General features: G+C 53.2%; 174 protein-coding genes, 4 tRNA genes and 2 rRNA genes. 83 read left to right on the top strand and 97 right to left on the bottom strand.

All coding sequences use genetic code 11. From position 1 onward, the window contains the following. Positions 1 to 160: 160 nt before the first annotated feature. Positions 161 to 727: a D-glycero-beta-D-manno-heptose 1,7-bisphosphate 7-phosphatase gene (gene gmhB / locus EDF78_RS18160; RefSeq protein WP_133823608.1), complete on the bottom strand. Its 567-nt coding sequence runs from the start codon at positions 725 to 727 to the stop codon at positions 161 to 163. A gap of 177 nt (positions 728 to 904) precedes the next feature. On the opposite strand from gmhB, the gene metN reads away from it, so the two are divergent. From metN to proS, 6 genes are all read left to right on the top strand, one after another. After that, complete coding sequence (metN, locus tag EDF78_RS18155; RefSeq protein WP_095923191.1) at positions 905 to 1,936, top strand: methionine ABC transporter ATP-binding protein MetN; 1,032 nt, start codon at positions 905 to 907, stop codon at positions 1,934 to 1,936. Then, complete coding sequence (locus EDF78_RS18150) at positions 1,929 to 2,582, top strand: methionine ABC transporter permease MetI (RefSeq protein WP_015696115.1); 654 nt, start codon at positions 1,929 to 1,931, stop codon at positions 2,580 to 2,582. Before metN ends, EDF78_RS18150 begins: the two co-directional genes overlap by 8 nt. A 62-nt stretch (positions 2,583 to 2,644) precedes the next feature. After that, a complete protein-coding gene (locus EDF78_RS18145) occupies positions 2,645 to 3,460 on the top strand; it encodes a MetQ/NlpA family lipoprotein (RefSeq protein WP_095923192.1) in 816 nt (271 codons plus the stop codon). Between the two features lie 185 nt (positions 3,461 to 3,645). Continuing rightward, positions 3,646 to 4,053: an Rcs stress response system protein RcsF gene (rcsF, locus tag EDF78_RS18140; protein WP_015696113.1), complete on the top strand. Its 408-nt coding sequence runs from the start codon at positions 3,646 to 3,648 to the stop codon at positions 4,051 to 4,053. Further along, positions 4,050 to 4,757: a tRNA (N6-threonylcarbamoyladenosine(37)-N6)-methyltransferase TrmO gene (gene tsaA, locus EDF78_RS18135; protein WP_133823607.1), complete on the top strand. Its 708-nt coding sequence runs from the start codon at positions 4,050 to 4,052 to the stop codon at positions 4,755 to 4,757. Before rcsF ends, tsaA begins: the two co-directional genes overlap by 4 nt. Positions 4,758 to 4,875: 118 nt before the next feature. After that, positions 4,876 to 6,594 carry a proline--tRNA ligase gene (gene proS, locus EDF78_RS18130; protein WP_119822813.1) on the top strand — a complete coding sequence of 573 codons (1,719 nt, stop codon included), beginning with the start codon at positions 4,876 to 4,878 and terminating at the stop codon, positions 6,592 to 6,594. A 78-nt stretch (positions 6,595 to 6,672) separates the two neighbouring features. On the opposite strand, the gene nlpE is transcribed toward proS, so the two are convergent. The 3 genes from nlpE to EDF78_RS18115 form a co-directional block, all read right to left on the bottom strand. After that, positions 6,673 to 7,350, bottom strand: coding sequence for an envelope stress response activation lipoprotein NlpE (nlpE, locus tag EDF78_RS18125; protein WP_095923195.1), 678 nt, complete (start codon positions 7,348 to 7,350; stop codon positions 6,673 to 6,675). A gap of 66 nt (positions 7,351 to 7,416) precedes the next feature. Next, entirely contained in the window at positions 7,417 to 7,827 is a 411-nt protein-coding gene (arfB, locus tag EDF78_RS18120) for an alternative ribosome rescue aminoacyl-tRNA hydrolase ArfB (RefSeq protein WP_095923196.1), read from the bottom strand. 5 nt (positions 7,828 to 7,832) lie between these two features. Continuing rightward, the gene (locus EDF78_RS18115; RefSeq protein ID WP_095923197.1) at positions 7,833 to 8,393 is read right to left on the bottom strand and encodes a YaeQ family protein; all 561 of its coding nucleotides are present in this window, start codon (positions 8,391 to 8,393) and stop codon (positions 7,833 to 7,835) included. Positions 8,394 to 8,608: 215 nt separating this feature from the next. On the opposite strand from EDF78_RS18115, the gene EDF78_RS18110 reads away from it, so the two are divergent. After that, positions 8,609 to 8,809, top strand: a complete 201-nt coding sequence (locus tag EDF78_RS18110) for a YaeP family protein (protein WP_015696108.1) — start codon at positions 8,609 to 8,611, stop codon at positions 8,807 to 8,809. Then, on the top strand, positions 8,796 to 9,056 hold the full coding sequence (gene rof, locus EDF78_RS18105) for a Rho-binding antiterminator (protein ID WP_095923198.1): 261 nt from the start codon (positions 8,796 to 8,798) through the stop codon (positions 9,054 to 9,056). The genes EDF78_RS18110 and rof overlap by 14 nt, the downstream gene beginning before the upstream one ends. A gap of 66 nt (positions 9,057 to 9,122) precedes the next feature. Here rof and EDF78_RS18100 read toward each other — a convergent pair whose 3' ends face one another. The 21 genes from EDF78_RS18100 to rpsB form a co-directional block, all read right to left on the bottom strand. Next, a complete protein-coding gene (locus EDF78_RS18100) occupies positions 9,123 to 9,431 on the bottom strand; it encodes a cytochrome c (protein ID WP_233432873.1) in 309 nt (102 codons plus the stop codon). A gap of 68 nt (positions 9,432 to 9,499) precedes the next feature. Continuing rightward, complete coding sequence (gene tilS, locus EDF78_RS18095) at positions 9,500 to 10,846, bottom strand: tRNA lysidine(34) synthetase TilS (RefSeq protein WP_133823606.1); 1,347 nt, start codon at positions 10,844 to 10,846, stop codon at positions 9,500 to 9,502. 7 nt (positions 10,847 to 10,853) lie between these two features. Further along, entirely contained in the window at positions 10,854 to 11,243 is a 390-nt protein-coding gene (locus tag EDF78_RS18090; RefSeq protein WP_095923201.1) for a VOC family protein, read from the bottom strand. 86 nt (positions 11,244 to 11,329) lie between these two features. Continuing rightward, a complete protein-coding gene (locus EDF78_RS18085; RefSeq protein ID WP_131693847.1) occupies positions 11,330 to 13,477 on the bottom strand; it encodes a lysine decarboxylase LdcC in 2,148 nt (715 codons plus the stop codon). 190 nt (positions 13,478 to 13,667) lie between these two features. Next, positions 13,668 to 14,627, bottom strand: a complete 960-nt coding sequence (accA, locus tag EDF78_RS18080) for an acetyl-CoA carboxylase carboxyl transferase subunit alpha (protein ID WP_013574209.1) — start codon at positions 14,625 to 14,627, stop codon at positions 13,668 to 13,670. 12 nt (positions 14,628 to 14,639) lie between these two features. Then, a complete protein-coding gene (gene dnaE / locus EDF78_RS18075) occupies positions 14,640 to 18,122 on the bottom strand; it encodes a DNA polymerase III subunit alpha (protein ID WP_131693848.1) in 3,483 nt (1,160 codons plus the stop codon). A 71-nt stretch (positions 18,123 to 18,193) separates the two neighbouring features. Then, positions 18,194 to 18,790: a ribonuclease HII gene (gene rnhB, locus EDF78_RS18070; RefSeq protein ID WP_119822817.1), complete on the bottom strand. Its 597-nt coding sequence runs from the start codon at positions 18,788 to 18,790 to the stop codon at positions 18,194 to 18,196. Further along, positions 18,787 to 19,935 carry a lipid-A-disaccharide synthase gene (gene lpxB / locus EDF78_RS18065; RefSeq protein WP_131693849.1) on the bottom strand — a complete coding sequence of 383 codons (1,149 nt, stop codon included), beginning with the start codon at positions 19,933 to 19,935 and terminating at the stop codon, positions 18,787 to 18,789. Before lpxB ends, rnhB begins: the two co-directional genes overlap by 4 nt. Before the next feature lie 18 nt (positions 19,936 to 19,953). Next, on the bottom strand, positions 19,954 to 20,742 hold the full coding sequence (lpxA, locus tag EDF78_RS18060; RefSeq protein WP_095923206.1) for an acyl-ACP--UDP-N-acetylglucosamine O-acyltransferase: 789 nt from the start codon (positions 20,740 to 20,742) through the stop codon (positions 19,954 to 19,956). 3 nt (positions 20,743 to 20,745) lie between these two features. Next, complete coding sequence (gene fabZ / locus EDF78_RS18055; protein WP_095923207.1) at positions 20,746 to 21,201, bottom strand: 3-hydroxyacyl-ACP dehydratase FabZ; 456 nt, start codon at positions 21,199 to 21,201, stop codon at positions 20,746 to 20,748. 148 nt (positions 21,202 to 21,349) lie between these two features. Continuing rightward, a complete protein-coding gene (gene lpxD, locus EDF78_RS18050; protein ID WP_095923208.1) occupies positions 21,350 to 22,372 on the bottom strand; it encodes a UDP-3-O-(3-hydroxymyristoyl)glucosamine N-acyltransferase in 1,023 nt (340 codons plus the stop codon). 2 nt (positions 22,373 to 22,374) lie between these two features. Beyond that, positions 22,375 to 22,872, bottom strand: coding sequence for a molecular chaperone Skp (skp, locus tag EDF78_RS18045; RefSeq protein WP_095923209.1), 498 nt, complete (start codon positions 22,870 to 22,872; stop codon positions 22,375 to 22,377). A gap of 152 nt (positions 22,873 to 23,024) precedes the next feature. Further along, entirely contained in the window at positions 23,025 to 25,445 is a 2,421-nt protein-coding gene (bamA, locus tag EDF78_RS18040; protein WP_095923210.1) for an outer membrane protein assembly factor BamA, read from the bottom strand. A gap of 36 nt (positions 25,446 to 25,481) precedes the next feature. Beyond that, the gene (rseP, locus tag EDF78_RS18035; protein WP_133823605.1) at positions 25,482 to 26,837 is read right to left on the bottom strand and encodes a sigma E protease regulator RseP; all 1,356 of its coding nucleotides are present in this window, start codon (positions 26,835 to 26,837) and stop codon (positions 25,482 to 25,484) included. Between the two features lie 41 nt (positions 26,838 to 26,878). Next, positions 26,879 to 27,727, bottom strand: coding sequence for a phosphatidate cytidylyltransferase (gene cdsA / locus EDF78_RS18030; RefSeq protein WP_095923212.1), 849 nt, complete (start codon positions 27,725 to 27,727; stop codon positions 26,879 to 26,881). 9 nt (positions 27,728 to 27,736) lie between these two features. After that, complete coding sequence (gene ispU, locus EDF78_RS18025; protein ID WP_095923213.1) at positions 27,737 to 28,495, bottom strand: (2E,6E)-farnesyl-diphosphate-specific ditrans,polycis-undecaprenyl-diphosphate synthase; 759 nt, start codon at positions 28,493 to 28,495, stop codon at positions 27,737 to 27,739. 287 nt (positions 28,496 to 28,782) lie between these two features. Beyond that, positions 28,783 to 29,976, bottom strand: a complete 1,194-nt coding sequence (ispC, locus tag EDF78_RS18020) for a 1-deoxy-D-xylulose-5-phosphate reductoisomerase (RefSeq protein WP_119822820.1) — start codon at positions 29,974 to 29,976, stop codon at positions 28,783 to 28,785. Positions 29,977 to 30,132: 156 nt separating this feature from the next. Further along, entirely contained in the window at positions 30,133 to 30,690 is a 558-nt protein-coding gene (gene frr, locus EDF78_RS18015; RefSeq protein WP_013574196.1) for a ribosome recycling factor, read from the bottom strand. 108 nt (positions 30,691 to 30,798) lie between these two features. Then, positions 30,799 to 31,530 (bottom strand): UMP kinase, encoded by a 732-nt coding sequence (gene pyrH, locus EDF78_RS18010; RefSeq protein ID WP_095923215.1) that lies wholly within the window; start codon positions 31,528 to 31,530, stop codon positions 30,799 to 30,801. A 158-nt stretch (positions 31,531 to 31,688) separates the two neighbouring features. Continuing rightward, positions 31,689 to 32,540 carry a translation elongation factor Ts gene (gene tsf / locus EDF78_RS18005; RefSeq protein WP_095923216.1) on the bottom strand — a complete coding sequence of 284 codons (852 nt, stop codon included), beginning with the start codon at positions 32,538 to 32,540 and terminating at the stop codon, positions 31,689 to 31,691. A 147-nt stretch (positions 32,541 to 32,687) separates the two neighbouring features. Continuing rightward, entirely contained in the window at positions 32,688 to 33,413 is a 726-nt protein-coding gene (gene rpsB / locus EDF78_RS18000; protein WP_095923217.1) for a 30S ribosomal protein S2, read from the bottom strand. Between the two features lie 367 nt (positions 33,414 to 33,780). Here rpsB and map point away from each other — a divergent pair, with 367 nt between their 5' ends. The 4 genes from map (at position 33,781) to EDF78_RS17980 (ending at position 38,767) form a co-directional block, all read left to right on the top strand. Beyond that, positions 33,781 to 34,572: a type I methionyl aminopeptidase gene (gene map / locus EDF78_RS17995; protein ID WP_015696090.1), complete on the top strand. Its 792-nt coding sequence runs from the start codon at positions 33,781 to 33,783 to the stop codon at positions 34,570 to 34,572. A gap of 108 nt (positions 34,573 to 34,680) precedes the next feature. Continuing rightward, positions 34,681 to 37,371, top strand: coding sequence for a bifunctional uridylyltransferase/uridylyl-removing protein GlnD (glnD, locus tag EDF78_RS17990; protein WP_119822823.1), 2,691 nt, complete (start codon positions 34,681 to 34,683; stop codon positions 37,369 to 37,371). 46 nt (positions 37,372 to 37,417) lie between these two features. After that, positions 37,418 to 38,242, top strand: a complete 825-nt coding sequence (gene dapD, locus EDF78_RS17985; RefSeq protein ID WP_119822824.1) for a 2,3,4,5-tetrahydropyridine-2,6-dicarboxylate N-succinyltransferase — start codon at positions 37,418 to 37,420, stop codon at positions 38,240 to 38,242. Between the two features lie 135 nt (positions 38,243 to 38,377). Next, on the top strand, positions 38,378 to 38,767 hold the full coding sequence (locus EDF78_RS17980; protein ID WP_013574189.1) for a DUF3461 family protein: 390 nt from the start codon (positions 38,378 to 38,380) through the stop codon (positions 38,765 to 38,767). Between the two features lie 89 nt (positions 38,768 to 38,856). On the opposite strand, the gene EDF78_RS17975 is transcribed toward EDF78_RS17980, so the two are convergent. Genes EDF78_RS17975 through EDF78_RS17965 form a run of 3 tightly spaced genes read right to left on the bottom strand, consistent with a single transcriptional unit; the run spans position 38,857 to position 40,456 of the window. Beyond that, entirely contained in the window at positions 38,857 to 39,306 is a 450-nt protein-coding gene (locus tag EDF78_RS17975; protein WP_095923220.1) for a flavodoxin, read from the bottom strand. 54 nt (positions 39,307 to 39,360) lie between these two features. Next, positions 39,361 to 40,140 carry a tRNA pseudouridine(65) synthase TruC gene (gene truC / locus EDF78_RS17970; protein ID WP_095923221.1) on the bottom strand — a complete coding sequence of 260 codons (780 nt, stop codon included), beginning with the start codon at positions 40,138 to 40,140 and terminating at the stop codon, positions 39,361 to 39,363. A 1-nt stretch (position 40,141) separates the two neighbouring features. After that, positions 40,142 to 40,456, bottom strand: coding sequence for a YqcC family protein (locus EDF78_RS17965; protein ID WP_095923222.1), 315 nt, complete (start codon positions 40,454 to 40,456; stop codon positions 40,142 to 40,144). A gap of 189 nt (positions 40,457 to 40,645) precedes the next feature. Between EDF78_RS17965 and EDF78_RS17960 the strand changes: the two genes are divergently transcribed. After that, complete coding sequence (locus EDF78_RS17960) at positions 40,646 to 41,884, top strand: MFS transporter (protein ID WP_133823604.1); 1,239 nt, start codon at positions 40,646 to 40,648, stop codon at positions 41,882 to 41,884. Between the two features lie 635 nt (positions 41,885 to 42,519). Here EDF78_RS17960 and syd read toward each other — a convergent pair. Continuing rightward, positions 42,520 to 43,071 carry a SecY-interacting protein gene (gene syd, locus EDF78_RS17955; RefSeq protein WP_119822827.1) on the bottom strand — a complete coding sequence of 184 codons (552 nt, stop codon included), beginning with the start codon at positions 43,069 to 43,071 and terminating at the stop codon, positions 42,520 to 42,522. A gap of 76 nt (positions 43,072 to 43,147) precedes the next feature. On the opposite strand from syd, the gene queF reads away from it, so the two are divergent. From queF to xni, 3 genes are all read left to right on the top strand, one after another. Next, positions 43,148 to 43,993, top strand: a complete 846-nt coding sequence (gene queF, locus EDF78_RS17950) for an NADPH-dependent 7-cyano-7-deazaguanine reductase QueF (protein WP_119822828.1) — start codon at positions 43,148 to 43,150, stop codon at positions 43,991 to 43,993. A 169-nt stretch (positions 43,994 to 44,162) separates the two neighbouring features. Then, entirely contained in the window at positions 44,163 to 45,527 is a 1,365-nt protein-coding gene (gene ppnN / locus EDF78_RS17945; RefSeq protein ID WP_095923226.1) for a nucleotide 5'-monophosphate nucleosidase PpnN, read from the top strand. A gap of 78 nt (positions 45,528 to 45,605) precedes the next feature. After that, positions 45,606 to 46,358, top strand: coding sequence for a flap endonuclease Xni (xni, locus tag EDF78_RS17940; protein WP_119822829.1), 753 nt, complete (start codon positions 45,606 to 45,608; stop codon positions 46,356 to 46,358). Positions 46,359 to 46,477: 119 nt separating this feature from the next. Here the strand turns inward: xni and rlmM are convergent, their stop codons facing one another. The 4 genes from rlmM to EDF78_RS17920 form a co-directional block, all read right to left on the bottom strand. Next, a complete protein-coding gene (gene rlmM / locus EDF78_RS17935) occupies positions 46,478 to 47,584 on the bottom strand; it encodes a 23S rRNA (cytidine(2498)-2'-O)-methyltransferase RlmM (RefSeq protein ID WP_095923228.1) in 1,107 nt (368 codons plus the stop codon). Continuing rightward, a complete protein-coding gene (locus EDF78_RS17930) occupies positions 47,577 to 47,972 on the bottom strand; it encodes a DUF423 domain-containing protein (protein WP_095923229.1) in 396 nt (131 codons plus the stop codon). The genes rlmM and EDF78_RS17930 overlap by 8 nt, the downstream gene beginning before the upstream one ends. 93 nt (positions 47,973 to 48,065) lie before the next feature. Beyond that, a complete protein-coding gene (locus tag EDF78_RS17925) occupies positions 48,066 to 48,986 on the bottom strand; it encodes a transcriptional regulator GcvA (RefSeq protein ID WP_095923230.1) in 921 nt (306 codons plus the stop codon). 483 nt (positions 48,987 to 49,469) lie between these two features. Continuing rightward, the gene (locus EDF78_RS17920) at positions 49,470 to 49,691 is read right to left on the bottom strand and encodes a YgdI/YgdR family lipoprotein (RefSeq protein WP_095923231.1); all 222 of its coding nucleotides are present in this window, start codon (positions 49,689 to 49,691) and stop codon (positions 49,470 to 49,472) included. A 187-nt stretch (positions 49,692 to 49,878) separates the two neighbouring features. On the opposite strand from EDF78_RS17920, the gene csdA reads away from it, so the two are divergent. Further along, the gene (gene csdA, locus EDF78_RS17915) at positions 49,879 to 51,084 is read left to right on the top strand and encodes a cysteine desulfurase CsdA (RefSeq protein WP_133823603.1); all 1,206 of its coding nucleotides are present in this window, start codon (positions 49,879 to 49,881) and stop codon (positions 51,082 to 51,084) included. A gap of 26 nt (positions 51,085 to 51,110) precedes the next feature. Beyond that, the gene (gene csdE / locus EDF78_RS17910) at positions 51,111 to 51,545 is read left to right on the top strand and encodes a cysteine desulfurase sulfur acceptor subunit CsdE (protein WP_133823602.1); all 435 of its coding nucleotides are present in this window, start codon (positions 51,111 to 51,113) and stop codon (positions 51,543 to 51,545) included. Here the strand turns inward: csdE and tcdA are convergent. After that, entirely contained in the window at positions 51,533 to 52,348 is an 816-nt protein-coding gene (gene tcdA, locus EDF78_RS17905) for a tRNA cyclic N6-threonylcarbamoyladenosine(37) synthase TcdA (RefSeq protein WP_119822832.1), read from the bottom strand. The two genes, csdE and tcdA, sit on opposite strands and share 13 nt — an antisense overlap. Before the next feature lie 33 nt (positions 52,349 to 52,381). Next, positions 52,382 to 53,494: a murein transglycosylase A gene (mltA, locus tag EDF78_RS17900; protein WP_133823601.1), complete on the bottom strand. Its 1,113-nt coding sequence runs from the start codon at positions 53,492 to 53,494 to the stop codon at positions 52,382 to 52,384. 220 nt (positions 53,495 to 53,714) lie between these two features. Here mltA and EDF78_RS17895 point away from each other — a divergent pair. The 3 genes from EDF78_RS17895 to EDF78_RS17885 all read left to right on the top strand — a co-directional run bounded on the left by EDF78_RS17895 (position 53,715) and on the right by EDF78_RS17885 (position 54,079). Then, a tRNA-Met gene (locus EDF78_RS17895) sits at positions 53,715 to 53,791 on the top strand. Between the two features lie 62 nt (positions 53,792 to 53,853). Continuing rightward, positions 53,854 to 53,930, top strand: a tRNA-Met gene (locus tag EDF78_RS17890). 72 nt (positions 53,931 to 54,002) lie between these two features. Next, positions 54,003 to 54,079 (top strand) — tRNA-Met (locus EDF78_RS17885). Positions 54,080 to 54,185: 106 nt separating this feature from the next. On the opposite strand, the gene amiC is transcribed toward EDF78_RS17885, so the two are convergent. Continuing rightward, positions 54,186 to 55,436, bottom strand: a complete 1,251-nt coding sequence (amiC, locus tag EDF78_RS17880; protein ID WP_095923235.1) for an N-acetylmuramoyl-L-alanine amidase AmiC — start codon at positions 55,434 to 55,436, stop codon at positions 54,186 to 54,188. A gap of 229 nt (positions 55,437 to 55,665) precedes the next feature. On the opposite strand from amiC, the gene argA reads away from it, so the two are divergent. Further along, positions 55,666 to 56,991: an amino-acid N-acetyltransferase gene (argA, locus tag EDF78_RS17875; RefSeq protein ID WP_133823600.1), complete on the top strand. Its 1,326-nt coding sequence runs from the start codon at positions 55,666 to 55,668 to the stop codon at positions 56,989 to 56,991. Between the two features lie 75 nt (positions 56,992 to 57,066). Here argA and ptrA read toward each other — a convergent pair whose 3' ends face one another. The 9 genes from ptrA to rppH all read right to left on the bottom strand — a co-directional run bounded on the left by ptrA (position 57,067) and on the right by rppH (position 67,045). Continuing rightward, the gene (gene ptrA / locus EDF78_RS17870) at positions 57,067 to 59,952 is read right to left on the bottom strand and encodes a pitrilysin (protein ID WP_133823599.1); all 2,886 of its coding nucleotides are present in this window, start codon (positions 59,950 to 59,952) and stop codon (positions 57,067 to 57,069) included. A gap of 311 nt (positions 59,953 to 60,263) precedes the next feature. Continuing rightward, positions 60,264 to 60,599 (bottom strand): prepilin-type N-terminal cleavage/methylation domain-containing protein, encoded by a 336-nt coding sequence (locus EDF78_RS17865; RefSeq protein WP_095925206.1) that lies wholly within the window; start codon positions 60,597 to 60,599, stop codon positions 60,264 to 60,266. Then, complete coding sequence (locus EDF78_RS17860; RefSeq protein WP_232769369.1) at positions 60,592 to 61,092, bottom strand: YgdB family protein; 501 nt, start codon at positions 61,090 to 61,092, stop codon at positions 60,592 to 60,594. The genes EDF78_RS17865 and EDF78_RS17860 overlap by 8 nt, the downstream gene beginning before the upstream one ends. After that, positions 61,089 to 61,676, bottom strand: coding sequence for a prepilin peptidase-dependent protein (locus tag EDF78_RS17855; RefSeq protein ID WP_095923239.1), 588 nt, complete (start codon positions 61,674 to 61,676; stop codon positions 61,089 to 61,091). Before EDF78_RS17855 ends, EDF78_RS17860 begins: the two co-directional genes overlap by 4 nt. Beyond that, positions 61,667 to 62,161 carry a prepilin peptidase-dependent protein gene (locus EDF78_RS17850; protein ID WP_279586833.1) on the bottom strand — a complete coding sequence of 165 codons (495 nt, stop codon included), beginning with the start codon at positions 62,159 to 62,161 and terminating at the stop codon, positions 61,667 to 61,669. The genes EDF78_RS17855 and EDF78_RS17850 overlap by 10 nt, the downstream gene beginning before the upstream one ends. Before the next feature lie 245 nt (positions 62,162 to 62,406). Further along, positions 62,407 to 63,201, bottom strand: coding sequence for a thymidylate synthase (gene thyA, locus EDF78_RS17845; protein WP_131693859.1), 795 nt, complete (start codon positions 63,199 to 63,201; stop codon positions 62,407 to 62,409). A gap of 6 nt (positions 63,202 to 63,207) precedes the next feature. Next, the gene (gene lgt, locus EDF78_RS17840) at positions 63,208 to 64,077 is read right to left on the bottom strand and encodes a prolipoprotein diacylglyceryl transferase (RefSeq protein ID WP_095923242.1); all 870 of its coding nucleotides are present in this window, start codon (positions 64,075 to 64,077) and stop codon (positions 63,208 to 63,210) included. 182 nt (positions 64,078 to 64,259) lie between these two features. Next, positions 64,260 to 66,506 carry a phosphoenolpyruvate--protein phosphotransferase gene (gene ptsP / locus EDF78_RS17835; protein ID WP_095923243.1) on the bottom strand — a complete coding sequence of 749 codons (2,247 nt, stop codon included), beginning with the start codon at positions 66,504 to 66,506 and terminating at the stop codon, positions 64,260 to 64,262. Between the two features lie 11 nt (positions 66,507 to 66,517). Then, positions 66,518 to 67,045 (bottom strand): RNA pyrophosphohydrolase, encoded by a 528-nt coding sequence (rppH, locus tag EDF78_RS17830; protein WP_013574162.1) that lies wholly within the window; start codon positions 67,043 to 67,045, stop codon positions 66,518 to 66,520. Positions 67,046 to 67,740: 695 nt separating this feature from the next. Here rppH and mutH point away from each other — a divergent pair. The 3 genes from mutH to EDF78_RS17815 all read left to right on the top strand — a co-directional run bounded on the left by mutH (position 67,741) and on the right by EDF78_RS17815 (position 69,957). Further along, entirely contained in the window at positions 67,741 to 68,427 is a 687-nt protein-coding gene (mutH, locus tag EDF78_RS17825; protein ID WP_131693860.1) for a DNA mismatch repair endonuclease MutH, read from the top strand. An 88-nt stretch (positions 68,428 to 68,515) separates the two neighbouring features. Then, entirely contained in the window at positions 68,516 to 68,734 is a 219-nt protein-coding gene (locus EDF78_RS17820; protein ID WP_166654471.1) for a YgdI/YgdR family lipoprotein, read from the top strand. 182 nt (positions 68,735 to 68,916) lie between these two features. After that, positions 68,917 to 69,957 carry an NADP(H)-dependent aldo-keto reductase gene (locus tag EDF78_RS17815; protein ID WP_095923246.1) on the top strand — a complete coding sequence of 347 codons (1,041 nt, stop codon included), beginning with the start codon at positions 68,917 to 68,919 and terminating at the stop codon, positions 69,955 to 69,957. 62 nt (positions 69,958 to 70,019) lie between these two features. On the opposite strand, the gene lplT is transcribed toward EDF78_RS17815, so the two are convergent. From lplT to EDF78_RS17770, 9 genes are all read right to left on the bottom strand, one after another. Beyond that, positions 70,020 to 71,231 (bottom strand): lysophospholipid transporter LplT, encoded by a 1,212-nt coding sequence (gene lplT, locus EDF78_RS17810; RefSeq protein WP_095923247.1) that lies wholly within the window; start codon positions 71,229 to 71,231, stop codon positions 70,020 to 70,022. Then, positions 71,228 to 73,393, bottom strand: a complete 2,166-nt coding sequence (aas, locus tag EDF78_RS17805; protein WP_095923248.1) for a bifunctional acyl-ACP--phospholipid O-acyltransferase/long-chain-fatty-acid--ACP ligase — start codon at positions 73,391 to 73,393, stop codon at positions 71,228 to 71,230. Before aas ends, lplT begins: the two co-directional genes overlap by 4 nt. A 357-nt stretch (positions 73,394 to 73,750) precedes the next feature. After that, on the bottom strand, positions 73,751 to 76,009 hold the full coding sequence (locus tag EDF78_RS17800; protein ID WP_133823596.1) for a molybdopterin guanine dinucleotide-containing S/N-oxide reductase: 2,259 nt from the start codon (positions 76,007 to 76,009) through the stop codon (positions 73,751 to 73,753). A 138-nt stretch (positions 76,010 to 76,147) separates the two neighbouring features. Beyond that, positions 76,148 to 77,386, bottom strand: coding sequence for an MFS transporter (locus tag EDF78_RS17795; RefSeq protein ID WP_131693862.1), 1,239 nt, complete (start codon positions 77,384 to 77,386; stop codon positions 76,148 to 76,150). Between the two features lie 60 nt (positions 77,387 to 77,446). Continuing rightward, positions 77,447 to 78,703 (bottom strand): ATP-grasp domain-containing protein, encoded by a 1,257-nt coding sequence (locus EDF78_RS17790; protein WP_095923251.1) that lies wholly within the window; start codon positions 78,701 to 78,703, stop codon positions 77,447 to 77,449. A gap of 47 nt (positions 78,704 to 78,750) precedes the next feature. Beyond that, positions 78,751 to 79,482 carry an SDR family oxidoreductase gene (locus EDF78_RS17785; protein ID WP_015696055.1) on the bottom strand — a complete coding sequence of 244 codons (732 nt, stop codon included), beginning with the start codon at positions 79,480 to 79,482 and terminating at the stop codon, positions 78,751 to 78,753. After that, on the bottom strand, positions 79,479 to 80,210 hold the full coding sequence (gene hilB / locus EDF78_RS17780; RefSeq protein WP_095923253.1) for a 3(1)-hydroxy-L-isoleucine 4-dioxygenase HilB: 732 nt from the start codon (positions 80,208 to 80,210) through the stop codon (positions 79,479 to 79,481). The genes EDF78_RS17785 and hilB overlap by 4 nt, the downstream gene beginning before the upstream one ends. A 62-nt stretch (positions 80,211 to 80,272) precedes the next feature. Beyond that, positions 80,273 to 81,166, bottom strand: coding sequence for an L-isoleucine 3(1)-dioxygenase (gene hilA, locus EDF78_RS17775; protein ID WP_133823595.1), 894 nt, complete (start codon positions 81,164 to 81,166; stop codon positions 80,273 to 80,275). Between the two features lie 77 nt (positions 81,167 to 81,243). Continuing rightward, positions 81,244 to 82,215, bottom strand: a complete 972-nt coding sequence (locus EDF78_RS17770) for an amino acid ABC transporter substrate-binding protein (RefSeq protein WP_119822840.1) — start codon at positions 82,213 to 82,215, stop codon at positions 81,244 to 81,246. A 119-nt stretch (positions 82,216 to 82,334) separates the two neighbouring features. Here EDF78_RS17770 and EDF78_RS17765 point away from each other — a divergent pair, with 119 nt between their 5' ends. After that, positions 82,335 to 83,255, top strand: a complete 921-nt coding sequence (locus tag EDF78_RS17765) for a LysR family transcriptional regulator (RefSeq protein WP_119822841.1) — start codon at positions 82,335 to 82,337, stop codon at positions 83,253 to 83,255. 217 nt (positions 83,256 to 83,472) lie between these two features. Beyond that, positions 83,473 to 84,480: an HTH-type transcriptional regulator GalR gene (galR, locus tag EDF78_RS17760; RefSeq protein ID WP_095923257.1), complete on the top strand. Its 1,008-nt coding sequence runs from the start codon at positions 83,473 to 83,475 to the stop codon at positions 84,478 to 84,480. On the opposite strand, the gene EDF78_RS17755 is transcribed toward galR, so the two are convergent. From EDF78_RS17755 to EDF78_RS17735, 5 genes are read right to left on the bottom strand one after another with little or no spacing between them, the layout of a single operon-like run. Beyond that, a complete protein-coding gene (locus tag EDF78_RS17755; RefSeq protein WP_095923258.1) occupies positions 84,477 to 84,926 on the bottom strand; it encodes a GNAT family N-acetyltransferase in 450 nt (149 codons plus the stop codon). The genes galR and EDF78_RS17755 overlap by 4 nt on opposite strands. A 5-nt stretch (positions 84,927 to 84,931) precedes the next feature. After that, entirely contained in the window at positions 84,932 to 85,705 is a 774-nt protein-coding gene (locus tag EDF78_RS17750; protein ID WP_095923259.1) for an FCD domain-containing protein, read from the bottom strand. A 38-nt stretch (positions 85,706 to 85,743) separates the two neighbouring features. Beyond that, positions 85,744 to 86,061 (bottom strand): PTS sugar transporter subunit IIB, encoded by a 318-nt coding sequence (locus EDF78_RS17745; RefSeq protein WP_095923260.1) that lies wholly within the window; start codon positions 86,059 to 86,061, stop codon positions 85,744 to 85,746. A gap of 15 nt (positions 86,062 to 86,076) precedes the next feature. Then, positions 86,077 to 87,513, bottom strand: a complete 1,437-nt coding sequence (locus EDF78_RS17740) for a glycoside hydrolase family 1 protein (protein WP_133823594.1) — start codon at positions 87,511 to 87,513, stop codon at positions 86,077 to 86,079. Positions 87,514 to 87,537: 24 nt separating this feature from the next. Then, positions 87,538 to 88,881 (bottom strand): PTS transporter subunit EIIC, encoded by a 1,344-nt coding sequence (locus EDF78_RS17735; RefSeq protein ID WP_095923262.1) that lies wholly within the window; start codon positions 88,879 to 88,881, stop codon positions 87,538 to 87,540. 278 nt (positions 88,882 to 89,159) lie between these two features. Here EDF78_RS17735 and EDF78_RS17730 point away from each other — a divergent pair, with 278 nt between their 5' ends. Further along, on the top strand, positions 89,160 to 89,480 hold the full coding sequence (locus EDF78_RS17730; RefSeq protein WP_095923263.1) for a PTS lactose/cellobiose transporter subunit IIA: 321 nt from the start codon (positions 89,160 to 89,162) through the stop codon (positions 89,478 to 89,480). A gap of 371 nt (positions 89,481 to 89,851) precedes the next feature. On the opposite strand, the gene lysA is transcribed toward EDF78_RS17730, so the two are convergent. Next, positions 89,852 to 91,111 carry a diaminopimelate decarboxylase gene (lysA, locus tag EDF78_RS17725; RefSeq protein WP_133823593.1) on the bottom strand — a complete coding sequence of 420 codons (1,260 nt, stop codon included), beginning with the start codon at positions 91,109 to 91,111 and terminating at the stop codon, positions 89,852 to 89,854. A gap of 134 nt (positions 91,112 to 91,245) precedes the next feature. Here lysA and EDF78_RS17720 point away from each other — a divergent pair, with 134 nt between their 5' ends. From EDF78_RS17720 to EDF78_RS17700, 5 genes are all read left to right on the top strand, one after another. Continuing rightward, positions 91,246 to 92,169, top strand: a complete 924-nt coding sequence (locus EDF78_RS17720; RefSeq protein ID WP_119822845.1) for a LysR family transcriptional regulator — start codon at positions 91,246 to 91,248, stop codon at positions 92,167 to 92,169. A 66-nt stretch (positions 92,170 to 92,235) separates the two neighbouring features. Next, positions 92,236 to 93,093 carry a ChaN family lipoprotein gene (locus EDF78_RS17715; protein ID WP_133823592.1) on the top strand — a complete coding sequence of 286 codons (858 nt, stop codon included), beginning with the start codon at positions 92,236 to 92,238 and terminating at the stop codon, positions 93,091 to 93,093. Between the two features lie 125 nt (positions 93,094 to 93,218). Further along, positions 93,219 to 94,049: a TonB family protein gene (locus tag EDF78_RS17710; protein ID WP_131694553.1), complete on the top strand. Its 831-nt coding sequence runs from the start codon at positions 93,219 to 93,221 to the stop codon at positions 94,047 to 94,049. A gap of 10 nt (positions 94,050 to 94,059) precedes the next feature. After that, entirely contained in the window at positions 94,060 to 96,204 is a 2,145-nt protein-coding gene (locus EDF78_RS17705; RefSeq protein ID WP_133823591.1) for a S9 family peptidase, read from the top strand. Positions 96,205 to 96,261: 57 nt separating this feature from the next. Further along, the gene (locus EDF78_RS17700) at positions 96,262 to 98,529 is read left to right on the top strand and encodes a TonB-dependent receptor (RefSeq protein ID WP_133823590.1); all 2,268 of its coding nucleotides are present in this window, start codon (positions 96,262 to 96,264) and stop codon (positions 98,527 to 98,529) included. Between the two features lie 82 nt (positions 98,530 to 98,611). On the opposite strand, the gene EDF78_RS17695 is transcribed toward EDF78_RS17700, so the two are convergent. Both EDF78_RS17695 and EDF78_RS17690 read right to left on the bottom strand, forming a co-directional pair. Next, positions 98,612 to 99,775: an MFS transporter gene (locus EDF78_RS17695; protein WP_095923270.1), complete on the bottom strand. Its 1,164-nt coding sequence runs from the start codon at positions 99,773 to 99,775 to the stop codon at positions 98,612 to 98,614. Between the two features lie 218 nt (positions 99,776 to 99,993). Further along, positions 99,994 to 100,911, bottom strand: a complete 918-nt coding sequence (locus EDF78_RS17690; RefSeq protein ID WP_119822857.1) for a LysR family transcriptional regulator — start codon at positions 100,909 to 100,911, stop codon at positions 99,994 to 99,996. 115 nt (positions 100,912 to 101,026) lie between these two features. Between EDF78_RS17690 and EDF78_RS17685 the strand changes: the two genes are divergently transcribed. From EDF78_RS17685 to EDF78_RS17670, 4 genes are all read left to right on the top strand, one after another. After that, positions 101,027 to 101,896: an MBL fold metallo-hydrolase gene (locus EDF78_RS17685; protein ID WP_133823589.1), complete on the top strand. Its 870-nt coding sequence runs from the start codon at positions 101,027 to 101,029 to the stop codon at positions 101,894 to 101,896. Between the two features lie 273 nt (positions 101,897 to 102,169). Then, positions 102,170 to 102,502 carry a DUF805 domain-containing protein gene (locus EDF78_RS17680; protein ID WP_133823588.1) on the top strand — a complete coding sequence of 111 codons (333 nt, stop codon included), beginning with the start codon at positions 102,170 to 102,172 and terminating at the stop codon, positions 102,500 to 102,502. Between the two features lie 115 nt (positions 102,503 to 102,617). Continuing rightward, positions 102,618 to 102,896, top strand: coding sequence for a type II toxin-antitoxin system RelE/ParE family toxin (locus EDF78_RS17675; protein ID WP_133823587.1), 279 nt, complete (start codon positions 102,618 to 102,620; stop codon positions 102,894 to 102,896). Further along, complete coding sequence (locus EDF78_RS17670; protein ID WP_095923275.1) at positions 102,896 to 103,192, top strand: HigA family addiction module antitoxin; 297 nt, start codon at positions 102,896 to 102,898, stop codon at positions 103,190 to 103,192. The genes EDF78_RS17675 and EDF78_RS17670 overlap by 1 nt, the downstream gene beginning before the upstream one ends. 26 nt (positions 103,193 to 103,218) lie before the next feature. On the opposite strand, the gene EDF78_RS17665 is transcribed toward EDF78_RS17670, so the two are convergent. Continuing rightward, positions 103,219 to 103,935: a tetratricopeptide repeat protein gene (locus EDF78_RS17665; RefSeq protein ID WP_095923276.1), complete on the bottom strand. Its 717-nt coding sequence runs from the start codon at positions 103,933 to 103,935 to the stop codon at positions 103,219 to 103,221. A 129-nt stretch (positions 103,936 to 104,064) separates the two neighbouring features. Between EDF78_RS17665 and EDF78_RS17660 the strand changes: the two genes are divergently transcribed. Both EDF78_RS17660 and EDF78_RS17655 read left to right on the top strand, forming a co-directional pair. Beyond that, the gene (locus tag EDF78_RS17660) at positions 104,065 to 105,819 is read left to right on the top strand and encodes an ABC transporter ATP-binding protein/permease (RefSeq protein WP_119822863.1); all 1,755 of its coding nucleotides are present in this window, start codon (positions 104,065 to 104,067) and stop codon (positions 105,817 to 105,819) included. A gap of 177 nt (positions 105,820 to 105,996) precedes the next feature. Further along, positions 105,997 to 106,737 carry a GntR family transcriptional regulator gene (locus EDF78_RS17655; protein ID WP_119822865.1) on the top strand — a complete coding sequence of 247 codons (741 nt, stop codon included), beginning with the start codon at positions 105,997 to 105,999 and terminating at the stop codon, positions 106,735 to 106,737. 6 nt (positions 106,738 to 106,743) lie between these two features. Here EDF78_RS17655 and EDF78_RS17650 read toward each other — a convergent pair whose 3' ends face one another. Together EDF78_RS17650 and EDF78_RS17645 are read right to left on the bottom strand one after the other, a co-directional pair. Then, the gene (locus EDF78_RS17650; RefSeq protein WP_133823586.1) at positions 106,744 to 108,345 is read right to left on the bottom strand and encodes a PTS transporter subunit EIIC; all 1,602 of its coding nucleotides are present in this window, start codon (positions 108,343 to 108,345) and stop codon (positions 106,744 to 106,746) included. Between the two features lie 225 nt (positions 108,346 to 108,570). After that, positions 108,571 to 108,834: a YdgH/BhsA/McbA-like domain containing protein gene (locus EDF78_RS17645; RefSeq protein ID WP_095923280.1), complete on the bottom strand. Its 264-nt coding sequence runs from the start codon at positions 108,832 to 108,834 to the stop codon at positions 108,571 to 108,573. A gap of 618 nt (positions 108,835 to 109,452) precedes the next feature. Between EDF78_RS17645 and EDF78_RS17640 the strand changes: the two genes are divergently transcribed. The 3 genes from EDF78_RS17640 to EDF78_RS17630 are packed head-to-tail and all read left to right on the top strand — an operon-like array spanning position 109,453 to position 115,141. Next, positions 109,453 to 110,586, top strand: a complete 1,134-nt coding sequence (locus tag EDF78_RS17640) for an efflux RND transporter periplasmic adaptor subunit (RefSeq protein ID WP_133823585.1) — start codon at positions 109,453 to 109,455, stop codon at positions 110,584 to 110,586. Between the two features lie 9 nt (positions 110,587 to 110,595). Then, entirely contained in the window at positions 110,596 to 113,745 is a 3,150-nt protein-coding gene (locus tag EDF78_RS17635; RefSeq protein ID WP_119822871.1) for an efflux RND transporter permease subunit, read from the top strand. Then, positions 113,738 to 115,141 carry an efflux transporter outer membrane subunit gene (locus tag EDF78_RS17630; RefSeq protein ID WP_133823584.1) on the top strand — a complete coding sequence of 468 codons (1,404 nt, stop codon included), beginning with the start codon at positions 113,738 to 113,740 and terminating at the stop codon, positions 115,139 to 115,141. The genes EDF78_RS17635 and EDF78_RS17630 overlap by 8 nt, the downstream gene beginning before the upstream one ends. Positions 115,142 to 115,227: 86 nt before the next feature. Here EDF78_RS17630 and EDF78_RS17625 read toward each other — a convergent pair whose 3' ends face one another. Then, positions 115,228 to 115,485, bottom strand: a complete 258-nt coding sequence (locus EDF78_RS17625; protein WP_013574135.1) for a type II toxin-antitoxin system RelB/DinJ family antitoxin — start codon at positions 115,483 to 115,485, stop codon at positions 115,228 to 115,230. Positions 115,486 to 115,653: 168 nt separating this feature from the next. Next, positions 115,654 to 115,923, bottom strand: coding sequence for a helix-turn-helix transcriptional regulator (locus tag EDF78_RS17620; RefSeq protein WP_133823583.1), 270 nt, complete (start codon positions 115,921 to 115,923; stop codon positions 115,654 to 115,656). A 120-nt stretch (positions 115,924 to 116,043) separates the two neighbouring features. On the opposite strand from EDF78_RS17620, the gene EDF78_RS17615 reads away from it, so the two are divergent. Together EDF78_RS17615 and EDF78_RS17610 are read left to right on the top strand one after the other, a co-directional pair. Continuing rightward, the gene (locus EDF78_RS17615) at positions 116,044 to 116,277 is read left to right on the top strand and encodes a helix-turn-helix transcriptional regulator (RefSeq protein WP_133823582.1); all 234 of its coding nucleotides are present in this window, start codon (positions 116,044 to 116,046) and stop codon (positions 116,275 to 116,277) included. Positions 116,278 to 116,372: 95 nt separating this feature from the next. After that, entirely contained in the window at positions 116,373 to 119,108 is a 2,736-nt protein-coding gene (locus tag EDF78_RS17610) for an SIR2 family protein (protein ID WP_166654469.1), read from the top strand. A 111-nt stretch (positions 119,109 to 119,219) separates the two neighbouring features. Here EDF78_RS17610 and EDF78_RS17605 read toward each other — a convergent pair whose 3' ends face one another. After that, the gene (locus tag EDF78_RS17605) at positions 119,220 to 119,516 is read right to left on the bottom strand and encodes a hypothetical protein (protein ID WP_133823580.1); all 297 of its coding nucleotides are present in this window, start codon (positions 119,514 to 119,516) and stop codon (positions 119,220 to 119,222) included. 343 nt (positions 119,517 to 119,859) lie between these two features. Here EDF78_RS17605 and EDF78_RS17600 point away from each other — a divergent pair, with 343 nt between their 5' ends. Both EDF78_RS17600 and EDF78_RS17595 read left to right on the top strand, forming a co-directional pair. Continuing rightward, positions 119,860 to 120,384 (top strand): hypothetical protein, encoded by a 525-nt coding sequence (locus EDF78_RS17600; protein WP_133823579.1) that lies wholly within the window; start codon positions 119,860 to 119,862, stop codon positions 120,382 to 120,384. Then, positions 120,384 to 121,307: a nucleotidyl transferase AbiEii/AbiGii toxin family protein gene (locus EDF78_RS17595; protein WP_133823578.1), complete on the top strand. Its 924-nt coding sequence runs from the start codon at positions 120,384 to 120,386 to the stop codon at positions 121,305 to 121,307. The genes EDF78_RS17600 and EDF78_RS17595 overlap by 1 nt, the downstream gene beginning before the upstream one ends. Positions 121,308 to 121,396: 89 nt before the next feature. On the opposite strand, the gene EDF78_RS17590 is transcribed toward EDF78_RS17595, so the two are convergent. The 8 genes from EDF78_RS17590 to EDF78_RS17550 form a co-directional block, all read right to left on the bottom strand. Further along, positions 121,397 to 121,897, bottom strand: a complete 501-nt coding sequence (locus EDF78_RS17590; RefSeq protein WP_133823577.1) for a hypothetical protein — start codon at positions 121,895 to 121,897, stop codon at positions 121,397 to 121,399. 438 nt (positions 121,898 to 122,335) lie between these two features. Further along, positions 122,336 to 122,737: a hypothetical protein gene (locus EDF78_RS17580; protein ID WP_133823576.1), complete on the bottom strand. Its 402-nt coding sequence runs from the start codon at positions 122,735 to 122,737 to the stop codon at positions 122,336 to 122,338. After that, a complete protein-coding gene (locus EDF78_RS17575) occupies positions 122,715 to 123,041 on the bottom strand; it encodes a polymorphic toxin type 44 domain-containing protein (RefSeq protein WP_243839465.1) in 327 nt (108 codons plus the stop codon). Before EDF78_RS17575 ends, EDF78_RS17580 begins: the two co-directional genes overlap by 23 nt. 92 nt (positions 123,042 to 123,133) lie before the next feature. Further along, a complete protein-coding gene (locus EDF78_RS17570) occupies positions 123,134 to 123,619 on the bottom strand; it encodes an Hcp family type VI secretion system effector (protein WP_133823574.1) in 486 nt (161 codons plus the stop codon). A 743-nt stretch (positions 123,620 to 124,362) separates the two neighbouring features. Then, positions 124,363 to 125,811, bottom strand: a complete 1,449-nt coding sequence (locus EDF78_RS17565; protein ID WP_131694172.1) for an efflux transporter outer membrane subunit — start codon at positions 125,809 to 125,811, stop codon at positions 124,363 to 124,365. Then, entirely contained in the window at positions 125,804 to 128,929 is a 3,126-nt protein-coding gene (locus tag EDF78_RS17560; RefSeq protein WP_133823573.1) for an efflux RND transporter permease subunit, read from the bottom strand. Before EDF78_RS17560 ends, EDF78_RS17565 begins: the two co-directional genes overlap by 8 nt. Next, complete coding sequence (locus tag EDF78_RS17555) at positions 128,930 to 132,121, bottom strand: efflux RND transporter permease subunit (RefSeq protein ID WP_133823572.1); 3,192 nt, start codon at positions 132,119 to 132,121, stop codon at positions 128,930 to 128,932. After that, positions 132,118 to 133,455: an MdtA/MuxA family multidrug efflux RND transporter periplasmic adaptor subunit gene (locus tag EDF78_RS17550; RefSeq protein WP_133823571.1), complete on the bottom strand. Its 1,338-nt coding sequence runs from the start codon at positions 133,453 to 133,455 to the stop codon at positions 132,118 to 132,120. Before EDF78_RS17550 ends, EDF78_RS17555 begins: the two co-directional genes overlap by 4 nt. On the opposite strand from EDF78_RS17550, the gene EDF78_RS25615 reads away from it, so the two are divergent. The 4 genes from EDF78_RS25615 (at position 133,354) to EDF78_RS17535 (ending at position 136,655) form a co-directional block, all read left to right on the top strand. Next, positions 133,354 to 133,605: a hypothetical protein gene (locus EDF78_RS25615; protein ID WP_162928526.1), complete on the top strand. Its 252-nt coding sequence runs from the start codon at positions 133,354 to 133,356 to the stop codon at positions 133,603 to 133,605. The genes EDF78_RS17550 and EDF78_RS25615 overlap by 102 nt on opposite strands. A gap of 322 nt (positions 133,606 to 133,927) precedes the next feature. Continuing rightward, positions 133,928 to 134,758, top strand: coding sequence for a gamma-glutamyl-gamma-aminobutyrate hydrolase family protein (locus EDF78_RS17545; protein WP_119822881.1), 831 nt, complete (start codon positions 133,928 to 133,930; stop codon positions 134,756 to 134,758). After that, a complete protein-coding gene (locus tag EDF78_RS17540; RefSeq protein WP_133823570.1) occupies positions 134,755 to 135,297 on the top strand; it encodes a M15 family metallopeptidase in 543 nt (180 codons plus the stop codon). The genes EDF78_RS17545 and EDF78_RS17540 overlap by 4 nt, the downstream gene beginning before the upstream one ends. Positions 135,298 to 135,470: 173 nt before the next feature. Further along, positions 135,471 to 136,655, top strand: coding sequence for a sugar transporter (locus EDF78_RS17535; RefSeq protein WP_119822885.1), 1,185 nt, complete (start codon positions 135,471 to 135,473; stop codon positions 136,653 to 136,655). Between the two features lie 65 nt (positions 136,656 to 136,720). Here EDF78_RS17535 and EDF78_RS17530 read toward each other — a convergent pair whose 3' ends face one another. Next, positions 136,721 to 137,137, bottom strand: coding sequence for a DUF2000 domain-containing protein (locus EDF78_RS17530; RefSeq protein WP_133823569.1), 417 nt, complete (start codon positions 137,135 to 137,137; stop codon positions 136,721 to 136,723). A 133-nt stretch (positions 137,138 to 137,270) separates the two neighbouring features. Here EDF78_RS17530 and EDF78_RS17525 point away from each other — a divergent pair, with 133 nt between their 5' ends. Further along, complete coding sequence (locus tag EDF78_RS17525; protein WP_133823568.1) at positions 137,271 to 137,747, top strand: Lrp/AsnC family transcriptional regulator; 477 nt, start codon at positions 137,271 to 137,273, stop codon at positions 137,745 to 137,747. Between the two features lie 194 nt (positions 137,748 to 137,941). Continuing rightward, positions 137,942 to 139,303 (top strand): argininosuccinate synthase, encoded by a 1,362-nt coding sequence (argG, locus tag EDF78_RS17520; protein WP_095923351.1) that lies wholly within the window; start codon positions 137,942 to 137,944, stop codon positions 139,301 to 139,303. Positions 139,304 to 139,960: 657 nt separating this feature from the next. Here the strand turns inward: argG and EDF78_RS17515 are convergent. The 6 genes from EDF78_RS17515 to xerD all read right to left on the bottom strand — a co-directional run bounded on the left by EDF78_RS17515 (position 139,961) and on the right by xerD (position 146,397). Continuing rightward, positions 139,961 to 140,034 (bottom strand) — tRNA-Gly (locus EDF78_RS17515). Between the two features lie 150 nt (positions 140,035 to 140,184). Beyond that, positions 140,185 to 141,714, bottom strand: a complete 1,530-nt coding sequence (gene lysS, locus EDF78_RS17510) for a lysine--tRNA ligase (RefSeq protein ID WP_095923353.1) — start codon at positions 141,712 to 141,714, stop codon at positions 140,185 to 140,187. A 9-nt stretch (positions 141,715 to 141,723) separates the two neighbouring features. Continuing rightward, a protein-coding gene (prfB, locus tag EDF78_RS17505) for a peptide chain release factor 2 (RefSeq protein ID WP_015696003.1) occupies positions 141,724 to 142,822 on the bottom strand; the annotation gives its coding sequence in 2 pieces (ribosomal slippage) (positions 141,724 to 142,746 and positions 142,748 to 142,822; 1,098 coding nt in all). 130 nt (positions 142,823 to 142,952) lie between these two features. After that, complete coding sequence (gene recJ, locus EDF78_RS17500) at positions 142,953 to 144,686, bottom strand: single-stranded-DNA-specific exonuclease RecJ (protein WP_095923355.1); 1,734 nt, start codon at positions 144,684 to 144,686, stop codon at positions 142,953 to 142,955. A 6-nt stretch (positions 144,687 to 144,692) separates the two neighbouring features. Beyond that, entirely contained in the window at positions 144,693 to 145,412 is a 720-nt protein-coding gene (gene dsbC, locus EDF78_RS17495; protein ID WP_095923357.1) for a bifunctional protein-disulfide isomerase/oxidoreductase DsbC, read from the bottom strand. A gap of 25 nt (positions 145,413 to 145,437) precedes the next feature. After that, positions 145,438 to 146,397, bottom strand: a complete 960-nt coding sequence (gene xerD, locus EDF78_RS17490) for a site-specific tyrosine recombinase XerD (RefSeq protein ID WP_095923359.1) — start codon at positions 146,395 to 146,397, stop codon at positions 145,438 to 145,440. A gap of 99 nt (positions 146,398 to 146,496) precedes the next feature. Between xerD and fldB the strand changes: the two genes are divergently transcribed. Beyond that, positions 146,497 to 147,015, top strand: a complete 519-nt coding sequence (gene fldB, locus EDF78_RS17485; protein ID WP_095923361.1) for a flavodoxin FldB — start codon at positions 146,497 to 146,499, stop codon at positions 147,013 to 147,015. A gap of 36 nt (positions 147,016 to 147,051) precedes the next feature. On the opposite strand, the gene EDF78_RS17480 is transcribed toward fldB, so the two are convergent. Together EDF78_RS17480 and sdhE are read right to left on the bottom strand one after the other, a co-directional pair. Then, positions 147,052 to 147,504: a protein YgfX gene (locus EDF78_RS17480; protein WP_095923364.1), complete on the bottom strand. Its 453-nt coding sequence runs from the start codon at positions 147,502 to 147,504 to the stop codon at positions 147,052 to 147,054. Then, the gene (gene sdhE / locus EDF78_RS17475) at positions 147,485 to 147,751 is read right to left on the bottom strand and encodes an FAD assembly factor SdhE (RefSeq protein WP_095925209.1); all 267 of its coding nucleotides are present in this window, start codon (positions 147,749 to 147,751) and stop codon (positions 147,485 to 147,487) included. Before sdhE ends, EDF78_RS17480 begins: the two co-directional genes overlap by 20 nt. Positions 147,752 to 148,031: 280 nt before the next feature. Here sdhE and ygfZ point away from each other — a divergent pair, with 280 nt between their 5' ends. Continuing rightward, complete coding sequence (ygfZ, locus tag EDF78_RS17470) at positions 148,032 to 149,024, top strand: tRNA-modifying protein YgfZ (RefSeq protein WP_131694185.1); 993 nt, start codon at positions 148,032 to 148,034, stop codon at positions 149,022 to 149,024. A gap of 48 nt (positions 149,025 to 149,072) precedes the next feature. Here the strand turns inward: ygfZ and EDF78_RS17465 are convergent, their stop codons facing one another. After that, complete coding sequence (locus EDF78_RS17465; protein WP_095923368.1) at positions 149,073 to 149,603, bottom strand: class IV adenylate cyclase; 531 nt, start codon at positions 149,601 to 149,603, stop codon at positions 149,073 to 149,075. Between the two features lie 199 nt (positions 149,604 to 149,802). Between EDF78_RS17465 and EDF78_RS17460 the strand changes: the two genes are divergently transcribed. After that, positions 149,803 to 150,243 (top strand): DUF1198 domain-containing protein, encoded by a 441-nt coding sequence (locus EDF78_RS17460; protein ID WP_095923371.1) that lies wholly within the window; start codon positions 149,803 to 149,805, stop codon positions 150,241 to 150,243. Between the two features lie 56 nt (positions 150,244 to 150,299). On the opposite strand, the gene EDF78_RS17455 is transcribed toward EDF78_RS17460, so the two are convergent. Next, positions 150,300 to 150,635, bottom strand: a complete 336-nt coding sequence (locus EDF78_RS17455) for a DUF2002 family protein (protein WP_095923373.1) — start codon at positions 150,633 to 150,635, stop codon at positions 150,300 to 150,302. 126 nt (positions 150,636 to 150,761) lie between these two features. Then, on the bottom strand, positions 150,762 to 151,958 hold the full coding sequence (locus EDF78_RS17450) for an MFS transporter (RefSeq protein WP_095923375.1): 1,197 nt from the start codon (positions 151,956 to 151,958) through the stop codon (positions 150,762 to 150,764). 272 nt (positions 151,959 to 152,230) lie between these two features. On the opposite strand from EDF78_RS17450, the gene EDF78_RS17445 reads away from it, so the two are divergent. Continuing rightward, complete coding sequence (locus EDF78_RS17445) at positions 152,231 to 152,536, top strand: YqjD family protein (protein WP_095923377.1); 306 nt, start codon at positions 152,231 to 152,233, stop codon at positions 152,534 to 152,536. Between the two features lie 151 nt (positions 152,537 to 152,687). Here EDF78_RS17445 and mngB read toward each other — a convergent pair whose 3' ends face one another. Together mngB and mngA are read right to left on the bottom strand one after the other, a co-directional pair. Further along, entirely contained in the window at positions 152,688 to 155,315 is a 2,628-nt protein-coding gene (gene mngB / locus EDF78_RS17440; protein WP_133823567.1) for a mannosylglycerate hydrolase, read from the bottom strand. 57 nt (positions 155,316 to 155,372) lie between these two features. Next, entirely contained in the window at positions 155,373 to 157,298 is a 1,926-nt protein-coding gene (mngA, locus tag EDF78_RS17435) for a PTS 2-O-a-mannosyl-D-glycerate transporter subunit IIABC (RefSeq protein WP_131694187.1), read from the bottom strand. Positions 157,299 to 157,486: 188 nt separating this feature from the next. On the opposite strand from mngA, the gene EDF78_RS17430 reads away from it, so the two are divergent. Then, complete coding sequence (locus EDF78_RS17430; protein WP_133823566.1) at positions 157,487 to 158,206, top strand: GntR family transcriptional regulator; 720 nt, start codon at positions 157,487 to 157,489, stop codon at positions 158,204 to 158,206. On the opposite strand, the gene EDF78_RS17425 is transcribed toward EDF78_RS17430, so the two are convergent. Beyond that, the gene (locus EDF78_RS17425; protein WP_133823609.1) at positions 158,207 to 159,658 is read right to left on the bottom strand and encodes a PLP-dependent aminotransferase family protein; all 1,452 of its coding nucleotides are present in this window, start codon (positions 159,656 to 159,658) and stop codon (positions 158,207 to 158,209) included. 122 nt (positions 159,659 to 159,780) lie between these two features. Here EDF78_RS17425 and EDF78_RS17420 point away from each other — a divergent pair, with 122 nt between their 5' ends. The 6 genes from EDF78_RS17420 to EDF78_RS17395 all read left to right on the top strand — a co-directional run bounded on the left by EDF78_RS17420 (position 159,781) and on the right by EDF78_RS17395 (position 165,581). Then, entirely contained in the window at positions 159,781 to 160,212 is a 432-nt protein-coding gene (locus tag EDF78_RS17420; protein ID WP_131694189.1) for a carboxymuconolactone decarboxylase family protein, read from the top strand. A 300-nt stretch (positions 160,213 to 160,512) separates the two neighbouring features. Continuing rightward, on the top strand, positions 160,513 to 160,752 hold the full coding sequence (gene nrdH / locus EDF78_RS17415; protein WP_095923387.1) for a glutaredoxin-like protein NrdH: 240 nt from the start codon (positions 160,513 to 160,515) through the stop codon (positions 160,750 to 160,752). A 10-nt stretch (positions 160,753 to 160,762) separates the two neighbouring features. Further along, positions 160,763 to 161,167 (top strand): class Ib ribonucleoside-diphosphate reductase assembly flavoprotein NrdI, encoded by a 405-nt coding sequence (gene nrdI, locus EDF78_RS17410; RefSeq protein WP_131694190.1) that lies wholly within the window; start codon positions 160,763 to 160,765, stop codon positions 161,165 to 161,167. Then, a complete protein-coding gene (gene nrdE / locus EDF78_RS17405) occupies positions 161,149 to 163,311 on the top strand; it encodes a class 1b ribonucleoside-diphosphate reductase subunit alpha (protein ID WP_119822916.1) in 2,163 nt (720 codons plus the stop codon). Before nrdI ends, nrdE begins: the two co-directional genes overlap by 19 nt. A 21-nt stretch (positions 163,312 to 163,332) precedes the next feature. Beyond that, positions 163,333 to 164,316: a class 1b ribonucleoside-diphosphate reductase subunit beta gene (gene nrdF / locus EDF78_RS17400; protein ID WP_095923393.1), complete on the top strand. Its 984-nt coding sequence runs from the start codon at positions 163,333 to 163,335 to the stop codon at positions 164,314 to 164,316. 224 nt (positions 164,317 to 164,540) lie between these two features. Beyond that, the gene (locus EDF78_RS17395; RefSeq protein WP_095923395.1) at positions 164,541 to 165,581 is read left to right on the top strand and encodes an aldo/keto reductase; all 1,041 of its coding nucleotides are present in this window, start codon (positions 164,541 to 164,543) and stop codon (positions 165,579 to 165,581) included. A 48-nt stretch (positions 165,582 to 165,629) separates the two neighbouring features. Here EDF78_RS17395 and EDF78_RS17390 read toward each other — a convergent pair whose 3' ends face one another. Together EDF78_RS17390 and EDF78_RS17385 are read right to left on the bottom strand one after the other, a co-directional pair. Further along, positions 165,630 to 166,190, bottom strand: a complete 561-nt coding sequence (locus tag EDF78_RS17390; RefSeq protein WP_095923397.1) for an NlpC/P60 family protein — start codon at positions 166,188 to 166,190, stop codon at positions 165,630 to 165,632. Positions 166,191 to 166,384: 194 nt separating this feature from the next. Continuing rightward, positions 166,385 to 167,740 carry a 2-hydroxycarboxylate transporter family protein gene (locus tag EDF78_RS17385; protein ID WP_095923399.1) on the bottom strand — a complete coding sequence of 452 codons (1,356 nt, stop codon included), beginning with the start codon at positions 167,738 to 167,740 and terminating at the stop codon, positions 166,385 to 166,387. 319 nt (positions 167,741 to 168,059) lie between these two features. On the opposite strand from EDF78_RS17385, the gene EDF78_RS17380 reads away from it, so the two are divergent. The 15 genes from EDF78_RS17380 to emrB all read left to right on the top strand — a co-directional run bounded on the left by EDF78_RS17380 (position 168,060) and on the right by emrB (position 183,814). Continuing rightward, a complete protein-coding gene (locus EDF78_RS17380) occupies positions 168,060 to 169,712 on the top strand; it encodes a sensor histidine kinase (protein WP_095923402.1) in 1,653 nt (550 codons plus the stop codon). Beyond that, positions 169,705 to 170,418 carry a response regulator gene (locus EDF78_RS17375; RefSeq protein ID WP_095923404.1) on the top strand — a complete coding sequence of 238 codons (714 nt, stop codon included), beginning with the start codon at positions 169,705 to 169,707 and terminating at the stop codon, positions 170,416 to 170,418. Before EDF78_RS17380 ends, EDF78_RS17375 begins: the two co-directional genes overlap by 8 nt. 587 nt (positions 170,419 to 171,005) lie before the next feature. Continuing rightward, complete coding sequence (proV, locus tag EDF78_RS17370) at positions 171,006 to 172,202, top strand: glycine betaine/L-proline ABC transporter ATP-binding protein ProV (protein WP_095923406.1); 1,197 nt, start codon at positions 171,006 to 171,008, stop codon at positions 172,200 to 172,202. After that, a complete protein-coding gene (gene proW, locus EDF78_RS17365) occupies positions 172,199 to 173,392 on the top strand; it encodes a glycine betaine/L-proline ABC transporter permease ProW (protein ID WP_119822923.1) in 1,194 nt (397 codons plus the stop codon). The genes proV and proW overlap by 4 nt, the downstream gene beginning before the upstream one ends. A 104-nt stretch (positions 173,393 to 173,496) precedes the next feature. Further along, positions 173,497 to 174,498, top strand: a complete 1,002-nt coding sequence (proX, locus tag EDF78_RS17360; RefSeq protein ID WP_133823565.1) for a glycine betaine/L-proline ABC transporter substrate-binding protein ProX — start codon at positions 173,497 to 173,499, stop codon at positions 174,496 to 174,498. A 24-nt stretch (positions 174,499 to 174,522) separates the two neighbouring features. Further along, positions 174,523 to 175,518 carry a glycine betaine/L-proline ABC transporter substrate-binding protein ProX gene (gene proX, locus EDF78_RS17355; protein WP_133823564.1) on the top strand — a complete coding sequence of 332 codons (996 nt, stop codon included), beginning with the start codon at positions 174,523 to 174,525 and terminating at the stop codon, positions 175,516 to 175,518. Between the two features lie 116 nt (positions 175,519 to 175,634). Continuing rightward, a complete protein-coding gene (locus tag EDF78_RS17350; RefSeq protein WP_015695973.1) occupies positions 175,635 to 175,817 on the top strand; it encodes a type II toxin-antitoxin system HicA family toxin in 183 nt (60 codons plus the stop codon). 21 nt (positions 175,818 to 175,838) lie between these two features. Next, on the top strand, positions 175,839 to 176,270 hold the full coding sequence (locus EDF78_RS17345; RefSeq protein WP_095923412.1) for a type II toxin-antitoxin system HicB family antitoxin: 432 nt from the start codon (positions 175,839 to 175,841) through the stop codon (positions 176,268 to 176,270). 167 nt (positions 176,271 to 176,437) lie between these two features. After that, positions 176,438 to 177,622, top strand: coding sequence for an MFS transporter (locus tag EDF78_RS17340; protein ID WP_095923415.1), 1,185 nt, complete (start codon positions 176,438 to 176,440; stop codon positions 177,620 to 177,622). A 174-nt stretch (positions 177,623 to 177,796) separates the two neighbouring features. Further along, positions 177,797 to 178,558 carry an AzlC family ABC transporter permease gene (locus EDF78_RS17335; RefSeq protein WP_133823563.1) on the top strand — a complete coding sequence of 254 codons (762 nt, stop codon included), beginning with the start codon at positions 177,797 to 177,799 and terminating at the stop codon, positions 178,556 to 178,558. Beyond that, positions 178,548 to 178,886 (top strand): L-valine transporter subunit YgaH, encoded by a 339-nt coding sequence (ygaH, locus tag EDF78_RS17330; RefSeq protein ID WP_133823562.1) that lies wholly within the window; start codon positions 178,548 to 178,550, stop codon positions 178,884 to 178,886. The genes EDF78_RS17335 and ygaH overlap by 11 nt, the downstream gene beginning before the upstream one ends. Positions 178,887 to 179,060: 174 nt before the next feature. After that, positions 179,061 to 179,582, top strand: a complete 522-nt coding sequence (gene mprA / locus EDF78_RS17325; protein WP_095923421.1) for a transcriptional repressor MprA — start codon at positions 179,061 to 179,063, stop codon at positions 179,580 to 179,582. A gap of 23 nt (positions 179,583 to 179,605) precedes the next feature. Continuing rightward, positions 179,606 to 181,060 (top strand): efflux transporter outer membrane subunit, encoded by a 1,455-nt coding sequence (locus EDF78_RS17320; protein WP_095923423.1) that lies wholly within the window; start codon positions 179,606 to 179,608, stop codon positions 181,058 to 181,060. Positions 181,061 to 181,085: 25 nt separating this feature from the next. Next, complete coding sequence (emrA, locus tag EDF78_RS17315; protein ID WP_095923425.1) at positions 181,086 to 182,261, top strand: multidrug efflux MFS transporter periplasmic adaptor subunit EmrA; 1,176 nt, start codon at positions 181,086 to 181,088, stop codon at positions 182,259 to 182,261. 17 nt (positions 182,262 to 182,278) lie between these two features. After that, positions 182,279 to 183,814, top strand: a complete 1,536-nt coding sequence (gene emrB, locus EDF78_RS17310) for a multidrug efflux MFS transporter permease subunit EmrB (protein ID WP_133823561.1) — start codon at positions 182,279 to 182,281, stop codon at positions 183,812 to 183,814. A gap of 75 nt (positions 183,815 to 183,889) precedes the next feature. On the opposite strand, the gene EDF78_RS17305 is transcribed toward emrB, so the two are convergent. Continuing rightward, the gene (locus EDF78_RS17305; protein WP_095923430.1) at positions 183,890 to 184,993 is read right to left on the bottom strand and encodes a tRNA/rRNA methyltransferase; all 1,104 of its coding nucleotides are present in this window, start codon (positions 184,991 to 184,993) and stop codon (positions 183,890 to 183,892) included. Between the two features lie 244 nt (positions 184,994 to 185,237). Here EDF78_RS17305 and trxC point away from each other — a divergent pair, with 244 nt between their 5' ends. The 5 genes from trxC (at position 185,238) to EDF78_RS17280 (ending at position 191,085) form a co-directional block, all read left to right on the top strand. Continuing rightward, entirely contained in the window at positions 185,238 to 185,657 is a 420-nt protein-coding gene (gene trxC, locus EDF78_RS17300; RefSeq protein WP_015695963.1) for a thioredoxin TrxC, read from the top strand. 128 nt (positions 185,658 to 185,785) lie between these two features. Continuing rightward, a complete protein-coding gene (locus EDF78_RS17295; RefSeq protein ID WP_095923432.1) occupies positions 185,786 to 186,490 on the top strand; it encodes a tRNA-uridine aminocarboxypropyltransferase in 705 nt (234 codons plus the stop codon). Positions 186,491 to 186,521: 31 nt separating this feature from the next. Then, entirely contained in the window at positions 186,522 to 189,236 is a 2,715-nt protein-coding gene (locus EDF78_RS17290) for a bifunctional acetate--CoA ligase family protein/GNAT family N-acetyltransferase (protein WP_133823560.1), read from the top strand. 84 nt (positions 189,237 to 189,320) lie between these two features. Then, positions 189,321 to 190,676 (top strand): CDP-diacylglycerol--serine O-phosphatidyltransferase, encoded by a 1,356-nt coding sequence (gene pssA, locus EDF78_RS17285; RefSeq protein WP_166654468.1) that lies wholly within the window; start codon positions 189,321 to 189,323, stop codon positions 190,674 to 190,676. 61 nt (positions 190,677 to 190,737) lie between these two features. After that, entirely contained in the window at positions 190,738 to 191,085 is a 348-nt protein-coding gene (locus tag EDF78_RS17280) for a YfiM family lipoprotein (protein ID WP_095923439.1), read from the top strand. 31 nt (positions 191,086 to 191,116) lie between these two features. Here the strand turns inward: EDF78_RS17280 and EDF78_RS17275 are convergent, their stop codons facing one another. The 3 genes from EDF78_RS17275 to EDF78_RS17265 form a co-directional block, all read right to left on the bottom strand. Further along, positions 191,117 to 192,415, bottom strand: coding sequence for an MFS family transporter (locus tag EDF78_RS17275; protein WP_119822929.1), 1,299 nt, complete (start codon positions 192,413 to 192,415; stop codon positions 191,117 to 191,119). Between the two features lie 395 nt (positions 192,416 to 192,810). Continuing rightward, positions 192,811 to 192,926: ribosomal RNA gene (gene rrf / locus EDF78_RS17270) — 5S ribosomal RNA — on the bottom strand. 127 nt (positions 192,927 to 193,053) lie between these two features. Further along, positions 193,054 to 193,129: ribosomal RNA gene (locus tag EDF78_RS17265) — 23S ribosomal RNA — on the bottom strand; the annotation flags it as partial.

The following is a 193,129-nucleotide window of genomic DNA, read 5'->3' as shown; positions in this document are numbered from 1 at the left end:
CATCCGGTCATCACTGTTTTTAATCTTTCCGACCCGGTTACTTCGTGATGTTGTTCACGTTGTTCCCTGTCGATGGAGCGGCATTATAGGGAGTTGGATTTTAATGGCAAGCGAATAAATACAGTTTTATTTCGTTTGCCGTTTTTTTATCCAAAGGCTGCTATTTCTGCCCTTTTGCTATAAAGGAAGGCAATGCAGCAAGGCTTTCCAGTACCATGTCCGCTGCACTTTCACTTTCTGCGGTCACAGGCTTACCGGTACGAACTAAAATCTTATGTCCTACGCCTGCGGCGGCAGCGGCCTGCATATCTTCAAGCTTATCGCCCACCATATAAGAAGAGGCCATATCAATGTTCAGCTCTTCTTTGGCTGTCAAAAACATACCCGGTTGCGGCTTACGGCAATCACAGACCTGAGTAAACGCTTTCACGGCACCTTCCGGATGATGCGGGCAGAAGTAGATACCATCCAGATCCACACCGCGGTCGGCCAGTGACCAGTCCATCCACTCTGTGAGCGTCATAAACTGCTCTTCAGTAAATTTACCCCGCGCGATACCGGACTGATTGGTGACCAGCACCAGTAAAAAGCCCATTTCCTTTAATTTAAGGCAGGCATCAATGACACCGTCGATAAACTTGAAATCATCGATTTCATGTACATAACCGTGATCGACATTCAAAGTGCCATCACGGTCGAGAAAGATTGCTGAAACAGGTTGTGCCACGAATTTGCTCCTGATGGCTGATTAACGGCGCCAGTATCGCATGTTTTCAATGTCCGTGAGAATGCTAACCTGGTTGACTTAGACGTCTAGACGCCTTAGCATCCACGACATGCTACGGGGAGAGCCCCGCAGAGTTAATTTCACCACGTCACGGCAAAAAGACAGAATAAAAAAAATATGATTAAACTTTCAAACATCACCAAGGTTTTCCAGCAGGGTTCGCGCCAGATTGTCGCGCTCTCTGACGTGAGTCTTCACGTCCCTGCCGGGCAAATTTATGGCGTTATCGGCTCTTCCGGCGCGGGGAAAAGTACGTTAATCCGCTGCGTCAATTTGCTGGAACGTCCGACGGAAGGCCAGGTCTTGGTCGATGGTCAGGATCTGATGTCTTTCTCAGAGAAAGCGCTGACCCGTGCACGTCGCCAGATTGGCATGATTTTCCAGCATTTTAATCTGCTGTCGTCACGTACCGTGTATGGCAACGTAGCATTGCCACTGGAACTCGATAATCTCTCTTCCGCAGACATTAAGACGCGCGTCTCCGAACTTCTTAAGCTGGTCGGTCTGGAAGATAAGCATGACGCTTATCCGGCTAATCTTTCCGGCGGACAAAAACAACGTGTGGCGATTGCCCGTGCGCTGGCCAGTAATCCTAAAGTATTGCTGTGTGATGAAGCCACCAGTGCATTGGATCCGGCAACCACCCGCGCCATTCTGGAACTGCTGAAAGATATCAACCGTCGTCTGGGACTGACCATTCTGCTGATCACTCATGAGATGGATGTTGTAAAACGCATTTGCGACCAGGTTGCCGTGATCAGCGATGGCAAACTGATTGAGCAGGATAAAGTGAGCGAAATGTTCTCTCATCCTAAAACGCCGCTGGCTCAGCAGTTCATTCAGTCGACCTTACATCTGGATATCCCGGAAGATTACGCCGTGCGCATGATCCCCACCGCGGAAGAAGGTCGTGTGCCTTTACTGCGGCTGGAATTTACCGGTCAGTCAGTGGATGCTCCGCTGCTGTCAGAAGCTGTACGTCGCTTTGACATTAACAACAATATTATCAGTGCTCAGATGGATTATGCCGGCGGTGTGAAGTTCGGGATTATGCTGACGGAAATGCACGGTTCAGAAGAAAACACTCAGGCGGCGATTCAGTTCCTGCATGAGAATCAGGTGAAAGTAGAGGTGCTCGGTTATGTCTGAGGCAATGATGTGGTTAATGGGCCGGGGTATCTGGGAAACAGTCATCATGACGCTGACCTCTGGTTTCTTTGGTTTTGTGCTGGGTCTGCCTTTTGGCGTGCTGCTGTATGTCACCCGTCCGGGCCAGATTGCAGAGAATAAAAATGTCTACCGCGTGATGTCGGCGTTGGTGAACATTTTCCGTTCCATTCCTTTTATTATCCTGCTGGTGTGGATGATTCCGTTCACCCGCATGATTGTAGGTACCTCTATCGGTTTACAGGCGGCAATTGTCCCGCTGACCGTAGGTGCGGCACCCTTTATTGCCCGTATGGTTGAAAACGCCCTGTTGGAGATCCCAAGCGGTCTGGTGGAAGCTTCCCGCGCAATGGGCGCAACGCCGATGCAGATCATCCGTAAAATCCTGTTACCGGAAGCCCTGCCAGGTCTGGTCAATGCCGCCACCATCACACTGATCACTCTCGTAGGCTATTCTGCTATGGGTGGTGCTGTCGGTGCCGGTGGTCTGGGGCAAATCGGTTATCAATACGGTTATATCGGTTATGACGCCACGGTGATGAATACGGTATTAGTCCTGTTAGTGGTTTTGGTGTATTTAATTCAGTTTTGTGGCGACCGCATCGTAAAAGCAGTCACACATAAATAACGAAACAACAGCGGTAATAGCTACCCTGTGAATGATTTTTATCCGCTTATTGAGGAAAGGACATGTCTAACAAATTCAAATCCATTGCAGTTGTCGGCGCGCTTCTGGGATCGCTGGCTTTAGTTGGCTGCGGGCCAAAAGAACAAGATCCAAACCACATCAAAGTGGGTGTGATTGTCGGTTCTGAACAGCAGGTTGCTGAAGTTGCACAGAAAGTGGCGAAAGAAAAATACGGTCTTGATGTTGAGCTGGTGACATTCAACGATTACGTATTGCCTAACGAAGCGTTGAGCAAAGGCGATATTGATGTTAACGCTTTCCAGCACAAACCTTACCTTGATCAGCAGATTAAAGATCGTGGCTATAAGCTGGTGCCGGTCGGCAACACCTTCGTCTACCCTATCGCGGGTTACTCTAAGAAAATCAAATCAATTGATGAACTGAAAGATGGCGATCAGGTTGCATTGCCAAACGATCCGACTAACCTCGGCCGTTCTTTACTGTTGCTGCAAAAACAAGGTCTGATCAAACTGAAAGACGGTGTTGGCCTGCTGCCGACCGTTCTGGATGTGACTGAGAACCCTAAAAATCTGAAACTGGTCGAGCTGGAAGCTCCGCAACTGCCACGTTCACTGGATGATGCGAAAATCGCACTGGCAGTTATCAACACCACTTACGCCAGCCAGATCAACCTGACGCCGGAAAAAGACGGTATCTTCGTAGAAGATAAAGATTCTCCATACGTAAACCTGATCGTTGCACGCGAAGATAACAAAGACGCAGAAAACGTGAAGAAATTCGTTCAGGCGTATCAGTCTGACGAAGTGAACGCTGCTGCGAACAAAATCTTCAACGGCGGCGCGGTAAAAGGCTGGTAATGACGTGAAATGAGCCGCTGAGGATTTCTCCGGGCGATTCATTTCGCAAATATTACTTTCTCAAAGACCTTTTTCAGAAATAAATAACAAGGCGGGCAGTTGCCCGCCTTGTTATTTTCTCAATACCTTGGTTCAATAACGCCACATTCTTTCCTGTAAACATATTAAAAAGCAGAGGATATACCATGCGTGCTTTACCTCTCTGTTTGTCGGCACTTTTGCTGGCGGGTTGTTCCCTGACTCAACACACACAGCCAACACCTCCTGCGCCTGTTGTTAAAGAAGAACCAAAACCAGTCAAACCAAAGCCGGCTCCAGTGCGCCCTGCTCCTGTAAAACTGTATAAAGATGCAGAAGCTTTAGTCGGAACGCCGTTCCGTGATCTGGGTGAAGTCTCCGGAGAGTCCTGCCAGAGCGCTCAAAACGATACGCCGCCAAGTCTGGCAACGGCGCGTAAGAGAATGCTGACCCGCGCATCTTATATGAAAGCCAATGCCGTGTTGCTGCATCAGTGCCAGATCATCAGCGGTGTGCCAGGCTGCTTCCAGCAGGCAATTTGTCAGGGTTCTGCCCTGAACGTCACGTTTAAATGACCTCTTTTGCTTTTGAACAAATAGGGACAATTCACTCGCCCTATAAAGAGAAGTTTGCTGTCCCGCGTCAGCCTGGTTTGATTGAGGATGGCGGCGGTGAATTACATCTGCATGCGCCTTACAATCAGCCTGAAGCCGTTCGCGGGCTGGAAGAGTTCAGCCATTTATGGGTGATGTTCATTTTTCATCAGACGATGGAGGGAGGATGGCGCCCGACGGTTCGCCCGCCACGCCTTGGTGGCAATGCGCGCACCGGTGTTTTTGCCACACGGTCCACTTTTCGGCCTAACCCGCTCGGCATGTCTCTGGTTGAACTGAAAGGGATCCGCTGTCAGGGACAGAATGTCGTTCTGCAACTTGGCAGTCTGGATTTAGTGGATGGCACGCCGGTTGTCGATATCAAACCCTATCTGCCTTTTGCGGAAAGCCATCCTGATGCGCGCGCCGGGTTTGCCCAGCACGCGCCGGATGCCGATATGCCGGTCGAGTTTTTACCTCAGGCTGAACAACAGCTGGCGGAACAAGCGCGGCGCTACCCACATCTGCGCCGTTTCATCACGCAGGTTTTAGGTCAGGATCCGCGTCCTGCTTACCGCAAAGGGGAATCCGCAGAACGCGATTACGCTGTTCGCCTGCTGGAATTTAATGTCCGCTGGCGGGTTGTGGGTTCTCTGAATCAGGTATTGTCCCTCGACAAAAACTAAATTTCCTCTGCGTCTCTTTTGGCAACAGCAACTCGCTGGTAAACTAAGCCACTTTTCACGTTTTGGCTGCCTATGGCAGCCCGATTGCAATTTGCAGTGCTAACGGAACCAACACATCATGCGTACTACTCAATATCTGCTCTCTACACTGAAAGAGACGCCAGCCGACGCGGAAGTTATCAGCCACCAGCTGATGCTGCGCGCGGGGATGATCCGTAAACTGGCCTCGGGCCTGTATACCTGGCTGCCGACCGGCTTACGTGTTCTCAAAAAAGTTGAAAACATCGTACGCGAAGAAATGAACAACGCGAACGCTATTGAAGTGTCGATGCCGGTAGTTCAGCCCGCCGACTTATGGCAGGAGAGCGGACGTTGGGAACAATATGGTCCGGAATTATTACGTTTCGTTGATCGCGGCGAGCGTCCTTTCGTTCTGGGTCCAACCCACGAAGAAGTGATTACCGATCTGATCCGTAATGAAGTCAGCTCGTACAAACAGCTGCCACTGAACTTCTTCCAGATCCAGACCAAATTCCGTGACGAAGTTCGCCCGCGTTTTGGTGTGATGCGCTCCCGTGAATTCCTGATGAAAGATGCCTACTCGTTCCACACGACGCAGGAATCTTTGCAGGAAACCTATGACGCGATGTACGCGGCCTACAGCCAGATTTTCAACCGCATGGGTCTGGATTTCCGTGCCGTGCTGGCGGATACCGGTTCTATCGGCGGCAGCGCCTCCCATGAGTTCCAGGTACTGGCACAAAGCGGCGAAGATGATGTGGTGTTCTCTGACTCTTCTGAGTTTGCCGCCAACATTGAGTTTGCTGAAGCACTGGCACCAAGTACGCCACGTGCTGCTGCAACCGAAGAGATGCGTGTTGTTGAAACGCCGGACGCAAAAACCATTGCTGAACTGACTGAACAGTTCCAGGTTCCGGTTGAGAAAACCGTGAAAACCCTGATGGTTCACGCAACAGAGGAAAGCGGCCATAAGCTGGTCGCCCTGCTGGTTCGCGGTGATCATGAGCTGAACGAAATCAAAGCCGAAAAACTGCCGCAAGTGGCGTCACCACTGACCTTTGCAACAGAAGCAGAAATTCGTGAAATCGTTGCGGCTGGCCCGGGTTCACTCGGCCCGGTAAATCTGCCAATGCCAATTGTTGCCGACCGCACTGTTGCCGCCATGAGCGATTTCAGCGCAGGCGCAAACATCGACGGTAAACACTATTTCGGTATTAACTGGGATCGCGATACTGCGCTGCCAGAAGTCGCCGATATCCGTAACGTGGTCGCAGGCGATCCAAGCCCGGATGGTCAGGGTACGCTGGTGATCAAACGCGGGATTGAAGTCGGTCATATCTTCCAGCTGGGGACAAAATACTCAGAAGCGATGAACGCGACCGTTCAGGGCGAAGATGGCAAAAACCAGGTGATGACCATGGGTTGTTACGGTATCGGCGTGACCCGTGTGGTCGCTGCGGCGATTGAGCAGAACCATGACGATCGCGGCATTATCTGGCCGGATGCTATCGCACCATTCCAGGTCGCTATTCTGCCAATGAACATGCATAAATCTTTCCGCGTGAAAGATGCCGCAGAAGCGTTGTACAAAGAACTGCGCTCACACGGTATTGATGTGATCCTCGACGATCGCAAAGAACGTCCTGGCGTCATGTTCGCGGATATGGAACTGATCGGTGTGCCGCATCACGTGGTGATTGGTGATCGTAATCTGGATGCTGAAGAGCTGGAATACAAAAACCGTCGCACTGGCGAAAAACAGATGATCAAACAAAGTGATATCGTTGAGTATCTGCTGAGCCAGATCCCGCGTTAAGATCAGCTGACGATCATTTGCCTGTAAAAATGCCCGCATAATGCGGGCATTTTTCTTTGTGTAGTTCAGTGAGCGTCATTACGGACAGGATTTGGTGGCATCAAACCTGACATTTTTATCTGCCACTACAGCCTTCTGCATCTGCCCTTCTTCCATTGACGGTTCTGTCATGAAATGTCCGTCCATTGAAAGAAAGACCAGCTGATTCGGGGTTTTCCGCGCTGCAAGATACCCTTCTTCCAGCGATTTATTGGCTGACATCGGGAATACATTGCCGGTCGCGCAATCCTTAAAGGATGCCGCATCGGCGCTGTATTGCATCATTCCGGTCAATGCCATCGGCGTCTTCGGCAAATTCTGCTGCACCGGCTTCAACGTGTAATTGAATGTGGAGGTGATTGGCTCCCCGCTTTGATCCAGCATTTCCAGATTTTCATCTTTCGGATGGAAGTAGCGTTTCTCACCATCGTTTCCTGTCAGTACCAGTTTATCAGCCGTCCGTGCCCAACTTCCGTAACTGGCGAACGCCTGATCGCCGTCTTTACTTCCCTGATAAATTTCCTGCAGGATATAGGTTCCGTCCTGTTGAAGGAAAAGTGACGTCTTCAGGCCACTGCAATCGGCACAAGGCAATATGCCGCTGTAACTTTGCTGCATCGCCTGCAAGGGTTTTTCATGATTAAACGCGGCGGTATGACAGCCAAACAGTGACAGCGCCCCGAGCGCCAGCACTGCACTAATAATGATTTTTTTCACAGTTTCTCCCCTACTGCTTTTATCCCGGTGCTGCGATAAAAAATGTCCTGCAGCACGAATTTAGGGCTAACGTATCTTGCCCCGCAATGCTTTCGTCGCACCTTTGCGAACCTTACTTTCTACCCGACGAATTTTCGATCCCCGGGTCGGTTTTGTTGCCCGGCGCGGTTTTTCAATAACCATCGCCTGCGAAATCAATGAGCTCAAGCGGGCAAGGGCCGCTTCACGATTCATCTCCTGACTCCGGTATTCCTGAGCCTTGATAATCACCCAGCCGTCAGCGGTCACAGAATGATGATTAAACGCCAGTAACCGCTCTTTATAATATTCTGGCAAACTCGACGCTTTAATATCAAAGCGTAAATGGATAGCCGTTGAGGTTTTATTGACGTTCTGACCGCCGTTACCCTGCGCACGGATCGCCGTTAATTCGATCTCGCTGTCGGGTATTTCCAGTTTTTCAGAAAGGATTAGCACGCTGATTACCTGGTTTCTTTTACAACAGACTCTTTCCATTCAGAAAAATGAATTTCCAAATTACTCTGAGCATCAGAAAGCCAGATAGTTCCGTCCTGCAACGTCGCCTGTAGATTCATGGTCCGGCTGCCAAAAGCAGTCAGCTGATTCAACAACTCATCTTCTAAATAACGGATGCGCAGGTTCTCAAAACCTCTGACTTTCCCTTCGATTTGCGACCACCAGACTTTCGCCGCACGCTCACCATACGCGTAAAGGACGACTTCACGCGATTGGTTACAGGCCTTTTTCAGACGCTTCTCATCAGGTAAACCCAGTTCGACCCATAACTCGATGCCATTGTGGTCATTCTTACGCCAGATTTCAGGCTCGTCTTCGGCACTCAGTCCGCGGGTAAAAGTCAGTCGTTCGTCGGCATGGTAAATCCATGCCAGCAGACGCAGCATCATGCGTTGTTCTGTTTCTGAAGGATGCTGTGCCAAAGTCAGGCTGGCGTCATGAAAGAAATTACGATCCATATCAGCGATATTGACCGCTGCTTTATAAATGGTTGCTTTTAACGCCATGGTAAACCCCTTGATAATAGACGCACAGTGTACTTGAAAGCATCCTGCCGCGACCAGTTTTCCCCCGATGGTTATCCTCAATAATGGCTTTACGCAAACGATTTACCTTTACAGGGCTGCTAATAACTCACACTCTCCTGTGCTATAGTCGTTAAATACTGAGAGCTTATCTTTCTGCGCTTTCCTCAGAGGGATACGCTTTTTAGGGAGAACTTATGCAACAATACTGTGAGTTGGTACGCCGTAAATATTCCGAAATCGCCAGTGGCGATCTTGGATATGTGCCCGATGCGTTGGGCTGTGTATTGAAAGCATTGGACGAAGTCGCAGCAAATGCTGAACTTCCGTCTTCCGTTAGGGACCAGGCGGCCTACGCCGCCGCTAACTTATTGGTGAGCGATTATGTCGATGAATGATGAGTACCAACCCATCAATTGTGATGACTACGATAATCTCGAGCTCGCCTGCCAGCATCACCTGGTTTTGACGCTGAAGCTACGTAGTGGAGAAGTCGTTGAGGCTAAAGCGAACGATCTGTTAATGCGTAAGAAAGTGGAATATCTGGTGGTAGAGGCGAACGGCGAACAACGGGATCTGCGTCTGGATCACATTGAAAGCTTTAGCCATCCGGAAATTGGCACCGTTGTCGTCAGCGCAGAATAGCGACAACCGTCTCAGTTTACCTAACGGGCAATCTCAGGATTGCCCGTTTGCATTTCTGCGACAGCCCTATTTCAGCGGCGTCAGACTGGCGTAATAAGCCGATAAATCACTGATATCCTGATCGGACAATGACGAACTAAAAGCCTGCATCACACCAGCCTGCCCGCCACTTCGGTCACCTTTCTTGTAAGCATGGAGCGAAAGTGCCAGATAATCTGCATTTTGCCCGGCCAGATTAGGGTAAATCGAATTAACGGCTTTTCCCGCTGCACCGTGACATGCCGCGCAACTGGCGGACTTACCCTGCCCGTCAGCGATATTCCCGCCCGCCAGCGCCGGTGTACTTGCGAGCACAAGTCCCGCGATTCCTGCCATGAGTGTTGCCATTACCTGCATTACGCCTCCGCGGACGAATCCCCTTCGCCCAAATAAATCTTTCATTTTTATGGCGCAACCGACCAGATAACCTGCCATTGCGCTTCATAATTATCGGCCAGAGCCTGGCGGGTAATAAACCACCCCGGCGCGGCCATCAGTTGTTCATTGTAATAAATCAACGGGATACGAGCCCGCTGCCAGGGGGGTATCCCCAACTCTGACCACAATTTTTTAGCCTGACGCGCGCGATCCCTCCCGACTTTTTCGATCATTCCCTGCGCCTGAAACCGCACAGTGATCGTTTCATCAGCGCGTGGCTGTCGAATCGCACAGCCATTGACCTCTGCGGTGAGATCAGGATCGACAGCAAGAAAACCCAGCCCGTCCGGCAGCATCAGTTTTTCCGCCGGATCCCAGCGGAGAACCAGTTCCCTCAGGGACTGAAATTCTGGCAATAAATACAGACGCTGACGAAAACGCCGGACGACCCGTTTACCCAGCACTAACTGCGCCTGCGCATCTTCGCGGCTGAGTGCCACTTCATCCCATATTCTCTGCAATTGTTCACGCGAGGGCATTTTTGCGCCACAGGTTGCCAGCCAGCGGCGTATTAACGCCGGGCGTCTCACTGCCGAAACTTGACTCAGGCCATCGACGGACAAGCTGCCCTGCCGATCGGTGAGGGTTTCCAGAGATTCACTGAGTAACTCATCAAGCAATGCTTCCTGCTCTGCGCAAAGCAAGGCGCTGCGGGTGGTAGCCTGAGCAAAGTGCGGCCAGCGTTCATAGAGATCGGGCAGAATTTTCAGGCGCAAAAAATTACGATCGAAACGGTCATCGCGGTTACTGTCATCTTCAATCCAGTTCAGCTGATGCTGCGCCGCGTATGCCTCAAGCTGTTCTCGGCTGAGATCAAGCAACGGCCGCAATAAACGATAGCCGTGAGCGGAACTGTCGGCACTCATCGCCGAGAGACCGGCTGGCCCGCTGCCACGCTTAAGCGCCAGCATGAACGTTTCGCATTGGTCATTCAGATGCTGCGCAGTCAGTAATACTTCGCCGTCAGTCAGATTTTCAGAAAATGCCAGATAACGTGCCGTTCGCGCCGCCGCTTCAATCCCGCCTTCCTGCGCATTGACCTGCACTTTTACTACGGAGAAGGGGATATTGCGTTGCTGACAAAATGTCTGGCAGTGAACGACCCAGTCATCCGCAAAACGGCTTAATCCATGATGGATATGCAGCGCGCGCAATTCGATATCAGGCTGCGTACTGTCGCGCAATCCGGCCAACCCGGCCAGCAGAACCGAGGAATCCAGGCCGCCACTGAACGCCACGCAAAGCTTTCGCGCGTTGCCGATCTTCGTGCGCAGATGTGCAGCAAGGAATGTTGCGGCTGTTTTTGAGTTCATAGGATTATCAGGATTCGTACAGTTCCAGGGGTAATCCATCAGGATCGTTGAAGAATGTGAATTTTTTCCCGGTATAAGGATCTGTTCTTACCGGTTCACAGATAACTCCCGCGTCCGTCAGCGCGGACACCGACTGTCCGATATCTTCCACACTGAACGCCAGATGGCGCAATCCGCAGGCTTCAGGACGGCTTGGCCGGGCCGGGGGATGCGGAAAACTAAAGAGTTCAATGGTGTACTGACCGTTCAGCGCCAGATCGGCTTTCCAGGAATCACGTTCTTCGCGGTAGAACTCGCCCAGCAACGTGAACCCGAGAATGTCACAGTAAAAACGTTTGCTGGTCTGATAATCAGAACCGATGATGGCGATGTGATGGATCTGGCGGAGATTTAGCATTGTCATGTCCTGTTGATTTCTGATGTGCACGTTACTCAGGGCGCCTGAACTCGTCAATAAAAAGCCCTCATGAAGAGGGCGGTTTGTTAGCTGGCTTCCGGAAGTTTTAAGACTTTCACCAGATAGCGCCCGTCTTCTGTGAGACGGGTTCCATGAATATCCGTATCAAATCCCGGGTAACGTTCGCCGATCGAGCAAAGCATAATCAGAAAATCGAGTACCGCGCGGCTTTCCTCCGTGATCATCTCACCCGGCATCACCACCGGCACGCCAGGAGGATAAGGCAGGATCATGTTAGCTGATACTTTGCCCACCAGTTCATCAATGTCGCATTCATCAATATGACCACGGACCTGATGCTGGAACATTTCATATGGCGTCATTTTCATTTCCGGCAGCACATCGAACGCTTCCAGCATTAAACGCGGCAGGTCATGACGGACGATCAGTTTGTGGATCCCTTGTGCCAGATCCTGGATACGCATATTGCGATAAAAATCAGGATCTTCTGCGTACAGGTCCGGCAGCATATTTTTGATGCGCAGATTGAGATCGTAACTGCGTTTGAAATCGGTCAACCCGCGCATCAGGCTCATGGATTTGGTTTTATCAATGCCGATGCTGAACAGGAAAAGCAGATTATACGGCCCGGTTTTTTCCACCACCACGCCGCGTTCATCGAGGAATTTCGCCACTAACGCGGCCGGGATCCCCTCTTCTTCCAGTTTGCCTGTTTCATCCATGCCGGGTGTCAGGATCGTCACCTTGATCGGATCCAGATACATATGATCCGTATCTGCATTCGCGAAACCATGCCAGTTTTGATCCGGATTCAGCGGCCAGCATTCGGCTTCATCAATATGTTCGGGCTGCCAGATATCAAAGAACCAGCCCTCGGTTTCTTCACGCAGCCGCTGGATCTCTTTACGAAAATGCAGCGCACGTTCCACTGAGCGGTTGATCAGGCGACGCCCGGGATTGCCCCGCAACATTGCTGCGGCAGTTTCTGCGGAAGCCACAATGCCGTAGTTCGGCGATGTGGTGGTGTGCATCATATAAGCTTCATTAAAGGTGCTTTCATCGTAATCCCCTTTAATGTGGATCATCGAAGCCTGTGAGAAAGCCGCCAGTAACTTATGCGTGGATTGCGTTTCGTAGATGACTTTTCCCGGAATTCGTTCGCCACTCATCCCGCTTTTACCGTCATAAATCGGGTGGAAATTGGTGTATGGCACCCATGCGGAATCGAAATGAATCGACGGCACATCCAGCGTACTTTTGATGTAATCCGTGTTGTACAGCAAGCCATCGTACGTGGAATTGGTGATCACCGCATGGACGGGCCAGGTGGCATTCTCAGTCTGTGCGATTTTCGCCTCGATACTTTCTCTGGTGAATTCCCGCTTAGGAATTCCGCCGAGAATGCCATAGGCATTACGGTTCGGCCGCAAATAGACCGGCACGATATTGGTCATCATCATCAGGTGAGCCAGCGATTTATGGCAGTTGCGGTCAATCAATACCGTACTGCCCGCCGGTGCGGCATACATTCCGACAATTTTATTGGCTGTCGAGGTCCCGTTGGTGACGATATAACTTTGCTCGGAGCCAAATGTGCGGGCGATATACTCTTCCGCTTCGAGGTGCGGTCCGGTGTGATCCAGTAAGGAACCCAGTTCTGTCACCGAAATCGACACATCGGCTTTCAGCGTTTTCGCGCCAAAGAAATCATAGAACAGCGTCCCGACCGGGCTTTTCAGAAATGCCGTACCGGCCATATGCCCCGGCGTACAGAAGGTATATTTCCCTTCTTCCACGTAGGTAAACAACGCTTTGGTGAGCGGCGGCGTGATGGTGTCGATGTATTCATCGGTGTACTGGCGGATGCGTTTGGCAATATCCTCCGCCGCACTCAGGGCATATTCAAAGAAATACAGCACCATGCGCATTTCATTCACATCAACGTCCAGCGTCGAATGTGTATTGATGAAAGCATACAGCGGCAGATACTCATTCAGCTCGTTAATGGCTGTGCACAACTCCTCGCTGTGCTGATCCCAGTCGAAAATAGCGCCGCAAATGCGGGCGTTGTTTTCAATGAGTTTGAGCAGATCAGCCCGATCGCGCGGATAAATGATCTGAAACCCGAGAAGCGTCAGTGCGCTATCCAGTTCACGGATTGGCTCATCTTTGTAGTAGGCCCCTTCCGGGCGCATGATAGCGATAATATTCATCTGACAAATCCTTCTGTTGTTAATTCTCTCAGGTAATTATAGAAACACGGTTAGTCCCTGCAGGGTACCCTTTGCCATTGAGTTTAAGGTGAAAAGAGGGAAATTTAAGAATGCAGGAAAATTGGAGAGAGAAAACGGGCCATAAAAAAAGGCCACGCAGTGCGCGGCCTTTCGGAAATCACATTCAGGATCAGCAGTAGCCGTACGTCATCAGACGCTGATAACGACGGTTACGCAATTCTTCCGTGCTCAGCACATCCAGATCGCTGAGGTCAGCTTCCAGTTGTGCACGCAGGGAAGCGGCCATCGCCTCTACGTTACGGTGAGCGCCGCCCAGAGGTTCCGGGATCACGGAGTCGATCAGTTTCAGCTCTTTCAGACGCGGTGCAATGATGCCCATCGCTTCCGCAGCCAGAGGGGCTTTATCCGCACTCTTCCACAGAATTGACGCACAACCTTCCGGCGAGATCACCGAATAGGTGCTGTATTGCAGCATGTTAACTTTGTCACCCACGCCGATCGCCAGTGCGCCACCGGAACCACCTTCACCGATAACGGTGCAGATAACCGGAACGTTCAGACGGGACATTTCACGCAGGTTACGGGCGATCGCTTCAGACTGACCACGTTCTTCCGCGCCCACACCCGGATAAGCGCCCGGGGTGTCGATGAAGGTGATGATTGGCAGTTTAAAACGCTCAGCCATTTCCATCAGACGCAACGCTTTACGATACCCTTCTGGTGCAGGCATGCCGAAGTTACGACGAATTTTCTCTTTCGTTTCACGGCCTTTCTGATGACCAATGATCATCACAGCACGTTCACCCAAACGGGCAATACCGCCAACGATAGCTTTATCGTCTGCGAAGGCACGATCGCCCGCCAGTTCATCAAAATCAGTAAAAATATGTTTGATGTAATCGAGCGTATAAGGGCGACGAGGATGGCGTGCCAGTTGGGCAATCTGCCAGGCACCCAGATCAGAGAAAATCTTACGGGTCAGTTCAACGCTTTTCTCGCGCAAGCGTGCAACTTCTTCGTCCAGATTAATATCTAATTTTTCGTCTTGACGGCTGACTGCAGTCAGCGAGTCAATTTTCGCTTCCAGTTCCGCAATCGGCTGTTCAAAATCAAGAAAATTCAGACTCATAGCATTCCTATTTTAGTCAAATTCCAGTTCCACCTGCTCAGTACCGACCAGGCCTCGCAAATCCAGCAATAGTTTGTCCGTTGGCGTAACACGCCATGACGCCCCGAATCGTAGCCGGGCTCTTGCGTTTTCTCGTTGGTAATACAGATGCACTGGTATCGTCCCCGAACGATGTGGTTCCAACGATTGGCGGAGACGGTTCAAAAGCTGGTCATCAATTTGCCTGTCAGTCAGCGAGATAGCAAGACCGCGAGCATATTTTTCCCGTGCTTCACTGATGTCCATTACATCGCGGGCCATCATTTTAAGCCCGCCACTGAAGTCATCAAAGCTGACCTGTCCTGTGGCGATAAGGATACGGTCTTTTTCCAATAAATGCTGGAATTTTTCCAACGCTTCGGTGAACAACATCACTTCGAGACGACCGGAACGATCGTCAAGCGTACAGATCCCAATACGGTTACCCCGTTTGGTGACCATGACACGCGCGGCGAGAACCAGCCCCACCGCAACGGTCATTTTGCCCCGTTCCGTCGGATGCATATCTTTCAAACGCTGGCCGCCGCCATAACGTTCAATTTCTTTCAGATACTGGGTGATCGGATGGCCGGTGAGATACAACCCGAGCGTTTCACGTTCACCATCGAGAACCGTTTGTTCCGGCCATGGCATCACGTTCGAGTAGGACTTTTCAACCTGCTCAGGAGCCTCTGCCAGCACACCGAACATATCCACCTGACCAATGGCTTCCGCTTTGGCATGCTGATCAGCCGCCTTCAGCGCATCACTGAGCGAGCTCATCAGCGCGGCGCGATGCGGCCCCAGCCGGTCAAATGCCCCGGACATGATCAGTTTTTCAAGAATGCGTTTATTGAGCTTTTTGACGTCGGCGCGTGCGCAGAGATCAAACAGCTCTTTGAAATAGCCGCCTTCATTACGTGCTTCAATGATGGCTTCAATCGGGCCTTCACCCACGCCTTTGATCGCGCCGATGCCGTAAACGATTTCACCTTCGTCGTTCACGTGGAAATGGTACAGGCCGCTGTTGATATCAGGCGGCAGGATTTTCAGCCCCATACGCCAGCATTCATCCACCAGCCCGACCACTTTCTCGGTGTTATCCATATCGGCGGTCATTACCGCTGCCATGAACTCCGCCGGATAGTGCGCTTTCAGCCACAGCGTCTGATACGACACTAAAGCATAGGCTGCTGAGTGGGATTTGTTAAAACCGTAACCCGCAAATTTCTCTACCAGATCGAAGATTTTAATCGCCAGTTCGCCGTCAATGCCGCGTGATTTCGCACCGTCTTCAAAACCGCCGCGCTGCTTGGCCATTTCTACCGGGTTTTTCTTACCCATTGCACGACGCAACATGTCCGCGCCACCCAGCGAATAACCCGCCAGAACCTGCGCGATCTGCATAACCTGTTCCTGATACAGGATGATGCCGTAGGTCGGCTCCAGAACAGGTTTCAGGGATTCATGCTGCCACTGAATATCCGGATAGGAAATCTCTTCGCGGCCGTGTTTACGGTCGATAAAGTTATCTACCATGCCTGACTGCAACGGCCCCGGACGGAACAGCGCCACCAGTGCGATCATATCTTCGAAGCTGTCGGGCTTCAGACGCTTGATCAAATCTTTCATGCCGCGGGATTCAAGCTGGAACACCGCCGTGGTTTCCGAGCGTTGCAGCATGTCGAAGCTTTTTTTGTCATCCAGCGGAATGGCAGCGATATCCAGCGGGGCTTCGCCGGATTTTGCACGACGGGCGTTAATCATCGCCAGCGCCCAGTCGATGATGGTCAGCGTACGCAGACCGAGGAAGTCGAACTTGACCAGCCCGGCGTATTCCACGTCATTTTTATCGAACTGGGTAACCGGATGGTTGCCTTCAGCATCGCAATACAGCGGTGCGAAGTCGGTAATTTTTGTCGGTGCGATCACCACACCCCCGGCGTGTTTACCGGCGTTACGGGTGACGCCTTCCAGCTGACGCGCCATGTCAATCAGCGACTTAACTTCTTCGTCAGCCTCATAGATTTCCGGCAACTGCGGCTCAGCGGCAAACGCTTTCTCCAGCGTCATCCCCGGATCAGGCGGCACCAGTTTGGAAATACGGTCAACGAAACCATACGGATGGCCCAGAACGCGGCCCACATCGCGGATAACCGCTTTGGCTGCCATGGTACCAAACGTGATGATCTGCGAAACGGCTTCACGGCCATACATTTCTGAAACGTGATCGATCACCCGGTCGCGTTTTTCCATGCAAAAGTCGACGTCAAAGTCGGGCATGGAAACACGTTCGGGGTTAAGGAAACGTTCGAACAGCAGGTCAAATTCGAGCGGATCCAGATCGGTAATTTTCAGGGCATACGCCACCAGAGAACCCGCACCGGATCCGCGCCCCGGCCCCACCGGTACACTGTTATCTTTCGACCACTGGATGAACTCCATGACGATCAGGAAGTAGCCGGGGAAACCCATCTGGTTGATCACTTTCAGTTCGATATCCAGACGCTCGTCATACTCAGGCCGTCGTTGTGCGCGAACTTCCGGATCAGGGAACAGAAATTCCAGACGCTCTTCCAGGCCGATTTTTGATTTTTCCACCAGAAAATCTTCGGTGGTCATGTCACCGGTCGGGAATTGCGGCAGGAAATACTCGCCGAGACGGATAGTGACGTTACAGCGTTTGGCGATTTCCACGCTGTTTTGCAGCGCTTCCGGTACATCCTCAAACAGCTCACACATCTCATCTTCGCTGCGCATATATTGCTGTGAGGTGTAATTGCGCGGACGTTTAGGATCATCCAGCGTGAAGCCGTCGTGGATCGCAACGCGGATCTCATGGGCGTCAAAATCGGTCGGCACCATAAAGCGCACGTCATTGGTTGCCACCACCGGCAGACCGCGTTCAGTCGCCAGCGCGACTGCGGCATGCAGATAGTTTTCTTCTTCCGCACGGCCGGTACGGATCAGTTCAAGATAATAACGATCGGGGAAATACTGCTGGTAGAAATCCAGACACTGGCTGACCTGTAAATCATTGCCACGGGTCAGAAACTTACCGACATCGCCCATTCTTGCGCCGGAAAGCAGGATCAGCCCTTCATTGAGTTCTGCCAGCCAGTCGAGGTCAACAATCGGCCCGGCCGCGCCGTAGCCACGCTGATAGGCGCGTGAAATCAACAGCGTCAGGTTCTGATAACCCTGATTGTTCATCGCCAGAACAGTCAGTTGAGCCAGCTCATCACCGAGAATTTCACTTTGCACATTCAGGTCAGCACCAATGATCGGCTTAATGCCTGCACCGTGCGCCGCGCCGTAAAATTTCACCAGACCACAGAGGTTGGTAAAATCGGTAATCGCCAGAGCAGGCATGCCGAGCGACGCTGCGCATTTCACCAGCGGGCCGACTTTGGCGAGCCCATCCACCATGGAATAGTCGCTATGTACACGCAGATGAATAAAACGAGGTTCGGCCATATCCAGGATCCAGAAATGAGTGAATTAAAAGTGTATTTCTTTCACCCGGGCGGGCAGTAACACATGAGGCGTTATGCCAGCCCGAGTACGCGTTTCACCGGTGCAAAACTCTGACGATGATGTGCGGTTGCGCCGAGACGGGCGAGGCTTTCGAGATGCACCGGCGTCGGATAACCTTTGTGCCTGGCAAATCCATATTCAGGGAACTGTAAATCCAGTTCAACCATTTCACGATCGCGGGTGACCTTCGCCAGAATAGATGCCGCACTGATTTCAGCCACTTTGCTGTCCCCTTTCACCACCGCCTGTGAGGCCATTGGCAGCTTCGGACAACGGTTACCGTCGATCAACACCATATCAGGCGTGATAGCCAAACCGGCAACGGCTCTCTGCATCGCCAGCATGGTGGCATGAAGAATATTCAGTTCATCGATTTCGTGCGGCTCAGCGCGCCCGAGGCTCCAGGCCAGCGCCTTCTCTTTAATTTCGATGTAGAGCGCCTCACGACGCTTTTCCGTCAGCTTCTTGGAATCCGCCAGCCCCAGGATCGGTCTTGCGGGATCAAGGATGACGGCAGCGGTGACCACGGCGCCCACTAACGGGCCACGCCCGACTTCATCCACACCGGCGATACACACGGCCTGCGGATAGATAAATATATCGCTCATCGGTTTGCCAGCTCCATTACGGCCTGAGCAGCCTGTTCGTCCGCATCGCGGCGGATGCTTTCATGCAACTCAAGGAAAGTCTCGCGCAGCGCCTGACTTTTCTCACCGCCGGCCAGTAAAGGCAGCAATGCCGCAGAGAGTTTGTCCGGCACGCATTCAGTCTGCAGGAGTTCGGTCACAATTTCCCGTCTTGCCAGCAAATTCGGCAAAGAAACATAGGGTGTTTTCACCAGACGCTCTGCCAGCCAGTAAGTGGCAGGCTTCATACGGTAACCGACAACCATCGGACATTTTGCCAGCATGCACTCCAGCGCAGCCGTGCCCGAAGCCAGCAGCGCGGCATCACTGGCGATCATCGCTTCGCGACCCTGGCCATCCAGCAAGTGGGCCGGTAAATCAGGGGCAATTTCCGCTTTAATACGCTCAAACTGCTCGCGGCGCTTGGCATTCACCAGGGGCACAACAATGTGCAAATCAGGATAGGTCTGCCTCAGCAGCAATGCGGTTTTGAGGAAATCCGCACTGAGCATTTCAACTTCAGCATGACGGCTTCCCGGCAGTAACGCCAGACAGTGCACATCATCAGGAATATTGAGAGTCTGACGCGCAGCCTGTTTATCAGGATGCAACGGCATTGCATCAGCCATCGTGTGGCCAATGAAACGGCAGGGAACATTGAATTTGTCGTAAAACGCTTTTTCGAAAGGCAGAAATGCCAGAACCAGATCCGTGGCTTTCCCGATTTTGAAAACACGTTTTTGTCGCCAGGCCCAGACAGACGGGCTGACATAATGAATCGTGCGGATACCGCGCTGCTTTAAGCGCCCTTCCAGCGTAATGTTGAAATCAGGGGCATCGATGCCCACAAACACATCAGGCTGCAGTTCGCTAAAACGACGGGTCAGATCTTTGCGGATTTTCAACAGGCGTGGCAGCCGTTCTAACACTTCCACCACGCCCATCACCGCCAGTTCTTCCATTTCGTACCAGGCTTCGCATCCTTCCGCTTGCATCAGCGGACCTGCAACTCCGACAAAGCGGGCATCAGGATGATACTTTTTCAGCGCACGAATGAGACCCGCGCCAAGAATATCGCCGGATGTTTCACCGGCTACCAGACCAATTGTCAGAACAGGCTTTTGCATTGTTTTCCGTAGCGCAGATCAGCGAATAATGCCGCGTGTTGAGCGGGCAAAGAAATCGCTGAAGGGTTTAGCTTTCGGGAATTCAGCCGCGATAGCAGCGATTTCCGGTTGTGCTTCTTCCAGCGTTTTACCACTGCGATACAGCAACTTATAAGCATTGCGGATAGCGTGCAGATCGGCTTTTTCGAAACCACGACGTTTAAGCCCTTCGATATTGATACCGAATGGTGTCGCGTGGTTACCCTGCGCAATGACAAACGGAGGAACGTCCTGAGCCACGCCAGAACACCCGCCAACCATCACATGCGCGCCGATAATGCAGAACTGATGCACTGCGGTCATACCGCCAATGATCGCGAAATCATCGACTTCAACGTGGCCACCAAGGGTCGCGTTATTCGCCAGAATACAGCGATTCCCAATGACACAATCATGAGCGATATGCGCGTTAACCATCAACAGGTTATCGCTGCCCACTTTTGTCAGACTACCGCCCTGAACGGTACCACGATGAATGGTGACGCTCTCACGAATATTGTTGCGATCGCCGACCTCAACGCGTGTTGGTTCACCGGCATATTTCAGATCCTGGTTAATTTCACCGATGGAAACGAACTGGAAAATGCGGTTATCGCGACCAATTTTGGTCACGCCATTAAGAACTACGTGTGATTTAAGCTCGGTACCTTCTCCGATTTCTACCTGGGAACCCACGTAGCAGAAAGGACCGATATGCACTCCGGCACCGATTACGGCACCGTCTTCAACAATAGCGCTTGGATGAATAAAGGCGGTTTTGTCTATCATGTATTAGGACTCCCGGCGACGGGCGCACATCATTGATGCCTCACAAGCGATCTCACCATCGACTTTAGCGACACCTTTAAAACGAGCAACGCCACGACGCTCTTTAATGAATTCAACTTCCAGAACCATCTGGTCACCCGGCAAGACCGGACGTTTAAAGCGTGCATCGTCAATTGCTGCAAAGTAATACAATTCACCTGGCTCCAGTTTTCCTACGCTTTTGAACGCCAGAATGCCGGTGGCCTGCGCCATCGCTTCCAGAATCAAAACACCTGGGAAAATCGGTTTGCCCGGGAAGTGGCCCTGGAAGAACGGTTCGTTAAAAGAAACGTTTTTCACAGCGCGCAAAAATTTCCCTTTCTCAAAATCCAGCACGCGGTCAACCAGTAAGAACGGGTAACGGTGTGGCAGTAAATCCAGTATCTCTTCAATACGCAGAGTATGAGTGTCAGTAGTCAAAATACTCTTCCTGTCTATAAAAAACTGATGGCATCAATAACACGGCCTGCCAGACCCCAAAAGAAGGTCATCAGGCAGGCCGCAAATAGGAACGTATGTCGCAGGTTCACTCAACGAAGGGAACACAAAGCAGCACCGTAGGTGGTAATTAGTCTTTTTCGATTTTACGCTCGACAGCTTTCAAGCGCTTATTCATCTCGTCAATATTCATTACCAATGCAGCCGTCTTACGCCAAACTTTATTCGGTTGTAACGGGATACCGGAGGAGTATACCCCAGGTTCAGTGATTGGTCTCATTACCATTCCCATTCCTGTCACAACGGCCTGGTCACAAATCTCCATGTGACCATTGATAACACTGGCTCCGCCAATCTGGCAGTAACGACCGATTTTCAGACTACCGGCCATGATAACACCGCCCGCAACCGCCGTATTGTCTCCAATCACGACGTTGTGTGCAATCTGGCATTGGTTATCAATGATGACACCGTTACTGATGATCGTATCATCAAGTGCACCACGGTCGATGGTGGTACAGGCTCCGATCTCAACACGATCACCGATAATCACGGTGCCCAGCTGAGGGATCTTGATCCAGTTACCCCGATCGTTGGCATAGCCAAAACCATCAGCGCCGATCACTGTGCCGGACTGAATCAGACACATCTCACCGATTTCAACACGATGATAAATTGAAACATTGGCCCACAGACGCGTACCTGCGCCAATTTTCGCTTCTTTACCGATAAAGCAGCCGGCACCGATGACCACATTGTCACCTAACACCACGCCGGATTCGATGACTGCATTTGCGCCAACCGAGACATTCTTACCTAAAGAAGCACTGTCAGAGATCACCGCACTCGCAGCAATATCCTGTGCAGGTGCTGGTGTCGTATCCAGCAATTGCGCCATACGCGCATAGGTCAGGTAAGGGTTTTTAACCACTAATGCCGCTGTAGGGCAAAATGGCAGATCCGCTTCCGTCAACACTACGGCACCTGCGGTACAGGAGGCCAACTGTTCACGGTAACGGCTGTTTGATAAAAACGTGATTTGCTCAGAGTGTGCGGAATGCATTGAAGCAACGCCGGTGATGGCAATTTCGCCATCACCGTGCAATTGTGCATCCAACTGCTGTGCGAGATCAGCCAGTCGAATTGAAGACATGTTTATTTAACCTGTTTCAGCACATCAGCAGTAATATCTTTGTCATTGTCAGCATACGCGATGGCGTTTGCATCGATAACAACATCATAACCTTCTTTGCTGGCTACAGATTTCACAGCATCCTGAATACGGCTCAGGATTTTGTTACGTTCTTCAGCCTGACGACGACGGTTATCTTGCTCGAATTGTTGCGCTTTAGCTGAGAACGCTTCGCGTTGAGCCATTACGTCTTTTTCGAGTTTAGAACGATCGCTGGCTTTCATGGTTGAGCCATCACGTTGCAGACGTTGCATTTTGGTTTGCAGATCACGTTCCTGAGATTGCAAATCTGTCGCGCGGCTTTTGAACTCGTTTTCCAGCTGTTTTGCTACAGCTTCACGTGCAGGCATTTGTTGGAAAATGCTTGCTACGTTAACGATAGCAATTTTATCAGCAGCCTGAACGCTGGCTGAAGAAGCCATAACTAAACCGAGGCCTGCGGCATATAACCACTTTTTCACTATAAACTCCTTCCATCACCCGTTGTGCCATCTGGCACAGTAAATTACACAAAACACCGGATGCTAAAACAATACACGGGCCGAAACCCGTGTATCACTTTCAGCATCAGGCCATTGCGATTCTGCTGAACAAACTCTGTTCAGGCAGGACGTTACCAGGTTTTACCAATGTTAAACTGGAACTGTTCTGCCTTGTCGCCTTCGTATTTCTTGATCGGTTGTGCGTAAGAGAAGACCAATGGCCCAAGTGGAGACATCCACTGCAACGCAAGACCTGAAGAAACACGAATGTTGCCTGGTTTACTGTAATCAGGAACGCCGGCCGCAATAGTTTGCGGGGTGTTTTCCCAACCGGTATCCCAGACGGTACCGCTGTCCACGAACAGGGAAGTACGCAAGGAGTTAGCGTATTTCTCGCTAACAAATGGAGTAGGAACGATCAGTTCCGCACTCAATACAGCCATTGCGTTACCACCGACTGCATCGTCCGAGTTATCAATCGGACAACCGCTGTACGAGGTATTAGCCGTAGTACATTTGTAATATGCCGCTTTTGGACCAATGGTGTTCGACTGGAAACCACGAACACTGCTTGAACCACCGGCATAGAAGTTATCGTAGAACGGCACTTCTTTGCCGCCGAGACCATCAGCGTAACCTGCACGCGCACGGCCCATCAGCACCCAATCACGATCCTGATTCAGTGGCAGATAACTGGTTGAATCAAAAGTGATTTTGTAATATTCGTTATCAGAGCCCGGAACAGTCACTTTACCGTTCAGGCTGGCTTTCGTCCCGGCTGTCGGGAAGTAGCCACGGTCGAGGTTGTTATAACCCCAGCCGATATTGGCGAAGAAGTCATTCGCACTGAAGTCAGCATCCGCGTTGTCACTGGTGGTCACCGCAGGTTTCAGGCCAACAGAGTTCAGATAACGGAACATGGCGATCTGAGGTTCCATATTGGACAGATCGTTATGTACGTAATCCAGACCCAGACGCAATGAGTTGTTCTCATTGATTGGGAAACCAAGGTTGCCGCCAATACCGTAACTTCTGTTGGTATAGTCAGACAGGTCCGCATCATCTGCTTTAAAGTCGTTATAGAAGATACGACCACCCAAACTTACGCCATCAACGGTGAAGTACGGGTCAGTGATAGTGAATTCGGCATACGTCTGGTAATCGTTCTTGGTACCGCTGATGCCGACGGAGTTACCCGTACCCAGCCAGTTGTCCTGCTGGACACCCACCTGGAAGCTGACACCACTTTCAGTACCGTAGCCCACACCAAAGTTGAAGCTACCGGTGTTACGTTCTTTCACTTTGTAGACAACATCAACCTGATCCGGTGAACCCGGAACGCGCTGCGTATCAACATCAACCGTTTCGAAGTAACCCAGACGGTTCAGACGTTCTTTACCTTTATCGACCAGATCGTTGCCTAACCAGGCACCTTCCATCTGACGCATTTCACGGCGCAGTACGCTGTCCTTACTGGTGTCATTCCCTTCAAAGCGGATATGACGCACGTAGAAACGGTTACCCGCATCCACGTTGATATGCAGTTTAACGGTTTTGTCTGCATCGTTAATTTCTGGCTGTGTCGTCACACGTGGATAGGCATAACCATAACGCCCCAACATCTGCTTGATGTCGTTTTCCATTTTGGTGACTTTGGCGCCGTTATACAGCTCGCCTTTATCAATTTTAGTCAGGCTTTGTACTTCTGCTGAGTGACCCGCCATGCTGCCGGTCACTTCAACGCCAGAAAGTTTGTATTGATCACCTTCTGTGATGTTCAGCGTGATGTAGATGCCTTTTTTGTCCGGCGTCAGGCTGACCTGCGTCGAATCAATATTGAAACGGGCATAACCGCGATCCAGATAGAAACTGCGCAGGGTTTCAAGGTCACCTGCCAGTTTTTGTTTCTGGTATTTACGGTCACCGACCACGTTCCACCATGGCACTTCATCACGCAGCTGGAAGCGTGAAATCAGGTCATCGGTCGTGAAGGCATGGTTACCAACAATGTTGATCTGCTGAATTTTTGCAGAAACACCCTCGGTGAAGACCAGCTTCAGGTCAACACGGTTACGTGGTAAAGGGGTCACAACCGCTTTTACCGACGCACTGTATTTACCGACGCTGTAGTAGAAGTCTTCAAGACCTTTTTCGATACTGCCGATGGTTGTACGGTCAAGGGCTTCGCCAACACGGACGCCAGAGGCTTCCAGGTTTTGTTTCAGCATGTCATCTTTCACCGATTTGTTACCGGAGAAAGTAATGCTGGCAATAGTTGGACGTTCTTTAACCTGAACAATCAGAGAATCACCATCACGCAGGACGCGAACGTCCTCAAAGTTGCCAGTGGCAAACAATGCACGAATGGTGTTACTGATATCATCTTCAGTAACCGTATCACCGACGCGAACCGGCATATTGAGTAACGCCGCACCGACGGCAACTCGCTGCAGGCCTTCGAAATGAATATCTCTCACTACGAAACCGTCTGCACCGTATACGGTGGCGCTGCCAAACAGCAGCGACGCTATGAGCAACTTTTTGATCGCCATCGTTGTTATGCGTTCTTCCTAACCTAATCTCCGGCCTTAAAGACGGGAGAAATCATTGAAAAGTGCAAGCCCCATCAACAACACCAGCAAAACTGAACCAATGCGGTAACTGAAGTCCTGAACTCGCTCGGAAACTGGCCCACCCTTGAGCTTTTCTATTAAGAGAAACAGCAGGTGTCCACCATCTAATACCGGTAACGGGAAGAGGTTGATGATCCCCAGATTGACACTAATGAGTGCCAGGAACGTGAGGTAAGACACCAAACCATACTCAGCTGACATTCCTGCGCCCTGTGCGATGGAAATTGGGCCACTCAGATTGTTCAGCTTTACATCCCCGGTAATTAACTTACCCAGCATGCTCACGGTGAGTTTCATCAGTTGCCAGGTTTTATCCCCGGCCTCATAAAACGCCACGAACGGACCATACTGACGGATTGTTTTATATTCATCAGGCAGCGGTATCACCTTCGGTACCACACCAGCAAAACCCTGTATCTTGCCTTTGCCTGCGGACTTCGTGTCCGGCGTCAGTGTTAACGGGACAGGATTTCCCGCCCGCTCAACTTCCAGTGCAATTGGTTTGCCCGGATTGTCACGTACCTGTATGACAAACGACTGCCAATTTTCCAGAATCTGACCATCGACTTTAACGATCCTGTCTCCGGCTTGCAAACCCGCCTTTTGCGCGGCGGAATCTGGCTGCACTTCCTGCAGAACAGATTCTATCTGCGGCCCTCGGGGAATCATACCCAGAGAGACCACCGGATCCTGCTTTTCAGGATCAAACTGCCATTGACGCAAATCGAGCGTTTTCTCAGTCACCTGAGTCGAGCCAAATTGCGCCACTCCCACGGTCGTTTGATCATCGCCAATTTCGCCAACTAACGCCATACGAACTGAATCCCAATCAGGCGTTTCGATACCAGCAACAGACTTTAGTTCCATTCCTGGTGAAATATTGGATTGAGCAGCGATTGAATTTTGAGTGATATTTGCGATAACAGGACGCACGCTTGGCACGCCGATCACGAAGACCAGCCAGTATGCAAAAACGGCAAAAATGAAATTGGCAATTGGCCCGGCGCTGATGATAGCAGCACGTTGCCAGATTTTTTTGTTATTGAAAGATTGGTGACGAAATTCAGGTGCTACGGCCTCGACACGTTCGTCGAGCATTTTCACGTAGCCCCCGAGAGGAATGATAGCCAGAACATATTCCGTCCCCTGCCGGTCCGTACGACGCCACAGCGCACGCCCGAAACCGACAGAAAAACGTTCAACACGCACACCACAGCGACGAGCAACCCAGAAATGGCCGAACTCGTGCACGGTGATAAGCACCCCCAATGCGACGATAAAGGCGGCCAGGCTCCAGAGTATGTTCATCATATGTCTAACTATTCCTTAGAAACTTCACCGTCTGCGACGGATTAATACACTAACAGCATCAGACAGGCGAATACAGGGACCGCAGCCGTCAGGCTGTCGATACGGTCCAGGATCCCACCGTGGCCAGGGATCATATGACCACTGTCTTTGATGCCTGCCTCGCGTTTGAACATACTTTCCGTCAGGTCACCCAGCACTGAAGCCAGCGCCGCGACAACGGAACAAATCAATAAGGTGGCGGGTTGCACACTCAGCGGTGCGTAACGGCCAAACAACCAGGCGATCAGCGCCGAGGTCAGAAGCCCCCCGATCAGACCTTCCCAGGTTTTCCCCGGAGACACTTTAGGTGCCAGTTTATGCTTGCCGAACAGTTTACCAAACAGGTAAGCGCCGGAATCCGCACCCCAGACCAGTAGCATCACATATAACAACCACCATGCGCCAGTATGATGATTTTCGGTATAACCGTATTGGCGTAATGCGAGCATGCCCCAGAAAAACGGCACAATCGTCAGCACACCGAACAAAACGCGCAATACGCGGGACTCACGCCAGAACGCGGCGGAAGCGGGATAACCCACGACCAGCACCAGCGCCACGCACCACCAGGCAAGTGCCGCCCATAACGAGCCACCGACTTGCAACAAATGTACACTTTGCTGATAAGCGGGAATGCTCAGCATCATTGCCGCCAGCAGAAAACCACATAAAATCGCCAGCCAGATACGCTGATTACGTGTGGCGAGTCCGGCAAGTTGTCCCCACTCCCATGCCGCCAACATGCACACAACCAGTGTCACGATGGCAAAGCCGACCGGCGGCAGTAAAAAGAGTGCAGCAATAACAATCGGTATTAAAATCAGAGCTGTGATAATGCGATACTTCAGCAAATGTTCTCCCTAGGACGCATCAGCGCCGATAGGTGTAGTCCCCCCGAAGCGGCGCTCACGTTGTGCAAAAGCAGTCAGCGCACCTTCAAAGGTATTTTCATCAAAATCAGGCCAGAGGACATCGGTAAAATACAGTTCTGCATAGGCAATTTGCCATAACAGGAAGTTACTGATCCTATGTTCCCCACCGGTTCTGATCACCAAATCGACGGGTGCCAGTTCGCTCATACAGACCGCTGAATTCAGCAATTCTTCTGTAATTTGCTCTGCCCGCAGAGTACCGGCTTCGACCTGACCCGCCAGCGTCTTAACGCCTTGAATAATATCCCACCGGCCACCGTAATTTGCAGCGATGTTGAGCGTAAGACCGTCGTTATTTTGAGTAAGTGTTTCTGAACGACGAATGCGTTCCTGCAGACGAGCACTAAAACGGCTGACATCGCCAATGATCCGCAGCCTGACATTATGTTTGTGCAAGCTTTTGACTTCACTGTCCAGTGCACGGACGAACAGCTCCATCAATGCAGAGACTTCCTGAGCCGGACGATTCCAGTTTTCACTGCTAAAGGCATAAAGCGTGAGAGCATCTAAATGATGACTGGCAGCAAAACTGACCGCTTTGCGCACTGATTTCACTCCCGCTTTATGACCGAATACCCTCATTTTACCCTGACGTTTTGCCCAGCGTCCGTTACCGTCCATGATAATGGCAACATGGCGAGGTTGAGAGCAACACATATCAGACATCTGTTGATTTTCGAGGGACATAACGCGTACTCATTTCCTTTTATCAGAACACAACGGCTTTCCAGCGTGCCTAACTCTTTCTGGCTTACGCCGTGACGGTTAGCTTGCGCTGCGCCTGTTTATCATGATGCGACTACACGCGCAAAAAAGCCGTGTCTCCCTTGCAGGCACGGCTTGCGCTGACAGCTCACCGATTCCACCTGTACTGTTCAGGCTGTGAAAAGCCGAATCTACTGTCAGTGTGGCGCAGACTATACCATTTCAATGTGATGCTAACAAACTGCTGCATAAGTACTAAAACAGCGTTATCACGCAAATGTACGAAGTTTTTCTCTTGCACTGGCACGCGCCTGTGTGTCGATCTCCAGCACTTCCTCAACGGAAGTGGGTTCGGCGCTGACTAACTCTTCCATCACCTGGCGGTTAACCGACGCGATATGCGTAAAGCGGATCTCGCCATTGAGGAAAGCCGCGACTGAAATTTCGTTAGCCGCATTGAGCGCCGTCGTGGCTGCCTGCCCGGTATTGCTGGCTTCAATGGCCAGTTGCAGGCACGGATAGCGGGCATAATCTGGCGCACTGAAGGTCATTGCGCCCATGTTACAAAAGTCCAGCGCGTCGACGTCGGTTTTCACTCTTTGCGGGTAAGCCATTGCATGCGCAATCGGCGTGCGCATATCTGGGGAACCCAGCTGAGCAAGCACACTTCCGTCGCAATATCGCACCATAGAATGGATCACCGACTGAGGATGGATAATGACTTCCATTTCCGCTGCCGATGCGTTGAACAACCAGCGCGCTTCAATGTACTCCAGCCCTTTATTCATCATGGTCGCCGAATCGACGGAGATTTTCCGTCCCATCGACCAGTTCGGATGTGCACAGGCCTGATCAGGCGTGACGTCGCTGAACCTGTCGAGCGGTAATTCACGGAAAGGCCCGCCGGAGCCGGTTAACACGATACGGGAAATCCCATGCTCTTTGAGTGAAGCATATCCCAGCTGTTTCTGAACGGATTCAGGCAAACTCTGGAAAATCGCATTATGTTCGCTGTCGATAGGCAGAAGCTGAGACTGGCTTTGACGAACGGCATCCATAAAGATACGGCCGCAGGTCACCAGCGATTCTTTGTTCGCCAGCAGTACCTGTTTGCCTGCACGAACCGCAGCCAGCGTCGGTAACAATCCCGCAGCGCCAACAATGGCTGACATCACCTGATCCACATCATCAAGGGCAGACAGTTCCATCGCCGCGTCGGGCCCGGACAGAACTTCAGTGCGGCTTCCCTGTTCGGTCAGGATTGCCCGCAACAGGCGGGCGGAGGATTCATCTGCCATGCAGGCATACGCAGGGCGGAACTCAAGACACTGTTGCGCCATAACGTCAACATTGCATCCTGCAACCAGTGCTTTAACAGAGAAATCGTCAGGATTAGACCGGACAACGGAAAGCGTGCTGGTGCCGACAGACCCTGTCGAACCAAGAATAGTCATTTGTTTCATGAAAATGCCCGGGATAGCGCTCGTAAATTCGGAAAGTGCACAGTCTGAAACCTCTTATCTGGCTTGTCTATGAGATTGTGCGAACCGGTAAAAAATTAAATCTCCTTAAAAACAAAGCGCCGCAATTGCGGCGCTTTGGCAGAGATTCAGGCCGGATTAAAACTCCATTAACTCGGCTTCTTTCTCACTCAGAGCAACGTCGATTTTCTTGATGAAGATGTCAGTCAGCTTCTGGATGTCGTCCTGAGAACGACGATCTTCGTCTTCGCTGATTTCTTTATCTTTCAACAGTGCTTTGGTTTTGTCGTTCGCATCGCGGCGGACGTTACGCACAGAGACACGACCCTGCTCTGCTTCGCCACGAACGACTTTGATCAGGTCTTTACGACGTTCTTCGGTCAGTGCTGGCAATGGAACACGGATCGTTGCGCCGGCTGAAGAGGGGTTCAGACCCAAATCAGAAGTCATGATCGCTTTTTCAACGGCTGCGCTGATAGAACGGTCGAATACGGAGATGGCCAGAGTACGGGAATCTTCTACCGTGACCTGCGCCAGCTGACGCAAAGGCGTGGCTGAACCGTAGTATTCCACCATGATGCCATCCAGAATGCCTGGTGAAGCACGGCCGGTGCGGATTTTGCTGATATGCGTTTTGAATGATTCGACGCATTTTTCCATACGAATTTCAGCGTCTTTTTTGATTTCGTTAATCACGTTGTTAACCTTTGAAAGCGGGTTACCTGGCAGACCATAACATCAGTATAGTCCGTGAATACTCGTGCCAGCAGAGGCTGGCTGAACGCAATGTTCAATTGTGAAGGATCACTCCGCTTTAGAAATCAGCGTCCCTTCATTTTCACCCATCACCACGCGACGCAGTGCGCCAGGCTTATTCATGTTGAAAACACGAATTGGCAGATTGTGATCGCGGGCCAAGGTAAAGGCCGCCAGATCCATCACTTTCAATTCCTGTTCCAGCACTTCCTGATAGGTCAGTCTTTCATACAGCGTCGCTTCCGGATTTTTCACCGGATCAGCAGAATAAACGCCGTCAACTTTGGTGGCTTTTAATACCACATCAGCTTCGATTTCGATACCACGCAGGCACGCTGCAGAGTCAGTGGTAAAGAAAGGATTGCCGGTACCGGCGGAGAAAATCACCACACGGTTATGACGCAGCAAGCTGATGGCTTCCGCCCAGCTGTAATTATCACAAACACCGTTCAGAGGAATTGCAGACATCAGGCGTGCGTTAACATACGCACGGTGTAATGCATCGCGCATTGCCAGGCCGTTCATGACAGTCGCCAGCATACCCATATGGTCGCCTACAACACGATTCATGCCCGCCTGTGCGAGGCCAGCGCCACGGAACAGGTTACCGCCGCCGATCACAACGCCTACCTGAATGCCGAGTTCGACCAGCTCTTTCACTTCCTGAGCCATACGATCTAATACACTCGCGTCGATACCAAAACCTTCACTACCCTGCAGGGCTTCGCCACTGAGTTTGAGCAGGATACGTTGATAAACGGGTTTCGCATTGGTAGCCATGGTGTCTGTCCTAGAAGCAATGTGTCTTAATGGATAGTCGGTCTTTACATCATAGCGCGGTCTGAATGACGATACGTACAATGTAATAGGAATATGGGGCTGGATAAAACGGAACCGCCCTTTCGCAGCGGTTCCATTTTGGGTGTATCAGGTACTGATTAAGACTTGTTGGTCATTGCTGCAACTTCAGCAGCAAAGTCAGTCTCAACTTTCTCGATACCTTCGCCCACTTCAAAGCGGATGAAGTTAGTCACGTCAGCGTTGTGCTCTTTCAGAACCTGGCCCACAGATTTGCTTGGGTCGATAACGAAAGGCTGACCAGTCAGAGAAACTTCGCCGGTGAATTTCTTCATGCGGCCTTCAACCATTTTCTCTGCGATTTCTTTTGGCTTGCCAGATTGCATCGCGATGTCCAGCTGAACCTGGTACTCTTTTTCGACTACGTCAGCAGACACATCTTCAGGCTTAACGAATTCTGGTTTGCTTGCTGCAACGTGCATCGCAACTTGTTTAACCAGTTCTTCATCAGCGCCGGTAGCAGCAATCAGAACACCGATACGTGCGCCGTGCAGGTAGCTACCCAGTACATCGCCTTCCAGGATCGCAACGCGACGGATGTTGATGTTCTCACCGATTTTAGCAACCAGCTGAATACGCTCTTCTTCGAACTGAGCTTTCAGGACTTCAACATCAGTCACTTTGCCTGCAACAGCAGCGTCCAGCACTTTGTCAGCGAATGCCTGGAAACCACCATCTTTAGCCACGAAGTCAGTCTGGCAGTTAACTTCCAGAATCACGCCGAAGTTGCCTTCGATTTTGGTTTTGATCACGCCGTCAGCAGCAACGTTGCCTGCTTTTTTCGCAGCTTTGATCGCGCCAGATTTACGCATGTTTTCGATTGCCAGCTCGATGTCGCCATTTGCTTCAACCAGAGCTTTCTTACAATCCATCATGCCCGCGCCAGTACGTTCGCGCAGTTCTTTTACCAGGGCAGCGGTAATATCAGCCATTGTATTTTCCTCGATTATCTCAGGGCAAAAAAGTATTTTGCGGTGAGATATTTCTCGCATTTAAGATAAGCAAAGGGGGCCAATAAAGGCCCCCTAACCAACATATTTCAATACCTGGTTAATAAGGGCTCTGCTGAGCTTGCCTTATTATTCAGCTTCTACGAAGCTTTCTTCTGCCTGAACAGCCAGATCTTGCGAACGGCCTTCACGGACAGTGGCAGCAACAGCGCTCAGGTACAGATTTACTGCACGGATTGCGTCATCGTTACCAGGGATAACAAAGTCAACGCCATCCGGATCGGAGTTGGTATCAACAATGGAGAATACCGGGATACCCAGGTTGTTAGCTTCTTTGATTGCGATGTGTTCGTGATCAGCGTCGATAACGAACAGAGCATCAGGAAGACCACCCATATCCTTGATACCACCCAGGCTGTTTTCCAGCTTAGCCAGTTCGCGAGTACGCATCAGCGCCTCTTTCTTGGTCAGCTTCTCGAAAGTGCCGTCCTGAGACTGAACTTCCAGATCTTTCAAACGTTTGATGGACTGACGAACGGTTTTCCAGTTAGTCAGCATGCCGCCCAACCAGCGATGGTTCACGAAGAACTGGTCGCAGTTGTGTGCAGCTTCTTTTACCGCTTCGCTTGCTGCGCGTTTAGTACCAACGAACAGGATCTTACCTTTACGGGAGGAGATCTTCTGCAACTCAGCCAGAGCTTCGTTGAACATTGGAACAGTTTTCTCAAGGTTGATGATGTGAACCTTGTTACGAGCGCCGAAGATGAATGGCTTCATTTTCGGGTTCCAGTAACGGGTTTGGTGACCGAAGTGAACACCGGCCTTGAGCATGTCGCGCATGGAAACAGTTGCCATGATAAAACCTCTATTAAGTAGTTGGGGTTATGCCTCCACGTATCCCATACAACCGACCCTGTAGAACGAATTCCCAGGGCACCCCGGCGTATGTGTCGATACGTGTGTGTTATTACTTACGTTAATAAGTACACAATGAGTGATTTTGGCTTTAATCCCTCAGCGTCGTAAGACTCAGAGCGGATTGCCGGCGCGCTTTATACCATAAATAACGGCCCGGCAGCAACTTTTGTTCACCGGATTGCTCTCCGGGAAATGATAGTTTGGCAGCAAATATCAGGGCTGATACCATAAGCCACAGCTAATTATTGACGACATCGGTGTAGAAATAAAGCACACCTGATGCACAGAACCTGCAGGACAACACATGGCTATTTCAATCAAAACCCCTGAAGATATCGAAAAAATGCGCGTGGCGGGCCGTCTGGCCGCGGAAGTGCTGGAAATTATTGAGCCTTTCGTCAAGCCGGGCGTAAGCACCGGCGAGCTGGATCGCATTTGTGCCGATCATATCGTGAACAAACAACAGGCGGTTTCTGCCTGTCTGGATTACCACGGTTTCCCGAAATCCGTGTGTATCTCCGTTAACGAAGTGGTGTGCCACGGCATTCCGAGCGAAGATAAAATCCTTAAAGATGGCGATATCGTCAACATTGACGTGACCGTCATTAAAGACGGTTTCCACGGTGACACTTCAAAAATGTTCATCGCGGGTAAACCCACAATCCTTGGCGAACGCCTGTGCCGCATCACCCAGGAAAGCCTGTATATCGCGCTGCGCATGATCAAGCCGGGTATCCGCCTGCGCACGCTGGGTAAAGAGATCCAGAAGTTCGTGGAAGCCGAGAAATTCTCGGTGGTACGCGAATATTGCGGTCATGGCATCGGTGAAGGTTTCCACGAAGAACCTCAGGTTCTGCATTACGATGCGGATGACGGCGGCGTGGTGTTGCAGGCGGGGATGGCGTTCACGGTTGAACCTATGGTCAACGCGGGCGATTACCGTATCCGCACCATGAAAGACGGCTGGACAGTAAAAACTAAAGATCGCAGCTTGTCGGCTCAGTACGAGCATACTATTGTGGTGACAGATAACGGTTGTGAAATTATGACGCTGCGTAAGGATGACACCATCCCGGCTATTCTGACGCACGACTAACAGTCACCCGCTCTGCGGAGAGGGTATAAATCTGTGAATCAAACCGGCGAAAGCCGGTTTTTTTATCTTTCACGTTTATTGGTCTCTCACGTGTAGGGCTGCGCACCCATGATTGAAAACTTCTCTGCTGAAAAGAACCTGCAACTGCAAACCCCGCAGGATCTCACCCGCACTTTTCCGCCACAGCCCGCGTCCCCTTCTGTTTATCCGGATGACGATTTAAACCGTCAGAGCCTGAAACAGCACATGGAACAGTTTCAGGCGTGGCTGGCGGATGCCTTCAATGCGGGGCAACGGGCGGAAGAGCTGGTGGATGCCCGGACGCATTACATCGATCAGCTGTTGCAACGTCTGTGGACGTTCTACGGCTTCGACAATATTCCTGAAACCGCGATGGTTGCCGTGGGCGGTTACGGACGTGGTGAGCTGCATCCTTTATCTGATATCGACGTGCTGGTGCTCAGTCAGAAACGCCTTAACGATGAACAGGCATTGCGGATTGGCGAACTGATTACCTTGCTGTGGGACCTCAAGCTGGAAGTCGGTCACAGCGTGCGTACGCTGGAAGAGTGTCTGCTGGAAGGGCTGGCCGATTTAACGGTAGCCACCAACCTGATCGAATCCCGTCTGATTTGCGGCGATGTCGCGCTGTTTCTCAGCATGCAGAAGCACATTTTCAGCGACGGATTCTGGCCTTCGCCAAACTTTTTCCGCGCCAAAATTGATGAACAGAATGAACGTCATCAGCGTTATCACGGCACCAGTTATAACCTTGAGCCGGACATCAAAAGCAGCCCCGGCGGCCTGCGCGACATTCACACGATTCTGTGGGTCGCCCGCCGTCATTTTGGCGCGACATCGCTCGATGAAATGGTAGCGTTTGGTTTTCTGACCAAAGCCGAGCGCAACGAACTGCTCGAATGCCAGAGTTTCCTGTGGCGCATCCGTTTTGCGCTGCATTTGCTGCTGCCCCGCTACGACAACCGTCTGCTGTTTGACCGTCAGCAAAGCGTGGCGCAACTGCTGCAATATCAGGGCGAAGGCAACCAGCCTGTCGAACGCATGATGAAGGATTTCTACCGCATGACCCGCCGGGTCGGCGAGCTGAATCAGATGTTATTGCAGTTGTTCGATGAGGCGATTCTGGCCATAGGCCCGAATGAGAAACCGCGCCCGCTGGATGACGATTTCCAGTTGCGTGGTGATCTGATTGATCTGCGCGACAGCACGCTCTTTGAGCGCCGTCCGGAAACCATTATCAGCATGTTCCATCTGATGGTGCGCCACCGTGAAATCAAAGGTATCTATTCCACCACCGTGCGCCTGCTGCGCCATGCACGCCGCCATCTCAAAGAGCCGCTGTGCATGATCCCGCAGGCGCGCGAGCTGTTTATGGGTATCCTGCGCCATCCCGGTGCAGTCTCGCGTGCGCTTGTGCCGATGCATCGCCACAGCGTGTTGTGGGCGTATATGCCGCAATGGGGACAAATCGTCGGGCAGATGCAGTTTGATTTGTTCCACGCCTACACCGTGGATGAACACACGATCCGCGTGCTGCAAAAACTGGAAAGTTTTGCCCATGAAGAGACGCGGCCAAAGCATCCTTTGTGCGTGGAATTGTACCCGCGCCTGCCGCAGCCTGAATTGTTGTTAATGGCGGCGTTGTTCCACGATATCGCCAAAGGCCGTGGCGGCGATCACTCCATTCTCGGCGCGCAGGATGTGCTGGAATTTGCTGAGCTGCACGGGCTGAACTCCCGCGAAACCCAGCTGGTGTCGTGGCTGGTTCGCTGTCATTTGCTGATGTCGGTCACGGCACAGCGGCGCGATATTCAGGATCCTAACGAAATTCAGCAGTTCGCTGCCGAAATGCAAAGCGAAGTGCGTCTGCGTTATCTGGTCAGTCTGACCGTGGCGGATATCTGCGCCACCAACGAAACCTTATGGAACAGCTGGAAACAGAGCCTGATACGCGAACTGTATTTTGCCACTGAAAAACAGCTGCGCCGCGGTATGCAAAACACGCCGGATCTGCGCGAACGTGTGCGCCATCACCGTCTGCAGGCACTGGCATTGCTGCGCATGGATAACATTGATGAAGAAGCGCTGCACCGGATCTGGAGCCGTTGCCGGGCGGATTATTTCCTGCGTCACTCGCCGAATCAGCTGGCGTGGCATGCAAGACATCTGCTGGAGCATGACTCCACCAAACCGCTGGTGCTGGTCAGCCGTCAGGCAACACGCGGAGGGACGGAGATCTTTATCTGGAGTCCCGACCGCCCGTATCTGTTTGCCACCGTTGCCGGTGAGCTGGACAGGCGCAATCTGAGCATTCATGACGCGCAAATTTTCACCAACCGCGACGGCATGGCGATGGACACCTTTATCGTGCTCGAGCCGGACGGCAGCCCGCTGGCACAGGATCGCCATGAAGCGATACGTTACGCGCTGGAACAGTCCATGACACAAGCGTATCAGCCGCCACGGGCACGACGTCCTTCGCCAAAACTGCGGCATTTCAGCGTACAGACGGAAGTGAGTTTCCTGCCAACGCATACGGATCGCCGGACGTATATGGAACTGGTGGCGCTCGATCAGCCCGGCCTGCTGGCCCGCGTCGGGGAAGTGTTCTCTGATCTCGGGCTTTCGCTGCACGGTGCGCGAATCTCCACCATCGGCGAACGCGTAGAGGACTTATTTATTCTGGCAAATGGCGAGCGTCGCGCGCTGGATAAGCAAACCCGCCAGGAAATCACACGCCGATTAACTGAGGCACTCAACCCTGGCGATAAAATGTGATACAAGTACCACTATCTTTTAAAACCAATTCAGGAAAGAGAACAGGATGCAGCAACTACAAACCGTTATTGAACAAGCCTTCGAGCGCCGTGCGGACATCACCCCGGCTAACGTTGACAGCGTAACGCGCGACGCCATCACTCAGGTTATCAGCAAAATCGACAGCGGCGAATTGCGCGTGGCTGAGAAGATTGATGGCGAATGGGTGACGCATCAGTGGCTGAAGAAAGCGGTACTGCTCTCGTTCAGAATCAATGACAACCAGGTAATGGAAGGCGGTGAAAGCCGTTACTTCGATAAAGTGCCAATGAAATTCGCTGACTACGACGAAGCGCGTTTCCAGCGTGAAGGTTTCCGCGTGGTGCCCCCGGCTGCCGTGCGTAAAGGCGCATTCATTGCCCGCAACACCGTGCTGATGCCTTCCTACGTCAACATCGGCGCTTACGTTGATGAAGGCACCATGGTAGACACCTGGGCGACTGTCGGCTCTTGCGCGCAGATCGGTAAAAACGTACACCTGTCCGGCGGCGTGGGCATCGGCGGCGTGCTGGAGCCCTTGCAGGCTAACCCGACCATCATCGAAGACAACTGCTTCATCGGCGCACGTTCAGAAATCGTTGAAGGCGTGATCGTTGAAGAAGGCTCTGTGATTTCCATGGGCGTTTACATCGGTCAGAGTACCAAAATTTATGACCGCGAAACCGGCGAAGTGCATTACGGTCGCGTGCCGGCTGGCTCGGTAGTGGTTTCCGGTAACCTGCCGTCCAAAGACGGTAAATACAGCCTGTACTGCGCGGTTATCGTCAAGAAAGTGGATGCAAAAACCCTGGGCAAAACCGGCCTGAATGAGTTATTGCGTACCATCGACTAAGATTAAAAATAGCGGGTATCAGTTACCCGCTATTTTTTTATCTTGCTGATGGCAAATTGTGTCATTAATCAACGATTCGAATTCTTCTTCGGTTCATCATGACCGTTAAATATTCTCCTAAACGAAGGTAGCGCTATGTATGACAATCTGAAAAGCCTGGGCATTAATAATCCCGACGATATTGATCGTTACAGCCTGCGTCAGGAGGCCAATAACGACATTCTGAAGATCTATTTCCGCAGAGATAAAGGCGAGTTTTTTGCAAAAAGCGTGAAGTTTAAATACCCGCGCCAGCGCAAAACCATCGTTGCCGACAACGCAGGGCAAGGCTACAAAGAAATCCATGAAATCAGCCCGAACCTGCGTTATGTCATTGATGAGCTGGATCAGATTTGTCAGCGCGATCAGGTGGAAGTGGATCTGAAACGTAAAATTCTTGATGACCTGCGTCATCTCGAATCCGTGGTGGCGAATAAAATTTCTGAGATTGAATCTGATCTGGAAAAACTCACCAACGGTCGCTGATAAATTCCGCAGGGAATACGTTGAATACAAAAAAGGTCAGGCATTTGCCTGACCTTTTTAATTGCGCGAAACCGGAGAACAGCGGCTTTTTATTTCAGCAACTGGCCCCATTTTTCTACCCACGGGATAGCAACAGTTTCCGGCTCGGCGGTTTCCATGGCATCGATTTCCAGCATTTCGCCCACGCGTGATGCGCCCTGCTCCTGCAATAAATCATCCAGCTTATGACCACCGCCGCAGAAATGATCGTAACTGATGTCGCCCAGCGCAATCATGCCGTAACGCAGTTCCGGCTGATAACCCACGGTGTCGCGGATCGCCACATACAGCGGCGCGATGCTGTCCGGCAAATCGCCCTGACCGGTGGTGGATGTCACGATCAGCACAAAGTGATGACGGTAATACTGCCAGGCTTCCAGCGTGCCTTCTTCAAACAGTTTCACGTCATGGCCCTGGCCTTTCAGCACGGTTTCCGCTTCTTCTGCGACGAGTAACGCATTGCCGTATACCGTACCGACAAAAATTCCGACTTCTGCCATGAGCTTCACTCCTGTGTGATGGTCGCTCCCCCGCCAAAATATCGTGCGGAGATCTTAAATTTGTTCATTATCCTGACGGCAAGTTTCAGCAAACTCAACCCTTTCAAGCTCAGGGATTTTCCCCTGCCAGCCAAACTGCGTCACCACGTTTTGCCAGCGGTGATCCCAGCGGGCGTGCAGCGATAATAATTCGCCGGTCACCGGATGTGGCAGTTGCATATGGCTGGCGTGAAGCATCAATCCTGAACAGCCGAAATGCTGCGTCATGCCGCGGTTTTGCTTTAAATCACCATGGGCGCTGTCACCGATAATCGGATGGCGCAAATGCGACATATGCCGGCGCAGTTGGTGTTTACGGCCGGTGTCCGGTTTCAGTTCCATCAGGCTGTAGCGGGCCGTGTCATAACGCCCGACCGCCACCGGCATTTCCACCTGCGCCACCACGCGATAATGCGTGACGGCGGGCTGTGGCGCTTTATCCGGGTTAGCAAACTTATCCGCGATTTTATCCAGCTCTTCGGTCAGCGCGTAATCAAGGGTGCCGTCCTGCGGCACATATCCGCGCACCACGGCGTGATACGTCTTGCTCATCTGGTTATTTTCAAACTGCTGCGACAGCAAACGCGCCACGTCGCTGGACAGCGCCAGCAGTAAAACGCCGGATGTCGGCTTATCCAGCCGGTGAACCGTAAACACATGCTGACCAATCTGGTCACGCAATGTCTGCATCACAAACACCGTTTCATGCCGGTCGAGCCAGCTGCGATGAACCAGCATGCCCGCAGGTTTATTCACTGCGACCAGATGTTCGTCCTGATACAAAATTTCCAGCATGTCAGTCTTCTATATTCAGCAAATCGTCGAGGCGTTGCAGCTGGGTCAGCAAACGGATTGCTTCCGGCATCGCGACTTCAAAATAGGGGGTGATAGCAAAACGGGTGGGCAGTGCCGCATCGGCTTCCAGCAAGGCGTACATGCGCGGGATCAGCACCCACTGCAACCATTGCTCAGCCGACAGGGTATCCACGGAGAACGGCTCTTTGCTTTCAAAGGCTTCCGGTTCCGGCGGCGTGGCATGCCACAATTTGTCATCGCGCATGGCCTGCTCGATGTCTTCTAAAATCTGGCGAACCTGGTTTTCTGTATTCATCAATGACTCTCTTCGTTCATGGCCCCGGGCAGCCTCCGCCAGGGGCGCAAAGCATAACATTGAAGGACTGATGCCCCAACTTTCTGCATCGTATCCATTTTATCTATTCAACCATAAGATTTTCATGGTGGCGATAAACGCCCGATACGGGCAAACTACCGCCACTTTTTTCTTTACAGATGTGTCCTCATGTCCGCAAAACACACTCAAAAAGCCCATGCAACACCCGCCAAAGCCATGCTGGCCTCCGTCACCGGCTACGCCATGGACGGTTTCGATTTACTGATCCTCGGTTTCATGCTCCCGGCCATCACCAGCGAATTTGGCCTGTCATCCTCACAAAGCGGTTCACTGGTGACCTGGACGCTAATTGGCGCGGTGCTGGGCGGCGTGATTTTTGGTCCGATCAGCGACCGTTTCGGCCGTATCCGCGTCCTGACTTTCACTATCCTGATGTTCTCCCTGTTCACCGGTTTGTGTGCCTTTGCACAAGGTTACTGGGATTTACTGATTTACCGCACGCTGGCCGGTGTCGGGCTGGGCGGTGAATTTGGGATCGGCATGGCGCTGATCGCAGAAGCCTGGCCTGCCGAAAAACGCAACCGTGCCTCGGCGTACGTCGGCATGGGCTGGCAGCTCGGCGTGTTAATGGCGGCCTTCCTGACGCCACTTCTGCTCGGTATTATCGGCTGGCGCGGCATGTTCCTGGTCGGTCTGCTGCCCGCGCTGGCGTCTTTCCTGATCCGCCGGACAATGGGCGAACCGGAAGCTTTCGTAAAAAGCGCCACCGCCAGCAATGACGGCTCTCTGTTCAGCCGCATTAAATTACTGTTCCGCGATAAAACCACCACCAAAGCCAGCCTCGGTATTCTGATCCTCTGTTCCGTGCAGAACTTTGGCTATTACGGACTGATGATCTGGATGCCAAGTTACCTGTCGAAAAACTTTGGTTTTTCGCTGACCAAATCCGGCCTGTGGACCGCCGTAACAGTGATCGGCATGACCTTTGGCATCTGGTTGTTCGGCATGTTGTCGGATCGTTTCCCGCGCTGGAAAATCTTCCTGATTTATCAGATTGGTGCAGTCGTGATGGTGGTGTGTTACGCACAACTGACTGACCCGACGCTGATGTTATTCGCGGGCGCGCTGATGGGCATGTTTGTGAATGGCATGATTGGCGGTTACGGCGGGCTGATTTCCGATCTCTATCCGGTGCGTGTCCGGGCGACGGCGCAAAATCTGTTATTTAACCTTGGACGCGGTGTCGGCGGTTTTGGTCCGCTGGTGATCGGCATGCTGGTGGCGCAGGTGTCATTTACCGCGGCCATTACTTTGCTGGCGGCAATTTATCTGCTGGATATTTTCGCAACGTTATTCCTGTTACCGAAAAAGCAGGGACAGGATGATGTATTAGGGGCAATAGGCTGACAGGGGGAGTGTCCGGCGGGAAAATTTTATTGAGACAAAAAGTTGGGGGCACTGTTTACACAGTGCCCCCGGTTCGTTTTATAGCAATCCAGCTACCTAAGTGCTCCCTGCTCAATCCCTGAAAACTTTTCCTGCGGTTATCCTAACCGGCTGTCCTTCGCATCGTCCAACTTTCATCCTGACGGTCTGTCCTAAGTCATCCTGACTGAAATCCCTTGGTCATCTGTGACCCGCTCAGCTTCCTTTGTGAGCTCTCTTCTCCGTCCTGGAGGTGTCCCTGGTTTCGTCCTGAAACATCCTGGCATAATCCGATGCCGTCCTGACTCTTCCTGAGTCGTCCCCTTCTTGATGAATCAGCCATCATCCTGATGTTCTGTTTCATGCTTCCTTTCTGCCCGACTAGAATCGTTGATTTCGCCCTTCCGGGCAAGACAGGCTGTAAGCCATATTCAGGGGGCGTAAGCCGCCTCACACCCCATTTAAAACCTAAATTATTGTTTTTTAATAGTTAACACATTTACCGCAGAAGATAATTAAGTCAAATTAGCGAGATCTCTTACAGCCTTTGTGAGAGATCTCTCACACGCTTGTGAGCCATTTGTGCTCTGCGGGATGGGGTGTTCAACGGATATAAATCAGGCGGGGTAAACAGCGGTCAGCATTGTAAGAAATTCTGGCAACGATGGCGAGAGTATAGTGCGTTTTTTACTGCCGAATTGTTCGAGCAGCACATTGCCGGTCACATTGCATAACGAGACCATATCCAGCTCAGAATCGGTGGTCGCCAGAAAGACCGTTGGCGTCAGTTTCAGCCGCTTTTGCGTCACCAGATGGCCGATCAGATTTTCCTGCAAGCGGGTGAAATCATCCTCGCTCCAGACCTGCAATAACGTCAGCGCATTTCCCTGCCAGCTGGCGGTCATGTCACCGGCATATTGCGTGGTGTAAAACGCATGGGCTTCGGGACGCAATTGTAATTCCAGCGCGCGCTCCACATTTTGCAGCGTTGCTTCCGGGATAAACGTCTGCGTCAGCCAGTAAACCTTATCTTCCTCCGTTTTCACCACACAAGGTGACGCCATACCCAAAAGGGCTTCGCTGGCGGGCGGCATGCCGGTTTCCTGTTGCCAGAGATCGACATAACGCTGAGTAAATTCACGCAATGCTACAGAAACTTCAGACTCCATAATTCTCTCATCTTCCGGTAAGGCTGGGGTAAACTAGGGATTATTCTTTATTGTACCTATTTCGTAAGGTGACAGCATGTCCTCATATCAGGATAACCCCGCCCTGGCGCAACTGACGCTGGGTAAAAGTACGGCTTATGTCGATCACTACGACGCGTCTTTATTACAGGCCGTGCCACGCAGCATGAACCGCGAACCCCTGGGTTTATACCCTGACAACCTGCCCTTTCATGGCGCAGATATCTGGACGCTGTATGAACTGTCGTGGCTCAATGCTAAAGGGTTGCCGCAGGTTGCCGTGGGCGAAATCAGTCTGAATGCTAACAGCCAGAACCTGATCGAGTCCAAAAGCTTCAAGCTCTATCTGAACAGTTTCAACCAGACGGTATTCCCGGACTGGCAGTCCGTGCAGGAAACCTTAACCCGCGATTTAAGCGCCTGCGCACAAGGTGATGTTACGGTAACTGTCAGCCGCCTGTCGGAGATTGAAGGCTCACCGGTCGGACATTTTGACGGCGTTTGCATCGATGATCAGGACATTGAAATCGACAGTTACGAATTCAGCACGGATTATCTGGCGACGGCCAAAGGCGAGGATATCGTTGAAGAATCACTGGTCAGCCATCTGCTGAAATCCAATTGCCTGATCACCCATCAGCCTGACTGGGGTTCCGTGCAAATCCAGTATCGCGGCCCGAAAATCGACCGCGAAGCTTTGCTGCGCTATCTGGTGTCGTTCCGCCATCACAACGAATTCCACGAACAATGTGTCGAACGCATCTTCAATGATCTTCTGCGCTTCTGCCAGCCGGAAAAGCTTGCCGTCTATGCGCGGTATACACGCCGCGGCGGTCTGGACATCAACCCATGGCGATCCAACTTCCCGTTTGAACCTGCAACAGCGAGACTTGTCAGACAATAATGCGAGACGTTGCTCAAGATCTGAGCTAACGCTCTGTCAGCATTGGTAAAAGCCTGATGACGCGGTTACTGTTAATCACAGACGGCGCAAAAAACATGATCCGAAAAATCATGCGCCGTCATCAGGTAGCAGAACTAATCACTGCACCCGTTGGTGTCAAGGAGCAACTTTGATTACACATATCAGCCCGTTAGGCTCAATGGATTTGTTGTCGCAGCTGGAAGTGGACATGCTTAAACGCACCGCGAGCAGCGACCTGTACCGACTTTTCCGGAATTGTTCTCTGGCCGTGCTTAACAGCGGCAGCCAGACTGACAGCAGTAAAGAACTCCTCGATCGTTACGAAAGCTTTGATATCAATGTGCTGCGCAGAGAGCGTGGCGTGAAACTTGAACTGGTGAATCCGCCGGAAGATGCATTTGTTGATGGCCGGATTATCCGCTCGTTGCAGGCCAACCTGTTTGCCGTCCTGCGCGATATCCTCTTCGTCAGCGGGCAAATCGACAACGCCGGTCGCTACCAGAATCTGAATACCGAAAATTCAGCGCATCTGACCAACCTGGTGTTTTCTATTTTACGCAACGCCCGCGCCCTGCATCTGGATGAAGATCCGAACATGGTGGTCTGCTGGGGCGGCCATTCCATCAATGAAATCGAATACCAGTACGCCCGTAACGTCGGCAGCCAGCTGGGATTGCGCGAACTGAACATTTGTACCGGCTGTGGGCCGGGTGCGATGGAAGCGCCGATGAAAGGCGCCGCCGTGGGTCACGCGCAGCAGCGCTACAAAGCCGGACGCTTTATCGGCATGACCGAGCCTTCGATTATTGCCGCCGAGCCACCGAATCCGCTGGTTAACGAACTGATCATCATGCCGGATATCGAAAAACGGCTTGAGGCGTTCGTACGCATTGCCCACGGGATCATTATTTTCCCGGGCGGCGTGGGCACGGCAGAAGAATTGCTGTATCTGCTGGGCATTCTGATGGATCCGGAAAACAGCGATCAGGTTTTACCGCTGATCCTCACTGGCCCGAAAGAAAGCGCCGACTATTTCCACGTTCTCGATGCCTTCATTAAAGAGACGCTGGGTGAGGAAGCCTGTAAGTTCTACACCATCATTATCGACGATCCGACCGAAGTCGCCCGTCAGATGAAACACGCTATGCCGCTGGTGAAAGAGAACCGCCGTAACAGCGGTGATGCCTACAGCTTCAACTGGTCGATTCGTATTGCGCCTGATTTACAGCATCCGTTCGAGCCAAATCACGAAAATATGGCGAACCTGAATCTTTATCCAAACCAGCCGCCACAGGAACTGGCCGCTGCCCTGCGCCGCGCCTTCTCCGGGATTGTGGCCGGTAACGTCAAAGAATTTGGGATCCACGCCATCGAAAAACACGGGCGCTTCAAACTGCACGGTGACCCGGCCTTAATGAAAAAAATGGACAGCCTGCTGCAAGGTTTTGTCGCACAGCACCGCATGAAATTGCCGGGCAGCGCGTACATCCCTTGTTATGAGATTTGTGCCTGACCGACTGAATATACGGCCAGTCACACTTCTGAAGCAGATCTAAGGGCGACGCGAGTCGCCTTTATTATGGAGATTATCATGGCTATACATCTGCTGATTATCGATGCCCTGAACCTGATCCGCCGGATCCATGCGGTGCAGGGCTCGCCTTGTCTGGTGACCTGCCAGAATGCCATCGGGCAACTGATCCAACATACACAACCCACTCATGCCGTCGCCGTGTTCGATGAAGACGACCGCGCCGACAGCTGGCGTCATCAGTGCCTGCCGGACTACAAAGCCGGACGTTCACCGATGCCGGACAACCTGTTCGCGGAAATGCCCAGCCTGAAAGCCGGTTTCGAAGCACAGGGCATCGCCTGCTGGCACTCGGCGGGGAATGAAGCCGATGATCTGGCGGCGACGCTGGCAGCAAAAGTGTCGGCGGGCGGTCATCAGGTCACTATCGTTTCAACGGACAAAGGTTACTGTCAGTTACTGGCACCGAATATCCAGATCCGCGATTACTTCCAGAAACGCTGGCTGGATATGCCTTTTGTGCAGGAAACCTTTGGTGTATTGCCGCACCAGCTGACCGACTACTGGGGACTGGCGGGGATCAGCAGCAGCAAAATTCCGGGCGTGCCGGGCATTGGCCCGAAAACAGCGGTCACCTTGCTGACGCAAACTGGCTCGCTGGATGCGCTTTACGACAATCTGGAAGGCGTGCCGGAAAAATGGCGTCATAAGCTGGAGGAGCACCGGGAACTGGCCTATGCCTGCAAACGGGTGTCGACGCTGCAAACCGACGTCGCGCTGGACGGCAACTTACAGCAACTGCGCCTGCCATAAAAAAAGCGCTTCTCAAAAGGAAGCGCTCAGGAAAGATACTCTGAATAATCCGAGTGGCAGGAAGGCGGCAGGGTGAACACACGCAGCCAACGCATCAGCAACCCGAAGTATGACCAGTATCAGCGATCGCGCTCATCGCGACGTCCGCCAATTGCCGACCAGAAACGGCGAATGTGCACAGTGACTTCTTCGCGATCGTGATATAGCTGTTTGGCGAAGATCTCGGCATTCACGCCATTTTCTTTAAGACGTTCGTCGATGCGCTCAAGAATGTTCGACACTTCTTCGTAACGCTTTTTCATCGGCAGCTTCAGGTTGAAAATTGCCTCACGGCACCAGCCGTTGACCAGCCAGTCACACATCAGTGCCGCCACTTTCGCCGGTTTTTCTACCATGTCACACACCAGCCAGTAGTTCTTTGTACTGGTGGATTTATAGCGGAAGCCATCTTCACGCAGATGGATCACCTGACCGGTTTCCATCAGGCTTGGTGCCATCGGGCCGTTATCGATGGCCGTTACCATCATGCTGCGTTGTGTCAGCTGATAGGTCCAGCCGCCCGGACACGCGCCCAAATCGACGGCGTACATGCCGCTTGCCAGACGCTCATCCCACTCATCGGCAGGAATAAAGACGTGGAAAGCTTCTTCCAGTTTCAGCGTTGAACGGCTTGGCGCTTCGGAAGGGAATTTCAGGCGCGGGATCCCCATATAGAACGGTGAATTGTTATTACTGTAGGAATACCCGACATAACAGCAACCCGGCGCAATGAAGAACACATGGACGACAGGGCGCAACGCATTCTCTTTCTTGCCCAGAACCTTACGTTCACGCATCGCAGCACGCAGCGGCACCGTCAGTTTGCGACAGAACTTGGTCAGTTCTTTACTTTCATTGGTGTCCGGCACTTCCACGCGCAACTCGCCACCGTTGGTGATCACGTTCTGGACCATGCCGACGATCGGAGAAACGCGATCTTCCGGCGGTAAATCTTTCAGCAATTCACCGACCACAATTAACTGACGGGCAAAAATCAGTTCGCGGAACGGCAAATTCTTCGCAATCTTGTCAGCATCATCCGGCTGATAACATTCAAACAGCACATATCCGCTGTTTTCTTTTACGCGGGCAAACCCGAAGATTTCCATCTTCGCGGCTTTGTCGGTAATTTCTGCTGCGCATTCTTTTTCAAAACCCTGACGGCAGTAGAGAGCAACTTTATTCATGGCGTTCGGCCTTTTTCTTCAGGCGCAATGCGCCGATCAACAACAAAATCCAACCGACCAGGAACAAGGTACCGCCAATCGGAGTGACAAAAACGAATAAACGGAGATGTGACAGCGCCAGACAATAGAGGCTGCCGCTGAATAAAACGGTTCCCAGCGCTAAAAAGGCGCTGCTCCAGTAGAACCACACATTGCGCTGGCGCTGCATCGCAACACCCAGAATCATCACCGCCAGCGTATGAATACTTTGATAAGTTAACCCGGTATGGATCCATGCCATTTCCGCTTCGCCGAGCGACTGGCTCAACACGTGTGCGCCAAAGGCTCCGAAAGCGACATAAATAAAGCCGCTGATGGCGGCAAAGATCAACATTGAACGACTGGTCATTATGCGTTACCTGTTATCATTATGTGCCGATAAAACCCTGACAAAACAGTCATATCGACAGACTTACAACTTTCTATCCCCGGCGATCTGGCCTTATGCCTGATCGAAACGAAAACGCAGTTTTTCCTGCTCGCTGGCTGCGCGGGCGAGGATCCACTGACGAAAGGCGGCTATTTTACCCAGTTCTGCCTGACTGTCATGACAAACCAGATAAAAAGCATTTTTGCTGATCAACACTTCACTGAACGGACACACCAGACGCCCGGCCTCAATTTCAGTCTGCGCCATAACATTATTCACCAGCGCGATGCCCTGCCCGTGAACCGCCGCCTGCACCACCATCGCACTGTGGCTGAAAATCGGCCCCTGCTGCACATTCACTTGCTGCAAACCCAGTTGCTTGGTGTAAGCCAGCCAGTCGCGGCGGGAAGCGTCATGCAGTAACGTGTGATGGCTTAAATCGGCCGGTTCCTTCAGCGGATTATCGCCCATCAGCAAAGAGGGAGAACAAACGGGCAGTAAATATTCCGCATATAAACGCTCTGCCCGTAACCCCGGCCAGTTGCCCCGGCCATGGAAAATGGCGACGTCAACATCGTCGGACAATTTGTCCTCTTCACGGTCGACAGCCTGAATGCGCACATCGATGCCCGGATAAGCTGAGTTAAAGCCAGACAATCTTGGCACCAGCCATTGAATCGCAAAGCTTGGCGGCAAACTGACGGTCAGCGCCCCTTTTGCACTGCGCGCCTGCAGTTTGCGCGTGGCTTCATTCAGGGATGAGAATATCTCTTTAATATCCAGATAATAGCTCTGCCCTTCTTCGGTCAGTAACAAAGACCGGTTTCGCCGCCGAAACAGTTTTAGCCCTAAAAAGTCCTCAAGTGACTTAATCTGGTGGCTAACAGCGGCCTGCGTGACGAACAATTCCTCGGCAGCCTTAGTAAAACTAAGGTGGCGCGCTGCGGCATCAAACACCCGCAGTGAATTCAAAGGCGGTAAACGTTTTGACATAGAATGGATACTTCTTATTCGCCGGTAAGCGGAACGCCTGTCCGTGGGTTTAGATATTAGTTTTTTTAATCCGAGACATTATAATTTGTCCGTTGAGGATGTACAGGCAAAAACCTATAGTGGCGCCACTTCCTGAGCCGGAACGAAAAGTAGATTGGTATGAGGATGCTGAAATACTTTTGGCTTGTGGTTGTGATGTTGTGTTTGCAATTGTCTGGCAATCCGGACACGTAGCTTGAATGCTACAAACTTTTCACTTCCTGTACATTACCCTGTCTGTCCAAAGTGATTTTTTAGCACCGCAATTTGCGGTGCTTTTTTTTACCCTTTTTTTGCCGTTCATGCTGTGCGATGCGGGCAAAAGGGTCGTCAGGCGAGCGCATAATGTGACAAAACCGGCCACATCGCAAGAGGGGCCGGTTTTGTCATAAAGCACAGTGTGAGGTTACCTGAGCATCAGACTCAAGGTGTTCACATCGGGGATCAATTCCCTTCTGCCATTTCTTTGATTTCAGATTTATTGATCTGCTGCTTGTTGCCATACGCATCGGTATAACTGATCATACCGGTATCACTGTCCGTGCTCGGTTTGCCATCCGCAACAATGGTACGGCCATCGTTGGTATGCATCACGTAGTTGCTCGAACAGGCGGCAAGTGTTGTCGTCAGCAGTGCAGCAGAAATTACGGCGGCGATCTTCTTCATCATAGACTCCTTGCAGATTAAAATGCTTTAAATTCCTGGTAAGACTCCAGGCTAATGCTTCTAGTCATCGTAATTCAGCATAACAAACCTCTGATAAATTTCCAGGTAACCATTCCTAAAATGAATAAGTGGCTTGTGTTACAGATACACCTGTATTTCTCACTCAGGCCGAAGGATCCGATTTCGTATGACTGATTTTAATCCTGCTGATTTCCGTCAACAGTTTCCCGCGCTGTCTCAGGGGCAGTGTTATCTCGACAGCGCCGCCACAGCACTGAAACCGCAGGCCGTGATCGACGCCACCCTGAATTTCTATTCGCAGGAAGGCGCCACCGTTCACCGCAGCCAGCACCGGGCCGCGCAAAACCTGACTGAAACCTATGAACAGGCCAGAACGCTGACCGCACAATGGATTAACGCGCCGCGTTCTGAGGATATCGTCTGGACACGGGGGACCACAGAATCAGTCAATATGGTGGCACAAGGCTGGCTACGCCCGCGTTTACAGCCCGGCGATGAAATCATTGTCAGTCAGGCGGAACATCACGCGAACCTGATCCCGTGGCTTATCGTGGCTGAACAGTGTCAGGCGCAGGTCATCACGCTGCCGCTGGATACTGACGGCGTACCGGATGTTCAGGCGCTCCCTGCCCTGCTTAACAGCAAAACCCGCCTGCTGGCGCTGACGCAAATGTCGAATGTCACCGGCGGCATGCCCGATATTGCCCGCGCCATCGAACTGGCACACGCTAACGGCACGCCGGTGATGATCGATGGCGCACAAGGTGTGGTGCATTGTCCGCCGGACGTTCAGCAGCTGGATATCGACTTTTATGCCTTTTCCGGTCATAAGCTTTACGGGCCGACCGGTATCGGCGTGCTGTACGGCAAAACGGCATTACTTGAAAGCATGGCACCGTGGCAAGGCGGGGGCAAAATGCTGACCCTGGCATCCATGACGGGATTTATCCCTCAGGCGGTGCCGCATCGTTTCGAAGCCGGTACGCCAAATATTGCCGGAGTAATAGGAATGGCGGCCGCGCTGACCTGGCTGAAAGAGGTCGATATGCCCGCTGCCGAAGCGCATGCACAACGTCTTGCGACGCTGGCTGAACAGCAGCTTTCTGCACTTGAAGGTTTCCGCAGTTTCCGCTGTCAGAATTCATCGCTGCTGGCATTTGATATTGCCGGTGTGCATCACAGTGATCTGGTGGCGTTACTGGCAGAACAGGGGATTGCACTACGTGCCGGGCAACATTGCGCCCAGCCCCTGATGGAGGCGCTGGGCATCAGCGGAACATTGCGTGCCTCGTTCGCGCCTTATAATAATGAGCAGGACGTCACCCGGCTGGCCACGGCAGTTCACTATGCGCTCGACCTGCTGGCGGATTAACATCATTGAAGACTTCGAGGAACACCATGTCAGCGCCACATCCTTTCGGCCATGAGATCACTGAATCCTCACTGACGGAGAAATTCGCGTCATTCCGTCAGTGGGAAGATCGTTATCGTCAGTTAATCCTGCTGGCGAAATCGTTGCCACCGCTGGATCCGTCACTGAAAACACCCGACCACGAACTGTCTGGCTGTGAAAATCGCGTCTGGCTCGGTGCGGAAAAAACGGAGAACGGGACGATGCACTTCTATGGCGACAGTGAAGGGCGGATCGTCAAAGGTTTGCTGGCGGTTCTGCTGACCGCCGTGGAAGGCAAAACACCGCAAGAAATCTTAAAGCGGGATCCGCTGGCGTTGTTTGATGTTCTAGGTTTGCGGGAACAACTCAGCACCAGCCGTTCCAGCGGACTGAACGCGCTGGCAGAAGGCGTGATCGCCCTTGCCCGTCAGGCTGCCTGAGCCGCCTGACGCTGCGCTTTCGCCATCATTTTTTTCAGAACGTGAGACACGGCGACAAAACCAAAGGTGGCGGTGACCATCGTCGCCGCGCCGAAGCCGGACGCGCAATCCATCCGTTTCGGGCCTTCTGCCGTTGCCCGTGAAGCGCACACTGAGCCATCCGCCTGCGGGTACATCAGCGGTTCACTGGAAAAGACACAATCAATCCCCAGCTTCCCTTTACTGTTTTTCACCACGTTGAAATCATTTTTCAGCCGTTCGCGCAGTTTTGCCGCCAGCGGATCCTGAATGGTTTTCGCCAGATCCACGACGGAAATTTGTGTCGGGTCAATCTGTCCGCCCGCGCCGCCGGTAGTCACCACCGGGATTTTAAAACGGCGGCAATAGGCCAGCAGCGCCGCTTTTGGCCGCACACTGTCGATGGCATCAATCACATAGCTAAATCCCTGACTGAGCATCTCTACGTTGTCCGGCGTGATGAAATCGTCGATACAGGTCACCTTGCATTCCGGGTTAATCGCCAGAATACGCTGCGCCATGATTTCCGTTTTCGCCTGCCCGACATTTTCACGTAACGCGTGGATTTGCCGGTTGGTGTTGGTCACGCAGACATCATCCATATCAATCAGCGTGATCGCGCCAATTCCCGTACGGGCCAGCGCTTCCGCAGCCCATGACCCCACTCCGCCAATACCAATCACACAGACGTGAGCCTGTGAGAACAGCTCAAGCGATTGCTGGCCATAAAGCCGGGCAGTGCCGCCAAAGCGTTGCTGATAAGCGTCGGAGTATGTTGCTGTCATGAAAAAATAAACCTCAGTACGTTATGTCGAAATCTAGTTTGATGGTGCGTAAGCCGTGAACAGCGGTTTGCCGTTCTGCGCTGATTTTAACACCCAGACGCGCCCGTAGTGATTATAAAATCCTGCGGAATGTCCGGCGTCAGGGCCAATCCCCTGATACATATCGAAATGTTGTCCTTTTATCGCCCCGCCAACATCCAGCGCGACCATCAGGCGCATATGATATTTACCGGTGAACTTGCCTTTATCGTTAAGCTCCGGCACTTCTGCCAGCAACGTGGTGCCCGCCGGGATCAGCGAACGGTCAGACGCCACGGAGGCTTTGGCAATCAGCGGCACACCGCTGGCACCGCGCACCGGGGCGAAAGGCTCAGGTTTGAAGAACACGAAAGACGGGTTTTGCTCCAGCAGCTCACGCACCTCTGCCGGGCTGTGGGTATCTGCCCACTGGCGGATCGCCTGCATCGACATGTTCTCGCGCGCCACTTCGCCACGGTCAATCAGCACTTTGCCGATGCTGCGGTAAGCATGGCCGTTTTTACCGGCATAACCGAAGAACATAAACGGACGACCGTCGCCGTAATCAACATAGCCGCTGCCCTGCACTTCCATCATGAAGTTATCCATCAGGGAGTTAGTCCAGGCCACGACGTAGTTTTCGCTCAGCGCACCGGAGTAAATAGAGGCGCGATCCGGCAGACGTCCACGTTTAGGTGGCATCCGGTAAAGCGGGTACTGGAATTCGCCCTGACGGGTATAGCGTGCCTGCACCACCGGCGTGTAATAGCCGGTCAGTTGCACGTTACCAAAATTGTCGGCCCCTTCCATCTGATAGGCACTGATGCCGTACTGGCTCAGATTGCGGGTATCCGCGCCGGAGCGCAGCCACTGCTCGACGGCCTGAAAGGTGGTGTTATTGCGGCCATATAAAGAAGAAGAGGCGATCTGAACGGCGGCCACCTGATTGGAGTAATCCAGCGCATTCACCGGCTTGCCTGTGGCGTTCGGCTCATTCACGTATTCGAGCGCGTTATCCAGACGGCCATCCTTATATTGCTGACCCCGGTCAGTCGGTCGCGAAGAACAACCCGCCAGCACCGCCAGCACCAAACCACCCAGCAGATACTTACTCCAACGTCCTTTCATTATTGCCGCGCTCTCTTACTTTCAGGGAAATGACTGGCGAAACGATAACAAACGGACTATCAGAAAGGAATTGCCACAGTCGAAAAAAGTGTACTGAGCCAAATTGGACCTCAAACGGCCATTTTGTGGATAAAAAGCCAGCAACTAAGTGCTTTATTTGAATAAATTCAAAAAAGGGTTGCACGAAATCTCATGGGGAGTATAGTTCGCCTCCATCGGACGCGGGGTGGAGCAGCCTGGTAGCTCGTCGGGCTCATAACCCGAAGGTCGTCGGTTCAAATCCGGCCCCCGCAACCAATTCGATTTCGATGCATGAAATGCTCAGTTGAATTGTACGATGAAGTAAAGCAGTATACGGACGCGGGGTGGAGCAGCCTGGTAGCTCGTCGGGCTCATAACCCGAAGGTCGTCGGTTCAAATCCGGCCCCCGCAACCAATTCGAGACCGATGCATGAAGATGCTCAGTTCGGATAATGTGATGAAGTAAAGCAGTATCAGTAGTGACGGACGCGGGGTGGAGCAGCCTGGTAGCTCGTCGGGCTCATAACCCGAAGGTCGTCGGTTCAAATCCGGCCCCCGCAACCAACTACTAAAACAAGCAGTAAAGTAAAAACAACAAGCACCTTAACGGGTGTTTTTTTGTATCTGAATTCCGGCAAACCCCGGGAGTCGTCATCCCGCCCTGCCTTACTCATCCCCTCGCCGACATCCCACCTTGCGCGAAGTACGCTTTGATCCCTGCCAGAATGGATTCCGCCACCTGCTGCTGAAAATGGGACGTTCGCAATTTTTTCTCTTCATTGATGTTACTGATAAATGCCGTTTCGACCAGAATAGACGGAATATCCGGCGCTTTCAGCACGGCGAATCCAGCCTGATCCACTTTGTTTTTGTGCAGATGATTAATCTTCCCCATACGGGTCAGCACTTCTTTGCCGAATTTCAGGCTGTCGCTGATGGTCGCGGTCTGAACCAGATCAAACATCGTATGATCCAGATACCGGTCGCCGCTTTTACTGACGCCGCCTATCAGGTCAGATTCATTCTGCGTTTGTGCGAGAAAACGTGCTGCTGAACTGGTGGCACCTTTGGTCGATAAGGCAAATACCGACGAGCCTTTCGCGGCACGGCTGGTAAAGGCATCCGCATGGATAGAGATAAAAAGATCGGCCCGTAGCTTTCGCGCCTTGGCCACACGCACTTTCAGGGGAATAAACACGTCTTCATTGCGCGTCATGTGCGCTTTCATGTTGGGTTCACGCGCGATCAGTTTTTGTAACTTGCGGCCAATCTGTAGCACCACGTCTTTTTCACGGGTTTTATATTTGCCGATAGCCCCCGGATCTTCGCCGCCATGCCCGGGATCGAGCATGATCACCAGCGGACGGCTTCTGCCCGCCTGTCCGTCTTTCGGCGTTTCCGGCGGCAGGTTTTTCGCCACATCCCCGCGGTTATAATCTTCCAGCAAGGCCAGCAGCGGATCATCTTGTGCGGTGACTTCCCCCTCTTGCGGATACAGATCAACCACCAGCCGGTTATGAAACTCCGCGACCGGTTTCAAAGTGAAAACATGCGGGCTGATGGCGCGCTTGAGTTCCAGCACCATGCGAACCGTTTTGGGATCAAACTGCCCCACCCGCGCCTGACGGATATAAGGATCGCTCTGCTGAACCTTTTCACCCAGACCTTTAAGGACGCTGTTGAGATGAACGCCTTCGATATCAATGACCACGCGCGGCGGATCGCTGAGCAAAAACTGTTTATATTTTAAGGGGGTGCTGGATTCGAGGGTGATGCGGGTATAGGTTGAAGAAGGCCAGATACGCACGGCGATCACCTGCGAGCTGGCAGCAAAACCCACTTTACTCACACTGAGCATCCAGGAAGCAGCTACGGTTTGCAGGAGGCGTCGTCTTCCGGGATTGTGAGTATCGTCAGTCATGCAGTCTCAAAAAGTCTTCAAAAGTAAAAAATAGAGGATAAAAAAAGCAGGTTACGAATTCTAACGAATCATATCCTGCAAGTCATTCCTAAACATTTACCCGATTAATCAGTTTGTTGACTGTTTGTCATAAGTGTTAAAACAAAAACAGAGATTTCCTGCTTGCCACAGCCCCCCAAAAGAATAAAAATACAAAAATTACGAATAAAAATTCAAACGAGGTTTTGCCGTGAAGGAACGTAGTACTGAACTGGTTCAGGGATTTCGCCACTCAGTTCCCTATATTAATGCTCACCGTGGCAAAACATTCGTTGTCATGCTCGGTGGAGAAGCCATTGAACATGAGAACTTCAGCAACATTGTCAATGATATCGGACTGTTACACAGTTTAGGCATCCGTTTGGTGGTGGTGTATGGCGCCCGCCCGCAGATTGATGAGAACCTTTCTGAGCATAATTACGAACCGATTTATCATAAAAACATTCGCGTCACCGATGCCCGTGCTCTCGAACTGGTCAAGCAGGCCGCCGGTTTGTTACAGCTCGATATCACGGCGCGGCTCTCGATGAGTCTGAATAATACGCCACTGCAAGGCGCGCACATCAACGTGGTCAGCGGTAACTTTATCATCGCTCAGCCTTTGGGCGTCGATGACGGGATTGATTACTGCCACAGTGGCCGTATCCGCCGTATCGATGAAGAAGCCATTCACCGTCAGCTCGACAGCAACGCCATTGTGTTGCTCGGCCCGGTAGCGGTTTCTGTCACGGGTGAAAGCTTCAACCTGACGTCTGAAGAAGTGGCGACGCAACTGGCGATTAAACTGAAAGCGGAAAAAATGATCGGCTTCTGTTCTTCGCAGGGAGTGATCAACGAGGAAGGCAACATCATTTCCGAACTGTTCCCGAATGATGCACAGCTGCGAATCGACCAGATGGAATCCAGCGGAGATTATCTTTCCGGTACCGTGCGGTTCCTGCGTGGCGCGGTGAAAGCCTGCCGCAGCGGTGTCCGCCGCAGCCACCTGATCAGTTATCAGGAAGATGGCGCGCTGGTTCAGGAACTGTTCTCCCGCGACGGCATTGGTACGCAAATCGTGATGGAAAGTGCCGAACAAGTGCGCCGCGCCACTATCAATGATATTGGCGGCATCCTTGAGCTTATCCGGCCGCTGGAACAACAAGGTATTCTGGTTCGCCGTTCCCGCGAACAGCTGGAAATGGAAATCGATAAATTCACCATTATCGAGCGGGACAACCTGACCATTGCCTGCGCGGCGCTCTACCCGTTCCATGATGAAGGGATCGGCGAAATGGCCTGCGTGGCGGTTCACCCGGATTACCGCAGTTCCTCACGCGGTGAAATGCTGCTGCAACGTGTTGCCAGCCAGGCGAAACTGATGGGGCTGAACCGGCTGTTTGTCCTGACAACCCGCAGCATTCACTGGTTCCAGGAGCGCGGCTTCAAACCTGCGGAAGTGGATGTTCTGCCGATTCAGAAACAGGAAATGTACAACTACCAGCGTCGTTCAAAAATCCTGATTGCTGAACTCTAGAAACCTGCAAACCATTCTGAGGCCGTAAAAAAGGACGCTCATGCGTCCTTTTGTTTTTCCCTGAATATCAGCAGGTTATTTAGCCGCATGAGGCTCAAATGCCTGTTGCAACGTTGAGGTATCCGGCCAGGTTTTAAAGCCTGCAGGCGCGGCATATTGCGGTGTCTTGCTGTCATTCCCTGAAACCTGTGACAACATCGCCAGACCATCCTGTTGAATCACGGCCTGATGGAAGTAATCCGCCAGTTGAGTTTGTGTCAGCCCCGCAATCACCCGGATGACATTCGCACGGGTATCAAACTGAGGATTCCCGCGACTGAAGTCATTGCCAAGACGATCGGCTTCTTCATCTAAGGTCTGCGGACGCTGCTGCATTTCATTTACCAGTCCCTGCTTATATTGCAGGAACTCATCATCCTTCATCTCACGCAGACGCTTTTCAGCCTGCGGATAAAACGCCAGATAACGCTGATACAGAAAGTCGGGTTGCTTGCTGTTGCTTTGCAGCAGGAAACCAATCCCCCACTGCTTCCCGACCGGGATAGGGAAAGCAAACACGGCATAGCCTAACTGTTCCTGTGTGCGAAGCTGACTGTAGAACCACGGCTGAATAATCTGCCCGAGCAGCGCGCTGTAGCCCATGCTTTGCACTTCATCGTAACCGGTAGGTACATACACCGCCGCCAGCGCGGAGTCTGAACTGGTACCGACACGCTGGATATTGGCTTTGAGCGGCTCTGTGACCTCAGCCTGCTTACCCCGCCACCACTGCGTCCCGTGTGCACCCAGCTTTTGCATAATCTGCTGAGACATCGCCTTAACCTGATCAGCCGTCATATTGCCCACGACCATCACTTCCACGGCCGCATGATGAACCAGCTGTTCACGGTAAGCATTCACATCATCCAGCGTGATGGCGGAAACCAGCTTCTCACGCTCGCTGCGCTCGGTATAAGGCACGCGGGAAAGGAGCTGAACAGGTTGCAGCGCCAGTTCAAAGGCTTTGCCTTTGTCCGCCGACGCCAGCCGTTCCAGATACCAGGACTTGGCCTGATCAAGCTGTTCCTGAGTCGGTTTAAAATCGGGATAGTTATCCACCAGCGCCGCCAGTAAATCCGGCAGGCACTCGGTAAAACCGGTGGCGGTAAATTGCAGACCGTTGTCCGGCGAGGTCCCGAACGTGATCCCACCAATGGAAGCCTGATAGCTCAACTGATCAAATGCCACGCCGGTGAGGTAATCCGTCAGGCCATATAACACCTGATTTTTAGCCGTGCTGAGTGCCTGCTCATTGCGGAAGGACACCGTCACATTCGCCTTAGGCTCGTCAGCAAAATAACGGCTCGGCATGTAGAACACACGCAGCCCTTTATCTTCAACCAGTAACTCAGGTTTTGTCGCTTTGGAATCTTTGGTGACAAGCGCCAGAGAGTCCGGGATGTAAGGATTGAGCGCAGGCAAAGACAGCGAAATGCCATTCTCCAGCGTAGCCCATCGCTCAAACGTTTTTGGCGGCACCTTATCTGTCTCGTAAGGGGCATTCACAAAGTACGCCACCTTATTGTGCGGCTCGTTCGGGCTGATGATCCAGTAACGCGCATTTTGTGGCGTCATTTCCGTCAGGCGAGATTCTATCGCTTTAGGATCATACTGGTCGGTCAGATAAGGCGAGTCGAGAACGTGTTCAACAGGCACGCGCAGCATGGTATCCACCAGCCATTCGACGTAATCCATATCGCGGGTTAGCGCCGGATAGCGGAAGTCGAGCGCCATGACATGTGCGATTTCATCAAAGTAGGATTTTTTTATGCCCTGCGCGCGGATCTCATTGAGGTAATTGAAAATAGCCGCAATAACGGTATCCCGTTCCGCCAGGCCTTTATCCGTTAGGGAAACGGATATATTGAATACACCCATATTGCGGTTAACCATCGGGTCAGCACCTGCGCTGATCCCGTCGGCATACCCCTGTTTCTGCAACCAGTCAGACAAAGTGTTCGGGCTGCGGTTACCAATCAGGTAACTGATATAGGTATCCGTTTTACTGCGGAAATCTGCACTGTTGTTATCAATGGCAAATTCCACGCGCAGTTCTTTACGCGGCTGTGCGGGAACAAAGTGTATGAACTCACCTTTCTGCGCAGCGGTTAATGTCGGTACCGTTATCGCCGGTACTACCGCGTGATGATTGGCGATCTGCCCGAACGTTTCTGAGGCCAGATCAGCAAGCTCCGGCAGGGGTTTATTACTGTAAATCACGCCCACCATCAGATTGGCAGAATAGTAACGTTGATAGAACGCGGTCAGCTGGTCATGTAATTTACTGCCCGGCTTATCTTTCAATGTATCCAGATTACCACCGGAAAAACGGGCAGCCGGATGCGCGGGGTTTAAGGTTTCAGCACGAACCTGCGCCATGCGCATGCCGTCCCGCGAACGGGCCATTGTCAGTTCGGCGTTAACAGCATTACGTTCGCGGTCACCGTTGGCAGGATCCAGCAAAGGCTCACCGATGGCATCCGAAAGACGATCGACGGCTTCCGGCAAAGCGTCATTTTCCACCTCGAGATAGAACGCGGTGCGGTAAGACGCCGTGCTGCCGTTATGGCTGCCGCCATGTTTCTTCAGGAATTCTGACAGGCTTTCCGGCTGAGGATATTTCTTCGACCCCATCAGCAACATGTGCTCAGTATAATGGGCCAGACCCAGCTGAGAATCAGGGTCTTCCAGCGAGCCGACCGGGATAGCCAGTGCGGCGAGTGACTTGGGAGCTTGAGGATCAGACACCAGCAAGACTGTCATATCATTGGCCAGTTTGATGGCCTGATACTGACGCGGGTCGTTCTGACTTTTATTGATAGCTTGTGCGTATGGCTGCCATTCGGCTGCACCAGAGACAACAGGGGCCCAAAAGGTCAATAACAACAGTAACCCGGAAATTCGGGTAACCTGTTTCAACATTGCCACTCTCCCTCAATCGAATAAACGTGCCACACGGGCAATAAAATAAGCGGTTCAGTTATCCATGAACCTCAACCAGCCATTTTCTGCGGTTGACTCTGTTCAGACCCCGCCGGGACAGGATAGTTGTAAAAAAATCCATCGGGCTGTCCTGTCTGAGATTTCATTCAACCCATGCCATAAAGTCAAATGCTCCCGAGAGGGAAAAATCACCCTGTTAAACCACTCTAAGCTGTTAGCCCACCATTGCAAGGGGCTTAACGCTATTTTTGCCCTACATTTAGCGGTTCACCGTCTCTTATTCTGAGAAGTTATCTGCAGTAAAAGCGCTGCAACCCCGCCTGATATTTTGCAGGGGTTTGGACGACCACACTGACCAGCCCGCACGATTTTCCGGCGAAAGCATCAGACAGCTGATAATCCCAGCCTTTTGCCAAAATCTCTGCGCCCTTTCCTGTTACTGAACAGGCTTCAAGCTGTGAATGTGCATCTTCCCATGCCTGCTGAACCTGCCACTGACGCATAAAGCCATAGGTCAGTACCTGATAATAATTCAGCAAACCCAGCAGCGAAACGGACAGCAATAGCATCGCGATCAATACTTCCGCCATGCTGAATCCGTGCTGCGTTGCGTTGCGGTTATTCATTGCAGATTCGCTCATCTGCTTCAGGACAAAAATCCAGCCATCCCTGCTTTAGCGGTAAAAAGCCCGAACTGCCGTCGGCCTGTTCCTCCCTGCTCACCTGCTGATAAAGCATGACCGGTTCGCTGTCATCCGTCATTCGCCCCTCGCCGCGCACCAAAAAAATATCTTCCCGCAATGACGGTCTGACGCAGGCTCTGCCTTTTCCCGTGACCACCACGCCCGATGCCACATTCAGACATTGCCATTGTGGTTCCTGCACATTTCTCCAGGGCTGACGGATGCCCCAGGATAAGGCTGACGCGGCATTTTCCCAGGCAATTACATAACGGTGCTGATTTGATGTCAGCGCCAGCCCCGCTGAAAGCTGCTGTTGCAGGGCGTTGAGGGCAAGCAGACCCAATCCCATCATGACCATCACGCTCAATATCATGGCACTCCCCTTTTGTCGTAGCAGGCCAACACTTTGCATGTCAGTGCGCGTTCTGCGGCTCATAAGGCATGCCCGGCCAGCACGTCGGTGACTTGCCGGTGAATTAACGGCTCGTTGCTCCAGCTGGCTCCCAGTTGCAGGGTGTAAAGGCTACCCGGATAAATTCCCGCCGTTTCCGTCACCCTAAAGGTTGTGACCTTAACTTCTGACGTATCGAGAAGCTTTTCCCAGCCGGAACTGCTGCAGTCCCCCGCCCCGCGTTGGATTTCAATGCTCCCCTGATGCAGGCGATAGCCAAAATACTCAGACTCCGCAGTGTCTTGTTTTTCCCAGCGTCCGTTGCGGTTCAGGTCATACTGAACAATAACGCATGAACCGGTGGCTTCACCGGCAGCGTTACCGATAATGACCGGTTTGCCGTCACAGTCGCCGTTGCAGAAACCCGCTCGCCGGAGATCTTTCGCGACGGTAAAAAGCGTCTGACGCAGCAGTTGTTCCAGCTGATAATGCCTTCCCAGGCTCTGACTTCTCTGACGTATCAGCGGATAGAGCTGCGCGACGCTGAGCATCAGCATGCTGCCAATCCCCATCGCAATCATGACCTCTGGTAAGGTGAATCCCTGACAGCGCGAGGTCATCACTGGCATACCCCGATACCAAGCAAAGGCTGAGTTTCACTGCATATGCGCAGCCGCCCTCTGGCGGAAAGCACTACCCGCAGGCTTCCGGCTGAATTTTTCAGGGTCAGATGTCCGGCCATTGCCGCGTTACGCAGTCCGTAAAAACCCATCGATTTGTTGGTAAAATCGAGCAACTCAATATCCGGATCAGTGAGGGTAAGGATTTTACCGGTCGCATGATGACAATCAGCAGGTCGGGTTCCCGTTCCCACGCATCCGGCGCGCCCTTCGACCGCCCATAACACCGCAGAGCGATTGTAATGATTGGCTTCAGCCTGAGTGCCATACAGTGACATCCGCAACTGCTGGGCATGTTGTTCGAGCGTCAGGGCCTGCTGATAACTGCGCCAGCTGTGTATTCCCCATAACGTACACATGGCCACCAGCGCCACCACGACCATCATTTCAACCAGCGACATTCCCTGCTCTCCTGCACGCTTATCTGTTTTCATGCGGTCAAAATAGGCGTTTAGATTTTTACTGCCAGCGGCAAAAGCATTTTTTCCAGGATGTCTTCAGAGCAATCGCTGCAACAAAACGCACGCGACAGAAAGTTTGCGTGATGTCTCGCAGGGATAACATCCGGATGAAAATCGGAGTGGGATTCGTCAGGAAAAAGAGTAAAAAGTGCAGCAGGAAACGTGAAGAGAGGTAAATCACCGCCTGACGACAGGGTCAGGCGGTAAACAACGGAGAATCAGATCGCGACAGGCGCTTTGATCGCAGGATGCGGATCGTACCCTTCAATCTCAAAATCTTCGAAGTTGTAATCAAACAAGGAGGCAGGTTTGCGTTTAATCACCAGTTTTGGCAAGGCCCGTGGCTCACGGGTCAGTTGCAGATGGGTCTGGTCCATGTGGTTGCTGTAGAGATGCGTATCGCCACCGGTCCAGACAAAGTCACCGACTTCCAGATCACACTGTTGCGCCATCATATGCACCAGCAGCGCATAGCTGGCGATGTTAAACGGCAGGCCGAGGAAGATATCGCATGAACGCTGATACAGCTGACAGGATAATTTACCGTCGGCCACATAGAACTGGAAGAACGCATGGCATGGCGCCAGCGCCATCTGATCCAGTTCGCCCACGTTCCATGCAGACACGATAATGCGGCGCGAATCCGGGTCTTTTTTCAGCTGTTCAACCACGTTTGCCAGTTGGTCGATTTGCTTGCCATCAGCAGCGCCCCAGGCGCGCCATTGCTTACCGTAAACCGGTCCGAGATCGCCATTTTCGTCAGCCCATTCGTCCCAGATGCTGACATTGTTATCACGCAGATAGGCGATGTTGGTTTCGCCTTTCAGGAACCACAGGAGTTCATGAATGATGGAGCGCAAATGACAGCGTTTAGTCGTGACCAGCGGGAAGCCTTCCTGCAAGTTGAAACGCATCTGATGACCAAAAATCGACAACGTGCCAGTACCGGTACGGTCGGCTTTAGGGGTGCCCTCGTCGAGCACTTTCTGCATTAAATCCAGATACTGTTTCATGTTACCTCACGACAATTGTTTCTGCGGACGGCGATATGCCCAGACCATCATAATCAGGCCAATGACAACCATTGGAATGGACAGCACCTGTCCCATGCTGATGACCCCGTCGAACAGGCCAAGCTGTGCATCCGGCTGGCGGAAATGTTCAACGATGATGCGGAATAAGCCATAACCGATCAGGAACAAGCCTGATACCGCGCCCATCGGGCGTGATTTGCGGATAAACAGGTTCAGGATGATGAACAGTACGATGCCTTCAAGCAGCAGTTCATACAGCTGGGAAGGATGGCGCGGCAATACGCCGTACTGGTTCAGCAAAGGCTGCCATTTAGGATCCGCGGCGGCAATCGCGATATCTTCCTGACGGGAACCGGGGAACAGCATCGCCCAGGGCACATCGGTGGTCACACGGCCCCACAGTTCGCCATTGATGAAGTTGCCTAAACGACCAGCCCCCAGACCAAACGGGATCAGCGGCGCGATAAAATCGGCAACCTGGAAGAAGTTGCGTTTGGTACGACGGGCAAAAATCAGCATCACCACGATCACGCCAATCAGGCCGCCGTGGAAGGACATGCCGCCATCCCAGACTTTGAAGAGATATAGCGGATTTTCGAGGAACAGAGGCAGGTTGTAGAAGAAAACGTAACCGATACGCCCCCCGAGGAACACCCCGAGGAAACCGGCATAAAGCAGGTTTTCGACTTCGTCTTTGGTCCAGCCGCTGCCTGGCTTATTGGCACGGCGCACCGCCAGCCACATCGCGAAGACAAAACCGACTAAATACATCAGTCCGTACCAGTGGAGAGATACCGGTCCGATTGAGAAAATCACCGGATCAAACTGGGGAAACGCCAGATAGCTGTTGCTCATCTATCACCACAAATTGTTTATCATTATTGCCCGGTCAGGGGCCAGCAGGGAGCGAATAGTAGCATAGCCGGAAGGTTTTCCGGGGCTAAGCCGCTGGAAAAGTTCTGTAAAAAATCATCTCATCCTGTGCCGCAAGGCCATCAGGATGAGCATAACGCAGCGCAGAACGTGGCGTCCGGCGCTTATTTACCCCCACGGATCAGGCCGCCCAGTCCGCGTCGTTCCATAAATGCAGCGGTCATATGACGCACATCGGTGGTGAAATGCGCCTGCAATACCCGTCCGGCCAGCTCTTCGGCGTCATGCAATTCGATACGGCGCAGCAGGTATTTCACACGGGCGACGCTGCGGCCGTTCATGCTGAGATTACGGAAGCCCATGCCGGTGAGCAGCAGAGCCCCCATCGGATCACCCGCCATCTCACCGCACAAACTGACATCCAGTCCGGCCGCTTCTGCGCTGGTAACGATTTGCTTGAGCACCCGCAACATCGCCGGATGCAGGCTGTCGTAAAGCCCGGCGACCCGCGTATTATTACGATCGACAGCAAGCAGATATTGCGTCAGGTCGTTGGTGCCGACCGAAATAAATTCTACCCGCCCGGCCAGCGCAGGCAGCATAAAGACCATCGACGGCACTTCAATCATCACGCCAAGGCGGGTTCGTGGCAGCTCATAACCCAGCTGTTCTTCCACCTCGCGCCCGGCGCGATCGATTAAACGCCGCGCCTCATCAATCTCTTCGAGGCTGGTGACCATCGGCAAAAGAATGCCGAGATTACCGGTCGCGGCATTAGCACGCAGCATGGCGCGCACCTGGATCAGGAAAATTTCCGGCTGATCGAGGGTAATGCGGATGCCCCGCCAGCCCAGACACGGGTTTTCCTCGCTGATGGGCATATAAGGCAGTTGTTTGTCCGAACCGATATCCAGCGTGCGCAGCGTCACCGGCTTTTGCGGAAACAGCTGTAACATGCCCTGATATTGCGCGACCTGCTCTTCCTCGGAAGGGAAACCGCTTTGCAGCATGAACGGTATTTCGGTGCGGTACAGCCCGACACCGTCAACGCGGCTGCCAAACAGTTTTTCGTGATCGGCACTCAGACCGGCATTGAGCATGACTTTCACCCGCTCGCCGCTTTTCAGCGCCGCCGGTTGCTCAACGTCGTCTTCAGCCTTCTGACTCAGCTCCATTTCTTCGCTGATCAGTCGCTTATATTCCGTGACCAGCACGGCTTCCGGGTCAATCAGCAACTCACCGCGATAACCGTCGACGATCAGTTGCCGCTGGCTGAGCAGGGCTGGCTGGATGTCGGCGCCCATAATGGTCGGTACGCCCATCGCACGGACTAAAATTGCCGCATGGGAGTTGGCCGCACCATCACGTACCACCACGCCTGCCAGCCTGTCTTGCGGCACTTCCGCCAGCAAGGTGGCAGTCAGTTCATCGGCGACCAGTATGAAACGTTCTGGCCACTGCGTGTTGCCCTGAATGGTGTCATCGAGATGAAATACCAGACGCTGGCCCAGGGCGCGTAAATCACTGCCGCGCTCACGCAGATAGGTATCCTGCAGGCTGGCAAATTGTGCAGCGAACTCTTCAACCACCTTTTTGACCGCCCACTCGGCCACCGCACCCTGATCTATCTGGGCGAACAATTCGCGTTTGAGACGGGCATCGTTAAGCAGGTGGGAATAGAGATCGAAAATCGCGGCGCTTTCTTTCTGTGCGCTGGCGGTGAAGCGTTTGCTGAAACGGCGGAATTCCGCACCGGCATCTTCCAGTGCGCGGGTCAGGCGTTCGCGTTCACGCACGGTATCAAGCGTGGACGCCATATAAACATGGTCGAGCGAAGGCTGCGAGCTGTCCTGCCAGCCGATGCCTATCGCCACGCCCGGCGATGCCGCAAGTGCCCGGACGCGGGTCTGGCGGAAACGCCCGTAAAGGACATTCAGCTGTGCCTGAGAGAGGATCGCCGCCAGCTGAGTCGCCAGCGTGACCATAAATGACTCTTCACTCTCGTCGAACTGACGGTGTTCACGTTGCTGAATAACCAGCACGCCCAGCAGCTGACGACGGTGAATGATCGGCACGCCCAAAAAGGATCGGAAAAGATCTTCTTTTACGGCAGGAATGTATTTGAAGCTGGGATGGCTCTGCGCATCGGCAAGGTTGATGGGTTCTGCCAGACGCCCTACCAGTCCGACAATCCCCTGATCAAAGGCCAGCGTAATAGTCCGCCCGCGAGGTTTTTTCAAACCTCGCGTCGCCATCAGGTAATAACAACGGCGGTCATTGTCAGCGAGATAGACGGAACACACTTCTGTGTCCATCGCCAGGCAGGTTTCGTTGACCAGTACGTCCAGCGCATCATTGAGGCTGGACGCCATTGCTACCTTTTCAACAATTTCTCGCAAACGCGTGAGCATCTCTTCGTGACTTAGCCTCTTTTACGACGATAAGCGGGTGATGTCCTGGGAAGAGAGACTTCCTGCATCGGCATAATCGTAGTGGAAAACTCTTTCATGACGCGCCGGTAAACATCGCGTTTGAATGACACCACCTGACGAACCGGATACCAGAAACTCACCCAACGCCAGCCATCAAATTCAGGCGTACTGCTGCGCTGCATATTGATATCAGCATCGTTACACATCAGTTGCAGCAAGAACCATTTTTGCTTTTGGCCGATACAAACCGGCTTTGTGTCCCAACGCACCAAACGTTTTGGCAATTTATAACGTAACCAGTTACGGGTTGAAGCCAGAATACGCACATCTTTACGGCCAAGCCCCACTTCCTCAAACAGCTCGCGGTACATGGCCTGCTCAGCGGTTTCGCCGGGGTTGATGCCCCCTTGCGGAAACTGCCAGGAGTGCTGGCCGTATCGTCTGGCCCACAACACCTGACCCTGCTTGTCACAGATTACAATACCAACATTCGGGCGGTAGCCATCATCATCGATCACCGGACTACCTCAATAGCTTAAACTCATAGATGTTCTGATTGTTTCATACTACCAACAGGCGGTAAACCACTGGTTAATGCCGAACCGCATGAATAAAAATGGGATAACTCACAGTTATACGCCAAGTTATAAACAGATTTTTGAAATCACCCGCGATTTTATTCACTTTTTCTGTGGATAGATATGTGAAGAACTTCATAGTAAGCGGGGTAAAACTCTGCGAAACTTATTTTTATCCCAAAAATTAAATCCCATTAACCCCCTTTAAAACATAACGATAAAGACATTTCACACAGTTATCCCAGGGCAAAAAATGAGAGTTATCTCACACTCGAAAGTGATCTGGCGAAAGATCCACCAATGTCGTTTTTATCCACAGCGATCGCCTAAAAGTTGACGCAGTCAGCTCAAAAATTGGATAAAACCCCGCGCGTCAAGCCTGTAAATCGAACCAGTGATCGGATTAAGACGAGGTTATCCAAGAAATCTGTGGATAAGTAGGTGGAAGATCCTGTTCATTGTCGCCTTCAACAGGTGATCAACCTAATCATTTGAGAACAAAACAGGCCAGAAAGCGAAAAAAAACCTAAGGCAAATCATGCTATTATTTCATTGTTCCACAGGGATAAGTTTTTATTCCCTGTGCCCGACAAAAGCAGTACGAAATTTAATCTATTGAGTGAGCATTGTTTTTTATGTCTATTCCTTTGCCAGCCACCCTGCCCCCGCACAACGAACAGGCACTGTTGCTCCGCGCGCAATCTCTGGCGGGTCATACATTGGGTGAACTTGCCACCCACGCCGGGCTGCCTATTCCTGAAAACCTGAAACGGGAAAAAGGCTGGGTCGGCATGTTGCTCGAGGTCTATCTCGGTGCGGTGGCAGGAAGCAAACCGGAGCAGGATTTCGCTGACCTCGGTATTGAGCTGAAAACCATCCCCATTGATTCCCGTGGCAGGCCGCTGGAAACCACGTTTGTCTGCGTCGCCCCGTTAACCGGCAACAGCGGCGTAACGTGGGAAAACAGCCATGTGCGCCACAAACTCGCGCGGGTGCTGTGGATACCGGTGGAAGGAGAGCGTCAGATCCCGCTGGCGGAGCGCCACATCGGCGCGCCCTTATTGTGGCAACCCTCGCAGGAAGAAGACGACCAGTTGCGTCAGGACTGGGAAGAACTGATGGATTTGATCGTGCTGGGCAAAGTGGAAAGCATCACCGCGCGTCACGGGGAATTTCTGCAAATACGCCCAAAAGCCGCAAACAGTAAAGCGCTGACCGAAGCGATCGGGGAATTCGGCCAACCGGTGATGACGCTGCCGCGTGGCTTCTATCTTAAGAAGCGTTTCACCGCCGCGCTGCTGGCCCGTCATTTTCAGCTTTAACCGATATCATTTTCCGACGCCGGCGGCATAGTTTGCTACGCTAAATTGTGACTCTCTTCGGTACTGACAAAAAGGAATGTTAACCATGATGAAGAAAACGTTGATGGCAGCAGGTGCTGCGACTTTGGTGTTGGGTCTCGCGGGTTGTGCCAGCGACTATGTGATCTCAACCAAAGACGGCAATATGATCCTGACCGACGGCAAACCCAAGCTGGATAAATCCACCGGTCTGCTGAGTTATACAGATGAGCAAGGCAATGACCGCCAGATCAACAATGATAATGTCAGCCAGGTCATGAAGCGTTAAGCAGGATTTCTCTTTACCCTGAGGGAGCCGGTTCTCATGACTGGCTCTTTACATTTTATCCCCCGCCCGCGCCGTTTCTCCCGCACACACTGCCACTTCCCCCATCTGCCTGCCTTGTATATAGTCAGTTAAGGCGCTTTTTCTAACAGGCTGACATTCTCAGATATAAAGGAAGACCGGCAATGCAATATCACCGTATACCCCACAGTTCTTTAGAAGTGAGCTTACTGGGACTTGGCACCATGACTTTTGGTGAACAAAACAGCGAAGCCGACGCCCACCAGCAACTCGATTACGCCGTTGCGGCGGGCATCAACCTGATTGATACCGCAGAGATGTATCCCGTTCCGCCGCGCCCTGAAACGCAGGGTCTGACGGAAAGCTATATCGGCAGCTGGCTGAAAGCCCGGGGCAACCGTGAGAAAATTGTTCTGGCGAGCAAAGTCTCCGGACCTTCCCGTGGCAGTGACAACGCCATTCGCCCGGCTCAGATGCTGGATCGCAAAAATATCCGCGCGGCACTGGATGCCAGTCTTCAACGTCTGAACACGGATTATCTGGATCTCTATCAGTTGCACTGGCCGCAGCGCCAGACCAACTTCTTCGGCAAACTGAGCTATCAGTACACCGAAGAGCAATCTCCGGTGACCTTGCTGGAAACGCTGGAAGCGCTGAACGAACAGGTACGCGCCGGTAAAATCCGTTATATCGGGGTGTCGAACGAAACCCCGTGGGGCGTGATGCGTTATCTGCAACTGGCGGAAAAACACGATCTGCCGCGTATCGTTTCCATTCAAAACCCGTACAGCCTGCTGAACCGCAGCTTTGAAATCGGGTTGTCGGAAATCAGTCAGCATGAAGGCGTGGAATTGCTGGCGTATTCCAGCCTGGCCTTCGGCACGCTGAGCGGTAAATACCTCAACGGCGCGAAACCGGCCGGAGCGCGTAATACACTGTTCAGCCGCTTCACCCGTTATTCTTCACCGCAGGCGGAAGCGGCGATTGCCGAATACGTGGCGCTGGCGAAGAAACACAATCTGGATCCTTCACAGATGGCGCTGGCCTTTGTGCGTCAGCAACCGTTCGTCGCCAGTACGCTGTTAGGGGCGACCACGCTGGAACAGCTGAAGATCAACATCGACAGTCAGGATGTGACGCTTGATGCGGAAATCCTCGCGGATCTGGAAAATATCCACAAACGCTTCACCATTCCGGCGCCATAAGCACCGGATTGCAGGCAACAAAAAAGGGCGCTGAGCGCCCTTTTCTTTTATGCCAAATAACATTACGCCAGACGGCGTTTCTGCATGTTCTTCCAGATCCACAACCCGGCGATCGCCAGCGCGAACACCACACCGAATCCGATGCCAATTGCCACTACCGGCGCACCCGCCATCACCACCAGCGAATACAGACCGAGCATCAGCAGCATGGCGGTGTTTTCTCCAAGGTTCTGCACGGCAATGGCATTCCCCGCGCCGACAGAGATTTTCCCGCGATGCTGTAACAACGCATTCAGCGGCACCACAAAGAAACCGCCCAGGATCCCCACCACCACCAGCACAATGTAGGAACTCAACATGCTGGTTTGTAACGCAAATACCACCACGGCAATGCCGATGGCAACGCCCGCGGGCAGGCAGCGTTTGACGGTGTCCAGACGGATCAGTTTCGCTGCCGCGCCCGCACCCAGCACAATCCCGATCGCCACCATGGCGTTGAGCAACGTCGGGGTTTTGTTATCGGTGATACCCAGCGCCACCGGCACCCACAGCACCAGCAGGAAGCGCAGCGTCACGCCTGCGCCCCAGAACAAACTGGTGCCCATCAGCGAGAAGCGGGTTTCGCCGTCCTGCCACAGTGTTTTACAGGCGGAGAAAAATGTCCGGCTCATGTTTGCCGGATTCCACGACTGCCCCGGACGCGCCGGGTTCAGCTTCGGAATAAACCAGTTCGCCGCTACCGCCGCGCCGTATGCCAGCACGCAGATACCGAGCGCCGCCAGAATGCTCCAGTCCGCCAGCGCCCCACCGGCCACAGACCCCAGCAGGATCGCGGCAATGGTTGAGGCTTCCATCAGGCCGTTGGCTTTTACCAGCTGTTCGCCGCTGGCGATCTCGCCGAGAATGCCGTATTTCGCCGGTGAATACGCCGCGGCACCGATGCCGACCAGTGTATAACCGAGGAACGGGTTCATTCCGGCGCAAATCACCGCCGCCCCTGCCAGTTTCAGCAGGTTGGCGACCATCATGACGCGGCCTTTAGAGAAGCTGTCAGCGAACTGCCCGACAAACGGCGCGAGGATAATATAGGTCGCCACAAACGCCATCTGTAACACCGGCTGACTCCAGTCGGGATACAGCTGTTGTTTGATCAATGCCAGCGCGGCAAACAGCAGGGCGTTATCGCCAAAAGCCGACAGGAACTGCGCCACAATTACGGCGGTCATACTTTTTGACATCAGCGGCCCGGCGGCCGCCACTGAAGGCTGACTCATGCCTCACTCTCCGGTTTTTCTGCCATCTCGCGCAGGGTGACAAAATCGGGTTTACCGCTGCCCAGCAACGGTAAGGCTTTAACGACACGAATATCACGCGGCACCGCCAGCTCCGGCAGCCCGAGTTCACGGGCGGCTTTGCTCAGCGCATCGCGACGTAATTCAGGATCAGTGGTGAACAGCACCAGCGCCTCGCCTTTGCTGGCATCGCTGCGTGAGGTCGCCGCGTGCTGTTTATCCGGTGACGCGCTGATCGCCAGTTGTTCGACACTTTCCAGCGAGACCATTTCCCCTGCCAGTTTGGCGAAACGCTTCACGCGACCCCGGATGGCGCAGTAACCTTTTTCATCCAGCGTGACGATATCACCGGTGTCATACCAGCCCGCCTGCATCTCGCCTGCGGCATTTTCAGCCTGTGGCCTTTCCAGTACGCCCGGATTTTCCACGCGCAGGTAACCTTTCATGATGTTCGGCCCGCGCAGTTGCAGACGACCGCCTTCTTCGATTCCCGGAACGGTAATCAGACGTGATTCCATGCCCGGCAAAATCTTACCGACGGTATTCACTTTGGTCGCCATCGGCACGTTAATCGCCACCACCGGCGCACATTCGGTCACGCCGTAGCCTTCCAGAATGCGGATACCGAATTTGTTCTGCCAGATTTCTTTGGTGCTTTCAGACAGTTTTTCCGCCCCCGCCACCACATAACGCAACCGCGCGAAATCATACGGATGCGCGAAGCGCGCATAATTGCCGAGGAAGGTTGAGGTGCCGAACAGCACGGTACAGTTCTGGTCGTAAACCAGTTCCGGCACGATGCGGTAATGCAGCGGGCTGGGATACAGGAATACCCGCGCGCCGGTCATCAGCGGGGTCAGCAAGCCGACCGTCAGGCCAAAGGCATGGAACAGCGGCAGCGACGACATAAAGCGGTCACGCGGCGTGAAGTCAGCCACGGTACGGATTTGCTCAACGTTCGCCAGCAGGCTGGCGTGGGAATGCACCACCCCTTTCGGATTGCCTTCTGAGCCGGAGGTAAACAGCACCAGCGCCGCATCGTCCGCTTGTTGCGGCAACATCGCACGGCGCGGGAAGATCAGATGGAACAGGATCCACAGCTTATCCTGCGTGGTCACGGTATCTTTCAGATCTTCCAGATAGACCCAGTTCGCCTCCGGCACATTTTCCGGCAGATGCGTCAGTTTGCCTTTCTCAAGGAACTGGCGGGAGGTCACGATGGTTTTGATCTGCGCGGCTTTCATCGCGCTTTGCAGCCCTTTCGCCCCGGCGGTGTAGTTGAGCAGCGCCGGAATGCGGTTGCGCATCGACGCGCCAAACAGCGCCGCCGCCATGATGGTGGCATTCGGCAGCAGCATGCCGACGTGCTCACCCTCGCGGGTAAAACGTTGCAGGATGCGGCTGACGCCGAGACATTTTTTCAGCAGGCCCTGATAGGAATCTTCTTTGAAGGCGATATCGGCGATGCAGGGTTTGCGGCGGCCATAACGGGTTTGCGCAGACAGCAGCGCCTGATACAGCGTTTGCGGCTCGCGGGTGTCCATGCGCGCCTGCATCATGATCTGATGTAAGTGCTCACCGGCCAGCACGCGGCGGTCGCGGGAACGTGCGGCCTCCGGCATCGGAATGGTGGTTGGCGGTAACAGGTTGATAGTGACTTTCGGGAACCAGCGGATTTTAAAGCTGCCGAACAGGCGGCCAAACGGCGTGTATTCCGCCCCGTCGATACGCACCGGGATCACCGTTGCGCCAGACTTCGCCGCCACAAAGGCCGCGCCGTCATAAATCTTCATCAGTGAGCCGGTCACCGTGATGCGACCTTCCGGGAACACAATCACCGGACGCCCTTTTTCGACCTGACGGATGAGATGCTTGATCGCCATCGGTTTGGTCGGATCCAGCGGCATGAAATCCACGTAGGGTTTCAGCCAGCGCATAAACCAACTGTCCGTGATGTTGGAATACACCGCAAATACCGGTTTGATCGGCAGGAAAAGCACCAGCAGCATGCCGTCAATAAACGAAACATGGTTAGGCGTGAGGATTAAACGCGGGTAATCAAAGTTGTTTTTCACCGGGGTCACCGTGACCCTGAACATCAGACGGAAAAGCCACCTGAACGCGGCGAAAAGAAAGTTATACATGTTTGCCATCTCCTTATGTGTCATCCCTGATCTTGAAAGAAAAAGGTTGGGGAAACAGCATACTATAAGCCGCTGAAAAATGACGACAGTCAGAGAGAGTTTAGGAGGGAACTGATCGGTGTGCCGGAATTGAGGCAAAAAAAAACCTACGCATCCGCGTAGGTTGGTGCAAATTTAATCGGTATCAACATGCAGAGCACGTTGATGATTCACCAATCAATACCTCTGGGACGTTCAATTTAGCTGGTTTATGAGATCTACCGCCAGCAGGCAATCGAAACATAATCCCGCAAAATGTAACCAGTGGTGAAAATAGGCCCGATTTATCTCAAAAGAGCCTAACTGATTAAAAAGACGCTAAACAGCTTCAACGTCGACTAAGCAGCTCATGGCGTTCGGCCCCTGCGTCAGACGCGACGTGCCGATGTCGAGCGTCAGCACATTCGGGTTGCCGGCTTGCTCGGTTTTCTGCCATTGACCGCCAAAGCCCGGATCAAACCAGGCGCCGGTGGACATCAGCACCACGCCGCGCGTGATCCCGTCGTTCAGCGACACGCCCGCCAGACAACTGCCGCGTGTATTGTGCACTTTCACCCGGTCGCCGTTTTTCAGCTGACGGCTGCCCGCATCTTCCGGATGCATAAACAGCGTCTCTTTTCCGGCGGTTTTGTTCGCCTGCGCCAGCGGTGACTGATCAAGCTGGCTATGCAGACGATCTTTCGGCTGGATGGAAATCAGGTGCAGCGGCCACTGTTTCGCGCTTTCTGCCCCCAGCCATTCCACCGGCGGCTGCCATTCCGGATGCGGCGCAAAATCTTTGTAACCGTAACCGGCGATGGTTTCAGAGAACAGTTCGATTTTTCCGCTGTGCGTCCCGAGCGGGTTTGCACGCGGGCTTTTACGGAATTCCTCAAAGAACACGTAATCTTTTTCCGGCATCGGCAGCTCAACAAAACCGCGTTCCCAGAAGGTGTCGAAGTCCGGCCATTCCACGCCGGTGCCTTTCTGCGCTTCACCGCACTGACGATAAATATGGCGCAGCCACTGATCTTCGTTGCGGCCCTGGGTGAACTGCTCGCGGTAACCGAGACGATCCGCAATGTCTGCGAAAATATCAAAATCGTTACGCGCCTGATGCTGAGGGGGAATGGCCTGATGCATCGCCAGCACGAAGCGGTCACGCGACGATCCGCCGATATCGTTACGTTCCAGCGACGTGGTCGCAGGCAGCACGATATCCGCCATCTGCGCCGCCGGTGTCCAGACGTTATCCTGCACAATCACCGTGTCCGGTTTCTGCCAGCCTTCCACCAGACGGTTAAGCTGCTGATGATGATGGAACGGATTACCGCCCGCCCAGTGCACCAGATGGATATCCGGATAATGCAGCGTCTCACCCTGGAATTCATACGGCTGGCCGGGATTGAGTAGCATGTCGCTGATACGCGCCACCGGAATCGACAAACCGGACGGATTCGGTCCGGCGCTGACGGCTGGCCCCGGCGTGTCATAACGCGGATTGCCCACGCTGTTCATCGAGCCATGACCGAACGAGAAGCCGCCGCCCGGCAAACCGACCTGCCCGAGCATGGCGGAGATGGCGATCATCATCCAGTAAGGTTGCTCGCCGCGGTGGGCGCGCTGCACGGAATAGGAACAGGTGATAAAGCTGCGTACGCCGATCAGATCGTCAGCCAGACGCGCAATACGTTCAGCCGGTACGCCGGTGATGTCGCTCGCCCAGTCAGGGGTTTTCGGGATGCCGTCCGTGTCGCCACGCAGATAGGCGGCAAGCTGCGGATAACCGACACAGTGGCTGGCCAGAAACGTGTCGTCCTGCGCATCGCGGCGCTGAATTTCATAGGCGACCGCCATCATCAGCGCGGCGTCGGTGTTCGGGCGGATCGGGATCCACTCGGCATTAACGAATTCCGGGCAGTCGTCGCGCATCGGGCTGATGTTAATGACCCGGGTGCCTTTCTTCGCCAGCTGTTCCAGCGCCGGTTTCAGGGTATGTTCCACTGCGCCGCCGGACGCCACCTGCGCATTTTTCAACGCCAGTCCGCCGAACGCCACCAGGATCTCAGCATGTTCCACCACGCTCGGCCACGAGGTCACGCGCCCGGTCAGCGGGGTAAACGTCCCGATAACATACGGCAGGAAGAACTGCGCCGAACCCCAGCTGTAGTTGCCCTGCTGATCCACGCCACCGCCGCCAGTGAAATAAAAACGACGCACCAGCGAACGGGCATGATGCAGACGACCGGCGGATGACCAGCCGTAAGAGCCGTTGAAAATACCGGACGCACCGTAGCGGTCACGCACGCGTTTATTCTCTTCAGCCACCAGATCCAGCGCCAGATCCCAGTCCACTTCGACGAAATTTTCACGGCCACGCAGCGAGCGATCGCTGTTTTCGCGGTGTTTCAGCCACGACCGGCGCACGGCAGGTTTACGGATACGTTTGTCGGAATAAACCAGCGGCGCAATGGAATCGAGTAAAGGGGAAGGATCGGCATCGGCCTGATAAGGCTCGCAGCGGATCAACCGGCCATCTTCCACCACAGCGGTATAAGCGCCCCAGTGGGCCAGTTGCGGATAGCGTTTTATCGACATAATGTCTGTTTTTTCTCAGCGCAGATAAATGGCCTTAAAAATACCATTCACTGCGCTGATAACTCAAAGCACAAATGTGGATAAACCGAAAAGGGGATTTTCTCCCCATTATTTATCGTTTGAAAAGAGATGATCCTTTCAGGCCTGCGGCTGCGCGATGACCGGCGGTAGCCAGCTGTTGTAGCCGAACGCGCGGCGGCCAATGACGATCAACATCAATCCTAAGATCAGCGCAAAAATCAAAATGATGGCGATGATTTGCAACGGCATAAAGCTGCCTGCCAGTGCTGTCACCGCCAGACCGCTCACGGGGACCGAACACATATTCATCAGACCAATCAGCCCCATGGTTTTCCCCAGATGTTTCTGCGGAATAATCTGGCTGCGTAAGGTGCGCAGGTAGACGCTGAATGCGCCGTCAAACGCCATCAGTAAGGCGTAACCGGCCAGATACATCGCGTAATCGAGTGAAAGCGACATCAGCGCACCTGACAATATCATGCCGCAAAACGACAGGGTTCCCAGCGTGGAAAGCCCGAAGCGTTTGGCAATCCGCGGCACAAAGAAAAACGTCACGATGGTGACAAGCGCCGCCGAGGTCTGTAATACGCCAAAGTAACTCTCAGGCAGATGAAACTCTTTGAGGATCACCGCCGCACTCACCACCAGCGCTGCACCGTACACCAGATTCACCACCCAGGTCAGCGCACACAGATGCAGCAGGATTTTATTCTGCTTAAGCACCTGAATCGCCGTCATGTTGGATTGCAAAATGGAACGCAGACTCATCTTCTCTGCCACTTCAAGGTCATGCGTTTCGAGGAACAGATAGTTGATGGCAGAGACGGCAAACAGCACGGCGGCGCAGGCTAAAATCGCCCCGACGCCACCATAGACGGAAATGGCCACTGCCAGCGCCGGGCCGAGAACCTGCGTGGTCTGGTCGACACCCTGTAACATGGAATGGGCTTTCGGCAGCGTCTCTGCGGGAATATGGCGCGGTAACAGCGCCTCAGTGGCAACAAAGTTCAGGACATAGGCCACTGACAGCAGCGCCATCATGACCGCCAGCACCGGAAATGTGGCGCCGGGATGAAAGGTCAGGGTCAGGAAAGCGACCACCATTAACACGCAGCGTCCGGCTTCCACGTTAAAGAAGATAAAACGGGGCTTAATACGGTCAGCCAGAAAACCTGACAGCGGGAAAAACAGAATGCGCGGCAGCCATTCAATCACGAATGCCAGCGAGGAAAAGGTAAGGGAACCGGTCGCTTTCAAAATCGCCAGCGGCACGGCAAACAGCAGAAACTGATCGCACAGTGACCCGGCAAAGCGGGAAAAGACGAAACGTTTTAATCCAAAACGATCACTGTTCATATCGTTGCTTTCCTTAAAAAAAGTTCGGGAGCCACCCCGCATGAGGTGGCTCGGGGGATATCAGGCCTGACGGAGGGTAAACAGCGAACGGGCGTATTGATCAGCAATCGTTAAGTGCTCGTCAAAACCCGGTTCTGCGGCACGCTGTGGCCAGAAATACTCGACGGAACCTTCACGGGTTTTCCACGACACCAGCTTTTTCGACAGATCCAGCGGCTTAGCGGTAACCTGCATATTCACCACATGATCGGGCAGGCTGGCGGGCAAGGTGATTTTCTCGATCACGCCCACGTCGGCTTTAATAAAAGCAACGGCGCTCAGGCCGCGCGGCTCGAGCGTCTCCGGCAGCGGTTTGAGTTTGTTCAGATGGCTGAGTACGTGCAGTTCATACGGGTTAATGCCGTAGGTTCTTTCCACCAGATCCATGATGGTGTCGCCGCCGGTGCGCGCCCCCACTTCGATGATTTTGATCTCACCGGCTGGCGTAATACGGGCTTCAAAGTGCGCCACCCCGTAACGGATCCCCAGGGCATGACAGGCGCGTTCAGCGATGTCACGCAGTGCCTGATTGTCACTGTGCAGCGACGGCATACTGTGGCCCACTTCGACAAAGTTCGGCTCTTCACCGAGATATTTGTCGGTTACCGCCATGGCCCGGTGATAGTCGCCCTGATTGATCACCTCCACGCTGACTTCCTGCCAGGCCGGAACATATTCCTCGACCTGGAACAAGTCTTCCGGCGCAAAGGATTCACCATTGAGTGAAATCACATCGGTAACGCAGCGGGCGAACACTTCTTCGATTTCCTGTTCGTGACTGATTTTCAACACGCCCAGGCTGCCCGCCAGTTCACGCGGTTTAATCACCACCGGCAGACCAAACTCTGCGATCAGGTTTTTCAGCTCGCTGAGGGTGCGAAACGCAGCGAAGCGAGGCACCGGCAGACCGGCATCCTGCAGGATTTGCTTCATCACAAATTTGTCACGGCAGTTGGTGATTGTCTGGCAATCATTGCCGTGAAGCTGGTAATGCTCCGTCAGCAGGCTGGCGGCGCGCACGGTGAAGTCGTTCATCGGGATCACCGCCGCAGGGGTTTCACCGGTTTCCTGTTGATGAGCCTGTACAGCACGCAGCACAGCCTCTGCATCGGCGACATCTCCCGGTAAAAAGCCGTCGAAAAATTTGATGGTCGGCGTGGTGCGGTTTTTTGCCATCGTCAGTACCCGCATTCCGCCTGAGGCACGTAACGCCCCCGCCAGCACACGCTCACGTAAAGCAAACTCACCGCCAAGGATCAAAATATAGGTGTTGTTCATCGTAAAACTCCTGCAAGTCAGTTGTGGCCGTTATGCCGGCCATCGGATTAAAGGTCTTTACCAATCGTCCAGCCGCCATCGATCACCAGCGTGGAGCCGGTCACAAATCGCGCATCAGAAGAGGTGAGATACATTGCCGCTTGTGCCACATCCTGCGTTTCGCCCAGCACAGGCAGGAACTGACCCCGCTGGATCTTCTCCATCTGTGCCGGGTTGTCATAGTAGGGTTCAGTGAGCGGCGTGCGGATAACGCCGGGTGCAATGGCATTCACCCGGATGTGATGTTTGCCGTATTCCAGCGCCAGCTGTTTCGTCAGGCCGATCACGGCGTGCTTTGATGAGACGTAGGCGGTGCGGTCAGGCTCGCCCATCAGACCGGAGACCGAGGCGATATTGACGGCATTGCCGGGCAGGTTATGGCGAACCAGTTGCTGACAGAATGCACGTCCGGCAACAAAGCTGGCGGTCACGTTGACGGCAAAAACACGTTCCCACAGTGAGAGGGATAATTCATCGATACGGCAGATTTCACGCGTACCGGCGCAGTTTATTAAGACATTGTTATCGCTGGCGTATTCTGCTGCTTCAAACACGCCATCCAGGCGCACTGAATCGGTAATATCCAGCTGGTGATGAACGTAGTCAGGTTCATTGGCGAAAACGGACGGGGAACAGTCAATGCCCTCTACCGCATAACCGGCAGCCAGATAGGCCGCCACCATCGACTGACCGATACCACTGGAGGCGCCCGTGATAAATGCTTTATGTTTCAGGCTCATGCTGCTTCCTTCATCGTGCGCTGGAACGTCACCAGAATGATGTCACGCAGTGCCGTCTCTCCCGGCTGGCGGCAGCCGATGGGTGTCACGGCATGGTATTTGTCGTGATTGACCACCAGCGTGTCGAATAGCGCCTCGAGGCGCAGCACCCGCTCAATATTTTTAGGGTTCGGGGCAATCAGATTGTCGCCTCCCAGCATGTTGTCGGAGGCATGGATCAGGTGCACAAACACCACATCCTCATCATCTTTATGCAGCCAGACGGGCGAGCTGTACGCGGGTGCATCGCACTGCGCTTCATAGCGGAATAAATGAATGCCGACACTCAGTTCTTCCATTGGCCCGATACGCCCGTAGGCTTCAACGAAAGCGATGTCATCCTGCAAAATCGCCTGCATCAGGCGGTTAGCGGTAATATTTTCGGGCAGCAAAGGATAATGGCGAACAATACCGCCGGTATCCGGATTGTATTTTTTAGTTTGCTTATATTCCGTAAAATGACCAAAACTGAGTTCACCCTGCGGATTGCGACGGCATTGCGCATAACCGCGCCAGCGATTTCCCGCAGAATAAGGATCCAGTGTCAGTTGTTCATACGCCAGTTTTAACTGTTCAAGTTCAGAAAGAAAAATATCTTTATTCGCGTAATTTACATCAGGCAACGTTTGATAATAACTGCCGGGAATAAATGCATATCCTCCGGCGGCAAGATGATTAACATGTTCCATATAAGACTCGTTATTAATTCAGGACAAAGAGAGAATGAATCACCATGGTTAATTCACTTCCGCTAGGTCCAGTACACCACTTTGCTATTATTGAGTCTGCCAATAAAGCGCCCGGCCGTCAGGCGACTTCTCTGACTCACGCTGCTGACGCCGTGCAGATGGCAGGCGTTCATGAAGTAAATATCCCCGGCATTCAGTCGCACGGAGAGTGATTCCACGCCCTGCAACAGGTGCGGAGGATAGGGATAACCGGTGTCCGTCACGCCAAAGCGGGCGCGGCATGGCTCATCCGGATCGAGGTTCCACATTTTCAATTCGCCACCGCCCTGCGCCGCTTCCAGGCACACATTAAACGCGGTCACCGTCATGGCATCGGCAATTTCAAAATCATCCTGCTGCGCAAACTTAAGCTGGGCGCGGTCTTCATGAGGCATCAGCGACATGACACCGTTATCCAGCCAGCGGCGGAACGTGGCAAAACAGGCGTAAGAATTCTTATAACGCGCCGGACCAAAATGGATGCCTTCATCAAGGAATAAATCTTCCAGCGTGCGGTTGAGGAACAGCGATTCGGTGGCATAGCTGTCCGCGACGGACATCAGTTCTGCCACACTGGCGTTGACCCGGTTCACTTCCGCCATATAGTTTTCACCGTTACGTGAAAACTGCGTGGCGCCAATCTGATTGGTCAGAACAAAACCGTCATCGGCGCGGTTTCCGCCCCCGTTGCGATTCACCATCTGATTAAAGTTTTCAGCCACATCCTGACAGATTTTTTTATTCGCAAAATTACGGATGATATACAGAACATTACCCTGATGATGACCGTGCAGAATAATATTCTTGATAATGCTAAAATCGACATTATCAGGCTGCGATTCTAAATAACCGAAATTCTTTTTTACTGAACCGGACAATACTATCTCTTGCTGTTTTTCAGCCAATAACTCACTCATGATGTTCCTGCCAAAGAAATATTAAAATAATGAACACACAAAAAATTGTTATTAAAAGGGTCTGGATAAATCAGATATCAGATGAATAAAGGCGAATACAGCATTCCCCCTTGTGACCATAAATTATTATCCCGACGCGGCTGGTTAAGCTCTGAGTATTTCCCCAAATTACGCTGGAATATTTCACCGTAATTGCCCACCTGATGAATGATCGCGCGGATAAAATCAGGACGCAGCCCCAGATTTTTACAATGCTGCTCGGACGGATAAAGGAAGGTGTGCAGGTAACCCGTCGCCTCCTGACTCATTTCAAGAATGTTTTTGCTGGTGACCTGCAAGTTTTCCGCTTCTATCAGCGTACGCATGATCCAGGTCACCGCTTTCAGCCACTGCGTGTCATGAGAGGACACTGCCGGTGACATGGCTTCCAGCGAGATGCGATCCTGCAAGATAATATGCGCTTCTTTGTCTCTCAGCTGCGCACGTTCACCGGCCAGCAAATAGGAATCGAGACAGTAGATATTGCATTCGCCTTGCTGATAAGCCTGACGGGCCTGCGTCGGTGAATCAAACAGCCGGATCTCGCAGGAGAGATTTAAATTTCCAAAGTAACGTTTCAGGTTCTCTTCGGTGGTGGATCCGCGCATGGCCGCTATCCGGCGCTCGCGGGTATAGCTTGCCTGTTCCACGGGTTCGAGCAAATTACTCGCCGGCGTCATCAGCACTTCGCCATCAAACAGCATCGGATGAACAAAACTGACGTCTGACTCTGCTTCACGCTGGAAGGTGATGCTGGAATTAAATGACCCCAGATCAATCACGCCGTCACGCAGCGCCCGAAACCGGTCACCGGACTGCAACGGCATATAGTGAATTTTTCCGACATCACCTAATACTGCCACTGCGACCGCCCGGGCTAAATCAATGTCGAATCCTTCCCAGCTATTGTGTAATGCATTACGAAACGACAATCCCTTAAAACCCAGACTAACCCCAACATTCAGCACATCATGCTGGCGTATCCGTTCAACAACCGTTTGGTTTAACATAGCTAACCTACTAAATAAATTGACTATTATGGCCAATCCGCACCGAAGATTGCCTCTGTTGAACATCATACGGCTTGATGATAATTTGGATAGATATTCCAGAAACAAAAGAGCTATGCGTGAAAAGCACAAATGAGTTAGCCGAACTGCTTCCCAGTTTGTCCGTTTTTATCCAGGTGGTTGAAAAAGGGAGTTTTTCTTCGGCAGGACGGGAGACGTCGCTGGCTCCCTCTTCGGTAAGCAGGATGATTGACCGGCTGGAGAAACGCCTCAATGTGGTGTTATTTACCCGCTCGACCCGCTCTGTCGCCATCACCGAAGTCGGACTGGAAATTTACCAGCAGGCGCTGACGGTACTCTCGGCTACGCAGACCCTTTTCTCCCGGGCGGATAGCTTCAGCGATACCCCTCAGGGTGTTTTGCGGATCACCGCGCCTAACACCCTGGGTAAGATCCTCCTCACCCCTTTTTTGCCCGCGTTTTTACGCCGCTATCCCGAAATAAACGTTGAGCTGTCGCTGACCGATCGGGTCACGAATCTGACGCAGGACGCTTACGATCTGGCACTGCGCGTCACCGAAAGCCCGCCGGAGAACATGGTCGCCCGCGCCCTGATGCCTATCGATTACGTGCTGGTTTGTGCTGCGGATTACGACGAAGTGCTGCCGGATTTCCCGGCAGGGCTCATCAAACACAATATTTTTTTCCCCGATGAACGGCAATTTCGCGGTCCCTGGCGCTTCTGGCACAATGAAATCATGGAGACTGTGACGCTGGTTCCACGGTTGATGATCAATAACAGCGACGCCATGATTGATGCCATCCTGCAAGGTGTCGGCATTGCGCTGATCCCCACCTTCATCGCCAACCGCTATATCGCTAATGGTAAATTACGTCGCGTCCTGCCTGAATGGCGGGTGGAGAATCCTCTGCCGCGCAACACCTACGCCATCACCCTGCCCAATAAACTGCTGCCGCTTAAAACAAGAGTGTTTATCGATGATTTTATGCAGTGGATTAAGGAAGAAGGAAAGGTGTAGTCAGAAGCAAGGGGAATGACGTTTACGTGGGCCACGCGTTTCGCCATCTCCCCCGCTCCCGCCGCCCTTTCGCACGGCGGGGCGTAAAAGCTGCACGAATTTTTTCTGTTACATCGTTCTTGCATCCCAAAGTTGCGATCATCCTCCTTGCAGCCACCGCTCTTTTCCGCAAAACTGGTTGGTGTAAACGATTACCCTCACGGAAAACGGAAGTGTTATGGCGACAATTAAGGATGTAGCAAAACTGGCTGGCGTATCGGTTGCGACCGTTTCACGCGTGATCAACCATTCCCCGAAAGCCAGTGACAGTTCGCGGGAAGCCGTACAGAACGCCATGCAGCATCTGCAATATCATCCGAATGCCAACGCCCGTGCCCTTGCCCAACAGGCGACGGAAACGCTGGGGCTGATCGTGGCCGATGTTTCCGATCCGTTTTTTGGCGCAATGGTGAAAGCGGTCGAACAGGTGGCCTACGCCACCGGTAACTTTCTGCTGATTGGTAACGGCTACCATAACGTTGAAAAAGAACGTCAGGCCATTGAGCAACTGATCCGTCACCGCTGCGCGGCGTTAGTGGTTCACGCCAAAATGCTGCCGGAGGATGAACTGATCAGCCTGATGCAGCAAATTCCGGGCATGGTGCTGATTAACCGCACCTTACCGGGCTTTGAGCAACGCTGTATCGCACTTGATGACCGCTACGGGTCCTGGCTGGCGACACGTCATCTGATCCAGGCCGGGCATCAGCGCATTGCGATTTTATGCTCCAACCACGGCATTTCCGATGCCAGTGACCGCCTGCAGGGCTATATCGACGCCCTTACCGAGCACAACATTCCTGTCGATGACAAGCTGATTGCTTACGCGGAACCGGATGAAATCGGGGGCGAAAAAGCCATGGCGGATCTGCTGGGACTGGGGAAAGGGTTTACGGCGGTGACCTGCTACAACGACCCGATGGCCGCCGGTGCGCTGTCGGTATTAAGCGATAACAGTATTGATGTGCCGGGCGAGATTTCGCTGATTGGCTTTGATGATGTACTGATTTCACGCTACCTGCGCCCGCGTCTGACCACGGTGCGTTATCCGGTGGTGGCGATGGCGAATCAGGCCGCACAACTGGCGCTGGCGCTGGCAAACGGTCAGCCTTTGCCGGAAACCACCCATATGTTCAGCCCGACGCTGGTGCGCCGTCACTCGGTCAGCAGCCCGTCAAACTCCTAAAGTGACTGGTGATAGACGCGTACCGGCTTGTCCGGATAATCCAGCGCATCGCCAATGTAGTTCCAGCCAAAACGCTCGTAATAGCCGGTAAATTCAGCGTACAGATAGAGTTCACGGAAGCCGCTGCGGCGGCTCTGTTCCAGAACGAAGGCCTGTAACTGCTGCCCCAGCCCGCGTGAGCGGAACGCCTCATCCACGTATAACGCGGCCAGCCACGGCGTCAGATCCTGACGGCTGATCAGATCACATCGCCATAGCCCGACGGTGCCCGCCAGCCGGTCGCCATCAAGGGCAATAAAAGTTTGCGGCAAATCCGCGCCGGTCAGACCGCTTTTCACCACGCTGGCAAAGAATTCACGGCTGTTTTCGCTGCCAAACGCCTGCCACAGCCAGTCTGTCACCGCATCCTGAAATTCAGGGCGTTCGCTCAGGTTAATAATCTGCATCCTGTTCAGACCAGCTTACCCTGAAAAATCGGCACGGATTCAAACAGATAGCCGTCGAATTCCGGCGCATCCACATCCGACAATTCCATCAGGGTATTTTTGACGTTTTCCATGTGCTGCCACATCGCCTGATACGAGCCCATGACGTCGCGGCGGCGCAGTGCGGCCAAAATATTCTGATGATCAGCCAGCCATTTCAGCCGGTAACCGCGGGTGGCAATATGACTGTGTAACTGTTTCCACAACGGGCTGGAATCCCGGTGCATCCAGATATTTTTCACCGAATCGAGCAGCATCTGGTTTTGCGTCGCACCGGCAATCAGCAGGTGAAACAACCGGTCGTTATCGCCGCTTTCGTCATTGGCGACGATGGCGATTTGTTCCTGCTCCAGCGTCCGGCGCAGGTTTTCGATATCGGCTTTGGTGGCCATTTTGGCGGCAAACGCGGCAATATTGCTCTCGAGCAACTGCCGCGCCTGCAAGATTTCAAAGGGGCCGATCTGCCCCTGATACATCAGTTCGTCTTCGCCTTCTTCCTGAGAAGGAATGCGGATCACGTACACGCCGGAACCCTGACGGATATCCACCGTGCCTTCCAGTTCCAGCATCAGTAAGGCTTCGCGCACAATTGTCCGGCTGACACCGTAGGTTTCCGCCATGTTCCTTTCGGGCGGCAGGCGGGATCCTACAGCGAAATGCCCTTGCTTGATTTGCTCACGCAGGTCGTGCCCGATTTCCTGATACTGCTTTCTGTCCTGCGAAACCACACCTTTTTCCACACAATCACCCTGATGCAAAAAACAAAAAAGACCGGATGTTACTGTATCAGAGATAGCGCCTGATCCAGCACTTTTGCACCGTTTAACGTGCCGTACGCCACCATGTCGATCACGGCGATCGGGATGCCGTGTTCATCCGTCAGTTTTTTATTCTCTGCCAGCTTAAAGCGCACCTGCGGTCCGAGCAGCACGGCAACGATATCCCGCCCGTACGCCTCAAGTTCATCGCGCAGATTGTTTTCCGGGATGGCGTAGATCTGGAATTCCATACCCCGGGCAGCGGCTTCTTTTTCCATTTTGGTGACCACCAGCGACGTGGACATCCCTGCCGAACAGGCTAAAACGATTCGTTTCATAGTGTTTTCCTTAGGTTATTTTTCCTGATCATCGAGTGTTAAAGACAACACACCACTTTCACTCAGCGATTTAAACCAGTGAGATGATTTCTTCTGACGGCGATCACGGTTGTTCTCAAGATCAATCTCAATAAGACCGTAACGGTTTTTAAAGGCATTCATCGGCGACACATTATCGGTAAAGGCCCAGAGCATATATCCCTGACAGTTGGCGCCCTCCTCGCGCGCTTTTAACGTCCAGTAAAGATGCTCGGCAATAAATTCAATACGATAATCGTCCTGAATTTCCCCGCTTTTTGTATCGCGGAATTGCCCCTCATTTTCGATACCCATACCGTTTTCGGCCACAAACCACGAAATATTTCCGTAATCCGTTTTGATGCGCATCGCCATGTCATAAATAATTTTCGGGTATATTTCCCAGCCACGCGATTTATTCATCCGGCGGCCGGGTAATTCAAAGTGTTCGTAGTAATACGCGGGGTGGAATGGCGTCTCTTTATTCCACTCACGGGACGGCGCTTTCACGCGGTGCGGGTAATAGAGATTAATCCCCACTTCATCCACCGTATTATTACGGATAACCGCCAGTTCCGATTCTGAATACTCAAAATGCACACCGTGTTTTTCCAGTAATTCCAGCAACTCCTGCGGATATTCCCCGTTGATCATCGGGTCCAGAAAGACGCGGTTATAGAATAAATCGTATAAATGTGCCGCTTTCTGATCGTGCGCCGCTGTTGAGCGGGCGTAAGTCACTTCCGGATTTAAAATCACACCGACCGTGCCTGAGGCGTTGTATCCCTTGCGGTAAAACAGCTCGACGACTTTGGCGGTCGCCAGCACTTTGTGATGATTCCACTGCATCCATTTCGCGGTGTTTTGCTCGAACGGCCAGCGGATCGCATCCAGATACACGCGGGTCTGCACCACCACCGGTTCGTTGAAGGTAAACCAGCGGCTGACTTTTCCGGCAAAGCGTTCAAAGACTTTTTCCGCGTACAGCACAAACAGGTCGACGACTTTTTTCGAGCTCCAGCCCTCGTATTTTTCGATCAGAAACGCCGGTAATTCGTAATGCTCCAGGCACAACATCGGTTCGATGCCGTTGCGCTTCATCTCATCGAGCAGGTTGTCGATGTAGGCCGCGTACTCTTCATCGACCGTGCCCAGTTCATAGTCGGTCAGAAAACGCGACCAGTTGACTGACGTGCGGTAATGGCTCACCCCGCTGGCTTTCATCAGCGCCACGTCCTCCTGATAGCGGTTGATGAAATCGGTGGCTTTCGCCGGACCGTAACCGTTATGCCAGACATGGCGGTTGTTCTTGTACCAGAGATCCAGATACGAATCCTGGCCGTCTTTTTTGCCGCTCCAGCCTTCGGTCTGCCACGCCGAGGCGGCGGCACCGAGAATAAATCCGTCAGGAATGGCGATGGAAACCTTACTCATAACGTCCCTCTTTTTGCGGATGGTTTACGCCGTGGCGGCCTGTTTCTGGCTCTGTTGCAGGGCTTCCAGTTGCGCCTGATCGGCACGACGCGCGGCCACTTTCACGAAGGGCAGATAAATCAGTACCGCCACCACAATGCAGCCAATCTGCGTGATCACCGCGCCCATAGAACCGGCCGTCGACAACCAGGCGTTGATCACCGGCGGCGTGGTCCACGGCACCATCACCACCGCGCGCCCGGCGAACCCGAGGCTGGTGGCAAAATAGCCGATGGTGCCGGTGATCAGCGGCGTGATGATGAACGGAATGGCGAGGATCGGGTTGAGCATGATCGGCATGCCGAAAATCACCGGTTCATTGATGTTGAAGAAGCTTGGCCCGAGGGACAATTTAGCGATTTCGCGCATCTCTTTGCGGCGGGTGGCAATCATCACCGCCAGCAGCAAACCGATGGTGCAGCCGGAGCCGCCGATGCTCATATACACATCCCAGAACGGCATGGTGATGATGTTCGGCACCTCGTGACCCTGCTCAAACGCCGTCATGTTCACCATGATGGCACCGAGCAACAGCGGTTCGCGGATAGGCTTAATCATCTGGTTGCCGTGGATCCCGATCACCCAGAACAACTGCGCGACAAACATCAGCAGCAGAATGCCCGGCAGGCTTTGCATCACCGATTCCAGCGGACGCTGGATCACCTGATACACCGCGTCGTACAAATACATGCCGGTGACACGATGGAAAACAAAACCGAATGTGGCCACCAGCACCACGGTAATGATGGCGGGAATTAACGCCGAGAAGGACGCTGACACGTTTGGCGGTACGCTTTCCGGCATTTTAATGCGCAGGCCGTTCACCCGTTCCAGACGGGAATAAATCTCCACCGACAGGATGGCGATAAACATGCCGAGGAACAGACTTTTGGTATCAGAGAACTGCTTTGCCAGCACATCTTTCACTTCCTGCATCTGGCCGTTAACCATCATATCGACGGTGGTTGGCGTAACGGCAATAAAGCAAATCACCGCCAGCAGGCCGGGAAATAACGACCGCGAGCCGTTAATTTTCCCGAGTTCAATACCAATTAAAAACACCGCACCGATGGTAAGAAAACTCAGCGTGGCGTAGTTAATACTGCTCATGATTGGCTTGAGGGTTGCCAGCCAGGAGAACATTTCAAAATGCGCTAATCCGTTTTTCGGATCCATCACCATATTTGAAATTAAAACTGAGAATGCCCCCACAATAATGACGGGCATTAACGTGATAAAAGACGCCTTAATAGCCATGATGTATCTGAAGCTATTAAAGGTATTGGCGAATCCCCCGAGAGAATCGATAAAACGGTCTTTCAGTGACATGACAGCACCTCATTTTCTTTTTTCTATACTTCACAGGTGTTGGTTTCGTCTTCACCTTTTATATTGAATGAGGAATTAAAGGTGTCGCACGAAGCTGAGTCAGATTCCGGTTCTGTAAATCATCCTGTCGGCCATATTTCGGGAATAAATGCGTAATGTGGCATGCCAAAAAATAGCGGAATACGAATTAATTTCTGTGACAGCGTTCTCACATGTGAATATTGGAATTCCAATATGATGAATTCACACTTTTCTGGTATACCAATTTGGAGTTTTCGATGGAATTCGATCTTGAGCAAACGGTGATGGAGTTATTGATCAACGCCGGAGAAGCACGTTCTAACGCCATGATGGCCATTCAGCACGCACGTAAAAAAGAGTGGGAACAGGCCGATGCGATGCTGAAAGCCTCGGACGACGCGGCGCGTGTCGCGCATAAAGTCCAGACGCAACTGATCGGCCTGGATGAAGGCGTGGGCAAAATTCCGGTGAATCTGATCATGGTGCACTCGCAGGACCATCTGATGACCGCCATGCTGTGCCGTGATCTGGCAGAAGAGATCGTGTTACTGAGAAAAGAGATGTTTGATAAACAGTAAATTCAACACGAAAGAGTAAAGGTCGCCCGATCAGCGCCCTCCCTTGCGAAGGGGAGGGTTGGGGTATTAAGGTCAAAAACTAAATTCAAAGTGTGCATTAACTCATTGCTTTGTATTTAAAACCCCCTCCCAACCTCCCCCTTCGCAGGGGGAGGAGCACAACCAAAATCAGTTCAGGTTTTATTGCAGCGGAGTACGAAACGCGATCAGCTCCCTCCCCTGCGAAGGGGAGGGTTGGGGTGGGGTATTAAGGTCAAAAACTAAATTCAAAGTGTGCTTTAACTCATTGCTTTGTATTTAAAACCCCCTCCCAACCTCCCTTCGCAGGGGGAGGAGCAAAGCAGACCGTCGCTGATATTCAGGAGCAAAGATTACAGTTCTAAAGCAATTAACTCTTCCACCGTCTGCCTGCGACGAATCAGTCTCGGCACGCCATTCTCAAACAACACTTCCGGCAGCAAAGGACGGGTGTTGTAGTTTGAAGACATTGATGCGCCGTACGCGCCGGTATCGTGGAACACCAGATAATCGCCGATATTGACCGGCGGCAGCGGGAAGGTTTCCACTCCGCCACCTGCCTGCTGGGTAAAGACGTCGCCGGATTCACACAGCGGACCGGCGATCACCGCATCCGTCAGCGGTTGTCCGCTCACATCGCGGCCATCGGCGGGTAACAGCGAAATATGGTGATAACTGCCGTACATTGCCGGACGCATCAGGTCATTAAAGCCAGCATCACATAACACGAAGTGACGGCTGCCCATGTCTTTCACCGCGCGGATTTGCGCCACCAGTACGCCGGATTCCGCCACCAGGAAACGTCCCGGCTCGATCTCCAGTTTAATTTCATGCCCGAGATGCGCGGCGATTTGCTCACGCGCCCGGTTCCACAGGCCAAAGTAGTGGCCGGTATCAATGGCTTCTTCTTCAAAATGATACGGGATCGACAAACCGCCACCGGCAGAAATCGCCTCGATATCTTGTCCGGTTTCAATCACCTGACGCACCATCGCATCGCAAACCTGCTCAAGATGACCGTAATCCACGCCGGAACCGATGTGCATATGAATGCCCACCAGTTTCAGACCGTAACGGGCGATTTCTGCCAGCGCCTGCGGTAAATCGGCATACCAGATCCCGTGTTTACTGTTTTCGCCGCCGGTATTGGTTTTCTGGCTGTGACCGTGGCCGAAACCGGGGTTCACGCGCAGCCATACCGGATGCCCGGCTTTGTGCTGACCAATCTGGCTGAGCATATCGATGGAACCGGCATTGACCGGAATATCCAGCGCCGTCACGCGTTCCAGCGTCGGCTGATCCAGCACGTCAGCGGTAAACACGATCTCACTGTCTTCGCGGCCGGGAATAAAACCCGCCACCAGCGCGCGTTCAATTTCGCCCAGCGACACGGAATCGACCTTCACGCCCTGCTCGCGCATCAGGCGCAGAATATGAATGTTGGAACAGGCTTTTTGAGCAAAACGGATCACATCAAACTGACGTAACTGCGCAATGCGCGCTTTGATGATCTCCGCGTCATACGCCCACACAGGGCAGCCAAATTGTTGCGGCAGAGCCAGTAAATTCGCGACATTAAGCGCGGTCGACATGTCGTTCAGGGCGCGTGGCATAAGATTTTCCGTCAGGTGAATTCAGTCATATTTCCTTCAGTATGCCGTGTGGCCGACCGGCGATAAAATATCTATTTCAGGCCAGTCTATTCATTTATGATATGGGTCATTGTCTCTGTTCACCGGATCACGTCATGCCCGCCATTTCCCTGCGTCATATCGAAATTTTTCATGCGGTGATGACTACCGGCAACCTGACCGAAGCCGCCGCGCTGCTCAGTACCTCACAACCGACGGTCAGCCGTGAGCTGGCGCGCTGTGAAAAGCTGCTGGATCTGCAACTGTTCGAGCGCCTGCGCGGGCGGTTGTATCCGACCGTGCAGGGTTTGCGGCTGTTTGAGGAAGTGCAGCGTTCGTATTACGGGCTGGACAGGATCGTCAGCGCGGCGGAAGGCATCCGCCAGTTCGAGCAGGCGCAGCTGTCCATCGCCTGCCTGCCGGTGTTCAGCCAGTCGCTGCTGCCGTCGGTGTGTAAGCCGTTTCTCGACCGTTATCCCGACGTCAGTTTCAATATTGTGCCGCAGGAATCACCGCTGCTGGAAGAATGGCTGTCGGCACAGCGCCATGATTTAGGGTTGACGGAAAACACCCAGACGCCCGCCGGAACCGAGCGCCAGACGCTGCTGACGCTGAATGAAGTCTGCGTGCTGCCTGCCGGGCATCCTTTGGCTGAAAAACCGCGACTCACGCCCCGGGATTTCAGCGGCCTGAATTTTATCAGCCTGTCGGCGACCGACAGTTACCGGCAACTGCTGGATAGCTTATTTGCGGAGCAACAGGTGGCGCGGCGGCTGGTGATGGAAACCCACAGCGCGGCGTCGGTGTGCAGCATGGTGCGCGAAGGCGCAGGCGTCTCCATCGTTAACCCGCTGACGGCTTTGGATTATTGTGAAAACGGTGTCGTATTACGGGAATTCAGCGTCGCCGTGCCGTTCACCGTCAGCCTGATCCGCCCGCTGCATCGCCCCGCTTCCGCGCTGGTGACCACATTCATCGGACACTGCCATCAGCAGGCGCAACGTTTTGCACAACGCCTGGAGGCTGCGCTGCGGCGGTGACTTGTAAATGATAATCATTATCCATAACATGCGGGCAGCGTCCCGCTATGGAAAATGAGGATCCCCATGAACAAGTTTTTACTTCTGGCTATTCTGGCACTGACCGCCTGCTCCACCGCTCCCCGCCATGCCGCAAGCCCTGCGGCTGCGCCGGACGGCGTGATTACCGATTTACGCACCGGCGAAACCCTTTCCCCCGCGCAGTTACTCAGCAAACTGGCGTCTGAACCCCGCGTGATCGTCGGCGAAAAACACGACAACCCGGCACATCATCAGATCGAAAACTGGCTGGTGCAGAGCCTGCCGTCGGTACGGCCCCAGGGCAGCGTGCTAATGGAAATGCTGACGCCGGATCAGCAGCCGAAAGTGGATCAGGTAAAAGCCTGGCTGCAAACCGGGCCGGACGCCCGCCCTGCCCGTGTCGCAGAATTGATCAACTGGCAAAAAAGCTGGGACTGGTCGATGTATGGCGATGTGGTGATGACGGCGATGAAAGCGCCGTATCCACTGCTTTCTGCCAATCTGGATCGCAGTGAGATCATGGCGTTCTATGAAAATCCGCAGTTCCCGTCGGGCACCCATTCTTCGGATCCTCAGGTACGCAACGCCATCAGCGAGACCATCCGCACTTCTCACCAGCAAAATATCGGCGAAGAACAGCTGCACGCCATGCTGGCAATCCAGCAACAACGTGACCGCCGGATGGCAGAGCGCCTTCTGGCTGCCCCCGCTCCGGCATTACTGATCGCTGGCGGTTATCACGCAGGCAAAAGTATCGGCGTGCCGGTGCATGTGAAAGATCTGAACCCTGCCGCCTCCGTCACCGTACTGCTGCTGGCGGAACAGGGCGTGCGTGTGGATAAATCACAGGCCGATTATGTCTGGATCACACCGGCAGTCGCCGCTAAATCCACAACAAAATAACCCTTAAGTTACTGTGACCATTGAAATAAAAGTGTGGAGAAACTGAAAGTTTCTTGTAAAGAGCCATTACAAATGATTACTATTATCAAATAATATTGAATCTCATTATCATTTTAATGGACTAAATGACCACTCACTCCCTTCCCGCTGCCCCGGCTGCCGCTGCGTTTGTCTTACGCCCTCAGCGCCGGACGGTGGGGCTGATATTGTCACTGCTGATACATGGCGCGCTGGCCGCATTTTTACTGTGGTCAGCCCCCGCGCAGCCGCCCGCTGAGCTGCCGCCACCGGCGGTGATGGTGACGCTCTCCGCCACTATCGAAAACAATCAAACCACCAAACCGCTGCCCGTTGGCATCCAGCAGGCGGTGGATTCGGCGGCGTCCAGCAAACAGGAAATGACCCCGCAGTTACAGAAAAACATCACGCCGCCGGTGGATGAAAGCGCGGAAATCAAGCTGGTTCAGCAACACAAAAAACCGAAGGAACAGCAAAAGCGGCCGAGGCCGGTACAGAAAACGCAGGCGCGTCAGCAGGATCCGACCCGCGCCTCGGCAGCCAGCGCAGCCGCCCCGCCGGTGACGGCAGCGGTTTCCGATAAAATCGCCGCCCCGATGAACAGCGATTCCTCACAAACCCGCGACGCCAAAGTGACCTGGGAAACGCAGGTCAAAGTGCAGCTCAACCGGCTGAAAAAATATCCGCCGGACGCCATTTCGCGTCACCGCACCGGCGTCGCACTGGTGGCTTTTGTGGTTGATCAACGCGGCGAGGTGATCAGCAGCCGGTTAGTAAAATCCTCCGGCACGATGTCGATGGATACCGAAGCGCTGGCCGTCTTACAACGCGCCAGCCCGCTGCCGCAACCGCCGGGCGAGATGCTGAGAGCCGGTCAGGTGCCGGTGACCATGCCGCTGGAATTCACCCTGAGCGGCGCAAACCGCCGCAAGTCTTAACGGAATACCTATGACGCTTTCACGATTAATGACGCTGCTGACGGCGGGAATGCTCTTTACCTGCGCAACCGCCACCGCACAGCCGGTGCCGCCGGTTGCTGAAAAACATCCGCATATTTTGCAGATGGCCGGAGACAGCCGGACGGACAATTATTACTGGCTGCGCGATGACCGCCGTCAGGATCCGAAGGTCCTGAATTATCTGCGTGCGGAAAATCACTACAGCGCCCGGGTGATGTCCGGCTGGGCAGCATTAACCGACACCCTGTATCAGGAAATGCGCGCCCGTCAGGGTGAACAGACCGAATCCGTGCCTTATGAACTGCATGGTTATCGCTATCAGCAACGTTATCTGCCGGGCAAAGAGTACGCGCAATATCTGCGTCAGCCGGTCAGCGGCAACGTGGTCTGGCAGACGCTGGTGGACGCCAGCCAGCGCGCGGCCGGGCACACCTATTATCAGTTTGGCGGGCTGGAAATCAGTACCGACAATCAGCAGATGGCCGTCGCCGAAGATACGCAGGGACGCCGCCAGTACAGCATCAGCCTGCGCAATCTCACTACCGGCCTCTGGCAGAACGATGTGCTGCAAAACACCTCGGGAAATATGCATTGGTCGGCGGACGGTCAGTCGCTGTTTTATATCCGCAATCATCCGCAGACGCTGATGCCGTATCAGGTTTTCCGTCACAAGACCGGCACGCCAGTGTCTCAGGATGCGCTGGTGTATGAAGAAAAGGACGGCGGATTTTATCTCGGTCTTTCGCGCACCGCCTCTGACGATTATCTGATGATCGTCAGTAGCGGCAGCACGTCTTCCGAGGTGCGGCTGATCCCTGCCGGTGAACCGCTGGCCGCGCCGCAGTTATTCGCTGCCCGCCGTCCGGGTGTCGAATATTATCTGGATCATTATCGCGGTCAGTTTTACATCCGCTCCAATTTGCACAGCCCGCATTTTGGATTGTATGAAACGCAATCCGCCGGTACGCCTTGGCAGACGCTGATTGCACCAAATCCGCAGCGGGATCTGGAAAACTTCGCCCTGTTCCGTCATCAGCTGGTGCTGCAAATCCGCGGTCAGGGACGCGTTCAGCTGGAAATGATTGACTGGAAAAGCGGACAAACACGCAATGTGGTGTTTGACGAAGAAAGTTACATGGCGTGGCTCGGTTCAAACCCGACGCCGGACACCGACAAACTGCGCTACGGCTATTCATCGATGACCACGCCGACGCGCATTTATGAATGGGACATGTCCAGCGGCACCCGCACGCTGTTGCAGGAAAAACCGGTGGAAGGCGTTAATCCGGCGAATTACGCCAGCCAGCGGCTGATGATCACCGCGCGTGACGGCGTACAAGTGCCGGTTTCACTGGTGTACCGCAAATCGTTGTTCCGCAAAGGCCACAATCCGCTGCTGGCGTACGGCTACGGCGCCTACGGCATGAGTATGGATCCGGCGTTTGGCGCCAGCCGCATCAGCCTGTTAGATCGCGGATTTGTCTTTGCCCTGATCCACGTCCGTGGCGGTGGCGAACTGGGTCAGCAATGGTATCAGCAGGGCAAACTGGAGAATAAAGCCAATACCTTCAATGACTTTATTGATGCCACGCACGCCCTGACGCAGCAAGGTTTCGGCCAGCCCGGACGGCTATACGCCATAGGCGGCAGCGCAGGCGGCCTGCTGATGGGCGCGGTGATCAATCAGGAACCGGCCCTGTTTCACGCGGTGGTGGCGCAGGTGCCTTTTGTCGATGTGCTGACCACCATGTCGGATCCGACCCTGCCGCTCACCGAAGGCGAATATCAGGAATGGGGAAATCCGGCAGAGCCTGAGGCTTATCAACGCATCAAAGCATACAGCCCGTATGACAATGTGCATCCGGCGGCCTATCCGAACTTACTGGTCACCGGCGGATTATTTGATTCACAGGTGCCGTACTGGGAACCGGCGAAATGGGTCGCCCGTTTACGCACCGTGAATCAGGGACCGTCACTGATTTTACTGACCACCGAAATGGCGGCCGGGCATGGCGGGAAATCAGGCCGTCTGAACCGGCTTAAAAATACCGCGCAGGAATACAGTTTTATTATTCAGATGGACAAAAATAATAATCATAAAAACAACAATAATAACCGCACCCCCGCTTTGTAATTTATTGGAACGCAATACTGAGCAATAAAAATTAAAAATAAAGCTTCCTGAGGGAATATGAAAAACAACCTTTTAACCGGCATGCTCAGTGCCGGTTTAGTGCTGGCCGCACCGCTGGCATTTGCTGACACCACCACAGAAACAGAAAATAAAGAAACCGTGACGTTCAGCCCGCTGAAAGTCTCGGCCGATAAACTCAGCAGTGAACATGAGGCGATGGCCAAACCCGGCGCATTCAGTTCACGCGGGGAAAATACCAACCTGCAATCTACCGATTCGGTGCTGCGCAGTATGCCTGGCACCTTCACGCAAATTGACCCGGGCCAGGGCACGGTAGACGTCAATATTCGCGGTATGTCCGGCTTTGGCCGCGTCAACACCATGATCGACGGCGTCACACAAAACTTCTACGGTTCTTCGGTGCCGGGCGGCATTTCGCACGGCTCCACCAGCAGCGCGTCCGGCGCGTTAATCGATCCGAATTTCCTGGTCGGCATTGATGTGTCACGCGGCACCAGCGCCGGTTCGGCGGGCGTCAACGCCTTAGCGGGCAGCGCCAACCTGCGTACCCTCGGCGTGGACGACGTGATTTTTTCCGGCAATCCGTTTGGCATCCGTACCCGCTTCTCGGCCGGTAACAACGGTATTGGCGAAAGCGGCATGGTGGCCGTCGCCGGGAAAACCGATGCGTTCACCGACACCGGCAGCTTCGGCATCATGGCGGCGATCAGCGGCAGTTCCATCGACGCGCAGTTTAAAAATGGCGACGGCCAGAGCAGCAGCGATTTCGGCTACGAAAAAAGTTACCGTCAGAATCCAAAATCCCAGTTAGTGAAAGTGGATATTAAGCCCGATGAATTTAACAGCGTCGAATTATCCGGCAGGCATTACGGCAATAAATTTACCCAGCGTGATATCACCAGCGACGACTTTTATCTGAAATATCATTACGCGCCTTTCTCCGAGCTGATTGATTTTAATTTAATGCTCAGCACCAGCCGCGGAAATCAGAAATACGATAACAACACGCTGTATACGTTTTATAACACCGAGGCCAGCAACCAGTCAGACGCTATTGATATTAACAACACCTCGCGCTTTGTCTTTGCCGGAACAGATATCGCCTGGAGTTACGGCAGCAAAATCATGCGCAATAAGTACGACAAAGATATCAACAGCAATGCCTGGTCTGAAGATAATCCCGACGCGGGTCAGCAGTCGATTGAGAACAATACGTTCCAGCCTTCCGGCAAGCAGGACGTTTACAGCCTGTACACCGGTCTGGAGCTGAAACGCGGCATCTGGAAAGGTAATTTTGATCTCAACTACAGCTATTACGATCTCAGCGGCTATAAACCGGCATGCGATCCGCGCGTTACCTGCTTCCCGCAGGGCGGTCAGAATATCAGCCTGACCGAAGACGGGTTTAATCCGTCCATGATGCTCTCGGCGGAGATCCGCCCGTGGTTCGAACCGTTCGTCAGTTACAGCAAATCGATGCGCGGCCCGAACGTGCAGGAAGTGTTTTTCTCTAACTCCGGCGGCGCATCGATGAATCCGTTCCTCAAAGGCGAGCGGGCGGAAACCTATCAAATCGGTTTTAACTCCGCAGCGGGTAATCTGTTATTTGAAGAGGATTCCCTGCGCCTGAAAGCCCTCTATTACACCAGCAAAATCAAAAACTATATCTACAGCGATTCCTTTATGGTGTGCCGCAACGGGCGTAAATGCAGCATCGGCGAGAACCTGCAAAACGACTGGGACGACGCCAGCGAAGACTATTCCGATACCATGTATATCTACGTTAATTCCCTGTCGCCGGTGCGCACGCACGGCGTCGAGATCGAAGCGGAATACGATACCGGCCGGGCCTTCACCCGCCTCTCTTTCAGCAAGGAGCACACCAACCAGCCGACGTCGATTGCTACCGGTTCGTTTGGCGTCGGCAACATCAACGAACTGCCGGAAATGTATTTCACCGTCGACACCGGCGTGCGTTTTCTTGATGAAAGCCTGACCGTCGGGACGCTGGTGAAATACACCGGAAAAACCCGCCGCACCTCGCCGGATCAGAATTTCAACGAAACCACCGGCGCGCTGGAAAACGAAGACATGCCGGATATTCCGACGATTATCGACCTCTACAGCACCTATGAAATTAACCGTAATCTGATGCTGAAATTCTCGGTACAGAACCTGATGGATAAAGATTATTCAGAAGCGCTGAATAAACTGAATTCGATGTATGGTCAGAATGACCCCAGCATGGCGGTGAATACCGCGCGCGGCAGAACGTATCTTGTGGGTGGCGAAATGCGTTTCTGATCCACGCCTGGCCGGGTAAAACAGAAACAAAAAGGCCACGCCGGATATTTTCCGCGTGGCCTTTTTGTTTACAACGGCAGGATTACGCCGCCGCTTTGATCGCTTTCTTCGCCGCACGACGGAAAGTGATCACACACAGCACGAAGCCGATAGCGCCCAGTCCGCCCGCCGCCAGCGGGACCGTGCTCAGCCCCATTCCGCGTTCAATCACTGCGCCGCCAACCCAGGCACCCAGTGCATTGCCGACGTTAAACGCCGCAATGTTCAGGGTGGACACCAGATTTGGCGCGTTTTTACCGTAGGTCACCACGTTAACCTGCAACGCCGGTACCGCCGCGAAATTCACCATCGCCCAGATAAACAGGGTGATTTCCGCCGCCACCAGATGCACGCTGGTGTAGCTGAACAGCACGGAGAATATGGCGATCATCAGGAACGTCATGGTCAGCGAAATACCGAGACGCCAATCCGCCAGACGCCCGCCCAGCACGTTACCGATGGTCAGACCGAGGCCGATCAGCAGCAGCGTCCAGCTGACGCCGTGCTCAGACACGCCGGTGATTTGCGTCAGGATCGGCGCGATATAAGTGAACAGCGCAAACATCGCCGCCGCAAAGAAAATGGTGATCGACAGCGACAGCCACAACCCCAGACTGCCCAGCGCCCGGATTTCCTTACGCAGGTCGGTCGGCTCTTCTTCTTTCTTATCCGGCAGCTTTTTATACAGCGCGAACAGCGACGCCACGCCAATCACCGCCACCACCCAGAAGGTGGAACGCCAGCCGAAAGCCTGTCCGAGCGCGGTACCGAGCGGCACGCCCAGCACGTTAGCCAGCGTCAGGCCGGTAAACATCAGCGCCACCGCTGAAGCACGACGGTTCGGTGCCACCAGACTGGCCGCCACCACCGCGCCAATGCCGAAGAAGGCACCGTGACACAGCGCGGTAATGACACGCGACAGCATCAGGAAACCGTAACTGTACGACAGCGCGCACATCACGTTGCCGACGATAAAAATACTCATCAGCAGTAGCAGCGTTTTCTTACGCGGCAGTTTTGCGGTCAGCACGGCCATGATCGGCGCGCCGATCGCCACGCCCAGGGCGTATCCGCTGATTAACCAGCCAGCAGAAGGAATACTGACATTCAGATCCCCCGCCACGTTGGGGAGCAACCCCATAATGACGAATTCAGTGGTACCGATGGCAAACGCGCTGAGCGCCAGTGCCAGGAGTGCGACGGGCATAAAAACTCCGGATTTTATCGTTATGAGTAAAGTCTCCGGCATTGGGCCGGACTGGCTTAAATACCACGTTGATCACACTTTTGACCAGACGCAGTCTGTGCCCTTGCTGTCTGAAAATCCGTCAGGATCGGGATTAATCTTTACATAACAATACATTGCAAAGAATGCGGTAAATACTGAAAAGGGACCGATTCCAGCCAGATGCGGGCTGCGGCGAGTCAGCGTTTTTCTTCCTGCAACGACAGCCAGCGCGGATGACCGGCAAACCACGCCACCAGAAAATCGAGCAGCGCACGCAACGCCGCTGGCATTTGCCGCCGCGACGCATAAATCGCGTAAATCCCCATTTCCTGCGGCTGCCACCCGCTGAGTAAAGCGACGAGCTGGCCGCTGGCGATCAGCGGCGCGGCTGAGTAATAAGGCTGCATCACGATCCCCGCGCCTTCGACCGCACCGGTCAGCAACACCAGCGATTCATTGGCGCTGAGATTTCCGCTCACCGGAATGGCGACCTGTTCCCCCTGCCGTTCAAACTGCCACAGGCTTTTGCCGAACCAGGTGTACGTCAGGCAATTATGCACCGCCAGATCCTGCGGATGCTGCGGCGTACCCTGCGCGGCCAGATACGCCGGAGAGGCGCAGACGACCGACGGACACAGCGCCAGCGGCCGGGCGATCAGGTTCGGATCCAGATCATTGGTAATACGCAGCGCCAGATCGATACGGTCTTCCACCAGATTGACCGCCCGGCTTTCCAGTTGCAGATCGATACTCACCTGCGGATGGCGACGTAAAAACTCGCTGACCGCAATCACTACCGCACCCTGCCCGAAAGACTGCGAGCAACTCAGGCGCAGCATTCCGCGCAACGCTTCATCGCCGGTGTCCGCCACGCTGCCCATCTCCGCCGCCACCGAGAGCATTTTCCGGCAACGTGCCAGCGTATTTTCGCCCGCATCCGTCAGGCTGAGTTTGCGGGTGGAACGGTGCAGCAGACGCGCGCCCGACCACTTTTCCATTTCCGCCAGATAACGTGTGACCATCGCCCGCGACATGTTCAGCGACTCGGCAGCATTGATCATGCTTCCCCGTTCAACGATGGCAACAAACACTTGTGCAGCGGTAATTCTGTCCATGATTCGTCCGGTTTATGCAACAAACAGTTGCGCATTATCCGGTTTTTCCCGCGGATTATGCAACGTACAGTAGAGGCTGACTGAATGTGATTATTTATGCCCCTGAGGAAAACCCATGCATCTGAAACATCTGACCCTGATCGCCGCCCTGCTGGGCAGCAGCCTGTCCGCTCACGCAGCAAGTGCGCTGAAAATGGACGTATATAACCCCGGTGAAAAAAGCGTTTTCCCGGTGTCGTCGGAAATCATTACCGGTGAAAAAGACGCGGTGCTGATCGACGCGCAGTTCCAGCGCAATGACGCCGAAAAACTGGTGGAGATGATCAGGGCGACCGGCAAGAAACTGACCACCGTGTACATCAGCCAGTCCGATCCGGATTTCTACTTCGGGCTGGATGTCATTCATGCCGCCTTCCCGGACGCCAAAATCGTCGCCACGCAGGCCACCGTCGACCAGATTAACGCCAGCAAAGACGGCAAGATGGCGTTCTGGGGACCGCAGTTAAAAGACAACGCGCCAGCATCGGTAGTGGTACCGGAGCCGCTGAAAGGCAACACATTTGAACTGGAAGGCCATAAGTTTGAGATCCAGGGCGTAGACAAAGACCGGACGTTTGTCTGGATCCCGTCGCTGAAAGCAGTAGCCGGTGGTGTGCTGGTCAATGGCAACAACATGCACGTCTGGACCGCAGATACGCAAACGCCGACCTCGCGTAAACAGTGGGTAGAATCACTGGATGAAATTGCCGCTCTGAAACCGGAAACCGTGGTGCCGGGGCATTATCTGCCGGGCGCGCCGAAAACATTGGAATCGGTGAAATTCACCCGCCAGTATCTGCTGACGCTGGAAAAAGAATTACCGAAAGCGAAAGATTCCGCCGCGCTGATCGCCGCCATGAAAAAACATTATCCGCAACTGAAAGATGATTCTTCATTAGTGCTGAGCGCGAAAGTATTGAAGGGCGAAATGAAGTGGCCACAGTGAATATAATTTTTTAATAATTAAAAACGCATCGAGGCAGAAACTCTCCTGCCTTGATTTTATTTTTAGAAATTTAAGAAACCAGCCAGATAATAAAAATCACTCAGTTATAAAAAATATTTTCTATAAAACCACTTAAATCATTTTTAGTCACATCATCCCTTCATTGAACACTCGCGGCTCTCATAATAAACTCCTGCGGCCCAACCCAAAAAGGTCAATATCTTCTGCTATTCCTTCAGAGGATGAACCTTATCTAATTAATAAAGGATTATTATGAACTGGTATTTAAAAGCATTAAAAAACTCCACTAATTTTTCAGGTCGCGCCCGGCGCAGAGAATATTGGTGGTTCGCGTTATTTAATATTCTTATTTCCGTTGGCGTGAGCATTATTGCCCTGATGTTTGGTGATGAGTATTTACTGTCTTTGCTCTACTCATTATTCGTGTTTCTTCCCTGCCTGGCATTAACCGTGCGTCGTAATCACGATGCTGGATACAGCGGCTGGTGGGTGCTGTGCCCGATTTTCAATTTTATCCTGATGTTCTTTGAAAGCGATCCGGAGGATAACCGCTTCGGCCCTTATGTGGTGGAACCTAAAGCGTAATAACGCAAAGAATTTTCGCCTGCCACTCTGACCGTTCATTTTGGCAAAAGTGTGTTGCGCCTCACGCAGCACCCGTTATACTGTTGCGTGAGGCGCAACACGCAGGATACTTCCGATGATTAAGGATTTTAAACATAAAGGACTGCGCCGGTTTTTCACTTCGGGTTCAACCGCAGGCATTAATGCGGAACACGCAAAAAAACTCAGACTCAGGCTTGCCACCCTCCATTCGGCTCAGGCTGTTCAGGATATTGACCGGCCTGGCTATTTGTTGCACGCCCTCGCGGGTTCGCGAAAGAGAGAATGGGCAATAACGGTCTCTGGCAACTGGCGTCTTACCTTTGAATTTATTGATGGAAATGCTTACATCGTCAATTACGAGGATTATCACTGATGAACATGCATAACCCCCCTCATCCCGGCGAACTGATTGCAGAAACGCTTGAAGAACTGAATGTCAGTGTGCGTGAATTTTCCCGCGCACTGCACATAGCGCCCTCTACTGCACAGCGTATTGTGAGCGGGAAGATGGCAGTGACACCGGAAATGGCGGTAAAGCTCGCGGCCGTGCTGGGCAGTTCTGCCGAATATTGGCTGAATCTGCAAGCAAACCGCAGTTTATGGATTGCGGAACAAACCGTCGATATTAGCGGATTACACCGACTGGCAATGACGTTAAAACCCGCCTGAGGCGGGTTAGTTATAATGAGCAAAACTTACGGCGTCACCCGCACAAACTCGCCTTCGGCGCGCACGTTGTGGCCGAAACCGCAGTCATTCAGGGTGTGCAAGTTAACGCTCTGCGGGGCGAAGTTCATCTCCACGCTGCATTCACCGCCACCGGCGGAGGCGTCGTCGGTTTCATGATAGACGGCGTGATTGTCTTTAATCGCCGTGACGACTGAAAACTCACCGATATTCGGGCCGTAATACAACGACATCTGCCCCATATACAGTCCGCTGAAATCGATTTTAAACTGCGCTTCTTCCGCTTTGACCTCCAGCAGATTCCAGCTGCCGAAACCGGCGTATTGCCAGTAAAGCCCGGCCGGACTTTGCGACGGCGGCATGGCATCCAGTTTTGGCTGGATCAGACTCAGGTTGTATTGTGATTTTTTGTCAGCAGGCGCCAGCATCAGCCAGGCTTTGGCTTTCAGCAGATCCCCCTGCTTAATGTAGGTCAGCGCGATGTTGTTGTAGGCCGTGGCGATCTGGTCCTGCGGCTTGTGACAAAACTCGCTCCATGCCACCTGATTGCGGAAAATTTCCCGCGCTTTGCCCATATCGCCCTGCGAATAAGCCACTTTGCCGGCAGACGCATAAATGCCTGCTTTGACACAGTCGGCCTCAATATCAGGTTCATCAATCTGAGCAAACGCCTGAACACTGGCAAAACATCCTGCCACCAGCAGTAAATTCACTGCGACTTTCATCAAACATCCTTCTACTTTTGTGGTCTACAGAGCTTCGTGCTGGAAAAACATCCTTACAAGTGGCTCATTGCCCTATCGCACTGAGGCACTCATTCTGGGATGATTGGATTCACAACATATCGATTACACATGGCTATTATGACTAAAATTCCTGGGAAATCGGCGCAATGGGGCGCCGTCTGGCAGTTAATTAAGCCTTACTGGCGCTCAGAAGAAAAGTGGCGTGCCTGGGGCATGTTGACCACGATCATCATCCTTTCGCTGGCCGGTGTATACCTCAGCGTGCAGTTTAACGAATGGAACCGCGTTTTTTATGACGCGCTGCAAAACAGAAACTATCCGGTTTTCAAAGCCCAGCTGTGGAAATTTACCTGGCTGGCGCTGCTGTTTATCGTGATTGCCATCTACCGTGTCTACCTGACGCAGGGCCTGCAAATGAGCTGGCGGCGCTGGATGACCGAAGAGTATATGGAGAAGTGGCTGACCAATCACGCCTATTATTACACGGAGTACCAGCATCAGGTGGATAACCCCGATCAGCGTATTTCCGACGACCTGAATGCCCTGACCAGCGGAACCCTGTCTCTGGTGCTCGGCCTGCTGTCGAGCGTGGTCACGCTGTTCTCCTTCGTGTTTATTTTGTGGTCGATCAGCGGACCGCTGAACTTTATGCTGGCAGGCCATCATGTTGAAATCCCCGGCTATATGCTGTGGTTCGCGCTGCTGTATGCCGCCATCGGTTCCTTCATTATCTGGTATATCGGTAAGCCGCTGGTAAAACTCGGATTTAATCAGGAATGGTTCGAGGCGAACTTCCGTTTTGGCCTGATCCGTATCCGCGAAAACAGCGACGCTATCGCGCTGTATCACGGTGAGAAAAACGAGCACGACCAGCTGACCGGTAAGTTTGAATCCATCAAAACCAACTGGTGGTCAATCATGCGCGTGACCCGTCGCCTGAACGTGGCCTCCAACTTTTATGCGCAGTTTGCCAACATCTTCCCGATCCTGGTGGCATCGCCGCGCTATTTCTCCGGCGCGATCCAGATGGGTGCGCTGATGCAGATTTCCTCGGCGTTCGGTCAGGTACAGGGCGCGTTGTCCTGGTTTATCGATGCCTTTACCGATCTGGCGAACTGGAAAGCCACCGTTAACCGTCTGGCCGGTTTTAATGCGGCCATCGATCAGGTGAACGCTCAGCCGCGTGGGATCCGCGTCGGCAAGAGTGCGGAACATGCCCTGCAACTCGATAAACTGACGCTGAACCTGCCGAACGGTAATCCGCTGTTCTGCGACATTTCTGCGGCAATGAAACCGGGCGAACGTGTGCTGATCGCCGGGCCTTCCGGCTGCGGTAAATCCACCCTGCTGCGCGCCATTGCCGGTATCTGGCCGTACGGTTCTGGCAATATTGCGCTGGCGGAAGGCAAGCGTTATCTGTTCCTGCCGCAGCGCAGTTATATTCCGATTGGTACCTTGCGCGACGCGCTGAGTTACCCCGATGCCAGCCGCGAATATACCGATGAACGTCTGCAGGAAGTGCTGACGCAATGCCGTCTGCCGCATCTGGCGGCGGTAGAAATTCTGGATGATTACGCCAACTGGAGCCAGCGCCTGTCGCCGGGTGAACAACAGCGTCTGTCCTTTGCCCGCGCCCTGTTGATCAAACCGGATACGCTGTTCCTCGACGAAGCCACCAGCGCACTGGATGACGAAACCGAGCAACAGGTATACGCTCTGCTGCTGAGTGAATTGCCGGAAACCTCGGTCATCAGCGTGGCGCACCGTAATTCGGTCGCGAAATACCATCAGCACTGCTGGCGGTTCAGGAATCAGGAAAACGGTCCGTGCGGATTCACCTCCAGCCCGTTGATGCCTGAATAACGCCTGACCTACAGCGGTCGCGTGGAAATGCAGAAAGGTTGCTGATGTCAGCAACCTTTCTTTTTTGTGTGCTGAAACCCATTTCGGACAGAAAATCAACGGCCTGATTGGCTCAAATGTATAGCCGTCTATACAATTATTCTTAAGGTATTTTTTAGGGAACGGAGGTCAGGTTTGATGAAGATAGATAAAAACTCGTTCACACCGCTTTACCTGCAGATTGAGCAGCAACTGACCGAAAAAATCAGTGCAGGCGACATCAGACCCGGTGACCCGATCCCGACCGAAGCGGCACTGTGTGAGATTTATGGCGTGTCCCGCATGACCGCGCGTAAAGCCGTGGATTATCTGGTGCGTCAGGGGCGTGTGGCCCGGTTTCGCGGCCGCGGCACCTTTGTGGTCGAACCGCCAAAACAGCAGAAGATCATCCTGCCTCTCGACCGGCATCTGACCGCCAGCGAAGTGGCACAGGAAAGTAACCAGCGGATTGAAAATCAGGTGCTGGAATTTCGCCGATTGCCCGCCAGTGAAGAGATCGCCCGCGAGCTGAACATTGCCGCCGGCACCGAAGTCTATTTTATGATCCGCCTGCGACTGCTGGGCGATGAGCCGTTTGTTTACGAGCAATGCTGGATGATGTGCGACCGCTTCCCGGATATCACCCGCGCCGCCATGACATCGTCAAAGTACGCGTATATCCGCTCAAAAGGTTTTCAGCCCGCAGGCAGCACCAAACTGATTTCGGCAGAACTGCCGTCCAACGAAATCCGTCTCGCACTCAACCTGTCCCGCGACCAGCCGGTGCTGCATTCTCATGCCATCGTCTCGTTCACCGACGGCACGCTGTTCGAAGTCTCTGATGTCTATTACAACCAGAAAAACTATGGCTTCAGCGTCCATGCCAAAGTCAAAAGCTGACGGCCGTCAGGCGATGCCCGACAACTCAGCTTTCACCAGATTCGCCACCTGTTCGACCTGCGGGCCGTAAATCACATGGATGTCCGTGTCGGTGATGCGCTTGACGCCTGCCGCGCCGGTTTTCATTAATGTGCCATCCTGCACCTGCGCCATATCTTTCACCTTCACGCGCAGACGGGTGAAACAGCAATCCACCGCCGTGATATTCCCCTCGCCGCCCAGCCCGATGATGATATTTTTGGTTTTTTCGCCCGTTCCCTGCGCTGGTTTCGCGCGTTCTTCCGCATCGTTTTCGTCTTCACGCCCCGGCGTTTTGATCTGCATCCGCAGGATCACCCAGCGGAAAGTGAAGTAATATAGCGGCGCATAGATCAACCCGAGGATCAGCGGATACCACCAGTGTGTACGGCTGCCGCCAAGCACGCCGAAGATCAGGAAGTCGATCGCCCCGCCCTGTACGTTACCGATCATCACATGCAGCATCTGCATCAGCACAAACGACAACCCGGTCAGCACCGCATGCAGGATATACAGCACCGGCGAGACGAAAATAAAGCAGAACTCCAGCGGTTCCGTGATCCCGGTGGTAAACGACGCCAGTCCGCCCGCCAGCATCAGGGCTTTCACGCGGCCTTTATGTTCCGGCCGCGCGCAGTGATACATCGCCAGCGCCGCTGCCGGTAAGCCGAACATCATCACCGGAATTTTCCCCTGCGCCAGGAAACGCGTTGCCTGCTGCGTGACCGCATCGGGGATCATTCCCGGATTCGCCAGCGCGGCGTTGAAGATATTCAGCGCGCCGACAATGCTCTGGTTATCGACCGTGGTCACCCCGCCGATCGGCGTGAAGCGCACGGTTTCATTGATGATGTGATGCAATCCGGTCGGGATCAGCAAGCGTTCAGACGTGGCATAAATAAAGGTACCGATCTCCCCCGTGCGGCCGATCAGCTCGCCGATCCACTGGATCCCCTGCGCGATGGCAGGCCAGATCAGCGACAGCAACACACCGACGATCGGCAGCACCAGCACGGTAATGATCGGCACAAAACGACGACCGCCGAAAAACGCCACCGCCGTTGGCAGCACGATGGTGTAAAACCGGTTATGCAGCCACATGGTGATCAAACCGACCAGCACCCCGCCCAGCACGCTCATGTTGTAGGTGAAAATCCCCAGCGTGTTGGTGAACTCGGCGGCATAAATCATCGCATCGCTTTCGGTCATGCCTTTGGCCATGAGTTTGGCGACCGTAATGGTTTCCGGCGTAATCCCCTGCGCCAGCAGACTGTAATTCACCCCAACGTGCAGCCCGACAAAGCCGATCACGGCGGAAAAGGCCGCAGTGGCCTTCTCTGCATTGGCCAGCCCCATGGCGGTCGCGACAGCAAAGAACAGCGGCAGGTTGGCGAACAGCGCCCCGGATACCTGACGGATAAAGCCGATCACCAGCTGCAATGTTTTCATCTGCGTGAAGGCTTCACCCGTGACCGCCGGGTTCTGCAATGCGGCTGCCAGACCTAAGAAAATCCCGGCGGCGGCAATCACCGAGATAGGCGTCATCAGGGCTTTACCCAGATCGTGAACCTTGCTGCCAAGTTTTATCATCTGTCTTCCCTCAGTTCGCTGGCTAAAAATAAGCCGATAATTGAGTTAAGTCACAGAATGTATAGTTGTATAGACATAGCAGTCAGGAGTATGAAAGGGATCACAGTTTTGCGGACGGGAAACAGGTGAGGGGGGGGAGGAAAAGCCAAAAGTGAAAATTCAGCCGGAAACATACGGGGGAAGAGCTGATATGTTCCGGCTGCGGACACTGATGCGGGGCGAAACTTACTTATACACGTCTGCCGTGGCATTCACGCGGTTCGCTTCATCTGCGGCAATCACCACAAAGTATTTACCGCCCTTTTCATCAGCCAGACGCGATAATTCAGCTTTCGCATCCATCGGTGAAGAAACCTCGCCGGTGGTATTAATGACGCCGATTTTCTCGTATTCCTTTGCCTGGTCGCGGGTAATTTCCTGAGCGGCCATCGCGCCAAACGAGAAAGTCCCCAGTAATACGGCTGCTGCAGCTACTTTTAAAGTCTTCATAATCACTCCTTTTGATTGGCCTGAAGGCTTAGTAAATCTGCGTGTATTATCGCCACGAATCATAAGTACAACAAGTAAACAGAGGTAAAGTTATCTGCTTTATCTATAGGTTGTGTCGAAGAAAGGCCGGAAAGGTAAAGGCGAAAAAAAGCCCACATCGGACTGTGGGCACGGGGGTTGCAACTGGCCGTCGTTCAGAACGGCTGGCAACAAGCAAATGTGAGAACTGCTCGCTCTCGGGCCTTAAGGTAACGGCAGTCGCCCGGATCCTTCAGCCTTTTCTGGTAAGCAGCAGGTTAAAATGTATAAATATGTTTGATCTGCATCACAGTTTTTTAACACCTAACAATTCATTCACTTTTAGAATATTCCGCTGATAATTATTCTTAGGGTCTATTAATTAGTTTACTAAGTAATGACTTTACGATCCTATCTCACTGCACGAAAAGATTAAAACCTCATAATAACAAGGGATTATACAGCAACATTCTCCTCATATTTTGAAACATCGAAACATGGGTGATGACAAAATCCTGACACAGAGAACTCAGGCGCTCTCGTATAGTGGAGGACTTGTTGAGAATGGTTATTCTCAATTCCCCAAAAAGAGTGAATTCTATGCGCCTGAAGTTACTTTCTGTCAGTACAGTTGTACTGCTTTCCGCATGTGATGGTTCCGCCGGTTCTGCTGCCCCGGCAGCGCAGGTGCCTGCGGTAAATGTCGTGACGTTACACAGCCAGCCCGTAACCCTGACCACCCGACTGCCCGGCCGCACCACCGCCGTGCGCAGCGCGGAAGTCCGCCCGCAGGTTAACGGCGTGATCCAGAAACGTCTGTTTGTGGAAGGCAGCGAGGTCAAAGCCGGTCAGCAGCTTTATCAGATTGATCCGTCCACCTATCAGGCGGCTTTCGATCGCGCGATGGCGACCTGGAAAAGCGCCGATGCCACTGCCCGCCGTTACAAACCGCTGGTGGATGCTCAGGCCGTCAGCCGTCAGCAATATGACGATGCCGTCGCCGCCGAGCGCGAAGCCGCCGCCGATGTCGAAACTGCCCGCGTAAACCTGCAATACACTAAAGTGTACGCGCCGATTTCCGGTCACATTGGCCGCTCGCTGTATACCGAAGGGGCGCTGGTGACCAGCGGCCAGACCGCGTATCTGACCACTATCGATCAGCTCAATCCTATCTATGTCGACGTCAACGAATCCTCGCAGGATTTACTGAGACTGCGCCGCGCGCTGGCGTCCGGCAAGTTGCAGTCCGCTGGCGACAACGCCGCGCAGGCCACCCTGACGCTGGAAGATGGCAGCCAATACGCCCTGCCGGGCAAGCTGGAATTCTCTGAAGTCACCGTGTCGCAAAGCACCGGTTCCGTCACCTTGCGCGCCTCGTTCCCGAACCCGCACGACGAACTGCTGCCGGGCATGTTTGTTCACGCTCAGTTGCAACAGGGTGTAGATGACAAAGGCATTCTTGTGCCGCAGGAAGCCATCATGCATGACGTGAAAGGCGCGCCTTATGTCTATGTGGTGAAAGCCGATAACACCGTCGAGCAGCGTTCCGTCACCACCGGCCAGATGATGAACGGCAACTGGTTAGTCAGTCAGGGATTGAACGACGGCGACAAAGTGATCACCGACGGATTACAGAACGTCAGGCCGGGTGCCAAAGTCAACGCCACCGAGCGCAAAGCCAGTGCCCCTGCCGAACAGGCTAATCTCGCGATGACCGATCCTTCCGCGCAATAGGTGAGCTGAATGTCTACTTTCTTTATTAACCGCCCCATATTCGCCTGGGTTGTCGCCATCGTCATCATGATCGCCGGTGCGCTGTCGATCATGAAACTGCCGATCAACCAGTACCCGAATATCGCGCCTCCGGCGATTTCCGTCAGCGTGACTTATCCCGGTGCCTCCGCAGAAACCGCGCAGAACACCGTCGTTCAGGTGATTGAACAGCAACTGAACGGGCTGGATAACCTGCGCTATATCGAATCGCAAAGTAACAGCGACGGCAGCGCCACCATTATTGCCACCTTCGATCAGGGCACTAACCCGGATATCGCGCAGGTTCAGGTCCAGAACAAAGTGTCGCTGGCCGAATCGCAGTTACCGACCGAAGTGGTCAATCAGGGGATCCGAATTGCCAAATATCAGGCCAACTTTATGTTGCTGGTCAGCCTGATTTCCACTGATGGCAAAATGAGTAACTCGGATCTGAGTAACCTGCTGGTCACCAAACTGGAAGACCCGATCGTGCGTACCAAAGGCGTCGGTGACTTCCTGGTGCTCGGTTCAGAATACGCGATGCGTATCTGGCTCGATCCGGCAAAACTGTACAAATATCAGCTGATCCCAAGTGACGTCAGCGCGGCGATTGAAGCGCAAAACGTGCAGGTGTCGTCCGGTTCACTCGGCGGACTGCCGACGGTCAAAGACAGCAAACTCAGCGCCACCATCATCGGTAAAACCCGTTTCGACAGCATTAATCAGTTCAAAAATGTGCTGCTGAAAGTGAACGCCGACGGCTCGCAGGTGCGTCTCAGCGATGTCGGCAACGTGGATCTGGGGCCGGAAAGTTATTCCATCTCCTCCACCTTTAACGGCAGACCGTCCACCGCTATCGCCCTGCGTCTGGCGAGCGGCGCGAACGTGCTGGATACCGATAAAGCCGTGAAAGCCACCGTCGCCGGGCTGGAAGATTCCCTGCCAGCAGGCGTGAAAGTTGAGTTCCCGTATCAGACCGCACCGGTGGTCAGTGCGTCGATTGAAGAAGTGGTGAAAACGCTGATCGAAGCCATCGTGCTGGTGTTCTGCGTGATGTTGCTGTTCCTGCAAAACCTGCGTGCGACGCTGGTTACCACGCTGGTGGTGCCGGTGGTTCTGCTCGGTACTTTCGGCATTCTGGCGGCTGCGGGGTATTCCATTAACACCCTGACCATGTTCGGGATGGTGCTGGCCATCGGCCTGCTGGTGGATGACGCCATCGTGGTGGTGGAAAACGTCGAACGCGTGATGACGGAAGATAAGCTGCCGCCGAAAGAAGCCACCATAAAATCGATGAAACAGATCCAGGGCGCACTGTTTGGTATCGCGCTGGTGCTGTCTGCGGTACTGGTGCCGATGGCCTTCTTCGGCGGCTCGACCGGCATCATCTACCGTCAGTTCTCGATCACTATCGTGTCTGCGATGGCGCTCTCCGTGCTGATGGCGCTGATTTTCACCCCAGCGCTGTGTGCCACCATTATCCGGCACAACGACGAGGAAAAATCGCAGAAAGGCTTTGCGGGCTGGTTTAACCGTAACTTCGACAAAGGCGCGATGCGCTACACCCGCGCCGTCGGCACGGTGATCTCCCGCCGCCGTCTGTTTATGGGCATCTACCTGCTGATCGTGATCGGCACCGGCTTTATGTTCACCCGCGTGCCGACCACCTTCCTGCCGGATGAAGATCAGGGCGTGATGCTGGTTCAGGCCACCCTGCCCGCCAACGCCTCAGCGGAACGTACCCAGCAGGTGCTGGATAACGTGCGTGAATACCTGATGACGCAGGAAGGCGGCATTGTTTCCTCGGTGTTCACCGCCAACGGTTTCAGCTTCGCCGGTCGCGGTCAGAACGTCGGGATTGCCTTCGTGCAGCTGAAAACCTGGGCGAAACGTCCGGACGCCGCGCAGAAAGTTCAGGCGCTGGCCGGTCGTGCGATGGCGCATTTCGCCACCATCAAAGACGCCCGCGTGTTTGCTTTCGTGCCGCCAGCGGTAATGGAACTGGGTAACGCCACCGGTTTCGACTTCTTCCTGCAGGACACCAACGGCAAGGGGCATGAGGCGCTGATGGCCGCGCGTAACCAGTTCCTGCAACTGGCGTCGCAGGACAAACGTCTGACCGCCGTGCGCCCGAACGGCATGGAAGATGAGCCGCAATATCAGCTCGAAATCGACGATGAACGCGCGCAGGCGCTGGGCCTGAGCCTCGACGACATCAACAACACCTTGTCGGCGGCCTGGGGTTCGGCGTATGTGAACCAGTTCATGTACAACAACCGCGTGAAGCGCGTTTACATCCAGGGCAAGGCGGCATCCCGCGTCACGCCTGAAGATCTGAACAACTGGTATTTCCGTAATTCCAGCGGCGACATGGTGCCGTGGAGCGCCTTCGGCAGCGGCAAATGGGTCTACGGCTCACCGCGCTACGAGCGTTTCAACGGCGTGTCATCCGTCGAACTGATGGGCGCACCGGCACCGGGTTACAGCTCGGGTGACGCCAACGACGCAGTGATGGAAATCGCGGCCAAACTGCCACCGGGTTACAAAGTGGCATGGCACGGCCTGAGCTATGAAGAAAAACTTTCCGGCTCACAGACGCCAGCGCTTTACAGCCTGTCGATTATCGTGGTGTTCCTGTGTCTGGCGGCGCTGTACGAGAGCTGGTCGATTCCGTTCTCCGTCCTGCTGGTGGTGCCACTGGGGATCTTAGGCACCATCGGCGCCGTGCTGCTGCGCGGGCTGTCGAATGACGTCTTCTTCCAGGTCGGCCTGTTAACCACCGTCGGGCTGGCGGCGAAGAACGCCATATTGATTGTCGAGTTCGCCAAAGAGCTGCATGAGAATGAAGGCATGTCGGTGACGGAAGCGGCGATCGAAGCGGCCAAGTTGCGTATCCGGCCGATCATCATGACTTCGATGGCCTTCATCCTCGGCGTATTCCCGCTGACGATTTCCAGCGGCGCGGGCGCGGGCAGCCAGCACTCCATCGGTACCGCCGTGGTTGGCGGGATGATTACGGCGACCTTCCTGGCGATCTTCTTCGTCCCGATGTTCTACGTGACGATTGTGAATTTGTTTACCCGCAAATCGAAAAAACAAGAGAAGGCGCTTCCGGCGTCTGAGGCAACACACCATGAATAAACCGCATTTCGCGCTGTCACTTATCGGCGCGTTTTCACTCAACCTGCTGGCGGGCTGTACGATGGAGCCGGATTATCAGCGCCCTGCGCTGCCGGTCGCCAGCAACTGGGACGGTGCCAAAACCGGCGCTGCGCAGGATATCGGCTGGAAGGCGTTCTTCAATGAACCGGCGATGAACCAGCTGATTGGCATGTCTCTCGGGAACAACCGCGACCTTCGGGTCGCGGCGTTAAACGTCGATACTGCCCGCGCAGCCTTCCAGATTGACCGCGCCGCCCTGCTGCCGACGCTCGACGCCAGCGCCGGTGAAACCAACCAGCATCTGCCGGGCGGACTGTATTCGACACAAAGCACCGGGCCGGTGACCTATCAGCAATACAGCGCCAATCTCGGCGTGACGTCCTATGAAGTGGATCTGTTTGGCCGCGTGCGCAGCCTGCGTGATCAGGGGCTGGAAACCTTCCTGGCGACAGAGGCGACGCAGCGCGCGACGCAAATCTCGCTGGTGTCTGAAGTGGCTTCCGGCTACCTGAGCCTGGCGGCGGATAACGATCTGCTGAAACTGGCGATCAGCACCGCCGACAGCCAGAACAAATCCTACGAACTGACCAAACGCAGCTACGATTCCGGCATCAGCACCTCGCAGGATCTGGTGCAGGCCGAAACCACGGTACGCGCGGCACAGGCCGATATCGCCCAGTACACGCGTCAGGTTCGTCAGGATGTGAACGCGCTGACGCTGCTGGTCGGCACCACCATTCCGCCGCGTCTGCTGGCGGATGCCACCCTGCAACAGAACTGGAAATTCCCGCAGACACCGGCCGGATTACCCTCTGACCTGCTGACCCGTCGTCCGGACATTATTGCCGCGGAACATACGCTGAAAGCGGCTAACGCCAATATCGGCGCGGCGCGTGCGGCGTTCTTCCCGAGCATTACGCTGACCGGCACCGCCGGTTCCGAAAGCGGCAGCCTGAGTAAACTGTTCGACGGCGGCACCGGCGCGTGGTCATTTATGCCATCCATTAACATCCCGATCTTCGACGGCGGCGTGAATCAGGCCAATCTCGACATCGCAAAAGACACTAAGAAAATTGATATAGCCAATTATGAGAAAGCGATTCAGACGGCGTTCAAAGAAGTGTCCGACGGCTTAGCCGGTCAGGCTACCTACAAAGACGAACTGCTGGCCCGCCAGCAGGACGCCGACGCCAACCAGCGCAACTACGATCTCTCGCAGATGCGCTTCAAAGGCGGAGTCGACAACTACCTGAGCGTACTGGTCGCGCAACGCTCCCTCTATTCTGCTCAGCAAACGCTGATCACCACCCAGCTTGCCCAACTGAATCAGGACATCAGTTTGTATAAAGCATTAGGGGGCGGCTGGAAGGAGTGATTTTTGAGTAAATGGAAACGCCGACGGAAGTCGGCGTTTTTCGCATCCTTTTTAAATCTTGTCTGATAAACAATCCTTAGCACATATCACCATCCCAGATCGTGCTTCAACTCCTCAATCGTTGCGACACTTTCAACACCAATTCCATTTTCCATATCACGAATGGCCTGAAGTGTTTTTGCATTAGGCTGCAACAAATCGACGGGTAGCTCAGCATTCACAGCCAACCTATTTACAACCATTCGAATGATTGTCGAAAGATCCAACCCCATTGCCTTTGCGTTTGCCATTGCAGCAGCCTTTGACGCTGAAGTTACTCGAGCTCTGACAACAGTGTCAGTCATAAAACCTCCGGATCAATTTTGTCGTGTAGCTACATTGTAGCCCTCATGTAGCCACTGAACAAAATGTATTCACTTACAGAGCAGTGTGCAGAATATAGATTACTGTTTTATCAGCAACTCTGTACTTTCATCGCTGCGGCAAAGCTTCCAAAAAAAGCTCATTGTCACTCAGGATTTAGCTGAATTCCGAATGACTTTCACCACCAACTCTCCCCGCGCATCAAAATAACGGCTCGGCCAGATCACGCTCGGATGCACATTCAGCGCCTGCGCAATCACCTTCTCCCCTTTCGGCCATGACCGCGACAGCGCATTCGATAGCGTCGAAGAACTCAATCCCGCACTACGCGATACCGCAGCCAGCGTTGTGCCTCGTTTACGCAATGCCGCAATGATGTCTGCCTGATGCCAGTCGGTGTAATTTTGTGCTTTGTTCATGGAGGCTCCTTTCCTTTTAGTGGTTAGTTTTCATACTTAACAAAACCATTATCCTGTTTTGGGATATTTGAGTAAAGCGTTGATATTCGTTTTTGGGATTTTTTATGACGAGTATTTTCGATGGCATCAATCTATGATCGTGATTATCAGGAAGTGATTGGTTTATTGAAGAAAGCCAGGCTGGAAAAAGGGATCACGCAGATCGAACTGGCTAAGACGTTGGGAAAACCGCAGTCATTTATCGCTAAGTTTGAAAACGGCGAAAGGCGTCTTGATGTGGTTGAGTTTGTCAGGATTGCGCGGCTGCTGGGCCTTGAACCTAAAAGCGTGCTGGAACAGATTTTCAAAGGATAACGATATGATTATGTATATTTAAAATATTCTATTTCGACTTCAAGAATCTATAAAAATGTTAATGTGAAAAATATCTTTATGAAAGGTCAATGGAAATGTCTAATAAAGAACATCTTAATATAATAAGAAAGGCAATCGATAACAACAAATTATGTATTTTTGTTGGCGCAGGTGCTTCATTAGATTCAAACCTTCCTTCTTGGAAAAGTTTAATCGATTCTTTGAAGGGAAACCTTAGTACTTCAAATATAGACAGTTATCTAAAAGTTGCTGAGCATTATTATATAGAATATGGCAGAAATGCATATTTTAGCAAAATCAGTGACTTTTTTCCGTCTAACTCAGAACCCAACATTTTACATCAAAAAATACTTGAATTAAAACCCCAACATATTATTACAACTAACTGGGATGATTTATTAGAAAAAGAAATATCAAAACAAAACGAATTTTTCTTTCCAGTTGCTACAGATTATGAATTAGCATCTTCACCATCAGCAAAACTTTTGATAAAAATGCATGGCGATATTAAACACAGAAATATTGTGTTCAGAGAATCTGACTATTTGTCCTTTTCTGATAACTTCCCTCTTATTGAAAACTTTGTAAAAAGCCTTTTTTCCACTTATGTGGTTTTATTTGTCGGGTATAGTATCAGTGATTATAACTTAAATTTAATTTTAAGTTGGATTAGAAATAGAACACAAGATGCCCCGCCTGCCTTTAGCATTATTACCAGCAATATATTATCTCTAGCTGAGCAAAACTATCTCACAAGCAAAGGAGTTTATCCTTTATTTGTGAATGACAACCAACAGAAATCGACAGAACAAAAGGAATTAGTATCACCTATAACATCTTCAATTGCTAATTTACTTTCAGATATATCCAGCCCTAAAAATAATAAATACGATTATGAAAGCCTTGTTCAAGAGATTACTTTAGACATATCTAGCTGGAATATAATTTACCCTCCTATGCTAGTAAAATTAATCAGAGACAAATTAGATTCAAATATAATAAATCAAATATATATTGATACTTCATCTGAATGCATCATCTATGATTTTGAAAGTGGAAGCAGTATAGACACTCGTTCTAGTTATAGAAGATTTAGGAAATATGTTAAAGAAATCCTCGAAAAAACACCAATCTCTGGATTTAAAATAATCAAGAGAAAATACAAGCTTTCAAGAAGGCAATTTTACGGAACAATAATTATAAATAAATTTAAAGTTCCCTTCGAAGATGAATATTCAAAGTTTGATTATAATCTAATATCAAACAGAATAAACGAAACACAACTTGCAACGCAAAATAATCTTGATGAAATATTCCAAGCAGCTTTTGATAGTTACTTTCTAAAGAGGCCGACTATTGGAAGAGAAATTTTTTCCACCTTGACATCTACATATTTCTCAAGATCACAATTTATAAAATCTATCGTTTCATCTTATAATAAAACAAACTGTTATTCAGGAACAATACCCTTTGAAGAGAGCATGAAAATTTGGGAAACAAGTATGTCGGATAACCTATCTAAAAACGATAACATTTCTGAACTAATAAATAAATTCCCTACCAGTGCATTAAGAAAACAAAAATCATTATATCAAGGTTTGGATTTTAACGACACTTTTTATCTAAGCGCCTATAAAAGAATTTCTGAAAAATGCAATGAATTAAATGAACTATTGTTATTTAAAAGAACAAATAAGTATCACTATGGACTTGAATCTCTCGATAATGAGATTAATTGGATTGCTTTATTTACCGTCAAAAACAGAATTGCAGTATTATATAATAATAAATTTACTGATATAGCAAAACAGACATTCAACACCCATGTTAAATATCAACATGAATGCCATGGTGAGATTCGCCTTAATCTATTATTGTGTTTCCTTGCAGTAACAGGCATATCTAATAATACATTAAGAGATTATCTTGAGCTAGTTATTGTAGATAACACATCGATATTAATTGATGATAAAACCTTTGAGTACTTACTTACCATTTTAAGAAATTGTGCTAACTATGTTGACAACAGGGGCGAACACACCCTAAACCAATATATAATGGAAATTGCATCAAAAATATTAGTAATACTTTCACTTTGTAACTTGGGCACGGATAAAACCAAACTCATCATGTCTGAGTTAATATCTATTTTTGAAGTCACGTTTGCAAAATGGTATATCATTTCAGAATACATTAATGATTATTTAATAAACCAACATAATAGATACAATACTATCTTCGATACTAATCAACTCATTTACATGATTGAAGAGTTAACTGATAAATTGATACCACCCTCGCCACAAAGTAACTCTAGAAATGGAAGTTTATTTAATTCCTTGATGTTCATATTAAATAAATATGATGGCAAAAATAAAAAAATCATCAAGGATAATAAAAAAATTGAAAAATTCATATTAACAATATCAACATTACCTCTGGATGAGAGAATATCTTTACTTCATTCATCTGCATTTATTATTTACATGCTTTCAACAGGAAAGCTTAAATCAACGCTAAAAAGAACAATGTTAGCATCCTACAAAGAAACTGAAAAGGATAGTGAGAATAAACTTAGTCATGTCATTTTTGGTTTAAACCTTATGGCATATAAAATTATCACTAAAAATGATATATTTCCAACAATGGTAAAACTATCTCTTTTGGCAGAGGAAGCAATCAGAACAAATATGACTAGTTCACAATACTATACAATCAAAGCACAACTTGAACAAAAAGATAATGATTTCAAGAGCGAATATAAAGAATTAATAAATACAGTTAATAAACTTGCAATAAAGTTGGGTTAAGAAAAAGTAATCAATTAGTATAAAAATATCTTATGCAGATATCTTGAAAAGCAGCACACTTCAGATTAGCCCGGATAACTCCGGGCTATGAACGAGAATTTTCGACTGGGTCTAAGGGGATTTTCGAGCCTCGTTTGCTTTGATCTCTTCGACCCAAGCTTCCATTATCCAAAGGCAAGTGGCGGCTTGTGGTCCTGCATCTAATAATGAAAGGCGGATGCGGTGATATATCGCCATGTCGCTATTCGTTATTTTATCAAATGGCGGAACGCAGGCTATATCCGTTCCTTGCTGGTGCTTGTAATGATGCTTATCGAGAATTGACATCACTTTTAGCGCTTCTTTTGCGTTCGCATCAAGCGCGTAATAGAGCGCGCCAGCAAGTTGATTGGACTGTTGTAGATTCACTACAGGCGCTAAATCCGGGACTAACCTTAGCCATTCATCGTCACCAGTGGAGATGTTATTAATCGTTTTTCCCCTGTATTCTGCTCAGCAAACGCTGATCACCACACAACTTGCCCAACTGAATCAGGACATCAGTTTGTATAAAGCACTGGGTGGTGGCTGGAAGGAATGATTTGAGTGAATGGAAACGCCGGCGGAAGTCGGCGTTTTTGTTTTCAAGCCGGAGACGCCTTATTCCCCCATTACAACGTTTTAATACCCTTTTTTGCATCTTTCCCCCTAAACACCTACACTCTATCCCTACAGTAAAGACACTTTTTTGTCGCTTTTGCGTAGAGATAAAATGACAAAACTTGAAGCCATTCGAAAACTGCAAGCACTGAGTCGTCAGGGACGGACGGTTTTTCTGCTTCGGGATCTGCAAAAGATCTTTCCTGAGGACTCCCCGGTTGCGTTAAAAGCCGGGCTCAAGCGCCTGATCGATGAAGAAATTTTATGCAGGCCGGTTAAGGGTGTTTACGCCAATATTTTCTCCCCTAAAGACAGTTACCTTCTTGAGCGCGTGGTGAAAGCAATGCGGCGCGGAGAGTACAACTACGTCAGTCTGGAATCTGCACTATCGGCATATGGCATCATTTCGCAGATACCGGTCGACCGACTGACCGTCATGACGACCGGACGCGGAGGGGAATACCCGACGCCCTGGGGCACTATCGAACTGACGCATACTCACCGCACCATTCTGGATATTCTCGATGCAACCGTCGAAACGCAATCACCACTGAAACAGGCGACACCCGCCACGGCAATCAGGGATTTACGCCGTGTTGGCAGGAATACTCATCTGATGGAACTTAAGGAAGAATAATGAGTGAGAAGGTCGATTTTGATTTACTGGTAAACAGAGCACTACAGAACACAGAACTCGCAGCGATGCGGCCAGTGGTAGAAAAGGAATTGCTGCACTACGACGTCCTTTTTTGTCTGGATAAAGCCGGTCTGCTGGATGGGTTGGTTTTTCAGGGCGGAACTTCACTACGGCTTTGCTACAACTCAAACAGGTTCAGCGAAGATTTGGATTTTGCCGGAGGCAAAACTTTCTGTTCGGCGCAATTAATGGCAATGAAATCCTGCATCGAGGAATATATCGGGGCGCGTTACGGCTTTGCTATCAATGTGAAAGCCCCTGAAGAACTGCGTCTGATACCGGATTACGATCAAATCAATATCGATCGCTGGCAAATCACTATCGAGACTTCCCCCCAACAATCCCACATTGCCAGACAGCGGATCAAAATTGAAATCGCCAACATTGAGGCTTATACCCGTAATACCCTGCCACTCGGGCGTAATTATTTTGTCTTACCCGACGGCTATAACGACACGCTGATTTATGTCGAAACGCTCGAAGAAGTTCTGGCCGACAAACTGGTCGCGTTTCCCGCTACTCAGACGCATATCCGGTATCGGGATATGTGGGATTTAGTGTGGCTCTATCAGCAAGGTGCACGAATAAACGGATCGCTGCTGCTCAATAAAATAGCCGACTATCGTGTAGAGAATTACGCCGACAAAACCCGTGATAAACTGAAGTCATTGGACGAAATCATGCGAAATGGTGTCTTCCACAATGAAATGAGGCGTTTTATCCCTGCAGATATCTTCGAACGAACGCTGAAATCACAAAAATTTAATGGTTATTTTTTGACGACGCTGAGCAGTATTCTGAAAGAAGCACTCAGTAATCTAGAGGTTCGGAACGAACAGGACACTGATGCATTTTTGATGTAATCGTTCTCTTATGCAGACGTCTAACGAGATAATGTACCTAACATCCGCCCGGATGCCTCCGGGCTATGAACGAGAATTTTCGACTGGGTCTATGAGGATTTTCGAGCCTCGTTTGCTTTGATCTCTTCGACCCAAGCTTCCATTATCCAAAGGCAAGTCGCAGCTTGTGGTCCTGCATCTAATAATGAAAGGCGGATGCGGTTATATATCGCCATGCCGCTATTCGTTATTTTATCAAATGGCGGAACGCAGGCTATATCCGTTCCTTGCTGGTGCTTGTAATGATGCTTATCGAGAATTGACATCACTGTTAGCGCTTCTTTTGCGTTCGCATCGAGCGCGTAATAGAGAGCACCTGAAAGTTGATTGGATTGTTGCAGATTCACGACAGGCGCTAAATCCGGGACTAACAATAGCCATTCATCGTCACCCTTAGAGATTTTTTTAATCGCCTCAGCCCAGTCTTCTGCTGTTATTTTAGATGAAAAACTGTTGCTTCCATATTTATGAATACTTGCTCTTATATCCTTCGGTGTAGCAGAAGCAAAAGCCATTATTGGAACGAGAAGAAGTAGGGGAAAAATTTTCATCTCACCACCTCTAGTACTTCTGAGGTTCCTCTTATTAAACGGCGGGTAGGATTGCTCATAATGATACAACCTGTCGAAGCAAACCCTGCCGGGCCTTCTCTTCTCTCACCGTGTATGCGACTAAGCTTCTGCCATGTACATCAACCGATCCTCTGATGTTCGCGCCACCAACGTCTTTAAGCCACAAATATGCCGGGATTGCCATTCTGCTAAATTCCTTTTTAAAAAGTGAGGCAATACGTTATGCCTGTATTTTTTCACGAACCATCGGGGAATCTTTAAAAATGGAATTTTCAGAGATTTATTACTACTGAACAAGCCACATTGCTGACGCTCAATAGTCTCGAATAATATCTGTCAATAAATTCCACTAAATCGTAACGACTGGTATTTCCCCGAGAGAAAATGAAGTGGGGGAAAAGCCCCACTGTGTTTATTTTAATAAGGCGAAGCGTCTAGGTGCACAATAACTTTATAACCTCCGTTATTGAATGAAGATATATCCCCTCGAACGCGAAGATATAGATGATCATTGTTGGCCGTGGCCGTGGCCTTGCTGTCAGATGTGACCATGAATGCCCTTTGGTCATCAATGTGAGCCATAAAATCAGCCTCACTTTTCGTCGCATCATACAAATAATAGTGGTATGAAAATGACGTCATTGCTCCGGCGCTGGCCTGGGTTATATATAAGGTGACCAGGTTATTCACTTTAACCGTCTTATACACCTCCTGCTCTACCGGAAATTTGAGAAAGTGAATGCCCCATGCGATTAACATAAACGCAAAAAGTACAGGCACCAAAACATAGCGTTTTTTAAAACCCCGTTCTTTTTGCATAATCGATACCACACTTTATCCAGAACTGATCTTTTGAGTCGTCACCGTAGGGCGATGTGCCGTGCCAGTTGCCATCTTCTAACTTTGCATTTCCCGAACGAGATTGCGCCCAACCCGCCGCACGTAACAATACAGGCTCCGTTATTCCAGCTGCGGTACCCACCGCACCGTAGTGGAAATTTCCAAAGTTCTCATACTGCCTCCCTGCGCGCGTTTTATAATCCCAAGGCCCATGTAGTCTGACTTGCTGATAAAACCATTGGTACGTGAGTGCTGATGGACCGTGATGAAATCTCGAGAGCATCATATTATTAATGATGTTTACGCCGGGTGGCGAAAATGAGGATACATCATAGGGCGGATGAGGCGAGACCGCTAATGTAGGGTATCTCATACTTAAGCTCTATCTTTCCAACTATCGGAAAACATCAAATTACCGTCGCAGTGCTTCCAGGTGATTTTTTCATAACGCATTTCAATGCATTCAAGGTGGTTATGCTTTTCTTTCGTTGGATCTTTGGTGTCATGCATAACAGGTGATACGCCTACGATTTTTACGTCCTCAAGCAGAATGTTGAAATACTCAACTTCTTGCCCCGCATCATTGATGTGATACCACTTAAATTCTGCTGATTTTAGTGTTTGTCCGGTAGCCACGGCCTTGTAGAGATAGGGGGATGAATAATCGAAATCTTTCTGAAGCAGAACGGCTGAATGTTTGCGAGTACCGGTAATAACCCCTGTCATCCCATCAGTTGGAAGGCTCAGGTTATGGGAGAATCCATTTACCTCAATACTACCTTCACGGTCTTTCACGTCGACAGAGCCTTTAATCAGTGCACCGCCATCGTCTTTTAGCCATAAGTATGCTGGTATAGCCATTTTTCATAAACCCATTTTAAAAAGAGAGGCTTTACGTTATGCCTCTGTGTCTTGGCATACCACTAGTTAAGTTGGGAAAACGAAATTTTCAGAAGTTTATTACTAAAAATCGGTCACTTTTTTTGGTTGCCAATATTGAAGTTTTTTAATCTGCCTTGAGTAAATCGATTCACGCTAATTGAAACGAATTAATCAAAACAATAATTTCTCGCGTCAATATAAAAACACAGAAAATAATTAATCACTATCATTATTAAAAGTCATTAAAAAATAACTTTGCAATCATTACCTTGCAGAGTAGTTTGTTTATCACATTCCAATAGGTGATTTAAAAAACTAGTCCTGATTACTTATGGCTTAAAAATGACGATATCGCCTATATCAAGTATTTCTTTGATATGAAAGAAGGTAAGGGATTATTAAGCACTCAGCTCATAGAGTTCTGCTCAACGTAAAATGCTTTCGGAACTTTACAGGTATATTAAATAGCTCCCTTGAAATGCGTGCTTATTTGGGTGAAAGTTCGACTTTAGTAGATATGCTTTTAATTGTTGTGATCACAACGTTTTGCGCATATCGGAAACAAGCGACCTGATGTCATTTATCCCCGTCAATTTTATTGCTATGTCTAAAGTGATTGAGGCCACTTACGATGAATGGCAGCATTCGCACTGAAATAAATGATGTTCTCTACACCAAAGACAGTTTTACGTGTCCTTAGTGCAGAGATAATTCAAACTCTTCTATTTACCCACATCCCCGTTCCATCCCCCGCCCAGTGCGGCGATCAGCTTGACGCTGGTGACCATCTGGGTGCTGAGCAGTGACAGGACGCTTTGCTGTTGCGTCAGGCTGGTATTTTCGGTCGTGGCGACGTCGAGATAGTCGATCATCCCGGCCTGATATTGGTTGTTGGTCACGCGGGCGGATTCTTTGGCGGAATCGGCGGCGTTCTGGCGGGCGACCAGTTCGCTGTCCAGCGTGTGCAGTTCGACCAGATAATCTTCCACTTCCTGCATCGCGGTTAACACGCTCTGGCGATAGCTGGCGACATCGGCGTCATACGCGGCTTCGGCTTGTGCCACTTTGCCACGGGTGGAACCGAAATCCAGTACCGTCTGGCTGAGTTCCGGGCCTAAAGACCAGACGCGGTTGGGCAGCGAGAACAGGTTGTGGAAGGCCGAACTGGCGAAACCGCCACTGGCGCTCAGGGTCAGATCCGGATAATACGCGGCGGTCGCCACACCGACGGCGGCGTTGGAGGAGGCCATGGTGCGTTCGGCAGCCGCGATATCAGGACGGCGCTGCAACAGCTGTGACGGAATGGCATCCGGCATTGGCGGCAGGTTCAGTTTCACGTCGCGTGCCGCAAGGCTGAACTGGGCGGGTGGTTTGCCGATCAGCACGGCGATGGCGTGCTCAAGCTGGGCGCGCTGCCATTGCAGATCCAGCGCCGAGGCTTTGGTGCTTTCCAGCTGCGTCTGCGCCTGCGCCAGTGTGGCACGAGAGGTGTTGCCACCTTCATACTGGTTCTGGATCACGGTCAGATAACGCTGGTAGGCATCAATACTTTGTTTATAGAGCGCGATTTGCTGATCCATCACCCGCAGCTGGAAATAATCCTGCGCCAGTTCGGCCTGCGCGCTGAGCGTCGCATCAGCCAGATCGGCCTTGCTGGCCTGCGCGCTGGCATCCTGCTCTTCTGCCGTACGGCGCAGTTTGCCCCACAAATCCAGCTCCCAGCTGGCACTCAGTTGTGCGGACTGGCTGTTGCTGGTGGAGGCGGATGTGCCGCTGCGCGTGCTGCCGACGGTGGCATCGACGGAAGGATACAGGTCGGAACGCGCCTGTGTGACCAGTGCCTGCGCCTGTCGGTATTGCGCGGCATATTGCGCGACGTTCTGGTTGGAAATCTGCACCTGCGTCAGCAGCGATGACAACTCAGGATCCTGATACACCGCCCACCAGTCGCCTTTGGCCTGATTATCTTTCGGGATGGCGGCGGTCCAGCCTTTGGCTTCTTTAAATGCCGTCGGCATCGCCACGTCCGGTCGTTTGTAATCAGGGCCGACAGCACAGGCGCTGACCAGTAACGCCAGCGCCAGCGGGGCAAGACGGAACACCATAGAACGTGTTTTTTGCAGAGTCATCAGATTCGCTTCAGGGTAATGAGTTTCAGTGTGATCAGTCATGTGTACGGGCCTCCGGCGGCGGCGTGTGAGGACGCAGTCGCTGCCACAGACGGTGCGTCGCGCGGCTGGTGCGATCCATATACAGGTAAACCACCGGCGTGGTGAATAACGTCAGGATCTGGCTCAGCGCCAGACCACCGGCAATCGCCAGCCCCAGCGGGCTGCGCAGATCCGCGTCACCGCCGCTGCCCATCGCCAGCGGCAAGGCACCGAAGAACGCCGCCAGCGTCGTCATCAGGATCGGACGGAAACGCATCAGGCAGGCCTGCGTGATCGCCTGTTGTGGCGTCAGGCCGAGCCGCCGTTCGGCGTCGAGCGCGAAGTCGATCATCATGATCGCATTCTTTTTCACGATGCCGATCAGCAGCAGGATCCCGATCAGTGCGATCACCGTCAGTTGCGTTCCCGTGACCAGCATCAGCAACAGCGCGCCAAGCCCGGCAGACGGCAGCGTGGAAAGAATGGTCAGCGGGTGAATATAACTTTCATACAGCACGCCGAGCACGATATACACCGCCGCCAGCGCGGCCAGGATCAGCCAGGGCATGGAGCTGGCCAGCGCTTCAAATGCCTGCGCCGTACCGGCATAACTGCCATGAACGGTATCCGGTAAACCGATTTGCGCCATGGCCGTTTTCAGCGCCGCCTGCGCATCTTCCAGCGCATAACCGTCGGCGAGGTTGAAGGCAATCGTGGTGGTCGCCGTCTGTCCCTGATGGGAAACCGACAGCGGTGCATTCGCCCCGCTGAAAGTGGCAAACGCCGACAACGGCACCTGATTACCGGCATCCGTCACCACATACAGCTGATGCAGCACATCCGGATTACTGGTGTAGTCGGATGTCAGGTTCATCACCACGTGATACTGGTTCAGCGTTTTGTAAATCGTGGCAACCTGCCGCTGGCTGAAGGCGTTATTGAGCAGCGTGTCGATCATCTTCACGTTCACGCCGAGCTGCGTGGCGCGATCCCGGTCGATATTGAGCATGATCTCCTGCCCGCCGGTCTGCGCATCGGAATCCACGCCGGTCAGTTGCGGCAGTTTCGCCAGGGCTTTCTGCACTTTCGGCGCCCATTCACGCAGCACGGAAAGATCGTCAGATTGCAGGCTGTACTGATACTGCGCGTTGGCGCTGCGCCCGCCGATATGCAGATCCTGCGCGGCCATCAGGAACAGCTGCGCGCCCGGCTCTTTGCCGGTGGCCATCATCAGGCGGTTAGCCACCTGATTGGCGGTCGTGGTGCGTTTATCAAAATCTTTCAGACGCACGAAGAAAGTGGCGGTGTTACGTGAACCAAAACCGCCGCTGCCCGCTGAACTCATGACGGCTTCCACCGCCGGATCATCCTGAATGATCTTGCTGTATTTCAGCACCTGCGGCTGGATCGACTGGAACGAGGTGTTCTGATCCGCACGCAACATGCCCATCAGCATGCCGGTGTCCTGATCGGGGAAGAAGCCTTTTTCCACCACGGTATACAGATAGAAATTGAGCAGGATGGTCAGGAACAAACCGACCAGCGTGATCAGCTGATGACGCATCACCCAGCCGAGCGCCGCAGAATACGCCGCCAGCAGTTTATTCAGCCCGCGTTCGATCATGCGGTAAATGCGTGGCTGACGTTTTTCCACCGGCGGTTTGCGTTTGAGGAAGCGCGCGCACAGCATCGGCGTCAGACTCAGCGACACCAGCATTGAGATGATCAGCGAGACGCTGAGCGTGACCGCAAATTCGCGGAACAGACGCCCGACGATGCTGCCCATCAGCAAGATCGGAATGAACACCGCGATCAGCGAGAGCGTCATCGACAGCACGGTGAAGCTGACTTCCTGCGCGCCTTTCAGCGCCGCCCGCACCGGCCCCATTCCCTCCTCGATATGCCGCGTAATATTTTCCAGCACCACAATGGCGTCATCGACCACAAAGCCGGTGGAGATGATCAGCGCCATCAGCGACAGGTTATCCAGACTGTAGCCGAGCAGATACATCACCGCGCAGGTGCCGATCAGCGAAACCGGCAGCGCCACCGCAGGGATCAGCACCGCATTCCAGTTGCGCAGGAAGACAAACACCACCGCGATCACCAGCAGCGTGGCTTCCAGCAGGGTCATTTCGGTATCCCGCAGGGAAGCCGACACGTTCGGCGAGCGGTCCAGCGCCAGATTAAGCTGCACGTCGCCGGGCAGGCTTTCTTTCATCAGCGGCAGCGCGGCCTTGATCGCCTCGATGGTTTCCAGCATGTTCGCGCCAGCCTGACGCGTCACACCAATCATTACCGACGGCGTGCTGTTGTAATAACCGACGTTGTATTTGTCTTCGACCGAATCGTACACATTGGCGATGTCGCTGAGGCGGATGGCCGAGCCGTTGATGTAGGTGACGATCAGCGTTTTGTACTGCGCGGCAGTACTTTGCTGGCCGTTGCCTTCAATCATCCACGACTGATCCGACCCTTGCAGCAGGCCCTTCGGCAGATTACTGGTGCTGTCGGCAATAGCGGTGCGAATGGTGTCGAGGGAAATTCCGTAAGAGGTGATCGCTTCCGGACGCAAATCAATGCGCACGCCCGGCAGCGCGGAACCGACCAGCGAAACCTGGCCGACGCCGTTGACCTGCGCGATTTTCTGTTGCAGCTGGCTCGAGGCGATATCGTACAGCTCGCCTTTACTGCGCGTGGCAGAGGTCAGCGCCAGCATGATGATCGGCGCATCCGACGGGTTGGCTTTACGATAGGTCGGCAGCGACGGCATGCTGCTCGGCAGCAAGGCGCGGGAGGCGTTGATCGCCGCCTGTACGTCGCGCGCCGCGCCGTTGATGTCGCGATCCAGATCGAACTGCAAAATGACGCTGGTCGAACTTTGCGAGCTGCGCGAGGTCATTTCCGTCACCCCGGCGATTTGCCCGAGCGCCCTTTCCAGCGGCGTCGCTACCGTTGCCGCCATGGTTTCAGGACTGGCACCGGGCAGACTGGCGCTGACCAGAATGGTCGGGAAATCCACCTGCGGCAGCGGTGCCACCGGCAGCAGGCGATACCCGAGCAAACCGAGCAGGAGTATCGCCATCGTCAGCAGCAAAGTCGCCACCGGACGAAAGATGAAGAAACGCGAAATGTTCATTTATTCCGCCTGCTTCGCTGCGCGGCGATGACGCGGATTCAGACGGTGAGAAAGCCGGTCAAACATCAGGTAAATCACCGGCGTGGAGAACAGCGTCAGGATCTGACTGAAGATCAGACCGCCGACGATCACCAGCCCCAGCGGCTGACGCAGTTCCGCGCCGGATCCGCTCGCCAGCATCAGCGGCAGTGCGCCGAGCAGCGCCGCCATGGTGGTCATCATGATCGGACGGAAACGCAGTAGACACGCCTGATGGATCGCCTCACGCGGCGAGAGACCCTGCTTGTTTTCCGCATCCAGCGCAAAGTCGATCATCATAATGGCGTTCTTTTTCACGATGCCGATCAGCAGGATCACCCCGATCAGGGCGATCAGGCTGAACTCGGTACCGGCGAAGATCAGCGACAGCAACGCGCCCACCGCCGCTGACGGCAGCGTGGACAGAATGGTCACCGGATGAATAAAGCTTTCGTACAGAATACCGAGCACCACATACATGGTCAGCAGCGCGGCGAGGATCAGCCACAGCGTGTTGCCGGTCGCACTCTCAAACGACGCCGCCGCGCCCTGATAGCGCAAAGTAATACTGTCCGGCATGGCGATATCGGCCACGGTATCTTTAATGGCCTGCTGCGCCTGTTCCAGCGAGTAATCGTCTTTAAGATTAAACGACACGGTCACCGCCGGGAACTGGTTCAGGCGCGCCTGCAACAGAGCGCCGGTACGCATGTGGATTTTGGCGATCGACGTCAGTTTGATCATGCCGTTGGTCGCACCCGAATTCGTGGTCGGGTTACCGCTGTCCGATGTGGTGGACGTGGTCGTCGTGGTGGTCGCTGCCGTGCCGCTGGTCGAGGTGCTGTTGTTGGTCGCCAGATAGACATCGTCAAACGAAGCCGGTGACTGCTGGAACTGCGGCGCCACTTCCAGCACCACGCGGTACTGGTTCGCCTGGGTAAAGATGGTGGAAACCAGACGCTGACCGAAGGCGTTATACAGCGCGGTATCGACGTCAGAAGCGGTAATGCCGTAACGCGCTGCGGCGTCCCGATCCAGCTCCACATACGCGATCTGCCCCTGATTTTGCAGGTTGCTGACCAGGTCGCTGAACTCCGGCAAGGCACTGAGTTTTTCAATCAGTTTCGGCGTCCATTCCACCAGATTTTCGCTGTCGGAATCATCCAGCGTGAACTGGTACTGGCTCGGCGTCACCTGATCGTCCACGGTCAGATCCTGCGAAGCCTGCATGTAAAGTGCAATACCCGGTACGCCGGCGGTTTCCTGCTTCAGACGTTCAATGATCGCCGGGGCACGTTCGCTGCGCTCATCAAACGATTTCAGGCTGATCTGCAAACGCCCGCTGTTCAGGCTGGTGTTATTGCCGTCCACACCGATGGTAGACGACACGCTTTCCACATCAGGATCGTTGAGAATAGCGGCGGTCAGTAACTGCTGACGGCGCCCCATTTCGCTGAAGGATACGTCCTGTGACGCCTGGGTGATCCCCTGGATCATCCCGGTATCCTGCGACGGGAAGAAGCCTTTCGGTACAATCACATACAGCAACGCGGTAAATACCAGAGTGGCGGCGGCGACCAGCAGAGTGAGCTTCTGGTGATTGAGCACCACGATCAGCATGCGGTCGTAACCGGCGATCATTTTGTCGAAGAACTCGCCGCCTTTGCGGTAAAACTTGCTCTGTTTTTCTTCCGGCGTATGGCGCAGTAAATAGGCGCACAGCATCGGGGTGAGCGTCAGCGACACCACCATCGACACCAGTATCGACACCGCCAGCGTAATGGCGAATTCACGGAACAGACGCCCGACCACATCGCCCATAAACAGCAGCGGGATCAGCACCGCAATCAGCGAGAACGTCAGGGAAATAATGGTGAAACCGATTTGCTGCGAGCCTTTCAGCGCCGCCTGCATCGGCGTTTCGCCTTCCTCCAGCCTTCGCGAAATATTCTCGACCACCACGATGGCGTCATCGATAACAAAACCGGTGGCGATAGTCAGCGCCATCAGCGAGAGGTTGTTAAGACTGAAACCGCACAGGTACATCACGCCAAAGGTGCCGACCAGCGAGAGCGGCACCGCAACGCTCGGGATCAGGGTCGCGGCGACATTGCGCAGGAACAGGAAGGTGACCATCACCACCAGCGCGACAGACAGCAACAGTTCGAACTGCACGTCGCTGATCGAGGCGCGAATGGTTTGCGTACGGTCTGACACCACGCTGACCTTCACCGACTCCGGCAGGGCTTCCTGCAATTTCGGCAACTGCGCTTTGATGGCATCCACCACCTGAATCACGTTCGCGCCCGGCTGACGCTGCACGCTGATAATGATCGCCGGTTGCTTGTTCGCCCACGCGGAAAGGTACTGGTTTTCCGGCGCTTCGGAGAGCGTCGCCACATCCCGCAGACGCAGTGCCGCACCGTTTTCATAATTGACGATCAGGTTGCCGTATTCATCCGCGGTACGCAGCTGATCATTGGCATCAATGGTGATCGAATGGTTCGGGCCGTCAAAGCCGCCTTTGGAGCCGTTGACGTTGCTGTTACCGATCAGCGTGTTGATGGTTTCCAGACTGAGGTTATGCGCCGCCAGCTTACGCGGATCCACCTGCACACGGATGGCAGGCTGATGGCCGCCCGCCAGTGTCACCATACCGACGCCGGAAATCTGCGACAGTTTCAGCGCCACGCGGGTATTCACCAGATCCTGCACTTTGGTCAGCGGCAACGATTCAGACGTTGCCGCCAGCGTCAGCACGGCGGCATCCGCCGGGTTCACTTTTTTGTAGGTCGGCGGGTTCGGCAGATCGCTTGGCAGCAGGCTGTCAGCAGCGTTAATTGCCGCCTGCACTTCCTGCTCGGCGACGTCGAGGGACAAATCCAGCGAGAATTTCAGCGTGATAATGGATGAACCGCTGGCGCTGGTGGAATACATCTGGCTCAGACCGGCCATCTGACCGAGCTGACGCTCAAGCGGGGCGGTGATCCCTGATGCCATCACATCCGGGCTGGCACCCGGATACAGCGTGGTCACCTGAATGGTCGGATAATCCACCTGCGGCAGCGCCGAGGTCGACAGCATGTTGTAGGCGAAAATCCCCGACAGCAGCACGGCGACCATCAGCAGAATGGTCGCGACCGGCCGGAGTATAAAGAGGCGTGAAGGATTCATTTAGACCCGCTGTCTTTACCGGCTGTGTTTTTGTCTGCATCAGGTGCCGTTTTGTCCGCGCCGGTGGTGGCTTTATCCACACCGCCGCTTTGCTCGCGGGCTTTAGACGAACCGTCTGCCGCCGCAGCCTCACCGGCGTTTGGCGTGACAATCTCGACTTTGGTGCCGTTGTTCAGGCGGTCAATACCGGTGGTCACCACCTGCTCGCCCGGCTTCACGCCGGAGAGGATCGCCACCTGATTGTCGCCAAAGTCCGGCCCGGATTTCACGCTGCGGCGTTCAATGGTGTTGTCGGCTTTCACCACATACACGAAGTCGCCGTCGCTGCTCAGCTGCAATGCCGCCGCCGGGATCACCGTCGCATCTTTCAGCGTCGCGACCTGTAAGCGGGCATTCACAAACTGGTTCGGATAGAGTTTTTCATCGGCATTATCGAACAGCGCCTTCAGCTTGATGCTGCCGGTACTGGTATCAATTTCGTTACTGATAAATTGCAGTTTGCCCTGCCCGAGCACGTCGCTTCCCGTCTGATCAAAAGCCGTGGTCGGCAACTGATTGCCGCCGCGCAGGGCTTTGAGCAGGGTTTGTAAGTTGCTTTGCGGCACGCTGAACGTCACGGCAATCGGCTGCGTCTGGGTGATGGTGACGATACCGGTGGTGGAACTGCTGGTCACCATGTTGCCCGGATCGACAAGACGTAACCCCACATGCCCGCTGACCGGCGCGGTAATTTTCGCGAACTCAAGATTCAGTTTGGCGGCGGCGATTTGGGCCTGATCGGCTTTCACCGCACCGGCGTACTGACCGGCGGTCGCAATCTGGCTTTCCAGATCCTGACGCGCGAGGGAATCCTGCGCATACAATTTGCGGTAACGCGCCAGCGTCAGCTCGGCACTTCTCGACAGCGCCTGATTCTGCGCTAAATCGCCCTGATATTGTTCCAGCGTGGCCTGATAGCTGCGCGGATCAATCTGCGCCAGCAACTGGCCCTGCTCCACTTTCTGCCCTTCGGTGAAATACACTTTCATCAGCTGGCCGTCGACCCGGCTGGTCACCGTCACCGTGGCGTTCGCCACCACCGTGCCCAGCGCACGCAGATAAACCGGCACATCGGCCTGCGTGGCTTTTCCGGCCTGCACCGGCGTTGCCATTCCTGCCATCATCTGGCCGCGCACCGCGCGCATACCGCTACGGCCCGGTTTTTTATGGGCAGAGGGATCAGAGGCACTTTGATGGAAAGCAAAAAACCAGACCAGGATCGCAGCAACGATAATGGCAACGATAACCCACACGAAGGTGCGCTTTTTGGAACGAGACGAGGCAATCGGCAGCATAAATTTCTTGGTTTCGCAGTATTAATGAGGAGAAAACAGCTGAAAAATGACCTTCAACCAGAGATTTTCAATATCAGTCAAAAAACCATTATCCCTGAAAAGCCCCTGTGGCTGTTTTTAGGACAACGTAAAGATTTCGTTAGCAATTAAGAATTTCTATTTCATTCAGCAGGATGAATTATACCCGCTAATTTATCCCTTCATGGCCTGTCATGTTAAGAACTAAATGAGAATGAATATTGAAGAAGGGGGCAGAAAATTATCAGGAAGTGTCAAGCTATGCCGGAATTTTGTCAGGAAAACGCAGACTTAGGAGAAAAATAAATCTGCCCCGCCACCCGAACGGGTGATAAAACCAGCGGTAAATACTGAAAATACCACTTATTGATAATTTATATTGTTTGCCTCGACCACGGCTTGATATGGTGAAATTTCTGATTGTTTTTCATCTTCATGGCAGGGACTCAGGCGAATGCAGACAAAATTTCAATCCAGACCGGTGATAGGGGTAACACTCGACAGTGAGGAGGCCGGGGGCTATGCCGATTTTCCGTGGTATGCGTTACGACAAAATTACATGAACAGTCTGGCAGAGCTGGGCGCCGTGCCGCTGGCCTTGCCACATCACGCCGCACTGGCCGATGAATATCTGGCGTTGTGCGACGGGATTGTCGTCACCGGCGGCGCGTTTGATGTTCCGCCTGAACTCTTTAATGAGCAACAGACCAGCGATCAGGTGCGTCTGAAACCCGCCCGCACCGAATTTGAAAAAGCCATCGTCAAAGGTGCCATGCAGCGCAATATGCCGCTGCTGGGGATCTGCGGCGGTCAGCAACTGCTGGCGGTTCTGACCGGTGGCACGCTGCATCAGCACATCCCCGATGCGCTGCCCGATGCCCTTGAACACAGCACGACTGTCGATACTGAAAACGCGGGCGGCAAAAAGCGCGCGCGTCATCCGGTGGAGATTGTCGAAGGCACGCTGCTCAGCCGCTCGGTAGATCGCGACCATTACGAGGTCAACAGCTCGCACCATCAGGCAGTTAAATCGGTCGGCCCCGGTTGTATCGTCAATGCGTACGCGCCCGACGGCGTGATCGAAGGCATTGAATGTGAAGGCTATGATTTCTGCCTTGGCGTGCAATGGCACCCTGAATATCAGCAACATGCGCAGGATACCCAACTGCTTAATGCCTTTGTTACCGCCGCTGCCCGCTATCAGCAGGGAATGCGCGTCGCGGGTAAGGCGATGAGTGAAGCCATGAACGATGTGATTGGCCGCTCCGGGAACGAACCGGCATGAATCAGGCAGAACTGAAAGCCCGCACGGAACAGATATTGTGGGATCTGCATATCGACCCGACGGTGATCGCTCACCGTACGTTGCCCTACTTCGAAGAAGTAAGTGAGCACTTACTGGAGGATGTGGAAACTGACCCTGAAACCGGTAAAACCTACCGCCTGATCGCCCCCGCCTCTGCCGCCTGGCATAAGATGAAGCAGCAGGCTGCCGCCGACGGCGTGGCGATCTATCTGGTCTCTGCTTTTCGCAGTCTGGATTATCAGGCCGGGTTACTGCGTAAGAAGCTGGATCAGGGAATTTCACCGGCCGTCTTCTTCACCTCGCTGGCGCCCCCCGGATGCAGCGAACATCACACCGGCTGCGCGGTCGACATCAATACCCCCGGCTGCGATGAAGTGACCGGCGTGTTCGGCGACACTGAGGCTTTTCAGTGGTTGCAGGCCAACGCCGCTGGCTTCGGTTTCGTGATGTCCTTCCCGCTGAACAACCCGTGGGGCTTCATTTATGAGCCGTGGCACTGGTGCTGGCATCCGCAATAAAATACAGTGACCTGCTTCTCAGTTTCCATCACTAAAATTGTCGCCGAAACATTTATCTGTTAGGCCAGTTTTCTGTTCCATTTTTCGAACAAATAAAACACACTATGCCCTCAACAGACGTCTGCCAGACAGATGCCTGATCCCAACATCATTCTTATAAGTCATAAATTTCAATGCAATCAGATACCGTTTCGCGCAGGACAGCATGGCTCCGCGTTGTGATGATGGCTATTGCCGCGTTCATCTTCAACACCACTGAATTCGTGCCCGTCGGATTACTTTCCGATATCGCCGCCAGTTTCAACATGAAGACCGCACAGGTCGGGCTGATGCTGACCATCTACGCCTGGGTAGTGGCGCTGATGTCACTGCCGCTGATGCTGCTGACCCGCAATGTTGAGCGAAAACGGTTACTGATCATCATCTTTGTGATATTCATCGCCAGCCATATTCTTTCGGTTGTGGCCTGGGATTTCTGGAGTCTGGTCGCCTCGCGCGTCGGTATCGCCCTCGCCCATGCGATTTTCTGGTCAATTACCGCGTCGCTGGCCATCCGCGTCGCCCCTGCCGGTAAAAAAACGCAGGCGCTCAGTATGTTAGCCACCGGCACCGCGCTGGCGATGGTGCTCGGTTTACCGCTCGGTCGCCTGATCGGCCAGTATCTTGGCTGGCGCACCACCTTTATGAGCATCGGCATCGTTGCGCTGCTGACGCTGATTTGCCTGATCAAACTGCTGCCACCGTTACCGAGTGAACATACGGGTTCACTGAAAAGCGTGCCGATGTTATTCCGCCGTCCGGCGCTGGTCGGCATGTATCTCCTGACTGCACTGATAGTGACTGCTCACTACACGGCGTACAGCTACATCGAGCCGTTTATCCAGACCGTCGCCAGTATGGGTGAAAACTTCACCACCTTCCTGCTGCTGATTTTCGGCGGCGCGGGCATCCTTGGCAGTATTGCGTTCAGCGTGCTCGGCAACCGCTTCCCGGCGGCGATGCTCAGTGGCCCGATCCTGCTGGTCACCCTCAGCATGTTGCTGTTGTTTGTGGCGGTGATGAATCCGGTTGCGATTTCAGTGCTTTGTGTGATCTGGGGGCTGGCAATGATGATTATCGGACTGGCGTTGCAGGTGCGTGTGCTGGCGCTGGCGACAGATGCTACTGACGTCTCGATGGCGCTGCTTTCCGGCATCTATAACATCGGTATCGGCGCGGGCGCGCTAATCGGTAATCAGGTGAGTCTGCATCTGGAAATGAGCCACGTCGGTTACGCCGGTGGCCTGATTGGCTGCGTGGCCTTCGTGTGGTGTCTGACGATTTTCAAACGCTATCCGCAGCTGAAAGTGACGAACTGACACCTGAATGTGAAAAGAAAACCGGCATGTTTGCCGGTTTTTTTTATATCCCTATATTCAACTGATTAGCGCAATAATTTCAGATTCCCCGTCAGCGATTTTATCCACTTTTCCGGCCCCACCAGCCCGACACCGTCGATCACCTCATCGTATAAATCCCGCAGCGGAAACGTCATTTCGTATTGCTCAAACTGATGCATCGTGCGGGCAAATACCGGAAACGGCACCACGCCGTGCTCACCTTCCGCCTCCAGCGCCTTAAACATCAGCGCCTTTATGTGATCGGGCGTTGCCTGAAGAACGGGCAGCGGCGTTTTTGAGATGGTCGCGGTCGTGGCGCCCTTCGCATCGGTCAGCGAACTGCCCGCCAGCATCGGGAATTTTGCCGCTAACCCGATACCAATTACGCCTGCCGTGTTCGCCAGTAATCCCGGTGGAAGCTCCGGGTTGAGGATAATTGCCACCCGCAGGTTGTCTGCCATTTTGTACGCCCTTTTCATCATTATTGATGACAAAAATGATAGCGGCCGGCCGCCGGAAGGTGCTTTCTTTTTGCGCGGTAAAATGCCCTAATCTGGTTATCCCTTTCTAAAAATCACACGTAAAAGGCAGATTATGTCCGTATCTGAAATTTCACCGGCAGACCTTCGCATTCTTAAACAACTTCAGAAATCAGGCAGAATGACCAATCAGGAGCTGGCAGAAAAAGTGGGCATGGCAGCCTCACCCTGCTGGCGGCGCATGAAACAGCTGGAAGACAGCGGCGTAATCACCGGTTATCAGGCAAACATCGACCGGAAGAAAATCGGGCTGGGGCTGCTGGCGTTTATCCGGGTAAAAATCGACAGCCACAGCGAGGAAGATGCGCAACGTTTCGAGCAGGAAGTCGGCGCCCTGCCTCCGGTGATTGCCTGTTACGCGATTGCCGGTGACGCGGATTTTATGTTGCAGGTGGTCGCAAAAGATCTCGACAGTTTTTCCAGCTTCGCGATGGAAGTGGTGCGGCGTTTACCGGGCATTAAAGAGATGCAGACTTCGTTTGTGCTTCGGGAAGTGAAACCGCTGGATGTGTTGCCGTTACAGGGGATTTAAGGACATTCGAGGGTATGGCAAAATGCTGAACGATGTTGAATAAAACACTTCCTGGCCAACATGACAAGTAGATAGTTATGCGATAAAATTTACATAAATATGCAAAATGTCTTTTACCCGACGCCGGTTTTGCGATATCAATATAGGCATTGAAACCTTTAGCTGACAGACCCAATTCATACAGGATTTAACCGATGACAACTATTCTCAAGCACCTTCCTATCAATCAGCGTGTGGGTATCGCTTTCTCCGGCGGTCTGGACACCAGCGCAGCGCTGCTGTGGATGCAAAAAAAAGGCGCTATCCCTTATGCCTACACGGCCAATCTGGGTCAGCCTGATGAAGAAGATTACGATGCCATTCCGCGTAAAGCGATGGAGTACGGTGCAGAGAAAGCTCGCCTGATCGATTGCCGCAAGCAACTGGTTGCCGAAGGGATTGCTGCTATTCAGTGTGGCGCGTTCCATAACACCACCGCAGGTGTCACTTACTTCAACACCACCCCGCTGGGTCGTGCCGTCACCGGTACTATGCTGGTTGCCGCGATGAAAGAAGACGGCGTGAATATCTGGGGTGACGGCAGCACGTACAAAGGTAACGATATCGAGCGTTTCTATCGTTACGGCCTGCTGACCAATGCTGAACTGAAAATTTATAAACCGTGGCTGGATACCGACTTTATCGATGAACTCGGCGGCCGTCATGAGATGTCCGAGTTTATGATTCAGTCCGGTTTCGACTACAAAATGTCGACCGAGAAAGCCTACTCCACTGACTCCAACATGCTGGGCGCGACGCACGAAGCCAAAGATCTGGAATTCCTCGATTCCGGCGTCAAAATCGTTAATCCGATTATGGGCGTGAAATTCTGGGACGAGAATGTGGTCGTGAAAGCGGAAGAAGTGGTTGTCCGTTTTGAACGCGGTTATCCGGTTGCACTGAACGGCGTGACCTTTGACGACAGCGTTGAGCTGATGATGGAAGCCAACCGCATCGGTGGCCGTCACGGTCTGGGCATGAGCGATCAGATTGAAAACCGTATTATCGAAGCCAAAAGCCGTGGCATCTACGAAGCCCCGGGAATGGCGTTGCTGCACATCGCTTACGAACGTCTGCTGACCGGTATTCACAACGAAGACACCATCGAGCAATACCACGCGAACGGCCGCGTGCTGGGTCGTCTGCTGTATCAGGGCCGTTGGTTCGATCCTCAGGCTCTGATGCTGCGTGACTCCGCTCAGCGTTGGGTCGCCAGCGAAATCACCGGTGAAGTGACGCTGGAACTGCGTCGCGGTAATGACTACACCATCATGAATACCGTGTCTGATAACCTGACCTACAAACCAGAGCGCCTGACCATGGAAAAAGGTGATTCCGTGTTCTCACCGGATGACCGTATTGGTCAGCTGACCATGCGTAACCTGGATATCACCGATACCCGCGAGAAGCTGCAAAACTACGTTGAGACAGGCTTGCTGACTTCTTCTGCCTCTACCGGTTTACCGCAGGTGGATAACAACAATCTGCCGCGCGGATTGCAGGTAAAGAATAAGTAATTGCTGTTGGTGTAAACCATTTGCTAGAACTTGCATGGATCCGTTCCTTGCTCCTTCCCCTGCGAAGGGGGAGGCTGGGAGGGGGTTTAGCAAACCCTAAAATAGTCGATGTTTCCGCATTGCGATCTGACCTTAATACCCCACCCCAACCCTCCCCTTCGCAGGGGAGGGAGCTGGCCGAATTCTTACGCGGCAACCGTGCTTGAAAGCCTTCATGTTTCTTCTCTCCCTGCGCAGTATAGGCAGCTGATTTGCATCCTTTTTAGTTTTTGATTCAAAAATTTAAATGTGCAGAAACGACGTACAGGAAATATGACTAAACCAAGTGGATAAGAACGGAATTGATGTAATAATTATATATAAATTCAATGAATTGCAATGATCTACAGGGATTGCAGGCGTGCTCCTCCCCCTGCGAAGGGGGAGGCTGGGAGGGGGTTTAGCAAACCCTAAAATAGTCGATGTTTCCGCATGGCGATCTGACCTTAATACCCCACCCCAGCCCTCCCCTTCGCAGGAGAGGGAGCTGATTTGCATCGTTTTTTAACTTTTGAGTTCGAAATTTAGACATGCAGAAACGACGTACAGGAAATACGAATAAAAGAGAGTAGGTAGTGAATTTTTGAGAGTAGTGAACAGATTTGAGGAAGAAGCTTTTGGAGCGGGTGAAGGGAATCGAACCCTCGTATGCAGCTTGGGAAGCTGCCGTTCTACCATTGAACTACACCCGCATCGGTGTGCGACTGGCATTATAACCGGTTACGACGGCGGAGCAAGGCGTGATTGCGGATAAGCGCTGGAGTTTTAAGCAGTTAGCATGTGGCGTGATCTGCAGCATGAAAAAGGGCGCCGGAGCGCCCTTTTGTTGTTTCTGAGGAAACTTATTTCTGTGTCTGCGGACGCATTGCCGGGAACAGGATAACGTCGCGGATGGTGTGGCTGTTGGTGAACAGCATAACCATACGGTCGATACCAATGCCCAGACCGGCAGTCGGTGGCAGGCCGTGTTCCAGCGCTGTCACGTAGTCTTCGTCATAGAACATCGCTTCGTCGTCGCCTGCATCTTTCGCAGAAACCTGATCAGCAAAACGCTGTGCCTGGTCTTCTGCATCGTTCAGCTCAGAGAAGCCGTTACCGATTTCACGGCCGCCGATGAAGAATTCGAAACGGTCAGTGATTTCAGGGTTCTCGTCATTACGGCGCGCCAGCGGAGAAACTTCTGCCGGGTACTCGGTAATGAAGGTTGGCTGGATCAGCTGTGCTTCTGCGGTTTCTTCGAAGATTTCAGTCACGATACGGCCCAAACCCCAGCTCTTCTCGATGTTGATACCGATAGATTCTGCGATAGCGGTCGCTTTAGCCAGATCGTCGAGATCGGCCACGTTGGTTTCCGGACGGTATTTGCAGATCGCTTCACGCATGGTCAGTTTGGCGAAAGGCTTGCCGAAATCGAAAGTCTGCTCGCCGTACTGCACAACGCTACTGCCCAGAACGGACTCAGTCAGGGTGCGGAACAGGGTTTCGGTCAGAACGATCAGGTCTTTGTAATCCGCGTACGCCATGTAGAGTTCCATCATGGTGAACTCTGGGTTGTGACGCGGAGAAACGCCTTCGTTACGGAAGTTACGGTTGATTTCGAATACGCGATCGAAACCACCAACAACCAGACGTTTCAGATACAGTTCCGGCGCGATACGCAGGTACATGTCGATGTCGAGCGCATTGTGGTGAGTGATGAACGGACGTGCCGCTGCGCCACCAGGGATCACCTGCATCATCGGGGTTTCGACTTCGATGAAGCCGTTTTCCACCATGAAGCTGCGGATGCCCGACATGATCTGAGAACGGATCTTGAAGGTTTTACGGGAGTCTTCGTTAGCGATCAGGTCGAGGTAACGCTGACGGTAACGCGCTTCCTGATCCTGCAGGCCGTGGAATTTGTCCGGCAACGGACGCAGCGCTTTGGTCAGCAGACGCAGTTCAGAACAATGGATCGACAGTTCGCCGGTCTTGGTTTTGAACAGTTTACCGGTCGCACCCAGGATATCGCCCAGATCCCATTTTTTGAATTGCTCGTTGTAGATGCCTTCCGCGAGGTCATCACGCGCAACGTAAAGCTGGATACGGCCGCCGACATCCTGCAGGGTGACGAAAGACGCCTTGCCCATGATACGGCGGGTCATCATACGGCCACCCACGGTGACTTCGATGTTTAATGCTTCCAGTTCTTCGTTGGTCTTTTCGCCATATTTCGCATGCAATTCATCAGAGATGCTGTCACGACGGAAATCGTTAGGGAAAGCGATACCGGATTCACGCAGTAAAGCCAGCTTCTCACGACGAGATTTCAGCTCGTTGTTAAGATCTGGTACGTTTTCTGCGCTTTGCGCTGCTGGTTGTTGCTCAGACATTTTGGTTCCTCATAACCCGGCTTTCAAACTTGCCTCAATGAATTTATCCAGGTCGCCATCCAGTACGGCCTGCGTATTTCGCGTTTCGACACCCGTGCGTAAATCTTTGATACGGGAATCGTCCAGCACGTAAGAACGAATCTGGCTGCCCCAGCCGATGTCAGACTTGTTGTCTTCCAGCTGCTGTTTGTCCGCATTTTTCTTTTGCATCTCATACTCATAAAGCTTCGCACGCATCTGCTTCATGGCCTGATCTTTGTTTTTATGCTGGGAGCGGTCGTTCTGACACTGGGTCACAATGTTGGTCGGAAGGTGGGTAATACGTACCGCAGATTCCGTTTTGTTGACGTGCTGACCACCCGCACCGGACGCGCGGTATACGTCGATACGCAGGTCGGCAGGGTTAATTTCGATTTCGATATCGTCATCCACTTCCGGATACACAAACGCGGAACTGAAAGAGGTATGGCGACGGCCACCGGAATCGAACGGGCTTTTACGCACCAGGCGGTGAACGCCGGTTTCTGTACGCAGCCAGCCGAATGCATAATCACCGATGATCTTGATGGTGGCAGATTTAAGCCCTGCGACTTCACCGTCAGACTCTTCGATCACTTCAGTTTTGAAACCCTTGGCTTCTGCCCAGCGCAAATACATACGCAGCAGCATGCTCGCCCAGTCCTGCGCTTCCGTACCACCGGAACCGGCCTGAATGTCGAGATAGCAGCTCGCGCTGTCGTATTCGCCGGAGAACATGCGACGGAATTCCAGCTGTTCCAGTTTGGCGGTCAGAACATCGAGTTCGGCAACCGTTTCGTTGAAGGTGTCTTCATCATCGGCTTCAACAGCCAGTTCCAGCAGGCCGGTCACATCTTCCGCGCCCTGCAACAACTCATCGATGGTTTCAACGATAGCTTCCAGTGAGGAACGTTCTTTGCCCAGCGCCTGTGCGCGTTCTGGCTCGTTCCAGACGTCCGGCTGTTCCAGCTCGGCGTTTACTTCTTCGAGGCGTTCTTTCTTGGCATCATAGTCAAAGATACCCCCGAAGAACGACTGTCCGCTCGGACAGGTCCTGAATGCGGTTTTTAACCGGATTAATTTCAAACATGATTTTTCGCGTCTTACGTTAGATTCGGAGTTGGCCCAATGCCATTCGAACCGCCGATTCTAACGGAATTAGCGGTCTTTTTATAGCAAGGAGCCGTTTTTTTGCAGGGTTTATTGCGGGCGAAAATCGCTTATTTCGGCCATAAATGTTCGATGATCAGCTGAACGCTACGATTTCCCCGAAATTCATTGATATCCAGCCGGTAAGCAAGCTGCACTTCGCGGATGCTGCTGTCCGGCCAGAACGTCGGATCGATATTAAAGGCAATGCCGTCGAGCAACGGGCCGCCGCCGACAGGCTCAATCATCAGCTTGAGATGACGCTCTTTCAGCAGCTTTTGTTGCAGGATGCGGAACGTACCGTCAAACGTCGGTTCCGGGAACGCCTGTCCCCACGGACCGCCGTCGCGCAGCATCTCCGCGGTATCAATCGTCAGCTCACGGGCGGAAAGCTCGCCGTCCGACCAGACCACCCCTTCCAGATGGGAAGGATCCAGCCATTCGCCGACCAGCCCGGCGAACTTGTCGCGAAACTCGTCGAATTTACTTTCTTCCAGCGACAAACCGGCGGCCATCGCATGACCACCAAACTTCATCATCAGACCGGGATTGAGCGTATCGAGACGCTCCAGCGCATCGCGCATATGCAAACCGGCAATCGAACGGCCGGAACCTTTCAGAATGCCGTCCCCTGCCGGTGCGAACGCAATGACCGGCCGGTTAAACCGTTCTTTCAGGCGTGATGCCAGAATGCCGACCACGCCCTGATGCCATTCCGGATGGTACATCGCCAGCCCGAACGGCAGTGCGTCAGTGCTGCGCTCCAGCTTGTCACACAGCGCCAGCGCTTCGACCTGCATGCCCTGCTCTATCTCGCGGCGGGTCTGATTCAGCGCATCCAGATCACTGGCCAGCGCGCGCGCCTGTCCGATGTCTTCGCTGAGTAACAGCGCGACACCGACTGACATATCATCGAGGCGTCCGGCAGCATTCAGCCGTGGTCCGAGCGCAAAACCCAGGTCACTGGCACACAGCGTGCGGGCTTCGCGCCCTGCCACTTCAAGCAGCGCGCGGATCCCCGCCCGGCATTTTCCGGCACGGATGCGGTTCAGCCCCTGATACACCATGATGCGGTTGTTGGCATCGAGCGGTACGACGTCCGCCACCGTGCCGAGCGCCACCAGATCCAGATGTTCCGCCAGATTGGGGATCGCCAGGCCGTTTTGCTCAAACCAGCCACTTTCACGCAGTGCACTGCGCAGCGCCAGCATCAGGTAAAACGCCACGCCAACACCCGCCAGCGATTTGGAGGGAAACTCGCAGCCGACCAGATTCGGGTTAATGATCGCTTCGGCATCCGGCAATGTTTCGCCCGGTAAGTGGTGATCGGTGACCAGCACCTGAATGCCTTTTTCGTGGGCAAGTGTCACGCCCGCGTGGGAAGAAATGCCGTTATCAACGGTGAGGATCAGCTCCGCACCGCGCGACGCCGCCTGTTCGACGACTTCCGGGCTGAGGCCATAGCCGTCTTCAAAACGGTTCGGTACCAGATAATCCAGATTCCCGCAGCCCATGCTGCGTAACGACAGCAGCGTCAGCGCGGTACTGGTTGCGCCATCGGCATCAAAATCGCCGACGATAATAATCCGCAGACGATCAGCCAGCGCTTTTTGCAGCAAGGCGACGGCGGTATCGATGCCATCGAGCTGCTGATACGGCAGCATGCCGCGCACGCCGCGCTCCAGCTCCTGACTTTGGGTCACACCACGGGCGAGATACAGGCGGCGTAACAGCGGGGAGAGTTCGGCGGGAAGATCCACGCCAGTCGCCGCCTCACGGCGGCGAAGTTGAGTCTGCAAGGTCACGAAAAATCAACCACCGGTTTTATGTGAAGGATCCTGCTGGTCGAGCATAGCGGCCATTTCTTTTGGCGGCTGATAACCAGGGATCAACGTTCCGTCTTCCAGCACGATGGCCGGAGTACCTGTCACCCCGAACTGAACGCCCAGCTCAAAGTGTTTCGCAATATCACTGGTTTTGCAGGTCGCAGGCGTGATGTCATCGCCACGCATTGCCGCATCAAAACTGGTCTTGCGGTTACCCGTACACCAGATCGACTGCATGTCTTTCTCGGTTTTGGAATTCAGCCCCTGACGCGGGAACGCCAGATAACGCACAGTAATGCCGAGATCGTTATAGTCCTGCATCTGCTGATGTAACTTGTGGCAATAACCGCAGGTGATATCAGTAAACACGGTAATCACGTGTTTTTCGTTTTTGGCTTTATAGATGATCATCTCGCTTTGCAGCGCATCCATCTTTTTCACCAGGGCTTTGTTGGTGACATTCACCGGATGATTACCGCTGACGTCATACAGCGGGCCCTGCAAAATATGTTTACCGTCGTCGGTGATATAGATTGTGCCGCTGTCGGTCGATACCGCACTCAGCCCGGTTACCGGCGTAGGCTGGATCCCGGCACTGCTCATGCCCAGTTTACCCAGCGTGGCTTTGATTGCGGCTTCGTCAGCATGGACCGCGGAGCTCATACACGCAGCCAGAAGTGTCAGCAGCATTAAACCTTTTTTCATCATGTCGTCCTTTTTCTCCGGCACATTACGCACGGGGATGATGTTGTTGATGTAGCAGTTTGAGTCGTTCGGTCGCTACATGGGTATAGATTTGTGTTGTCGATAAGTCACTGTGACCTAACAACATTTGCACGACGCGCAGATCCGCACCGTGATTCAATAAGTGGGTTGCGAAAGCGTGGCGCAGAACGTGGGGGGACAAGCGTTCCGCATCAATGCCCGCAAGGATCGCATAGTGTTTGATGCGATGCCAGAACGTCTGGCGTGTCATTTGCTGCGCCCGGTTGCTGGGAAACACGATATCCAGTGACTGACCGTTAAGCAGCCACGGCCTGCCGTGTTCGAAATAATTTTCGATCCAGTACACCGCTTCTTCGCCCATCGGCACCAGCCGCTCTTTGTTACCTTTACCGATAACCCGAACCACCCCCTGCCGCAGACTGAGATCGCTGAGCGTCAGCCCGACCAGTTCGGAAACCCGCAAACCGGTGGCGTACAGCAGTTCGAGCATGGCTTTATCCCGCAGTTCAAGCGGCACATCGACGCTCGGCGAGGCCAGTAAGGCGTCAACCTGTGCCTCACTGAGATCTTTGGGCAGACGCTGCGGGAGTTTTGGGGAAGACAGCAACGCGGTCGGGTCGTCCTGACGTACGGATTCGCGGTTCATATACTGAAAGAGACGACGCATGGCGCTGAGCAACCGCGCAGAACTGGTTGCCTTGTATCCGCCTTCAATCCGTTCGGAGAGGAAAGACTGTAAGTCTTCGGCGCTGACCTGCAGCAGATCCGTGTTGTTGTGATGCAGCCAGCCCAGCAGGGATTTCAGATCCTGACGGTAAGACGACAACGTATTTTCCGCGAGATTGCGCTCGATCCAGAGCATATCCAGAAACTGCTCGGTGAGGCTCTGATCGGCCTCGTTGACCGCTTGTGTCACCTGCTCAGGCGTAACATCCTGAGGGCTCACATTGTCTTGTTTTGGCATTCCGACTCCTCTTACTCACGACGGCCATTATGCCTTTCATGCGCCCAAATCTGCTACACTGCCTGCCATTCGTATTCTGATAACGTTATGGCAGCAAGTATGAAGATTGGACTTTTCTACGGTTCCAGCACCTGTTACACCGAAATGGCGGCGGAAAAAATCCGCGATATTTTGGGCGAAGAACTGGTCGATTTGCACAACATTAAAGATGTTGATCCCGACAGAATGGAAGACTACAGCATCCTGATCCTCGGCATCCCGACATGGGATTTTGGCGAAATCCAGGAAGACTGGGAAGCGGTCTGGAATCAGCTTCCGACGCTGAAATTACGCGGCAAAATCGTGGCCATGTATGGCATGGGCGACCAGCTCGGCTACGGCGAATGGTTCCTCGACGCGCTCGGCATGCTTTATCATCAGCTGGTGCCCCTTGGCGTACGCTTCATCGGTTTCTGGCCGACAGAAGGCTTTGAATTTACCAGCCCGAAACCACTGAGCGCCGATGGCAAACATTTTGTCGGCCTGGCGCTCGACGATGTGAATCAGTTCGATCTCACCGAAGAACGCCTGCAACAGTGGTGTGAACAAATCCTGCTGGAAATGGACGCCCTGCTCTAACGCCTGCCTTTCAGAACCGTCAAAAATGACAGTGCCTCAGCCCGGTCTGACCGGGCTGTCGGGCTGGTTACTGAGCAAAATCTGCCGCAACCGCCGCCACTCTTCCAGACTCATGCTGTCCGATGCCAGCCATAACCGCTGCCTTGAACTGCGCATCGCCTGTGCCAGCCCGCCTTTGCGTTTTTCACGACGCAGGGAGAGCAGCACGCCACTGCTTATCATCCACACGGGCTGTTTAATCTGCCATTCATGACCGCGCCATAACAGACGGTGATCCTCCAGCAGAATAATTTCGCCAGTGCGCGCCGTAATACGCCGCTGGCTGCGGATGCATTCAAACAGCACCAGTAACAGCAGCGTCATCCATACCGGCCAGTAACCTGCAGGCCAGGGTGCCAGCAAAATCAGCAACATCACTGCACCATAACTTCCCAGTGAAATCAGCTGACTGCGCCAGGACACCCTGAGATCACATCGCCACAGGGCCACGGGCTTTGTTTCGTGTCTGAATGAGTGCAACCATGCGCTGCAATTCGCTGTCTTTCGGCTCGCCGTGGTTCATCAGCCAGTTGAATAAATCAGGATCATCGCAGGTCAGAAGACGCACAAAGACTTCTTTGTCGGTCTCGCTCAGCGAATCATATTCGTATTCGAAGAACGGCATGATGGAGATATCCAGCTCGCGCATGCCGCGACGGCATGCCCAGTGAACGCGTGATCGATTATTAATATCCAGGGGGTTTTTGCTTTCCATAACGAGACTCTTCTTTTTGGGATACAGAATGAGAATTCTTTTATATAGAAAGCGATTCTAACAGCCCGTTGCGCCTGCACGTAACTTTTCAGTGCCCTGATTTGTCAATCTACGTGATGTGCCGGAAAACCTGATGCAAACCTGTTGCCTGCCTGACATTCTCTGGAAGGCATCCCGTAAAAGGCACCAATAACTGTTTTCAAAGCCGGTGGGCTCTTTTACCATGAGGCATCAGTCACATTTCATAGACCGGGATTAGACAATGGCTAACGAATTTCCCTTTCCACCGCAAAAACCTTCAGCGTCTTCCCACCTGCCGCTGACATTAATTTCTCTGGAAGACTGGGCATTGGTGACAATGACCGGCGCAGACACGGTGAAATATCTGCAAGGGCAGGTCACCGCAGATGTCGATGCGCTGGCGGCGGATCAGCATATTCTCTGCGCGCACTGTGATGCCAAAGGGAAAATGTGGAGTGATTTGCGACTGTTCAAACGTGGCGACGGCATGGCGTTTCTTGAGCGCCGTAACTTGCGTGACGCACAGCTCACGGAAATGAAGAAATACGCGGTATTTTCCAAAGTCACCTTCACGGCCGACGATGATGTGGTGTTGCTGGGCGTGGCGGGTTTTCAGGCCAGTGCCGCACTGACAGGGCTTTTCTCAACGTTGCCGACGGCTGAACAGCAGGTTGTACAACAAGATGAAACCACCTTGCTGCATTTCTCGCTGCCCGCAGAACGTTATCTGATCATCACCAGCCCGGAAAAAGCCCGTCAGGTGGTGGAAGAACTGGGTGAACAGGCGCAGCGCAACGACAGTCAGCAATGGCTGGCGCTGGATATTGAAGCCGGTTTCCCGGTCATTGATACCGTTAACGCCGTCCAGTTTATTCCTCAGGCCACCAATATTCAGGCGCTCGACGGCATCAGTTTTAGCAAAGGCTGCTACGCCGGACAGGAAATGGTCGCGCGGGCAAAATACCGTGGCGCGAACAAGCGCGCACTGTACTGGCTGGCCGGTAAAGCCAGCAAAGTGCCCGCCCCGGCGGACGATCTCGAACTGCAACTGGGTGAGAACTGGCGTCGTACCGGCACGGTTCTGGCAGCGGTTCAGCTCAGTGACGGCACCCTGTGGGTTCAGGCGGTGCTGAATAACGATCTGGACGCCGATGCCACCCTGCGTGTACGCGACGATGCCACCAGCCAGCTGAGCATTCAGCCGCTGCCGTATTCGCTGGAAGAAACTAAGTAACACTCACTGACATCACCGCCTTCGATCCGCAAGGCGGTGATGATTCACTTAATCGTGATGGTGTTTGCCTTTGGCATTGAGCAAATCGACATACGCCTGATCCACCAGTTCCTGACGTTCAATGCCCAGTTTTTCCAGCAAGTCTTCGGCTATCGCAATGCCCTGTTCCGGCGTTTCGCTCTCGTCCAGTACCACTTCAAACTCAAGATAATCCCCCAGATGTCTGACCCGATCGAGATGCAAACGGGTCTGGCCAGTCATAAATAACGTCCGCTGTTTGATGACCCGCCCGGCAGCGCCGTAAGCCAGCGTCAGAGTTTCACGCAGACTGTCCGGATCCTGAGTTTCGGTCAGCTGGTAGAAACTGGTTTTCGGGCCTGCCTGATCCGGACGCTGATAGAAAATCAGTTCACCGCGATCAGGCGAAAAAGTACGTAATTTAAGTCGTCCGTGCGGGCAGATAAAAAAGGTATCGTCCTGATCAATGATGTCCGGCAAGCCGTCGGCAAGCAGAGCAAGTTTTTCATACATCGCTGAAAAATCATCAATTCTGGCTTTAATTTCAATGTTTCTGGCCATCCGTTACTCCTTTAATGGTTCACGACTTTAGCTGATTTCATCTATATCCCATGACCTTACAATGACATTCTGCGAAGCGGGCGCAAATTCTTTGTCACTCCTTCACGTATTTCCTGTCATTAGCAGATAAACTCCCCACATCGGGTGTTGCATGCACCTTTCACATCACGCCAGAAAAGGCCGGAGGCCAGAGTCCAGAATGATATGGATTATGCTTGCTGCAATTGTTGTGGTTTTTATTGTAGGTTATTGGTTTATGACGGCAGACACCCGTAAAGCGAACGCGTCTCTCGCCAGTCTGTTGAAAATAAAGCCGGTTTATATTGATTCCATGTTGCTGGAAATGGGCAAACGTCAGAGCCAGATGTTTATCCGCTCAATCAGCGGGGGCTACGCTGAAGAGATCCGCAAAGCCGCCTACGTTGTGTTTATTTATCAGACATTCATTAAAGATCCTTCGGAAGAGAATATCGTCCGCTGGCGAAACATTCTGGTGCGCGCACATCTGTCGCCGCAGTTAAGCAGTGAACACGCCGAGCTGGCGCTGTTCTATTTTGCTGAACTGGATATTGAACCCTTCGAACTGGCGCAGTTTCGGCGCAACTACAACGAAACCTATAACCAGATCCATCTGGTTTAAACGTAAAAAAGCCGCTGATTCAGCGGCTTTTTTGCATCCCCGGCATCGCCAGAGGATTATCTGAAAACGTTATCCAGATAACTCGCCAGGATCTGGCGTGAACTGAAACCGTGGCAGATGCCATAGTAGGTTTCGTTGTCGCTGGAGACATCCAGCGGGAAATTCTTGTACGCATCACAGCTACGGAACGATGCTGTCGGTTCCGCAAAACGCTCACTGCGCTCTTTCAGCGCCGGGTGTATCACCAGGGCAGTCCGGCCAAACCGCGCTTCCCGGTTTACATACACATAATGCTCGCCACGGCGATAACCGTAAGCTTTATCATCAACAAAATCGCGTTCAAACCCTGAGGTTTCTAAAACACGTGCCACTTCATCTGGCCGTAAATACATGGTTGCTCCTCGCTTCTTTAACCGCAAGGCGACCTTACCGCAATAACTCTGCCAGACAATGCGTTTATCCCAAATTTTGGCGTATTTAGGATTTATCTAAACGCCTTAACCCTGCCAGGAAAAAGGCTATTCTGCGGGAGATTGCCGCGAAGTGTTCACCCACAATCTGAGCGTCAGCAGCCAGGCAATCACCACCATAAATGCCGCAGCAAGATAAATAGACGGCGTACCCAGATGCGAAATAATCAGCCCGGCAACCGGCCCGGTGATACCCAGCCCGAGATCCAGAAACGCGGAATACAGCCCCAGCGCCGTGCCCTGATTTTGTGGCGGCACCTGTTTGACCGCTTCGACGCCCAGCGCCGGGAAGATCAGCGAGAAGCCTGACCCGGTAAGGAAGGCACCAAACTGTACCGAGAGCGGATCGTGTCCCAACCAGATCATCAGCAGACCCGCCACTTCAAACACAAAGGACACCAGCGAGACGCGCAGGCCGCCAAAACGGTTAATCATGTTGCCGAACACGAGACGGGCGCCGACAAATCCGAGACTGAATAAGGTGAGCGTAAAGGCCGCCCCGCTCCAGCCTTTATCGGCGTAATACAGGGTAATAAAGGTGGCGATGACACCAAAGCCGATGGTGCCGAACCCCAGCCCGAGGCCATACAACCAGATGCGCCCGACCACCGCTTTAAAGGCAATCCGTTTACCGGAGGTGACGGAAATGGCGGCTTTCATACAGGCCAGGATCGCGGCGAAGGCGGCGGCAACCACAATTAACACCGCCACGCCCATCAGCCCGTAACCGTGATTAAGCAGTACCCCGAGCGGCGCGCCGACCGCCATTGCGCCATAGGTCGCCACGCCGTTCCATGAAATCACCCGCGCCGTGTGTTTCGCGCCGACCGCGCCAATCCCCCACAGCGTGGTGCCGGTGCTGCCGAAGCTTTCGCCGACCCCGAGGAAAATACGCCCGACGCACAGCAGCAACAGACTCGCCAGCGGAATGGCGGAGAGCAAATACGCCAGCACATAAAAGACGCCGCTGATGCCGCAGCAGATCATGCCAAAAATCACCACCCGTTTTGGCCCCAGCAGGTCGGCATAACGTCCGGCATGCGGGCGGCTGATCAGCGTCGAAAAATACTGCACGCTGATCACCAGCCCCGCCAGTACGGAGTTATAACCGAGGGTGTTGTGAACAAATCCCGGCAAGACAGCAAGCGGTAAACCGATGGTCAGATAGACGACAAAAGTGAACAGCATGAACGACAAAATGCGTTTATTGAGCAGAGCGTTAGAGCGAAGCGTACTTAAAGACATGGGCGGACCCGAAATGAGATCACAGACAGTGGAATCAACAGTATAAACAGGTTTTCCTCTCAAATCGGGCTAAAAATGTTATTGGCTGTAACGCCGTTTCGTTTTGCAGAGAAATCTGAGCCGCGTCACGCCAGCCCGCGTCCGGCCTGCCTTTCTGCGACAGCGTCATGGTCTGAAAAGGCCGCTAATCACAGTCCTTTGTCCTTAAAGAACCAGCTGGTACAACATTATGGTCTATGCTTAATCCTACAGTTCACACAAGGAGAGACGAAATGTTTAAGAAAACAGACAAAGTAGAAAAAAATATCGATCAGGACGTAACCCTGCTGGCGGACACGCTGGATGAAGTGCTTCAGTCCGCAGGTGATAAATCTAAGGATGAGTTGGAAAAAATTCGCAGTAAAGCGCAGGGTGTTTTGCGTGAGACTCGCGCCCGTTTCAACAGCGAAAAATTAAGCCAGCAGGCACGTGATGCGGCAGCCACAGCTAACGATTATGTGAAAGATAATCCGTGGTACGGCGTCGGTGCCGGTGCGGCTATCGGTATCGTTATCGGTGTCCTGCTGGGACGTCGTTAACGTAAAAAGGCAATTTGTGATGTCTCACTCCTGTGTCGGGAATATGCCTTAAAAAGCTGAGACCTCCGCGTGGCTCCCTCATTGCCGCGCAATTGCTAAAAAGAGGACGGAGCCTTCGGGCTCCGTTTTCTATTTTTCGATCCCGCCAACATTAAAAACGAATGCGAAAACTCTTCGACTGACAGGGTTTAAATTCTCCCATCTGCCCGCTGCCATTTTCCGTGTTCACGCCCGTTTCATCCATGCGGACTTCCTGCCATCCGGTGACTTCGGTATTGATCTGCACACTGTCCGCCAGGCTTTGCGTTTCTGACGGGTTATAGACCCGCACAATCAGCGCCTCGTCATCTTCGGCTTTTTTCAGCGCACTCAGCACCGTGCCCGAAATGCATTTTTGCATCAGGCTGTAACGCGACGGCGTCTTGTTGTCCGTCAGGTTCAGCTTCATCGCGTCATACGGGATCTTGTTGTAGGTGCGCACCGGCGTCAGGTAATCCCGCGCATGTTGCATCACGCTGGCCTGAAGATGATCGCCGCTGAAACCCAACAGCGCGAAACGGTAACGCTGTTGACCGGGCATCTGGGAATCCGGCGTCGGCATTTTGATACCGGAAGGACGCCCCGGTCGCAGCAGCAGGTTTTCTTTGCCGAGCACGCCAACGGCACGGAACAGCGTCAGCGCGAAGGTATCGCGCTTTTCTCCCACCACTTCGAACTCGCGCAACCCTTCGGTAAACAACGCCAGTCCCTGATGCCCGTCCTGCAACGCCGCAAAATTCATCAGTTGCCACACCGGCACCGGCGCTTCTTTCCAGCCTTCCGCTTCCCAGTTTGCCATGGCCGCGTCATCCACCGGACGGGTGATGCAGCCGAACTGATTGTCAGCCACCACTGTCTGGCTGGCAAACGGCGTCGGGATCAGTACCCGCAGGCGGTGATCGTCAGCGCGGTTTTCCAGCGCCATGTCGATCTCAATCCGGCGGCTGTTTTTCGCCAGCGTCACGGTGATGGTCACTGGCATTTCACTGCTGAGCGTCCGCGCAGCGCGATCTTCCAGCGTGCGGGGGAGCGGCATGTTCAGCGAAATGGTCGCCGTGCTTTGCCACGGCTGATGCTGATAGCTGACCTCTGCCGTCAGGTGACCGGAAGTGAGCAGCCACTCGTCGCGCGCCGGAGAATAATCGTATTCGTCGCCGTCGTCAGAGCCGTTTTCCAGTTCCAGCACCTGCTGATAGCGGCGGAAAGTCTGTTTATCAAGAATATCCAGCGTGCCGTTCGGGTTAACCGTCACACGGTAATAATCGTTTTCCAGCGCCTGATCGCCCTGTGGCGCAGGCAGCAAAATACCCGGCTGATGTGGCGTCACGTTCAGCGTCACGTACCCCATCGCAGGCAGCGTGGCGCAAAGCTGGATGTCGTATTCCATAAACGGATCGTAATTGCCGTAATGCACGATCTGTCTGTCTACCAGCCCCGGATCGATCTCCCGCGCGTCGCGGATGAAATACGGCACCTTATGACCCTGATCGTCAGTCAGGCTGAAAGACGAGGCGCGGATGCGGATCGTGGTATTGACCGTTTCCTGACGCGGATGCAGCGAGAAGTTGAACAGCGCCAGCCGGTCAGCGGTATGGCCGTCGGGTTGCAGGTTGTCGATGATTTTGCGCAGCGTGAACTGAATGAGGTTTTCGGCCATGTCGTCGGCAAGAATAAACCGCGACATAATTTCCTGATGAACCTTATCGCTGCAACAGCAACCGATGCTGTCGTGCGCGTGGTTCTTCATGATCTCTTTCCACATCTTTTCGATCAGGCCGTGGTGATAATCAAAACCTAAGCGCCAGGCGAGAGAACACAAGGGTTCGAGCACGTTGACGATTTTGTTCTCAATCGCCGCATTTGCCTGTTTGATGTCCATGCGGGTTGAGGAAATGGTGCGGTGAACGCGCATGTATTTGCCGTCGTTGAACTCCCCGCGCAACAGCGCCAGTTGCGGTTTGATGGCGTCGATACGGTCAAAGATCTCTTCAAAACGGCTGAGCTGGAAACTGCGCTGCGGATAGATCCGGCGCAGCATCTCCATGATGGGAAAGATATTTTGTTGTATCGGCATCTGGTCATGGCCGTTGGGCAGCAAAATATCGCCGGTCAGCGATGCCGCTTCCAGCACCGGCAGGTATTTATCCAGCCGCTCGCGCAGCGCGTCTTCATCCTCCGGTAAATATTTGCCGATAGCGTAACCCAGCGGCAGCACCTGTGCGGTGACTTCGCTGCCGTCGTGGCTCTGCCAGCGGAATTCGGTTTTATCCGTACCATGACGTTCCGAGCAGCCACGCCAGAACATGGCGTGTTGCAGGCCAAAACCGTTAAAGATGTGCGGTAGCTGGGAGGACATACTGAAAGAATCCGGCAGATAACCGATTTTCATGGGTTCGCCGAACTCGCGGCAATCGCGCATGCCATACAGCAGATTGCGCAGGATGGATTCGCCGCTGACCACCATCGTGTCGGTCTGCGTATACCATGGGCCGATAATCAGTTTTCCGGCTTCAACCAGCGCCTTCACACGCGGGCGGTTTTCCGGGCAGACGGCAAAATAATCTTCGAGGATCGCCGTTTGTCCGTCCATCACATAAAACGGATAACCGGCGTCGTTTTCCAGACGATCGAGGATCTCCGCCATATTGTTGACCAGCAGGATCCGCGAGGCTTCGGTGGTGAAATACCACTCGCGATCCCAGTGCATGTGCGGCGTCAGATGAACGCGGGAAACAGTCATAACATCGTTCCTTTCATGCCCTGCAAGGCAGGGCGCAATGTGAGTAAATCAGGGAGTTTATGCAGAGGCATCGTTAGAAAATTGCCCGTGCCGCACCGCGTAACCGCGCCAGCTCAGCAGCACCAGCGTGGAAATCACTGTGCCCGCCAGTGCCGCGCCCAGCCAGATGGCCGCCGCCTGCCAGCCGCCCAGCCCGCCGTCATGCAGCAGGAACATGGAGAAAATGCCCGCGCCCGGCGTGGAAAGGCCGATCCCTGCCGCACCGACGATCGCACCGGTGACGACCGATCCCGTCAGGAAGGAGCCGATAACGCGCAGCGGATCTTCAATCGCCATCGGGATCGCCCCTTCGGTGATCCCGGCAAGGCCGAGCAGCCAGGTGGATTTTCCGGTTTCGACTTCAAAAGATTTGAACAGGTGCGGTGCGATCAGGGTTGAAGCGGTCACGGTGAAGGCCGAGACCATTTTGGTGGCACCGAAAATGGCGTACGGGCCGTAAACGCCGTTTGCCATCGCGCCTAGGCAAAAAGCATAGGCCGCTTTATTGATCGGCCCGCCCAGGTCAAAGGAGCACATGAAAGCAATCAGCGCGCCGAGCACAATCGCGTTGCTGCCGGATAATCCGTTCAGCCACGCGGTCAGGCTGCTGTTGAGCCACGCCACCGGTTCGCCGATTACAAACAGCATGATGCTGCCGGTCGCCAGCGTGCCGAGCACCGGATAGAGGTAAAACATCAGGAAGCCGTTGAAGCTGGCACTCAGACGGACGTGTTTTTTCATCCAGCGCATCAGATAACCGGCAATCAGCCCGCCCGCCACACCGCCGAGAAAACCTGCGCCGATCATGTTGGCGCACAGTCCGGCAGCAAATCCCGGCGTCAGCGCCGGTTTATCCGCCAGCGAATACGCCGTGTAAGCCGACAGCACCGGCACCATCAGGATGCCTAACATGCCGCCGCCGAGCTGACGGTACATCCACAGCCACGACTCTTTCTGCGCGTACAAGTCCTGCCAGCCAAACAGTTGCGCGATCAGCACGGTTACCGCCAGCAACGAGCCACCGGCGACAATCAGCGGAACCGCAAAGGAAATCCCGCTCAGCAGCGCCTGTTTTAAATCGGCTTTCACACTGGTTTTGTGCGGCTGGTCCGGCGTACTGTCCACGGTTTCACCGGGTTTTCGCTGCATCGCCAGCGCCTGTTGCAGCACCGCGCCGGCGCGGCGGATCGGTTCTGCAACAGGCACCTGCACGCAGGGGATCCCGGCGAAACGCTGGCTGTCTTTGATCGCCACTTCGGCGGCAAAAACGCAGGCGACGGCGCGATCACACTGCGCGGCCGTGATCGGATCCTCAATACCGTTGGCTCCCTGCTTTTCAACCTGAATGCGGATACCCAGTTTTTTCGCTGCCTTTTCCAGATATTCCGCCGCCATGTAAGTGTGCGCGATGCCTGCCGGACAGGCGGTCACACACACCACCAGAGGCGCATCGTCAGGCAAAACCTGCGGATGCGGCGTTTCCGTCGCTGGCTCCGCGCCCAGTAGCGCCAGTACCTGCGGCACATGTCGCGCCGCCAGCAGCGCCGCACGGGTGTCATCATCCACCAGCCGCGTGGTCAGCGCCGTCAGCAGATGCATATGGGTTGATCCGGCTTCCGCCTCAGGGATCGCCAGCAGGAAGATCATGTTTACCGGCTCTTCGCCGTCCACGCCCTGCCACGGCAGCGGGTTTTCCAGCGTGGCCAGGGCAAAAGCCGCACGCCGCACGCTGGCTGATTTGCCGTGCGGTACGGCCAGCCCTTCGCCCAGCGCGGTCGGGCCTTCGTGTTCACGTTCCGTCACCGCCTGCAAAAAATCCTGTGCGTTATCAAGGATCCCCTGCTGGTCGAGTTGCTGAACAAGAAACGCGATCGCCTGTTCGCGGCTGGCAAAGAGAGTATTGAGGTGTATCAGTTCGGGCGAGGTCAGTAATGTCAGATCCATAAAGTTGTCCTGTCTGAATCGATGAAAATTCAATATTTGTATTATTGTTGTATTATATTTGTATTAAACATCAAACCAGCAAGCGATGAATGTGATCCAGATAGAAGATCTTTCGTTCAGTTGTCTGGTTTTTGTCATGTCGGCGAACTGCTACACTCGTGCGAAACAGCCAGACAGGAACCTGAAACGTGAGTAATCAGCCGCTTTACCGTCAGATCGCTGCGCAGATCCGCGATCAGATCCAGCGCGGGGAAATCAAAACAGGCGATGCGCTGCCGACAGAACTGCGTCTGCGCGAGCAGTTTGGCGTCAGCCGCGTGACGGTGCGGCAGGCGATTAAGCTGCTGGTGGAACAGGGTGTGCTGGAAAGCGTGCAGGGCAGCGGGACGTACGTGAAGGAAGCCAAGGTCAATTACGATATTTATCAGCTGACCAGCTTTGACGAGAAGTTACAGCCTCTGGATATTCCCTCTCACAGCGAAGTGCTGGCGTTCTCAATTGTGAAACCCCCGATGGGCATCGCCGAAGCGCTGGCGTTGCCGGAACAGGCGCGGGTGTATTACATCAAACGGCTGCGCTATATCGCCAGCAAGCCGGTGACGCTGGAAGAAACCTGGATGCCGCTGGATCTGTTCCCGGATCTGACGTACGAAGTCATGCAGGGATCAAAATATGCCTGGATGGAGCAGACCAAACATCTGGTGATTGACCGCAGCGAGCAGGAAATTATCCCGCTGATGCCGACCAAAGAGATGGTTTCGCTGCTGGGCGTGGCGGCGGATCAGCCGATTTTGCAGAAGATTTCAAAAGGATTTCTGGCGGACGGCACGGTGTTTGAATTCAGCCGCAATACCTTCCGCACCGATGATTATAAATTCACTCTGGTCGCCCGGCGGATGCCGCACTGATCAGCGGCTGTCAGCCACCACCTGCGCCAGCCGCTGCACCAGTTCGTCCGCCTGCGCCTGCGAGCTGATATTCGGAAACCCCATCAGCAGGCCGTTCGGACGTAACGCGTCGCCCCGTTCGCGGTGCTCAACCCGCCAGTCAGACAGCGCCTGCACCGCCAGCCCCTGTTCGCGGGCATTTTTCGCGATCAGCGCATCATCCAGGTCGGCACTCAGCGTGGCGCAAAGCTGGATCCCGCCCACCTGCTGGCTCACACGTAACAGGTTCGCCGGAAACGCGGAGGTCAGTGCCTGTTCCAGATAACCGCGCCGTTCGGCGTACAACTGACGCATACGTTTCAGGTGCCGGTAAAAATGCCCCTGCTCGATGAACTCCGCGATACTGCTTTGCACCAACGGCGGCGTGCCGCAAATTCGCAGCGGGCAATACGCCTCGATTTTTTCCACCAGACTTTCCGGCACCACCACATAGCCGCAACGCAGCGCCGGAAACATCACTTTGCTGAATGTCCCTGCGTAAATCACCCTTCCCTGCGTATCAAGACTTTTCAGCGAAGGCAAAGGCTGGCCGTGATAGCGGAACTCGCTGTCGTAATCGTCTTCGATAATCCACGCCTGTTGCTTTGCCGCCCAGTCCAGCAGCGCCATGCGCCGCGTTAAACTCATGGTCACGCCGGTCGGGCTTTGATGCGCAGGCGTCACCACCGCGAAGCGCGCATTCGCAAACTGCTTCACCGCCTGCGGCACGTTCATGCCTTCGTCATCGACATTCACCGCCATCGCCACCGCACCTGCCGCGCGGAAAAATGCCTGCGTCACCGGATAACCCGGATCCTCCAGCCAGACACCGTCGCCCGGTTGCAGCAGGCTGCCGATGATCAGATCCAGCACCGGCGCATAACCGCCGCAAATAAATATTTGTTCCGGACGGCAGGTAAATCCACGGGAAAGTTGCAGATAGCGGGCGACGGCGTGGCGTAAAACGTCCGTACCGGCCAGCGGCGGATGGCCTAAATCATTCATGCTGGTGTGGCGGATTTGCCGCGAGACAATGCGCGACCAGATCGCGCGCGGGAACGCATCCAGCGCCGGAAGCCCGAGCTGGAAAGGCAGGGAAGAAACGGAAGGTAACATCGGATTGATCGGCTTACGCACGGCGTCTTTCCTGACCGGCGCGGGCGCGGGGGCGGACAAACTTTCCGGCGCACTGACCACGGTTCCGGCCTGCCCGCGGCTTTGCAGAAAACCTTCCGCCATCAGCAGGCCATAGGCATTTTCCACCGTGGCGCGTGCAACACCCAGTTCGCTGGCCAGTGCCCGCACTGACGGCACACGGCTGTCACGCCTGAGTTGCCCGGCCATGATCGCCTGTTTTACCCGCTGATAAATCTGCCGGTAAAGCGGTTCTTTGTGCCGGGGTTCGAGCTGAAAGGAAAGACTGAAGCCGCGCATCATGACCTGTTTAAATAGACATTTTATGGCCCTGTAGTATAGACCATACGCAGCGTAAAGTAGCGGTCATTGAGGCGCACTGTGCGTCGCTGTTTAGCCCGAAAATCCCAGAGGAAATCATCATGACTGCACTTCGCCTGCCTTACTATTCTCTGTCTGCTTCCGTGATGGAGCCGATGAAAGCCGCGCTTGGCGCACTGGAAAACGGTCCGCTGGATAACGTCATCATTGAGCTGGCGTTCCTGCGTGTGTCACAAATCAACGGCTGTGCGTATTGTCTGGATATGCATTCCAAAGCGTTGCGCAAAATGGACGTCGCGCAAACCAGACTGGATCAGCTGGCGGGCTGGCAGGTCAGCCATGCGTATTCAGGACGCGAACGTGCGGCGCTGGCGTGGGCAGAATCGCTGACCTTAGTGGCGGCAACCGGCGCACCGGACACGGCCTTTGAGCCGCTGAAAGCGCAATTCAGCGACGTGGAAATCTCGGAACTGACCTTCGCCATCGGCCTGATGAATGCGTTTAACCGTCTCGCCGTGGGGATGCGCCAGTAAATTTTTGAGAATATAGTGTTTGTTTTTTGACCGTCGCATTGCCTTGCGTTGCGCAACAAATCCGGTCAAAAAAGTTTTTCCTCTCCAGCCCGCTGCCTGCGGGCTTTGCCGTTTTTGCAATAAGCAAATTTAGAAAATCTACATATTGTGTGGTTGAAAATTTAAATCACCACATCTAGTATTCACTTCATCGGGACGCCACGATGGCACCGACTCTCGCGTCTTTCCCCCGGCTCAGTCAGCCGCACAGCGGGAAGGCAAAAATTGTCTCTGATTTCTCACCAGATGGAAATACGAATCATGAGCATTATTATTTACAGTAAACCAGACTGTGTCCAGTGCAACGCGACTTACCGTGCATTAGATAAACAAGGCATCGCTTACCAGGTGGTCGATTTAACTCAGGATGAGCAGGCGCTCGGTCAGGTGCGTGCGATGGGTTATCAGCAGGTGCCGGTGATTGTGGCCGGTGACGACCACTGGTCTGGTTTCCGTCCGGACAAAATCAGCGCCCTGCGCCAGCTTCAGAACGCGTTCTGAGGACCGGCGGATGAATCCGTTGGTCTATTTTTCCAGCAGTTCAGAAAACACCCATCGCTTCGTCGGCAGAACAGGATTGCCGGCGATCCGCATTCCGACAGATCGTCAGCCTGAAAAATTGCGTGTCGACTTACCGTACATTTTGGTGGTGCCGAGCTACGGTGGCGGATCGGCCAAAGGCGCGGTGCCGACGCAAGTGATCCGTTTTCTGAACGATGAACATAACCGTTCACTCATCCGCGGCGTTATCGCTGCCGGAAACACCAACTTCGGCGCAGCGTATTGCATTGCCGGCGATATTATTTCCCAGAAGTGTCAGGTGCCTTACCTGTACCGTTTTGAATTGCTGGGAACGCCGGAAGACGTTGCAAAGGTCAGACAGGGAGTAACAGAATTTTGGCAGCGACAGAACTAGCAATCACCGACCCCGGCACCCGCAGCCCGGACTATCACGCGCTTAACGCGATGCTGAATCTGTTCGACGCTAACGGCCAGATCCAGTTTGATAAAGACCGCCTGGCCGCGCGCCATTACTTCCTGCAACACGTCAATCAGAACACGGTGTTCTTCCACAATCTGGCGGAAAAACTGCGTTATCTGGTGGAAGAAGGTTATTACGAAGCCGACGTGCTCAATCAGTATGAATTCGACGACATCAAGCGTCTGTTCAAACAGGCTTACGCCAAAAAATTCCGCTTCCAGACGTTTCTGGGCGCATTCAAGTATTACACCAGTTACACGCTGAAAACCTTCGACGGCAAACGCTATCTTGAGCGTTATGAAGATCGCGTGTGTATGGTGGCGATGACGCTGGCGCGCGGCGATATTCAGCTCGCCGGGCATTTTGTGGATGAGATCATCTCCGGCCGTTTCCAGCCTGCCACACCGACGTTCCTCAACTGCGGTAAAAAGCAGCGCGGCGAACTGGTGTCGTGTTTCCTGCTGCGCATTGAAGACAATATGGAATCTATCGGTCGCTCGGTCAATTCGGCGTTGCAGCTTTCCAAACGCGGCGGCGGCGTGGCGTTTATGCTGACCAACATCCGTGAAGTGGGCGCGCCAATCAAGCGCATCGAAAACCAGTCTTCCGGCGTCATTCCGATCATGAAAATGCTGGAAGATGCTTTCTCATACGCCAATCAGCTCGGCGCCCGTCAGGGCGCAGGCGCGGTGTATCTGAATGCTCATCACCCGGATATTTTGCGATTCCTTGATACCAAACGCGAAAACGCCGACGAAAAAATCCGTATCAAGACCTTGTCGCTGGGCGTGGTCATTCCGGATATCACCTTCGAACTGGCGAAGAACAACGAAGATATGTATCTGTTCTCGCCGTATCACGTCGAGAAGGTGTATGGCGTGCCGATGTCCGAAATCAGCATCAGCGAGAAATACCGCGAGATGGTGAACGACAAACGCATTCACAAAAGCAAAATCAATGCGCGCGAATTCTTCCAGGTGCTGGCGGAGATTCAGTTTGAATCCGGCTACCCGTACATGATGTTTGAAGACACGGTCAACCGCGCCAATCCGATCAAAGGTCGCATCAATATGAGCAACCTGTGTTCGGAGATTTTGCAGGTGAATTCGCCGACGATCTACGGCGAAGACCTGTCTTATCAGGAAATCGGCAAAGACATTTCCTGTAATCTCGGCTCACTGAATATCGCCTCGGCGATGGATTCACCGGATTTCGGCAATACTGTCGAAATGGCGGTGCGTGCGCTGACGGCAGTGTCGGACATGAGCCATATCCGTTCGGTGCCGTCTATCGATCAGGGGAATCAGGATTCGCACGCCATCGGCCTCGGCCAGATGAATTTGCACGGTTATCTGTGTCGCGAGCGTATTTACTACGGCTCGGCAGAAGGTCTGGATTTCACCAATATCTATTTCTGCACCGTGGCTTTCCATGCGATCCGCGCATCAAATCAGATCGCTATAGAGCGCCAGCAGTCGTTTAAAGGCTTCAAAGATTCTACCTACGCCAGCGGCCGCTATTTCGACAAATATGTCGATGACGCCTTAGCCGCGAAATGGCAGCCGAAAACCGAGCGTGTGCGTGAACTGTTTGCCGACGCTGGCATTGCCATCCCGGCCACCGCAGACTGGGCGGCGCTGAAAGAGTCCGTGATGCAGCATGGGCTGTATAACCAGAATTTACAGGCGGTGCCGCCGACCGGTTCTATTTCATACATCAATAATTCGACGTCGAGTATTCACCCGATCGTGTCCCGCGTGGAAATCCGCAAAGAAGGCAAGATTGGCCGTGTGTATTATCCGGCGGCGTTCATGACCAATGACAATCTGGATTACTACCAGGATGCCTATGAAATCGGCCCGGAAAAAATCATTGATACCTACGCCGAGGCCACGCAGCACGTCGATCAGGGGCTGTCGCTGACGCTGTTCTTCCGCGATACCGCCACCACGCGCGACATCAACAAAGCGCAGATTTACGCCTGGCGCAAAGGCATCAAAACCATTTATTACATCCGTCTGCGCCAGATGGCGCTGGAAGGCACCGAAGTTCAGGGTTGCGTTTCCTGCACGCTGTAACCGATTGAAAGGACTTAAAAGATGAGCGCAGTAAAACAATTGTTAGTGCCACAGCCGGTCAGCAAAGCCATTAACTGGAACAAAATCCAGGACGATAAAGATCTGGAAGTGTGGAACCGCCTGACGTCGAATTTCTGGCTGCCGGAAAAGGTGCCGTTATCGAACGACATACCGTCCTGGGCGACGCTGAGCGCCCAAGAGAAACAGCTGACCATCCGCGTATTTACCGGCCTGACGCTGCTGGATACCGTGCAGAACGTGGTCGGCGCACCGACGCTGATGAAAGATGCGGTGACGCCACACGAAGAAGCGGTTTACTCGAATATCTGCTTTATGGAAGCGGTGCATGCGCGTTCCTACAGCTCGATTTTCTCGACGCTGTGCGCCACCGTGGACGTGGATGAAGCCTACCGCTGGAGCGAGGAAAACGTCGCGCTGCAAAACAAAGCCGCGATCATTTTGTCGTATTACGACGGCGAAGATCCGCTGATGAAGAAAGTCGCCAGCGTGTTCCTCGAATCCTTCCTGTTCTATTCCGGTTTCTATCTGCCGATGTACTGGTCGAGCCGCGCCAAACTGACCAACACCGCGGATCTGATCCGCCTGATCATCCGTGATGAAGCGGTTCACGGTTACTACATCGGCTATAAATTCCAGAAAGCCCTGGCGCTGGAGAGCGAAGAACGTCAGCGTCAGATCAAGGAGCAGGCGTTTGATCTGATTCAGGATCTGTACGACAACGAGATCCGCTACACCGAAGAGCTGTACGACGGCGTAGGCTGGAGCGAGGACGTGAAGAAATTCCTGCATTACAACGCCAATAAGGCGCTGATGAACCTCGGCTACGAAGCCCTGTTCCCGGCCAGCATGGCGGATGTGAATCCGGCGATCCTCTCCGCATTGTCGCCAAACGCCGACGAAAACCATGACTTCTTCTCCGGATCCGGCTCTTCCTATGTGATCGGCAAAGCCGTTAATACCGAAGATGAGGACTGGGATTTCTGATTCTCCTCGCGAAGAGCAAGGTTTGCTTGTGCTCCTTCCCCTCTCACGAGGGGAAGGTTGGGATGGGGTGTGGGTCAGCGACTCAGTGGCCATTAATACCCCACCCCAACCCTCCCCTTCGCAGGGGAGGGAGCTAAAACCCACTTTCTGATGTTGCCGTTATTTTTCTCAGCGTTAGTATAGAAACAGTGTTTCAAAACCCTACGCTCAGAAAAGGAAACATCATGCCTTACACGGCCTCCCCCTCCCGCTACGAAACCATGCAATTCCGCCGCTGCGGTCAGAGCGGTTTAAAACTCCCGGCACTTTCTCTCGGTCTCTGGCACAGCTTCGGTCATGTCAGTCAGCTGGAATCGCAACGCGCCTTACTGCAAAAAGCCTTTGATTTAGGCATCACTCATTTCGATCTGGCGAATAACTACGGACCGCCTCCGGGTTCAGCCGAAGAGAATTTTGGCCGTTTGCTGAAGCAGGATTTCGCCCCGTATCGCGATGAACTGATCATCTCCACCAAGGCCGGTTACGACATGTGGCCCGGCCCGTACGGTTCCGGCGGGTCGCGCAAATACCTGCTGGCCAGTCTCGATCAGAGCCTGCAACGCATGGGGCTGGATTATGTCGATATCTTCTATTCACACCGTGTGGATGAAGAAACGCCGATGGAAGAAACCGCGGCGGCGCTGGCTTACGCTGTGCAAAGTGGCAAAGCGTTGTATGTCGGGATCTCCTCTTACTCGCCGGAACGTACCGAGATCATGGCGGAGTTACTGCGTGAGATGAAAGTGCCGCTGCTGATCCACCAGCCGTCGTACAATCTGCTGAACCGCTGGGTGGATAAGAGTGGTTTGCTGGATACGCTGGACCAAAATGGCGCAGGTTGCATTGCCTTTACGCCGCTGGCGCAGGGGTTGCTGACCGGGAAGTATCTTAACGGCATCCCTGACGGCTCGCGTATGCAGGTGGAGGGGAATAAGGTGCGCGGGCTGAATGCTAAGATGCTGTCAGAGGCAAACCTGAACAGCCTGCGGTTGCTCAATGAGATGGCGCAACAGCGCGGACAGACGATGGCGCAGATGGCGCTGAGCTGGCTGCTGAAAGATGAGCGCGTAACCTCGGTGCTGATTGGTGCCAGCCGCCCTGAGCAACTGGAAGAAAACGTCAGGGCGCTGGAGAATCTGCGTTTCACCGCGGAAGAACTGGCGGCAATTGATCAGCATGTGGCAGATGGAGAATTGAATCTGTGGCAGGCTTCGTCAGATAAGTAAAACGTGAAACAGTCAGGGCGGATCCCCTCTCAGGGATCCGCCCTTTTTTTAGCTGATCAGTGCCAGACGTCGTGCCGTTTCGTAATGATCGATCCAGTATTGATTATCCAGTGACGAAATCGTAACGCCCTGAATTTTCGACGCATGAATAAACTGATTGTCCCCGACATACACGCCGACATGACGATCGCCCGGCGACGTTTTGAAAAAAACTAAATCTCCCGGTTCCAGGTTATTTTTACTCACCCTTTTGCCGTTTTTTATTTGCTGAAAGGTGGTTCTCGGCAGATGGGTTTGCAGGGAATCATTAAACAGATGCTGCATCAGCGACGAGCAGTCCACGCCTTTGTGGGTGGTGCCACCCCAGCGGTAATGGGTCCCCTTCCAGCGCGGATATTCCGCCAGCAGGGCGCTTTTAATATTTTGTGAATTGCCCGTATTGACCGCAGTCACGGTAGAACCTTTTCCATCAAAAAGTTCGCTATGGAAAAATTTGTAGGTGTCCATAGACTCAAATTCTTTTGGCATATCAAAGGCAAAGGTACTGGCGCTAAATAAACCTGGAATAAGAAGCAGTAAGGCAGAAACAAGCGATTTAATACGGAACATGCGTAGATTCTTTCATCAAAAAATAAAGCTTTTTCCTTACGTGGGAACCTGCTCACGGGGCGGGTGACTCGTCGCTGAGTGCGCAAATAATAACCAGCGAACAATAAATAATCAGGTCAAATCGAGTCCAAAATTGGACTCGGCATTTTTCCTCAGGAAAACCAACCCCTTCGCTGAAGGGGTGGAGAAAGGTGTTATGCGAAGAACCTGGCGAGGACAAATAATCCGACCGCGACATTGATCGCGCCGCCAATGCGGGTGGCGATTTGCGCGAATGGCATCAGGGTCATGCGGTTGCCGGAGGTCAGGATCGCCACGTCGCCCGTGCCGCCCTGCCCGCTCTGACAGCAGGAGACAATCGCCACATCGATGGGATGCATGCCGATCTTCTTACCGACGTAAAAACCGGTACCGACCAGCGCCAGTACGGTGGTGACAATCACCAGCAGATTCTGCAGGGTAAAAGCGTTGATCAGTTCCTGCCACGGCGTGATCGCCACGCCCACCGCGAACAGCACCGGATAGGTCACGGCAGTGCGGAAAAATTTATACACCGCCATCGAACCATGCTGAATGGTCGGCGAAATGCCGTTAGCCAGTTTGACCAGCACCGCCGCAAACAACATGCCGACCGGCGCAGGCAGACCGATCCATTTCTGACCGAGCATACCGACCATATACAACAGGATCGCCAGCAGTGCGCCGCAGGCCAGCGCATTGACGCCCGGATTCCCGTCAAACTCGTCCGTGCCGCTGCCCGACTGCCCTTTATCCGACGGCATCAGCTGACCTTCACCGGTCAGATGCGGGAAACGTTTTCCGAGCTGATTCAGGACGCCCGCCAGCACGATGGCCGTCAGACCACCTAGCATCACGATCGGCAGAATGCGTCCGAGCGCCACGCCCTGCTCCATATGCAAAATCGTCGCGTAGCCCATCGACAGCGGGATCGCGCCTTCACCCACACCGCCCGCCATGATCGGCAGGATCAGGAAGAAGAAGGTCTGCATCGGCGGTAAACCTAAAACAGTGCCCATCGCCATTCCGGCAATCATGCCGACCACTTCGCCGCACAGCATCGGGATGAAAATCCGCATAAACCCCTGGATCAGCACCTGACGGTTCATGCTCATGATGCTGCCGACAATAATGCAGCAGATATAGAGGTAGAGAATGTTGGTGGATTTATAGAATTTGACTGTGGAATCCACCACCACATCCGGCAGCAGGCCGTAATGCACCATCGCTGAAGGGATAAAGGTGGCGCAGATGGCTGCCGCGCCGAGCTTTCCGACCACCGGCAGGCGCTTGCCGAACTCGCCACAGGCAAAGCCAAAGAAGGCCAGCGTGGCGACCATCACCACGATGTCGCTTGGCAACTTACCGTTCAGGCAGTCGAGCAGGATCAGCACGCCCGCCAGCAGGAAGAAAGGCAGCGGAATAATCCCGATTTTGTAATGATCGAGAATGTGCCACCACTTTTGCCTGAGCGAAATGCCGGAGGTTTTTGTTTCTTTCACTGCGATGTAGGAATCGTCGGTTGTGCTCATGACATGGCCTCTTTCTTATAAATACTTTTCTTATTGATGGTCTGAGCATAAGAAAACAGCCGGTCAGCCGGATGTGAGGTTGTTCAAATTAAAACCGCAGGGATAAAGGTTGTTATGGTGTTTATGGAGTTAATGCACCTTGTTTTATAAGGATTATCAGATTAGTAGTAAAAGCCGCTATTAACCCTGTTATTACTGTGAGAATTCATCGTTATTTTTATTGCCTGTTCACAACTCTGTCTTTGTCCGATTACCGCCCTCATTTCGCCGTGATACGCTTATTCAATGTGTGTCTTTGATTCGTGTTGCAGCAGGTCGTATGAAATTCAGATTACCTTTTCAGGTAAAACTCTTTTTGTCTCTGGTGGTATTTTCCTGCCTGTTGCTGGTGCTGCTGGGCGCTATTTTGTTTCACATCATCGACCGTCAGTTGCATCACGATCTCGGGCAACGCGCCCGCGTTCAGGCCAGTGAGATCGCGCTGATGCCGGGGCTGGCGCAGAAAGTGCAGGCGCGTGATATTCCCGGCATCGCGAAACTTATCCAGCCCTTACGCGATAAAAGCGATGCCAGTTATATCGTGATCGGCGATACCCGCGAGCTGCATCTTTATCATTCAGAATCGCCGGAGCGCATCGATCTGCCGATGATTGGCGGTGATAACGCGCAAGTGCTGGCCGGTAAAACCATTATTTCCGTGCGGCAGGGCGGTATCGGGGTGTCATTACGCAGTAAGGCGCCGATCCTGGATGACAATAACCGGGTGATCGGGATTGTTTCCGTCGGTTACCTCACCTCTTATATCGACAATATTAATGGTCACCGTCTGGCGCAGGCCGGGTTATACGGCTTGCTGCTGTTATTACTGCTGTTTATTTTTTCGTGGATATTTACCCGCAACGTCAAAAAACAGATGTTCTGGCTGGAGCCAAAAGCTATCGCCCTGCTGGTGCGCCAGCAAAAAGCCTTACTGGAAGCCATGTATGAAGGCGTATTCGCGATTGATGCCGGAAAGCAGCTGATTTTGATTAACCGGGCCGCGCGCGAGTTACTTGATATCCGCCAGCCCGAAAACGAACTGCTGGGTAAACCCCTGGCGGAAGTGCTGCACACGCCACCCGCGTTCTTTACTCAAAGTGGCATCAGTGACAACAACAGCCAGCATGATCAGATTACCGTGCTCAATCAGCGGCAGGTGATCGTCAACCGCGTGCCGATTGAGCTGGAACCCGGCGCGGAAAGCGGCTGGGTATTCAGTTTCCGCGATAAAAACGACATCAATACCCTGAGCAGCCAGCTAAGTCAGGTGAAACGCTACGCGGATAATCTGCGCATCATGCGTCACGAGCAACTGAACTGGACCGCCACGCTGGCCGGTTTGCTGCAAATGCAGCGTTACGACGACGCCATGCATTACATTCAGGCGCAGTCCGAAGGCGCGCAGGCGGTACTGGATTTCGTCTCCGCCCGTTTTACCTCACCGGCGCTGTGTGGCCTGTTGCTGGGGAAATACGTCAGTGCGCGGGAAAAAGGCGTGGAGCTGCGTTTCGATCCCGCCTGTCAGTTGATCCGCATTCCGGCGGCCATCAGCGAAACCGAGCTGATGTCGGTGATCGGTAATCTGCTCGATAACGCCACGGACGCCACACTCAATGCCCTGACGCCCTCTTCTCCGGTGGAACTGTATATTTCAGACCGCAATAACGAACTGCTGATAGAAGTGGCGGATCAGGGCAGCGGCGTGGATGACGCCCTGAAGCCGCGGTTGTTCGAACAGGGCGTCACCACCAAGCCGTCAGACGACCATCAGGCCACCGGCGCGGAACATGGTATCGGTCTGTATCTGGTGGCGGGTTACGTCCGTCAGGCCGGTGGCAGCATCGAAATCTCAGACAATACGCCGCAAGGTACGATATTTTCCGTCTTTATCCCGTATCCGGCGGATGCGTCAACAGGAATGAAACATGAATAACAGCAGCGCACTCGATGTCGTGATTGTGGAAGATGAGCCGCATCTGGCCGGTCTGCACCGGGATTTTATCGAGCAAAATTTCAATCTGCGCGTGGTGGGCATCGCCGCCACGCTGGAGCAGACGCGTTCCCTGCTGCGGTTGCATCAGCCGCGACTGATTTTACTGGATAACTATTTGCCGGACGGTCAGGGCGTGGATCTGATCGACAGCCCGTTACTGAAGAGCTTCGATTGCTCGGTGATTTTTATTACGGCGGCCAGTGATATGCAAACCTGCAGTCAGGCTATGCGCAGCGGCGCGTTCGATTACATCATCAAGCCGGTGTCATTCCATCGTCTGCGCAGTTCGCTCGAACGCTTTATGCAACTGGTGCAAACCCTGCGCAGTGTCAAAGTGGTCGATCAGCGGGCGCTGGATAAACTGTTTAATCTGCCCGCCACTGATACGCCGTCAGCCCCTTCCGCCAAAGGCATCGAGCCGAATACGCTGGAACTGGTTCAGCGCGCTTTCACCGCAAAACCTGACGTCAGCTGGTCCGTGGAACAGGTGGTGGAAGAAGTGGGGATCAGCAAAACCACCGGCCGCCGGTATCTGGAATATTGCGTGGAAATTGGCTTTATCGCCGTGGAGATGCAGTACGGAAATATCGGCCATCCGAGGCGTCTGTATCGCAAAATAGCAGACGGAGAAAAATCCGCATCCTGAGTCCGAATTATGGCGGTTTTGCGTGACGCATTTCACGCCCTCTGCCGGTGTTCTCACCGGAAAATTTCCGCCCTCCCCCCTGTTTCACGTCGTTATTTCGCTGTGCATTCAGCTTTCAGACAACCGGTAAATTTGCGGCTTTCACGCAATTCTGAAATTTCTATTTACACCTGTAAATCCGCATCGGGAAATTTGCATTATCTCCCGATGGATCACGCAATTATCCCGTTCTAAATCCCCACAAAGTCACAAGTTATTAAATCATTTAAAATCAATACATTAGTTATATATTTAACAAGGATACGCAGCCGGAAATTAGGCGATAAGCGAAAATGTGAATAGCGGATAATTTGTCATTAATTGTCAGCGCATTCTTACCGAAATTAAACAGTGAAAATACAGATAAATACGCCACCAGAAACACAATCACGAATATCCTCCGGAAACATTGAGACTTGTCTCAGAATGTCGATGTGTTAGGGTATATGCCGTTCACTATTTTGTTACAGGCAAAATCTTATACGGTCCAACACAAAAACTAGACATCGAGCCGATACGGCTATTTATATCCAAGGAATGCACATTGCATGGCAATTAAAATCGAAGTAAAGAATCTTTATAAGGTATTTGGCGAAAACCCGGATCGCGCTTTCAAGATGATTGACGCAGGCAAGGGTAAAGAAGAAATTTTTGAGAAAACCGGTCTTTCACTTGGCGTTAAGAATGCCAGTCTGGCCATTGAAGAAGGCGAGATCTTCGTCATCATGGGGTTATCCGGTTCCGGTAAATCCACCATGGTACGCCTTCTCAATCGTCTGATAGAGCCCACCCGTGGCGAAGTCCTGATCGACGGCGAAGACATCGCCAAAATCTCAGAAGCAAAATTGCGCCAGGTGCGCCGCAGTAAAATCAGTATGGTGTTTCAGTCCTTTGCGCTGATGCCACACCTGACCGTGTTGAACAACACCGCGTTTGGTATGGAACTCGCCGGTGTGCCGGTGGAGGAGCGCAATGCCAAAGCGATTGACGCGCTGCGTCAGGTCGGGCTGGAAAACTATGCCAACTCCTATCCTGATGAATTGTCCGGCGGGATGCGCCAGCGTGTCGGTTTAGCCCGCGCCATGGCCAACAACCCTGACATTCTGCTGATGGATGAAGCCTTCTCGGCGCTCGACCCGTTGATCCGTACCGAAATGCAGGATGAGCTGGTGAAGCTTCAGGCTCAGCATCAGCGCACCATCGTGTTTATTTCCCATGATCTGGACGAAGCCATGCGTATCGGCGACCGCATCGCCATTATGCAGGGCGGCGAAGTGGTGCAGGTCGGCACACCGGAAGACATTCTGAACAATCCGGCCAACGACTATGTGCGCACCTTCTTCCGTGGCGTCGATATCAGTCAGGTCTTCAGCGCCAAAGACATTGCCCGCCGTCGTGGCGCGCTAATTCGTAAAACCCCCGGTTTTGGTCCCCGTGCCGCCCTCAAGCTGCTGGAAGACGAAGACCGCGAATATGGTTATGTGCTTGAACGTGGACAGAAATTCATCGGCGTGGTGTCGATCGAGTCGCTGAAAACCGCGCTGAAAGCCAATCAGCCGCTGGAAAGCGCCCTGCTGGAATCTCCGGCACCGGTGCAGGCAGATATGCCGCTCAGCGAACTGATTTCTCATGTCGCCGCCGCGCCTTGCGCTGTGCCGGTGATCAATGAGGACAATAACTATATCGGCATTATTTCCAAAGCCATGCTGCTTCAGGCTCTGGATAAAGAAGGGGGTAACGAATGAGCACTTCAACCATAAATAACACCATTACTCAGCACGCACAGGCCGCACAAACGTTAGATCCTTCGGTGGATCCGTGGAGTGCCGACAACGCCAGCGGCGGTGTTGCGCCTCAGGCGGATGCCGCCACAAATGCCGCGCCAGCCGATGCGGGCAGCAGTGATCCGTGGGGCGGCGGCAGCGATGCCGCGACCAGCACACCGGATGCCACGCACCACGCCGCCACGCAGACCAACGACTGGCTGAGCGTCGCACCGGAACATCATCAGCATTTTAATATTCTCGATCCGTTCCACAGCACGCTGATCCCGCTCGACCGCTGGGTCACCGACGGGATCGACTGGCTGGTCGGCAACTTCCGTCCGGTGTTCCAGGGGATCCGTGTACCGGTTGATTTCGTTCTCAGCGGTTTCCAGCACGGTCTGGAATCTCTGCCTGCGCCGATTGCGATCCTGGTCTTTGCCCTGCTGGCCTGGCAGATGGCCGGTTTCGGTATGGGTGCCGCCACGCTGGTTTCTCTGGTGCTGATCGGTGCGATCGGTGCCTGGTCACAGGCGATGGTGACGCTGGCGCTGGTTCTGACCTCGCTGTTCTTCTGTATTCTGATCGGCCTTCCGCTCGGGATATGGCTGGCGCGCAGCCAGAAGGCGGCCAAAATTATCAGGCCGTTGCTGGATGCCATGCAGACCACACCGGCGTTCGTCTATCTGGTGCCTATCGTCATGCTGTTTGGTATCGGTAACGTGCCGGGCGTGGTGGTGACGATTATCTTCGCCCTGCCACCGGTGGTACGTCTGACCATTTTGGGTATCAACCAGGTGCCGGAAGATCTGATCGAAGCCGCGAAATCCTTTGGTTCCAGCCCGCGTCAGATGCTGTTTAAAGTTCAGTTGCCGCTGGCGATGCCGACCATCATGGCCGGTATTAACCAGACGCTGATGCTGGCGCTGTCGATGGTGGTGATCGCCTCGATGATCGCCGTTGGCGGTCTGGGTCAGATGGTACTGCGCGGTATCGGTCGTCTGGACATGGGTCTGGCGTCCGTCGGTGGCGCGGGTATCGTTATCCTCGCCATTATTCTCGACCGTCTCACCCAGTCAATGGGTCGCGACAGCCGCAGTAAAGGCGGTCACCGCTGGTTCACCCGCGGTCCTGTCGGTCTGGTGATGAAGCCTTTCACGAAGAAAGCCTGATCCACACACTGCATTTTTCCCGGCGGTTCGCTGCCGGGAACTCTCAAAAGCTAAAACAACGCAGTCCACTCTTACGTATTCACCAGCAAGAATAAGGGTTCACCATGCGCACAACACTGATCAATAAAGCACTCATCCTCGCAGTATCCATGGCGACTCCCGCCGCTTTCGCCGCCGATTTACCGGGCAAAGGCGTGGTCGTTAAACCGTTGCAAAGCACTATTGCAGAAGAAACTTTCCAGACCGAACTGGTTAACCGCGCGCTGGAAAAACTGGGCTACGACGTTCAGCAAACCGGCGAAGTGGATTACAACGTGGCGTATACCGCCATCGCCAGCGGTGATTCCACTTACATGGCTGTGAACTGGGATCCGCTGCAAAAAGATATGTATGCCGCCGCCGGTGGCGACCAGAAATTTTACCGTCAGGGCACCTTTATTGGCGGCGCGGCGCAGGGTTATCTGATCGACAAAAAGACCGCCGAAAAATACCACATCCACGATTTGTCGCAGCTGAAAGACCCGAAAATCGCCAAACTGTTTGACGCCGACGGCGACGGCAAAGCCGATATGGCCGGGTGTAATCCGGGCTGGGTCTGCGGTCAGGTGATCAATACGCAAATTAAAGCGTACGGCCTGAGCGATACCGTGACGCAAAACGAGGGCAACTATTCGGCCATTATCGCCGACACCCTCACCCGCTTTAAATCCGGCAAACCGGTGCTGTATTACACCTGGACACCGTATTGGGTCAGCAACGAAATGAAACCGGGCAAAGACGTGGTCTGGCTGACGGTGCCGTTCTCGGCGAATCCGGGTTCACTGAAAGACATGGATACCACGCTGCCGAACGGCAAGAACTATGGCTTCCCGGTCAATAACGAACACATCGTGGCGAACAAAGCCTGGGCGGAGAAAAACCCGGCGGCCGCGAAGCTGTTCGCCATCATGAAACTGCCACTGGCCGACGTGAATGCGCAAAACCTGCGGATGCATGAAGGGGAATCGTCTTCTGAGGATATCCAGCAACACGTTGATGGCTGGATCAAAGCACATCAGGCGACCTTCGATGGCTGGATCAAAGAAGCTGCCGCTGCAGCAAAATAACGCATGATAAAATCTGAGGAATTTATGAAAAAGACAGGAATCTGGGCGGTTGCCGCCCTCACAACATTTGCCACAGCCACCACCTTCGCCGCCGATTTGCCGGGTAAAGGGATCACCGTGACACCTATCCAGAGCACCATCAGTGAAGAGACATTTCAGACCGAGCTGGTGAATAAAGCGCTGGAAAAACTGGGCTATGACGTTCAGCCGACCCGCGAAGTCGATTACAACGTCGGCTACACCACCCTTGCCGCCGGTGACGCGACCTTTACCGCCGTCAACTGGTCGCCGCTGCATGATGAAATGTACAAAGCCGCCGGTGGCGACAAGGTGTTTTATCGTGAAGGTACCTACGTGACCGGTGCCGCGCAGGGCTGGCTGATCGATAAGAAAACCGCCGAAAAATACCACATCACTAATATCGAACAGCTGAAAGATCCGAAACTGGCGAAACTGTTTGATACCAACGGTGACGGCAAAGCCGATCTGACCGGTTGTACGCCGGGCTGGGGCTGTGAAGCGGCGCTGAATGAGCAGCTGAAAGCCTACGGTCTGGAAGATACCGTGACCCACAATCAGGGTAACTACTCTGCGATGATCGCCGACACCATCACCCGTTACAAAGAAGGGAAACCGATCTTCTATTACACCTGGACGCCGTACTGGGTCAGCAATGTCCTGATCCCGGGCAAAGACGTGTTGTGGATGCAGGTGCCGTTCTCGGTAGTGCCGGGGGATAAAAACGCCGATACCAAACTGCCAAACGGCAAAAACTACGGTTTCCCGGTGAGCACCATGCACATCGTGGCGAACAAAGCCTGGGCTGAGAAAAACCCGGCGGCGGCAAAACTGTTTGCCATCATGAAACTGCCGCTGAAAGACATCAATGCGCAGAACGCCGCTATGCATGCCGGTAAAAATTCAGAAGCCGATATCGATGCGCAGACCGACGGCTGGATCAAAGCCCACCAGGAACAGTTCGACGGCTGGGTAAAAGAAGCCGCCGCAGCAGCGAAATAACGCCATTACAGACTCAGTAAGACCAGCGGGCGGGGAGAAATCTCCGCCCGTTTTTTTGTGTGTGATTGAGTCCGTGTGTATTCGTGTGTATAATTATTCCTCGCCAAGGAGAGCCCATGAAATCGACGGAATTGATTAAAGCGCTGCTTGCAGCGGGTTGTGAACTCAAGCGTCACCGGGGAGGAAGTCATCAAATTTGGTGGTCACCCATCACCAACAAAACATTTCCCGTTCCCCACCCCAAAAATGATTTACCTGTGGGAACTCTCAAATCCATTATGAAAATGGCAGGGATATGATCCTGCAACCGGAGGTTGAATATGTTCTTTTCAGTCGGTCTTGAAACGCCAAAAGATGACAAAACCGCCTACGGTATGGTGGTGCCTGCCTTTACCGCGTTTGATTACGGATGTTTTTCTGCGGCGGATACCCGTGAAGAAATCGGCCCTATGGTTCGCGAAGCCATCCTGATGACAGTAGAAGACTTGATCGAAAGCGAACGTTTCGTGGTTGACGACATTTTTGACGCGGGCCATTTAGTCTATGCCGCCAGTCCCGAATATGCCGACTTCGATACCTGGTTTCTGATTGATATTGATCTCTCAGAATTCGAAGGGAAAGCACACCGGATCAATATTTCGCTGCCTGACACCCTGATCAAACGCATTGATAATAAAGTTAAAAACCACCCGTCGTATCGCGACCGCAGCCATTTTCTGGCGATGGCGGCACGTAAGGAATTGCTGGCCTGACAATCTGGCAGCAGGAAATGCCTCCTGCTGCTGCTTCCTTGTTACTGCGTCTATTACAGAATCAGATAGTTGCCATTAAAACTATTCATTGGTTTAATATTTCAACCAAAACGATAATCGTCTTTCGCATTTCCCTGCTCCTTCAATAAGATCCGTTAAGTCTCATTATGAAAAAAACGACCACACATTCTCCGCTCAGCCCGGCGCTGATTATTCTGATGGCGGTGGCCACCGGGCTTGCCGTCGCCAGTAACTATTATCCGCAACCGCTGCTCGACACCATTGCGCGTGCGTTCAGCCTGTCGGTCAATCAGGCCGGTTTTATTGTGACTGTGGCGCAGCTCGGTTACGCCTGCGGTCTGATGTTTATCGTGCCGCTCGGCGATATGTTTGAACGTCGCGGGCTGATTGTGCTGATGACTCTGCTTTCCGCTGCCGGATTGCTGATCACCGCGATGGCACCGACGCTGACCATCATGCTGGTCGGGACGGCGCTGACCGGACTGTTCTCCGTCGTGGCACAAATTCTGGTGCCGCTGGCCGCCACACTGGCGGAGCCGGAGCGTCGCGGTAAAGTCGTCGGGCTGATTATGTCCGGCCTGCTGCTGGGCATTCTGCTGGCGCGAACCGTTGCCGGTGCGCTGGCGTCGCTGGGCGGCTGGCGGACGGTGTACTGGGTCGCCAGTGGGCTGATGATCGTGATGGCGCTGGTGCTGTGGCGTAAGCTGCCAAAGCATCATCAGAAAACCGATCTGAATTATCCGCAGTTGCTGAAATCCATTTTTACGCTGTTTATCCATACGCCGGTATTACGCACCCGTGCGCTGATTGGCATGTTCTGCTTCGCCAACTTCAGCATTCTGTGGACGTCGATGGCGTTCCTGCTGGCGGGTCCGGCCTATCACTATTCTGAAGGCGTCATTGGTCTGTTTGGCCTGGTGGGTGCTGCCGGGGCGCTGGCGGCGACCCGTGCAGGCAATCTGGCGGACAAGGGCAAAGCGCATCTGACCACCACGGTCGGGCTGGTGCTGTTATTGCTGTCGTGGGCCGCCACTGCGTACGGGCAGCACTCAGTGATTTCGCTGATTATCGGCATCATCATTCTGGACCTTTCGGTTCAGGGAGTGCATATCACCAACCAAAGTGTGATTTATAAAACCATGCCGGAAGCGCGTAACCGCCTGACCGCAGGTTACATGACGACATACTTTATTGGCGGTGCAGTGGGTTCCCTGGTATCCGCTTCGGCCTATCAGGCGGCGGGCTGGTACGGGGTCTCGGCAGCAGGCACCCTCATGTGTGTGCTGAATTTACTGGTCTGGTGGAAAGGCCATAAGTACACGCTGGCCTGATAACGTACGAAACTACATCAGGAGGGAACCATCACCCCTCCTGATTAGCTTGCGAATAATCATTGGAGAAATTTATTTGAACCAAAGGGTGTTAACGATACTTACAGTCTGGTAATGTTTACGCCATGAATTATTCGCCGGCAACTATCCGGTTTCACAATGTTTTAAACACCCATGCAAACCAATCCAGATCTCGAAGCACCCGACCCCGTCCGTGTTTCCACCTTCGCACAAGGTATTACCGATAGCCTGCCCATTGTGATTGGCTATGTGCCTGTCGCGTTTGCCTTCGGACTCAGTGCAGTCAAACTGGGTTTCACTCCCGCTGAAAGTCTGCTGTTTTCCATTCTCATCTATGCTGGCGCCAGCCAGTTTGTGATCACCGCGCTGCTCAGTGCCGGAATGTCGTTATGGATTTCCGCCCTGACCGTGATGGCGATGGATGTGCGTCACGTGCTGTACGGCCCGTCGCTGCGTAACCGGCTGGTGAGCAAACTCAATGGCAGAAAAACCGCACTCTGGGCATTTGGCCTGACCGATGAAGTGTTCGCGGCCGCCACCGCCAAACTGATCCGCGATAAACGCAGCTGGAGCGAAAACTGGATGTGCGGCATTGCGCTGTCTTCCTGGCTTTCGTGGGTGTTCGGCACCGCCATAGGTGCGCTGTTCGGTAATGGTCCGCTGGAGAATTTCCCGGCCATCGAAGCCGCACTCGGCTTTATGTTACCGGCGCTGTTCCTGAGTTTTCTGCTCGCGGCGTTTAAGCGCCAGCAAAGCCTGGTGTTTGTTGCCTCGCTGGCCGGTGCGCTGGGCGGGCTGCTGTTCGGGTCGATCCCCGCCGCCATCGGTTGCGGTCTGGGCGCGGGGTGCATTGCGGCCCTGCTGCAACGCCCGGTATCCCCTTCTGCCACGGAGATCACCTCAGATGAGCACTGATGTCATTCTGGTGTGTCTGCTGGTCGGCACCGTCAATTATCTGTTCCGCTATCTGCCTTTGCGTCTTGGCGCACGACAGAAATCAGGACTGAAAAGTGGCCCGTTATCCCGCGTGCTCGACAGCATTGGTATCGCCTCAATCTGCGCGCTACTGGTGGTGTCAAGCACGCCTGAAATCCTGCGCGATCCGCAAAAACTGCTGCCCTCACTGGCCGGTTTTGTGGTGCTCGCGCTGATTTTCTGGCGAACCAAAAGCATCATTATTGCCACACTGACCGGCGCTGTGGTGTACGGCCTGGTGTTCAAGGTGATGATGCTGGCGGGATGAGGCTATTTTTTACCGTAAAGCAACAACCGGGCAAACTCTGCCTAATACATTAAACATCGAATAATTCACCGGAGTTATGAATAACACTAATTGCTAAAGAATTGGTGATTCATGACATTGATATTATTAATTACCGTCGTTACTATGTCATTCGTAACTAATGAGGCTTCTCATATGGACAGTTCATTCGCGCCAATTGAAAACATGTTAAATTTCCGGGCTAAGAAGCAAAAAGATTTCCCTTATCAGGAAATTCTGCTGACCCGCCTCTGTATGCACATGCAAAGTAAATTGCTTGAAAACCGTAATAAAATGCTGAAAGCACAAGGGATTAATGAAACGCTGTTTATGGCGTTACTGACTCTTGATGCGCAGGAAAGTCACAGCATTCAGCCTTCTGAGCTAAGCTCTGCGCTGGGTTCTTCACGCACCAACGCCACCCGTATTGCGGATGAGCTGGAAAAGCGCGGATGGATCGAACGCCGTGAAAGCGATAACGACCGCCGGTGCCTGCATTTGCACCTGACGCCCGACGGTGAAGCCTTTATTCAGAAGTTACTGCCGCCTCAACATAAGAGCCTGCATTTTCTCTGGTCGACCTTAGACGCCGATGAACAGAAGCAGTTAGAAACCCTGACGCGCAAACTGTTAACCCGCCTTGATCAGATGGATGCGACAGCACTACAACAATTCTAGATTTCAGTTCAGGTAAACCACACATGTCACTCCAAGCTCGCCGGAGGCTTACGCCGCTGTTTGCCGTTTTGATATTGGCTGGCTGCGCCTCCGGTAATAATATTGCTCCTCAGTCGTCGCTGCTGGATACGCAACAGCTTCATCTGCAGCAGGCAAAAGTCAGTTCCCTGACCCTCGGCCCTCAGTGGTGGCGCAGTCTGAATGACCCGCAACTCGATAATCTGATGACCACGACGTTGCAGAATTCGCCTTCATTGCGTCAGGCCGCCGCCCGCGTGCGCGAAGCGCAAAGCGTGATGGGAGAAGCCAATGCCGCCAATGGCCCTTATCTGGATTTGAATGGTTCAACGCGTCGTGAACGTGTGGCAAAAAACACGATCCCGCCGTTCCTGACCAGCTATCCCGAAGCGCCAATTTACGACAGCAGCAACAGCCTCGGGCTGAATCTGAGCTATGAGTTTGACTGGTGGGGGAAATACCGCAATCAGGTGAATGCCGCGAAAGCACAGGTGGATTCCGCCCGTGCCGAACAGGCTGAAGCCGCTCTGACGCTGACCAGTTCGGTGGCGTCAGCCTATTATGCGTTGCAGGCCAATCTTGCCTTGCAGGATGTTCTGCAACACGAAGTGGATAACAATCAGCGTCTGGCCGATTTGCGCAAAGCGCAGTATCAGGCAGGCGTGTACGGCATTGAAATTCCGCAACAAACCCAGGCGCAGGCCGACAGCGCCAAACAACAGATCATCAATCTGAAATCGCAAACAGAACAGCTGCGACATCAGCTTTCTGCGCTGGCCGGACGTGGCCCGGATGCAATGGACGGACTGCACGCCGTGGCGCTGCCTTCCCCTGACGCGCTGGCACCGAAAGCGGAGCTGACGCTGGATTTACTCGGCAAACGCCCGGACATCGCTGCACAGCGTGATCTGGTGGAATCCTGGTCCCAGCGTGTCAGTGCCGCGAAAAAAGAATTTTATCCCAGCCTTTCCATCAGTGCCTTCGGCGGTCTGACGACCACCAATTACGGCGGCACCAGCCCGAATCTGTTTGAAGCGGCCAGTACCGCCTGGAATATCGCGCCCGCCATTTCGCTGCCGATTTTCCACGCCGGTGCATTGCGCTCCAAACTGGGCGAAGAGTCCGCGTTATATGACCAGTCTGTTGAGTCGTATAACCAGACCATCCTGAACGCCATCCAGCAAACTGCGGATGCCATTACTGTCTCGAAAAGCAGCGCTGAACAATTGCAGCAGGCGTCTTCTGCCGCTAAATCGCTGGATGAGGTGTATCGCGTTTCGGATGCAAGATACAACGCTGGCGTCATCGGACGGGATGAGCTGTTAACCAGCCAGTCAGCGCTTCTGCAACAACAACAGGCGCAACTTACGGCCAGCAGTCAGTTGATGCAGGCAAAAATCAGTCTCATCCGTGCGCTTGGGGGTGGCTATCAGGCCCCGGCTGCGGACCAAAAATCATAATAAAAGACTCAGTGTGGAGAAGACCATGAGCGCAAATGCCGATACTCAGGCAACGCCGCAAGCTCCGAAAAATAAGAAGAAAACGCGCAAAGTCGCGATGCTCTTGTTAACCGGGATTTTCATTATTATTGCCATCGCCTACCTGTTCTACTGGCTGCTGGTGTTACGTCATTTCGAGTCCACCGACGATGCGTATGTGGCCGGTAATCAGGTTCAGATTATGGCGCAGGTGTCGGGTAGCGTGACCGACGTCAATTTCGACAGCACCGACTTTGTGAAAAAAGGTGACGTGCTGGTGACCATCGACCCGACCGATGCTGAGCAGGCGTTCGAACGCTCTAAAACGGCGCTGGCGAACAGCGTGCGTCAGACGCATCAGTTGATCATCAACGGTAAACAATATCAGGCCAATATCGCGCTGCGTCAGACGCAACTGCAACAGGCGCAGACTGACCTCAAGCGCCGCATCGTGCTGGGTAATGTCGATGCGATTGGCCGTGAAGAACTGCAACACGCCCGTGACGCCGTCGATACCGCGAAAGCGCAATACGATGTCGCCGTTCAGCAATACAACGCCAATCAGGCGATGATTCTGGATACGCCGGTCGATAAGCAGCCGCAGGTTCTTCAGGCCGCCGCTCAGGTGCGCGATGCATGGCTTGCCCTGCAACGCACCAAAGTGCGCAGCCCGATTGACGGTTTCGTCTCACGTCGTGCCGTACAGATTGGTCAGCAAATCAGCCCGACAACCTCCCTGATGGCCGTGGTTCCGGCGCATCACATCTGGGTCGACGCTAACTTTAAAGAAACCCAGCTGGCAAATATGCGTATTGGCCAGATGGCGACCGTGGTCAGTGACATGTACGGCGATGACGTGAAATATCACGGCAAAGTCGTCGGTATGGACATGGGCACCGGCGGCGCGTTCTCGCTGTTACCGGCACAGAATGCCACCGGCAACTGGATCAAAGTGGTTCAGCGCCTGCCGGTGCGTATCGAACTTAACGATCAGGAAGTGGCTGAACATCCGCTGCGTATCGGTTTATCGACGCTGGTAACGGTCGATACGCAGAATCGTGAGGGTCTGGTGCTGGCCGATAAAGTCCGCAGCGAACCGCTGTATCAGACGACCGCGCTGACGCTGGATCTGGCACCGGTCAACGCCATCATTGCTGACGTTATCCATGCCAATGCAGGCTAAAACATCCGGAGGCCTTCGTGGCAAATAAACCGCTGGTAGGCGCCCCGCTGGCCTGGATGACGGTGGCTTTGTCTTTGGCTACCTTTATGCAGGTGCTGGACTCGACGATCGCCAACGTGGCGATCCCGACCATCGCCGGGAATCTGGGTGCCTCGAACTCGCAGGGCACCTGGGTTATCACGTCATTCGGGGTGGCGAATGCCATCTCAATCCCGATCACCGGCTGGCTGGCAAAACGCATTGGTGAGGTCAAACTCTTCCTGTGGTCAACAGTGCTGTTTGCAATTGCATCGTGGCTGTGCGGTATGTCGACCAGCCTGGAAATGCTGATTTTCTTCCGTGTGGTGCAGGGCGTGGTGGCAGGTCCGCTGATCCCGCTTTCGCAAAGTCTGTTACTGAATAACTATCCGCCAGCCAAGCGAAGTACCGCGCTCGCGCTCTGGTCGATGACGGTGATCGTCGCCCCGATCTGCGGGCCGATCCTCGGCGGGTATATCAGTGATAACTATCACTGGGGTTGGATCTTCTTTATCAACGTGCCGATCGGTATTGCGGTGGTGTTCCTGACGCTGAAAACGCTGAAGGGCCGCGAAACCGCCACGCAGATCAGACCCATCGACAGTGTCGGGCTGGTGCTGCTGGTGCTGGGTATCGGTGCCTTGCAGGTGATGCTCGACCGGGGTAAAGAACTCGACTGGTTTAACTCGACGGAAATTATCGTGCTGGCGGTCGTGGCGGTGGTCGCGCTCTGTTTCCTTGTGGTCTGGGAACTGACCGACGACCATCCGATCGTCGATCTGTCACTGTTTAAATCGCGAAACTTCACCATTGGCGTGCTGTGTATCAGCCTGGCCTACATGCTCTACTTCGGCGCAATTGTGTTGCTGCCGCAGCTATTGCAAGAGGTCTATGGGTATACCGCCACCTGGGCCGGTCTGGCGTCCGCGCCGGTAGGGATTTTACCGGTACTGATGTCGCCGATTATCGGTCGTTTTGCGCACCGTCTGGACATGCGAAAGCTGGTGACCTTCAGCTTTATCATGTACGCCTACTGCTTCTTCTGGCGTGCATATACGTTCGAACCGGGGATGGATTTTGGCGCATCGGCGTGGCCGCAGTTTATTCAGGGCTTCGCGGTCGGCTGCTTCTTTATGCCGCTGACCACCATTATTCTGTCCGGTTTACCGCCTGAACGTATGGCGGCGGCATCGAGTTTGTCGAACTTTATCCGTACGCTGGCCGGTTCGATTGGTACGTCGATCACTACCACCCTGTGGTCGAACCGTGAATCGCTGCACCACGCGCAGCTGACGGAAAACATCACGCCGTTTAATCCGGCGGCGACGCAGACCTATCAGCAGCTCGAAGGCATCGGGATGAGCCATCAGCAGGCATCAGGCTGGATAGCGCGGGAGATCACGAATCAGGGACTTATCATCTCTGCCAATGAGATTTTCTGGTTATCCGGCGGCGCATTCCTGGTGCTGCTGGTCTTGATCTGGTTCGCCCGACCGCCATTCACCAGTGGTGGCGGAGCCGGTGGCGCGCACTGAGTCAGGTATTCCCTGAATGTCAGAAAGCAAAACGGACGCATTATGCGTCCGTTTTTTATGGCTGAAACCGGGCAATTATGCCTGGTTCTGACGCCACCATTCTGCCAGCAAAATACCGGATGCCACGGAAACGTTGAGGCTTTCCACTTTGCCGGTACCACCGATTGACACGCTCAGGTCGCCCTGTTGCCAGGCGCTGTCAGACAAACCGTCGCTCTCTTCACCCAGCACCAGCACCATTTTGGCCGGTAACTGTGCTTTGCCCAGCGCCGTACCTTTATGGCTGGACGTGGTCACGATGGTGTATCCCGCGTTACGGAAGGTTTCCAGCACTTCAAGGAAGTTATCCGCGCTGATGGCCTTAACGTGCTCCGCGCCGCCTTCCGCGGTACGGACTGCCGCGCCAGATTCCAGCTGAGCCGGATCCTGAACCATCATCCCGTTGATACCGAAATGCGCACAAGAACGCATGATACCGCCGAGGTTGTGCGGGTTGCCGACGTTTTCCAGCGCCAGTACGCAGTCTTTCGCCGGAGCCGTTTGCAGATAGGTTTCTGCATCCAGGCCCTGACGTTTTTTGATCAGGAAACACACGCCGCCGTGGTGTTCGGTACCGGACGCTTTCGCCAGTTCGTCATCTTCAACCACATGGTAGGCTTTGCGGTTCGCCGCCATCCAGCGCAGTGCTTCACGAAAACGCGGGGTCACGGATTGCACAAACCATGCACGGACGATAGCGTCCGGACGGCTGGCAAACAGGGCCTTACAGGCGTTTTCGCCATACACGCGGGTTTCTTCCTGACGCTGACGACGCAGCTGTTCAGGATCGATAAAGCTTTTGCCGCTGATACCGCCGTGATCCGGGACGGATTCATCCGCCGGTGGACGGGAGACCGTTTTCCACGGCGAAGAGTACGGGCCGTCGTCGTCACGCGCAGGACGACGCGGGCGATCATCACCACGGCGTGGTGCCGGGCCGCGGGAATCACCACGGGAATCGCTGCTGCGACGCTCATTGCGGCGGGCATCGTCTGGACGGGAACCCTGGCGAGGTTTATCGCCCGGACGTCCTTTATTGTTAGAAGGACGTTTATCGTTATTGCGGTTATCGCCGTCGTCGTCACTACGGACGTACATCACTTTGACTTTGCCGTTCTTGCCACTGAATGAATCGTTCATTTTTCTCTCCACCTACGCGCAGGGCGCGAAGATTACCTGATGTCTGTGAGCTACGCCACAGGCTTTGGACCAAAAGCTAAAAACTATCGTAATCATTGAATAAACCACGTTGTTTACGTGACGTACCAACCCCATACTTACAACATACAAGCAACATATCAGCCGTGTTCTTTACCGCTTTTAAGGATAAAACCGGGGTTGTGGTTGATACCATTCTCACGTTAAGCAATGTAGAGGCTATTTTATGAATACGGTTTGTTCATCATGTCAGGCCACCAACCGCCTGCCTGAGGATCGTATCGACGACGGCGCAAAATGCGGTCGTTGCGGTCATGCACTTTTTGAAGGCGATGTGGTTCACGCAACCGCTGCCACGCTGGATAAATACCTGCAGGATGATCTGCCGGTGGTCATCGATTTCTGGGCACCGTGGTGTGGACCTTGCGTTAACTTCGCGCCAATTTTTGAAGATGTGGCTCAGGAACGCGCCGGTAAAATCCGCTTCATCAAGGTGAACACCGAAGCTGAACCTGAACTGAGCGCGCGGTTCCGTATCCGCAGTATTCCGACCATTATGGTGTTTAATGAAGGCAAAATGGTCGATATGTTGAGTGGTGCCATGCCTAAAGCGCCGTTCAACAACTGGCTTAATGAATCATTGTAACGCATAAGCCATCATAAAGCCCTGCCGAAGGCCCGTCACCGCACGGGCCTTTTCCGTTCAGAACACAAGCCACTTGCCTGCTGCTGCCGGGCGATTAGAATAGCCGTTTTTCGAATACCGGAATGCCTATGTCAGACAACGCCGTCCTTCGCCTGCGTGAGCAGCGTTTAGCCCGATCCACCCGCCCTTTTCTTGCGCGTGGTTCACGGGCCATCCGCTGTCAGTCGTGCCTGTTACCCAAACGTAACTGCATCTGCGCCACCCGCGAAATCCATCAGGCCGCCAGCCGTTTTTGTCTGGTGATGTTTGACACTGAGCCGATGAAACCGAGCAATACCGGCCGGTTAATCGCAGATGTCTTGCCGGATACTCAGGCATTTTTGTGGTCACGCACGCAAACCGATCCGGCGCTGCTGGAAGCGATTGCCGACCCGGAACGTCAGGCTTACGTGGTGTTTCCGGCTTCTTTCGCCGAACCGCCGCGTCAGGTGTTTACCGACGTGCCGGCAGGCAGCAAACCGCCTTTGTTCATTATGCTCGACGGCACCTGGAACGAAGCCCGCAAGATGTTCCGCAAAAGCCCGTATCTGGATAATCTGCCGGTTTTCTCTCTCGATGTAAGCGCCAGCTCCGGCTATATCCTGCGTGAAGCCTCACGCCCGGAACTGCATTGCACCGTCGAAGTGGCCGCCGCATTGCTGGAAAAAGCCGGTGATCTCGACGCCTCGGCAGGCCTTTCACGCCACTTTACCCATTTCCGCACCCAGTATCTGGCCGGGAAACCCCATCATCCGGTGCATCAGCTCACAGCAAAGAACGAAGAAAGCCTCTAGAATCATGGGAAGATGATGAACCGGAGACGTTATGAGTCAGCGCGGACTGGAAGCCTTATTACGACCTGAATCTATCGCGGTCATTGGCGCGAGCAATAAACCGGGGCGGGCCGGATATCTGATGATGCGTAATCTGCTCGACAGCGGATTCAATGGCCCCGTGCTGCCGGTTACGCCCGCTTATCGCGCGGTGTGCGGCGTACTGACCTGGCGGGATGTCGCCAGTCTGCCGATGTCGCCCGATCTCGCCATTCTCTGTACCCACGCTGACCGTAATCTTGCGCTGCTCGAACAGCTCGGTGAGCGGGGCTGTAAAACCGTCATTGTGCTTTCCTCACAGCCGCAGCAATTCGCCGATCTGAAAACCTGCGCCCAGCGTTTTTCGATGCGCCTGCTCGGCCCCAACAGTCTGGGTATTCTCGCACCCTGGCAAAAACTGAATGCCAGTTTTTCACCCGTGCCCATTCTTCCCGGCAAGCTGGCGTTTATTTCGCAATCGGCGGCCGTCGCCAATACCATTCTCGACTGGGCACAGCAGCGCGCCGTGGGTTTTTCCTATTTCGTGTCGCTGGGTGACAGCCTGGATATTGATGTGGACGACCTGCTCGATTTCCTCGCCCGCGACAGTAAAACCAGCGCCATTCTGCTGTATCTGGAACACATCAGCGATGCGCGGCGTTTTCTTTCCGCCTCGCGCAGTGCATCCCGTAATAAACCGATTCTGGTGATCAAAAGTGGTCGCAGCGGTCAGGCGCAGCAATTACTCAACAGCCCGCTGAGCCTCGATGCCGCCTATGATGCAGCGATCCAGCGCGCCGGTTTGCTGCGCGTGCAGGATACCCATGAATTGTTTTCCGCCGTCGAAACCCTGAGTCATATGCGGCCTTTGCGGGGTGAGCGTTTACTTATCATCAGTAACGGTGCCGCTCCGGCTGCCATGGCGTTGGATCAGTTGCTTGCCCGTAACGGCAAACTGGCGAAACTGAGTGATGAGACCTGTAAAACACTGAGTGCCGTTCTGCCTGACAATATCGCCGTCTCGAATCCGCTGGATTTACACGATGACGCCACGCCAAAGCTCTATCAGGCGGTAATGACCGCACTGCTCGACAGCACCGATTACGATGCGCTGCTGGTGATCCACGCGCCCAGCGCAGCGGCACATGGCACAGTGACCGCCAGTCATCTTATTGACGCCGTCCAGAAGCATTCACGCGGCAAATACATCACGCTGCTGACCAACTGGTGCGGGGAGTTTTCGTCGCAGGAAGCCCGCAAGCTGTTCACCGAAGCCGGGATCCCGACCTATCGCACGCCGGAAGGCACGGTGACCGCGTTTATGCACATGGTGGAATATCGCCGCAACCAGAAACAGCTGAAGGAAACCCCGGCGCTTCCGGCGGATCTGGAACAAAACACCGATCAGGCGCATCAGCTGATCGCCCGGACGCTGGCGGAAGGCACCACGCAACTGGATACGCATGAGGTCCGGGCGATATTGCAGGCGTACGGCATGAATGTGCTGCCGACATGGATTGCCAGCGACAGTGCCGAAGCCGTTAATATCGCCAGTCAGGTGGGTTATCCGGTGGCACTGAAATTGCGCTCCCCGGATATTCCGCATAATTCTGAAGTTCAGGGCGTCATGCTGTATCTGCGTACACCGGCCGAAGTTGAGCAGGCCGCCAACGCTATTTTTGACCGCGCCAGACAGGCTTTTCCGCAGGCAAGGATCCAGGGACTGCTGGTGCAAACCATGGCGAACCGGCCCGGGTCGCAGGAACTCCGTGTGGTGGTCGAACAGGATCCGGTCTTCGGCCCGCTGATCATGCTGGCCGAAGGCGGCATTGACTGGCTTCCTGAAAGACAGGCGGTGATTTCCCTGCCACCGCTGAACATGACGCTGGCGCGTTATCAGGTGGTTCAGGCGCTCAAAAGCGGCAAAATCCGCGGCCGCAATGCCCTGCATCCTCTGGATATTCCGGCACTGAGTCAGTTGCTGGTGAATGTTTCGAACCTGATTATCGATTGCCCGGAAATCCAGCGACTGGATATCCATCCCCTGCTGATTTCCGGCAGTGAACTCAGCCTGCTGGATGTGTCGATGCAGCTGTCAGCGCAGGGAACGGCATCAGGGCTGGCGATCCGCCCCTACCCGCGTGAACTGGAAGAGCGCGTGATACTGAAAGACGGCTCACCCGCATTGTTCCGGCCTATCCTGCCGGAGGACGAGCCGCTGCTGAAAGCGTTTATACTGAAAGTGACCAAAGAAGATCTGTATTACCGCTACTTCAGTGAGATCAATGAGTTCACGCATGAAGATTTAGCGAACATGACCCAGATCGACTATGACCGGGAAATGGCCTTCGTCGCCATTCGCACAGTGAATAATGAAAACGAAATTATCGGCGTCACCCGGGCGGTCTCAGACCCGGATAATATTGATGCTGAATTCTCGGTACTGGTGCGGTCGGATCTGAAAGGTCTGGGACTCGGAAGGCGACTGCTTGATAAGATGATCCATTACGCGGCAGAGCACGGCCTGCAACGTCTGACCGGCATTACCATGCCCAATAACCGTGGCATGATCACGCTGGCCAGAAAACTGGAATTCGACGTCGATATTCAGATCCAGGACGGCATTGTGAACCTCTCACTGACACTGGAAAAGACCCGCATTTCACAGCAGAAAACCGTGAGCCTGCGCCATGAACAGGCAAAAGATGCGCACATGGGACAGGACTAATGGTATTATCGACCGATTGTGCGGTTACCATCGTCTGCTTGTGCCGCTAAAGCCATTACATGAAGAGAGAAGAAGCGCACTGTGATGTTGTCAAAATTTAAACGTAATAAACATCAACAACACCTTGCTCAACTGCCTAAACTCCCCCAAACGGTTGATGCTGTAAAAACGCTCTACTGCCCTGCAGATTTCCGTAAGACGCTGCTCGAAGCCATTGCTCACGCCACCCAACGGATTTATCTGGTCGCGCTCTATTTAGAGAACGATGATGGCGGTCGTGATGTATTGTCGGCGCTCTATGCCGCTAAGCAGCAGCGTCCGGAACTGGAGATTTGTGTGCTGGTTGACTGGCACCGCGCTCAGCGTGGCCGCATTGGCGCGGCTGCAGCAAATACTAATGCTGACTGGTATTGTCGCATGGCTAAAGAGCACCCTGAGCTTTCCGTGCCGGTGTACGGCGTTCCGGTCAATACCCGTGAAGCATTGGGCGTTTTGCATCTCAAAGGCTTTGTGATTGACGATCAGGTGATTTACAGCGGTGCGAGCCTCAATGATGTTTATCTGCATCGCCATGAGAAATACCGCTACGACCGCTATCAGTTACTGACCAACGCACCGCTGGCAAATACCATGATCGACTTTATGAAAAAATCGATCCTGACCGCAGCTGCCGTCCAGCGCCTTGATCGTGAAGATCGCCCGAAAAGCATTGAGATCAAAAACGAAACGCGTCAGTTCCGCCAAAACCTCCGTACCAGTGGTTACCATTTCAAGGACAGCGCAGGGAATGATGAGCTGGCGGTGATACCGATTGTCGGTCTTGGGAAGCAGAATGAGCTGAACCGGACTATCCACCATCTCATGGCCAGTACGGATCATAAGCTGACGCTGTGTACGCCTTATTTCAATATGCCTGCTATGCTGGCACGCAATATTATTCATCTGTTGCGACGTGGGAAGCAGGTCGAAATTATCGTCGGTGATAAAACCGCGAACGATTTTTACATCCCGCAGGATCAGCCGTTTAAAATTATCGGTGCCTTGCCGTATTTGTACGAGATTAACCTGCGTCGCTTCCTGAGCCGTTTACAACGTTTTGTTGACAGCGGACAGCTGATAGTTCGCCTGTGGAAAGACGGCGATAACAGCTATCACCTCAAGGGAATGTGGGTGGATGACCGCTGGCAGCTGATCACCGGAAATAACCTCAATCCCCGCGCCTGGCGTCTGGATCTTGAGAATGCCATTCTTATCCACGATCCGCATAAAGAACTCGCAGAAGCGCGATATAAAGAGCTGGAAGAAATTCGCCAGCATACGCATGTGGTTTCTCACTATATGGAACTGGAAAGTATTCCAAATTACCCGGTTAAAGTCCGTAAGCTCATCCGGCGCCTGCGCAGAATACGTATTGACAGATTAATCAGCCGGATCCTGTAATTGGCTATACTGAAAGCCTGATTATTCTGATCGGGCTTTTTTTTATCTGGAATTCCACGTTATGACTCAACGTTCTATTGTGACCTTCAGATTATCTTTTATCGCGCTGATATTGGGATGCAGCGGATGTACCCATTATGCGAATGATCCGTGGACCGGAAAAGATAAGGCAGAACATTTTGTCGGTTCAGCAGTATTAGCCGCAGCAGGCACGGCCTACGGTGATCATCAGGGTTGGAATGAAGCGCGCAGCCGTTCATTCGGACTGCTGTTTTCTGTCGGGCTCGGCGCAACCAAAGAGCTGTACGACAGCCGGGAAGGAGGCAGTGGCTGGAGCTGGAAAGATTTCGCCTGGGATATTGCAGGTGCCGCCACCGGGTACAGCGCGTATCATCTGACCCGTTATTAAAAGTGCGTCCCTGCACTTTCTTTTGCGTAAATTACAGCTGTATTTCCTTACCTTTGCGATGCAATTTCATCGAAACAATCAACGCGATGAAGCACATTACGCAGACATACCAGAAAAAGACTTCCTCTATATTCCAGGATTTAAATGTCAGCGCGACATATTCCGCCGAGCCGCCAAAAACAGCATTCGCCACCGCATACGATAATCCCACGCCTAGTGCCCTGACTTCCGGCGGGAACATTTCTGCCTTTAATAATCCGCTGATTGAGGTATAAAAACTGACGATCAGCAACGCCAAAACAATCAAACCAAAAGCGATATAAGGGCTGGTGACAGTTTGTAAAATATATAAAATCGGGATGGTGAATACGGTCGCCAGCCCGCTGAATATCAGCATTGAACTGCGGCGACCTATTTTGTCCGATAGTCCGCCAATAATGGGCTGTAAACACATAAAGACAAATAAGGCGACAGTCATTAATGCGCTGGCGGTTTTGGTATCCATTCCGGCGGTATTCACCAGATATTTTTGCATATATGTCGTGAAGGTATAGAACGTCAGAGAGCCTGCCGCCGTAAATCCCAGCACCATCATGAACGCTTTTTTATGCTTCCATAATCCTGAAAGCGTACCTGCATCTTTGTGTTCACGGGTCTGTTTATCTGACGTTTCATTCAGTGAACGACGCAGGAATAAGGCGACGACAGCCAGCACAGCACCCAGTGCAAAGGGAATCCGCCATGCCCAGGATTTGAGTTCATCATTCGAGAAGATTTGCTGCAATATTACCAATACCAGAAGAGCCAGTAATTGCCCGCCAATCAGCGTCACATATTGAAAAGAAGCATAAAATCCGCGTCGGCCTTTAATCGCCACTTCACTCATATACGTGGCACTGGTGCCGTATTCCCCACCGACAGAAAGCCCCTGAAACAGACGGGCGATGAGCAATAAGATGGGTGCCCAGCTACCTATCGTCGCGTAGGTAGGCAAACAGGCTATGACCAGTGAACCGCAGCACATCATGCAGACCGAAATCATCATTGAATTCTTGCGGCCGTGTTTATCGGCGATATAGCCAAATAACCATCCGCCAATAGGACGCATAAAGAACCCGGCAGCGAAAACACCCGCCGTTTGTAATAACTGAGTTGTGCTGTTTCCGCTGGGGAAAAATGAAGAGGCAAAGTAGAGCGAGCAAAAGGAGTAGACGTAGAAATCAAACCATTCCACCAGATTTCCCGAAGACGCCCCCACAATAGCGAAAATACGTTTCTTCTTATCTTGCTGATCGTGATGATCAGGCTGGGATCCCAGAGTATCCATCATATTACTTTCTCCTGACAGCGCTCACCCGGAATGTGAGACTGCTACTTATTATTCGGTTAGAAATATTGAGTTAAGCAACGAATGAATAAATAAGGGAAATTAATTTGGTTATTACCTGAAGTTGCGGTGTTTTTTGTGACGGGAAGCGCGATTAAGGGTGTATTAGTCGTCAAATTTTCTATAGCAAAAAGCCCTGTACGTCAGTACAGGGCTTTCCACTTATTTGATGCCTGGCAGTTGATGACCCACTCCGTGGCTCACCCTTCGGGCCGTTGCTGCGCAACGTTCAAAAGGCTTTGCCTTTTGTCCTGCTCTCTTCTCGTGTAGCCAACCACCTGATAGCAGTAAAGCCAAAAGCCCCACACTTTCGTGCGGGGCTTTTGGCTTTATTTGATGCCTGGCAGTTCCCTACTCTCGCATGGGGAGACCCCACACTACCATCGGCGCTACGGCGTTTCACTTCTGAGTTCGGCATGGGGTCAGGTGGGACCACCGCGCTACTGCCGCCAGGCAAATTCTGTTTCATCCATACCGCGTCATGTCATGATTTCTCACCACACACCGCCATACGAACCAATCTCGGAACAATCAGCTGAAAATCTACTTCAAAGTCTCTGCTAAAACACCTTTGGTGTTGTAAGGTTAAGCCTCTCGGGTCATTAGTACTGGTTAGCTCAATGCATCGCTGCACTTACACACCCAGCCTATCAACGT

Source organism: Rahnella sp. BIGb0236 (genome assembly GCF_004364755.1).
GTDB classification, from domain to species: Bacteria; Pseudomonadota; Gammaproteobacteria; order Enterobacterales; family Enterobacteriaceae; genus Rahnella; species Rahnella victoriana.
The sequence above is the reverse complement of the archived record's forward strand: the minus strand, read 5'-3'. Positions and strand labels throughout refer to the sequence as shown.

What these genes read in the sequence shown, in the direction of transcription:
- lgt (WP_095923242.1), bottom strand. Translation starts at nt 64,077, where the DNA reads ATGAGCAACAGCTATCTGGCGTTTCCCCAGTTTGATCCGGTGATTTTC.
- EDF78_RS17785 (WP_015696055.1), bottom strand. Translation starts at nt 79,482, where the DNA reads ATGAGCCTGAAACATAAAGCATTTATCACGGGCGCCTCCAGTGGTATC.
- rnhB (WP_119822817.1), bottom strand. Translation starts at nt 18,790, where the DNA reads ATGAGCGATATATTTATCTATCCGCAGGCCGTGTGTATCGCCGGTGTG.
- EDF78_RS17860 (WP_232769369.1), bottom strand. Translation starts at nt 61,092, where the DNA reads ATGAGCCGCAGAACGCGCACTGACATGCAAAGTGTTGGCCTGCTACGA.
- syd (WP_119822827.1), bottom strand. Translation starts at nt 43,071, where the DNA reads ATGGAGTCTGAAGTTTCTGTAGCATTGCGTGAATTTACTCAGCGTTAT.
- EDF78_RS17655 (WP_119822865.1), top strand. Translation starts at nt 105,997, where the DNA reads ATGAAGATAGATAAAAACTCGTTCACACCGCTTTACCTGCAGATTGAG.
- EDF78_RS17745 (WP_095923260.1), bottom strand. Translation starts at nt 86,061, where the DNA reads ATGAAACGAATCGTTTTAGCCTGTTCGGCAGGGATGTCCACGTCGCTG.
- nrdH (WP_095923387.1), top strand. Translation starts at nt 160,513, where the DNA reads ATGAGCATTATTATTTACAGTAAACCAGACTGTGTCCAGTGCAACGCG.
- proS (WP_119822813.1), top strand. Translation starts at nt 4,876, where the DNA reads ATGCGTACTACTCAATATCTGCTCTCTACACTGAAAGAGACGCCAGCC.
- accA (WP_013574209.1), bottom strand. Translation starts at nt 14,627, where the DNA reads ATGAGTCTGAATTTTCTTGATTTTGAACAGCCGATTGCGGAACTGGAA.
- EDF78_RS17275 (WP_119822929.1), bottom strand. Translation starts at nt 192,415, where the DNA reads ATGATGGATACTCTGGGATCCCAGCCTGATCATCACGATCAGCAAGAT.
- lysA (WP_133823593.1), bottom strand. Translation starts at nt 91,111, where the DNA reads ATGCCACGCGCCCTGAACGACATGTCGACCGCGCTTAATGTCGCGAAT.
- ptrA (WP_133823599.1), bottom strand. Translation starts at nt 59,952, where the DNA reads ATGTTGAAACAGGTTACCCGAATTTCCGGGTTACTGTTGTTATTGACC.
- EDF78_RS18145 (WP_095923192.1), top strand. Translation starts at nt 2,645, where the DNA reads ATGTCTAACAAATTCAAATCCATTGCAGTTGTCGGCGCGCTTCTGGGA.
- EDF78_RS17820 (WP_166654471.1), top strand. Translation starts at nt 68,516, where the DNA reads ATGAAGAAAACGTTGATGGCAGCAGGTGCTGCGACTTTGGTGTTGGGT.
- EDF78_RS17770 (WP_119822840.1), bottom strand. Translation starts at nt 82,215, where the DNA reads ATGTTAAACCAAACGGTTGTTGAACGGATACGCCAGCATGATGTGCTG.
- EDF78_RS17795 (WP_131693862.1), bottom strand. Translation starts at nt 77,386, where the DNA reads ATGAACAGTGATCGTTTTGGATTAAAACGTTTCGTCTTTTCCCGCTTT.
- tsaA (WP_133823607.1), top strand. Translation starts at nt 4,050, where the DNA reads ATGACCTCTTTTGCTTTTGAACAAATAGGGACAATTCACTCGCCCTAT.
- EDF78_RS17390 (WP_095923397.1), bottom strand. Translation starts at nt 166,190, where the DNA reads ATGTTCCGTATTAAATCGCTTGTTTCTGCCTTACTGCTTCTTATTCCA.
- lpxA (WP_095923206.1), bottom strand. Translation starts at nt 20,742, where the DNA reads ATGATAGACAAAACCGCCTTTATTCATCCAAGCGCTATTGTTGAAGAC.
- EDF78_RS17735 (WP_095923262.1), bottom strand. Translation starts at nt 88,881, where the DNA reads ATGTCACTGAAAGACCGTTTTATCGATTCTCTCGGGGGATTCGCCAAT.
- rpsB (WP_095923217.1), bottom strand. Translation starts at nt 33,413, where the DNA reads ATGGCAACTGTTTCCATGCGCGACATGCTCAAGGCCGGTGTTCACTTC.
- EDF78_RS17700 (WP_133823590.1), top strand. Translation starts at nt 96,262, where the DNA reads ATGAAAAACAACCTTTTAACCGGCATGCTCAGTGCCGGTTTAGTGCTG.
- proW (WP_119822923.1), top strand. Translation starts at nt 172,199, where the DNA reads ATGAGCACTTCAACCATAAATAACACCATTACTCAGCACGCACAGGCC.
- EDF78_RS17650 (WP_133823586.1), bottom strand. Translation starts at nt 108,345, where the DNA reads ATGATAAAACTTGGCAGCAAGGTTCACGATCTGGGTAAAGCCCTGATG.
- EDF78_RS17280 (WP_095923439.1), top strand. Translation starts at nt 190,738, where the DNA reads ATGACTCAACGTTCTATTGTGACCTTCAGATTATCTTTTATCGCGCTG.
- EDF78_RS17755 (WP_095923258.1), bottom strand. Translation starts at nt 84,926, where the DNA reads ATGCAGATTATTAACCTGAGCGAACGCCCTGAATTTCAGGATGCGGTG.
- EDF78_RS17640 (WP_133823585.1), top strand. Translation starts at nt 109,453, where the DNA reads ATGCGCCTGAAGTTACTTTCTGTCAGTACAGTTGTACTGCTTTCCGCA.
- galR (WP_095923257.1), top strand. Translation starts at nt 83,473, where the DNA reads ATGGCGACAATTAAGGATGTAGCAAAACTGGCTGGCGTATCGGTTGCG.
- EDF78_RS17295 (WP_095923432.1), top strand. Translation starts at nt 185,786, where the DNA reads ATGTCAGACAACGCCGTCCTTCGCCTGCGTGAGCAGCGTTTAGCCCGA.
- EDF78_RS17535 (WP_119822885.1), top strand. Translation starts at nt 135,471, where the DNA reads ATGCAATCAGATACCGTTTCGCGCAGGACAGCATGGCTCCGCGTTGTG.
- EDF78_RS17670 (WP_095923275.1), top strand. Translation starts at nt 102,896, where the DNA reads ATGAACATGCATAACCCCCCTCATCCCGGCGAACTGATTGCAGAAACG.
- EDF78_RS17380 (WP_095923402.1), top strand. Translation starts at nt 168,060, where the DNA reads ATGAAATTCAGATTACCTTTTCAGGTAAAACTCTTTTTGTCTCTGGTG.
- EDF78_RS17445 (WP_095923377.1), top strand. Translation starts at nt 152,231, where the DNA reads ATGTTTAAGAAAACAGACAAAGTAGAAAAAAATATCGATCAGGACGTA.
- mprA (WP_095923421.1), top strand. Translation starts at nt 179,061, where the DNA reads ATGGACAGTTCATTCGCGCCAATTGAAAACATGTTAAATTTCCGGGCT.
- metN (WP_095923191.1), top strand. Translation starts at nt 905, where the DNA reads ATGATTAAACTTTCAAACATCACCAAGGTTTTCCAGCAGGGTTCGCGC.
- nrdF (WP_095923393.1), top strand. Translation starts at nt 163,333, where the DNA reads ATGAGCGCAGTAAAACAATTGTTAGTGCCACAGCCGGTCAGCAAAGCC.
- amiC (WP_095923235.1), bottom strand. Translation starts at nt 55,436, where the DNA reads ATGACTGACGATACTCACAATCCCGGAAGACGACGCCTCCTGCAAACC.
- EDF78_RS17715 (WP_133823592.1), top strand. Translation starts at nt 92,236, where the DNA reads ATGAACAAGTTTTTACTTCTGGCTATTCTGGCACTGACCGCCTGCTCC.
- EDF78_RS17525 (WP_133823568.1), top strand. Translation starts at nt 137,271, where the DNA reads ATGTCCGTATCTGAAATTTCACCGGCAGACCTTCGCATTCTTAAACAA.
- EDF78_RS17855 (WP_095923239.1), bottom strand. Translation starts at nt 61,676, where the DNA reads ATGCCAGTGATGACCTCGCGCTGTCAGGGATTCACCTTACCAGAGGTC.
- EDF78_RS18115 (WP_095923197.1), bottom strand. Translation starts at nt 8,393, where the DNA reads ATGGCGTTAAAAGCAACCATTTATAAAGCAGCGGTCAATATCGCTGAT.
- EDF78_RS17545 (WP_119822881.1), top strand. Translation starts at nt 133,928, where the DNA reads ATGCAGACAAAATTTCAATCCAGACCGGTGATAGGGGTAACACTCGAC.
- queF (WP_119822828.1), top strand. Translation starts at nt 43,148, where the DNA reads ATGTCCTCATATCAGGATAACCCCGCCCTGGCGCAACTGACGCTGGGT.
- mutH (WP_131693860.1), top strand. Translation starts at nt 67,741, where the DNA reads ATGTCTATTCCTTTGCCAGCCACCCTGCCCCCGCACAACGAACAGGCA.
- proV (WP_095923406.1), top strand. Translation starts at nt 171,006, where the DNA reads ATGGCAATTAAAATCGAAGTAAAGAATCTTTATAAGGTATTTGGCGAA.
- rseP (WP_133823605.1), bottom strand. Translation starts at nt 26,837, where the DNA reads ATGATGAACATACTCTGGAGCCTGGCCGCCTTTATCGTCGCATTGGGG.
- map (WP_015696090.1), top strand. Translation starts at nt 33,781, where the DNA reads ATGGCTATTTCAATCAAAACCCCTGAAGATATCGAAAAAATGCGCGTG.
- EDF78_RS17290 (WP_133823560.1), top strand. Translation starts at nt 186,522, where the DNA reads ATGAGTCAGCGCGGACTGGAAGCCTTATTACGACCTGAATCTATCGCG.
- EDF78_RS17740 (WP_133823594.1), bottom strand. Translation starts at nt 87,513, where the DNA reads ATGAGTAAGGTTTCCATCGCCATTCCTGACGGATTTATTCTCGGTGCC.
- argG (WP_095923351.1), top strand. Translation starts at nt 137,942, where the DNA reads ATGACAACTATTCTCAAGCACCTTCCTATCAATCAGCGTGTGGGTATC.
- tcdA (WP_119822832.1), bottom strand. Translation starts at nt 52,348, where the DNA reads ATGACAGCAACATACTCCGACGCTTATCAGCAACGCTTTGGCGGCACT.
- EDF78_RS17720 (WP_119822845.1), top strand. Translation starts at nt 91,246, where the DNA reads ATGCCCGCCATTTCCCTGCGTCATATCGAAATTTTTCATGCGGTGATG.
- proX (WP_133823564.1), top strand. Translation starts at nt 174,523, where the DNA reads ATGAAAAAGACAGGAATCTGGGCGGTTGCCGCCCTCACAACATTTGCC.
- lplT (WP_095923247.1), bottom strand. Translation starts at nt 71,231, where the DNA reads ATGAGTCAGCCTTCAGTGGCGGCCGCCGGGCCGCTGATGTCAAAAAGT.
- EDF78_RS17680 (WP_133823588.1), top strand. Translation starts at nt 102,170, where the DNA reads ATGAACTGGTATTTAAAAGCATTAAAAAACTCCACTAATTTTTCAGGT.
- EDF78_RS17425 (WP_133823609.1), bottom strand. Translation starts at nt 159,658, where the DNA reads ATGCGCGGCTTCAGTCTTTCCTTTCAGCTCGAACCCCGGCACAAAGAA.
- aas (WP_095923248.1), bottom strand. Translation starts at nt 73,393, where the DNA reads ATGTATAACTTTCTTTTCGCCGCGTTCAGGTGGCTTTTCCGTCTGATG.
- EDF78_RS17690 (WP_119822857.1), bottom strand. Translation starts at nt 100,911, where the DNA reads ATGGACAGAATTACCGCTGCACAAGTGTTTGTTGCCATCGTTGAACGG.
- EDF78_RS17965 (WP_095923222.1), bottom strand. Translation starts at nt 40,456, where the DNA reads ATGAATACAGAAAACCAGGTTCGCCAGATTTTAGAAGACATCGAGCAG.
- EDF78_RS17565 (WP_131694172.1), bottom strand. Translation starts at nt 125,811, where the DNA reads ATGACTGATCACACTGAAACTCATTACCCTGAAGCGAATCTGATGACT.
- EDF78_RS18150 (WP_015696115.1), top strand. Translation starts at nt 1,929, where the DNA reads ATGTCTGAGGCAATGATGTGGTTAATGGGCCGGGGTATCTGGGAAACA.
- EDF78_RS17350 (WP_015695973.1), top strand. Translation starts at nt 175,635, where the DNA reads ATGAAATCGACGGAATTGATTAAAGCGCTGCTTGCAGCGGGTTGTGAA.
- hilB (WP_095923253.1), bottom strand. Translation starts at nt 80,210, where the DNA reads ATGGAACATGTTAATCATCTTGCCGCCGGAGGATATGCATTTATTCCC.
- EDF78_RS17610 (WP_166654469.1), top strand. Translation starts at nt 116,373, where the DNA reads ATGTCTAATAAAGAACATCTTAATATAATAAGAAAGGCAATCGATAAC.
- tsf (WP_095923216.1), bottom strand. Translation starts at nt 32,540, where the DNA reads ATGGCTGATATTACCGCTGCCCTGGTAAAAGAACTGCGCGAACGTACT.
- EDF78_RS17705 (WP_133823591.1), top strand. Translation starts at nt 94,060, where the DNA reads ATGACGCTTTCACGATTAATGACGCTGCTGACGGCGGGAATGCTCTTT.
- EDF78_RS17675 (WP_133823587.1), top strand. Translation starts at nt 102,618, where the DNA reads ATGATTAAGGATTTTAAACATAAAGGACTGCGCCGGTTTTTCACTTCG.
- EDF78_RS18090 (WP_095923201.1), bottom strand. Translation starts at nt 11,243, where the DNA reads ATGCTAAATCTCCGCCAGATCCATCACATCGCCATCATCGGTTCTGAT.
- proX (WP_133823565.1), top strand. Translation starts at nt 173,497, where the DNA reads ATGCGCACAACACTGATCAATAAAGCACTCATCCTCGCAGTATCCATG.
- EDF78_RS17560 (WP_133823573.1), bottom strand. Translation starts at nt 128,929, where the DNA reads ATGAACATTTCGCGTTTCTTCATCTTTCGTCCGGTGGCGACTTTGCTG.
- EDF78_RS17305 (WP_095923430.1), bottom strand. Translation starts at nt 184,993, where the DNA reads ATGAACGATTCATTCAGTGGCAAGAACGGCAAAGTCAAAGTGATGTAC.
- lpxB (WP_131693849.1), bottom strand. Translation starts at nt 19,935, where the DNA reads ATGCAAAAGCCTGTTCTGACAATTGGTCTGGTAGCCGGTGAAACATCC.
- EDF78_RS17580 (WP_133823576.1), bottom strand. Translation starts at nt 122,737, where the DNA reads ATGCAAAAAGAACGGGGTTTTAAAAAACGCTATGTTTTGGTGCCTGTA.
- dsbC (WP_095923357.1), bottom strand. Translation starts at nt 145,412, where the DNA reads ATGAAAAAAGGTTTAATGCTGCTGACACTTCTGGCTGCGTGTATGAGC.
- dapD (WP_119822824.1), top strand. Translation starts at nt 37,418, where the DNA reads ATGCAGCAACTACAAACCGTTATTGAACAAGCCTTCGAGCGCCGTGCG.
- EDF78_RS17340 (WP_095923415.1), top strand. Translation starts at nt 176,438, where the DNA reads ATGAAAAAAACGACCACACATTCTCCGCTCAGCCCGGCGCTGATTATT.
- csdE (WP_133823602.1), top strand. Translation starts at nt 51,111, where the DNA reads ATGTCAGCGCCACATCCTTTCGGCCATGAGATCACTGAATCCTCACTG.
- EDF78_RS17455 (WP_095923373.1), bottom strand. Translation starts at nt 150,635, where the DNA reads ATGTATTTACGGCCAGATGAAGTGGCACGTGTTTTAGAAACCTCAGGG.
- xni (WP_119822829.1), top strand. Translation starts at nt 45,606, where the DNA reads ATGGCTATACATCTGCTGATTATCGATGCCCTGAACCTGATCCGCCGG.
- csdA (WP_133823603.1), top strand. Translation starts at nt 49,879, where the DNA reads ATGACTGATTTTAATCCTGCTGATTTCCGTCAACAGTTTCCCGCGCTG.
- EDF78_RS17790 (WP_095923251.1), bottom strand. Translation starts at nt 78,703, where the DNA reads ATGAACAACACCTATATTTTGATCCTTGGCGGTGAGTTTGCTTTACGT.
- EDF78_RS17815 (WP_095923246.1), top strand. Translation starts at nt 68,917, where the DNA reads ATGCAATATCACCGTATACCCCACAGTTCTTTAGAAGTGAGCTTACTG.
- EDF78_RS17960 (WP_133823604.1), top strand. Translation starts at nt 40,646, where the DNA reads ATGTCCGCAAAACACACTCAAAAAGCCCATGCAACACCCGCCAAAGCC.
- EDF78_RS17575 (WP_243839465.1), bottom strand. Translation starts at nt 123,041, where the DNA reads ATGCTCTCGAGATTTCATCACGGTCCATCAGCACTCACGTACCAATGG.
- tilS (WP_133823606.1), bottom strand. Translation starts at nt 10,846, where the DNA reads ATGAACTCAAAAACAGCCGCAACATTCCTTGCTGCACATCTGCGCACG.
- EDF78_RS17850 (WP_279586833.1), bottom strand. Translation starts at nt 62,161, where the DNA reads ATGAAAACAGATAAGCGTGCAGGAGAGCAGGGAATGTCGCTGGTTGAA.
- mltA (WP_133823601.1), bottom strand. Translation starts at nt 53,494, where the DNA reads ATGAAAGGACGTTGGAGTAAGTATCTGCTGGGTGGTTTGGTGCTGGCG.
- EDF78_RS17800 (WP_133823596.1), bottom strand. Translation starts at nt 76,009, where the DNA reads ATGTCGATAAAACGCTATCCGCAACTGGCCCACTGGGGCGCTTATACC.
- EDF78_RS17540 (WP_133823570.1), top strand. Translation starts at nt 134,755, where the DNA reads ATGAATCAGGCAGAACTGAAAGCCCGCACGGAACAGATATTGTGGGAT.
- EDF78_RS18100 (WP_233432873.1), bottom strand. Translation starts at nt 9,431, where the DNA reads ATGGCAGGAATCGCGGGACTTGTGCTCGCAAGTACACCGGCGCTGGCG.
- thyA (WP_131693859.1), bottom strand. Translation starts at nt 63,201, where the DNA reads ATGAAACAGTATCTGGATTTAATGCAGAAAGTGCTCGACGAGGGCACC.
- EDF78_RS17395 (WP_095923395.1), top strand. Translation starts at nt 164,541, where the DNA reads ATGCCTTACACGGCCTCCCCCTCCCGCTACGAAACCATGCAATTCCGC.
- rlmM (WP_095923228.1), bottom strand. Translation starts at nt 47,584, where the DNA reads ATGAATAAAGTTGCTCTCTACTGCCGTCAGGGTTTTGAAAAAGAATGC.
- EDF78_RS17550 (WP_133823571.1), bottom strand. Translation starts at nt 133,455, where the DNA reads ATGCTGCCGATTGCCTCGTCTCGTTCCAAAAAGCGCACCTTCGTGTGG.
- EDF78_RS17590 (WP_133823577.1), bottom strand. Translation starts at nt 121,897, where the DNA reads ATGAAAATTTTTCCCCTACTTCTTCTCGTTCCAATAATGGCTTTTGCT.
- truC (WP_095923221.1), bottom strand. Translation starts at nt 40,140, where the DNA reads ATGCTGGAAATTTTGTATCAGGACGAACATCTGGTCGCAGTGAATAAA.
- EDF78_RS17620 (WP_133823583.1), bottom strand. Translation starts at nt 115,923, where the DNA reads ATGAACAAAGCACAAAATTACACCGACTGGCATCAGGCAGACATCATT.
- EDF78_RS17615 (WP_133823582.1), top strand. Translation starts at nt 116,044, where the DNA reads ATGGCATCAATCTATGATCGTGATTATCAGGAAGTGATTGGTTTATTG.
- EDF78_RS17980 (WP_013574189.1), top strand. Translation starts at nt 38,378, where the DNA reads ATGTATGACAATCTGAAAAGCCTGGGCATTAATAATCCCGACGATATT.
- EDF78_RS17665 (WP_095923276.1), bottom strand. Translation starts at nt 103,935, where the DNA reads ATGAAAGTCGCAGTGAATTTACTGCTGGTGGCAGGATGTTTTGCCAGT.
- EDF78_RS17920 (WP_095923231.1), bottom strand. Translation starts at nt 49,691, where the DNA reads ATGAAGAAGATCGCCGCCGTAATTTCTGCTGCACTGCTGACGACAACA.
- EDF78_RS25615 (WP_162928526.1), top strand. Translation starts at nt 133,354, where the DNA reads ATGGAAAGCAAAAAACCAGACCAGGATCGCAGCAACGATAATGGCAAC.
- EDF78_RS17975 (WP_095923220.1), bottom strand. Translation starts at nt 39,306, where the DNA reads ATGGCAGAAGTCGGAATTTTTGTCGGTACGGTATACGGCAATGCGTTA.
- ygaH (WP_133823562.1), top strand. Translation starts at nt 178,548, where the DNA reads ATGAGCACTGATGTCATTCTGGTGTGTCTGCTGGTCGGCACCGTCAAT.
- EDF78_RS17375 (WP_095923404.1), top strand. Translation starts at nt 169,705, where the DNA reads ATGAATAACAGCAGCGCACTCGATGTCGTGATTGTGGAAGATGAGCCG.
- EDF78_RS17695 (WP_095923270.1), bottom strand. Translation starts at nt 99,775, where the DNA reads ATGCCCGTCGCACTCCTGGCACTGGCGCTCAGCGCGTTTGCCATCGGT.
- mngB (WP_133823567.1), bottom strand. Translation starts at nt 155,315, where the DNA reads ATGACTGTTTCCCGCGTTCATCTGACGCCGCACATGCACTGGGATCGC.
- lysS (WP_095923353.1), bottom strand. Translation starts at nt 141,714, where the DNA reads ATGTCTGAGCAACAACCAGCAGCGCAAAGCGCAGAAAACGTACCAGAT.
- EDF78_RS17345 (WP_095923412.1), top strand. Translation starts at nt 175,839, where the DNA reads ATGTTCTTTTCAGTCGGTCTTGAAACGCCAAAAGATGACAAAACCGCC.
- pyrH (WP_095923215.1), bottom strand. Translation starts at nt 31,530, where the DNA reads ATGGCTACCAATGCGAAACCCGTTTATCAACGTATCCTGCTCAAACTC.
- hilA (WP_133823595.1), bottom strand. Translation starts at nt 81,166, where the DNA reads ATGAGTGAGTTATTGGCTGAAAAACAGCAAGAGATAGTATTGTCCGGT.
- mngA (WP_131694187.1), bottom strand. Translation starts at nt 157,298, where the DNA reads ATGGATCTGACATTACTGACCTCGCCCGAACTGATACACCTCAATACT.
- trxC (WP_015695963.1), top strand. Translation starts at nt 185,238, where the DNA reads ATGAATACGGTTTGTTCATCATGTCAGGCCACCAACCGCCTGCCTGAG.
- pssA (WP_166654468.1), top strand. Translation starts at nt 189,321, where the DNA reads ATGTTGTCAAAATTTAAACGTAATAAACATCAACAACACCTTGCTCAA.
- EDF78_RS17645 (WP_095923280.1), bottom strand. Translation starts at nt 108,834, where the DNA reads ATGAAGACTTTAAAAGTAGCTGCAGCAGCCGTATTACTGGGGACTTTC.
- EDF78_RS17555 (WP_133823572.1), bottom strand. Translation starts at nt 132,121, where the DNA reads ATGAATCCTTCACGCCTCTTTATACTCCGGCCGGTCGCGACCATTCTG.
- nrdI (WP_131694190.1), top strand. Translation starts at nt 160,763, where the DNA reads ATGAATCCGTTGGTCTATTTTTCCAGCAGTTCAGAAAACACCCATCGC.
- EDF78_RS17685 (WP_133823589.1), top strand. Translation starts at nt 101,027, where the DNA reads ATGCATCTGAAACATCTGACCCTGATCGCCGCCCTGCTGGGCAGCAGC.
- fldB (WP_095923361.1), top strand. Translation starts at nt 146,497, where the DNA reads ATGAAGATTGGACTTTTCTACGGTTCCAGCACCTGTTACACCGAAATG.
- ptsP (WP_095923243.1), bottom strand. Translation starts at nt 66,506, where the DNA reads ATGCTCACGCGTTTGCGAGAAATTGTTGAAAAGGTAGCAATGGCGTCC.
- glnD (WP_119822823.1), top strand. Translation starts at nt 34,681, where the DNA reads ATGATTGAAAACTTCTCTGCTGAAAAGAACCTGCAACTGCAAACCCCG.
- dnaE (WP_131693848.1), bottom strand. Translation starts at nt 18,122, where the DNA reads ATGGCCGAACCTCGTTTTATTCATCTGCGTGTACATAGCGACTATTCC.
- EDF78_RS17925 (WP_095923230.1), bottom strand. Translation starts at nt 48,986, where the DNA reads ATGTCAAAACGTTTACCGCCTTTGAATTCACTGCGGGTGTTTGATGCC.
- EDF78_RS17595 (WP_133823578.1), top strand. Translation starts at nt 120,384, where the DNA reads ATGAGTGAGAAGGTCGATTTTGATTTACTGGTAAACAGAGCACTACAG.
- EDF78_RS17570 (WP_133823574.1), bottom strand. Translation starts at nt 123,619, where the DNA reads ATGGCTATACCAGCATACTTATGGCTAAAAGACGATGGCGGTGCACTG.
- ispU (WP_095923213.1), bottom strand. Translation starts at nt 28,495, where the DNA reads ATGTCCCTCGAAAATCAACAGATGTCTGATATGTGTTGCTCTCAACCT.
- EDF78_RS17450 (WP_095923375.1), bottom strand. Translation starts at nt 151,958, where the DNA reads ATGTCTTTAAGTACGCTTCGCTCTAACGCTCTGCTCAATAAACGCATT.
- EDF78_RS18085 (WP_131693847.1), bottom strand. Translation starts at nt 13,477, where the DNA reads ATGAATATTATCGCTATCATGCGCCCGGAAGGGGCCTACTACAAAGAT.
- ygfZ (WP_131694185.1), top strand. Translation starts at nt 148,032, where the DNA reads ATGGCTAACGAATTTCCCTTTCCACCGCAAAAACCTTCAGCGTCTTCC.
- EDF78_RS17635 (WP_119822871.1), top strand. Translation starts at nt 110,596, where the DNA reads ATGTCTACTTTCTTTATTAACCGCCCCATATTCGCCTGGGTTGTCGCC.
- EDF78_RS17420 (WP_131694189.1), top strand. Translation starts at nt 159,781, where the DNA reads ATGACTGCACTTCGCCTGCCTTACTATTCTCTGTCTGCTTCCGTGATG.
- lpxD (WP_095923208.1), bottom strand. Translation starts at nt 22,372, where the DNA reads ATGTCTTCAATTCGACTGGCTGATCTCGCACAGCAGTTGGATGCACAA.
- EDF78_RS17930 (WP_095923229.1), bottom strand. Translation starts at nt 47,972, where the DNA reads ATGACCAGTCGTTCAATGTTGATCTTTGCCGCCATCAGCGGCTTTATT.
- EDF78_RS17600 (WP_133823579.1), top strand. Translation starts at nt 119,860, where the DNA reads ATGACAAAACTTGAAGCCATTCGAAAACTGCAAGCACTGAGTCGTCAG.
- EDF78_RS17660 (WP_119822863.1), top strand. Translation starts at nt 104,065, where the DNA reads ATGGCTATTATGACTAAAATTCCTGGGAAATCGGCGCAATGGGGCGCC.
- EDF78_RS17710 (WP_131694553.1), top strand. Translation starts at nt 93,219, where the DNA reads ATGACCACTCACTCCCTTCCCGCTGCCCCGGCTGCCGCTGCGTTTGTC.
- EDF78_RS17865 (WP_095925206.1), bottom strand. Translation starts at nt 60,599, where the DNA reads ATGAATAACCGCAACGCAACGCAGCACGGATTCAGCATGGCGGAAGTA.
- rcsF (WP_015696113.1), top strand. Translation starts at nt 3,646, where the DNA reads ATGCGTGCTTTACCTCTCTGTTTGTCGGCACTTTTGCTGGCGGGTTGT.
- EDF78_RS17320 (WP_095923423.1), top strand. Translation starts at nt 179,606, where the DNA reads ATGTCACTCCAAGCTCGCCGGAGGCTTACGCCGCTGTTTGCCGTTTTG.
- rof (WP_095923198.1), top strand. Translation starts at nt 8,796, where the DNA reads ATGTCGATGAATGATGAGTACCAACCCATCAATTGTGATGACTACGAT.
- bamA (WP_095923210.1), bottom strand. Translation starts at nt 25,445, where the DNA reads ATGGCGATCAAAAAGTTGCTCATAGCGTCGCTGCTGTTTGGCAGCGCC.
- xerD (WP_095923359.1), bottom strand. Translation starts at nt 146,397, where the DNA reads ATGCCAAAACAAGACAATGTGAGCCCTCAGGATGTTACGCCTGAGCAG.
- EDF78_RS17530 (WP_133823569.1), bottom strand. Translation starts at nt 137,137, where the DNA reads ATGGCAGACAACCTGCGGGTGGCAATTATCCTCAACCCGGAGCTTCCA.
- EDF78_RS17625 (WP_013574135.1), bottom strand. Translation starts at nt 115,485, where the DNA reads ATGACTGACACTGTTGTCAGAGCTCGAGTAACTTCAGCGTCAAAGGCT.
- EDF78_RS17460 (WP_095923371.1), top strand. Translation starts at nt 149,803, where the DNA reads ATGATATGGATTATGCTTGCTGCAATTGTTGTGGTTTTTATTGTAGGT.
- EDF78_RS17465 (WP_095923368.1), bottom strand. Translation starts at nt 149,603, where the DNA reads ATGGCCAGAAACATTGAAATTAAAGCCAGAATTGATGATTTTTCAGCG.
- ispC (WP_119822820.1), bottom strand. Translation starts at nt 29,976, where the DNA reads ATGAAACAAATGACTATTCTTGGTTCGACAGGGTCTGTCGGCACCAGC.
- EDF78_RS18110 (WP_015696108.1), top strand. Translation starts at nt 8,609, where the DNA reads ATGCAACAATACTGTGAGTTGGTACGCCGTAAATATTCCGAAATCGCC.
- EDF78_RS17335 (WP_133823563.1), top strand. Translation starts at nt 177,797, where the DNA reads ATGCAAACCAATCCAGATCTCGAAGCACCCGACCCCGTCCGTGTTTCC.
- EDF78_RS17730 (WP_095923263.1), top strand. Translation starts at nt 89,160, where the DNA reads ATGGAATTCGATCTTGAGCAAACGGTGATGGAGTTATTGATCAACGCC.
- EDF78_RS17630 (WP_133823584.1), top strand. Translation starts at nt 113,738, where the DNA reads ATGAATAAACCGCATTTCGCGCTGTCACTTATCGGCGCGTTTTCACTC.
- emrA (WP_095923425.1), top strand. Translation starts at nt 181,086, where the DNA reads ATGAGCGCAAATGCCGATACTCAGGCAACGCCGCAAGCTCCGAAAAAT.
- EDF78_RS17385 (WP_095923399.1), bottom strand. Translation starts at nt 167,740, where the DNA reads ATGAGCACAACCGACGATTCCTACATCGCAGTGAAAGAAACAAAAACC.